At 65.6% G+C, this 162,552-nt stretch carries 159 protein-coding genes, 3 tRNA genes and 2 pseudogenes; 56 read left to right on the top strand and 108 right to left on the bottom strand.

From position 1 onward, the window contains the following. Positions 1-546: 546 nt before the first annotated feature. The 4 genes from PV781_RS19530 to PV781_RS19515 form a co-directional block, all read right to left on the bottom strand. Positions 547-1,824, bottom strand: a complete 1,278-nt coding sequence (locus tag PV781_RS19530) for an O-acetylhomoserine aminocarboxypropyltransferase (RefSeq protein WP_274777299.1) — start codon at positions 1,822-1,824, stop codon at positions 547-549. Positions 1,825-1,934: 110 nt separating this feature from the next. Continuing rightward, positions 1,935-2,474: a CoA-binding protein gene (locus PV781_RS19525; protein WP_274777298.1), complete on the bottom strand. Its 540-nt coding sequence runs from the start codon at positions 2,472-2,474 to the stop codon at positions 1,935-1,937. A gap of 15 nt (positions 2,475-2,489) precedes the next feature. Further along, the gene (locus tag PV781_RS19520; RefSeq protein WP_274777297.1) at positions 2,490-3,269 is read right to left on the bottom strand and encodes a TatD family hydrolase; all 780 of its coding nucleotides are present in this window, start codon (positions 3,267-3,269) and stop codon (positions 2,490-2,492) included. A gap of 279 nt (positions 3,270-3,548) precedes the next feature. Next, positions 3,549-4,307: an invasion associated locus B family protein gene (locus PV781_RS19515; protein WP_274777296.1), complete on the bottom strand. Its 759-nt coding sequence runs from the start codon at positions 4,305-4,307 to the stop codon at positions 3,549-3,551. A gap of 242 nt (positions 4,308-4,549) precedes the next feature. On the opposite strand from PV781_RS19515, the gene PV781_RS19510 reads away from it, so the two are divergent. After that, positions 4,550-6,376, top strand: coding sequence for an extracellular solute-binding protein (locus tag PV781_RS19510; protein WP_274777295.1), 1,827 nt, complete (start codon positions 4,550-4,552; stop codon positions 6,374-6,376). 11 nt (positions 6,377-6,387) lie between these two features. Here PV781_RS19510 and PV781_RS19505 read toward each other — a convergent pair whose 3' ends face one another. From PV781_RS19505 to PV781_RS19490, 4 genes are all read right to left on the bottom strand, one after another. Then, positions 6,388-7,974 carry an EAL domain-containing protein gene (locus tag PV781_RS19505; RefSeq protein WP_274777294.1) on the bottom strand — a complete coding sequence of 529 codons (1,587 nt, stop codon included), beginning with the start codon at positions 7,972-7,974 and terminating at the stop codon, positions 6,388-6,390. A gap of 200 nt (positions 7,975-8,174) precedes the next feature. After that, positions 8,175-11,693 carry a transcription-repair coupling factor gene (mfd, locus tag PV781_RS19500; protein WP_274777293.1) on the bottom strand — a complete coding sequence of 1,173 codons (3,519 nt, stop codon included), beginning with the start codon at positions 11,691-11,693 and terminating at the stop codon, positions 8,175-8,177. Between the two features lie 90 nt (positions 11,694-11,783). Next, positions 11,784-12,080, bottom strand: a complete 297-nt coding sequence (locus PV781_RS19495; protein WP_274777292.1) for an FAD assembly factor SdhE — start codon at positions 12,078-12,080, stop codon at positions 11,784-11,786. A 253-nt stretch (positions 12,081-12,333) separates the two neighbouring features. Beyond that, on the bottom strand, positions 12,334-13,500 hold the full coding sequence (locus tag PV781_RS19490; RefSeq protein ID WP_274777291.1) for a M20 aminoacylase family protein: 1,167 nt from the start codon (positions 13,498-13,500) through the stop codon (positions 12,334-12,336). Positions 13,501-13,768: 268 nt separating this feature from the next. Here PV781_RS19490 and PV781_RS19485 point away from each other — a divergent pair. Together PV781_RS19485 and PV781_RS19480 are read left to right on the top strand one after the other, a co-directional pair. Beyond that, positions 13,769-13,844 (top strand) — tRNA-Lys (locus PV781_RS19485). A 650-nt stretch (positions 13,845-14,494) separates the two neighbouring features. Beyond that, positions 14,495-14,713 (top strand): hypothetical protein, encoded by a 219-nt coding sequence (locus PV781_RS19480; protein ID WP_274777290.1) that lies wholly within the window; start codon positions 14,495-14,497, stop codon positions 14,711-14,713. A gap of 135 nt (positions 14,714-14,848) precedes the next feature. Here PV781_RS19480 and PV781_RS19475 read toward each other — a convergent pair whose 3' ends face one another. Both PV781_RS19475 and alr read right to left on the bottom strand, forming a co-directional pair. Then, positions 14,849-16,114, bottom strand: coding sequence for a D-amino acid dehydrogenase (locus tag PV781_RS19475; RefSeq protein ID WP_274777289.1), 1,266 nt, complete (start codon positions 16,112-16,114; stop codon positions 14,849-14,851). A gap of 11 nt (positions 16,115-16,125) precedes the next feature. After that, positions 16,126-17,280: an alanine racemase gene (gene alr / locus PV781_RS19470; RefSeq protein ID WP_274777288.1), complete on the bottom strand. Its 1,155-nt coding sequence runs from the start codon at positions 17,278-17,280 to the stop codon at positions 16,126-16,128. Between the two features lie 105 nt (positions 17,281-17,385). On the opposite strand from alr, the gene PV781_RS19465 reads away from it, so the two are divergent. Then, complete coding sequence (locus PV781_RS19465; RefSeq protein WP_274777287.1) at positions 17,386-17,874, top strand: Lrp/AsnC family transcriptional regulator; 489 nt, start codon at positions 17,386-17,388, stop codon at positions 17,872-17,874. Between the two features lie 126 nt (positions 17,875-18,000). On the opposite strand, the gene PV781_RS19460 is transcribed toward PV781_RS19465, so the two are convergent. Continuing rightward, positions 18,001-18,549, bottom strand: coding sequence for a cupin domain-containing protein (locus PV781_RS19460; protein WP_274777286.1), 549 nt, complete (start codon positions 18,547-18,549; stop codon positions 18,001-18,003). 142 nt (positions 18,550-18,691) lie between these two features. Between PV781_RS19460 and aptA the strand changes: the two genes are divergently transcribed. Continuing rightward, positions 18,692-20,044 carry an omega-aminotransferase AptA gene (aptA, locus tag PV781_RS19455; RefSeq protein WP_274777285.1) on the top strand — a complete coding sequence of 451 codons (1,353 nt, stop codon included), beginning with the start codon at positions 18,692-18,694 and terminating at the stop codon, positions 20,042-20,044. A 15-nt stretch (positions 20,045-20,059) separates the two neighbouring features. Here aptA and PV781_RS19450 read toward each other — a convergent pair whose 3' ends face one another. Further along, on the bottom strand, positions 20,060-21,211 hold the full coding sequence (locus PV781_RS19450) for a GGDEF domain-containing protein (RefSeq protein ID WP_274777284.1): 1,152 nt from the start codon (positions 21,209-21,211) through the stop codon (positions 20,060-20,062). A 463-nt stretch (positions 21,212-21,674) separates the two neighbouring features. Next, positions 21,675-22,508: a histidine phosphatase family protein gene (locus PV781_RS19445; protein ID WP_274777283.1), complete on the bottom strand. Its 834-nt coding sequence runs from the start codon at positions 22,506-22,508 to the stop codon at positions 21,675-21,677. 78 nt (positions 22,509-22,586) lie between these two features. Between PV781_RS19445 and PV781_RS19440 the strand changes: the two genes are divergently transcribed. Then, positions 22,587-22,934: a hypothetical protein gene (locus PV781_RS19440; protein ID WP_274777282.1), complete on the top strand. Its 348-nt coding sequence runs from the start codon at positions 22,587-22,589 to the stop codon at positions 22,932-22,934. 136 nt (positions 22,935-23,070) lie between these two features. Here the strand turns inward: PV781_RS19440 and rpsI are convergent, their stop codons facing one another. From rpsI to PV781_RS19420, 4 genes are all read right to left on the bottom strand, one after another. Then, entirely contained in the window at positions 23,071-23,547 is a 477-nt protein-coding gene (gene rpsI / locus PV781_RS19435) for a 30S ribosomal protein S9 (protein ID WP_274777281.1), read from the bottom strand. A gap of 2 nt (positions 23,548-23,549) precedes the next feature. Then, positions 23,550-24,011, bottom strand: coding sequence for a 50S ribosomal protein L13 (gene rplM / locus PV781_RS19430; RefSeq protein WP_209100044.1), 462 nt, complete (start codon positions 24,009-24,011; stop codon positions 23,550-23,552). A gap of 202 nt (positions 24,012-24,213) precedes the next feature. Beyond that, on the bottom strand, positions 24,214-24,798 hold the full coding sequence (locus PV781_RS19425) for an NAD(P)H-dependent oxidoreductase (protein WP_274777280.1): 585 nt from the start codon (positions 24,796-24,798) through the stop codon (positions 24,214-24,216). A gap of 102 nt (positions 24,799-24,900) precedes the next feature. After that, positions 24,901-25,308, bottom strand: coding sequence for a PaaI family thioesterase (locus tag PV781_RS19420; RefSeq protein WP_274777279.1), 408 nt, complete (start codon positions 25,306-25,308; stop codon positions 24,901-24,903). A 117-nt stretch (positions 25,309-25,425) separates the two neighbouring features. On the opposite strand from PV781_RS19420, the gene PV781_RS19415 reads away from it, so the two are divergent. Then, entirely contained in the window at positions 25,426-26,259 is an 834-nt protein-coding gene (locus tag PV781_RS19415; protein ID WP_274777278.1) for an enoyl-CoA hydratase, read from the top strand. Positions 26,260-26,355: 96 nt separating this feature from the next. Beyond that, positions 26,356-27,783, top strand: coding sequence for a P-loop NTPase family protein (locus PV781_RS19410; RefSeq protein WP_274777277.1), 1,428 nt, complete (start codon positions 26,356-26,358; stop codon positions 27,781-27,783). A gap of 44 nt (positions 27,784-27,827) precedes the next feature. Here PV781_RS19410 and PV781_RS19405 read toward each other — a convergent pair whose 3' ends face one another. Then, positions 27,828-28,040: a DUF2842 domain-containing protein gene (locus tag PV781_RS19405; RefSeq protein WP_274777276.1), complete on the bottom strand. Its 213-nt coding sequence runs from the start codon at positions 28,038-28,040 to the stop codon at positions 27,828-27,830. Positions 28,041-28,248: 208 nt separating this feature from the next. Here PV781_RS19405 and PV781_RS19400 point away from each other — a divergent pair, with 208 nt between their 5' ends. Next, positions 28,249-29,295 (top strand): COX15/CtaA family protein, encoded by a 1,047-nt coding sequence (locus PV781_RS19400; protein ID WP_274777275.1) that lies wholly within the window; start codon positions 28,249-28,251, stop codon positions 29,293-29,295. On the opposite strand, the gene PV781_RS19395 is transcribed toward PV781_RS19400, so the two are convergent. Next, positions 29,276-29,974 (bottom strand): LrgB family protein, encoded by a 699-nt coding sequence (locus tag PV781_RS19395; RefSeq protein WP_274777274.1) that lies wholly within the window; start codon positions 29,972-29,974, stop codon positions 29,276-29,278. The genes PV781_RS19400 and PV781_RS19395 overlap by 20 nt on opposite strands. Beyond that, positions 29,961-30,362 carry a CidA/LrgA family protein gene (locus PV781_RS19390; protein WP_274777273.1) on the bottom strand — a complete coding sequence of 134 codons (402 nt, stop codon included), beginning with the start codon at positions 30,360-30,362 and terminating at the stop codon, positions 29,961-29,963. Before PV781_RS19390 ends, PV781_RS19395 begins: the two co-directional genes overlap by 14 nt. Before the next feature lie 115 nt (positions 30,363-30,477). On the opposite strand from PV781_RS19390, the gene PV781_RS19385 reads away from it, so the two are divergent. From PV781_RS19385 to PV781_RS19370, 4 genes are all read left to right on the top strand, one after another. Next, positions 30,478-31,365, top strand: a complete 888-nt coding sequence (locus PV781_RS19385) for a LysR family transcriptional regulator (RefSeq protein WP_274777272.1) — start codon at positions 30,478-30,480, stop codon at positions 31,363-31,365. A 309-nt stretch (positions 31,366-31,674) separates the two neighbouring features. Continuing rightward, positions 31,675-31,845 (top strand): DUF1127 domain-containing protein, encoded by a 171-nt coding sequence (locus tag PV781_RS19380; protein ID WP_274777271.1) that lies wholly within the window; start codon positions 31,675-31,677, stop codon positions 31,843-31,845. A gap of 195 nt (positions 31,846-32,040) precedes the next feature. After that, entirely contained in the window at positions 32,041-33,465 is a 1,425-nt protein-coding gene (gene trmFO, locus PV781_RS19375) for a methylenetetrahydrofolate--tRNA-(uracil(54)-C(5))-methyltransferase (FADH(2)-oxidizing) TrmFO (RefSeq protein ID WP_274777270.1), read from the top strand. A gap of 10 nt (positions 33,466-33,475) precedes the next feature. Beyond that, positions 33,476-34,579, top strand: a complete 1,104-nt coding sequence (locus tag PV781_RS19370; RefSeq protein WP_274777269.1) for a serine/threonine protein kinase — start codon at positions 33,476-33,478, stop codon at positions 34,577-34,579. Here the strand turns inward: PV781_RS19370 and PV781_RS19365 are convergent. From PV781_RS19365 to yajC, 5 genes are read right to left on the bottom strand one after another with little or no spacing between them, the layout of a single operon-like run. Further along, the gene (locus tag PV781_RS19365; RefSeq protein WP_274777268.1) at positions 34,560-35,468 is read right to left on the bottom strand and encodes a phytoene/squalene synthase family protein; all 909 of its coding nucleotides are present in this window, start codon (positions 35,466-35,468) and stop codon (positions 34,560-34,562) included. The two genes, PV781_RS19370 and PV781_RS19365, sit on opposite strands and share 20 nt — an antisense overlap. A 9-nt stretch (positions 35,469-35,477) precedes the next feature. Continuing rightward, positions 35,478-35,858: an Mth938-like domain-containing protein gene (locus PV781_RS19360; protein WP_274777267.1), complete on the bottom strand. Its 381-nt coding sequence runs from the start codon at positions 35,856-35,858 to the stop codon at positions 35,478-35,480. A 10-nt stretch (positions 35,859-35,868) separates the two neighbouring features. Further along, on the bottom strand, positions 35,869-36,942 hold the full coding sequence (gene secF, locus PV781_RS19355) for a protein translocase subunit SecF (protein ID WP_274777266.1): 1,074 nt from the start codon (positions 36,940-36,942) through the stop codon (positions 35,869-35,871). A 10-nt stretch (positions 36,943-36,952) separates the two neighbouring features. Continuing rightward, positions 36,953-38,557, bottom strand: coding sequence for a protein translocase subunit SecD (gene secD, locus PV781_RS19350; RefSeq protein ID WP_274777265.1), 1,605 nt, complete (start codon positions 38,555-38,557; stop codon positions 36,953-36,955). 20 nt (positions 38,558-38,577) lie between these two features. After that, positions 38,578-38,922, bottom strand: a complete 345-nt coding sequence (gene yajC / locus PV781_RS19345; RefSeq protein ID WP_274777264.1) for a preprotein translocase subunit YajC — start codon at positions 38,920-38,922, stop codon at positions 38,578-38,580. Between the two features lie 189 nt (positions 38,923-39,111). On the opposite strand from yajC, the gene cobS reads away from it, so the two are divergent. From cobS to PV781_RS19330, 3 genes are all read left to right on the top strand, one after another. Further along, the gene (cobS, locus tag PV781_RS19340) at positions 39,112-39,912 is read left to right on the top strand and encodes an adenosylcobinamide-GDP ribazoletransferase (protein WP_274777263.1); all 801 of its coding nucleotides are present in this window, start codon (positions 39,112-39,114) and stop codon (positions 39,910-39,912) included. A gap of 7 nt (positions 39,913-39,919) precedes the next feature. Then, complete coding sequence (locus tag PV781_RS19335) at positions 39,920-40,132, top strand: DUF1289 domain-containing protein (protein WP_425532428.1); 213 nt, start codon at positions 39,920-39,922, stop codon at positions 40,130-40,132. A 75-nt stretch (positions 40,133-40,207) separates the two neighbouring features. After that, the gene (locus PV781_RS19330; protein ID WP_274777262.1) at positions 40,208-40,477 is read left to right on the top strand and encodes a hypothetical protein; all 270 of its coding nucleotides are present in this window, start codon (positions 40,208-40,210) and stop codon (positions 40,475-40,477) included. A gap of 18 nt (positions 40,478-40,495) precedes the next feature. Here the strand turns inward: PV781_RS19330 and PV781_RS19325 are convergent, their stop codons facing one another. Further along, a complete protein-coding gene (locus PV781_RS19325) occupies positions 40,496-41,329 on the bottom strand; it encodes an aldo/keto reductase (RefSeq protein ID WP_274777261.1) in 834 nt (277 codons plus the stop codon). Between the two features lie 118 nt (positions 41,330-41,447). Continuing rightward, positions 41,448-43,601 (bottom strand): fibronectin type III domain-containing protein, encoded by a 2,154-nt coding sequence (locus PV781_RS19320; RefSeq protein ID WP_274777260.1) that lies wholly within the window; start codon positions 43,599-43,601, stop codon positions 41,448-41,450. Positions 43,602-44,084: 483 nt separating this feature from the next. Here PV781_RS19320 and PV781_RS19315 point away from each other — a divergent pair, with 483 nt between their 5' ends. Beyond that, positions 44,085-44,411 (top strand): hypothetical protein, encoded by a 327-nt coding sequence (locus tag PV781_RS19315; protein ID WP_274777259.1) that lies wholly within the window; start codon positions 44,085-44,087, stop codon positions 44,409-44,411. On the opposite strand, the gene PV781_RS19310 is transcribed toward PV781_RS19315, so the two are convergent. Beyond that, a complete protein-coding gene (locus PV781_RS19310) occupies positions 44,408-44,740 on the bottom strand; it encodes a hypothetical protein (RefSeq protein ID WP_274777258.1) in 333 nt (110 codons plus the stop codon). The two genes, PV781_RS19315 and PV781_RS19310, sit on opposite strands and share 4 nt — an antisense overlap. A 760-nt stretch (positions 44,741-45,500) precedes the next feature. On the opposite strand from PV781_RS19310, the gene PV781_RS19305 reads away from it, so the two are divergent. From PV781_RS19305 to PV781_RS19270, 8 genes are all read left to right on the top strand, one after another. Next, a protein-coding gene (locus PV781_RS19305; RefSeq protein ID WP_274777257.1) for an IS5 family transposase occupies positions 45,501-46,255 on the top strand; the annotation gives its coding sequence in 2 pieces (ribosomal slippage) (positions 45,501-45,834 and positions 45,834-46,255; 756 coding nt in all). Between the two features lie 811 nt (positions 46,256-47,066). Continuing rightward, positions 47,067-47,705: an ABC transporter permease gene (locus PV781_RS19300; RefSeq protein WP_274777256.1), complete on the top strand. Its 639-nt coding sequence runs from the start codon at positions 47,067-47,069 to the stop codon at positions 47,703-47,705. A gap of 30 nt (positions 47,706-47,735) precedes the next feature. Then, a complete protein-coding gene (locus PV781_RS19295) occupies positions 47,736-48,710 on the top strand; it encodes an ABC transporter substrate-binding protein (RefSeq protein ID WP_274777255.1) in 975 nt (324 codons plus the stop codon). Continuing rightward, the gene (locus tag PV781_RS19290) at positions 48,707-49,567 is read left to right on the top strand and encodes an ABC transporter ATP-binding protein (RefSeq protein WP_274777254.1); all 861 of its coding nucleotides are present in this window, start codon (positions 48,707-48,709) and stop codon (positions 49,565-49,567) included. Before PV781_RS19295 ends, PV781_RS19290 begins: the two co-directional genes overlap by 4 nt. Before the next feature lie 370 nt (positions 49,568-49,937). Then, positions 49,938-51,455: a class I adenylate-forming enzyme family protein gene (locus PV781_RS19285; RefSeq protein ID WP_274777253.1), complete on the top strand. Its 1,518-nt coding sequence runs from the start codon at positions 49,938-49,940 to the stop codon at positions 51,453-51,455. Next, entirely contained in the window at positions 51,455-52,705 is a 1,251-nt protein-coding gene (locus PV781_RS19280) for a thiolase family protein (RefSeq protein ID WP_274777252.1), read from the top strand. Before PV781_RS19285 ends, PV781_RS19280 begins: the two co-directional genes overlap by 1 nt. Before the next feature lie 33 nt (positions 52,706-52,738). Continuing rightward, on the top strand, positions 52,739-53,608 hold the full coding sequence (locus PV781_RS19275) for a fumarylacetoacetate hydrolase family protein (RefSeq protein WP_274777251.1): 870 nt from the start codon (positions 52,739-52,741) through the stop codon (positions 53,606-53,608). A 33-nt stretch (positions 53,609-53,641) separates the two neighbouring features. Continuing rightward, entirely contained in the window at positions 53,642-54,532 is an 891-nt protein-coding gene (locus tag PV781_RS19270; RefSeq protein WP_274777250.1) for a VOC family protein, read from the top strand. 29 nt (positions 54,533-54,561) lie between these two features. Here the strand turns inward: PV781_RS19270 and PV781_RS19265 are convergent, their stop codons facing one another. Together PV781_RS19265 and PV781_RS19260 are read right to left on the bottom strand one after the other, a co-directional pair. Then, positions 54,562-55,245 (bottom strand): GntR family transcriptional regulator, encoded by a 684-nt coding sequence (locus tag PV781_RS19265; RefSeq protein WP_274777249.1) that lies wholly within the window; start codon positions 55,243-55,245, stop codon positions 54,562-54,564. A gap of 127 nt (positions 55,246-55,372) precedes the next feature. Continuing rightward, positions 55,373-56,233: an IclR family transcriptional regulator gene (locus PV781_RS19260; RefSeq protein WP_274777248.1), complete on the bottom strand. Its 861-nt coding sequence runs from the start codon at positions 56,231-56,233 to the stop codon at positions 55,373-55,375. A gap of 509 nt (positions 56,234-56,742) precedes the next feature. Here PV781_RS19260 and PV781_RS19255 point away from each other — a divergent pair. Next, the gene (locus tag PV781_RS19255; RefSeq protein ID WP_274777247.1) at positions 56,743-57,732 is read left to right on the top strand and encodes a Bug family tripartite tricarboxylate transporter substrate binding protein; all 990 of its coding nucleotides are present in this window, start codon (positions 56,743-56,745) and stop codon (positions 57,730-57,732) included. Between the two features lie 170 nt (positions 57,733-57,902). Here the strand turns inward: PV781_RS19255 and PV781_RS19250 are convergent. From PV781_RS19250 to PV781_RS19230, 5 genes and pseudogenes are all read right to left on the bottom strand, one after another. Continuing rightward, positions 57,903-58,736: pseudogene (locus PV781_RS19250) on the bottom strand (GIY-YIG nuclease family protein); the annotation flags it as partial. A 388-nt stretch (positions 58,737-59,124) separates the two neighbouring features. Then, positions 59,125-60,213, bottom strand: coding sequence for a DUF4062 domain-containing protein (locus PV781_RS19245; protein WP_274777246.1), 1,089 nt, complete (start codon positions 60,211-60,213; stop codon positions 59,125-59,127). 227 nt (positions 60,214-60,440) lie between these two features. After that, positions 60,441-62,891 carry a DUF4238 domain-containing protein gene (locus PV781_RS19240; RefSeq protein WP_274777245.1) on the bottom strand — a complete coding sequence of 817 codons (2,451 nt, stop codon included), beginning with the start codon at positions 62,889-62,891 and terminating at the stop codon, positions 60,441-60,443. Positions 62,892-63,032: 141 nt separating this feature from the next. Beyond that, a pseudogene (locus tag PV781_RS19235) lies at positions 63,033-63,567 on the bottom strand (IS66 family transposase); the annotation flags it as partial. A 102-nt stretch (positions 63,568-63,669) separates the two neighbouring features. Beyond that, positions 63,670-64,332 carry a hypothetical protein gene (locus tag PV781_RS19230; RefSeq protein ID WP_274777244.1) on the bottom strand — a complete coding sequence of 221 codons (663 nt, stop codon included), beginning with the start codon at positions 64,330-64,332 and terminating at the stop codon, positions 63,670-63,672. A 138-nt stretch (positions 64,333-64,470) separates the two neighbouring features. Between PV781_RS19230 and PV781_RS19225 the strand changes: the two genes are divergently transcribed. The 3 genes from PV781_RS19225 (at position 64,471) to PV781_RS19215 (ending at position 69,038) form a co-directional block, all read left to right on the top strand. Further along, positions 64,471-64,707, top strand: a complete 237-nt coding sequence (locus PV781_RS19225; RefSeq protein WP_274777304.1) for a helix-turn-helix domain-containing protein — start codon at positions 64,471-64,473, stop codon at positions 64,705-64,707. Positions 64,708-65,143: 436 nt separating this feature from the next. Beyond that, positions 65,144-66,232 carry an IS110 family RNA-guided transposase gene (locus PV781_RS19220; RefSeq protein WP_274777243.1) on the top strand — a complete coding sequence of 363 codons (1,089 nt, stop codon included), beginning with the start codon at positions 65,144-65,146 and terminating at the stop codon, positions 66,230-66,232. Between the two features lie 694 nt (positions 66,233-66,926). Beyond that, positions 66,927-69,038 carry a DUF3363 domain-containing protein gene (locus tag PV781_RS19215; protein WP_274777242.1) on the top strand — a complete coding sequence of 704 codons (2,112 nt, stop codon included), beginning with the start codon at positions 66,927-66,929 and terminating at the stop codon, positions 69,036-69,038. Here PV781_RS19215 and PV781_RS19210 read toward each other — a convergent pair. Continuing rightward, positions 69,035-69,205 carry a hypothetical protein gene (locus tag PV781_RS19210; protein WP_274777241.1) on the bottom strand — a complete coding sequence of 57 codons (171 nt, stop codon included), beginning with the start codon at positions 69,203-69,205 and terminating at the stop codon, positions 69,035-69,037. The two genes, PV781_RS19215 and PV781_RS19210, sit on opposite strands and share 4 nt — an antisense overlap. A 136-nt stretch (positions 69,206-69,341) precedes the next feature. Continuing rightward, on the bottom strand, positions 69,342-70,403 hold the full coding sequence (locus PV781_RS19205) for a site-specific integrase (RefSeq protein WP_274777240.1): 1,062 nt from the start codon (positions 70,401-70,403) through the stop codon (positions 69,342-69,344). 112 nt (positions 70,404-70,515) lie between these two features. On the opposite strand from PV781_RS19205, the gene dusA reads away from it, so the two are divergent. Beyond that, positions 70,516-71,511 carry a tRNA dihydrouridine(20/20a) synthase DusA gene (gene dusA, locus PV781_RS19200; RefSeq protein ID WP_274777239.1) on the top strand — a complete coding sequence of 332 codons (996 nt, stop codon included), beginning with the start codon at positions 70,516-70,518 and terminating at the stop codon, positions 71,509-71,511. A 212-nt stretch (positions 71,512-71,723) separates the two neighbouring features. Next, on the top strand, positions 71,724-72,563 hold the full coding sequence (locus tag PV781_RS19195) for a sulfite exporter TauE/SafE family protein (RefSeq protein ID WP_274777238.1): 840 nt from the start codon (positions 71,724-71,726) through the stop codon (positions 72,561-72,563). 6 nt (positions 72,564-72,569) lie between these two features. Here PV781_RS19195 and PV781_RS19190 read toward each other — a convergent pair whose 3' ends face one another. Then, positions 72,570-73,256, bottom strand: coding sequence for a hypothetical protein (locus PV781_RS19190; protein WP_274777237.1), 687 nt, complete (start codon positions 73,254-73,256; stop codon positions 72,570-72,572). A 324-nt stretch (positions 73,257-73,580) separates the two neighbouring features. On the opposite strand from PV781_RS19190, the gene PV781_RS19185 reads away from it, so the two are divergent. Then, positions 73,581-74,477, top strand: coding sequence for an ATP-binding protein (locus PV781_RS19185; protein ID WP_274777236.1), 897 nt, complete (start codon positions 73,581-73,583; stop codon positions 74,475-74,477). Positions 74,478-74,616: 139 nt separating this feature from the next. On the opposite strand, the gene PV781_RS19180 is transcribed toward PV781_RS19185, so the two are convergent. From PV781_RS19180 to PV781_RS19170, 3 genes are all read right to left on the bottom strand, one after another. Further along, on the bottom strand, positions 74,617-76,128 hold the full coding sequence (locus PV781_RS19180) for an SPOR domain-containing protein (RefSeq protein ID WP_274777235.1): 1,512 nt from the start codon (positions 76,126-76,128) through the stop codon (positions 74,617-74,619). A gap of 163 nt (positions 76,129-76,291) precedes the next feature. Continuing rightward, complete coding sequence (gene argS, locus PV781_RS19175) at positions 76,292-78,049, bottom strand: arginine--tRNA ligase (RefSeq protein ID WP_274777234.1); 1,758 nt, start codon at positions 78,047-78,049, stop codon at positions 76,292-76,294. A 32-nt stretch (positions 78,050-78,081) separates the two neighbouring features. Further along, entirely contained in the window at positions 78,082-79,284 is a 1,203-nt protein-coding gene (locus PV781_RS19170; protein WP_274777233.1) for a deoxyguanosinetriphosphate triphosphohydrolase, read from the bottom strand. A 98-nt stretch (positions 79,285-79,382) separates the two neighbouring features. Between PV781_RS19170 and erpA the strand changes: the two genes are divergently transcribed. Further along, entirely contained in the window at positions 79,383-79,721 is a 339-nt protein-coding gene (gene erpA, locus PV781_RS19165) for an iron-sulfur cluster insertion protein ErpA (protein ID WP_274777232.1), read from the top strand. 39 nt (positions 79,722-79,760) lie between these two features. Here erpA and PV781_RS19160 read toward each other — a convergent pair whose 3' ends face one another. Beyond that, positions 79,761-80,900 (bottom strand): alginate O-acetyltransferase AlgX-related protein, encoded by a 1,140-nt coding sequence (locus PV781_RS19160; protein ID WP_274777231.1) that lies wholly within the window; start codon positions 80,898-80,900, stop codon positions 79,761-79,763. Between the two features lie 4 nt (positions 80,901-80,904). Further along, positions 80,905-82,056, bottom strand: coding sequence for an MBOAT family O-acyltransferase (locus PV781_RS19155; RefSeq protein ID WP_342455458.1), 1,152 nt, complete (start codon positions 82,054-82,056; stop codon positions 80,905-80,907). A gap of 382 nt (positions 82,057-82,438) precedes the next feature. Between PV781_RS19155 and xth the strand changes: the two genes are divergently transcribed. Then, a complete protein-coding gene (xth, locus tag PV781_RS19150) occupies positions 82,439-83,227 on the top strand; it encodes an exodeoxyribonuclease III (RefSeq protein ID WP_274777230.1) in 789 nt (262 codons plus the stop codon). Positions 83,228-83,274: 47 nt separating this feature from the next. Here the strand turns inward: xth and PV781_RS19145 are convergent, their stop codons facing one another. Continuing rightward, positions 83,275-84,279 (bottom strand): BMP family protein, encoded by a 1,005-nt coding sequence (locus PV781_RS19145; protein ID WP_274777229.1) that lies wholly within the window; start codon positions 84,277-84,279, stop codon positions 83,275-83,277. 119 nt (positions 84,280-84,398) lie between these two features. Beyond that, entirely contained in the window at positions 84,399-85,331 is a 933-nt protein-coding gene (locus PV781_RS19140; RefSeq protein WP_274777228.1) for a tetratricopeptide repeat protein, read from the bottom strand. A 411-nt stretch (positions 85,332-85,742) separates the two neighbouring features. On the opposite strand from PV781_RS19140, the gene chrA reads away from it, so the two are divergent. Then, the gene (chrA, locus tag PV781_RS19135) at positions 85,743-86,927 is read left to right on the top strand and encodes a chromate efflux transporter (protein ID WP_274777227.1); all 1,185 of its coding nucleotides are present in this window, start codon (positions 85,743-85,745) and stop codon (positions 86,925-86,927) included. 72 nt (positions 86,928-86,999) lie between these two features. Here chrA and PV781_RS19130 read toward each other — a convergent pair whose 3' ends face one another. From PV781_RS19130 to PV781_RS19110, 5 genes are all read right to left on the bottom strand, one after another. Next, a complete protein-coding gene (locus PV781_RS19130) occupies positions 87,000-89,783 on the bottom strand; it encodes a valine--tRNA ligase (protein WP_274777226.1) in 2,784 nt (927 codons plus the stop codon). A gap of 123 nt (positions 89,784-89,906) precedes the next feature. After that, complete coding sequence (locus PV781_RS19125; protein WP_274777225.1) at positions 89,907-90,515, bottom strand: DUF2497 domain-containing protein; 609 nt, start codon at positions 90,513-90,515, stop codon at positions 89,907-89,909. A 237-nt stretch (positions 90,516-90,752) separates the two neighbouring features. Further along, positions 90,753-92,147, bottom strand: a complete 1,395-nt coding sequence (locus PV781_RS19120) for a TolC family outer membrane protein (RefSeq protein ID WP_274777224.1) — start codon at positions 92,145-92,147, stop codon at positions 90,753-90,755. 164 nt (positions 92,148-92,311) lie between these two features. Further along, positions 92,312-92,983: a protein-L-isoaspartate O-methyltransferase family protein gene (locus tag PV781_RS19115; protein WP_274777223.1), complete on the bottom strand. Its 672-nt coding sequence runs from the start codon at positions 92,981-92,983 to the stop codon at positions 92,312-92,314. Positions 92,984-93,108: 125 nt separating this feature from the next. Continuing rightward, a complete protein-coding gene (locus PV781_RS19110) occupies positions 93,109-93,672 on the bottom strand; it encodes a hypothetical protein (RefSeq protein WP_274777222.1) in 564 nt (187 codons plus the stop codon). A gap of 215 nt (positions 93,673-93,887) precedes the next feature. Between PV781_RS19110 and PV781_RS19105 the strand changes: the two genes are divergently transcribed. The 6 genes from PV781_RS19105 (at position 93,888) to purB (ending at position 99,424) form a co-directional block, all read left to right on the top strand. After that, positions 93,888-93,961, top strand: a tRNA-Cys gene (locus PV781_RS19105). A gap of 178 nt (positions 93,962-94,139) precedes the next feature. Next, on the top strand, positions 94,140-95,972 hold the full coding sequence (locus PV781_RS19100) for an ABC transporter ATP-binding protein (protein WP_274777221.1): 1,833 nt from the start codon (positions 94,140-94,142) through the stop codon (positions 95,970-95,972). 134 nt (positions 95,973-96,106) lie between these two features. Beyond that, positions 96,107-96,181, top strand: a tRNA-Asn gene (locus tag PV781_RS19095). 351 nt (positions 96,182-96,532) lie between these two features. Then, entirely contained in the window at positions 96,533-96,712 is a 180-nt protein-coding gene (locus tag PV781_RS19090; protein ID WP_274777220.1) for a hypothetical protein, read from the top strand. Between the two features lie 319 nt (positions 96,713-97,031). Next, positions 97,032-97,997: a hypothetical protein gene (locus PV781_RS19085; RefSeq protein ID WP_274777219.1), complete on the top strand. Its 966-nt coding sequence runs from the start codon at positions 97,032-97,034 to the stop codon at positions 97,995-97,997. Between the two features lie 119 nt (positions 97,998-98,116). Next, positions 98,117-99,424: an adenylosuccinate lyase gene (gene purB, locus PV781_RS19080; RefSeq protein ID WP_274777218.1), complete on the top strand. Its 1,308-nt coding sequence runs from the start codon at positions 98,117-98,119 to the stop codon at positions 99,422-99,424. Between the two features lie 77 nt (positions 99,425-99,501). On the opposite strand, the gene grxD is transcribed toward purB, so the two are convergent. From grxD to purC, 7 genes are all read right to left on the bottom strand, one after another. Continuing rightward, positions 99,502-99,840 carry a Grx4 family monothiol glutaredoxin gene (grxD, locus tag PV781_RS19075; protein WP_274777217.1) on the bottom strand — a complete coding sequence of 113 codons (339 nt, stop codon included), beginning with the start codon at positions 99,838-99,840 and terminating at the stop codon, positions 99,502-99,504. A 114-nt stretch (positions 99,841-99,954) separates the two neighbouring features. Further along, the gene (locus PV781_RS19070; protein ID WP_274777216.1) at positions 99,955-100,620 is read right to left on the bottom strand and encodes a phosphatase PAP2 family protein; all 666 of its coding nucleotides are present in this window, start codon (positions 100,618-100,620) and stop codon (positions 99,955-99,957) included. A gap of 103 nt (positions 100,621-100,723) precedes the next feature. Further along, positions 100,724-100,957 (bottom strand): BolA family protein, encoded by a 234-nt coding sequence (locus PV781_RS19065; protein WP_274777215.1) that lies wholly within the window; start codon positions 100,955-100,957, stop codon positions 100,724-100,726. Positions 100,958-100,987: 30 nt separating this feature from the next. Beyond that, positions 100,988-103,195, bottom strand: a complete 2,208-nt coding sequence (gene purL / locus PV781_RS19060) for a phosphoribosylformylglycinamidine synthase subunit PurL (RefSeq protein ID WP_274777302.1) — start codon at positions 103,193-103,195, stop codon at positions 100,988-100,990. A gap of 153 nt (positions 103,196-103,348) precedes the next feature. Then, a complete protein-coding gene (gene purQ, locus PV781_RS19055; protein ID WP_274777214.1) occupies positions 103,349-104,047 on the bottom strand; it encodes a phosphoribosylformylglycinamidine synthase subunit PurQ in 699 nt (232 codons plus the stop codon). Between the two features lie 91 nt (positions 104,048-104,138). Next, positions 104,139-104,381, bottom strand: coding sequence for a phosphoribosylformylglycinamidine synthase subunit PurS (purS, locus tag PV781_RS19050; protein WP_274777213.1), 243 nt, complete (start codon positions 104,379-104,381; stop codon positions 104,139-104,141). A gap of 124 nt (positions 104,382-104,505) precedes the next feature. Further along, on the bottom strand, positions 104,506-105,300 hold the full coding sequence (gene purC, locus PV781_RS19045; protein ID WP_274777212.1) for a phosphoribosylaminoimidazolesuccinocarboxamide synthase: 795 nt from the start codon (positions 105,298-105,300) through the stop codon (positions 104,506-104,508). A 362-nt stretch (positions 105,301-105,662) separates the two neighbouring features. Between purC and PV781_RS19040 the strand changes: the two genes are divergently transcribed. From PV781_RS19040 to PV781_RS19030, 3 genes are all read left to right on the top strand, one after another. Continuing rightward, entirely contained in the window at positions 105,663-105,986 is a 324-nt protein-coding gene (locus tag PV781_RS19040) for a DUF1476 domain-containing protein (RefSeq protein WP_274777211.1), read from the top strand. Between the two features lie 95 nt (positions 105,987-106,081). Further along, the gene (locus PV781_RS19035) at positions 106,082-106,537 is read left to right on the top strand and encodes an SH3 domain-containing protein (RefSeq protein ID WP_274777210.1); all 456 of its coding nucleotides are present in this window, start codon (positions 106,082-106,084) and stop codon (positions 106,535-106,537) included. 111 nt (positions 106,538-106,648) lie between these two features. Continuing rightward, positions 106,649-107,353: an MgtC/SapB family protein gene (locus PV781_RS19030; RefSeq protein WP_274777209.1), complete on the top strand. Its 705-nt coding sequence runs from the start codon at positions 106,649-106,651 to the stop codon at positions 107,351-107,353. Between the two features lie 105 nt (positions 107,354-107,458). Here the strand turns inward: PV781_RS19030 and rpsD are convergent, their stop codons facing one another. Further along, the gene (gene rpsD / locus PV781_RS19025) at positions 107,459-108,076 is read right to left on the bottom strand and encodes a 30S ribosomal protein S4 (protein WP_209098214.1); all 618 of its coding nucleotides are present in this window, start codon (positions 108,074-108,076) and stop codon (positions 107,459-107,461) included. 302 nt (positions 108,077-108,378) lie between these two features. On the opposite strand from rpsD, the gene PV781_RS19020 reads away from it, so the two are divergent. Together PV781_RS19020 and PV781_RS19015 are read left to right on the top strand one after the other, a co-directional pair. Continuing rightward, on the top strand, positions 108,379-109,086 hold the full coding sequence (locus PV781_RS19020) for a type 1 glutamine amidotransferase (RefSeq protein ID WP_274777208.1): 708 nt from the start codon (positions 108,379-108,381) through the stop codon (positions 109,084-109,086). A gap of 211 nt (positions 109,087-109,297) precedes the next feature. Beyond that, a complete protein-coding gene (locus PV781_RS19015; RefSeq protein ID WP_274777207.1) occupies positions 109,298-110,095 on the top strand; it encodes an outer membrane protein in 798 nt (265 codons plus the stop codon). A gap of 196 nt (positions 110,096-110,291) precedes the next feature. Here the strand turns inward: PV781_RS19015 and PV781_RS19010 are convergent, their stop codons facing one another. Next, on the bottom strand, positions 110,292-111,539 hold the full coding sequence (locus tag PV781_RS19010) for a lytic murein transglycosylase (protein ID WP_425532427.1): 1,248 nt from the start codon (positions 111,537-111,539) through the stop codon (positions 110,292-110,294). Continuing rightward, positions 111,536-112,405: a glutamate racemase gene (gene murI, locus PV781_RS19005; protein ID WP_274777206.1), complete on the bottom strand. Its 870-nt coding sequence runs from the start codon at positions 112,403-112,405 to the stop codon at positions 111,536-111,538. Before murI ends, PV781_RS19010 begins: the two co-directional genes overlap by 4 nt. An 84-nt stretch (positions 112,406-112,489) precedes the next feature. Between murI and PV781_RS19000 the strand changes: the two genes are divergently transcribed. Further along, positions 112,490-113,968: a hypothetical protein gene (locus PV781_RS19000; RefSeq protein ID WP_274777205.1), complete on the top strand. Its 1,479-nt coding sequence runs from the start codon at positions 112,490-112,492 to the stop codon at positions 113,966-113,968. Here PV781_RS19000 and PV781_RS18995 read toward each other — a convergent pair. Together PV781_RS18995 and PV781_RS18990 are read right to left on the bottom strand one after the other, a co-directional pair. Continuing rightward, positions 113,922-115,082 (bottom strand): glycosyltransferase family 2 protein, encoded by a 1,161-nt coding sequence (locus PV781_RS18995; protein ID WP_274777204.1) that lies wholly within the window; start codon positions 115,080-115,082, stop codon positions 113,922-113,924. The genes PV781_RS19000 and PV781_RS18995 overlap by 47 nt on opposite strands. Positions 115,083-115,181: 99 nt before the next feature. Next, positions 115,182-115,502, bottom strand: coding sequence for a 2Fe-2S iron-sulfur cluster-binding protein (locus PV781_RS18990; protein WP_274777203.1), 321 nt, complete (start codon positions 115,500-115,502; stop codon positions 115,182-115,184). A gap of 266 nt (positions 115,503-115,768) precedes the next feature. On the opposite strand from PV781_RS18990, the gene PV781_RS18985 reads away from it, so the two are divergent. Further along, complete coding sequence (locus PV781_RS18985) at positions 115,769-121,045, top strand: apolipoprotein A-IV repeat region-like domain-containing protein (protein WP_274777202.1); 5,277 nt, start codon at positions 115,769-115,771, stop codon at positions 121,043-121,045. Positions 121,046-121,778: 733 nt separating this feature from the next. On the opposite strand, the gene PV781_RS18980 is transcribed toward PV781_RS18985, so the two are convergent. The 4 genes from PV781_RS18980 to PV781_RS18965 form a co-directional block, all read right to left on the bottom strand. Beyond that, a complete protein-coding gene (locus PV781_RS18980) occupies positions 121,779-122,351 on the bottom strand; it encodes an ABC-type transport auxiliary lipoprotein family protein (protein ID WP_274777201.1) in 573 nt (190 codons plus the stop codon). Between the two features lie 62 nt (positions 122,352-122,413). After that, positions 122,414-123,334 carry an MlaD family protein gene (locus PV781_RS18975; RefSeq protein WP_274777200.1) on the bottom strand — a complete coding sequence of 307 codons (921 nt, stop codon included), beginning with the start codon at positions 123,332-123,334 and terminating at the stop codon, positions 122,414-122,416. 13 nt (positions 123,335-123,347) lie between these two features. Further along, a complete protein-coding gene (locus tag PV781_RS18970) occupies positions 123,348-124,124 on the bottom strand; it encodes an ABC transporter ATP-binding protein (RefSeq protein WP_274777199.1) in 777 nt (258 codons plus the stop codon). Positions 124,125-124,175: 51 nt separating this feature from the next. After that, positions 124,176-125,357 (bottom strand): MlaE family lipid ABC transporter permease subunit, encoded by a 1,182-nt coding sequence (locus PV781_RS18965; RefSeq protein ID WP_425532426.1) that lies wholly within the window; start codon positions 125,355-125,357, stop codon positions 124,176-124,178. A gap of 90 nt (positions 125,358-125,447) precedes the next feature. Here PV781_RS18965 and dgcA point away from each other — a divergent pair, with 90 nt between their 5' ends. Further along, complete coding sequence (gene dgcA, locus PV781_RS18960; protein WP_274777197.1) at positions 125,448-126,425, top strand: N-acetyl-D-Glu racemase DgcA; 978 nt, start codon at positions 125,448-125,450, stop codon at positions 126,423-126,425. A gap of 2 nt (positions 126,426-126,427) precedes the next feature. Here dgcA and PV781_RS18955 read toward each other — a convergent pair whose 3' ends face one another. The 4 genes from PV781_RS18955 to PV781_RS18940 all read right to left on the bottom strand — a co-directional run bounded on the left by PV781_RS18955 (position 126,428) and on the right by PV781_RS18940 (position 130,502). Continuing rightward, positions 126,428-127,579, bottom strand: coding sequence for an MFS transporter (locus PV781_RS18955; protein ID WP_274777196.1), 1,152 nt, complete (start codon positions 127,577-127,579; stop codon positions 126,428-126,430). Between the two features lie 66 nt (positions 127,580-127,645). Continuing rightward, positions 127,646-128,632, bottom strand: coding sequence for a threonine ammonia-lyase (locus tag PV781_RS18950; protein ID WP_274777195.1), 987 nt, complete (start codon positions 128,630-128,632; stop codon positions 127,646-127,648). Next, positions 128,629-129,696, bottom strand: a complete 1,068-nt coding sequence (locus PV781_RS18945; protein ID WP_274777194.1) for a glycosyltransferase family 4 protein — start codon at positions 129,694-129,696, stop codon at positions 128,629-128,631. The genes PV781_RS18950 and PV781_RS18945 overlap by 4 nt, the downstream gene beginning before the upstream one ends. Continuing rightward, positions 129,696-130,502 (bottom strand): UDP-2,3-diacylglucosamine diphosphatase, encoded by an 807-nt coding sequence (locus tag PV781_RS18940; RefSeq protein ID WP_274777193.1) that lies wholly within the window; start codon positions 130,500-130,502, stop codon positions 129,696-129,698. The genes PV781_RS18945 and PV781_RS18940 overlap by 1 nt, the downstream gene beginning before the upstream one ends. A gap of 419 nt (positions 130,503-130,921) precedes the next feature. Between PV781_RS18940 and PV781_RS18935 the strand changes: the two genes are divergently transcribed. After that, positions 130,922-131,770, top strand: coding sequence for a fumarylacetoacetate hydrolase family protein (locus tag PV781_RS18935; protein WP_274777192.1), 849 nt, complete (start codon positions 130,922-130,924; stop codon positions 131,768-131,770). Positions 131,771-131,914: 144 nt separating this feature from the next. Then, positions 131,915-133,693, top strand: a complete 1,779-nt coding sequence (locus tag PV781_RS18930) for a solute carrier family 23 protein (RefSeq protein WP_274777191.1) — start codon at positions 131,915-131,917, stop codon at positions 133,691-133,693. Positions 133,694-133,711: 18 nt separating this feature from the next. Here the strand turns inward: PV781_RS18930 and PV781_RS18925 are convergent, their stop codons facing one another. The 3 genes from PV781_RS18925 to PV781_RS18915 all read right to left on the bottom strand — a co-directional run bounded on the left by PV781_RS18925 (position 133,712) and on the right by PV781_RS18915 (position 136,458). Further along, positions 133,712-134,833, bottom strand: coding sequence for a carboxylate-amine ligase (locus tag PV781_RS18925; RefSeq protein ID WP_274777190.1), 1,122 nt, complete (start codon positions 134,831-134,833; stop codon positions 133,712-133,714). Positions 134,834-135,215: 382 nt separating this feature from the next. After that, positions 135,216-135,965, bottom strand: coding sequence for a 16S rRNA (uracil(1498)-N(3))-methyltransferase (locus tag PV781_RS18920; protein WP_274777189.1), 750 nt, complete (start codon positions 135,963-135,965; stop codon positions 135,216-135,218). Between the two features lie 97 nt (positions 135,966-136,062). Next, positions 136,063-136,458 (bottom strand): c-type cytochrome, encoded by a 396-nt coding sequence (locus PV781_RS18915; RefSeq protein WP_274777188.1) that lies wholly within the window; start codon positions 136,456-136,458, stop codon positions 136,063-136,065. 244 nt (positions 136,459-136,702) lie between these two features. Between PV781_RS18915 and PV781_RS18910 the strand changes: the two genes are divergently transcribed. Genes PV781_RS18910 through PV781_RS18890 form a run of 5 tightly spaced genes read left to right on the top strand, consistent with a single transcriptional unit; the run spans position 136,703 to position 140,620 of the window. Next, positions 136,703-137,317, top strand: coding sequence for an amino acid kinase family protein (locus PV781_RS18910; protein ID WP_274777187.1), 615 nt, complete (start codon positions 136,703-136,705; stop codon positions 137,315-137,317). Continuing rightward, the gene (locus PV781_RS18905; protein ID WP_274777186.1) at positions 137,314-137,880 is read left to right on the top strand and encodes a flavoprotein; all 567 of its coding nucleotides are present in this window, start codon (positions 137,314-137,316) and stop codon (positions 137,878-137,880) included. Before PV781_RS18910 ends, PV781_RS18905 begins: the two co-directional genes overlap by 4 nt. A 6-nt stretch (positions 137,881-137,886) precedes the next feature. Beyond that, entirely contained in the window at positions 137,887-139,314 is a 1,428-nt protein-coding gene (locus PV781_RS18900) for a DUF6513 domain-containing protein (RefSeq protein ID WP_274777185.1), read from the top strand. Then, positions 139,311-139,877, top strand: coding sequence for a DUF447 domain-containing protein (locus PV781_RS18895; RefSeq protein WP_274777184.1), 567 nt, complete (start codon positions 139,311-139,313; stop codon positions 139,875-139,877). Before PV781_RS18900 ends, PV781_RS18895 begins: the two co-directional genes overlap by 4 nt. Next, positions 139,874-140,620, top strand: a complete 747-nt coding sequence (locus PV781_RS18890; RefSeq protein ID WP_274777183.1) for a (5-formylfuran-3-yl)methyl phosphate synthase — start codon at positions 139,874-139,876, stop codon at positions 140,618-140,620. The genes PV781_RS18895 and PV781_RS18890 overlap by 4 nt, the downstream gene beginning before the upstream one ends. 3 nt (positions 140,621-140,623) lie before the next feature. On the opposite strand, the gene PV781_RS18885 is transcribed toward PV781_RS18890, so the two are convergent. From PV781_RS18885 to PV781_RS18715, 35 genes are all read right to left on the bottom strand, one after another. Further along, positions 140,624-141,388 (bottom strand): ATP12 family chaperone protein, encoded by a 765-nt coding sequence (locus tag PV781_RS18885; RefSeq protein ID WP_274777182.1) that lies wholly within the window; start codon positions 141,386-141,388, stop codon positions 140,624-140,626. Positions 141,389-141,418: 30 nt separating this feature from the next. After that, complete coding sequence (locus PV781_RS18880; protein WP_274777181.1) at positions 141,419-142,138, bottom strand: HAD-IA family hydrolase; 720 nt, start codon at positions 142,136-142,138, stop codon at positions 141,419-141,421. Continuing rightward, a complete protein-coding gene (locus PV781_RS18875; protein ID WP_274777180.1) occupies positions 142,135-142,749 on the bottom strand; it encodes a zinc ribbon domain-containing protein in 615 nt (204 codons plus the stop codon). Before PV781_RS18875 ends, PV781_RS18880 begins: the two co-directional genes overlap by 4 nt. A gap of 200 nt (positions 142,750-142,949) precedes the next feature. Continuing rightward, entirely contained in the window at positions 142,950-144,029 is a 1,080-nt protein-coding gene (locus PV781_RS18870; protein WP_274777179.1) for an RluA family pseudouridine synthase, read from the bottom strand. 62 nt (positions 144,030-144,091) lie between these two features. Beyond that, positions 144,092-144,478 carry a fluoride efflux transporter CrcB gene (gene crcB / locus PV781_RS18865; protein ID WP_274777178.1) on the bottom strand — a complete coding sequence of 129 codons (387 nt, stop codon included), beginning with the start codon at positions 144,476-144,478 and terminating at the stop codon, positions 144,092-144,094. Between the two features lie 131 nt (positions 144,479-144,609). Next, positions 144,610-145,920: a replication-associated recombination protein A gene (locus tag PV781_RS18860; protein WP_274777177.1), complete on the bottom strand. Its 1,311-nt coding sequence runs from the start codon at positions 145,918-145,920 to the stop codon at positions 144,610-144,612. A gap of 13 nt (positions 145,921-145,933) precedes the next feature. After that, a complete protein-coding gene (locus PV781_RS18855) occupies positions 145,934-147,376 on the bottom strand; it encodes a Do family serine endopeptidase (protein ID WP_425532425.1) in 1,443 nt (480 codons plus the stop codon). A gap of 232 nt (positions 147,377-147,608) precedes the next feature. Continuing rightward, a complete protein-coding gene (gene rplQ, locus PV781_RS18850) occupies positions 147,609-148,034 on the bottom strand; it encodes a 50S ribosomal protein L17 (RefSeq protein WP_274777176.1) in 426 nt (141 codons plus the stop codon). A 75-nt stretch (positions 148,035-148,109) separates the two neighbouring features. Continuing rightward, complete coding sequence (locus tag PV781_RS18845) at positions 148,110-149,135, bottom strand: DNA-directed RNA polymerase subunit alpha (protein WP_425532424.1); 1,026 nt, start codon at positions 149,133-149,135, stop codon at positions 148,110-148,112. 127 nt (positions 149,136-149,262) lie between these two features. Next, complete coding sequence (gene rpsK / locus PV781_RS18840; RefSeq protein ID WP_274777175.1) at positions 149,263-149,652, bottom strand: 30S ribosomal protein S11; 390 nt, start codon at positions 149,650-149,652, stop codon at positions 149,263-149,265. Positions 149,653-149,778: 126 nt separating this feature from the next. Next, a complete protein-coding gene (rpsM, locus tag PV781_RS18835; protein WP_209105127.1) occupies positions 149,779-150,147 on the bottom strand; it encodes a 30S ribosomal protein S13 in 369 nt (122 codons plus the stop codon). Positions 150,148-150,350: 203 nt separating this feature from the next. Beyond that, a complete protein-coding gene (locus tag PV781_RS18830) occupies positions 150,351-150,935 on the bottom strand; it encodes an adenylate kinase (RefSeq protein WP_274777174.1) in 585 nt (194 codons plus the stop codon). Then, complete coding sequence (gene secY, locus PV781_RS18825; protein WP_274777173.1) at positions 150,932-152,266, bottom strand: preprotein translocase subunit SecY; 1,335 nt, start codon at positions 152,264-152,266, stop codon at positions 150,932-150,934. The genes PV781_RS18830 and secY overlap by 4 nt, the downstream gene beginning before the upstream one ends. Before the next feature lie 366 nt (positions 152,267-152,632). Then, on the bottom strand, positions 152,633-153,112 hold the full coding sequence (gene rplO, locus PV781_RS18820; RefSeq protein WP_274777172.1) for a 50S ribosomal protein L15: 480 nt from the start codon (positions 153,110-153,112) through the stop codon (positions 152,633-152,635). An 11-nt stretch (positions 153,113-153,123) separates the two neighbouring features. Beyond that, a complete protein-coding gene (gene rpmD, locus PV781_RS18815; protein WP_132035662.1) occupies positions 153,124-153,318 on the bottom strand; it encodes a 50S ribosomal protein L30 in 195 nt (64 codons plus the stop codon). Between the two features lie 28 nt (positions 153,319-153,346). Continuing rightward, positions 153,347-153,904 (bottom strand): 30S ribosomal protein S5, encoded by a 558-nt coding sequence (gene rpsE, locus PV781_RS18810; RefSeq protein ID WP_209105123.1) that lies wholly within the window; start codon positions 153,902-153,904, stop codon positions 153,347-153,349. 16 nt (positions 153,905-153,920) lie between these two features. Beyond that, on the bottom strand, positions 153,921-154,283 hold the full coding sequence (gene rplR / locus PV781_RS18805) for a 50S ribosomal protein L18 (protein WP_274777171.1): 363 nt from the start codon (positions 154,281-154,283) through the stop codon (positions 153,921-153,923). A 12-nt stretch (positions 154,284-154,295) separates the two neighbouring features. Then, positions 154,296-154,829 (bottom strand): 50S ribosomal protein L6, encoded by a 534-nt coding sequence (gene rplF, locus PV781_RS18800; RefSeq protein ID WP_274777170.1) that lies wholly within the window; start codon positions 154,827-154,829, stop codon positions 154,296-154,298. A gap of 19 nt (positions 154,830-154,848) precedes the next feature. Beyond that, positions 154,849-155,247, bottom strand: a complete 399-nt coding sequence (gene rpsH, locus PV781_RS18795) for a 30S ribosomal protein S8 (RefSeq protein ID WP_274777169.1) — start codon at positions 155,245-155,247, stop codon at positions 154,849-154,851. A 10-nt stretch (positions 155,248-155,257) separates the two neighbouring features. Next, the gene (rpsN, locus tag PV781_RS18790) at positions 155,258-155,563 is read right to left on the bottom strand and encodes a 30S ribosomal protein S14 (protein WP_209105119.1); all 306 of its coding nucleotides are present in this window, start codon (positions 155,561-155,563) and stop codon (positions 155,258-155,260) included. Between the two features lie 214 nt (positions 155,564-155,777). After that, entirely contained in the window at positions 155,778-156,335 is a 558-nt protein-coding gene (gene rplE / locus PV781_RS18785; RefSeq protein ID WP_274777168.1) for a 50S ribosomal protein L5, read from the bottom strand. Beyond that, a complete protein-coding gene (gene rplX, locus PV781_RS18780) occupies positions 156,328-156,645 on the bottom strand; it encodes a 50S ribosomal protein L24 (protein WP_209105117.1) in 318 nt (105 codons plus the stop codon). The genes rplE and rplX overlap by 8 nt, the downstream gene beginning before the upstream one ends. Next, positions 156,645-157,013: a 50S ribosomal protein L14 gene (gene rplN, locus PV781_RS18775; protein WP_029006297.1), complete on the bottom strand. Its 369-nt coding sequence runs from the start codon at positions 157,011-157,013 to the stop codon at positions 156,645-156,647. Before rplN ends, rplX begins: the two co-directional genes overlap by 1 nt. A 165-nt stretch (positions 157,014-157,178) precedes the next feature. Further along, positions 157,179-157,427 carry a 30S ribosomal protein S17 gene (gene rpsQ / locus PV781_RS18770; protein ID WP_209105116.1) on the bottom strand — a complete coding sequence of 83 codons (249 nt, stop codon included), beginning with the start codon at positions 157,425-157,427 and terminating at the stop codon, positions 157,179-157,181. A gap of 9 nt (positions 157,428-157,436) precedes the next feature. Further along, positions 157,437-157,643, bottom strand: a complete 207-nt coding sequence (rpmC, locus tag PV781_RS18765; RefSeq protein ID WP_274777167.1) for a 50S ribosomal protein L29 — start codon at positions 157,641-157,643, stop codon at positions 157,437-157,439. 10 nt (positions 157,644-157,653) lie between these two features. Beyond that, on the bottom strand, positions 157,654-158,067 hold the full coding sequence (gene rplP / locus PV781_RS18760; RefSeq protein WP_209105114.1) for a 50S ribosomal protein L16: 414 nt from the start codon (positions 158,065-158,067) through the stop codon (positions 157,654-157,656). Between the two features lie 31 nt (positions 158,068-158,098). After that, positions 158,099-158,842 (bottom strand): 30S ribosomal protein S3, encoded by a 744-nt coding sequence (gene rpsC, locus PV781_RS18755; RefSeq protein ID WP_274777166.1) that lies wholly within the window; start codon positions 158,840-158,842, stop codon positions 158,099-158,101. Next, on the bottom strand, positions 158,842-159,222 hold the full coding sequence (gene rplV / locus PV781_RS18750) for a 50S ribosomal protein L22 (RefSeq protein ID WP_209105112.1): 381 nt from the start codon (positions 159,220-159,222) through the stop codon (positions 158,842-158,844). Before rplV ends, rpsC begins: the two co-directional genes overlap by 1 nt. A gap of 6 nt (positions 159,223-159,228) precedes the next feature. Then, the gene (gene rpsS / locus PV781_RS18745; protein ID WP_274777165.1) at positions 159,229-159,507 is read right to left on the bottom strand and encodes a 30S ribosomal protein S19; all 279 of its coding nucleotides are present in this window, start codon (positions 159,505-159,507) and stop codon (positions 159,229-159,231) included. A gap of 10 nt (positions 159,508-159,517) precedes the next feature. Next, positions 159,518-160,351: a 50S ribosomal protein L2 gene (rplB, locus tag PV781_RS18740; protein ID WP_274777164.1), complete on the bottom strand. Its 834-nt coding sequence runs from the start codon at positions 160,349-160,351 to the stop codon at positions 159,518-159,520. A gap of 23 nt (positions 160,352-160,374) precedes the next feature. After that, a complete protein-coding gene (locus PV781_RS18735) occupies positions 160,375-160,683 on the bottom strand; it encodes a 50S ribosomal protein L23 (protein WP_274777163.1) in 309 nt (102 codons plus the stop codon). Continuing rightward, positions 160,680-161,300, bottom strand: coding sequence for a 50S ribosomal protein L4 (gene rplD, locus PV781_RS18730; RefSeq protein ID WP_209105108.1), 621 nt, complete (start codon positions 161,298-161,300; stop codon positions 160,680-160,682). Before rplD ends, PV781_RS18735 begins: the two co-directional genes overlap by 4 nt. Continuing rightward, positions 161,300-162,031 (bottom strand): 50S ribosomal protein L3, encoded by a 732-nt coding sequence (gene rplC / locus PV781_RS18725; RefSeq protein WP_274777162.1) that lies wholly within the window; start codon positions 162,029-162,031, stop codon positions 161,300-161,302. Before rplC ends, rplD begins: the two co-directional genes overlap by 1 nt. A gap of 22 nt (positions 162,032-162,053) precedes the next feature. Next, complete coding sequence (gene rpsJ / locus PV781_RS18720; RefSeq protein WP_012113701.1) at positions 162,054-162,362, bottom strand: 30S ribosomal protein S10; 309 nt, start codon at positions 162,360-162,362, stop codon at positions 162,054-162,056. Between the two features lie 79 nt (positions 162,363-162,441). Then, on the bottom strand, positions 162,442-162,552 hold a 111-nt coding region (locus PV781_RS18715), incomplete at its 5' end, for an EF-Tu C-terminal domain-related protein (protein WP_489667331.1).

Here is a 162,552-nt window from a genome sequence, read left to right as displayed (position 1 = left end):
GGTTCTCGCAAACCCGAGCCTCACCCGAAGACCGGCCAATGGCCACCGTCAGCTACACCACCACCGGGGACACGATCTCAGGACTGGAAAAGAGTCAGAGCTGGAAAAGAGGCAGAGCCTCACCGGCCTTGCAGACATGACCCGGCACAGAAACGTCCCCTCTCCGCTTGTCATGGCCGGGCTTGTCCCGGCCATCCACGGGGAATGGCCGGGAAGCGCCTCAGGAATGCGCCAGCGGCGAGGCGTGGATGCCCGGGACGAGCCCGGGCATGACGATCCGGCAGGTCTCAGGGCGGAAAAGAGTCAGAGCTGGAAAAGAGGCAGAGCCTCACCGGCCTTGCAGACATGACCCGGCACAGAAACGTCCCCTCTCCCATGTGTCATGGCCGGGAAGGGCCCGACATGGGCACGCGCCCAATGAAAATGCCCGGGACAAGCCCGGGCACTGCGGCGTGAGGGGGAAGGGCGGGGTTGCTGTCCGCGCCCTCGAAATCCTTCAGAACACCACCGGAAAGCGCCCGCCCGAAAGCGGGCGCCCGGACCTGCTCAGGCCAGGGCCTGCTCCAGGTCCGCGATGATATCCGCCACATCCTCGATGCCCACCGAGATGCGCACCACCTGCGGCCCGGCGCCGGCGGCAATCTTGGCCTCGTCGGTGAGCTGGCGGTGGGTGGTGGAAGCCGGGTGAATGATGAGGGAGCGGGTGTCGCCGATATTGGCGAGATGGGAGAACAGCTCCACCTTCGACACCAGGTTCACGCCCGCCTCATAGCCGCCCTTCAGGCCGAAGGTGAAGACCGCGCCGGCGCCGTTGGGCAGGTATTTCTGCGCCAGCGCATGGTAGCGGTCACCCTCCAGGCCAGGATAGCTCACCCACTCCACCGCCGAATGGGTGGAGAGATAGCGCGCCACGGCCAGCGCATTGGCGCTGTGCTGCTTCATGCGCAAGGCCAAAGTCTCGATGCCGGTCAGGATCATGAAGGCGTTGAAGGGCGAGAGCGCCGGGCCGAGGTCGCGCAGGCCGAGAACCCGGGCGGCGATGGCGAAGGCGAAATTGCCGAAGGTCTCGTGCAGCACGATGCCCTGATATTCGGGCCGGGGCTTCGAGAGGAAGGGATAGCGATCGGTGGCGGACCAGTTGAAGGTGCCCGCGTCCACGATCACGCCGCCGATGGAATTGCCGTGACCGCCCAGGAACTTGGTGGCCGAGTGGATGACGATGTCCGCGCCGTGCTCGATGGGCCGCCACAGATAGGGCGAGGCCAGCGTGTTGTCGACGATGAGCGGCACGCCCGCCGCCTTCGCCACCTTGGAGATGGCCGCGATGTCGGTGACCACGCCGCCGGGATTGGCGATGCTCTCCACGAAGATGGCCTTGGTCTTCGGCGTGATGGCGCGCTCGAAGCTTCCGATGTCATCGGGGTCCGCCCACACCACGTTCCAGCCGAAGCTCTTGAAGGCATGGGTGAACTGGTTGATGGAGCCGCCATAGAGCTTGCGGGAGGCGACGAACTCGTCACCGGGCGTCAGCAGGGTGTGGAACACGAGGTGCTGGGCCGCATGGCCCGAGGCCACCGCCAGCGCGGCCGTTCCGCCTTCCAGGGCCGCCACGCGCTCTTCGAGCACCGCGTTCGTGGGATTGCCGAGGCGGGTATAGATGTTGCCGAAGGTCTGGAGGCCGAACAGGGCCGCCGCATGGTCCACGTCGTCGAAGACGAAGGACGTGGTCTGGTAGATGGGGGTCGCGCGGGCGCCGGTGGTGGGGTCGGGCTGCGCACCGGCATGGACGGCCAGCGTGGCAAAGCCGGGATGGCGGTCGGTCATGTCACTTCCTCCTCGTTCCCCGGCATCATGCATCGCGCCGGCGTTTATTTCCAGTCATCACATAGAAAATATGTGTATTACGTGATTTCACGTAAAATCGTCGCGCACCCCTATTGCGGCTTCACCGGCGTGCGGTTCAAAGAGAGGCGCTGCACCCCTGCGCCCAGGCGCTGCGGGCGCTTGGACGAGATGGTGCGGCTGTTGACGCCGGTCCAGCCGATCTCGCCGGAGAGGCGGCCATATTCGATCTTCGGGCAGCGATCCATCACCACCTGGAGCCCGGCGGCCTCGGCCTTGGCGGCCGCTTCGTCATGCCGCACGCCCTGCTGCATCCAGAACACCTTGGGCAAAGGGGAGAGGGCCAGGGCCTCGTCCAGCACGGCGGGCACGTGGTCCGGCGCGCGGAACACGTCCACCATGTCGATGGCCACCGGCACGTCGGCGAGCGTCGCATAGACGGTGCGCCCGGCAATGGCCTTGCCCGCCTGGCCGGGATTGACCGGATAGACCTCGAACCCCCGCTCGGCCAGATATTTGGTGACGAAGAAGGAGGGCCGGCTGGGATTGGGGCTCGCGCCCACCACGGCCACGGTCTTCACCTGCGAGAGGATGTCCCGGATGTAGCGGTCGTCATAGCGGTCGTGATTCATGACGCCCTCCTCCTGTCAGGCGCGGCGCGCCTTGCTGAACAAAGTGAAGAAATTGTCCGTGGTGCGGGCCGCCAGCGCGTCCAGGCTCACGCCGCGCGTCTCCGCCAGCACCTTGGCGGTCTCGCGCACGAAAGCCGGCTCGTTGCGCTTGCCCCGGTGGGGAATGGGGGCCAGGAACGGCGCGTCGGTCTCCACCAGCATGCGATCTTCCGGCACGCTGGCGGCGATCTCCCGTAGGGCGGTGCTGTTCTTGAACGTCAACACGCCGGAAAAGGAAATGTAGCCGCCAAGCGCCAATGCCCGCCGGGCCAGATCCGGCCCCGCCGTGAAGCAATGGAGCACGAAAGGAAAAGCGCCCTTGGCGCTCTCCCGCTCCAGAATGTCAGCCACGTCGTCATCCGCCTCGCGGGCATGGATGATGAGCGGCAGGCCGGTCTCGCGGGAGGCGGCGATATGGGTGTGGAAGCCGTGGGCCTGCGCGGCGCGGGGACTGTTGTCGTAGTGATAGTCGAGCCCGACCTCGCCGATGGCCACCACCTTGGGATGTGCCGAGAGGGCGATCAGGTCCTGCGCGGTGACATCCGGCTCTTCGGCCGCCTGGTGGGGATGGGTGCCCACGGAGCAGAAGACGTTGTCATAGCGCTCGGCGATGGCGCGGATCTCGTCGAACCGCCGCACGCGGGTGGAAATGGTGAGCAAATGGGAGACCCCCGCCTCGGCGGCACGGGCGACGATGGCGTCGCGCTCGGCAGCAAAATCGGGGAAGTCGAGATGGCAATGACTGTCGACGAGCATGGGCAACCTTGATGCGCGGGCCCTTCACATAGGCCCTCAGGGCGGCGGCGTCGAGGCGCCGACATCGCGGTCGGGCCGGCATTCCGCCCGCGCCGGTCTTGATCCGGCCCGGGGCGATCCCCTGCACACGAATAAGCGGGCGCCTGCACCGCGCCCGGTCCGCTGTCTTCCCAAGGGCAAGACGAGGCCCCGGGACGCAAAAAAGCCGGAGGGGCACGGCCGCCTCCGGCTTTCGTTCGAGGTCCCGCCTCCTTTTAAGAGAGCGGGCTCAGACTTGCATCACTTGCCGGCGGGCGCGGCGGGAGCAGCGGCGGGCGCAGCGCCCGGCTGGCCGCCCTGGGCGGCGGCGCGCTCTTCCATCTTCTTCTGGGCGAGCTTCTGAAGCTCGTCGGCGAGCTTCTGGCGCTCGGCGGCCACCACCTGCGGGTCCGAGGCCGGGCCGTCATAGGCCTTGGCGAAGTCCTTGGCGGGGATCTGGAAGTTCAGCGTACGACCGCCCATCTGCAGCGCCTGGATGGTGATCATCTGCGCCTTCTTGAGCTTGGTCACGAAGTCCGCGTTCACGTCCATGCTGGCGAAGCAGCCGTTCGGGAAGCAGATCTCATACTTCAGCGCGATCGGGGGCTGCTGGTCGATGACCACGCGGGTGCCCGGCTGCACGAGCATGCCGATCGGAACCGAGACGATGAACTTCTTGTTCGGGTCGTCCTGCAGCTCGCGGATGGCCGCGGAGGCGAGCGGCTGCCCGGTCTCGGCGGTGAAGTCCTGCGAGGTCATGCAGATCTGCTTGTTCACGCTCTGCTCGGTGCCGCAGACCTTGGTCCAGGGCGTATTGATGCCGGGCACCACCACGGAGGCGGGCGACCCCTGCTGGGCCTGCTGCTGCGCCGGCGCGGCGGGCGCGGCCTGGGCGGGAGCGGCGGGCTTGGCCGGCGGCTTGGACTGGTTCTGCGCCTGAGCATGGGCGCCCGTGACGCCGAGCGCGAGCACCACGGCAGCGATGCTGCCCGCGCGGCTCAAGGTGAGGGCTTTTGTCATTCCAGAAACTTCCCCGTGGTGCATCTCGCCGGAGCAGATACGAGGCGCAACGGCGTGGCTGCACCCCTCTTAACGCCGGCTGTCTCAGTGTCAAATGAGGCAAGACAGTGGCCCGGCCCGCCTCGTGCGCCGCTGCCGACGCGTCGCGTGCTACATTGCGCGAAAATGCGGCCATCGCAGGACAGCGCGGCCGCAATCACACGCCGGTCCCGTACGGGCCGAGGGGAGGACAAACGGGCGGCATGGTTCAGCGCACGGCCTTGGCCGGCATTCTCTTTCTGGGCCTCCTGGCGGGTCCCGCCTTGGCGCAGCAGGCGGCCGCGGCATCCCGGACACCGCCCGCCGGCGCGGGCGAGGCGCACGCCATCGCCATGCACGGCGCGCCCGCCTACCCCGCCGGCTTTTCGCATTTTTCTTATGTAAATCCTGCTGCCCCCAAGGGGGGACAGCTTACCTTGTCGGCGCCGGGCACCTTCGACAGCCTCAATCCCTTCGTCGTTCGCGGCTCCCCCACCTCGGTGATTCGCACCTATGTGGTGGAGAGCCTGATGGCGCGGGGCTATGACGAGCCCTTCACCCTCTATCCCCTGCTGGCTGCCGGGGTGGAAACGGACGAGGCGCGCTCCTTCGTCACCTTCCGCATGGATCCGCGGGCGCGCTTTTCCGATGGCACGCCGGTCACCACGGCAGACGTGGCCTTTTCGTTCGAGCTGCTGAAGACCAAGGGCCGCCCCAACCACCGGCTCTATTACGGCAAGGTGTCGCGGGTGGAGCGGCCGGACGCGGCGCGCATCCGCTTCGTCTTCGAGACGCCCGACCGGGAATTGCCCCTCATCATGGGCCTGATGCCGGTCTTCTCCCGCCACGCCACGGACCCGCAGGCCTTCGCCGAGGGCGGCCTTTCGCCCCCCATCGGCTCGGGCCCCTATGTGGTGGAGGCGATCTCGCCGGGGGCCAGCATCACGCTCGCCCGCAACCCCGCTTATTGGGGCGCGGACCTGCCCGCCAATGCCGGGCTCTACAATTTCGACCGGATCCGCGTGGATTATTTCCGCGACGCCAACACCGAGTTCGAGGCCTTCCGCCGCCATCTGGTGGATGCCCGCTTCGAGAGCGACCCCACGCGCTGGGAAACCGGATACGACTTTGCCGCGGTGCGCTCCGGCGCGGTAATCCGGGAGGTCATCCCCACCGGCCTGCCCAAGCCCCATTTCGCCCTGGTCTTCAACACCCGCCGGCCCCTCTTTGCCGATGTGCGGGTGCGCCGGGCGATCCTGGAACTGTTTGATTTTCCCTGGATCGACCGCACCTTCTATCACGGCCTCTACACGCGATCGGTGGGCTATTTTGACGGCTCGGACCTCTCCGCCGTCGGGGTGCCCGCCAATGCCGCTGAACGACGGCTCCTCGCCCCCTTCCCCGACGCGGTGCGTCCCGACGTACTGGAAGGCACCTACGCCCCGCCCCCCTCCGACGGCTCGGGCCGCGACCGGGCGCGGCTGAAGGCGGCGCTCGGGCTGTTGGAAGCAGCCGGCTGGCGGCTGCGGGATGGCGCGCTGGTGGACGAGGCGGGGCGGCCGTTCGGGTTCGAGATCATGGTGAACACCCGCGAGCAGGAGCGCCTCTGCATCGCCTTTGCCAGCCAGCTGGCCCGCGCCGGCATCACGGCGCGGGTGCGCATCGTGGATGCCGTGCAGTTCGACGCCCGCCGCAATGCCTTCGATTTCGACATGGTGCCCTTCAGCTGGGGCCAGTCCCTTTCGCCGGGCAGCGAGCAGGGCTTCTATTTCGGCAGCGCGGCCGCCGACAGCCGCGGCAGCCGCAATTATATGGGCATGCGCAATCCTGCCGCCGACGCGCTGACGGCCGCCTTGGTGGCGGCGGACGACCGGTCTCAACTGGTGGCCGCCGCCCGCGCCCTCGACCGGGTGCTGATCTCCGGCACCTATGACGTGCCGCTCTTTTACGCGCCCGGCCAATGGCTCGCCCGCTGGCGCACCATCCAGCGGCCGGCCACCCCATCGCTCTACGGCACCTTGCCGGAAACCTGGTGGCGGGCGCAGCCCTGACCTGACGGGCCTCAGGCCGGTTCCAGGGCCTTGCGGTCGTTCAGCTTGTCCAGCACCGTGTCCGCATCCACCGGACGCGAGAACAGGAAGCCCTGGGCCTTGTCGATGCCATAGTGCTTGAGGCGCTGGACCTGGCGCTCGGTCTCCACCCCTTCGGCGATCACTGAAACGCCAAACTGGCGCGCCAGGTGCACGATGGAGCCCATGGCGCTCGCCTCGAAGGAGCGCCCCTCGCTCTCCTGGAGGAAGGACTTGTCTACCTTGATATAGTCCACCTTGATGTAGTGCAGGCAGGCGAAGTTGGAGAAGCCGACGCCGAAATCATCAAGCGCGAACTGGGCGCCGCGCTCCCGCAAGGCGCTGACCACGCCCTGCACCACGTCGGACGAATAGTCGGTGATCTCCCGCTCCGTCAGCTCGATGATGACGCAGCGCAGCGACTGCGGCGTATCGCCGAAGGCCTCGGTGGCCATGGAGACCATGCGCGGATCGCCCAGCTGGCTCGGCGGCACGTTGATGGACACATCCAGGCCGTTCTTCACATGCCGGAACCGGCCGAGATCGGCGGCGGCGCGGCGCATGACCCAGCGGGTGGTCTCGTAGATGAGCGGACTCTTCTCGATCCAGGGAATGAAGGAGGCCGGCTGAAGCTGTCCGTGCGTCGGATGGTTCCAGCGCAGGAGCGCCTCCACGCCGATCCATTCACCGGTGGCGATGTCCACGGTGGGCAGATAGACCAGGGAGAAATCCCCCCGCCGCAGCGCCGACTGAACCTGCCCTTCCACCGAAAGGCGGTTGCGCAGATGCGCCAGCGGGCCATACCAACCCATGGCGCCAAAGGCGGCAAAGAGAGCGCCGAACACGACGATCTGCCCCGCCCAGCTGCGAGCGATGGACCATTCCGACACCGCCACCTGCAGCGCCAGCGGCCCCTCCCCCGACGGCACGGCGAGAACCGTGTCGTGCAGAAGGGCCTTCTCCGCTTGCTGGCCCCCGCCCGCTCCTTGATCTTGCCCGCTCGCTTGCCCGCTCGCTTGCCCTTTCTCTTGCCCCGGCGTGGCGGCGCCGGTCAGGCCGCGATGAATCACGCGAATGCTCCCGGCGGAGCCTTCCAGGCTCACGATGAGGGGCGAGACCAGGCAAGCCGTGTCGAGGGTGGCCTTGGCCCACAGGTCGCCCGGCCCCTTGGTGGAAATCTGCACCACGCCGGACCGCCCCGCCTCCGCGTGGCAGGCGCTTTGGCTCTGTGTGATCTGTGCGGGCTGCGCGGTCCAGGAACACAAGGTCTGGCTGCCCCGCCCTATCTCCACCTGCTCCACCGCCACCGAGCGCAGCATGGCGTCGAGCTTGCGGCCCACCTCCTCGCCCGCGCAGGTGGTCTCGGACTGTTCGGCCACCACCTGGAGCGCCTGTCGGGAGAAGGCAAGGTTGCGGTCGAGCCAGCGCACGACCCCTTCCGCCTGGCGGCTGACCTCCCCCAGAATGGTCTCACGGGTCTCGATGTAATGCAGGATGGCAAAGCCGAGATAGAACACGCCAATGAGGGCCACATAGCCCTTCACCAATCGCGTGTCGGAGCGCTTCGCCTGGTCTCTCATCCGGTGTTCCCGCCCGCTTAAGTCCACACTCCGGCGTGCAAAAATGCGCCATACCGTACCATGGTGGCAGAACCAACCTTTAGGGCGGCTTCGGCGGGAGCGCAATCAAACTGTCACAACGTTTCCAGCCCCAATGCAAGCCTGAGCTTCACCTAACCACAGGTACGACGCTAGGTTACCCCCCTCGCGGGCGGTCCCGCTCACGCCACTTTCTTCTTGTCCACGAGGGCCGCCAGCTTGCGCAGAATGGCCAGCGTGCCCTTGAGGCGGGCCTCCGCGCTCGGCCATTCCCGCAGGAACACCACCTTGAAATCGGGCCGCACCTTGGCCTGCGGACCTTCCGCATGGATCATGGCGACAAGGCCGGACGGATCGGCGAACTGGTTCTCGCGGAAGGTGAGCACCACGCCCTTGGGGCCGGCATCCACCTTCTCGATATTGGCGCGCCGCGCGAACGCCTTGATCTGGGCGAGACGCAAAAGGTGCCCCACCTCTTCGGGCGCGGGCCCGAAGCGATCCACCAATTCCGCCCCGAACGCATCCAGCTCGCTCTCCTGGTCGATGTCGGCAAGGCGGCGATAGAGGGCAAGGCGCACATGCAGGTCCGCCACATAATCCTCGGGGATGAGGACGGGCGTGCCGATGGTGATGTTGGGCGACCACTTGTCGTCGGCAATGTCGGTGATGCCGGCCTTCAGGTGCGCGATCGCCTCCTCCAGCATCTCCTGGTAGAGCTCGTAACCCACTTCCTTGATATGGCCGGACTGCTCGTCGCCGAGGAGATTGCCTGCGCCGCGAATATCCAGGTCGTGGCTGGCGAGTTGGAAGCCGGCGCCCAGCGTCTCCAGCGACTGCAGCACCTTGAGGCGCCGCTCCGCCTGGGCGGTGATGGGCTTGGACGCTGGAATGGTGAAGATGGCATAGGCCCGCGCCTTGGCGCGCCCCACCCGTCCCCGCAGCTGATACATCTGGGCAAGGCCGAACATGTCGGCCCGGTGCACGATCAGCGTATTGGCATTGGGCACGTCGAGCCCGCTCTCCACGATGGTGGTGGAGAGCAGCACGTCATACTGGCCGTCATAGAAGGCCGACATGATGTCTTCGAGCGCGGTGGCGGACAATTGGCCATGGGCCACCGCCACCTTCACCTCCGGCACCTGCTTTTCCAGGAATTCGCGCACCTCGGCGAGATCCTCGATGCGCGGCACCACATAGAAGCTCTGGCCGCCGCGATAGCGCTCGCGCAGCAGCGCCTCGCGCACGATCAAAGGATCGAACGGCGTCACGAAGGAGCGCACGGCGAGGCGGTCCACCGGCGGGGTGGCGATGATGGAGAGTTCCCGCACCCCGGTCATGGCCAGTTGCAGCGTGCGCGGGATGGGGGTGGCGGTGAGGGTCAGCACATGGACCTCCGCCCGCAGCGCCTTCAGGCGCTCCTTGTGGGCGACACCGAAATGCTGCTCCTCGTCCACGATGACGAGGCCGAGATCGCGGAAATGGATGCCCTTGCCGAGAAGCGCATGGGTGCCCACCACGATGTCGATGGTGCCGTCGGAAAGGCCGGCCTTCACCGCCGACATCTCCTTGGTGGTGACCATGCGCGAGGCCTGGGCCACATTCACCGGCAGGCCCTTGAAGCGCTCCGAGAAGGTGCGGAAATGCTGTCGCGCCAGCAAGGTGGTGGGCACCACCACCGCCACCTGCTTGCCGGAGAGCGCCACCGCGAAGGCGGCGCGCAGCGCCACTTCCGTCTTGCCGAAGCCCACGTCGCCGCACACCAGCCGGTCCATGGGGCGGCCGGAGGCGAGGTCGTCGAGCACCGATTCGATGGCGGCTTCCTGGTCGTCCGTCTCCTCATAGGGGAAGCGGGCGCGGAATTCGTCGTAGAGGCCCGTGGTGGGCACGAGGCGCGGCGCCTCGGAGAGCTGGCGGGCGGCGGCGATCTTGATCAGCTCACCCGCCATTTCGCGGATGCGCTTCTTCATGCGCGCCTTGCGCGTCTGCCAGCCGGTGCCGCCCAGCTTGTCCAGCTGCGCCTCGGTCTCCTCCGAGCCGTAGCGGCTCAGGAGTTCGAGATTCTCCACCGGCAGGAACAGCTTGTCGCCGCCCGAATAGTGGATTTCCAGGCAGTCATGGGGCGCGCCCATGGCCTCGATGGCTTTCAGCCCCACGAAGCGGCCGATGCCGTGATCCACATGCACCACGAGGTCGCCGGCGGTGAGCGCGGTCAACTCCGAGAGCACATCCTGCGGCCGGCGCGCCTTGCGCTTGGGGCGCACCAGGCGATCGCCCAATATGTCCTGCTCGCCGATAATGGCGAAGTCGTCGGTCTCGAAGCCCGTCTCCAGCCCATAGACCGCCAGCGCCGCCTTGTTCTTCGGCAGGGCCGCCAGAAGATCGAAGCGGGAAATGGGGGTTGTGTCCTTCAGGCCGTGGTCGGCCAGCACGGTCGCGAGGCGGTCCCGCGAGCCTTCCGACCAGGCGGCCAGCACCACCTTCTTGGCCTTCTGCAATTCGCGCACATAGGCGATGGCGGCGTCGAACACATTGGCGTCGGGATCGGCCCGCTCGGCGGCGAAGGAGCGCCCCTGCACGCCGCCAAGATCGATGGTGCGCCCGGCGGGGGGCAGCGCGAAGGGGGAGACGCGCACCAGCGGCGCGGCCTTCAGCCGGCCCGTCCATTCCGAGCCGGTGAGATAAAGACGCTGCGGCGGCAGGGGCTTGTAGAGCCCGCCCGACCCCGGCTGGTTGCCGCCCATGGCGAGCTGGTCGCGGCGGGCGGCGTAATAATCGGTGATCTGGGCGATGCGCTCGCCGGCCGCTTCCTCAGTCAGCGGGTCCACCACCAAGGGCGTGTCGTCGAGATAGTCGAAGAGGGTGTCGAGGCCCTCATGGAAGAGCGGTAGCCAATGCTCCATGCCCGCATGGCGCCGGCCCTCGCTCACCGCCTCATAGAGGGTGTCGCCCTTGGTGTTGGCGCCGAATTCCGCCAGATAGGCCATGCGGAAGCGTCGCATGGTGTCGGTGGTCAGCTGGAATTCGGCCATGGGCACGAAGTCCAGCGCCCGCAGTTGGCCGGAGGTGCGCTGGGTTTCCGGGTCGAAGGAGCGGATGCTTTCCAGCGTGTCGCCGAAGAAATCGAGGCGGATGGGCTGGGGCACGCCGGGCGGGAACAGGTCGATGAGGCCGCCGCGCACCGCATATTCGCCGGTATCGCGCACGGTGGGCGTGCGCAGATAGCCGTTGCGCTCGGCCCATTCCACCACGCCCTCCAGCGCGATGGCATTGCCTGGCGCGGCGGAGAGCGACTGGCGCGAGACGAGATCGCGGGAGGGCACGCGCTGCACCGTGGCATTCACCGTGGTGAGCAGCACCGCCGGCGGCCCGCCTTTCACCCGCGCGAGGCGGGCGAGCGTGCTTATGCGCCGGGCGACGATGGCGCCATTGGGCGAGGCCCGGTCATAGGGCAAGCAATCCCAGGACGGGAAGGAGAGGATTTCCAGCTCCGGCGCGAAGAAGGCCAGGCCCCGCTCCAGCGCCGCCATGCGCTGCCCGTCGCGGCACACCACGGCGAGCGCCGGCCAGGGGGCCTCCTTGCGGGCCGCCATCTGCCGGGCGAGATCCGCCACCACCAGCCCTTCCATGCCATCGGGCACGCGGGAAAGGGTCAAGGTGGTGCCTTGGGCGATGTCGGCGGCAAGGAGACGGGGACGCTTCACGGAGGGGTCCTGTTCGATCTTTGTTCGGTCTCAGGCGGGCCGGCCTTCAGGCCGGCTGAAAGGGGCGCGCAGCAGCCGCGCGCCCGCGCCTCACTCGAAGACGCCGCCATTGGCCAGATGGAAGGCCTTGAGCTTGTTGAAGATGGGCGTGTCGAAATCCGCCGGCGTGGGGCTGGAGCCGCTGATCCAGGAGAAGAGGTCGGGGTCCTGCACCTCGATCAGCTCCTCGAACGCCTCCACTTCCTCTTCGGTCAGGCCCTCGATCTCAGCATCGGCGAAGCGGCCCATGAGAAGGTCCATTTCCCGCGTGCCGCGATGCCAGGCGCGGAAGAGGATGCGCCTGCGGCGCACGTCGAGCCCTGCGCTGGATTTCACCGTTCCCGTCATGTGAAGCCTCATGCTGGCGCGGGTTGCCCCGGCAAAGCCGGTCCGGCGAGCCCCTGGCCCGCCCGGTGCGGCGCTTATAGGAGCAAGTACGGGCCCTTGGCCAGTCTGGACCATGCAGACGGGCGCGAGGTTCCATGCCCCGCATGCGGAGCAAACGCCCCCGCCCGCAGGGCGGGACAGGCAGGCTCGGCTCTCAGGCGAGCGGAACCTTGGTGAGCCGCTCTCAGGCGAGCGGGACCTTTTTGAGCCGCTCTCAGGCGAGCGGCATGGCCTTCTCCACCAGCCGCACCCAATAGGAGGCGCCGTGGGGCAGGGCCTCGTCGGCGAAGTTGTAGCCGGGATGGTGCAGGCCCGCGCTCGGCCCGTTGCCGATGAAGATGTAGGCGCCGGGGCGCTCTTCCAGCATGTAAGCGAAGTCCTCCGCCGCCATGAGCGGGGGCGCGGCCGGGTCCACGTGCATCTCGCCGGCCACCTCGGTGGCGACCTCCTGGGCGAAGACCGTCTGGGCGGGGTGGTTCAGGGTGGTGGGATAGCCCTCCTTGATCCGCACCGTCACCTTGGCGCCATAGGCCGTGCCGACGGCGGTGGCGACTTCGGTCACGCGCGCGCGCAGCATCATGCGGGTGTCGGTGCCGAGGCTGCGCAGTGTGCCGGCAAGTTCCGCCGTCGGCGGCAGCACATTGTCCGCTTCGCCCGCATGGAACTTGGTGACGGAGACGACGCCCGAGGCGAGCGGGTCCAGATTGCGCGCCACCACCTGCTGGAGCGCGCTCACGATGGCCGATCCCGTGAGCACCACGTCCACGCCCTCATTGGGCTTGGCCGCATGGGCGCCGCGTCCGTCCACGGTGATGTAGAGATAATCCGCCGAGGCCATGATGGGGCCGGGGCGCATGGCGAAGCGGCCCACCGGCAGGCCCGGCAGATTGTGCATGCCATAGACCTCCTGGATGCCGAAGCGATCCATGAGGCCGTCCGCGATCATGGCCTTGCCGCCGCCGCCCCCTTCTTCCGCCGGCTGGAACACCAGCACGGCGGTGCCGGAAAAGGCGCGGGTCTCGGACAGATGCCGCGCCGCGCCGAGCAGCATGGTGGTGTGGCCGTCATGGCCGCAGGCATGCATGCGCCCGGGGGTCAGCGAGGCATAAGGCAGGCCGGTCACCTCGGTCACGGGCAGCGCATCCATGTCGGCGCGCAGGCCGATGACGCGCTCCCCCTCGCCCCGCCCGCGAATGACCGCCACGATGCCTGAGCGGCCGATGCCCTCCACCACCTCGTCGCATCCGAACTCCCTGAGCTTCTGCGCGACGAAGGCGGTGGTCTTCGGCAGGTCGTAGAGCAGCTCGGGATGGGCGTGCAGGTACCGGCGCCAGGTGGCCAATTCCTCCGCGGTATCGGCGAGGCGATTGAGGACGGGCATTCAACAACTCCCCAGGGGATGACCCGGCCGGGCGCGCGCCCTTCGCAACGGATCCCCTCTCACGCAAAGAGAGAGGACGCGGAGGCCGGCCCGGTTGCAGGACCCGTCCACCTGCGTCCCAAGGCACCATGGTGCGCGCCCGCGCCCCTTCGGGTCAATGCCCCGAAGACGGTCTCGCCGCAGCGCACACAGGAATGCCCCATCCCCCACTTCTGCCCGCGCCCCCTCTTGACCCTGGCCCCCCGTCCACGTACCACGCGCCCTGAGTGAGCCCGTAGCTCAGCCGGTAGAGCACGTGACTTTTAATCATGGGGTCTCGGGTTCGAATCCCGACGGGCTCACCAAAATCCCCTGCCATCTGCCAATCCCGTCTCGCACCTGGCGTTAAGACCAAGTGCCGGCTTCCTATGCAGCGCCGGGATACCCGCACTGGCAAGGAAGGTACGCGCAGAGCCGCATGCGCAGGTGAGGCCTGACCTCGTCCTCTTCCTGGCGGCAGAACCTCGCCAACAACACGGTGCCGGGAGTTGCACGCGCCCGGAGTTGCGCCTGACCCAGCGCGCCACGGCGCGAAGGATTTTGCAGCCCCGCTTGATCTAAAAGCCGCCCGTCGTCGTTTCGACCTGCGTTAGGGACTGAACGCAATGACGCCGCTGGCCTATATCACCCTGGCGCTGCTCGCCTTCCTGCTGACCACAGTGGCGGCCTGGTTCATCCTGTCCGTGTAGCGGACGCCGCCCGCGGGGTGGTCGCGCGGGCCGGTGCGCGAGGGGGAACCGCCACAGCCTGGGGCAGGCTTCGCCGGTTAGACAGGACAGGTCCGACCAGCCAAGGTCAGGGGACCTGTCGTGATGGACCAGATCGCGCACGTTGCGGTCCGCCCATGGGGGACCGTCAAGAAGAGCGGGAGAGGGGTGCCTCCTTCCCCTCCGGCGCCCCTCGCCCTCGACATCCGGCACGCGCCGCCGCCCGCCCTCGAAACGGGGGCGCGGACATGAGCATTCATCCCGAATTCAGCAGCGCCGACCTTCAGCTCATCGACACCGCCCTGTCGGCGCGCCTGTTGCGCGGCATCACCGAGCCGCCGGCCCGGCTCATGATGGATCGCGAGGCCCTGTTCCTGGAGCGCAGCCGCCGCTCCCGCCGCCGCTGCGTGGCGGCGACGCGATGGGAGCGACCGCACACCCCTTATGTGGGCCGCTTCGACGAGTGACAAGGCGGCGGCGAACCTTGCGCCAGCCGCTCCACTTTGTTAACGCTCATCAACGCCTTACGTCCGCATCTTCACAGCAAGCGCGAGCACACGGCGCGCGCTGAGTTCACGCGGAGCCCTCTTGGTGCGCCGCTCTCATGCGGCGGCCGCGTAGCGGTCCACCGAGAGGTCGGTGGTGTCGATCTCCGCCTGCCGGCCACTCACCAGATCCGCCAGCACGCGGCCGGAGCCGCAGGCCATGGTCCAGCCCAGCGTGCCGTGGCCGGTATTGGTGAACAGGTTGGCATAGCGGGTGGCGCCGATGATGGGCGTGCCATCGGGCGTCATGGGGCGCAGGCCGGTCCAGAAGGTGGCGCGGGAGATGTCGCCGCCTTCGGGGAAGAGGTCGCCCACCGAATAGGCGAGCGTCTGCCGCCGGGCCTCGCGCAGGTTCAGGTCGAAGCCCGCCAGTTCCGCCGTGCCACCCACCCGGATGCGATCGCCCAGGCGGGTGATGGCCACCTTATAGGTCTCGTCCATGACGGTGGAAACGGGGGCGGCCTCCGCATTGGTGAGCGGAACGGTGATGGAATAGCCCTTCACCGGATAGATGGGCAGGTCGATGCCCAGCGGGCCCAGCAAGGCCGGGGTGTAGCTGCCCATTGCCGCCACATAGGCATCGCCGGTGACCACCTCGCCGCTGGCGAGGCGCACGCCGCTGACGCGGCCGCCCTGCGTCTCCAGCCCCGCAACGGTGACACCGTGCCGGAAGGTGACGCCGCGCCCCGCGCAGATGGCGGCAAGGCGCTGGGTGAAGAGGAAGGCATCGCCGGTCTCATCGCCCGGCAGGCGCAGGCCGCCCACGAATTTGTCCCTGACGCGGGCGAGCGCCGGCTCGGCCGCGATGCAGCCGGCGCCGTCCAGCACTTCATAGGGCACGCCATAGGCGTCCAGCACCGAGGTGTCCTCGCCCACATGGTCGAGCTGCTTCTGGGTGCGGAAGAGCTGCAGCGTGCCCATCTCCCGCTCGTCATAATGAATGCCGGTTTCCTGCCGCAGGGCTTTGAGGGCATCGCGGCTGAACTCGGCCACGCGCACCATGCGCGCCTTGTTGCGCTGGTAGGCCTCATGGGTGCAATTGGCCAGCATCTTGGCCAGCCACACATAGAGCTTGGGATCGAGGCCCGGCCGCACCACCAGCGGGGAGTGCTGCATCATCAGCCACTTGATGGCCTTGACCGGAATGCCCGGCCCGGCCCAGGGCGCGGAATAGCCGGGCGAGACCTGGCCGGCATTGGCGAACGAGGTTTCAAGCCCCGCGCCCTCCTGCCGGTCCAGAACCACCACCTCATGGCCGGACTTGGCCAGGTAGAAAGCGGAGGTCACACCGACGACCCCGCTGCCGAGAACGACGACACGCATGGGAGCCTCCTTCAGGCGGGCAGGTAGCGACGGCAGAAACGGGAGCCGAGGCCGGTCAAGAGTTCATAGCCAATGGTGCCGGCCGCGCCGGCCGCCGCGTCCACGTCCTGGTGGGGGCCGATGAGGTCCACCAGCGTACCGGCGGCGATGGCGCCCTCGGGCAGGGCGCTGGCATCCAGCACGATGCTGTCCATGGAGACCCGGCCCACCAAGGGCAGGCGCTCATCGCCGAGCCAGGCCGCGCCCTGGTTGGAGGCGCTGCGCAACAGGCCGTCCGCATAGCCCACCGCAACGGTGGCCAAGCGCGCGGGGCCGGACACGCGGGCGGTGTGGCCATAGCCCACGGGGGTCGCGGCGGGCACATGGCGCACCTGCACAACCCGGCCCTGGAGGCGCACCACGGGGCGCATGGGGTTCGGCGCGCCCGCCTGGGGCGCGATGCCATAGAGCGCCGCGCCGGGGCGGACGAGATCGAAATGATAGTCGGCCCCGAGGAAGATGCCCGAAGAGGCCGCAAGGCTCGCCCGCACGCCGGGAAAGCGCGCCCGCGCCGCCTCGAACGCCGCCCGCTGGGCGGCATTGGCCGGATGGGCCGGATCATCGGCGCAGGCCAGATGGCTCATGACGAGACGCAGATCGAGGCCGGCCAACCCATCGGGGTCCGCTAGCAGGGCGTCCAGTTCCTCGGCGGCGAGGCCGAAGCGGGCCATGCCCGTATCCACCTGAAGGATCGCCGGCAGGCGACGGCCGGCGGCGCGCGCCGCCTTCTGCCAGCCCTCGATCTGCTCCAGGCTGTTGAGCACCGGCAACAAATCATGGGCCAGGAAATCGGCCTCCACCCCTTCGGGGCTGCCATTCAGGACCGCAATGGCGGCCTCGGCCGGCACATGGCGGCGCAGGTCCATGCCCTCTTCCAGATGGGCCACGAAGAAGTGGCGGCATCCGGCCTGCGCCAGAACCGGGGCGACGGCGGCCGCGCCGAGCCCATAGGCATCCGCCTTCACCACGCCGGCGCAGAGCGCGCCCGAGGCGGTGGCGGCAAGGCGCCGGTAATTGGCCGCGAGCGCAGCCAGATCAATGGTGAGAATGGCCCCGGCCCGTCCGGCGCCCATATCGGCGCCCAATGCCTGCGGGAAGGGGCGGGAATCCATTGCGATGAAAGCCATGGGAACCGCCAGAAGCTGGAAGGTTTGTTATGGCTTTACTATAGGCGCAACATCGTGCGAATTTCTCGCCAATCAGGTGCAGAATATTGCGTGGAGCTGCCGATAATGGATGAGACTTTCGAGGTTCCGCAGAATCCACCGCGTCCCGTCCTGGACGACATCGACCTGAAGATGATCCAGGTGTTGCGGGTGGACGGGCGCATCCCCAATGCGGATCTCGCCACCGCCGTCGGCCTCTCCCCCTCCGCCTGCCTGCGGCGGCTGCGGCTCCTAGAAAAGCGGGGCGTCATCCGGGGCTATACGGCGCTCATCCAGTCCACTGCGCTGGATGAGGGCTTGGTGGTGTTGACCCAGATCACCCTCGACCGGCAGACCGAGGACTATCTCAACCGCTTCGAGGCGGCGGTGCGCCGCTGCCCGGAAATCACCGACTGCTACCTGATGACGGGCTTGGCAGACTACCTGCTCAAGATCGAGGTGAAGAATGCCGCCGACTATGAGCGCCTCCACAAGGAGGTCCTCTCCCGCCTGCCGGGGGTGTCGCGCATCCAGTCCTCCTTCGCCATACGTACCGTGGTAAGCGGCGGGAAATAGGTAATTAAATACCTTCTTACGTTGTGTGCATGGGCGGCGCCCGCGACGCGTCGGAGGATAGCGGGAGTGAAGCCGAGAACCGGCCTTCCTCCGCCCTGTTCCGCCCGCGCCAAGCGCGTGTCCCGCTCAAAATGTGGGGGGCGTGCAGGCGCTGATGACCTCGCAGGCCACCGGCCCCACGCACCGAAATCGGTGGGGCCGACGGCTCTCGAAATAATACGCATCCCCCGGACCCAAGATGCGGCGCTCCTCGTCCACGGTCACCTCCAGCCGGCCCGCCAGCACGATCCCCCCCTCCTCGCCCTCATGGACGAGGGGCACGCGGCCGGTATCGGCTCCCGGCTCGTACTTTTCTTTCAGGATTTGCAATGACTTGCCGAACAGGCTCTCGCCCACCTGGCGGAAAGAAATGGGCCCCTTGCCGATCTCCACCAGCTCCTCGGCGGCGAAGAAGACCTTGCGCGGCGCATCCGGCTCCAGGGCGAAAAACTCTGATAGTCCAATGGGTATGCCATCGAGGATGCGTTTGAGGGCCCCCACCGACGGGTTCACCGTATTGGACTCGATCAGCGACACCGACGAATTGGTCACCCCCGCCCGCTTGGCCAAGGCCCTTTGGGAGAGCCCATGCTTCATGCGCACGAAGCGCAGGCGGGCGCCGATGTCGAGGCTCATGGCAGGAGGCCGTTCCAGGTGTTTCCGATCCGCACCACTATGCGCCTCGTTCTCTAGATTTCAATGGGTTGCATTCCGACAGAAAAGGACTTGTTGCGCCTCGCGAACAGGGCTTCCCTGGGCTGACAAGGAGCCCCCACCGATGAATATCGCCACCCCCGCCTCCCTGCGTGGCCACAATGCCCCGCTCGACGCCTATTGGATGCCGTTCACCGCGAACCGCCAGTTCAAGGCGGCTCCGCGCCTCCTCAGCGGCGCTCAGGGCATGTACTACACATCCGTGGACGGACGTCAGGTCCTCGACGGCTGCGCGGGCCTGTGGTGCGTGAATGCCGGCCACGGCCGCAAGACCATCGCCGACGCGGTCCAGGCCCAGCTCCTGGAAATGGACTACGCCCCGTCCTTCCAGATGGGCCATCCGCTGGCTTTTGAATTCGCCGACCGCCTCGCCGCGATCGCACCCGGCGGGGAAGCCGGCGGCCTCGACCGTGTCTTCTTCACCGGCTCCGGCTCGGAAAGCGTTGATACGGCACTGAAAATCGCCCTCGCCTACCAGCGCGCCATCGGCCAGTCGACCCGCACGCGCCTCATCGGCCGCGAGCGCGGCTATCATGGGGTGGGCTTCGGCGGCATCTCGGTGGGCGGCATCGTCAACAACCGCCGCGCCTTCGCTCCCCAGCTTCCGGGCGTCGACCATCTGCGTCACACCCATGACCTTGCCCGCAATGCCTTTTCCAAGGGCCTGCCCGCGCATGGCGCGGAGCTGGCCGAGGATCTGGAGCGCCTCGTCGCCCTCCATGGCGCGGAGACCATCGCCGCCGTGATCGTCGAGCCCATGGCCGGCTCCACTGGCGTCCTCCTGCCGCCGAAGGGCTATCTGGAGAAGCTGCGGGAAATTTGCACCCGCCACGGCATTCTGCTGATTTTCGATGAGGTTATCACCGGGTTCGGCCGCCTCGGCGCGCCCTTCGCCACCGACTATTTCGGGGTGGTGCCGGACCTCGTGACCACCGCCAAGGGCATCACCAACGGCTCCATTCCCATGGGCGCCGTGTTCGCCAGCCGCAAGGTCCACGATGCGCTGATGCAGGGTCCGGAGAACGCCATCGAGCTGTTCCACGGCTACACCTATTCCGGCCACCCCGCCGCCTGCGCCGCCGGCCTTGCCACCCTCGACATCTATGAGAGCGAGGGTCTTCTCACCCGCGCCTCGGAACTGGCAACCCTTTGGCAGGACACGCTTCACGGCCTGCGCGACACCGGAAAGGTGATCGACGTGCGCACCATCGGCCTCGTCGCCGGCGTCGAGCTGGAGGCGCGTCCCGGCGCAGTGGGCAGCCGCGGCTATGACGTGTTCGTGGAGTGCTTCAACAAGGGCCTCATGGCCCGCGTGACCGGCGACGTCATCGCCCTCTCCCCGCCCCTGATCGTCAGCGCGGAACAGATCGGGCAGATCGCCCAGATCCTCTCCGACGCCATCCGCGCCACGGCGTGAGTGCCCGCGGCCGGGTCAGGATGCGCTCTTCAGGGCGCTCCTGTCCCGGCCGCCTTCCTTGGCCCGATAGAGCGCCTGGTCGGCATCGGAGCGCAGCTGATCGACGGTCTGCGGATAGGCCGGATCCCATTGCACGATGCCGATGCTGGCCGTGAATGGCAGCGCACCCCCTTCCCAGATCATCACATCCTGCCGCAGGGCCCGAAGCAGGTCGTCCACCACCCGCATGCCCTCGCCCAGCGTCGTGTCCGGGAGGATCATGCAGAATTCGTCGCCCCCGGTGCGCGCCAGAAGGTCGGTGCGCCGGATCCGCTCCGAGGCGACGCGGGCGAAATGGCGCAGGCATTGATCGCCCGCCGCATGGCCGAATGCGTCATTTATCTCCTTGAACCGGTCGAGATCGATCATGAGAAGGCAGAACACGCTGCCCAGCCGTCGGGCATGCATCACTTCCGCCTCGATGCGCTCCAGGAAGTAACGTCGACTTCCCACTCCCGTCAGATCATCGGCAACCACGAGAGCGGAAAGGTCGGAGCGCACTTTCTCCATGGTGGCCAGAAGAAAGCCGAAACACGCGGAAAGGCATCCAAATACGGTGAGAAGTATACTGACGATGGCTACCGGATTTGAAATTGTCGCCGGAATAATCTTGACCGCGAAAGCAAGGACGGAGACGAACGTCATCATGTCTCCGAACGCCGCGACACCCATGGCAATGGCGCAGAGTCGAGATGCCGGCGTGGCAGCAGGGTCGCGCATAAGATCGCGCGCCATGAACAGGAAGGGCAAGGCTCCCGACAGGCTGTGAAAGAAGCGCAGCGCCACCGGGTCGTCACGAAAAGCGGTCAGAGCAAGCGCGATGCCGGCGAGCCACAGGGCGAGCAGCGCCCAGGGAACCCGAAGATTATAAAACTGCCGCAAGCCCACCCAAAGCAGCGCGACTGCAAGCGCCAACAACACATGAGCTGCGGTGGCGAGCACCACGTTCGGGTGCACGAAATGATAGGCCACTCCCGCCGCGCCGACCACTGCGGCAAGGCTCGACAGCAGCCACGATCCCGGGCCGCGCACCGTCGCATAGGATCGCCAGACGACGAACCAGGCAATAGAAAAGGTACTGCCCAGGAAGAGAATAAAGACGTAGATCGTGAACAGATCGAGCTTCATGGCAGCCGGCCATTCAGGGGTCCGGTGCCGCAGCCTCCCAAGACCATCACCGGTGTCTTCCTTCTTGTTTTTTACGATCCCAACGTCGCGCGACTCAGCTCCACGATCTTAAATCGACCAAAAGCGCCCTGTCGCCGTCGGCCGCCAAGTTTGAAGCCGCGTGGCGCGGGAAGCCTGACCTCCACCGCGCAGACAAGGCCGAACATATCGCCAGAGGCTATGTTTTAGAATTGACCTAAGGTTGGGAAATCAACAAGAGGGGAGTTGATCCCGCTCACGGATCATTCGGGTTGCTGCCATGCAGGCGGCCCATCGTCCCCATCACCGGCCGCCGATAGAGTCTTCGAGCAAGTTGGACTTCTCCAACAATTCGATCCGCAGGGAACCAACCCCGAGGGTGCGGACGCACTTGGCGCCCCGCGGCCGTTTTTGGCGCGATGTGCATATATTCAAGCGTGTCCGATCACCTCTTGCATCCGGTCGTGATTGGATCGAGGCCGTCGGGCATGCCCCAGTCATTGGAGGGCAGCTTGCCGAACGGCCCGGTGAATTCCTGCTTTTTCATCTGGAATTTCAACGGCGTCCCGTCCGGGGCAAAATCGATGATCCAGAAATAGTCATAGGTGTTGTCCGGCCATGTGCGGGGCACATCCGGCAGCTGATCGAGGCGCAGGGTCTGGCGCAGGGTCATCTGCTGGCCAGGATTGGCCTGCTCCAGCGCCTCGTTTGCGATGGCGTGATGCTCCCAGAAGACGAAAACGGTCTGCCCCGCCCAATAAGGGTCGTCCATGAGCAGTCGGGTCACCCATCGATTGCGCTCGGCAATGGCCGCAGGAAAGCCGGCGCGCCAGTCGCTATAGCCCTGAATTTCCTCCGGCAGCACAGCATAAAGGACGACGGGCTGCGTCCACGAAGCCGATGTGGGGGCGGCCGTTTCCAGCGCATGCAGCGTCACCGCAAAAATGGCAGCCGGCTTTTGCCCTGGCGCGAGCAGCGGCGTCCGGGCGCTGGCGCCAAGATATTGGTCCGCGACGGCGCGCGCCCGCAGCAGGCCCATATCGCAGAGCCGGAAGTCGTCCCGCTTCTCACCATGCCGCAAAAGAATGATCCGCGCGGGCGCAGCTTCCGCGAGGATGGGAGGCATGGCGGCACCAAGAAACGCAAGGCACGTGAGCAGGAAACGAAACACGGTGCGCCCTTTCAGACACTGCTCTTCCACCCCGGCAGCTATGATAAGGGTGCCTCGGGCCAAGGTGAAGGTGATCCCTTGCCGGTGGCCTGGAATGGCGGACGGCAACTTCCTCGCTCGCTTGCCAAGCCTCGCGGCCTCGCCTATGCGATGGACGGCGACGTTCCGGGGGATCGGATGGTGAAGATGAAGTTCTTTCTCGGAAGCACGGCTTTTTGGGCCTTCGGCCTTGCCCTTGCCGCGTCCGCCCCCGAAGCCGCCCTCGCCCAGAGCTCCGGCGGTTCGAACGTGCCGAAGGTGGATATCCACCCGCACAATCCCAACGTGATCCAGCTTCCTGTGATTCCCCAGGGCAATTATCTCGATCCCGGCCCCGGCGCTCCGATCCGCCCCGACGTCAGCGAAGGCGACGGGCGGAACGAGGATTATGTCTTCCCGCCCAATCTCGACGGCTTCATGGGCGGGTCGCCGCCCGGCGACCCCACGGCCGACGGCCAGTGGAGCCCCCTGCCCGGCGATACGCCGAGCTTCTGAACAAAAAGCCCCGGCCGCCCCAGGCGCCGGGGCTTTTTGTTAGGCGGCAACCGCCGGCCGGATTGAACCGCCCGCCACAAACGAAAACGGCGGAGCCGAGGCCCCGCCGTTTCCACACCCGGAAGATCCGGATAAATCAGCGCTTCGAGAACTGGAAGCTGCGGCGAGCCTTGGCGCGGCCGTACTTCTTGCGCTCGACCACGCGGCTGTCGCGGGTCAGGAAGCCGCCCTTCTTGAGCGGGGAGCGCAGCTCCGGCTCGTAGAAGGTCAGGGCGCGGGAGATGCCGTGGCGCAGCGCGCCGGCCTGGCCGGAAAGACCGCCGCCGGACACCGTGCACACCACATCATACTGGCCTTCGCGGCCAGCGATCTGGAACGGCTGGTTGATCATCAGGCGCAGCACCGGACGGGCGAAGTAGACTTCCACGTCACGGTCATTGACGGTGATCTTGCCCGTGCCGGGACGCACCCACACGCGGGCGACAGCGTCCTTGCGCTTGCCGGTGGCATAGGCGCGGCCGAACTTGTCCAGCTTCTGCACATGGACGGGGGCGTCCTGGGCTTCCACCTGACGGGCGTTCAGGGAATCGAGGGACTGAAGAACCTCGGCCATGTTCAGTTCCTCACATTCTTACGGTTGAGGCTCGCCACATCGAGCGCCACCGGCTGCTGAGCCTCGTGGGGATGGCTCGCGCCCTTGTAGACACGCAGGTTGCCCATGATCTTGCGACCCAGCGGACCACGGGCGAGCATGCGCTCCACGGCCTTCTCGATGATCCGCTCCGGGAAGCGGCCCTCGAGGATGAACTTGGCGCTGCGGTCCTTGATGCCACCCGGGAAGCCGGTGTGGTGGTGATAGACCTTCTGGTCGCGCTTGCGACCGGTGAAGACCACCTTCTCGGCATTCACCACGACGACATTGTCGCCGCAGTCCACATGGGGGGTGTAGATGGGCAGGTGCTTGCCCTTGAGGCGCATGGCGATGATGGTGGCGAGGCGTCCGACGACGAGCCCCGTCGCATCGATCACCACCCACTTCTTTTCGATTTCGGCGGGCTTGGCCGAATACGTCTTCATGGATCGGTTTCCGAATGAGGAAGCCGCTGGGTCCGCGCAAGCAGGCCACTGCGGCAATGGGCGAGGCTTCTAACCCAGGCCCGCCACACCGTCAACCAAACGTCACCATTGTTTTATCAATCAAAACAATGACTTATAAAAATGGTGTTATAACACCATCAAATAAGCCACCCTTTTTACGGCTGGAAGCCCCTCCTTCGCGTCACTTTCCCTTTTGGCCGAGGCTGCGCATCGTCTCCAGCCACTTCAGTCGCCGGGCGGGCGGGGCAGCATCCACAAGGCCGAACAGCGTGTGGCGGACGGGGCTCATGCCCACAAAGCCGAGGATGTTGCGCTCCAGGCCGAGAACGCCGTGCGCAAAATAATACCATCGATAGATGGTCGCCGGCATGCCCATGGTCACCACTACCCGGGCCGTCCGCCCGTGCAGCAGGGTCTGGGGAAAGCCGGGGCCGGCATAGATGAAGGCAAATCCAGGCCGCATCACCTGTTCCAGGAAGGCCTTCAACAGCGCCGGCATGGTGCCGAGCCACAAGGGAAACAGCAGCACCACATGGTTGGCCTCAAGCAGCGCGTCGCGGGCCGGGAAGAGGGCGGGGGGCATGCCGCCCGTCTCGAAATCGGCTTGCGTGCGCATCAGCGGGAAATCCAGGCTTGCCACCTCCACCCGCGTTACGCGATGGCCGGCCTCCACCGCCCCCTGCGCATAAGCGTCAGCAAGGGCATGGCACAGATGCCGGCCATTGGGGTCAGGATGACCCTGGATGATGAGAATGGATTTTCCCATGAGGTCCTCCACCTCGAACCCTCCCCCAGCTTCCCGGGCGGGACATTGATCGAGGTCAGAACCTGCCTCTTCCGTTGGGAGAGGTCTTGAACCGCGGCGAACTCACCGGTCGGGAATGGAATAGGTGGCCACGCAATGGGCCACCAGATCCTCGCCCCCCTCGCCCCGAAGCCCCACATCGCCGACGGCCAGGCGCTTGCCGAGCTTGATGAGGCGGGCATCGGCAAACAGGGCGCCGGGTGACGGCTTGCGCAGGAAATTGATGGACAGGTTGGTGGTGACCGCCAGCGGAACAAGCCCGATCTGGCCCAGCAGCGCGACGTAGACCGCCACGTCCGCCAGCGCCATCATGGCTGGGCCGGAGATGGTACCGCCGGGCCGCAAATGCTCCTCCCCGGCATCGAGCCGCACGGTCGCCGTCCGCCGCCCGAGGGCGACCGTGGTGAAGGGGCGGCCCGCGCCGAATGCTTGCGGAAACTCCACCGCCAGGAAGCTCGACAGCTCGTCCATCGTGACGACTGTCTCCGGCCCGTGCCTGCCCATGCGTCTCACCCTGTCTCGCTTCTCGTTGAAGCCTTGCATAAAATAGCCGCGCCCCTGCGCAAAGCGTCGAACGACGAGGCCGCCATGTCTTCCGCGTCCACCACCGCCCCCTCCCCGGCTCCCACGCAAGCATCCCCGCTGCTGCGCGCCGATTCCGGCGGCATCGCCACCTTGACCCTGGCCCGTCCGTCGAGCCGCAACAGCCTTTCCGAGGCCATGCTGGCGGCTCTGGCCGAGACACTGACCGACATCGCGGTCGATGAGAGCGTCCGCGCGGTGGTGTTGACCGCCGAAGGCCCGGTTTTCTCCGCCGGGCACGATCTGAAGGAGATTCAGGCGCACCGCACCGATGCGGACAAGGGCCGGGCCTATTATGAGCAGGTCCTGAAGCGCTGCTCGGCCGTGATGACAGCCATCGTCCGCCTGCCGCAGCCCGTCATCGCAGCCGTGGAAGGCATGGCCACCGCTGCCGGCTGCCAGCTGGTGGCGAGCTGCGACCTGGCCGTGGCGGGCCAGGCGGCGCGCTTCTGCACGCCGGGCGTGAATATCGGCCTCTTCTGCCACACGCCCATGGTGGCCCTCTCCCGGGCTGTTTCGCGCAAGCACGCTATGGAGATGCTCATCCTCGGCGACTGGGTGGAAGCGGACGATGCCTATCGCATGGGCCTTGTGAACCGGGTCGTGGCCGAAGGCGAGGCGCTCGCCGCCTCCACCACGCTGGCGCAGCGCATCGCATCCAAGTCCAAGGTGCCGGTGAAGCTCGGGAAGGCGGCCTTCTACGCCCAGGCGGAGATGACCCTGGACAATGCCTATGCCTTCGCCTCCGATGTGATGACCACCAACCTCCTCGCCCGCGACGCGGACGAGGGTATCTGTGCGGTGATCGGCAAGCGGCACCCAGTCTGGGAGGACCGCTGAGATCGCCAACAGCCCGCGTTTACCGAACATAAACCATGATGGGCGCCTTCTGGTGTCTGCTCGGGACCTGTTGCCGGGCAGTGGAGGCGCCGATCCATGGATCAGCAAGCTGCCGTCGAGACGAACCAGGAAAGCTCCGCCACCGGGCGTGGCCGGGCCGTGGGGGTGTCGCTTGCGCTGACCTGGCTGGTCTTCGGCCTTCTCGTGCTCGCTTTGCTTCTGCCGCCCCGGTTCAGCGCCACCGCTCGATTCGGCTTCGATGTGGCCGCCCAACCGCCCGCCGCGAGCGTGAGCGGTGTTGTCCAAGTCTTTCAATCGCGTGAACTGGCTGGCGAAGCGCTGGGCTACCTTTCCCCACAGGATGTGGAGGCCTTCGCCCATGCCAGCCTGCCCAAATGGGTGTCCCGCCTGATGGGGGGCGGAGCGGACTGGAGCGAAAAAGACCGGGCTGCCGCCGTCTTGGCCTCGCGTTTGCGCGCCACGCCCATCAACGGTGGCCGCGTCATCGAACTCCGCGTCAGCGCAGAGCGTCCCGCCCTCGCGGCGCGGGCCGCGCGCGCCTATGCGACGGCCTATGCCAGTCTGGACGCCTCGGTGCGCGATCGTGCGGGAAATCCCGCGGCCGTCGAGGCGGCACCCGCCCTGCGCCTGGAAGCCCCGCCCCAGGCTGCCAACTTGCCGGACCCGCCCTCGCCCGCACAGATTGCGGCTCTGGTCATCCTGTGCGCCATGATGGGCCTTGTCACATTTTCCTTCGGTCGCAAGGCCGCTCCGCGTGGCCCCGTTCCGCCGCGTGCGCTGCCACGTGAGAGCATCACGCCGCCACGCGTGTCCTGGATCGAAGCCGGTTCGACCGGCGGCCTCGGCACGCTGGAAGCCGCCAACCTTTTGGCGCGGCGTTTGACCGCAAGCACGGAACCCGCCGCCGGAGGGAGCCGCCTCGTGGTGGTCACCTCCGAGCAGCCGGAAGACCGCTCCGCCCCGGTTGCCGTCGCCCTCGCCCGCCGCCTGTCGGAGGGGGAAAGCCGCGTCGCGCTGGTGGCTCTGGACGGGGATTCGGGCGAACTTGCCGCTTTGGTTTCCGACCCCTGGGCGCCCGGCATGAGCGAAATGCTGTTCGGCGTGGCCGGCTTTGGCGAGACGATCCACCGCGACACCAAGTCCCGCGCCCACGTGATCCCGCCGGGCCGGCATGCCCGCGGCGGCGCCGGCGTCGTCAAGGCAGAGCGCCTGAGCCTGATCCTCAATGCCCTCTCGCAGACCTATGATTTCGTCGTGGTGGCGGCCCCCGCCTTTGCGGGCGCGGGCGGGGCGGTTCAATTGTCCACCCTGGAGCCTCTGATCGTCTGCATCGAGGAAGACAGCGCCCGCGGCGGCGGCATCGACACGTTCGAGGCGCTGGCGGGACGCGGTTTCAGAAATGTCGTGATGCTGCGCCTTTCGGCCAAGGACGCGGATCGGTCCGACATGCCCTCCGCGCCTGACAGCCTTCCCGTCCCGAGCCTCACCGCAAGCGCTGCCTGACGCGAAACATACACAATCGCAGACACTTACAGACCGTTCTTCTCTCACGTCTTGCGGTTGGGGCGTTCCATCCAGCGGATCAGGAATGCCGCGGGAATGACCCAGGCGACGCCGAGAATGATGTAGCTGACAGTCTGGAGCGCCCAATGCAGCTCCGTGACCCGCCCCTGGGCCAGCGCCATGGCCACCAGGGCCCAGATCACCATCAGCGCCAGAAGCAGCACCGTTCCAATGAGCTTGCGTAGACGCTGAGGCATTCTCCACCTTTCTCAGACCACCGCTGAACCAGCCTCAAGCTGCCACCGTAGCCGATCAGCTGATGCCCGGGCATCCCCAAGCGGGCGAGGGCCGGTGTTGCACCGTCCTCGTCCGCTCTATAACGGATCTTGGGGGAGGGCCACACCCGGCGCGGGAAAGGACATGAGAGCCATGGCTGCAAGCACGGTCGAACCGAGAGACACATCCATGCAGGGCGTGCGTCTCTGGCTCTATCTGGTGGCGGCCATGATCGTCGCCATGGTGGTGGTCGGGGGCGCGACGCGGCTGACCGAATCGGGCCTGTCCATCACCGAATGGAAGCCCGTCACCGGCATCTTGCCTCCCATGAACGAGGCGCAATGGCAGGCTGAGTTCGACAAGTACAAGACCATTCCCCAGTACGAGATCCTCAACAAGGGCATGGGGTTGGAGAGCTTCAAGACCATTTTCTGGTGGGAATGGGCGCACCGCCTGCTGGGCCGGGTAATCGGTTTCGCCTTCCTGCTGCCCTTCCTCTATTTCGCCGTGCGCGGTGTCATTCGTGGCGCGCTGCTGGGCAAGTGTCTGGGGCTGTTCGTGCTCGGCGGCATGCAGGGCGCCATCGGCTGGTGGATGGTGGCCTCCGGCCTCACCGAGCGCACCTCTGTCAGCCAGTACCGCCTGGCGGTGCACCTCACCATGGCCTGCATCATCCTGGCTGCGGTGGTCTATGTGGCCCGCACCCTTGTTTCCGCCAGGCCGCAGGCCATGCCACCGACACTGCGCGCCGGCGCGTTTGCTCTGGTTGGCCTGGTGCTGCTTCAGATTTTCGCCGGCGGTCTCGTGGCCGGGCTGGATGCGGGCATGACCTTCAACACCTGGCCGCTCATGGATGGCGCCTTCATTCCCGCTGCCGACAAGCTCGCCTTGCTTTCGCCCGGCTGGCGCAACCTGTTCGAGAATGTGCTCACCGTCCAGTTCACGCACCGGATGATTGCCTATGCGCTGTGGCTGTTCGCCCTCCTCCATGCGTTCCATGCCGCACGGACAGGAGGTTGGGCTGCGCTGCAGGCCTGGGGGCTGTTCGGCCTCGTGAGCGCGCAGGCGCTTCTTGGCATCCTCACGCTGCTCTTGGTCGTGCCCCTGGACCTGGCGCTGGCGCATCAGTTCGGGGCCACCGTCGTGCTGATCGTGGCGACCATTCACGCCTGCGACCTGTCGCGCGCCGCGGTCCCGCAGGCCGGAATGGCCCGCCTCAGTTCAGCGCGAGCATGACGAGAGGCGCGGCCAGCAGGTTCAGGAGGCCCGCCAGGACCATCACGAGGCCCGCGATCGACCCCTCCTCGCGACCGATCTGATTGGCCTTGGCCACACCTGCGCCATGGGCCCCCATGCCGAACAGGGCCCCCTTGGCGAGGGCGGAGCGCAGCGGAAGCCATTTCAGCATCACTTCGCCCATGGCAGCGCCACACACGCCGGTGAGGATGACGAAGACGGCCGTGAGGTCGGGGAGCCCGCCGATCTCTCCCGAGACCGCCATCGCAAACGGCGTGGTGGTGGAGCGTGGCATCAGGCTGCGGCCGAGCTCGTCCGGCACACCGAGCAGGTGGGCCAAGGCCCACGCCGATCCCATGGCAATGGTGCTTCCCGCCACCACCCCCACGATCAGGATCGGCCAGTGCCGGCGGATGATTGCGCGCTGCTCATAGATGGGCAAAGCGAAAGCCACAGTGGCCGGTCCCATCATGAGGAGCAGCCAGTGGGTGCCGCTCATATAGGCGCGATAATCCGTCTTCAGCGTGAGCGTCAGGGCCGCGACCATCAGCGGGGTCAGCAAAAGCGGTCCGGTCCACCAGCGGGGCCATCTTGTGTTGATGGCCCGCGCCAGGCGATAGAGCGCGATGGTGGCGAGCGGCCAGAAGATCAGCTGGAGCGTCGCATCATCCCACCGCATGGCGCACCCGCCAGCGATAGAGAAGTTCGACGGTGGCCGCCGTTCCCGCCATGACCATCAGCGTGCCCACGAAGATCACCAGGGCGATCTTCAAGCCGAGCGCACTGATGAACTCGCCATGGTCGATGACGGCAATCGCGGCCGGCACGAAGAAGAGCAGCATCTCCGCCAGCAGCCAATAGGCACCGAGGCGCACCGACGCCGGCTTGACCCAACCTGTGGCGAGAAGAACCAGCAGGGCCACCATGCCCACGACGCCGCCTGGCAACGGCAGGCCGGTGAAGCGCACGAGCGTGTCGGCGGAGAGCCACACGGCGGCGAGAACGACAATCTGGAACGAGCGCGTGCGGCGAAGCACGGCCCGGGCATGCAATGCGACGGGGATCATGGCTGAAATCCGGGGAGCGGACCGCGCCGCTCCTGAGTTGCCGTGAACGATACGCTGCATTGCGATATGCGTAAAATGAATTGACAGAATTCATTTAAGTCGCAATTGGAATAGAATGGAACTTAGGACATTGCGCGCCTTCGTCGAGGTGGTCCGCCAGGGGGGATTCTCCCAGGCGGCGAAGGCCGTGTTCGCCACCCAGTCCACCATCTCCAAGGCGGTGAAGCATCTGGAGGAAGAATTGGGCGTGACGCTGCTGGACCGTGTCGGCCATCGCAGCACGCTCACGGCGGCCGGTGAGATCGTCTATCGCCGGGCCCTGTCTATGCTGGCGGAGCGGGACGACCTGGTGGCGGAGCTCGACGAGTTGCGGGGCCTGAAGCGCGGTGTGCTGCGGCTCGGCTTGCCGCCGCTCGGCTCCAGCACCTTGTTCGCGCCCCTCTTCGCCACCTATCGCAGCCGCTATCCGGGCATCGAGATCCGCCTCGCCGAGCACGGCTCCAAGCGGCTGGAAGAGCTGCTGCTGGCCGGCGAGATGGACTTTGCCGCATCCCTCCTCCCCGTCTCCGACGTGTTCGAGGCCGAGCCCGTGCGCAGCGAGCCCCTGGTGGCGCTGCTGCCGCCCGGCCATCCCGCGCAGCATGCCCGCAGCGTGCGCCTTCACGACCTCGCTGCCTCCCCCTTCATCCTGTTCGAGAGCGGCTTCGCGCTGAATGCCATCATCCTGGATGCGTGCGACCGCCAAGGCGTGATGCCCGACATCATCGCGCGCAGCGCGCAGATCGACTTCATCGTCGCCCTCGTGGCAGCAGGCCTCGGGATCGGCTTCCTGCCGCGGATGATTGCAGAACAGCGCGCCCACGCGGCGGTGGCGCGGGTGCTCTTGGACGAGCCGGGCACGGACTGGAGCATGGCCGTGATCTGGCGCCGCGGCGCCTACCTTTCCGATGCCGCCCGCGCGTGGCTCCAGCTGACGCGCGAGATCTACGGCAGAAAGGGCTAATGCCACGTTCGGAGCGAAACCGCCCAGGGTTTCAGCACCCACCTCGGATTCACTGTTTAGAAAGCCTATCGCATAGGCAGGGCAATATAATGAGCCGCCCTTTTCCCGGGCAGGCCTCGAGCTTCAGCAGCACTGCGAGCGACCCCTTGAAGTTGTTTCACCCGCGCTGGCTCTGACGTCATGACGGTGACTGTCTTCATGCGCGCCGTGCATTGCTGCACTGCAAGCTTACCTATTTGTCATGTTGTGCGGATGGCCTATCTCCATGTTCAAGAAACGTGGCGCTTCAGGAGCGCCCTCGAAAGGAGAATGATCATGTTGCTTTGGGGCTTTCTGGCTGGCCAGATTCGCCGCTGGCACGCTTACAATCGGACTGTGGCTGAACTTTCCCAGCTCGACGATCGTACACTCGGCGATATCAACGTCATGCGGAGCGAAATCCGCGCGGTTGCCCGGCGCGCCACCCTGCATGTCGTCTGACATCTATCGTAGCGCTTGACGGATCATGGCCCCTGCGGGGGCCATTTTCGTTTGCACTGCAAGAACAACGGTTCTTGAACTGTCCGCGCGCTTAAGGCACACCCCGCTGGCAAGCGCGCTGTCCGGTCCCTTCCCCCTGGCTGATCGGGCTCCCTGTGGCCCTTATGGCCTGCTGTTTCGGAAGTGAGGACGGGAATGACACAGCCCACGCAAGCCGATGCCAAGCCGGTTCACGTCATCGGCGGCGGTTTGGCCGGCTCCGAGGCATGCTGGCAGATCGCGAGCCGGGGCGTTCCCGTTGTGCTGCACGAAATGCGACCGGTGCGCAAGACGGACGCTCATCACACCGATGGCCTCGCCGAACTGGTCTGCTCCAACTCCTTCCGCTCCGACGATCCTGAAGGCAATGCGGTCGGCGTCCTCCATGCGGAGATGCGCCGGGCCGGCTCCCTGATTCTGCGCTGCGCCGATGCCAACCAGGTGCCCGCTGGTGGCGCCCTTGCGGTGGATCGCGACGGCTTCTCCCAGGCGGTAACCGAGGCCCTCGCCGCCCATCCCCTGGTGGAGGTGCGACGCGAAGAAGTGGCGGGCCTGCCGCCGGAAGACTGGGACAATGTCATCATTGCCACCGGCCCCCTCACTTCCGCCGCTCTGGCCGAGGCGGTGCTGGGGCTCACCGGCGAACAATCCCTCGCGTTCTTCGACGCCATCGCGCCCATCATCCATTTCGACAGCATCGACATGAGCCGGGCCTGGTTCCAGTCCCGTTATGACAAGGCCGGCCCCGGCGGAACTGGCGCCGACTACATCAATTGCCCGCTCGACCAGGCCCAATACGAGGCCTTCATCGACGCCCTGCTGGCGGGAGAGAAGACGCCGCTGCGGGACTTCGAAGCCAAGACGCCCTATTTCGACGGCTGCCTGCCGATCGAGGTGATGGCGGAGCGCGGACGGGAGACGCTGCGCTTTGGCCCCATGAAGCCAGTGGGCCTCACCAACCCCCACGCCCCGGACGTGCGTCCCTATGCAGTAATCCAGCTGCGCCAGGACAATAAGCTGGGCACGCTCTACAACATGGTGGGCTTCCAAACGAAGCTCCGCCATGGCGAGCAAGTGCGCGTTTTCCGGACCATTCCCGGGCTTGAGAATGCCGAGTTCGCCCGGCTGGGCGGGCTGCACCGCAACACCTACCTCAACTCCCCTCGCCTGCTGGACGAGACGCTGCGCCTGAAAGCCGATCCGCGCCTGCGCTTTGCCGGTCAGATCACCGGCTGCGAGGGTTATGTGGAAAGCGCCGCCGTGGGCCTCTTGGCGGGCCGCCTCGCGGCGCAGCAGCGCCTCGGCGAGGCGCCGACCTTGCCGCCCAGCACCACGGCCCATGGCGCTCTCCTCGCTCACATCACCGGCGGGCACATCGAGACTATTGATGCGGGGCCGCGCTCCTTCCAGCCCATGAACGTCAATTTCGGCCTCTTCCCGCCCCTGGAGCAGTCCCCCAAAGGAGAAGGCGGCAAGCGCCTGCGCGGATCGGAAAAAACGCTGGCGAAGAAGAAGGCGCTCGCCGCCCGCGCGCTGGCCCATTGGAGTGCATGGCTCGACATGCACGCGGCGGCAGCTTAAGACGCCCGTCATGTCCCGTCAGTCCCGTCCCGTTCCGCCGCTCGAGCGCAATGCCGACCCGTCCCGCTTCACCGTCGACACGGTGTTGAAGCGCGACGTTTTCTCGACCGTGGAGCGGGGCACCTGGGTCGACGCCAGCGGCACCGCGCACGAGGCGGTGCGCCGGCGGTGGGATACCGTCTCCCCCTGGTTCATCCTCATCGCCCGACGCTTGGCCGCGGGCGAGGTGAAGGCGCTGGAACGGGTAACCCGCACGGGTGTCACGACGCCTCTCCTCGCCGTCGGCGACCGTTTTCTGGTGCGCGGCTGGATCGAGGGCGTCCCGCTTCAAATCGCCCGCCCCCACGGCGACCTGCATTATTTCCGCTCCGCCAAGGCGGCGCTGCGCACCCTCCATGCCGCAGGCTTTGCCCATAATGATCTGGCCAAGCAGCAGAACTGGCTGCGGGGCGCGGATGGCGAGGCTTGGCTGATGGACTTTCAGCTGGCTCTGCCCATCAGCCGGCGCTGGCGGCTCGGTCGTGTGCTCGCCTATGAGGATGTGCGCCACCTCTTGAAGCACAAGCGCACCTATTGCCCCGAGGCGCTCACACCGCGGGAGCGCAAGGTACTGGCGCAAAAAAGCATTTTTGCCCGCATCTGGATGGCGACCGGCAAGAAGGTCTACCGCTTCGTCACCCGCCGGCTCATGTCCTATTCGGATACGGAAGGTCGCGGGCCGCGCGTGACTCAGGTGGGTCCCCGCATCGCGGCGGCGCTGGCGACCTATCCCAGCGTGCGCGACGTGCACATGTCCGACTTCCAGACCCTTGGCGGCAAGGTCGGCCTGTATGCCTTCGTGGAGGCCGACAGCCCGCTTAGCGTCGAGGCGCTGCGCGGCCACCTGGCGCAGGCCCTGCCCGACCGGCCGCACTTGGACCATCTCCAGGTCGTCCGCCGCCTGCCCCGTGCCGCGGACGGCACCGTGCGTGATGATCTTCTGCTGCTGGTGGCGCGCAACCAGATCGAAATGCTCGATGCCCTTTCGGGAAGCCCGGCGATTCAGGAAACGGTCGCCGAAATCGCCCGCGGCCGGCTCAACCTGACCGACCGGATCACGCGGCCGGCGGCCTGACCAATGGGCGCCCTGCCCGCGCGCGACGGGCGGCGCGCCAGATGGTCCACAGGCGCACCAATGGCGATGTGCCGGCCACGGTCTTGAAGGGGTCGGAGACCCGCGCCAGCGCCTTCAAGTCACCCGGCACAAGAGCAAGAGGCAGAAACACCGGCAGTGCGTCCCGAGGCGCGTCGGCGAGACCCTGCACCGCCGCGCGCACATGCCCCGCCGCTACGCTGCGCAGCTGCGCGAAGACCTTGGCGAGGGCTGCCGAGCCCGTACCGCCCACCGCCTCGTCCCGGCCGATTCCTTCCGCGCGCAGCATGTCGAGCGGCAGGTAGCATTGGCCGCGGGCGGCATGGAACGGAAAGGCCCGCATCAGGCCCGTCAGCGCGATGGCGACACCCGCATGACCGGCCGCCTCGGCAACCGCCGGCTGCGCGCGGCCCGTGAGGATCTGCGCCCCCAGCTGGATCAGGATCGATGCTGTTTCCCCCGCATATCCCTCCAGATCGTTGAGGGTCGGCATGGGGTCGTCATAAAGGTCAAAGGTGCGCGCATCGATGAGGTTCAGCAGCGGGCCACGCGGCAGCGCCTTCGCATCAATGGTATCACAGATGGCGAGGGCCACCGGATGGCCGGACACATCGCCCCGCCCCAAGCCCTCGATAACCTCCCGCCACCATTGCAGCCGCATCTCGCCCGGCAAGGCCTCGCGAACCACCTCACGGACGCGGGCAATCTCCAGGCTGAAGGCATAGAGCGCCCACAGATGGCGGCGTTCCGATTCTGCGGCGAACAAAGTGGCGAGGAAGCGATCCCGGTCCTGGACGCGCAACATCTCGCCGCAATGGGCATAGGCCGCATCAAGGCTGGGGGCCGTTGCAGGAGGGGCGGGCTCGGCCATGCCGGCCGCTCACACGGCGATCAAGGCGGCGCCCACGCGCCGGCCTTCATCGAGCAGGACGTTATAAGTGGAGGCGGCGGCAGGGGTCGGCATGAGCTCGAACCGGATGCCCGCGTCACGGAGCACCTGCTTCAGCGGCTCCTTCAAATGGGCGGGGTCGCGACCGGTGCCGATCAGCAGAAGCTCCACCGCATCGCCCTCGGCGACCACCACGGCAAGGTCATCAACGCCAAGATCCGCGAAGCGCTCGGGCCGCCACGGCCGCACGCCGGACGGCAGGGCGGTGATGGACCCTGCATGCGACATGCCGGCGAAGTGAAAGAAACGGTTCGAATAGCCGTCAATCGTCACCTGCCGGGGCAGGAATGGCGTTTCCGGCCGTTCGACCATTACCTTCTCCTCAGCCCTTGGGGCGCGGACGCTGGCGTCCCTTGCTGGAACGCCGCGACGCGGGCGCCGGGTTCCCGGAAGCAGGGCTGGTTGGAGGGGCCTGAGGAACGATCTCGGCCTCTTCCACCACGTCTGCGGGCGCCGCGACAGGCGCCGGAGCGACATCCTTCTCCGCGTCCGGCACCACCGTCGAGGAGCGCAGGCCCAGATGGATCAGCATGGGGGCGGCCACGAAGATGGTGGAATAGGTGCCGATGACCACGCCCACCGTCATCGCCAGCGAGAAGCCGCGCAGCACCTCGCCACCAAAGAAGTACAGGGCGAGACAAGCGAAGAAGGTGGTCAGCGAGACGATGATGGTGCGGGAGAAAGTGGCGTTCACCGCGATGTCGAGCATCTCCGGCAAAGCCATCTTCTTGTAGCGGCGCAGCATCTCGCGAATGCGGTCATAGACCACCACCGTATCGTTGAGCGAATAGCCCATGATGGTGAGAATGGCCGCGATGGAGGTCAGGTCGAAATCGATCCCGAGGAAGGAATACACCATGAGCGTCACGAACACGTCGTGCGCCGTGGTGGCGATGGCGCCCACCGCGAACTGCCATTCGAAGCGGAACCACAGATAGATCAGCACCGCCACGGCGCCGAGCAGCAGCGCAATGACCGACTGGCGAACCAGCTCGCCCGAGACGCTCGGGCCCACCGTCTCCACGCGGCGCACCGTATAGTCGGAGCCGAGCGCGCCGGAAATCTTGGCCACGATAGCCTGCTGAGCGGCATCATCGGCGCCGGTCTGGCCGACGCGGATCAACACGTCGCGGGGCGATCCGAATTCCTGGATCTGCACGTCGCCGAGGTCGAGGTCGCCCAGATGCTCACGCAGGGCACCAAGGTCTGCTGCCTGCTGGCTTGTCTGAGCTTCCACCAGCGTACCGCCGCGGAAGTCGATGCCAAGGTTGAAGCCGAAGACGGCGAAGCACACGACAGCCAGCACCATGATTCCCGCGGAGAACGGGAACGTCCAGTGCCGCAGGCGCATGAAGTGGATGTTGGTCTGCGCCGGGATGTAGTCGATCAAGGGCATGGGCGGCGCCTCAGATGGGCAGCTTGGCCGGGCGCTGCCACCTCACCCACCACGCAATCATCAGGCGCGTCAGGGTATAGGCGGTGAACACGGTGGTCAGGAGGCCGAGAATGTAGGTAACGGCAAAGCCCCGAACGGGACCCGATCCGCCCAGAAGGAACAGGATCGCGCCGGTGGCGAGCGACGTGATGTTGGCATCCAGGATGGTGCCGAGGGCATGGACAAAGCCCTTGTCGATGGCGGCGATGGCCGAGCGGCCTTCCCGCGCTTCGTCGCGGATGCGCTCGAAGATCACGACGTTGGAGTCCACCGCCATGCCGATGGTGAGCACCACGCCGGCGATGCCCGGTAGGGTGAGCGTCGCGCCCAGGATGGATTGCAGGGCGAACATCAGTGTGATGTGCACCGCCAGGGCCACGAGGGCAAACAGACCGAACAGGCCATAGACGGCAAGCATGAAGACGGCCACGAGGCCGGCCGCCACGAAAGCCGCCACCTTGCCCGATTCGATGGAGTCCGCGCCGAGGCTCGGGCCGACGGTGCGCTCTTCCATCACTTTCAGAGGCGCAGGCAAGGCACCGGCGCGCAGCAGGATGGCAAGGTCGTTGGCCTGCTGAACGGTGAAGTTACCGGAAATCTGGCCCGCACCGCCGAGGATCGGCTCGCGGATAACCGGCGCCGAAATCACCTGGTTGTCGAGCACGATGGCGAAGGGGCGGCCGACCGCGTCCTGAGTGGTGGCGGCAAAGCGCCGGGCACCGTTGGAATTGAAGCGGAACGTGACGATGGGCTGGTGGGAATTCTGGTCGAAGCCGGGCTGGGCATCCACCAGGTCCTCACCGGAGACCCGCACCTGCTTTTCGATCAGATAAGGCGTTCCGTCAGGCCCGCGCAGAACTTCCGAATCCGGCGGGGGGCGGCCTTCCAGAGCCATCTGGGCCGGCATGGACTGGTCCACCATGCGGAAGGAGAGCTTGGCCGTCTGGCCGAGCAGCGCCTTGAGGCGCTGGGGATCCTGCAGGCCGGGCACCTGCACCAGGATGCGGTCCGCGCCCTGGCGCTGGATGTTCGGCTCCACCGTTCCGAGCTGGTCGATACGGCGGCGGATGATTTCGATGGATTGGTCGACGGCAGAGCGGATGCGGGCATTGATGCCGGCTTCCGTCAGCGAGACGATGATGGCGTCGGCGGAGCTTGAGACGGTCAAGTCCATCTCGCCGGTTCCGCCGCCCATCAACGCATTGCTGACCGGGGCCGCAAGCTTGCGCAGCTCAGTCACCGCCTTCTCGGAATCCGCCGGATCGCGCAGCCGCAGCTGCACGATGTTGTCGCGGATGACGAGACCGGTATAGCCGATCTTCTGCTCACGCAGGACCTTGCGGACTTCGTCCCGGACCTGCTCGGCCCGCTCCTTGCGGAGCGCCGCCGCGTCCACCTCCAGGAGAATGTGCGAGCCACCCTGGAGGTCGAGGCCGAGTGTCACTCGGCTCGACGCCAGCCAATGGGGCAGCACCGCCAGAACGGAGGGGGGAAGGACGTTCGGCAGGGCGAACAGGATGCCAAGGGCTGTGATCGCAAGGATCAGAACCGTCTTGAGCCGGGAAAAGTGCAGCATCGTCTTGCGATCTCAACGCCTCAGGCGGGCGTCTCTTCCTTGGCGGGTTCGGCCTTCGAGCGCACGACGGAAATCTGCGAGCGAAGCTGGCGGACCTTCACATTCTCAGCGATCTGCAGCTCCACCTCAGTCTCGTCGACGACGCGGGCCACCTTGCCGACCAGACCGCCAGCCGTGACGACCACGTCGCCCCGGCGGAGCGAGTTGACCATTTCCTGGTGCGCCTTGGCGCGCTTCTGCTGCGGGCGCAGAATCAGGAAGTACATGACCACGAAGATCAGCAGGAAGGGGGCGAGCTGAATGAGCATGTCGGTCCCGCCGCCGGCGGCCGCAGCGCCCTGGGCATAAGCGGGCGTAATGAACATGAGCATCCTCGTTCGTCTTGGAGTAAGGCGCCTCCCCGCAGGTCAGCCGGGGGCACCGAGGCGGCCGGACTATACTGGCGCGGCCGGGGAATGCAAACAAAGGCTGCGCCCTCTCCCCACCCGCTTGACCTTGGGCGCGAATACAGGTCCCAAGGCAGCATGCGAGCGACCGCAGCGGAAACGAGGCGCATGACGAATACTCCCCTCCTCCAGGACCTTCTGGTCGCCCTGCGCTTCTATACGCGCCTTCCTGTGCCGATTTTGGCACGAGAAAGCGATCCCCATGCGGCGCCGGTCCTGAAACGCATCGCCTATGCAGTGCCGCTGGCAGGGGCGGTGATTGGCGGGTTGGGGGGGCTCGTGCTGGCGCTGGGCCTCCTGCTCAAGCTGCCGGCCCTGCCCGCCGCCGCGCTTGCGGTCACCGCCATGGTGCTGATGACAGGCGCCTTCCATGAGGACGGCCTCGCCGACACTGCGGATGGCTTCGGGGGCGGACGGGACCGCGCCCATCGCTTGGACATCATGCGCGACAGCCGAATCGGGACCTTCGGCGCCGCGGCCCTGGTCCTGTCTCTTCTCTTGCGGGTGAGCGCCATCGACGCGCTCGTCGTCCTGGCGGGGCCCTGGCGCACCATCGCCATCCTGGCGGCCGCGGGTGCCGCCTCGCGGGCGGCGGGAATCGCGCTGCTGGAAATTCTGGAGCCTGCACGGGCCGACGGGGCGTCCACTGCCGCCGGCCGGCCGGGACCGGAGGGCCTGATCGCCGCCGCACTCTCGGCCGCCATCCTGGTGGCGCTTCTGCTGGTGCCAACCCTCGGCATCCGCGCCACGTTTGTGGGTCTGCTCGCCCCCGTTGCCGCCTTGTTCGTGATGGCGCGCCTTTCCAACGCCAAGATCGGCGGGCAGACGGGGGATGTGGCGGGCGCCACCCAGCAGGTGGCGGAAATCGCCATTCTGCTCGGCCTCATCATGTTCGCCTCTTTCCGCTGAGGTCCCCATGACCGGCACCGGCAGCGCCATTGAGACGCCTTGCATCCGCGTCTGCGTGGTGGACCCGGTGAGCGGGCTTTGCATCGGCTGCGGGCGCACCTTGCAGGAAATCGGAGCCTGGGCCGGCCTTTCCGCCCAGAGACGCAAGGACGTGATGACGGCGCTTCCCGGCCGCCTGGCCTGGCTGCGTCGGGAACGCCCCGACGCGTTCGAAGGTTAGGGCGCGCGCCGTGGGACGCATGCCAGCGCCTTCCCGGCCCCACCCCTCGCCTCTGCGGTTTTCAGGGAGAACGACTTGAACAGGTCGCGCCTTCTTCAAGCAGTTTTGATCGGCCTTGCGGTCGGTCTCGTCGCTCTCATCCTTCGGCATGACGAAGGCACCGTCGCAGGGATGCGCCTTGGGTCCTTCGCCAGCCTGCTTGCCCTCGGCGCGCTTGCCCTGGTGATCGGCTCCGGCGTGTTGCGCATGTCCCGGGGCCGCACGCGCGAGACGCTGACCTCCATCGCCTTCTGGGTGGTGATCGCTGCCTTCCTGGCGCTGGTTTACACCCTTTATCACGGGTGAGACCCCCGCCAGCGCCTCCTACAGCATCTCCAAGGCGCGCCGGCGGGTGGGCGGGGGGAAGTCGGCATCGATCTGTGCCAGGTCCTCGGCATCCAGAACCAAAGCGGCGGCGGCCACATTGGCCCGCACGTGAGCCGCACGGCTGGCTTTCGGGATTGCGATGACATCCGGACGCCGCATCACCCAAGCCAGCGCCACCTGAAAGGCATCGACGCCGTGCTTCTTCGCCACGCGGCCGAGCGCGCCGGACCGGGACAGGCGGCCCTGTTCGATGGGACTGTAGGCCATGACCGGAATGCCATGCCGCGCCAGCAAGGGCATGAGGTCAAACTCCGGTCCCCTCCGGCTGGGATTGTAGAGGATCTGATTGACCGCGCAGGCGCCCCCACCGGCCGCCAGCAATTCCTGCATGTCCTCGGGGTCGAGATTGCTCACGCCCCAGTGACGAATCTTGCCGGCCGCCTGCAAGGCCTGAAAGCCCGCAATGGTTTCCTCGAAAGGATGACTGCCCCGCCAGTGAAGAAGGTAAAGGTCCAGCCGGTCGGTCTTCAGGCGCGCCAGCGAGCGCTCGCAGGCGGCGACGACGCCGGAACGGCTGGCATTGTGGGGATAGACCTTGCTGACCAGGAAGGCGCGATCGCGATAGCCCTGCAGCGCCTCTCCCACCAGCTCCTCGGTGAGGCCTTCGCCGTACATTTCCGCAGTGTCGACAAGTGTGGCGCCCAGGTCGATGCCGAGGCGAAGCGCATCAATCTCCTCGCGGCGACGGGCGGGCGTTTCGCCCATGTACCAGGTGCCCTGCCCCAGCGCGGGCACCTGCTCTCCCCCCGGAAGCGTGACAGACTTGAGCATGCGCGTCCTCCCTTGGGCGACAATATCACCGCCACGGACCTGTGCCACGCGCCCCCGCCCGACAAAAAAGGTCCCTCGCCGGATGGACGAGGGGCCCTCAAAACTGCACCCAGCGGGATCAGACGTAGCCGAAGATCTCGCTGAAGGCATAGTCCGTCTGGGTGATGCCGCTGCCCACCGGCGAGACGTAGCCGACCACATCGCCATTGTCGCGGCTCAGCGACCACATGGAGATGCCGGCGACGTCGTCGTTCGATTCCACATAATCGACCAGCTGCTGGGCGTCCTCGAGCGTGAAGACCTCGCTGGTGACATCGTTGATGCCGATCATGGGCGTGATGACGAGCTTGGTGTCGAGCCCGATGCTGTCCAACTGGGCCAGCGTCGCCTCGGAGGCAGAGATGGCGTCGGCGCCCATGTCTCCGGTATCATAGTATTCGCCATAATCCATGGCCATGATGTTGACGTGGGAAAGCTCAACGCCATGGGCCACCGCGTCCTGAAGCAGCGCAAGGCCCGCGGCCGTAAGGCCATCGGTCAGCACCGGGAGGGTGTAGGACACTTCAAGCCCCGGATTGTTATCCTGAAGGATGGCCAGCGCCTCGTTCCGCATGGAATTGGCTTCGGTGTCGGCGATGGCTGCCCCCTCGATGTCAAAATCGAGCTTGGTGACGCCATAGGTGTCAATCACCGACTGGTAGGCCGCCACGAGCGCAGAGACGCTTGAGAAGGTGGACGCCGCCTCCTGACCATTGGCGCCGCCAAACGAGATGGTGATGTCCACCCCATTGGCCTGAAGCTCGTTCACGATGGAAGAGATGCTCGTGCCATTGGACAAGGTGTCGTTGGCGATGGTGCCGATTCCACCCCAGCCGATGGTGTCGGTTCCCGACGACAGCACGAAGGCCAAGGTCACGGCCTCCAGCCCGGCATCCTCGACCATCTGCACCAGACCCTGGCTGGTGGTCAGGGACATGTCCACATAGGGGGAGAACGACTTGTCCCCGCTCGACGACGTGTCCTCGGCATCGGTGGTGACGGAGATGACATCAGACGGCGCCGACGCGCCCGCTTCATCGATGGCCACCACGGTGTAGGAATAGGTGGTCGCGGCGTCGAGGCCCGTCACCTTGAAATAGGTGCTGCTGGTGGTGCCGATGAGCGTCCCATCCTGGTAGATCTCGTAGGACGAGACTGTTCCCACGCCGTCCACCTCGGCGGCATCCCACCGCAGGGTGAATGTGTCGTCGGACACGCCGGTGGCACGGATATCGTCCGGCGCGTCGGGCACCACGGGCGTGGTGTCCATATAGCCCACAAAGGTCCAGACGAGGCCGGCGCCCCCGCTATTGGTTGTGGGGTCATCCCCTTGCGTCCACCAATTGGCGACATAAACCTTGTTGCCGACACTTGCCTCCGCGCCCGCCAGGTAGACGGCGGAAGCACTCCAGGGATCGGCATAGTCGGCTTCGCCACCCGTGCCACCGCCGGTTTCGCCGCCCCCGGTATCACCACCGCCCGTATCTCCACCGCCCGTATCGCCGCCTCCCGTATCGCCGCCGCCCGTATCGCCGCCGCCGGTGTCTCCGCCTCCGGTGCCCCCGCTTGCGCCAGCGATGGCGGCCTGCCACTCAGCAAGGGCGGAAGCATCCTTGGCCCGGATGTTGGCCGTCGAAAGCTCAGCCAAGGAAACATCCGTGAGGATGTAGGACTGGTTGTTCGAAGGGATGGTGATGATCGTCGATCCATCCACTTCCGAGATGGCGAAATTGTCGGCCGAGAACCAGCCAAAATCGAGCACGTCGAGGGCCGTGTCGAAGTTCAGGCGCGTGGTGGTGCCCCACGACCAAGTGATGGTGGTCACAGTGGCCACACCGTCGCCCACATGGCCGGAATTGCCACCGCCGGTGGAACCGCCGCTGGATCCTCCCGTCGATCCGCCCGTCTCTCCTCCTGAATCACCACCGGTGTCGCCACCGGTGTCGCCACCAGAGCTTCCGCTGCCCGCGAGCGCCGTTGTCCACGCCGAGACTGCGGAACTGTCTTTGGCGACAATGTTCGAAAGCGACAATTCGTCGAGGCTCACCCCGCTCAGCGTATATGTCTGGTTATTGGAGGGGATGGAGATGACGACCGATCCATTGACCTCGCTGATGGTGAACTGACCCGACTGAAACCAGCCGAAATCCAGGACATCCACGCGGGGATCAAAACTGATCACCGCATTCGAACCCCATGCCCACGTGATGGTGGTCGTCTTCCCGCTCGCCATGATGGACCCGTGCAATGGTTGAACCCACCGACAGTCTCACAGAGCACTGCGCGCGCCACAATCATCAACCCACCGCTGGGGAAGGTTATGTTTTATTCCCTCCGGCTATTGAATGCACATGGTGGAGGATCTTCTGAAGATGACATTCTCATGTCACAGCTGCACGCGTTGCGCGAACGAGCAAGGCACATACATCCCACGCTAAGCGCCTCGGCCTCAGATGGTGTCGGAAACTCCCGACGATAACCTATTCGATGAAGACCCTGTTCGCTCTTCCCGGCCGCCGCGACCATGCTTGACTCTAAACCACCGCTTCTTCCAGCTGAAGGCGCCAAGCCTAACGCGGCCCCTCACTTCAACCGTCTCCCCAATCCTGGGCCGAAAGGTGCAACATCGGGCCCTATTGACTATAGGTTGTATAGTAGGCATATTTCAATCATAGGGAGGGATACGTAAGCACAATCACTTTTAAAGGGGGGTCAAATGGGAACCGTGAGCCTCGCAAATTCCCTCGGCGTCGATGTGCGGATTAAAGACTTCATCGTCAATGGCGTCCACATTCTGCCTGATCGCACACCGATACAGGCTGGGACGACGGGCTCTGGAGTTTACGATGTGAAAAGTTGGCGCGATTTCGATGATTTGATCATTTCATTTTATGTGGGAAGCGATTTATTCCACATCGACCTTAATAAAGAACACTATTTCGGAGGCGGCGATTACCATTATCCTGGCCAAGGATCAGCTGTCTGCTATACGCTCTTGGGAACAAACACAGAAGGCAACCAAATCCTCGTAACGCTGGGCTAAAAACAGGACGGCCCCGTGACATATGTGTATAGCAACGATTTTTCGAAGAATTTGGACAAGAAGTGAAACCCTTGCTTGAACGCACCGTCCGGTAAAGTGCGGAGGCCGATCAAACGGCCTCCGGCCGGATGTTCGTGCAGGCGCAAATGACTGACCATCCGCTGCACGGCGTGCCACTGCGTATCGGGGAAAAGGTCGCTGACGGCACGCACAACGGCAAAGGTCTTGGAACTTTCGGCCCATGGGGCGCAATAAAAGGTCGACTGACGGATGCCGCCCGGTGCGCATTGGCGCGTAATCGGCAGATGGGGGGCGAGGCGAACGAACACCTCATGTCTCGTCCCACGCTCAGCGCCCGGACGTCCGACGCCCAAAAATCCCGGTCCACCATCAATTGGCCGATTTCTCTCTCGCGGGCGGGGTTGGTGGCTTCCGCTTCGCCAACGATTACACCTCAGCCATGTCCTGGCGGGGGAGCGTGGCGAGATCACCGAAGCACTTCGCGTCACGCCCCCCCCGCGCGTGTCGTCAGGCTGCCGGCACTTCGTGCGACGCTCCATGTCTCCCCCCATTCATCGGCATCGTTGCGGCGCACAAACGTCTCGCCGCCCCATGCCCCTTCCGGCCGATCGGGGCTCTCCAGGAGACCGATTTTAGTTTAGTAAGGGCAGCCAATCCCCGTGCGCCCTGCGTGGAAGCACGCGCCGAAAGATCGGAAAGCGGGTCATACCCTATCGTATTGAACGGGGGCACAGGGCCCGGCGCCACCTTATGAACAACGGAAGTAATGTCTAAAGACCAAACGATGACCTTCTCTGTCGCCCCTATGATGGATGGCGGAAATTTTCTTTATTTTTCAAAGATTTGAGCGGTGGGCGTGTGCAATTTCTGTGCACTTGGGGCGCGCTTCTCTGCGCTTTTCTTTTGTGCTCTTCGCCGTCCGTGGCCCCTATCATACTGTCAATGCGCGTGCCGTCGCCACCTTTATTGTTTCGGTTCCTTGCCTTTGGGTAGTTCGAATCCCTCTAGGCTCAGGACCTATTAATTGCGCTGCGGATGTGATTCACAGTCTCCATTGAGGAGGCTGGCATGGGTGATTTGTTCCTGCTGAGCGAGCGGCAGATTGCTCGGATCTCGCCGTTCTTTCCTTTGGCCCATGGCGTGCCGCGGGTCGATGACCGCCGGGTGGTGAGCGGCATCGTCTATGTGATCCGCAATGGGTTGCAGTGGAAGGATGCGCCGAAGGACTATGGCCCGCACAAGACACTGTACAACCGCTTCATCCGCTGGAGCCGGCTCGGGGTGTTCGACCGCATCTTCGCCAACCTGGCCGGCGAAGGGCCGAGACCCGAGCGCATCATGATCGATGCCACCCACCTGAAAGCTCACCGCACGGCGGCGAGCCTGCTTAAAAAAGGGCTGTTCCCCGTCGTATCGGGCGCACCAAAGGCGGCCTGAACTCCAAGCTCCACACCGTCTGCGATGGCGAGGGCCGGCCGATCATCATGGTACTGTCGGAGGGTCAGATGAGCGACCACAAGGGGGCCCGCCTCGTCCTCAATGCCTTGCCGCCGGCCCGAACCCTGATCGCCGATCGGGGCTACGACAGTGCCTGGTTCCGGGCGGCGCTGGCCGACAAGGGCATCCAGCCCTGTATCCCCTCATCGCGGAGCCGAAAACGTCCTTATCCCTACGACAAGAACCTCTACCGCCAGCGCCACAAGGTCGAGAACCTGTTCGCCAAGCTCAAGGACTGGAGGCGCATCGCCACTCGCTACGACCGATGCGCACACACCTTCTTCTCGGCCATCTGCATCGCAGCAACCGTCATCTTCTGGCTCTGATCAATGAGTCCTGAGCCTAGCTCCGCCAGATATCTTCTCAAATCACTGATTTTTATCGACAAAATCAGACAGCGATCCCGCTTCCCCACACTTTACCCCACATTCTGAAAATGCTGGATTTTGTGCCTCGCGCCCATACGAGGCGCGTCTGAGGCGGTTGCGGCTGCGAACAGCTCACGCACCTCGTCCCTACCCCGACGCCATCGAGACGCAGGTCGCGAAGCGGGCGTGGCATTTGATTAGCTCGCGTGCGCCGGCATAGGGGCGCCGGGCAGATGAGGGCCGCGAGAACGGTCCCCGGGCGCCGGACGCAGTGCGTGGACGACCACTCAACTGTTTGATCCTGTTGAAGAAGCCCGAGGCGGTCTCTCTGGGGATGGAGGCAGCCGCTCAATGCGCAGTTGCACTTGCTGCATCGCTGGGCGGGACATTGACAAAGAGGGCCCCGGTGCCGTCTCGAACCGGGCGGCGCCGGGGCATGGGCCTGGCAGCCGGATCAGAACGCTGCGTGGCCGGGGCGTCATTGACATTCTAAAAGACTAGAATATAAGAAGCATAGCCTTAGGGGGACGATCTGGTCCGCCGATAAAAATAATCTCAAAAGCTACGCTGGGGTGAACCGTTGACCAGGAGCGCCGCGCCTCCCGCCCCCCACCGCCGTCTTCCATCCCTCGCCAAGATGGGGCGACTTGCCGGAGGGCCGGTTTCAACCGCCTTCGCACTTCTCGCCCTATGGGCGCTCGCCGTCGTGATTCTGGATGTGCCGCCATATCTGCTGCCCAGCCCGCGGGCTGTGATCACGCAGTGGTGGGTGAATCTGCCAGCTCTTCTGCCGCATGCCGTGGCGACCGCCAGCGTCATCCTGCTTGGCTATGGCTGCGCCATCCTCGTCGCCATCCCGCTCGCATTGTCCATCGCCTTCTTTCCGCTGGTGGGCAGCACGGTCTATCCCGGCATCGTGATGCTGCAGAACGTGCCGAAGATCGCGATCGCGCCCTTGTTCGTGATCTGGTTCGGCTTCGGCCTCGCACCGAAGGTGCTGCTCGTTTTCCTCATCACCTTCTTCCCCGTCATGGTGAGCGCCACGGCGGGGTTCCGCGCCTTGCCGAGCGAGATTGGTGATTTCGTCCGATCCACCGGCGCAACGGGCTGGCGCGTCTTTCGTCTGGTGCGGCTCCCGGCGGCCCTGCCGCACGTCTTTGTGGGCTTGCGGATCGCGGCGACCGTCGCGCCGACTGCTGCGATCGTGGCCGAGTTCGTCGCTTCCGACCAAGGCCTCGGCTATCTCCTGCTGAGATACAATGGTGACATGAACACCACGATGAGCTTTGCCGCGATCCTGACGCTGGGAATGATCGGCATCGCTCTCTTCTTTGCAGTTGAACTCGCTGAAAGACTGTTCACGCGCCGCCGGCCCTCGGCCGCAAGCGCGCGCAGCGAGACCGTCTGATCATCTTCATCTCCAGGGAGGGGAGTGCCCGTGCCGAACAAGAAGAGCCCCGGCGGCGCATTCGCGGCCATCGTCCTGTCTGTCCTGCTTTCCTGCCCGAACCCGGCGGCTGCGGCCGACAAGGTCTCCGTGCGGCTGCACTGGCTCGTCAATGGCACAGGCCTCGCCTGGTACCTGGGCAAGCAGCGCGGCTATTTCGAGCAGGCCGGAATTGATCTCACGATCAACGAGGGGCGTGGCTCGGTCGTCACCACGCAGGTGGTCGGTTCCGGGTCCGAGCCGTTCGGCACGGCTGACGCGGTTGCCGTCATCCAGGCCGTTTCCAAAGGCGTTCCGATCAAGGCTGTCATGACAGTGCAGGATCAGGGGCCGCTCGGTGTCATCACCCTGGCCGATTCCGGCATCTCGACGGTGCAGGACCTCAAGGGCAAGCGGCTCGCCGTCACCGCCGGCGATGCGCAGACGCAACAATGGCCGGTCGTGGCGAAGGCGAACGGCCTTGGTCAGGACGATGTCAAGCTCGCCTTCATCGACGGGCCGTCCAAGACGCCAACGCTCATGAACAAGCGCGCCGATGCCATCCTGGGATCCTGCATCGACCATGTGGTGCTTGTGCGAAACGCCGGCGGCGATCCCCGTTGCATTACGTTCGCAGAAAGCGGCGTTTCGACCATTGGCATCACGGTGGTCGCCAATGACCAGATCATCAAAAGCAATCCCGACCTGGTGAAGCGCTTCGTGGAAGCGACCATCCGGTCCTACAAGGCTTTTTACGCAGATCCCCAGGCGGCCATCGCGGCTGCCGCCGCTGCCGTCCCTGACATTGACAGGAAGGTTCTCGCCGAGCAGTCCAGGATCATCCAGGAGTATTACGGCAACAAGCCCGTCGGCCCTCTCGTTCCCAAGGATTGGCAGGAGACGGTGGACACGATGAAGAAGGCCGGCGTTCTGACGGGCGACCTTCCGGCAGATGCCTATTACCGGGCGGAATTCGTAAACAAGTGAACGACCGGCTGGATACCACAATGCTCAAGAGCACTCAGGCCACCAGTCGGGATGGGGACGACTTCCACATCGTTCTCGACAAGGTCTCGAAAGTGTATGGCGAGGGCGCACGGCAGACCGTCGCGCTCAATGATACGTCCCTGCGGATCGCCAAAGGCGAGTTCGTGTCCATTGTCGGTCCCTCAGGGTGCGGCAAGAGCACGTTGATGAAGATGATCGCAGGGCTCCATTCGCCGAGTTCGGGTCGGATCACGGTGGCCGGGCGCCCGGTCGATGGGCCGGTCACGGACCTCGGCATCGTGTTCCAGGCTCCGGTGCTGCTGGACTGGCGGACCATCCTGGACAATGTGCTTGTCCAGATCGAACTGCGCGGACTGTCGAAGAAGGCTTATCGCGACCGCGCCCTCGCCCTGCTCGAGAGCGTCGGCCTTCGCGACTTCGCGGACCGCTATCCCGATGAGCTTTCGGGCGGCATGCGTCAGCGGGCCTCCATCGTTCGCGCCCTGATCCACGAGCCGCCGCTGCTGCTCATGGACGAGCCCTTCGGTGCGCTCGATGCCCTCACACGCGAGCAAATGCGCCTTGATCTTGAAGATCTCTGGCTGAGCAAGCCCATGACGGTTGTTTTCGTCACCCACAGCCTTGATGAAGCGATCCTGCTGTCCGATCGGGTTGTCGTCATGTCGCCGCGTCCGGGGCAGGTTGAGCGCGTGATCGAGATCGATATTCCGCGTCCCCGGGGGCTCGATGCGCGGCGGCATCCCGTGTTCGACCAAGCCACCCAGATGGTGACCGACATCTTCCTCAGTCGCGGGATTCTCCAACGCGGCGGGTTCTCCGGCGCCGCTGCGCATTGAGGGATGCGACGCTGAAGGCGTGGAACCGTGCCACGCCGCCGGGCCGGAGCGTCTGATCCTGGCTTCCCCTGGGCGCGAGGCTGGAGACCACGGAGGGCGGTCGCTGCCGCTGTCGTTTCTGCCGCAACCGGCCTTTCACGCCCCTTTCTTGCCCATTCAGTCGTGATGCCCGGCGTGCTGCGGAGCACGCCGGATGCGCACGCGTTGGTGCTGCATGCGCAGTGTGGCTCGCGCCAAACCGACCCCAGGAAAGTCAGTTTGACTCATCAAAAATACTAGAATATATGAAGCCAGCCCTCGAATGGCGGGAAACGCCTCAGCTCGGTAACGGGGGATCGGGAGGCCGTCGAAACGGCGGCGGTTGAGCGGCATGACACCGATCAAGTTTCTGTATCGTGGCCTGAAGTTGAATCCGCTGGGCGACGCGGTGGTCGATGGCGGTTGCACCCTGACCTATGCACAGCTCGCGGCGCAGGTTGACGCGTTCGCCGCTTACCTGCAGCACCAGCTGCGCGAGCCTCAGGCCCGTATCGGCATCTGCGCGCACAACAACTGGCAGCATGTGGTCGCCATGTTGGGCGTGTTCGCGTCCGGGCACACATGGGTTCCGCTGAACCCGCGCAATTCGCGTGAGGAACTTGCCGGCATCGCGGTGGCTGCGGACCTCTCCCTGATTATCGCTGATGCCGGTTTCCTGCCTCTGTTCGCGGCCTTGGAGCGGGACTGCCTTGTGTGTGCCGGAGAGGTCGCGGGATACGAGACGGTCGCCGGCATGTGTGCCCGGCATCCCGGCGAGCGCCCGGCCGATATCTCGCACCTGCGCGATGGGCTAATGGCCATAAAGTTCACGGGCGGCACCACCGGAAGCCCCAAGGGTGTGATGCAGCCCTATCGCGCCTTCGAAAGCTGCATTGCCAGCATGCTGACCGTCTTCGGGTTTTCCCAAGACGACCGGATGCTGGCTGTGGCTCCGCTGACCCACGGGGCTGGGACCTTTCTGCTTCCCATCTTCGCCGTGGGCGGGTGCACTGTTCTGCTGGATGGCGCCAAGGCACCGAAACTTTCCGAAGTGCTGCTTCACGAGCGGATCACCACAAGCTTCATGCCGCCCACGCTGATCTACACGCTGATGGATCATGCGATGGCGAACAGCATCCGTTACCCCGCACTCCGCTGCCTGATTTATGGCGCGGCGCCCATGCCGGCAGCGAAGATCCAGCAGGCGCTGGACCTTCTGGGGCCGTGTCTTGCCGCCATTTACGGCCAAACCGAATCCCCGAGCATGATCGCCGCCATCACGGCCGGGGAGCTTGCCCGAGAGCGCGATCTCTCCACCGTGGGGCGTCCCTGCCCCTTCAATGAAGTGCAGATCATGGGACCGGACGGGGCGTTCCTTCCTGCTGGCGAGACCGGCGAGGTGGTGGTCCGCGGCGATCTGGTGATGCGCGGCTATCTCAACAGCCCCGACCAGACCGCGGCGACCATTGTCGATGGCTGGCTGCACACCGGCGACCTCGCCAGCTTTGATAATCGCGGCTACCTGACGCTCAGGGGACGGCTGCGGGAGGTCATCATCTCCGGCGGCTTCAATGTTTACCCCGCGGACGTGGAGGCGGCGCTGGCGCGGCATCCGGAGGTGCTGCAGGTGATCGTGGTCGGGCGTCCCGACGAATACTGGGGTGAGCGGGTGGAGGCGGCGGTGGTGCAGGCCAGTGGCGCCGCCACCACGGCGGCCGATCTCATCGCCTTTGCCAAGGCGGAAGTCGGCCCGGTGCGTGCGCCGAAAGCGATCCATTTCCTTCCTGCGATGCCCACCAATCCCGTCGGCAAGGTGACGCGCCGGGATGTCGTGTCCGCGATCGAAATCCTTGAAAGAGAGAGCGTCTGATGGCGTCTGGCACTGGAGTATACATCGTCGGCTCTGGCATGACGGCGCTGGGCAAGCAACCCGACCGATCCGTTCGCCAGCTGTCGCAGATCGCCCTGTCCAGGGCGCTTGCCGATGCCGGCCTTTCGGATGCGTCCGCCATTGAAGCTGCATGGTTTTCCAATACGCGGCAGGCGCTGCTTGAGGGCCAGAATGGCATTCGCGGCGAAGTGGCTCTGCGGGACGCGGGGATTGCCGGCGTCCCGGTCACGAATGTCGAGAATGCGTGCGCCAGCGGAAGCACCGCCCTCCTGAATGCGGTTGCTTACCTGAAGGCCGGGTTCGGTGAGGTCGTCGCAGTTGTTGGCGCGGAGAAGATGTTCTTCCCCGAAAACCGCCAGGGCATGTTTGCGGCTTTCAAGGGCAGCACGGATGTCCTGCGCTTTGATGAACAGCTGGAACAATTGCTGGCTCTGGCGCAAGCCATGCCCATCCCTCCGGGAATTGAGGCGTCAGCCGAGCGCAGCGTGTTCATGGACATCTACGCGGCATTCGGGCGCTATCACATGGCGCGCTTCGGGACCACGCAGCGCCAGATCGCAGCCGTGGCGGCGAAAAACCATCACAACTCCACCCTCAATCCCGATGCGCAATATCGCTTTGACATGACCATCGACGAGGTGCTGGCCGACAGGCCCGTCTCATGGCCATTCACGCGCGCCATGTGCGCGCCCATCAGCGACGGCGCGGCGGCGCTTATTCTCTGCACGGGCAGCAGCCTCCGGCGTTTTGACGCCAAAAGGGCAGTGCCGCTTGCGGCCTGTGCCCTCACCTCGTCCAGTACCCGTGGTGTGGATGATCTGGACAGCCATCTGGGGCGGCGGGCCGCACTGCGGGCTTATGAGCAGGCCGGCGTGGGGCCGCAGGACATGTCTCTGGCCGAAGTGCATGACGCCACCGCTTTCGCTGAAATCATCCAGATTGAGAACCTGGGCTTCTGCGCGAGGGGCGAGGGCGGCGCCCTGACCGAGTCGGGCGCGACCCGGCTGGGAGGCCGAATCCCCGTGAATCCGTCCGGTGGTCTCCTGTCCAAGGGCCATCCCATCGGCGCGACCGGCGTCATGCAGATCCACGAACTCGTCACACAACTCCGCCACGAGGCCGGCGCGCGGCAGGTCTGCGGAGCACGCTGGGCCATTGCGGAAAATGGCGGTGGCTTCCTTGGCTGCGAGGAGGCTGCGACCGTCGTCACCATCCTCGGCGGAAAATAGAACCGATCCTTCTGCATTCAGGAAACAAACAAGATGAAGCTGGTTACATATAATCATAAAGACCGTGAAAGCTTTGGCATCGTCACGGGTCCCGACGCCAGCCCGCAGGGTATTGTCGATCTGGGGGATCGTTACGCATCGCTGCGGGATCTGCTTGCCGATGAGAACGGCCTCGCTTTTGCTCGCTCGCGTGAGGGGAACGCGCCTTCAGTCGCATGGTCGGATGTGCAACTGGCGCCGGTCATACCAAACCCTTCCAAGATCCTGTGCGTAGGCGTCAACTATGCGAGCCACGTCAAGGAAACCGGCAGGGAAATGCCCGCCAAGCCGATGATGTTCACGCGTTTTGCCGAATCCCAGGTGGGCGCGAACGCGGACATGCTTTGCCCGAAGGTCTCGGACCAGTTCGACTATGAGGGCGAGCTTGCCGTCATTATCGGCACCCGCAGCCGATACGTGACGCCGGAGCAGGCGATGAGCCGTGTCGCCGGCTATTCCTGCTATAATGACGGGAGCCTGCGGGACTGGCAGCGCCATACCCAGCAGTTTGCACCGGGCAAGAACTTTCCGAAGACCGGTGCGTTCGGCCCCTGGATGGTGACGGCGGACGCGCTGCCCGACATTTCGGCTCAGACACTGGTTACGCGCCTCAATGGGCAGGTGGTCCAGAGCGCGACCCTGGACGATCTCATCTTCGATGTTGCGGCCCTGGTGTCCTATTGCTCGTCATTCATCACACTTGAGCCGGGTGACGTCATCATCACGGGCACCACCGGCGGCGTGGGTGCGTTCCACAAGCCCCCGCTTTGGATGAAGGCTGGAGACACTGTCGAGGTGGAGATTTCCGGCATTGGCGTGCTGCGCAACAGCATCGCCAAAGAAGCCGAAGACTTCGTCATTTGACCGCATCATCCGCTATTCAGACCGGGGGCTATCTTGAGTTATCTCATCCGCCAGATGGGCCACATCGCACTCGCCACGCCTGATCCTGAGGGCTCGGCTCAGGATCTTTCAGATATCGTCGGCCTGCGCATCGTCGACCGGAGCGAAAACCTCGTCACCCTGTCGTGCAACACGCGGCGCCACGAGGTCGGCTATTTCAGGAGCCGGAAGAAGGCGGTTCTTGCGGTTGGTCTTGAGGCCATGGACGCGGACGCGGTGGCCGAGGTGCGACGCCGGGCGGAAGCCCACGGCTGCGAGATCCTTGCAGACATATCCTATTTCCCGAACGTGAAATGCGCCGTGCGCTTCAGCACGCCGCATGGCCTGATATTCGAGGTGCACACGCCGGTGCCCCGCGATCAGCCGGGACCGCAGGGCGTGCATCTTGCCAGCCCCGTTCGCCTGGAGCATGTGAATGTGCGGGTGGAGGACACACGCGGCTTCGGTGCCTTCTGCGTCGACGTCTTCGGCATGAAGCTGTCCGATCGCACCGCCGATGATGGGCTCATATGGTTTCGTGCCGCTGATGGCTATCACCATACGCTCGCCATCGGCACCGGAGCCGCAAAGCTTCACCATTACGGGTTCGATACCAGTTGCTTCGAGAATATTGCGCGGCTCGCGGACGTGCTGGCATCGAAGGGGCGTGCGATGCTGTGGGGACCCGGGCGCCACGGCGCGGGCAACAACATCTTCAGCTACTACATCGATCCGAACGGCTGTGTCGTCGAGACCTCCATCGAGATGGAGCGGATCGACTGCGACGCCTCGCATGAGCCGCGCACCTGGCCCCTGGCCTCCGTCAAGCGGTTGCGCAATCTCTGGGGGCCTCTGGAAGGGGACGACTACCGGGCAGCCGGCATCGATTTCGCGCGGGAGGCCTGAGAAACGAACACGGGCTTGCGCGCTCTCGCTCAGGTCCGGGTTCGATCTTCCGCGATCTGGGCGATCCGCCTGGCGACGGCCAGGACATGTCGCCTCATCGTGTCGACCGCGCGGGCCGAGTCCTGTGCTTCGATGGCAGCAATGATCGTCTCATGCTCCTCGTGAGCCACCTTGAGACGCTCCATGAAAATCGGCGCACCGGCGGTCGCCACGAGAAAATCACCGAGATCGCTCATCACCTCCGTGACCTCGGTGAGGGCCGCCGATTGGATCGTTGAATGGATCGCAAAATGGAACTTCTGATTCAGCCTGCGATACTCCCGAGAGAGCTCCACGGCATCCAGATCACCGTTCATCAGGCGGCCAATCTCGGCGGACACCGATCTAAGCTGCTTGATGTGTGCTGGCGCGGCGCGCCTGCAGGCGAGATCGACACAGACGCACTCCGCTTCTGCGAAAAGTTTGTAGAAATCGACCATCTCCTGGAGTTCGTAGCGACGGGGAAAGCTCCCGACCTGCGGGACGATGGTCACGAAGCCTTCCAGCGCGAGCCTGCGGACTGCCTCCATCACGGGCTGCCGGCTCACCCCCAGGTCGCTGGCAATCGCATCGATGGGCATCAGTGTTCCGAGCTCAAGCGCACCATCCAAAAGCAGCTGCTTGACGTGCTGATAGACCTGAACGCCAAGACCTGACTTCTGTCGACGAAGCATCCTCGCCCCACACCCAAATCATCCAAAAATCTAGAATAACACCCGGCCCCATGATTTCGCAACGCACAGAGGGCCTGTACGTCAGGCCGCAGGACGCACGATGCTCGAAGACAGAACAGTTGCGCCTTCAGCGCATCCAGGTGCCGCCGAGCTTTGCGCTCAGTTGCCTGGCGCTTTCCACCAGAGTTTCGCGGTACGCCTCACCCCCGCGTTCCCTTGAGAACGCTCCGGCAGAGCCGAGCAAGGACAGAGCCATCGGGACACCGCCCGCGCTGTCGAAAACGGGCGCGCTCAGGGAGTCAAAGCCGTGGAACAGGTCACCAAGAGCTTCTGCGAGGCCGGTGGCCCGCACATCGCCCAGCATGCGTTCAAAGCGTGCCAGGCTCACCTGCCGGCCCGCAATTGTCGGCTTCAGCCCACTGGCCAGTTCAGTCTCGATCAAGGGCCGCGTCACGGAGGAGGGCAGGAAGGCAGCAAAGACACGGCCGGAGGCCGAATTCAGCACCGGGATCGAACTGCCAATCCGAGAGGATACGGTGATCGGCTGGAAAGGCTCGATGCGGCGCACCACAGTGGGTCCGCGATCTCCCCAGACAACGAGTGCACAATTCTGCCCCGTGGCGTCATGCAGGGCACGCAGCGCCTGGTCTCCCAGCCTGAATGCGTCCAGGCGGTTCTGGGCCGCAAGCCCGAGAGCGATCGCGCCGCCGCCCAAATGGTATTTCCCGTCCATCGGGTCCTGCTCGACCAGATTAGACCTGCACAGGCTCACCAGAAACCGATGGACCTTGCTTGGAGGGAGATCAGCAGCTTTGGCAATTTCCCCCAGATGCATCGCTTCAGGCCCCCGGGCCAAGATGAATGCGATCTCCAGACCAAGTTCGATCTTGTCGACGCCCTGCTGCTGGCGCTCCTCGGGCTCGCGCCCCTTGGCGAGCTTCCGCACCGTTTGAAACCCGACTCTTTGACGCGTGGATGGTGTGGCCATTTGAGAATCACAGGAGGGCTTGGAAGCGCTCAAGGTACGACGTTTATCGGAACGGAGATAGCGCGGGGCCTCATGGGAGAAGCTCACGCGCTCTGCGACGAGAGCGCGGGTCAGTCCGTCTTTCCGACCGTCCCCGCCGGATGCTGCAAAGGCCCCAGAAAGTCGAAGGAAGATTGTCGGAATTAGAAAAATGGAATACGTTCTATTTTCACGGGGCCGGGTGGAGATGGACCGAGCCTGCGGGGCGATGCCAGACGATTTAAGGCGGGGTCTCAGTGAGCAGCGAGATGGATCTGCAGATGCCCGCCTCGACCCTCCTGCCGTTGCGCGGGCAGGGGTGATGCCGTCGCGGCGCGTATGGAGCCACGTTGCCTTCGGGCCCGCCGACCGCTCGTTACCAAAGCCGGCGGGCAGCCCTCAAACACTGGCCAGGGCTGCCTGATCAAAGGGGGGGACTGTCCCCAGCCCGCGCTGCCGAAAGACGCCAACAATAAAACGGGAGGATGAAGGTGAAACGTTCGAATTCGCTCATCGGTCGGATATTGGGTCTGAGCCTGGCGACGTTTGCGGGGCTCAGCCTCGCGCCTGCCGTATCCCATGCGGAGGAGTGGCCTTCTCGACCGATCAAGATGATCGTCGGATTTCCGGCGGGCGGTAGCCCCGATATCGTTGGACGTCTCGTCGCAGACAAGCTTGCACAGCAGCTTGGCCAGACCGTTTACGTCGACTCCAAGGTTGGCGCCAGCGGCGTTATAGCGAGTGACACTGTCTCAAAGTCCACGCCCGATGGCTACACCATGGTGATGCTCACGGGTGCGCATTCGGGCACAGCCGCGACCCGCAAGTCGTTGCCATACGATCCCGTCACGGGCTTCAGCATGATTTCGCTGGTTGCCGCCTATCCGCTGCTGGTGGTCGTAAGGCCGGATTCTCCCATCAAGTCTTTCCGTGAGCTTCTGGCGAAAGCGAAGGCAGAGCCGGACAAGATCAGCGTGGGCTCGAACGCCCCGGGAAGCGTGCATCATCTGCTGGGTGAATTGATCAATATCGAAGCCGGTGTCTCGATGACACAGGTGCCCTATCGGGGAGATGGGCAGTCCATCCTCGATCTGACGGGTGGCCGGATCGATGTCATGATCGGCACCGCCACCACTCTTCTTGATCAGGTCAACCAGGGGGCGTTGAGAGCCATCGCGGTTTCGTCGCCCGAACGCTACCCGCTGCTTCCCGATGTCCCGACGATCGAGGAAACGCTGCCGGGTGTCGAGGCCATGTCCTGGCTCGGATTGGCAATGGCGCCGAAGACACCTCAGCCCATCATTGACCGCGTCAATCGCGCCTTGCGGGTGATCCTTGCCACGCCAGACATCAAGGCTCGCTTCGCACAGCTTGGCGCCGTGCCCACATGGTCCACTCCGGAACAAATGGCCATACAGATTACCGGGGAAGTGCAGCGTTGGACGCGCGTCGTTGAGCAGAAAAACATCGAACGCCAATAGGAGCCTTTGCGGCATCTTCTATCCGGAGGATCGGGACGGAAGAACCGTGCCCTTGGTCCTGGGCGTCAGGGAACGCGCCGCTCCCAGCCGCCCGGGTTCCCGGCCACCTGTGGTCAGTGAAAGCCTCTCCCAAGCATGCCTATCATCCTGACGGATGACTGCCGGCGCCGTCACCCAAGCGTCAGGGAGGCCGTCTGCGGGTCGTATCTGTAGCGTGTGATCGTGCCGTCGCGGATCTTCCCGATGGCCTCGTCAATGACGAACAGGGGCACAAGGAACCACTCGCGGGGGGTGACCGGGGTGCCGAAGCGGTCCCTGATCTCCACGTCCAGGCGCGCCGATCCGAACACCCGGTGGATCACGTTCTCAAGCCGCGAGCGGTTGATGTTGAACAGCTCATAGGTCGCGACGACCTCCACATCCGCCATCAGGAAGGTCGGATCAAGCCTGGCGTTGGCGATCCGTTGCGAGACGTCCCCACCGGTCACGCCGATCTTGTGCAGCACCTCGCGATGCTCCGCCACCACCGGGTGATCGGACTTCGACCGCAGCACATAGACGGTTCCGCTGGCGGCATCGCCGTCTTCGCTATCCGAGGCAAAGAGGGGGCCTGCCTCCGGGTCACTGATGCGCCGGCCGGCCTCGTCCTTGTAGAGCGCGCGCTGAAGGGAGCGCAGGAGGAGATCGCTCTCCGTCCCGTTGGAATAGATGACCCTCAGCCGGGCGTCCGTCTCGCCGTTCGGGGCTTTGAACGGCTCGCCGACCTCCGCCACATAGGCCGTCTGCCCGCCGAGGATGAAGAACTGGCCCGCCTTGATTTCCGCTTTGAGAAAGCCGGAATCCTTCACGAAGGGACGGGTGCTCCGGACGCCGTCCTTCAGATCGCGCTGCACCTACTCGAACAGCGGCTTGAACGTCGCGAAGTCCTCGCACTTCTGGCGATTGGCGATCTCCTCGGCCGCGCGCTTTTCCTCGGTGGAGCGCACATGGCGCAGGTCGGTGATGCCGCCAGCGAAAGCGTCTTTCCACTCCCTGCGGGCGCAAGCAGGCGGATATTGTCTTCCTGAGCACCTACAAAGGCTGATTGTGTCTGGTCCAGCATCCTGCCGCTCGAAGGCCGATATTTGTTTCAGGGCTTTTCAGCGCCTAGCAGCTCAATGGCGTCAGCACCATTCGTGAGCCACCCAGCTTGAGAGCTATAGCGAAAACGTCGTGCTCACCGCTATCTTTCATGGACCGGCATCAATGCCAAGGATACGCCCAAACCATCTGAAAGCCGTCCTGTGACGCCGAAAATCGTATAGGCGGGCCGCGAGCGACCAAGAAGAGAACTATGCGTTCGCTATAGCACTATGACGCATGCTGACAACTACCGGGCATCAGGACCGGCTCTTACGCTGCGTTCGGCTTCGGCTTAAGAGGCATTTTGGCGTTAGGCCCCTCGGAGAACACACGCATATCGAGCCGCTTGAAGAAATCGAGAGCATCGTCTTCGCCATACTGCTTGATGAGCGCAGAGACCCAATCCTTGAGTGCTTCGGCCGGATACGTCTCCTGCTTCTTGGGCTTAAAAACCAACTCCACGGTTCCATAAGGATTGCCCATGCTGTCCTCTTCGAAATCATACTCTCCGCTGATACCGCAGTTGGTCATCTGCGCGAACACACGTTTGCCGCGATGCCTGCCCCAGGCGGAGGCTTTAAACCGCTCTTCACGCACCTTAAGGTGCCGATCGTCAGCCTCGCCATGGCGAGCTACGACCCATATGGCCTTCATCTGCTCGGCCTTAATGGACTCCTTCACATCAGCGGCAAGCACGGCCTTCAAGCATTCATAGACATGGCGCAGGCCGGCACGTGCGATTGTACGCTCCGCTTCATCGGCTCCGGGAACACCATCGAGCGAAGACGGAAACGGTACTGCTTTAAGGCTTTCGGCGGGCGCCTTGGCCGCCTTCTTCCGCAAACCCTGAGAATAAAGGAGCAGGATGTAGGCGAACTGAGCGGTTAGGGCCGATTTTATGTCGGTCACGTTATCGAAGAGATGCAGCCAATTGTCCTCGTGCCCTGCGGCGATCGTATCAACGAAGTCGACGATGCGAACGTCATCTATGGTCGGGGTGAAATCTGCACCAGGATTCTTGCGGTAGGCCGCACGTAGTGCATCGACCCGCTTATCCAGAAACGCAAAGACCGGGCGGTCCAGTTTTTGTGCTGCACGAATCTCTTCATTTGTGATCGACTTTTCGCTGCCGACATAGGTGCCGCCGCGGCGACCGCCGATGATCAGAACGACATAGTCTGCCTGCTCCATCATCGCGAGGCAGGCGTCGTGCGAATGTACCTTGGGCTTCACACCGAACTTGCCGCTCTGTGAATTCAGCACTTCGAATCCACACCCGTTGAGGAACGAGGTGAGCTCGGCGCGAGCATCGCTGAGGTCGAAGCACGTGGAACTGAGGAAGATTCTGGGCTTGGCCATGGTTCGCCTCTCTCCCAAGGCGATCCTTGGTCGTAAACACCCGAATATGGGCGCACTGACATCGCATTTTCAACCAGTATCGGTCTTCGGAGATGTGCAACGCAGTTGGATTGAGGTCCCCCTCTGATGTTGTCGCATGCCTGAGGCCTGCTTGATCATCAGAATCGTACTAGGATTGGGTGGGCCGGCGTCAACGGAGTGGGACCGATAGGCGCCCCTCAGGGTCGTCACCGAGCGAGTATTGAGGGTTTGCCAGCCCCAAAATTCTCAATGAAGAACGCTATCGGCACGCTTGAAAGGTGCCGTTCCGAGCTCGACATCAAAAGGAGGCGATTGATCGTATTGTCTTGGATGCCTTCGGGCGGCAAGACGCAAGATATCCGGCCCTCCTTTGATGCTACGCCTGACTTTTTGATAACGGATTGGGCTGCCGCATGGATCTTGATGAACCTGCCAACAAACTGCGCTTCCCGGTTTGGTTTTGCTCCGCGTTCTTCCAGGCGTGAGAGATACCTGAACAGGTTCCGGAACAAATCCGGATACCCCCCACAGGACTTCATCAACGCGTGGTCAGCGACATCCAAAGCGTTCTGAGGAAAGTCGAATTTTGCAGCCTTCATCTTTTCCGAAAAGATGGCGAGCCCCGGCGTCGCGACTGCCACTTGGCGACGGATAGCCCTCTTAACTTCACTCCAGCGGTAAGGGCTGTCCGTGACGATGCTGGCACCTGTTGCCTGGGCTAAGTACATGGTCATCTCGAAATTTGGCGCGAGTTTGAACATGCTCATTTGCCCGCCCTCTTCGCCTTCCAGTGAACCGTCCTGAAGCACAGCCAGAGGATCGAGCTCTCGCTTGCGCTCGGCAAAGCGCATTGTGGCCTCAATTTCTTCGTCGCTCATTTGTGGATTGAGTTTAAGGAGTTGTCTGCGCAGTGCCTCCGGGGGCATCAGCATCAAGCTGCGCCGAGTGTCCTCTTCCATGTGTTTTCTCAGGCGAGGCTCTTTATCGGGATCCAACCGCATCATGGGTGCTCGCGCTTGCGCCATGCCCAGCATCTGCTCGCGGAGGTGAAAATCGAAGTCGCAGGGATCGGGTATGAGATTGACCAGACCCAGTTGCACAAGCGGCATGACTGTCATGAAGAACATGATGCTTTTCAGAACATCCTGCCTATAGCGCTTCGGATTTGCGGTAGGCCGGTATTCCTTTGCCATAACTCCCGAATGGATGAACGGGTGCGCGACGATCAACTCGCCGAAATATAGCGAGGCTGCCAACGCGAAGTCGGTGATCGATGAGGGGTGGATAGAGCCAGTGTAGACCGCGCGAGCGACGCCGTCCGGCTTCGGCAGTAGCGCAAGCAAATCAGTTTCTAGTGGCCAAAGGGCCTCATACAGGAAATAGATTTCCTTGATCTTCTCATCGGTGATTTCGCGCCGGATCTGAGTCCAGTCCTTTTCCGCGTCGAGCCCCAGGATCCTTACGATCCCGTTTTGCAGCATGATGTTTCGCTCCCGGATGCTGAGCTCACTCCAAGAGGGGCGCAGCACTTCGGGCTTAGCCTGACAACACGCCTTGAAAGAATTTCCCGATCCACACCCGCAGACTTCTCGTGGGCCCAGCTGCTTCTTCGGGGCTGCCTTAATCAGGAAGTCACGCGGCTTCTCGGTCCTGCCAAATTCGTCCTGATAGTGTACATGCCCGCTCTCGTACTGAACGAACATCTCGCCGCCGAAGTGGAACAGTCCGTTTCCTGGCGGCAGGAACGTTTTCCTCAGGTCGCCCCACGGCTGCGAGACCGCCTTCTCTGGATACAGCCACTCCTTTCGGCCGCCTCCGATGTAGCGCCGTGCGCGAGATTTTAGAACGAAGTTGACCTGCACAACTTCGTCCGCAGTCAGCTTCCGGGAGCGGATGAAAGCGTCGATTCGGGTCATAGATTGCCGGTAATTTCGCGCGAAGGTCCTCTTTTGGAGTGGGCTGGTGCTCGGATCTTTTGCGTATTCCAGGTTCGAGAGGATCAGGCAGAAGTCGCGGTTCAGCGGGAAAATCGTTTGAGACGCCCTTAGTGCAATGTCGGGATCGAGCGGATACGCGCCCATCGGGTGCGTAGGCGGAACAGCATGGTTGTAGATCGTCACTGGGTGGTCGCTGAAGATGAACTTCACGTCGGAGCTCTCAGCAGAGACGATTTCGCGCACGCCCCCGACCCAGATCGTGCAATGCATCATGCGGATGCCCTGCATCTCGTACATCAACTCGTTCTGCGAGAGCTTGGGATACTGAGCCTTCAGCCAGTCCAACCCTTTCGGCGTTCGGATTTTCTGGATATCGAGGTACTCAAAGAACGTCTGGAAGTGCTTGTGCCACTCGCGCACGTCGGTACCACAAAACGCGCGCACCGCCTGGGAGCCCCTGCCGTCGATGTCACCGAACAGGCGCCGCTCGATCTCGTCGTTGACCGATGCTCCAAAGAAGGTCGAGTATAAATCCTTTTGAACGAACGCTTTCGAAGTCGGCGTATCGTTCCACGCTCCGTTTTGAGTGATCACGCGCCCATCCGGGAGGATCTTGCGCTCCGGCGTCATGTCCACAAAGGCGAGGGACGAGCGACCTGGTTCAAAGAACCCCTCTTGGTACCATTGCGGGACGTAATGATTCTGTCTCGTCTTTGACATCACTATTCTCGCGAAGACATAAATCAACAAGCTCGACACTGCTCCGGAGGCTAGCCAATTTCTTTCATGGAATCATGGGTGCTTGCTCCTGTTCGGCGCAAGTTGCGAACAATCGAGGTCGTTTCTGTGTAAGCGTCGTCCTCAGGCCACGTTACTGAGGGCGGGCCTGGCGGGATAGGCCCATGGCATGTCGATCCGGCTGTTGGGGTGGCCGCTGACGATGCGGGTGATGATGTCCGTGAGGTCCGCCTGGGGATCGATGCCGTTCAGCTTGCATGTCTCGACGAGCGAGGCGATGACGGCTCAGTGCTCGGCCCCGCCATCGGAGCAGGCGAAACAGGTCGTTCTTCCGGGGCAGGGCCAGGGGCGGATGGATCGCTCGACGATGTTGTTGTCGAGCTCGATGCGCCGTCACCGAGGAAGAGGCCAAGCCCGGCCCAGCGCGAGAGCGCGTAGCCGATCGCCTCGGCGAGCTTGGTCCTCTGGCTAATCAAGGCGAGCTTTTGCCGTAGCCACGGCTCGAGGGCGTCGACGTCGGTTTGCTCCTTTGCTGCCGTGCGTCCCGGCGCTCGTCCGGGGTGCCGCCACGGATATCAGCCTCGACACGATAGAGGACGGCGATGCCCAGCAGGGCCTCACTGGCGATCGGCGCGGGGCCGGTCTGGGCCAGCTCGTAGAGCGCCGCCGAAAAACCGGAGCTGCGCGCCATCGCTCCGCAACGCGCGTTTGAGCGTCCCTCCCCCCCCGCACTTCCTGCGCTGGCATTGCGAGCACTGCTTCAGGCAGTGGAGGTGGCCGTCCTTTGCTGCAGTTGCGTCAAGCGTGCAACATCCCTGCGGATGCGCCGCAGCTCCGGCCAAGGGAAGTGTCTTCCCTCAGCGCCATCGGCCCCCACGGTAATCAACACGTCGAGTTTCGCGGATAGACCACGCAGAGACGTGGCGTCCGCTGCAAAGAGCTCCCCGATCAGGCGCTCCTCATCGTGGGAAGCCGTAGCCTCCTCCTGCCGGGTCACGGAGTAGCCGACGGCGTGATCCGCGTCGTCCCAACGTCGCTGATGCGAACGCAGCGCTGCGGCAACTTCAGCCCGGCGAGAGCGGAGCGACGGCACTTTTGCGACAAGTTCATCGAACTGGCGCATCAAACCAATCCGTACAGGCGAGAGCAACTCGGCTGCATCGAGAACGACCTGCGGAAAGCCGATCGTCCGCGCAAGTTCGGACTCCAGCCGCTGCTGCTTCCTGCACAGGGCAAGCGTCCGCCGATGCGCGGCGCGCCACGCTTTCCATGCAAGGACAGCTGCGTCCGTTGCGCCATGATCTTCCGGCTCGGCTGCAGCCGAACTGTTGAAGGAAGTGCCGCCGACCGTCAGCAGGGCGGCGGAGAGAACGTCCCTCCGGGTTGGCCGGGACAGACTCGTGCTAATCTCAGAATCAGCCATGATCCGAGCTCCAAGCAGCTTGGGTTGTGGTCAGGCCGGACATCGTGTTCCCGCACTTTGTCCGGCTGCTTGCACGGCGAAGCCTACATGAAGATTGACCATGACGGAAGATATTCGCCATCAGATGGCGATTTTATAATGAGCCCGATTCAGTGCCGAATGGCACGCACCGCGTTGAATTTCAGCGTTCTGGACCTCGCTCGTGCCGCCGAGGTTTCGTCCAACACTGTGGTTCGGTTTGAACGCGGTGAGGCGTTGAAGGCGACCACAGTCGAGCGTCTTCAAACGGCGTTCGAAGCTGCCGGAATCGAGTTCATTCCGGAGAATGGCGGGGGGGCCGGTGTGCGCTTCCGCAAACCATCAGCATCCGAATAAGGCCTCTTTGGCCGCCGCCAACACGTGAAGAAAGTGCGGACTCCGCGCTGCTCCACGGCAGTTTCGTTGCAATGTTTCAGCACGAGACCGGACACTCGTTCGCATCCTTAATCCAGGTTCGACTGCAGCGCGACCGCGGTGCGAGCGGCTTGCGACTGCGAACTAACGGCATCAACGATCGCACCTCCTAGGTCGGCTGTAGTGGCTTCGGCGGTGATAACGCGTCATGGGTTGACTTCGGCAGCAGCTGACGTTGCTCGGTTCCGGACTCGGAGTATATTTGGCATGTCTTGTTTGATTATTTTCACTAGTGGTAAATAAGAGGGGATTGAGTGCCGCCCGTAATCGGCGGGACGGCTCTGGGTCCTCGAATTCGCTGCCGCCGCCGGCGCCAACGCGTCAAACTCCTGGTGTTTCGCAACGCAGGAAGCGGCTGATGGAATTCTTTTGCGGACTGGATGTGGGCCTTGAGGCGACCGCGCTGTGCGTCGTCGACGAGCGCGGCGATGTGCATCTTCGGTGCACGGTAGAGACGGATCCGCAGGCGATCCATGACGCCGTCGTTCCGTTTCTGCCGCGCTTGCGCCGGGTCGGGCACGAAGCGGGATCGCTGTCGCCGTGGCTGCATCCCGAGCTCATGCGGCTCGGCCTGCCGGCGGTGTGTCTGGAGACGGTTCATGTGCGCGCGGCGATGTCGGCGCAGCGCAACAAGACCGACGCCGCCGATGCGCTCGGCATCGCCCATCTGATGCGCACCGGCTGGTTTCGCCATGCCCACATCAAGTCGGAGCGCTGTTACCGGATCCGCCTGTTGCTGACACAGCGGCGCAATCTCAAGCGCAAGGTGCTGGACCTTGAGAACACCATCCGGCACTCGCTCAAGGCGTTTGGCATCCGCATCAAGGGCACCGGGCGCGGCGGTTTCGAGCAGGCGGTGCGCGACGCGGTCGCCGGCGATGCGCTGACCAGCGAACTGATGGACGCGATGCTGATCGCGCGCGCCGCGCTGTGTAAGCAGTACTGCCGGCTGCACGATCTGGTGGTGAAGATGGTGGCGCGCGACGAGCTCTGCCGGCGCTTCCTCGGCATTCCCGGCGTCGGTCCGGTGACGGCGCTGAGCTTTGTGGCGGCGATCGATGATCCCTTGCGCTTCCGCCGCTCGCGAGACGTCGCCGCCTATTTCGGGCTGACCTCGCGGCGCTGGCAGTCCGGCTCCTCGATCGACGTCCAGGGCCGCATCAGCAAGGCGGGCGATCCCGATGTGCGCCGCGCCCTGTACGAGGCGGGCTCGGCGCTGATGGCCCGTTTCAAGGGCCAGGACAAGCTGCGCAGCTGGGGTCTCGAGCTCGCCAAACGCAGCTGCCACCGCAAGGCGACGGTAGCCGTGGCGCGCAAGCTGGCGGTGATCATGCACGCCATGTGGAGCGACGGAACGTTCTATGTCGGCCACGCCGGCGCCAGCGCCGCGGACGTCGCGGCGCGCGCGGAGGTGAAGGATCGCCGCCTGTTGGGGGCGCATGCATGACGGTGCCAACACCCACGCCGTGCCACGTGTCCGGCGGCTGAAGGATCGATGATTGACGCGCTGGGCGTCGCCCGACCAACGATGGAGCTCCGCGCAAGCGGATGAGAACTGGTGCAGACCAAGGACGACGGGAAGCACGCTATCTTGCCTGCGGCCGCGCCGATCGGAAGACGGCCGGACCGCGCTCGAATGCCTGTGATGCAGCCCCGTGGCTCCGATGGAAAGATGCGCCGCGACGGATCGAGCGCTGCCGATGAGCAGCCGAACCAGGCCGTCGACGAGCGCGGAGGACTGCACGGCACACCAGGACTCTCGCCTCAGGAGCCGTCGTGCTGCGTGGCGTCGTTTAGCGTATTATTGAATGCAATGGAGGAGAGACGACGATTTCGAACAGATCTGACAAAGCACAACCGATTAGGACGGCAAGATAAAGCGGATTTTCAATCCGCGCGAGCTTCGCTCTTAATATGTTGTCTGCACGTTGTTTTCCGTTCCGGAAAACGGCTCTAAGCGGCCTCGCGGAAGGTGTGGATTTGCGTGTCGATCGTTTAATACATTGATATATTGTTAGTTTTCGTATGCATGCGCAATGTGCACCCAGCCGCGCCTGCGCCAAAACCGACGTTTCCACGCTATACTTTGATCTATTGCTTTTCGACTTGCGGGGTGCGCTTTGGCGGCCAAACCTGCGGTCATGACACGCCGCGACGACGATGAATTCCGCATCAAGCCGGGCCGCCCACGAAGCCGGGGCACGCGGCTGAAGACCCACGAGTTGACCTTCGTCCAGCAGGCCCTGATCGCCGCTCGCAATGCCGGCGGCGGCGCCGGGATAGGTGGCGGGTTCGCTGGAGCGGGCGGCAGCAGCGGCCGGTTCAATGCGCGAGGTCGTGGCGCGAAGACGATGGCGTCGCTGCCGCGCGACAGCGGAGGCTGGCAGTCGGGATCCTCAGGCCGGTTCCGCTCCCGCCGCGTCGTGGTCAAGGCGCGGGTGGTGAAGCTTGCCGGGAAGGGGAAGAGCGGACGCAGCCCGAAGATGCGCGGCGCGGTGTCCGTGGGCGCGGTAGGGGCGCATCTGCGCTATCTCGAACGAGACGGCGTGACCCGCGACGGCGAGAAGGGTCGTGCCTACTCGGCCCTCGGGGACGAAGTCGATGCCAAGGTCTTCGTCGAGCGGAGTGGCGAGGATCGCCATCAGTTCCGCTTCATCGTCGCGCCGGAGGATGCCGCCGAGCTCGGCGACCTGAAGCGCTTCACGCGTGACCTGATGCGGCACATGGAGAATGACCTCGGCACCAAGCTCGACTGGATCGCCGTCGATCATCACAACACCGGTCACCCGCACAGCCACATCCTCGTCCGCGGCGTGCTCAACGATGGCCGCATCCTGAACATCGCCGGTGACTACATCGCCCATGGCATCCGCCATCGGGCGAGCGAGCTGATGACGCTGGAGCTGGGCCCGCAGGCCGAGGTCGAACTGCAGAACAAGCTGCGCCACGAGGTGGACGCCGATCGCCTCACGCGGCTGGACCGGATGATGATCGCCGAGCAGCGCGAACACGGCATCCTTGATCTGCGACCGGATGCTGGCGAGAGCTATCTCGTGCGCACCAACCGGCATGTTCTCATCGACCGGGTGAAACGGCTGGAGAACTTCGGCATCGCCGAGGAGATCGAGCCAGGACGTTGGAGACTTGCCGAGCGAGCGGAGAGCACGCTCCGGGCGATGGGCGAGCGCGAGGACATCCTGCGCACCATGCATCGCGCGCTGGCCGATCACGGGCTCGCGGAAGAGCGCGGCGCCGAGCAATACGTCACCCATGGCAACCGCATCTCATATGCCCTTATAGGACGCGTGCTTGATAAAGGATTGGCCGGTGATGAGATGGGCGAGCGCTTCTATCTGGTCATCGACGGTGTGGACGGACGCACCCATCATGTCGAGACCAGCGACGCCTCCCGGCTGGAGGATATCAAGCGCGGCCACATCGTCGCGCTAGACCCGCTACCGACAAAGTCCGATCCACGTCCGGCCGACCTGAACATCGCCACCATGGCCGAGGCGAACAGTGGCATCTACCGACCCAGCGAGCATCTGGAGCTGGCCCTCCCGGCGATCGAGCAGCAGCGCGGCGATCCGGATGCCTTCATCCGCGCCCATGTGCGGCGGCTGGAAGCGCTGCGCCGGGCCGGCCATGTCGAGCGCATCGACGCCGACCATTGGAAGATCCCGGAGGACCTGCCTGAGCGCGGAATCGCCCATGATGCACGAACCGCGCGGAAGGACTTCGCGGTGCGCACGCTCTCCGCCGTCGAACTCGACCAGCAGGTCGCCAGCGATGGCGCCACCTGGCTCGATCGGGAGCTGGCCTCGCGACAGCGCACCGAGCTTTCCGACGCGGGCTTCGGCCGCGAGGTGAACGACGCCATGGAGCGCCGCCGCCAGAGCCTCGTCGACCAAGGCCATGCCGTGCGGCTGGAGAACGGCACCGTCCGTGCGCCGCGCGACATCCTGGCCCGCCTTGAGGCCATCGAGGTGGACCGCGTCGGCCGTGCCATGGCGGCAGAGCGTGGTCTTGCCTACACGCCGAGCCAGCCCGGTGAGTATGTGTCCGGCCGGCTCGCCGGCTCGGTCAATCTGGTCAGCGGGCGTTTCGCCATGATCGACGACGGTCTCGGCTTCCAGCTCGTGCCCTGGCAGCCTGTGCTGGAGAAACAGGTCGGCCGGCACATCTCCGGTGTCTCCCGCGGCGATGGCGGCGTCGAGTGGAGCCTCGGCCGCAACCGGGGCCTGGGGCTTTAGGGCGCGCTGCGCTGAGGCGGCGGCGTCTCCAGATCGGGATCGGCCGGCAGCGGGGCGAGGGGGTCGATCGCCGGGAACAGCGTGCGCTCGCGCAGCCAATCGCCAAACGAGGCGGGATCGAGCGCACACTCCAGTTCGCCAAGGCGCTGATGCGCCCAATTCAGCATGCGCTGGGTCTCAGCATCTTCTATATCCACGTACGAGTTGTTGGGGCTATCGAAGGAGCATGGGTCGAGCTGAGCTGGCCGCTGACCTACGCGACAGCATGACGCGAGTCACCCCAAGTCGAAAAAATCGGCAGAGCTAAGCCGCTCTCGCTGCCCGAATTGTGTGTAGCGCCTCCGGCTTGAGGTGGGTGTAGCGCCGGAGCATCTTCCAGTCCTTATGGCCGGTTACGAGCGCCACCTGTTCGATGGTGAAGCCGGCCTCGAATAGCCGGCTGGTGCCTTCGTGGCGCAGATCGTGGAAATGCAGATCCTCGATCTTGAGGTCTTGGCATTGTCGACGAAACGCGGTGCCGACCGAGCGGCCATTGTAGGGGAAGATGCGACCTTCTCGCCGGCTCGTCGAGCTGGCTTGCTCTTCGATGATCTTGCACGCGTCGTAGCCCGATACGTCCAGCAGCGGGATGCGCTGATCGTTGCCGTCCTTCCTGCGCGGGTCCTTGCGGTTCCGAATGAGCAGCATCCGCGTTCTCGGGTTGAAGTCGCGCCATTCAACGCGGCAGATTTCTTCCTGACGCATAGCCGTGGCCACGGCAAAGCGCACGATCCTTCCTACGGGAATGCTCTGCCGAGGATTCTCGTCCAGGGCCGTGATGATGCGGTCTAGTTCCTCCTGTGTCGGCCGGCGATCCCGCTCCTTGCCTTTCCCGATCAGGCCGAGCCGCTTCAAGGCGATGCGCGCGAGATCGACGGGTTCGGTCGAGAGGGTCACGCCGTGGACCGCCGCAGCGTGGGAGAGCACGGTCTTGATATATCCAAAGTCCATGCTGACCGTGACCGGGCCCGCCCCTTCCTTCGCGCGATCCTTGCCGTATTTGATGAGGCGCTCGCGGTCGAGCTCGGCGATCTTCAAAGCGCCGAGCGCTTCGTCGAGGGAGGTCAGGCAGAAGTCCTTGGAACGGCCGATCCTGATCCCTACCTCGGCCATGTCCTGGCGGTGGAGCGCGACGAGATCGCGGAAGCGTTTCGCGTCGCGCGACCTGCGCGTGACGGCGGGTTCCTGGCGATCGATGCGGCGCTCCGTGTCGAGCGCCCATTCCTCGGCATCCTTGCGGCGCAGGAACGTCTCGCTGACATACTGCCCCTTCCGACGGATCTGGGCTCTCCAGGAGCCGGATTTTAGTTTAGTGAAGGTGGCCAATCCGTGTGCGCTCCGTGTGCACTCACGCGTCGAAAAACCGGAAAATGGGGCGTATCGTGGCGAAAAATCGAGTGCACACGACGCGGCCCAACTTCTTGAAGTTACAAAAATAATGTCGAAAAATCAATCATTTAGATTTGCCGTGGCGCCCATGATGGACTGGACCGACCGGCATTGCCGGGCCTTCCATCGCACCTTGTCGCGGCATGCCCGGCTGTACACGGAGATGGTCACGGCACCTGCCATCATTCATGGCGACCGCGCGCGGTTGCTGGGCTTTGCGCCGGCGGAGCACCCCGTGGTGGTCCAGCTGGGCGGGTCCGACCCTGCCCTGCTGGCGCAGGCGGCCGTAATCTGCGCCGACTACGGCTATGACGAGATCAACCTGAATGTGGGCTGCCCTTCGGACCGGGTGCAGGGTGGCAATTTCGGCGCCTGCCTCATGCGCGAGCCGTTTCTGGTGGGCGAGTGCATTGCGGCCATGAAGGCCAAGGTGTCCATCCCCGTCACCGTCAAGTGCCGGATCGGCGTGGACGAGCAGGACCCGGAAACGGCCTTGGACGCTCTTGCCGATGCCGTCCTGGCAGCGGGGACGGATGCGTTGACGGTCCATGCCCGCAAGGCCTGGCTCAAGGGTCTCTCCCCCAAGGACAATCGGGAAATCCCCCCGCTCGACTACCAGCGTGTGCATCGCCTGAAGGCGCGGCTGCCCCATGTGCCGATTCATCTCAATGGCGGCCTGCTGACCATCGCCGACGCCCTTGCTCATGGCGCGGGGCTCGATGGGGTCATGCTGGGGCGCGCGGCCTACCAGAACCCGGACATCCTGCTGGAGGTCGACCCTGCCTTTGCCGGTGCCCCCGCCCCCCATGCCGATGCGTTCGCGGCGGTGGAGGCCTTCGAGCCCTATGTGGCTGAGCATCTGGCGCGTGGCGGCCGGCTCCATGACATTACCCGCCACATGCTGGGCCTTTTCTCCGGACGCCCTGGCGCCCGCGCCTATCGTCGCCATTTGGCGACGCAGGCCATCCAGCCAGGCGCGGGCCTTGATGTCTATCGCGCCGCCGTCGCCTTGGTGCGGCGGTCGGGCCGAGAACAGGCGGCCTGAGCGCACCCCCTCCTCAGGCGCATGGCTTTTGCGTCCGCCCGGCCCTGGCAAAGGTAGACAAGCCCGGCCATGCGCCTGATTGTGCGCGCGTCCTCGGCATATCCTGGCGCTGAACGTACGGATCTGCCCTCCCCTTCCTTGTGCCTCACTTCGCGCCGCTCGGGCCTCGGCCTTGTCGGGGTGCGCGAGGGGGCAATGCTCGATGGTCCGCCATGTTCGCCTCGCTGTCCGCGGTCTCCTGGCACGATCTGGGCTTTCTCGCCGTGGCGCTGGCGGCGGGGGGCATCATTACGGGCCTCCTGGCCGGCCTGCTTGGAGTGGGCGGTGGCGCGGTGATCGTCCCGGTCCTCTATGAGGTGTTCGGCTTTCTGGGCGTCGACGAATCCCTGCGCATGCAATTGTGCGTCGGCACCTCGCTGGCCATCATCGTCCCCACCTCCATGCGCTCCCATTCCGCCCACAAGGCACGGGGCTCGGTCGTGCCGGGTGTTCTCGAGACGTGGCGGATCCCGGCCATCCTCGGCATTATCGGCGGCAGCGCCATAGCGGGGTTTGCCAATGGCAAGGTGCTGCAGGTGGCCTTCGTCATCATCGCGCTGATGATGGCCACCAAGGCCCTTTCGGGGCGGGCCGACTGGCGGCTGGCGGATCATCTGCCCGGCAAGCCGGTCATGTGGGGCTACGGCTTCTTCATCGGGCTGGCCTCCTCGCTGATTGGCATCAGCGGCGGCGGACTCTCCACAATGGTGCTGACGCTTTATGGCGTGCCCATCCGCGCAGCGGTGGCCACATCGGCCGGCATCGGCATGCTCATCCCCATTCCCGGCATCATCGGCTTCGCCATTGCCGGCTGGCCGCACATGGACGAGCTGCCGCCTTTGTCCATCGGCTACATCTCGGTCATCGGCTTCCTGTTCATGGCGCCCATCAGTTCACTGGTGGCGCCATTTGGCGCCCGGATCGCCCACGCTTTGCCGCAGCGTGGGCTGGAGATCGGATTCGGGATCTTCCTGCTGCTGATGGCGGGGCGCTTTCTCATCGCCTCCCTGTGAGCGAGCCTACCAGGTGCGGCTGAAACCGGCGGTGATGGACTTGTTGATCTCGCTCCCGGTGTCCGCCACGGTGGTGGTCAGCACCACGGGGCCGATCAGGGGCTGCTGGGCGCTCACCGAGGGAAGCCAGGCCCGATCCGAACTGCTCAGCCCCGCCGACATGGAAAGCCGAGTGCCGGTCGCGCCCAGATCCATGTAGAGCGACTTGCCCATGTGCCAGCTCTGCGAGCCGCTTTCCACCACGAAGCTGTAGGAATCGGAAAAGCCCACCTTCAGCTGCGGCGCCAACTCCATGTCGCGCGTGAAGGCGCTCTCCACCCGGCGCTGGTCCAGGAACGGGTCGATGCGCACCGTGAGACTGCTGGTATCCCAGAACAAGGGCCCGGTGGGCAAGTTGAAGCGCGCCCAGGCCGCCGCATCGGAGGAGCCAAGACTTCCGGGCAGAACGGCCCCGGCGGGCAGCACGGTCCGTTGTGACGCCAGCGACATGTCGAGGCCGAACTGCGTCCAGTCCGCCGAGGCGAAATTTCCGGTGACAGCAACACCGCTGCTGCCATCGAAGCGCTCGGAGCGGCTCACTTGGGTCGTGATCTCCTGCGCACCCGCAAGGTTGACGTGGCCGACCAGAAGGCCCGCAATCAGGCCGTTGAGAGCGATAAAACGGGTTTGAAGAGTGCAGGCGCGCAATCGCATGGGCTCTCCGTCAAGACAGTACAAGCGCGAGGTGTCGGCCTCGGACACGCCAAGAACCAGCCTCTTGCGCTCCCCCCGGAGCCCCCGGTCAAATCAACCTGGAAGACCTTAACGTCCCCTTTCCGCATTGCAACACGTTTGCCGGTCCGCCCTGTGGAACGCATATGCCGTGCTGGCATGCCTTTGCGAGGGGCCGAACGCAGCGGCGGCTTGTTCGAGGCCTTCGCCATCGTTATGCCGGGAGCGCCTTTAATTGCGACAAGAAGCTGATTTCACGATCGGTCCGCCTGGATCGATCGGGTCGGGCTCAAGGGAGAAGGCCTGATGACGACCACATCCAATACCACCGATCCCGTCCACGCTTTGCTGGTGCGGATTGCCGACGCGTTGGACCGCATGGCGCCGCCCCGCATCCCCACCCCTGACTTCGAGGTGGCCGACGCGTTCGTGTGGCAGACGGAGCCGCCGCGCTTCGAGCCTGTGCCCCACGTGAACCGCGTGGACATGGAGCTGCTGCAGGGCATTGACCGGGTGCGTGACCAGTTGGTGGAAAACACCGAGCGCTTCGCCCGCGGGCTCCCCGCCAACAACGCCCTCCTCTGGGGCGCGCGCGGAATGGGCAAGAGCTCCCTGGTAAAGGCCTCGCATGCGCACATCAACATCAAGCGCGAAGCGGAAGGGACCACCTCGCGTCTCAAGCTGGTGGAAATCCACCGCGAGGACATCGAGAGCCTTCCGACCCTCATGTCACTGGTGCGGACCTCGCCCCATCGGTTCATCGTGTTCTGCGACGACCTGTCGTTCGATGCCGACGACACCTCCTACAAATCCCTCAAGGCAGTGCTGGAGGGCGGCATCGAGGGGCGGCCGGACAATGTGATTTTCTACGCGACTTCCAATCGCCGCCATCTGCTGCCACGCGACATGATGGAAAATGAGCGGTCTACCGCCATCAATCCCGGCGAGGCGGTGGAGGAAAAGGTCTCCCTGTCCGACCGCTTCGGCCTCTGGCTCGGCTTCCACAAATGCAGCCAGGACGAGTACCTCGCCATGGTGGCCGGCTATGTCGCCCATCACGGCCTGGACGTGGACGAGGCCGCTTGGCGGCCGCAGGCGCTGGAATGGGCCACAACCCGCGGCTCCCGCTCGGGGCGCACCGCCTGGCAGTTCGTGCAGGACCTGGCCGGACGCCTTGCTGTATCCCTCAAGGCTGCCCAGTGACCTCGGCGGGTGATGCCTGAGCAACGCCCGCTAAGTCATTGATTTAAAGAAAAACGCCCGCGTCATAGGCGCGGGCGTTTTGCGGTCTTGAGAGCACCGGCACAAGCCGCACCCTCTCGTGAGGTCCGTCTCTCGGAGGTCAGTTCTTGGTGACCACGCAGTCGCCACCCTGGGCCCGCAGATTGTTGCAGAGGGAAATGGCGTCGTCACGGCTGGCGAAGGGACCGACCTGGGCGCGGTAATAGATGCCCTTGTCCCCAAGATCCGCCTTGCGCACGGTCGCCTTGTAATTCCCCAGGAGCTGCGGATAGCGGCCCTGCAGGACCTTCCAGGAGCCAAGCGCCTCGGCTTCCGACTTCTGCGACGAGACCTGCACCACATAGCCACCGGAGGCGGCCGTCTGAGGCGCTGCCGCCGTGGCCTGGGCGGCGCTCGCCACGGGCACGCCCGTCCCATTGGTCGGCACGGTGGCGACGGGTGTCGGGGTGGGAAGACCGGCCGGCGCCGGGTTCTGGGTCGGCGCATAGGCGGTGGGAGCCACGCCAGTGGCAGGCGGCACAGCCACGGGCGCGGCGGAAGCGACGACGGTGCCGTCAGCGCGTACGGCGACGGTGCGCACCTTCTTGGGTTCGGTGGCATTGGCTGGCGCGGCAGACGGCGGGCTAGCCTGCGCCGGGGCGGCGGCAGCGGCGGCGTTCACGTCAACAGGCTGCTCCTCGCGGGGAACAACCTTCTCCTTGCCGGGCTGCGCACTCCCCACGCGGTCATAGATCAGCTTCTGGCCATCGCCACCAGGGGCTCCCTCGGGCGAGGGGGCGGCAACCTTGGTCGGCGTCGAATCGGCCTTGATGACCGGGGCATCACCGCCCGAGGCAGCCACCGTGTTCGAGCCGGAGCCTCCCATGCGATAAGCAAAAATGCCGGCTGTGGCCGCGACACCCAGGCCGATGACGCAGGCAACCGTGATCAGTGCGGTGCGGCCCCGCCGCCGACGCGGCTCTTCCTCATAGATTTCCTCCCCATGAGGCGGCATGTAGCCTTCATCATCATAGGTGGGGTCGTAAGCGTCATCGTAATCGTCATAAGCCTCGTCGCTCTTTGCGCCGTAGGCGTAGCCGGCATCCTCCTCGCGAGCGGGCGCGGCGCGCCCCTGCGGTGCGTGCGCGGGCTGGGCATAATTGGGCTGGCCATAGGCCTCACCGCCCTGTGCGCCCCGGGATACCGTGGGCTCAGGCGCATAGGCGGCGGGAGCTTCGGCGCGGCGTGCGGCCAGCGAGCCATAGCCCTGGCGGACCGCCGTGCGCGCATCTTCGGCCGCGCCATTGGGGTCGTAGGCCTGCCGGGCCACGGTGGGTTCGGGCGCGCGGGGGCGCTGTGTCAGTCCCTCCGCTCCATAGGGGGCGGGGGCTTGGGGAGGAAGTGTCGCCTCGCGACCGCCCGGCGTGCGCCGGCCGGGCTGCCAGTCCTCAAATCGGCGCTCCACCGGGGCGGAGGCTGCAACCCGTGTGGGGGCATCAGCGCGCGGTGTGCGCAGGCGGGTCGGCTGTTCCGGCGGCTGCGGCGCGCGCGGGACGTCGGCAAAGTCAGCGAACGGGTCCTGGTCACCGATCATGCGGGCCAGTTCGGCGAGAGCATCCTCGGCGTCGCGCACGTTCCCTCCAGGCGCCCGGGCGCCAGGCCCGGGGCCGGTCAGATCGTCGCGCCGGGAGCGGAAGCTGCTTTCGTCGCCCATATCGCCTCGAAGGTGTCCGTTGAACCCATGATCGGCGCGCCAAACGTCAGGAGCACAATAACACCACCCCTGAACCGCGCCGTCACTTCATTTCTTCGACCGCCTCGACTCCGAGCAATGTCAGACCGGAAGCCAAGACCGCAGCCACGCCATGGACCAATGCCAGCCTGGCGATGGTCAATGCTCGATCATTCTCGATAATGAAGCGTAAATGAGGCAAGTCTTTGCCGCGGTTCCACTGTGCATGGAACTCGCTGGCCAACTCGTGCAGGTAGAATGCCACGCGATGGGGCTCGCGCGCCACCGCCGCCTGCTCGATCAGGCGCGGCCAATAGGCGAGCTTCATCTGCAGCCCCACCTCGCCCGAATCATCGAGCGCCTTCAGATCCCCCAGCGCATAGGCGGCCCGGCCCTCCGGCAGGTCCGGGAAGGTCTCGCGCGCATTGCGCAGGATCGAGTGGGCCCTGGCATGGGCATATTGCACGTAGAAGACCGGATTCTCGCGCGACTGCTCAATCACCTTGGCGAGGTCAAAGTCGAGCGGGGCATCATTCTTGCGGAACAGCATCATGAAGCGCACCGCGTCGCGCCCCACCTCGTCCACCACTTCGCGCAGTGTGACGAAGGAGCCCGCCCGCTTCGACATGCGCACCGGCTCGCCGTTGCGATAGAGGCGCACCAGCTGGCACAGCTCGATGTCGAGGCTCGCCTGTCCGGCGGAGACGGCCTTCACCGCCGCCTGCATCCGCTTCACATAGCCGCCATGGTCGGCGCCCCACACGTCGATCATCCGGCGGAAGCCGCGATCGAACTTGTCCTTGTGGTAGGCGATGTCGCCGGCGAAGTAGGTGTAGCTGCCGTCGGACTTCACCAGCGGGCGGTCTACGTCATCACCGAAGTCCGTGGAGCGGAACAGCACCTGCTCGCGGTCTTCCCAATCCTCGATCGGGGCGCCCTTGGGCGGGGCAAGGCGGCCCTCATAGACCTCGCCGGTGCGGCGCAGCTGCTCGATCGTCAGGCCCACCCGGTCGGTCCCGGTGGTGAGCGAGCGTTCTGAAAAGAAGACGTCGAAGGAGATACCCAGCGCGGCGAGGTCGTCGCGGATCATCACCATCATGGCGCCGATGGCGAAGCTGCGAAAAATGGGCAGCCACTCGCTCTCGGGCGATTCCAAATATTCCGGCCCGTGAATGCGCGCCATCTCCTGGCCAACGGGCACCAGATAGTCGCCGGGATAAAGCCCGTCGGGGATCTCCGCCGCCTGCCCCGTGACCGCCTCGCGGTAGCGCAGATAGGCCGAGCGGGCGAGGACGTCCACCTGGGCGCCGGCATCGTTGATGTAATATTCCCGGGTGACCTTGAACCCGGCATAGGCCAGCAGCGAGGCCAGCGCATCGCCGAATACGGCGCCGCGGCAATGGCCCACATGCATGGGGCCGGTGGGATTGGCCGAGACATATTCCACGTTGGTGGCTTCGCCTGCGCCCAGTTCGGACCGGCCATATGCGCCATCCGCGCGCAGAAGCGCCCCCAGCACCCCCGCCCAATAGCCGGGCACGAGGGTGAGGTTGATGAAGCCGGGGCCGGCCACCTCCACCTTGGCCACGCCCGTGACGGCCTCGAGCCGGCCGGCGATGAGCACCGCGAGGTCGCGCGGCTTCATGCGGGCGTCCTTGGCCAGCACCATGGCGGCATTGGTGGCGAGGTCGCCATTGGCAACATCGCGCGGCGGCTCCACCACCACACGCGTCAGGTCGAGCCCCTCGGGCACGACGCCTTCCCGGGCCAGATCGGCGAGGACGACCCGCACGTGATCGGCGAAGATGGCATAAACGTTCATGAGTGCTTCCAGCGCGATGAGGGCAGCGGCGCCTAACGCAAATCCGGCGTCAAGTCAAAGAAGCGGGCATGCTGGTCCAGCGCGTAGCGGTCCGTCATGCCGGCGATGTAATCGGCCACGCGCCGTGTCAGCCGGGGCGTGTCGGACGGTTCAAGATCCTGCGCCCAGCCTTGGGGCATGTCCTGCGGATGGGCCACGAAATGGGCAAACAGGTCGCGGATGACACTTTGCGCATCCTGCATCACCGCCTCCACCCGGCGATGGCGATACATGCGCGGCATCAGGAACCCCTTGATCGCCGTCTCGTCCCGGCGCATGCGGGCGCTGAAGCCCACGATCGGACGCCCGAGGCGGCGCACCGCGGCCACGTCTTTCAGATCCTCCGTCTCGGCGCGCGCCTCGCTTTCCTGAACCACGTCCTCGATGAAGCGGGTGATGACGCGCCGCATCACCTCATGGGCTGTTCGGTTGCGGTCGAGCCCCACCCAGCGCGTCCGCACCTCCTGCAGCGCCTCCCCCACCACCGGCAGGTCGGCGAGATCATCCAGGGCAAAGAGGCCGGCCCTCAAGCCGTCATCGATGTCGTGCACGTCATAGGCGATGTCGTCGGAAATGGCGGCCACCTGCGCCTCCGGCCCCGCATGGCTCCACAATTCCAGGTCCTGGAAGGCGGAATAGGTGGCGATGGCATGGGGCAAACCGGCCGCATAGCGCCCGATCCCCCGCCCCTGCCGGTCTGTCAGCGGGCCGTTGTGCTTGGCGATACCCTCCAGGCTCTCCCAGGTGAGATTCAGGCCATCAAAGGCGGCATAGCGCCGTTCGAGGCGAGTCACCACGCGCAGCGACTGGGCGTTGTGGTCAAAGCCGCCATGGGCCTCCAGGCAAGCATTCAGCGCCCGTTCGCCGGCATGGGCAAAAGGCGGGTGGCCGAGGTCATGGGCGAGCGCCAGGGCCTCCGCCAGATCCTCATCAAGGCCCAGCGCCCGGGCAATGGACCGGGCCACCTGCGCCACCTCGATGGTGTGGGTGAGGCGCGTGCGGTAATGATCGCCCTCGTGATAGACGAAGACCTGCGTCTTGTGCTTGAGCCTTCGAAAGGCGGTGGAGTGGATGATGCGGTCGCAATCCCGGCGGAAGGGGCTGCGGGAATCGTCGGTCTCGGTCTGAAGACGCCCGCGGCTGGTTCCCGCATGGCTCGCCCAGGCCACCCTGGGCCTGCCGCCTGAAACCGCCATGCCTGCGTCCCTCTTTAACTCTTCAGCGGGCGCACTTAACTATCTGGCAGGTTCAGGATCAACCGTCCTGTCATCCCTTTCGCGCAAGGATCGCCCCCGTGGATACCGCCACTCCGTCCGTCATCGTTACCGACAGCGCGGCCCGTCGCATCAGCGAGATTCTCGCCGACGAGGCCCCCTCCTCCGCCCTGCGCGTCTCGGTGGAAGGCGGGGGATGCTCGGGCTTCCAGTACAAGTTCGACGTGACCGCCGAACGGGCAGCGGATGACGTTGTGATCGAGAAGAATGGGGCCACCATCCTGGTCGACCCCGTCTCGCTGGACTACATCTCCGGGGCCCGCATCGACTTCGTGGACGACCTGATCGGCGCGTCCTTCCGCATCGACAATCCCCACGCCACCGCCTCTTGCGGCTGCGGCACCAGCTTCTCGTTGTGATGCCGTGCCCGGGCGCCAAGCGCCCGGGCCGTCACGGTCTTAGAAGCGGAAGGGCAGGCCGGTCGGCCATGCATCCTTCATGCATGGGAAGAGGCGTTCCGTGCGCGCGACAATCACCAGGTCTGGCCGGAAGCGCATCAGGTCCCTGAAGTTGAAGTCGCACGAGCCGAACGTGCCCTTGCTGAAGTGCATCCACGCCGCCTCGGAGACGGGCGTGAAGGCAAACAGCCGGGTCCAGACGCCCACTGTGAAAGAATCTCCCAGCACCATCACCCGCGGGCCGCTGTCCGCATACTTGACCACATAGGGGTCGAAGGCGCGGTGCTGGTGGTGGGTGGTTACGCCCGGCAACGGCACCTGGGGCTGCTCGGGCTTGAGATTGAGCTGCTGGTTCTCGTCGGGCAGCGGCGGCGCACGGCGCAGCAGGCGGCCGAGATCGCCCAGCCCATAGGGCACCATGGGGCCAACCACCTCCGCCACATTCACCTGCCAGTCCGGATGGCCCGCGGCGCGCATGGTGGCGTTGAAGGCCAGGACTGAGCTCATATGGGTCCAATGGGTGTCATTGGCGAGATAGCGGCGTGGAGCCGGCGTCTCGCGCAGCACCTTGCGCAGATCCACCGCCGTGATGCCGTCCGCCTTCAGGATGTCGAGCATCATGGAATATTCGGTGTAGGGCACCGGATAATTGTCCTGCCACTCGGGCAGCTCTTCCAGGTCCACCGATTGCGCATTGGGCGGAATGGCCACCACCAGCTTGGCACCCAGCGGCTCCAGATGACGCTGCATCACCGCCATCAGCGCCGTGAAGCGCTCCACCGCGCCCTTGCGGATGAGAATGCCGGCCGACTGCTCGGCGCTCTGCTGCAAGGTGGTGAAGAGCTGCCCGTTCCGGCCGAAATAGATCGGGCGGATGTCCTCGGAGCCGAGCGCCTCGCGCAATTCGCGCCGGGCCATGGGCAGGGTGGCGCGGAAGCCGAAGTTGTCCTGGAAATAGAGGCCGAGGCGCTGAAGCTTGCCGTGCCATTGCTGGTACCACGGCGCATTGGGCGGCTTGACGCCGCCCCGCCAGATGCCCCGGCCGGCCGGGTCGGGAATGAGGTTGCTGAGCAGCAGCGCAACCAGGACGCCGACCACCAGCAGGCCCATATAACGGCGATGGGAAGCCAGGAGGGTCATGGCGTCAGAACCGGTAATAGAGGAAGGGAGCCGGCAGGCCGCCGCCGATCCAAAGAACCGACAGCAGCATCACCGCGAAGACCATCGCATAGTCCGCGACAGCCGCGACGGGCTTCAGGCTGCTGGAGAGCCGCAGGCGCGGCCATTTCCAAAGGCCGATGAGGCCGCCGATCACCAGTGCCGCGATGGTGATGGGCTGCACTGCGAAGTGCATGGACACCGTCACGCCGCCGAATCCATTGAGCCCGAGGAGGCCCCGGAACATGTGCATGGCGCCCTCGAATGTCTCCGCGCGGAACCAGACCCATCCGCTGAACACCACCAGCAGCGTATAGAGGTGGGCCACGACGCGCGGCGCCGCGTCCAGCCAGCGCTTGAGGCCGGCGCGCTCGATCACCAGAAAGGTGCCGTGATGGGCGCCCCAGATGATGAAGTTCCAGCTCGCCCCATGCCACAGGCCGCACAGGAGAAAAACGGTCCACAGGTTCAGATAGGTGCGCGTCGGGCCACGCCGGTTGCCGCCCATGGTGATGTAGACATAGTCGCGCAGCCAGGATGACAGGCTCATATGCCAGCGGCGCCAGAAATCCGTGATGGAGTGCGCCGCATAGGGAATGCGGAAGTTGCGCGGCAGGGTGAAGCCCACCATGACGCCGAGACCCACCGCCATGGCGGAATAGCCGCCAAAGTCAAAATAGATCTGCATGGCGTAGGAATAGACGGCGAGCCAGGCCTCGGTGAAGGCTGGCGCGGTGTTGCCGTCGAATACCACGTCGACGACGCGGGCCACCTCGTCCGCAATCAGGACCTTCCAGGCAAGGCCGAGCGCAAAGATCCGCGCGCCGGCGGAAAAGCGCCCCCAGGTGGTGCGTCGCTGGCTCAGCTGCCGCGCCACGGTGGAATAGCGAACGATGGGGCCGGCCACCAATTGCGGGAACATGGTCATGTAGAGCGTGAACTGGGCAATATCCCGGTTCGCCCGCACACGCCCTTTGTAGATATCCGCAATGTAGGAGATGGCGTGGAATGAATAGAATGAGATACCGAGAGGAAGCCCGATCTGCGGCACGGGAATGTGCCAGCCAAAGGGTGAAATCAGCGCATCGATATTCTCAATGAAGAAGCCAGTGTATTTAAAAACACCGAGAAGGATCACATTGAAACTGACCGCACCAATAAGGACTCTTTTCCGCTGCGCCCCCTCTCGGGCATCAATCAGCAACGCCAAGCGATAATTGATAAATATGGAAATCAGAAGAAGAATTAGGTGCGGCGTATAGCCGACAGAATAGAAAATAAGAGAGAACGTTACGAAAATTGCGTTTCGTAACTTCATCGACTTGACTGAATAGTACAAGACCAAGAAGAGCGGCAGGAAGTAGAATAGAAACTGAATCGATGCGAACGTCATGCCGCTGCGGAGACCTCGGAGACAGAAACACCCCGGCAATGCCACTGTTTCGCCGTCCCGGCAAGAGCGGCGCGTGTTTGCCTTTATCACTTTTGATCATATGCTCGCCGCCGTCTGAGAGGGTCCCATGCGCATCGCCACCTGGAACGTCAATTCCATCCGCCAGCGCCTCGACCATGCGGTCGCCTGGCTGAAGGAAGCCGAGCCCGACGTGGTGTGCCTCCAGGAGATCAAGTGCCAGACCGAGGCCTTCCCCGCCGAGCCCTTCGAGGCGCTCGGCTACAATGTGGTCGTGCACGGGCAGAAGACCTTCAATGGCGTCGCCCTGCTCTCCAAGCTGCCGCTGGAAGACGTCACGCGCGGGCTGCCCGGCGACGACGATGATGTGCAGGCCCGCTTCATCGAGGCGGTCGTGTCCACGAAGGCGGGGGTGGTACGCGTGTGCTGCATCTACCTGCCCAACGGCAATCCGCCGCAGACCGAGAAATACGACTACAAGCTTGCCTTCATGGCCCGCCTCAAGGCCTTTGCGCGCAGCCGGCTCGCTTTGGAGGAGCCGCTGATCCTTGCTGGTGACTTCAACGTGATTCCCGAGGCGCGGGACGCCGCCGACGCTTCCGCCTGGCTGGAAGACGCTCTCTATCTTCCGCGCACCCGCGCCGCATTCCGCGACCTCATGTCCCTTGGAATGACGGATGCGCTGCGCGCCACGACGGATGCCGAGCGCCTGTTCACCTTCTGGGACTACCAGGCCGGCGCGTGGCAACGTGATTTCGGCATTCGCATTGACCACCTGCTGCTCTCACCGCAGGCTGCCGACCGGCTGATCGCCGCAGGCATCGACAAGCATGTTCGCGCCTGGGAGCGTCCCTCGGATCACGTACCGGCCTGGATCGACCTCAAGATCGCGGCCTGAGCCGCCGTGCGGCACCGGTCGCGCCGCAAGGAATGGGCGTCAGGCCCTCACAGGCTGAATTCGGGGCCCTCATAAGTGGTGGGCACCGCGATCTTGCCGCTGGCAATCTCAGCCGTATAGGCGGTGATGGCCGCGCGCACGCTCTCGGGAATGTCGGTGGCCATGGCGAGCCGCACAGCATTGCCGTTCGCGACCCCCAGCCGGACATGCTGCCCCGGCACCAGCCGGCCGGACAGGGCGGCCATGACGCCGTCGGACATGGCGACCGAAACGTCCGCGATGGCGCTGGCGATGAAGACATCCGGCGCCACCGGCACCCAGTCGCGCACGTTGCCGATCTGCTTGATCTTCTTCTCGCGGCATCCCGCGATGGCGCCGGTGCGGCCGGCATTGAGCATGGTGAAGATGATGTCGGCGCCCGCATCGGCCTGCGCGATCGTCACCTTCTCGGCCAGCGCCGCATCGTCCTGTTCGCCACAGAAGGTGGTCAGCAGCTTCACGCCGGGCTTCGCATAGGCAACGCCCGCGGCATAGGCCGCACGCCCCTTCAGGCCGGGCGGAACCCGAATGCCGGAAATGTGGCCGACCACCCCGGTCTTCGTCATCAAAGCCGCCGCCGCACCGGCGAGCCAGGCGGACTGTTCCTGAAGCACTTCGTAGCTCGTGAGGTTTGGCCCCTCGACGCCGCCCTGGATCACCAGGAACTGGATCTGCGGCTGCTCGGCCGCCACGATCTTGGCCGCCTCGTTGCACTGGCCGCCATGGGCCGCAATGACGGAAGGCCCCTGCGACGCCAACTGGCGCAACGCCGCCACGAGTTCATCCTTTTGCGGCCGCACGCCGTCGATGATGATGGTTTGCGCCTTCATCTCCCGGGTGGCCGCCTCGAAGCCGGCATAGCCTGCCTGCATGAAGCCGCCATCATCGCGCCGGCCAGGCAGAAGAAGGCCAGCCTTAGGCGCAGCGGCGGAGGCGGAGGCCAAGGGGAGGACGCTGGCGGCGAGGCACGCGCTCCCACCGGCCAGGAAATGGCGGCGATTGGTCAAAATCATCAAAACCCCTCCGGCGCGTTATCGCGCCATTGCTTGGGGGCATTATGCTTTGCCTTCGCACCCGCACAAGAAAGGAAATGCCGCGCTGCAAAAAGGAGCGGCAACGCCGGAGGAGACGTTCAGCGCTGGGCGGTCTTCAGCCATTGCTCCAGATAGCGCAGGGCCTGGGCGCGCTCATCGGGCGTCGCGTCGGCAAAGGCTTCGTCGTAAAGCTCAACCACCCATTTGTCTTCCGGCCCAGCGGCCGAATCGCGCGCCAAGGTGAGCCACATCAAGCCCCGCGCGCCCTGCCGGGGAATGCCGTCTTCGCCTCGGAAAAGCATATGGCCGAGCACGGCCTGCGCCTCGTACTGCCCCTTCTGCGCCGACAAGATCAGCCAACGCGCCGCCTGGCGCGGATCGCGATTAACCCCGGTGCCGTCAAGATAGAGCTTGGCGAGCCGATACTGCGCCACGGGATCGCCGAAATAGGAGGCCGCATAGGCATACATGTCCCGTGCCCGGTTCGGGTCCTTCCGAACGCCGGTATTGGGAATGCCCACCAGATAATAGCTGCCCAGGGCGACAAACGCGCTGGCCACAAACCGGGCCTGCGGCGTACCGGGATAGTCCTCCGCATGAGAATTGGCCACGCGGCTGAAATATTCAAAAGCCTTGAGGTCGTCGCGCTTCACACCGTCGCCGTCCGCATACATGCGGCCGAGCTTCCACTGCGCGGCGGGATGCCCCTGGTCGGCGGCATAGCGCAAGGCATCAACGCCCTTGGCGGTCTGCCCAAGACGGAGCGCCTGGGTGCCCGTCCGGAACGCCTCGTCCACCGGACGCGTGGGCGGCGCGAGCGGAACATTCGCCGGGGGCGTCAGGGACCGCCCCACTTCATCGGTCGACTGGGCGCTGCCATCGAAGGCATGGGCCCCACCTGTCAATCCGGCGCCAGCCAAAAGCGCCAGCACTGCCAACCGGGCAGCCACATGCCCACCGGGCAATCGGTCGACAAGCGACCGAAGCGCTGGCTGGCACAAAGGCAGGATCGTCTGGCGGCTCGCTTTCATGATGATGGCAAGATCCCACGCCCGCCGGGCGAGAACAGGGCCGAGCCAAGGCCGAGCCGTGGAATCTCCGCGGCGACGCATCGCCCGGATTTCCCGCCCTTCTCTCGGCATGGTCCCGCTCAAGCCCATCAAACAATACCTCTACGCACCCGTGCGGCCCTCGATTGGGCCTCCGCCTCAGCGCTCGACCATCGGTTTCATTATGTTTTGAGGCGGGATCGTGGCGCTTCCTAGAGGGAGGGCCACCTTCATTTCTGAAAGAGAAACAGTGTGTCTTCGCCGACACAATGATGTGCTAGAGGAATGGCCATGTTACTTGGGGGCTCGCTTCTGAATATGGTAAATGCCCAGTAATGCAGCAGCCCCTTGCGTGACTTGAACCGGCATCGGCCTTCCGATCAGGACACCTGCATGTCTTCAAAAGGTTCTTCGGCGGAGGTGTTTCGCGCCTTCCTGACACTTGGGCTCACATCTTTCGGCGGCCCGGTCGCCCATCTGGGATATTTCCGCGAAACTTTCGTCATCCGCCGCCGCTGGGTGTCGGAGGCGGACTTTGCGGACCTCGTCGCGCTTTGCCAGTTCCTGCCCGGCCCGGCCTCCAGCCAGGTGGGCTTTGCGCTGGGCGTGATGCGGGCGGGAGGGCTTGCGGGCGGGTTGGCGGCCTTCATTGCCTTCACCTTGCCCTCCGCCGTCGCATTGCTGGTGTGCGGCCTGGGGATCGGGACCCTCAGCGGCGATCGCCTGTCTGGGATGATCCATGGGCTGAAGCTCGTGGCGGTCGCTGTGGTGGCCCACGCCCTGTGGGGAATGGCGCGCAGCCTGGCCCCGGACCGTCCGCGGGCGGGCATCGCCCTCGCCGGCCTTGCCTTGACGACGCTCGGCGCCGGCATTCTCGGCCAGACCATGTCCATCGCCATGGGTGCAGCGGCGGGGCTCCTCCTATGCCGCGGGGACGGTCCCGCTCCGGTCGGCCACATTCATGTTCCCGTGTCACGAAAAGTGGGCGCCGCCGTGCTCGTGCTCGCGGTCGGGCTGCTAGTGGCCCTCCCGCTGCTCGCCTCCCTCGGCAGCCACGGCGTGGCCTTCTTCGATGCCTTCTACAGGTCCGGTGCCCTGGTCTTCGGCGGCGGACATGTGGTGCTGCCCCTGCTCCAGGCCGCGGTGGTCGGACCCGGATGGGTCACCGCCAGCGATTTCCTCGCTGGTTATGGCCTCGCTCAGGCCGTCCCGGGCCCCCTGTTCACCTTCGCAGCCTATCTGGGAGCGGTCGCGCACATGGCCCCGAACGGGGTCGCGGGAGGGCTGCTCGCCACGATCGCCATCTTCCTGCCGGGCCTCCTGCTGGTCTACGGCGCCTTGCCCTTCTGGGACGCCCTGCGCAAGCGGCCGAGGGCGCAAGCCGCCATGCGAGGCGCGGGGGCGGCGGTGGTGGGCGTGCTTGCCGCCGCCTTCTACGATCCGGTCTGGACCTCGGCAATTGGCAACGGGGTCGACTTCCTGCTGGCAGCCGCCGGCTTCCTGGCCCTGTCCCTCTGGCGTGCACCGCCCTGGACCGTGGTAGTGCTGCTGGCCGGGGCCGGCACGCTCCTCGCCTGAGACCTACCGGCGCAAAAAAGGCCGCGGATCGCTCCGCGGCCTTGATTGTGTGGGGTCAGCTTCGGAGGGGTGTCAGCCGTTGGACAATTGCGTGATCGCAGCCTGCACCTTGGCCTTGCGGGCGAGATATTCCTCGCGCTTCTCCCGCTCGGCTTCCACCACCTCTTCGGGCGCGCGGGCCACGAAAGACGCGTTGGAGAGCTTCCCGTCGATGCGGGCCACTTCCTGGTCGAGCTTGCCTTCTTCCTTGCGCAGGCGCGCAAGCTCGGCGGACAGGTCGACGATGCCCGCGAGCGGCAAGGCGGCCACCTCTCCGCGCACCACCATCTGAACTGCCTCTGAGGGCATGGTGTCGGAGACGTTCACCTCGGAGAGGCGCGCAAGGCGCCGCAGCGCGTCTTCCCAGCCCTTGGCACGCGCCTTCGTCTCGTCCGAGGCATTCACCAGCACCAGGGGGATCTGCGCGCCGGCCGGAACATTCATCTCGGCGCGAACGGAGCGGATCTCGGTGACGAGATCCACCACCCAGCCCACTTCTGCCTCCGCGTCGGGCGCCTCAAGGCCGTCGGTATCGGGCCAGGACGCGAGAGCGAGCAGCCCCTCGCGGGCCGGACCATGCTCGCCCGTGCGCGCCCACAGCTCCTCGGTCAGGAAGGGCATGAAGGGGTGCAGCAGCTTCAGGGCCACGTCCAGCACGAAGGCGGTGGCGGCCCGCACCTCGTCCTTGGCGGCACCGTCGGGACCGGAGAGAACCGGCTTCGCCAGCTCCAGATGCCAGTCGCAGAACACGTTCCACAGGAAGCGATAGACCGCGCCCGCCGCATCATTGAAGCGATAGGCCTCGATGGCGGCGGTGACCTCGCTGGTGGCGCGGGCCGCCTCGCCGATGATCCAGCGGGCGAGCGTGCCGTCCACCGCGGCCGGATCGAAGCCCGCCACGCGCTCGCACCCGTTCATCTGGGCAAAGCGCACGGCGTTCCAGAGCTTGGTGGCGAAGTTCCGGTAGCCTTCCACCCGCGAGGTGGCGAGCTTGATGTCGCGCCCCTGGGCCGCCATGGCGGCGAGGGTGAAGCGCAAAGCGTCAGCGCCATACTGGTCGATGAGGTCCAGCGGGTTGATGACGTTGCCCTTCGACTTCGACATCTTGGCGCCCTTCTCGTCGCGGACGAGGGCGTGGATGTAGACGTCGTGGAACGGCACGTCGGGCATGAAGTGGAGGCTGAACATCATCATCCGGGCGACCCAGAAGAAGATGATGTCGAAGCCCGTCACCAGCACGGACGTGGGATAGAACTTTGCCAGCTCAGGCGTCTCATCCGGCCAGCCCATGGTGGAGAAGGGCCAAAGGGCAGACGAGAACCAGGTGTCGAGAACATCCTCGTCGCGGGTCAGGAACTCGGCGCGCTTGTCGGCGTCGTCGATGAGGGCCTGGGCTTCCTCGGGGGTGAGGTTTTCCTTCGCCACATTGTGGGCAATGGCCGCTTCGAAGGCCTGGTCCTCGTCCAGCTCCACGAAGACATTGCCGAAGGGATCATACCAGGCCGGGATCTGGTGGCCCCACCACAATTGCCGCGACACGCACCAGGGCTGGATGTTCTCCAGCCACTCGAAATAGGTCTTCTCCCAATTCTTGGGCACGAAATTGGTGCGCCCCTCCCGGACGGCGGCGAGCGCCGGCTGGGCCAGGGTCTTGGCGTCCACATACCACTGGTCGGTCAGCCAGGGCTCAATCACCACGCCCGAGCGGTCACCATGGGGCACCATGTGCGTGTGGGGCTCGATGGTCTCAAGCAGCTCAAGATTCGTCAGCAACTCAATGATCTGCTTGCGGGCGGCGAAGCGATCCGTCCCCGCCAGCAGGCCGAGGACGCCGCCGAAGTCGGGATCGTCCACATAGGCCTCGCGCCGGGCGAGATAGTCCTCGCGAATCCCCGCGGCATCGATGCGGGCTTCCGCGTCGAGCACGTTGATCATGGGCAGGCGATGCCGGCGCCCGACCTCGAAGTCGTTGAAATCGTGCGCGGGGGTAATCTTCACCGCGCCCGAGCCCTTCTCCGGGTCCGAATACTCGTCCGCCACGATGGGAATGCGCCGGCCCACCAGCGGCAGCACCACATGCTTGCCCACCAGGTCCTTGTAGCGCTCGTCATCGGGGTGAACGGCCACCGCCGTGTCGCCCAGCATGGTCTCGGGGCGGGTGGTGGCGACCACGATGAAACGGCCCGGCTCGCCTTCCACCGGATAGCGCAGGTGCCAGAGATGGCCCTTAACCTCGGTGGGCTGGACTTCCAGGTCGGAAATGGCGGTGAGGAGCTTGGGGTCCCAATTGACCAGCCGCTTGTCCTTGTAGATGAGCCCGGCCCGGTGCAGCTCCACGAACACCTTCAGCACGGCGCGGGAGAGCCCCTCGTCCATGGTGAAGCGCTCGCGCGACCAGTCGCAGGAGGCGCCGAGGCGCTTCAGCTGGTTGACGATGGTGCCGCCCGATTCTTCCTTCCAGGCCCAGACTCGCTCGACGAAGGCGGCGCGGCCCATCTCGCGCCGGCCCGGCTCCTTGCGCTCCATGAGCTGGCGCTCCACCACCATCTGGGTGGCAATGCCAGCATGGTCCATGCCCGGCTGCCAGAGCACATCCTTGCCCCGCATGCGCTCGAACCGCGCCAGCACGTCCTGGAGCGTGTTGTTCAAGGCGTGGCCCATATGCAGCGAGCCGGTGACGTTGGGCGGCGGGATGACGATGGAGAAGCCCGGCGCATCCTTGCGCGCGGGTCGGGAGCAGCGAAATGCCCCGGCCTCTTCCCAGGCCGTGGAGATGCGCGCCTCGACGGCGGCGGGATCGAAGACCTTGTCCAGCATGCGTGTGCTCCCCGGAGGGCTGCGGGCGGCCCTTCAGCTTTGTGTCAGGGGCGCGTTAAAGCCGGACGGCGGCTCCGTCGTCAACGGGCCGCCGTCAAACGCGCTCGGAATAGACTGGAGGGATCAGCGCGCGTTGCGCGAAATCCGCTCGATCTCCTGGCGAACCAGACGCTCCACCAGGTGCGGCAGGTTCTCGTCCAGCCAGGACTTGAGCATGGGGCGCAGGATCTCCTTTACCAGATCCTCGACCGTCCGCTCGTGGGTGGGCAGGACCAGGTCGCCCAGCGACTCGAAGGCGGCGGTCACGGCCGCGTCGACGGCGGGCGAGATCAGGTCCTTGCGGCGGCCGCTGTCCGCGAACGGGCGCGAGGCAACCGGGTCGGCTTCGCTGGAGCGCGGGGTGGCGGCACGGGTCGTCGCCGCATCCCGAGCTTCAGGCCGGCGCGGCGCGGGCTGCGGCTGGGCGGAAGAAGAATAGGAGAAATCGGACATATCTTGTGCCTCGCTCTGCGCCGGAGGGGCTGTCACATCGGCGTCCGCCAACGGCTCGGACGGGGCAGACGCCGCATATGCGTCCTCAGCCTCATGCAGCGCCGAAGGGACGACGGGTGGCTCGGCCACCGAGTCCGCCACCACCGATCGAGGACGCAGCGGCGCCGACGCTGCGGCCTTGCGCGCTATGGAATGGTCGTCGGAAATGATCCGGCGGATAGAGGCCAGGATCTCGTCCATGGACGGCTCTTGAGGCTTCGCGCTTGCGGACATGTCCCAACCCTGACCCATGGCACCCTCGGTCGGCACGCCTTGAGAGGGTGGGCCGTTGGACGCCAAATACTTAACCTTCCTTAACTATGACATTGACTGTCGGGCGCGGAAACCCCTCTCGCGCCGCCATTCACAGACATGCTGAACAGGAAGGCCGACCCGGCGAAGTCCAGCCGCCGGGTCCACAGGCGCTTTAGGCGTGGTTCACTTTCCGTCGGGCGTGCGCAAGCCGAACCAGCTGTCGCGGACCTGATTGTAATGAACCTTGGGATCGTAGACCGGCACCTTGAGCGCAAGGTTCACCGCATCCAGCTTGCCGATCACCGAAATCAGCGTGTAGGCCGCCACCACCCGGTCGCGCTGCGCCTGGACGAGTGCGGACTTGGAGTTGGTCAGGTCGGTCTGCGCGTTCAAAACGTCAGTGGTGGTGCGCTGGCCGACGCGCCATTCTTCGCGGACACCCTCGAGGGCGAGCGTATTGGCCGCCACCTGGGCCTGCGCGGATTCAATCTGCGCCTTGGCCGCCACCAAGGCACCCCAATACTGCACCGCATTGGTACGCACGGCGTCCCGGTTCACGTCCACCTCGATGCGCGTCTGGGTCAGGTTTTCCTTCGCCTGACGCACCGCCGAATATTCCGACCCACCCTGATAGATCGGAACAGTCAGATTGAGCATGACCGAGGCGTTGGACACGCTATCCACGGTGGAGCTCTGGTCGTAGCCCTGGCTGAGCGAACCCTGGACACTGAGCGAGGGCGACAGGGCCGCCTCCGCCATCCTCACCTGGAAGTTCGCCGCATCCACCCCGTATTGCGAAGCCAGGACCGCCGGGTGATCCTTCAATGCCACCGAAATCACCCCGTCGACAGACGGGGGGATCTTCCGCTCGATGGCGGGGCCGGGCGAGGTCAGCTTGCCCGGCTCGACGCCGATCACCTGACGATACTGCGCCTTGTAGGTGCTGAGATTGGAGACCGCCTGGGCCACCGAATATTGCGCGGAAGCAACACGCGCCTCGGCCTGCGCCACGTCGGTGCGGGTCACTTCGCCCACATTGAAGCGGTCGCGGGTCGCCCGCAATTCCTGCTGCAAGGCGGCGAGGTTCTGCTGCTGCAACTCCAGCAGCGCAATTCCTGCGATCACGTTCATATACGCGGTGACCGCGTTCAACAGCACGGTCTGCTCGGTGTTCCGCAGGGTTTCCCGGGAACCCTTCACCTGCGACTCGGCTTTGCGCGTGGTGTTCGCGGTCAGCAGGCCGTTGAAGATGGTCTGGGAGACGGTCAGGCTGTACTGGCGCGGGATAAGCGTCCCGTCATAGACCGCGCCCTGTGTGTTATTGCGCGTATACTGAGTGCCGACCCCGATGCTGCCGGACACGTTCGGCCGATAGCCAGACAGCGCCTGCGGCACATTTTCGTCCACGGCGCGCGTGCCCGCGCGCTGCGAATTCAAGCTGGGATTGTTGATGTATGCCGCTGCAAGCGCCGCATCCAAGGATTGTGCAGACACATTGGAACTGAAGGCAGCAACCGTCACGGCGGTGACTGAGGCCAGCAGATAAATGCGTCGGCTCACTCGTGCCGCAAGCGACATATAAATCTCCCCGAGGGACGCAGACGTACTTTTCATCCCTCTCGCGAGGGAAGCGCACCGGAAGAACATAGACAGGTGCCTCACCCGAGGAAACCGATCGGTTCGATCCGCGTGCGCTTTTCCACCAAGCGCGGCAGATGCGCCACAGGTGGGCCGGACGCGCTTCAGAAGGTGAAGCGCGGAGGAGCCGAAAAGCCAGGCAGCGGCGGGATCGCGGCGTTGAACACAACACGCTCGCTCAGGGCACCACCCACCTTGGTGAAGACGGCTGCCCGCCCTGCCCCGCCATGTCCGACAACACCCACGAGCCGGGCGCCATCCTTGAGCTGAGCCACCAGCGCGGGCGGAACAACCTCGATCGAGCCGTTCAGGAAAATGAGGTCATAGGGGGCTTCCGCAGCCCACCCTGCATTCATGGGCCCCTGCACAGCCGCCACATTGGCGAGACCAAGATCGGTCAAGGTCGCATTGGCGGCGACGACGAAGTCAGCATCGTCATCGAGCGCCACCACCTGTCCGCTCAAGCTGGCGAGCACCGCCGAGGAATAGCCGGTGGCCGGTCCCACATCGAGCACCAGTTCATCGGGCTGCACATCCGCAAGCTGGATCAGCTTGGCGAGCACCATGGGCTCGATGAGATACCGCGCGGGCGTGCCGTCCTTGCCGCTGCGCAGCTGCAGGTCGTCATCGATATAGGCGAGGGACTTCAGGGCCGCCGGGACGAATCGCTCCCGGGGAATGCTCATCATGGCCTCGACGATCCGAAGGTCCGTCACGTCGTTGGTGCGGACCTGTCCGTCGACCATTCCCCGACGCAGTTCGGCAAAATCGATCATCTCAGCCCTCCGACCGTCACCCTGACGGCATGCATCGCCCTGATGAGCCACACCGCATCGGCTTTTGCAAGCGCGAGAAGGGGCCGGCGCCGCGTGCCCTTTCGGCAAGCCGCGCCGGCACGCACTCACTTCTTGCCGAGATCGCCCACGCCGGCGACCATCAACTGGCGGAAGATCACGTGATCCCCCACGCTCAGCTTCTTGAAGCCGTCCTGATCCTCAGGGACCTTCACGTCCATGGAATTGCCGGCCGGGCCGGTGAGGGTCACCGTGCGGGTGTCCGCCACGATGGCGGTGATGGTGGCGGCGAACTCACGCCGGTCGGTGACGATGAAGCCCGGCTTGGCGCCCTTGGGGGCGGTGTCGAGCGTGCGAACTTCGCTGGGGGCCGGAATGCCGTTGGTGGGCGGCACGACGGAGATCTCGGTCGCCACCTCGACGGCAGCGGCGACCGGGTCGCCGACCTTCACCTGGTCGAAATTCTGCATTTCGGGGCCCGGGTTCAGCACCAGCGAATTGCCCTTCGGCCCCACCAGCGTGATCGTGCGGGACTTGGCGTCCACGGCCGAGACCTTGGCGTCAATGACGCTCTTGACCACGAAGCCCACGGCCAGAATCGGATCAGCGGCATAAGCCAGGGTCGGCGCAAGCATGAGAGCACCGGCCAGGAAGAGGTTTCGCAGTTTCATGGGCTGTCTCTCCTCGATTGCCGCCCCACGGGCGGTGCCCCTGCGTAGCCCCAGCTTCGTGACGGTCGCAAGGCGACAGATCAAAAACCCGGCGCCTTGGGGCTTTAGGGACAAAAAGTTTCAACCGCGGCGCCCGCTTGGCGCACCAATCTTGTGGCCGGCGAAGCTGGCCCCTTGCCCCGGCACGCCCAGTGCTTTAAGCAGCCCGCTATTGGGGCCACGTGGCGGAGTGGTTACGCAGCGGACTGCAAATCCGTGCACCCCGGTTCGATTCCGGGCGTGGCCTCCATACGGCCGCCAAATCCTGCGGCCACATGCGATCTGGTGATTTGAGTGCCGCGACGCATCTCTCGACGCCTTTGCGCGCATCGAGCGACGATCCTGGCCCGCACCAAAGCGTGTTGCGAAGGACCGCTGGACCGGCGGATGATTGTGAGGCACCGCCAGGGGCGTGCCCGGAGAAACAGATGATCTCTTCCCTTCTGGATCGCCTGCGCGCGCGCGTCCTCAAAGACGAAAGCATGCGCGTCGTGTATCGCCTGTTCCTGTCGGACGGCACGAAGCACTGGAAGGGCTATGCGATCGCCTTCAGCTTCATGGGGCTGATGGCCGCCGCCACGGGTGGCATGGCCTACCTCATGAAGGGGGCCGTGGACTCCATCTTCGTCAACCCGACCACACAGGCCATCTGGTTCGTCGCCATCGTCATGATGCTCCTGTCCATGACGAAGGGCGTGTCGGCCTATGCCCAGAACGTCGCCATGGCGCGGGTGGGCAACCGCATTGTCGCTGACAACCAGAAGCGGATCTTCGATCGCCTCCTGGGCAAGGAGGTCAGCTATTACGCGCAGCACCACACGGCCGATATCACCATGCGCTTCACCATGGGTGCCGCCTCGGCCCGTGACGCGCTGAACCTCGTCATCACCTCCATCGGCCGCGACTTCCTCTCGCTTATTGCCCTGGCCACCGTGGCGATCGTGCAGGACCCGTTCCTGGCGCTGATTGCCCTCATCGTGATGCCGGCGGCCGTGCTCGGAACCCGAAAGCTCATTCGCAAGGCCAAGCAGATCTTCAAGCGCGAATTCACCAGCGCCGTGAAGCTCAACTCCATCAATATCGAGTTCATCCAGGGCGTTCGGACGGTGAAGGCCTACACGCTTGAGCCGATCATGCGTGAGCGCGTGCACACCTTCATCGACGACGTGGAGCGCGCCTCCAACAACCTGGCGAAGACCCAGGCCAAGTCGAGCCCGCTGATGGAGACGCTCGGCGGCTTCGCCATTGCCGGCGTCATTCTTTATGCCGGCTATAACGTGGTGGTGCTGGGCAAGACGCCGGGCGAGTTCTTCTCCGTGCTGACCGCGCTGCTGCTGGCCTATGAGCCCGCCAAGCGCCTGTCGCGCTTCCATGTTGATCTCGCCGGCATGATGGTCGGCGCCAACATGCTGTTCGAGCTGCTCGATGGCGATTCGCCGGAGAATGAGTCCGCCGACAAGCCCGCTTTGCCCGCCGGCCCCGGCCGCATCACCTTCGAGGATGTGCATTTCGAGTATCGAAAGGGCGAGCCGGTGTTGCGGGGCGTGGACCTCGTCGCCGAGCCCGGCCAGACCACCGCGCTGGTGGGAGCCTCGGGCGGCGGCAAGTCCACGATCATTTCGATGATCGAGCGCTTCTACACACCGACCTCCGGCGCGGTGCGAATCGATGGCCATGACGTGACCGACTACACGCGCACCTCCGTGCGCGCGGCTTCGGCACTGGTGAGCCAGGACGTCTATCTCTTCTCCGGCACCGTCCGCGAGAACATCGCCTTCGGGCGTCCCGGCGCCACCGAGGAAGAGATCGTGGCCGCCGCCAAGGCCGCCAACGCCCATGACTTCATCATGAGCTTCGAAGGCGGCTACGACACGCAAGTGGGCGAGCATGGCGCCCAGCTCTCGGGCGGCCAGCGCCAGCGCATCGCCATCAGCCGTGCATTCCTGAAGAACGCGCCCATCCTGCTGCTGGACGAGGCCACCGCTGCGCTCGACAGCGAGTCGGAATACGAGGTTCAGAAGGCTCTGGTGGCGCTCCAGAGCGCCCGCACCACCATTGTTATCGCCCACCGCCTTCAGACCGTGGTACGCGCCGACAAGATCTGCGTGGTGGAAGGTGGTCGTGTGGTGGAGAGCGGGCGTCACGACGAGCTGATCGCCCGTCGCGGCCGCTACTACACCTTCTACCAGATGCAGTTCGCCCACGAGGCGAACGGCGCCGGACAGGCTGAAAATGCAGAGCCGGCGCTTCTTTCCGCCTAATACCCTGTAACTGAAAGACAATTTACCCTTTTGGCGCAGCGTTACCCACAGGCTTCGCCTTTTTCGACCGCTTAGACACTTCACAAGGACCCAGGCGGTTGCTATATGGCGCGCCTCGCTGACGGAGCGCCTGATCCCCGGTAGCTCAGCGGTAGAGCAACCGGCTGTTAACCGGTTGGTCGCTGGTTCGAATCCGGCCCGGGGAGCCAACACGAGGAGAAAGGTCGTCCACCGACGCCTTTCTGCCTCTCCCGAATATCCTCCAGTGCGCCCCGCGCCTGGAGGATATTTCGTTTCAGGCCCCCTCCACCTCCCCTCGCCCGATTGCGCGAGGTTGCAAGCTTTCGGAAAGGAAGCGGTCGCATCATGCGCGTCTGATTGCGCGAGACGCAGTCAGGCTCGTCCATCGTCGAAGAGGCGCCCCACCGGAAGGAACAGATACGGTCGCCACGCGATGTGATGGGAGGCCCTTCATCCGGCGGAGAGGCGATGCCATGGCTCTTCAAATGCACCTTCCCCTTCCGCGCCCGATTCCCCTGCAGGGTCGGGAAGAGGCTGTGGTGACCCTGGACGACGCCGTCCATTTCCTGTGTACCGCAGCGGGCCGGGTCAAGTCCGCCAGCCGCATCGAGCGGGCCACCGCGGCGGTCATGCATGCGGCCATCACCCATGCCCCGGAAGATCTGGAGCGGGCGGCCAAGCGCCTTAAGAAGATCGCCAAGCGCTGCCCCCAGGCCTGAAACATCGGGCGCCAGACGTTCTCCCATTCCCACCCTGGTGGCGCCCTGTGCTTGGCGCACCGCCGCATGGCCCATGAATATCGACAGGCGCATGGCTGGCGGGCGGGATACGCGCGAGCAGGCGTTGCATGACGGCGGGCGCGCGGGCAAAACTGGGTTCATTCTCCCACCTCCGGCCCGGTGGCCCGCCTTGCCTGCCCCCGGCCGTCCCACCATCCACAGGCGCGCCCAGAAGCGGGACGAGCGCCTCCACCGGACCGGTAGCGCGGGGCGCATGCAGTGCCCCAGTCTCCGCCGCCGGCTGCCAAGGCCTTCCGTCATGCCCTCCCCCGCGCTTTCGCTCCTGCTGCATCCGCTGGCCTTCATCGGCCGGCTGGGCGCGCGCGCGGTCGCGGGGAGCGTGTTCGTGGGTCTGGCGTTGCCGGGATTGGCGGCACTGGCGAAGCCCCTCTTGCTGGCGAGCATTTTCGTCCTTCTCGCCCTTTCGTTTCTGCGCACGGATGCCGCAGGCGCGCGCGGCACACAGCGCACATCCCTGCTCATTGCCGCGCTGATCTGGATCATGGGCATCCTGCCTGCGGCGTTCGGCTATCTGGTCAGCCACATCTTCCCCCCGCAGGACAACGGCCTGATGCTGGCGCTGGTGATGCAGGCGGCCGCGCCGCCGATCATGTCGACGCCGGCCTTCGCGGCGCTGCTTGGCATCGATGCCACGATCAGCCTGGCGGTGATGGTCCTGTGCATGATCGTCACGCCGTTGACAGCGCCTGTGGTGGTGGGCGCCTTCACCGACGGCGCGCTGGCCATCGATAGCGTGGCCCTGGCCATCCGGCTGGCCCTGGTGCTGGCTGGAACGGGCTTGGTGGGCTTTGGCCTGCGCTGGTGGCTTGGTCCGCCCAGGATCGCCCGGATGCGGGACCCACTGGACGGGGTTAACGTGCTCCTCCTGCTGGTCATCGCCTTGGGGCTGATGGACGGCGTCACCACCCGCTTCCTCGCCGATCCCTGGCTCGTCCTTGGGATGGCGGGGCTGACCTGCCTGGTCTCCGCCGGAGCCATTCTGAGCACCTTTGTGCTGTTTCGCTGGGCGGGGCGGGGACAGAATCTGATGCTCGGCTTCGCCGCCGGCCATCGCAACATGTCGCTTATGATCGCCGCCACGGGCGCGGTGCTGCCCGAAAGCACCTGGCTTTACATCGCCGTCGCCCAGTTCCCGATCTACCTCCTCCCCCTCCTTCTGCGGCCGCTGGCGCGTCGCCTGTCTGCCCCCGCAACGCACGGCTGAGCGCTGCGCATGCATTCCACGCCGGGGACCGATGCCCGCGTGCCCTGTCTTTGCCGCCCGTCATCTGGTAGAGCGCTCCAAAGAACAGCAAACCGCACGAAACCTGGACGAACGCAGCGATGATCCCCCGCTACAGCCGCGCCGAAATGGCCGACATCTGGTCTCCCGAGAGCCGCTTCCGCATCTGGTTCGAGATCGAGGCCCATGCGGCCGATGCCATGGCGGAACTGGGCATCGTTCCCAAGGAGGCCGCCGCCCGCGTCTGGGAGATGGGCAAGGACGCTCAGTTCGACGTGGCGCGCATCGACGAGATCGAGCGCGAGGTGAAGCATGACGTCATCGCTTTCCTCACCCACCTGTCCGAGATCGTCGGCCCCGAGGCGCGCTTCGTGCACCAGGGCATGACCTCATCCGACGTGCTGGACACCTGCCTTGCGGTGCAGCTCGCGCGCGCCTCCGACCTGCTGATCGCCGACGTGGACAAGGTGCTGGCCGCCCTGGAGCGCCGCGCCTTCGAGCATAAGCTGACCCCAACCGTCGGTCGCTCTCACGGCATTCATGCCGAGCCCACCACTTTTGGCATCAAGCTGGCCATCGCCCACGCGGAATTCCAGCGCGCCCGCGCACGCTTGGTGGCCGCCAAGGCGGAAGTTGCCACCTGCGCCATTTCCGGCGCGGTCGGTACCTTCGCCCATGTGGATCCCCGCGTGGAGGAGCATGTGGCTGCCAAGATGGGGCTGACGGTGGAGACCGTCTCCACCCAGGTTATCCCGCGCGACCGGCATGCCATGTTCTTCGCAGTGCTTGGTGTTGTGGCCTCCTCGGTGGAGCGCCTGGCAACCGAGATCCGCCACCTCCAGCGCACCGAGGTGCTGGAAGCGGAGGAATATTTCTCCGAGGGCCAGAAGGGCTCCTCGGCCATGCCGCACAAGCGCAATCCGGTGCTGACCGAGAATCTCACGGGCCTCGCCCGCATGGTGCGCGCCTATGTGACCCCGGCGCTGGAGAATGTGGCGCTCTGGCACGAGCGGGACATCTCCCACTCTTCCGTGGAACGCATGATCGGCCCGGACTCCACGGTGACACTGGACTTCGCCCTCAACCGCCTGGCGGGCGTGGTGGACAAGCTCGTGGTCCACACCGACAACATGCAGAAGAACATGGACAAGCTGGGCGGGCTCATCCACTCCCAGCGCGTGCTCCTGGCGCTGACCCAGAAGGGGGCCAGCCGCGAGGACAGCTATCGCTTGGTCCAGCGCAACGCCATGCGTGTGTGGCGCGGCGAGGGCGACTTCCGCACCTTCTTGCTGAACGATCCCGAGGTGCGGCGCTTCCTGAGCGAAGACGACATCAACGAGAAGTTCGACCTCGGCTACCACCTCAAGCACGCCGACACGATCTTCAAGCGCGTGTTCGGCCACGCCTGACGCCCAACGCGTAGTCAAAACAAAACGGGGCGCCCCAGCGGGCGCCCCGTTCGCGTTTCAAGCGTGCCTGGCGCGGATCAGCCGATGGCGCGATCCTGCAAGGCGACGCCCTTTTCCTCGAACATGGGGATCAGCTCGCCGCTCTGGAACATCTCGCGCAGGATGTCGCAGCCGCCGACGAACTCGCCCTTCACGAAGATCTGGGGGATGGTCGGCCAGTTCGTATAGTCCTTGATGCCCTGGCGCAGCTCGTCCGAGTCGAGGACGTTGTAGCCTTTGAACGGCACGCCGATGTGGTTCAGGATCTGCACCACCTGGCCGGAAAAGCCGCACATAGGGAATTGCGGCGTGCCCTTCATGAACACCACCACGTCGTTGCCCTTGACCTCACGGTCGATGAATTCGCGAATGCTCATGACTTCAATCCAAATGTCAGAGTGGCAGTGCCATCAAATGTGAAAGATCGGTCGCCGCCGCCCCATGCGCAAGACGGGCGGAGCGATTTATTACTCCCCCTCCCGCCAGCAAAATCAATCCGCCTTCCGTCCATCCAGTCCCGCAATCCGCGAAGCGACCAACGCAACCGCTCCGCCCAGAAAGGCGCCGGCGACGATGTCGGAAAAGAAGTGATAGTCCTGCGCCCACAAGGCGAGCGCTTCCAGCAGCACCAGGATGAGGCAGGCAAGGCGCCATTTGGGATAGGCGATGGCCGGCACGGCGAGAAAGGACATGGCGGCAACTGTATGCCCCGAGGGGAAGGAGCCCCAGCCCCAGCCGCCATGGAACCAGAAGAAGCCATAGACGCCGTCCTGGATGAAGGACGGATTGTTGTTCACGAAGGTCTCAGGCCAGGTGCGGCTGAAGACGATCTTCAGCTGGTTGGCGATGGCTGAAGCGCTCACGATCGACAGGCTTGCGGTGAAGGCCGTGAGCGGCAAGCGCGGGAGCTCTCCCCGGAAGACACGGGCGAGCCCGAGGACCACCAACATTGCCGAAGCCAGTTGCGTCAGGTGCTCGGGATAGGTCTGGAAGGCACGGACCAGCTCGTGCCGGCCGACGACATCATAGGCGAAGCGGCTGAGCGGACGATCCACGAACGCCACGCCGAAGACGACCAGCCCCGCGCACACCAGCCCCGCGCCAATCCAGACGGCGGGTCGCGACACCAGGTCTGTGGATTTTTCCAGTTCTGCCACGGCCAAGCCCCCGTTTAGGTTGGCCGGTAGCACGGTGGCAGGCAAAAAAGAAGGAGCGCTGCTCACGCAACGCTCCTTCGCCTTTCAATCCGATGAGCCCCGATCAGGCCGGCGCAGAGGTCTTCAGCGCCAGAGCGTGGAGCACCCCGCCCATATTGCCCTGGAGCGCGGCATAGACCATCTGGTGCTGCTGCACCCGGCTCTTGCCGCGGAAGGCCTCCGAGACAATGGTCGCGGCATAATGGTCGCCGTCCCCCGCCAGGTCCTCAATGGTCACCTGGGCATCCGGCAAGGCGGACTTGATGAGCTGCTCGATGTCGGCCGGAGCCATGGGCATGGTGCGATCCTGTCGGTTGGGCGGGGTCGCTCAGGCGCTGGCGCCCATATAGATGGGCAGCCAGGTCTCGTGACGATCCCGCAGCGTCTCCACGAATATCTGGCGCTCGCCCGGCAGGATCAAGCGGTCGCCGCCGGTCTTGCCGATCTTCAGCAGCGGAACGCCCGCGGCCTCGGCGCGACGCACCAAGTCGGGGCCCTCTCCTGCCGCGGCCACGATCACGTAGCGCGCCTGATCCTCGCCGAACCAGAAGGCGTGGGCAGGGATGTTGCCGGGCTTGTCCAGTGACGCGCCCATCTCGCCGGCCATGGCCATCTCGGCAATGGCCACCAGGAGGCCGCCATCCGACACATCGTGCACCGCGGTGACCATTTCATCGCGGATGGCCTGGCGCACGAAGTCGCCATTGCGCTTCTCGGCCACCAGATCCACCGGAGGCGGTGCGCCCTCTTCGCGGCCATGGACGATGTCCAGGAAGACGGAAGCCCCAAGCCAGCCTTCGGTCTTGCCGACCACATAGATCGCCTCGCCGGCATTCTTGAAGGCCAGCGTCATGGTCTTGGCGAGATCGGGAATGAGGCCCACGCCGCCAATGGTGGGGGTAGGCAGAATGGCCCGGCCGTTGGTCTCGTTATAAAGGCTGACATTGCCGGACACGACCGGGAAGTCGAGCGCCTCGCAGGCCGCGCCGATGCCTTTCACGCAACCGACGAACTGGCCCATGATGTCGGGCTTCTCGGGATTGCCGAAATTCAGATTGTCGGTCACCGCGATAGGATCGGCGCCCACGGCGGTCAGGTTGCGCCACGCCTCCGCCACCGCCTGCTTGCCGCCCTCGAAGGGATCGGCCTCGCAGTAACGGGGTGTCACGTCGGTGGTGAGCGCAAGGCCCTTGGGACCGTCCTCCACCCGCACCACGGCCGCGTCGCCGCCGGGCTTTTCCACGGTGTTGCCGAGGATCAGGTGGTCATATTGTTCCCAGATCCAGCGCTTGGAGCACAGGTCCGGCGAGCCGATGAGCTGTTCGATGGCATCCGCCAGCGGCACCGTATCCGGCACCTGGTCCGGCTTGATGACCGGGCGCGGGGTGGGCTCGGCGTGCGGCCGGTAATATTCCGGCGCCTCGTCGCCCAGCTCCTTGATGGGCAGGTCCGCTTCCACGATGCCCTTGTGCTTCACGACGAAGCGCAGCGTATCGGTGGTGTGGCCGATGATGGCAAAGTCCAGGCCCCACTTGCGGAAGATGGCCTCGGCCTCAGCCTCGCGGCCGGGCGCCAGAACCATGAGCATGCGCTCCTGGCTCTCGGAGAGCATCATCTCATAGGCAGTCATGCCCGTTTCGCGGCACGGCACCGCGTCGAGGTCCAGCTCCACGCCGAGGTCGCCCTTGGCGCCCATCTCCACGGCGGAACAGGTGAGGCCCGCGGCGCCCATGTCCTGGATCGCCACCACGCAGCCGGCCTTCATGATTTCCAGGCAGGCTTCCAGCAGCAGCTTTTCCGCGAAGGGATCACCCACCTGCACGGTCGGGCGCTTTTCCTCGGCATCGGCGCCGAATTCGGCGGAGGCCATGGTGGCGCCATGGATGCCGTCGCGGCCCGTCTTGGAGCCCAGATACACGATGGCGCGGCCGACACCGCTCGCCGCCGCATAGAAAATCTCGTCGGTCTTGGCGAGGCCCACCGCCATGGCATTGACGAGGATGTTGCCGTTATAGCGATCGGAAAAGCCCACCGCGCCGCCCACGGTGGGCACGCCGAAGGAATTGCCGTAGCCGCCAATGCCCGCCACCACGCCGGCGATCAGGTGCCGGGTGCGGGGGTGGTGGCAGTCGCCGAAGCGCAGGGCATTGAGCGCCGCGATGGGCCGCGCCCCCATGGTGAAGACGTCGCGCAGGATGCCACCGACCCCGGTCGCCGCGCCCTGGTAGGGCTCGATGAAGGAGGGGTGGTTGTGGCTCTCCATCTTGAAGACCACCGCCTGCCCGTCGCCAATATCCACCACGCCGGCATTCTCGCCCGGCCCCTGGATCACGCGCGGTCCCTTGGTGGGCAGCGTGCGCAGCCAGACCTTCGAGGACTTGTAGGAGCAGTGCTCATTCCACATGGCCGAGACGATGCCGAGCTCGGTAAGGCTCGGCTCGCGTCCGATCAGCTCCACGAAGCGCTGATATTCGTCCGGTTTGAGGCCATGCTCGGCCACCAGCTCCGGCGTGATCTTCGGTGTGTTCGGGATCAGGTTCACTTTGGTCCGTTCCAATCCGATGGCGCGCGCCCGCCTGCACCTGGGGGGCGGAGCGGCGCCGGGGCCTCAAGGCCCGTCCAGCGCATGATGCCCGCCCTCCGTCGCAACCTTCTCAAGGAGACTGGCCGCCCCTGGCGGCCGCACCCCTCAGGCGGCCTTGAGCGAGGCCGCGATGCTCTCGAACAGGCCGGCGCCGTCGGTGGGGCCGATCTGTTCCTCGATATAGTTTTCCGGATGCGGCATCATGCCCAGCACGTTGTGCTTCTCGGAATAGATGCCGGCAATGCCGTTGATGGCGCCATTGGGGCCATCCTGCTCGTCGATGCGGCCATCGTGGCGGGCATAGCGGAAGGCCACGCGGCCTTCGTGCTCCAGCTCGCGGATGGTGTCCTCGTCGGCAGTGTAGTTGCCCTCGCCATGGGCCACGGGCACGCGGATGAGCTCGCCCCGGCGATAGGAGGTGGTGAAGGCCGTGTCGGCCCGCTCCACGCGCAACAGCACCTCGCGGCACACGAAGCGCAGCTTGGCATTGCGCACCAGGACGCCCGGCAGGATGCCGGCCTCGCACAGGATCTGGAAGCCGTTGCAGATGCCAAGCACCAGCCCGCCGCGCTCCGCATGAGCGCGGACGGCTTTCATGATGTTGGCGCGCGCGGCAATGGCCCCGCAGCGCAGATAGTCGCCATAGGAGAAGCCGCCCGGCAGGACCACCAGATCGGTGCCCGGGGGCAGTTCATGCTCGGCGTGCCACACCACGTCCACGCGGGAGGCGGACACGAGCTTCAGGGCCCGCGCCACGTCGCGCTCACGATTGGTGCCGGGAAAGAGGATGACGGCTGATCTCATGGGTGTCGATGCGTAAGGGTCAGAGCCTGTCGCGACAAGGAGAATGAGCCACGCCCGGCTTGCGCCTGGAGGCATTCCCGCCAGCGCGGATTTAGTCGGCGAACTCGACCCGGTAGGTCTCGATCACCGTGTTGGCGAGGAGCTTGTCGCAGGCTTCCTTGAGCACGCCCTCGGCGTCCGCCTTGTTGTTGCCAGCCAGCTCCACGTCGAAAACCTTGCCCTGGCGGACACTCTGCACCCCGGCGACGCCCAGGGAGCGCAGCGCGCCCTCGATGGCCTTGCCCTGGGGATCGAGAACCGCGGACTTGAGCGTGACGATGACGCGCGCCTTCATGAAGAACCACTCTTTGCAAGTCTTAAGTTGCAAGCCAGAAGCGAAATCGGACGGGACCGGACATGCCGGACCCATCCGAAACCTTCCGCGTTTTCCGGCCGCCGGAGATCCGGCGGCGCGGACCTCACTTGACGAGGATGGGGCCCTTGCCCTGGTTCGGCTCGTTCTCGGACAGGATGCCAAGACGCCGCGCCACTTCGGAATAGGCCTCCACCAGCCCGCCCATGTCCCGGCGGAACCGGTCCTTGTCGAGCTTGTCGGCGGACTTGATGTCCCACAGGCGGCAGGAATCCGGGCTGATCTCGTCGGCGACGACGATCCGCATCATGTCGTTTTCCCACAGGCGGCCGCATTCCATCTTGAAGTCCACAAGACGGATGCCCACGCCCAGGAACAGGCCGGTCAGGAAATCGTTGACGCGGATCGCCAGAGCGATGATGTCGTCGATTTCCTGGGTGTTGGCCCAGCCGAACGCGGTGATGTGCTCTTCCGACACCAGCGGGTCGTTGAGCGCGTCGTTCTTGTAGTAGAATTCGATGATGGAGCGGGGGAGCGCGGTGCCCTCCTCGATTCCGAGGCGGGTGGACAGGGATCCTGCCGCCACATTGCGCACCACGATCTCAAGGGGGATGATCTCCACCTCTCGGATGAGCTGCTCCCGCATGTTCAGGCGGCGGATGAAGTGCGTGGGCACCCCAATGTCGTTCAGCCGCGAGAAGATATATTCCGAGATGCGGTTGTTGAGCACGCCCTTGCCGTCGATGACATCGTGCTTCTTGTTGTTGAAGGCGGTCGCATCATCCTTGAAATGCTGGATGAGGGTTCCCGGCTCGGGGCCTTCATAGAGGACCTTCGCCTTGCCTTCGTAGATTCGGCGGCGGCGGCTCATGGGTGTGTACCGTCGATTGAGGAAATCCATGGGTTTGCCAAGGCTCCGTTCGGGTGACGCTCCTCGGCGGGGCGTTGTCGTGCCTGTTTTGCAGCGCACGGAACACCCGGTGGGACACTAGCCCATCGGCGCCCCGGTTACAACGCGCACTCTCTTGAACCGGAAGCAGGGCCGCCATGCTCCTGCAACGCAGGTCGCGCTCCCTCGGCGCCCGCAGCTGCTCTCCGCCTGCGGCAGAAGGCGGAGACTTTTCCGGCTGCGGCGTCAGAATGTGACAGCGCTCCCTCCGTTGATCTAGGGGAAGCGCACCTATATTCAAGGGCACGACCCGCAAGGCGCCCGCCGCGCCACGCGGTCCGACACCCCAACGACACGCCACTGTGAGGGCAGCCATGACCACGTTCGACAAGCGGGAAGAAGGGTTTGAAGCGGCCTACGCCCTCGACGAGACGATCCGCTTCCGGGCGCTCGCTCGCCGCAACAAGATGCTGGGCCTCTGGGCCGCCGAGAAGCTCGGCCTGACCGAGGATGAGGCGCAGGCCTATGCCAAGGAAGTGGTCGTGGCCGACTTGGCGGAGCAGGGCGACGAGGATGTGTTCCGCAAGCTACGGGGCGACTTCGATGCCAAGGGCGTCGAGGTGTCCGACCACCAGATCCGCCGCAACATGGACGAATTGCTGGCCCAAGCCATCCAGGTGATCCGCGCGGAAGGCTGAGCGGCGATTCGCCTTCTCAGCCCGGTCCGGCGCATCATGCAAGCCCCGGGCAGGCTTGATCGGGCCTTGCTGGCCCGGTTCCGGAGCTGAGGTCCATGGCGAATCCTTCCCGCATTCTTGCAGCAGGTGCACTGCTGCTTCTGTCATCAGGCGGCGCTTTCGCCGCCTCTGCCGTGGCGCTGAGCGGCGTCAATGTCCGCTCGGGCCCCGGCACCAATTACGGCGTGATCGGCACCTTGCCTCGCGGCGTAACCGTGGAAGTGCTGGGCTGCACGCCCGCCTGGTGCTCCATCGGCTGGGGGCGCCCCGCCTTTGTATCGGCATCCTATCTGGGCTTTGACGGGCCGCCGCCTTACGCGGCGGGACCGCCCGTCGTGGTGCAGGCGGTACCCGCCCCACCCGTGGCCGCGCCCATCATCGTCGCCCCGCCGGTCGCGCCGCTGGTCTATGCCCCGCCACCGCCGGTGCAATTCTATCCCCCGCCCCCGCGCTTCTATGGCCCACCGCCCGCACCCGGCCCCTATTTCGGCGTCGGCGTCTGGTCCTGGTAGCCCCCTGCGCACGATCACAGAGGTGCGCTGTCAAAAGAGGTGAGATTTTCCTCGCAAGCTCATGATTCTACGTCATGATCATGCGAGTGGCGATCTCACTTGGTGTGGCCGATGCTCCTCGCGACCGATTGGACGGACATAGCGCTTCGCCTGGGCTGCACCTTCGTGGCCGGCGCCTTGGTGGGACTGGACCGGGAATCGCGGGAACGGGCCGCCGGCCTTCGCACCAATATCCTGGTCTCCCTCGCGGCCTGCATTGCCATGCTGAGCGCGGCCCTGCTGGTGCCAATGAGCGGAAAGCAGCCCACCTCCTTCATCCAACTGGACGTGATGCGCTTGCCGCTCGGCATCCTCACCGGCATGGGCTTCATCGGCGCCGGGGCCATCATCCGGCGCGCCGACGGCCTGGTGCTCGGAGTGACCACCGCGGCGACGCTCTGGTACGTCACCGTCATGGGGCTGTGCTTCGGCGCAGGCCAGTTCGTGCTGGGGGGCGCAGCGCTAGTGCTGGCGCTTGCCACCCTTTGGGGCATGAAGTTTTTCGAGGCGCGCATGCGGCACCAGAAGGAAGGGCGGCTGCTTCTGCGCCTGTCACCATCCTCGCCGGGCGAAACTTGGCTGAAGGGGGCGCTGCTGGAGGCGGGGCTCCAGGTGCGGCGGATCTCCGCCAGCATCGAACCTGCGACCGGGCTGCGCGAATATCGCTTCGAGCTGTGGTGCCCACCCCAGACCCCAATGATCGCCCCTGACTTCGTTCGTCTGTTCGCTGAGACGGACGGCGTCGAGCGGGTCGAGTGGGAAATCGGCAATCATTAGAAGCCGGACGCATCCGCGCGCGCTTTGCATTCGGCTGCCCCCGCGGGCACAAAAAAGCCCGCCGGAGGGCGGGCTTTTTCGGTCAGCCGGCAAAGCCGGGAGACATCAACGGGAGTAGAACTCGACCACGAGGTTCGGTTCCATCTGGACCGGATAGGGCACCTCGTTCAGCTCGGGCACGCGCACGAAGGTCACGGCCAGCTTGTTGGCGTCCAGTTCCAGGTAATCGGGAATGTCACGCTCGGCGAGCTGCTGGGCCTCGAGCACGATGGCCAGCTGCTTGGAAGCGTCCTTCACCTCGATCACGTCCCCGACCTTGACCTGGTAGGAGGGGATGTTCACGCGGCGGCCGTTCACCTTGACGTGGCCGTGGCTCACGAACTGGCGGGCGGCAAACACGGTGGGGACGAACTTGGCGCGATAGACCACCGCATCGAGGCGACGCTCGAGCAGGCCGATCAGGTTGGCGCCGGTATCACCCTTCATGCGGCCAGCTTCCACGTAGATGGCGTGGAACTGCTTCTCGCCGATGGAGCCGTAATAGCCCTTCAGCTTCTGCTTGGCACGCAGCTGAACGCCGAAGTCGGACAGCTTGCCCTTGCGGCGCTGGCCGTGCTGGCCGGGGCCGTACTCGCGGCGGTTGACGGGGCTCTTCGGGCGGCCCCAGATATTCTCACCCATACGGCGGTCAAGCTTGTGCTTCGCCGCAATGCGCTTGCTCATGTAACGCGGATCCTTTTGCGTTCTTAAGGATTGGATCGCGCCCCTCCTCTGCGGCCATCCGGCCGCCGACAGGTCATCCCGGCGAGCTGCCAGGATGTCCACGGGTGCAAAGTCCAAACGTCTACCCCGCCGGTCGAAGAAATCGGCCAGCGAGGAGCCGGCTTCTATTCGCGTGCGCCGGGCTTGTCAATGTGCGCGGCCGTCCTGCCGCGGCTTCGTCGGCCGAAATTGAATGATAGTAAAATTTGTTTCTCACGAATGCGGTCACTGATAGACTGTAGGCCATAGACCGGAGACCACCCATGAAGTTTCTCGTCCTCCAGCATGCCGCGTCAGAACATCCCGGCAGCCTGCGCGACCTCATGCACGCGGACGGCTTTACGTGGGACGCTGTGGAGCTGGATGAAGGAGAGACCATCCCCGACGTGTCCGGCTACGATGCCCTTCTGGTGCTGGGCGGCCCTATGGATGTGTGGGAGGAAGACCTCCACCCTTGGCTCGCCACGGAAAAGAGGGTCATCCGGGACTGGGTCACGGCGGGCCGGCCTTTCCTCGGCATCTGCCTCGGCCACCAATTGCTGGCGGAGGCGATGGGGGGCGAGGTCGGCAGGATGGCTGAGCCGGAAGTGGGCGTCTGCCAGGTCGCGCTCACCGCCGAGGGCGCAGCCTCGCCGCTTTTTGCCGGATTTCCGCAGGCTTTCCCGACCCTTCAATGGCATGGGGCTGCGGTGCTCAAGGCGCCGGCTGAGGCGACCGTCCTCGCCCATAATTTCCATTGCGCCATCCAGGCCATGCAGATCGGCCGCCGCGCCTTCGGCATTCAGTACCATGTGGAGCTGATCGACACGACAGTGTCGGACTGGGGCGCGATCCCCGAATATCGGTGCGCGCTCGAATCCATTACCGGCCCTGGTGGCCAGGCGCGCCTAGAGGCGGCAGCAGCCGAAAATATGGAGCAGTTCCGGGCCAGCGCCGCGCGTCTTTATGCAAATTTTCGGGCGACCCTCTAATAAAGGCTAAGATTTCGACCCGCTCGCCCTGCTGCAACTTATGGACGCGGCCAAAGAGTGACTATCCGAAGAGTCGTCTGACGGTTTTATAATACCGTCATTTTGGCAGCGATTGGCGCCGTCAACAAGTGATATTTGAATTCCCCTTGACGCTTGCCCACCGCTCTGCGTGAAGATCCGCCTGGGTCTGGATGATCTGCCGGGGGGCAAGATGAAGCGTTTGAGCGTTGTGGCACTCGCCTTGATGGGGGCGGGGACATCCTCTCTTGCCGCGGACCTGGCCACCAAGGCCCCTCCTCCCGCCCCGGCCGCAGTGCCAGCGGCATCGGGCTCTTGGCAGGGCTTCTATCTGGGCGGCGCTGCGGGTGCGGCCTTCGACGGTTCGAGCGTCCAGCCGGTCCTGGGCGGCGATTTCCTCGTCTTCCAACCGGTACAGCGAAAGCAGCAATATGAGGTGCCGTTGGGCGGCGCAGGCACCGTTTTCACGGGCGGCGTCTATGGCGGCTATAACTGGCAGTTCAACAGCATGGTGGTCGGCATCGAAGCCGACATGAACTATGCGGACCGCAAGGTGAGGGGCACCTCGGTGCAACCTTCGCTGGCCGACCCCTCCGTCACCCTCACGCGCGTTTACGGTACCGGCGGCACGTGGTTCGGCACCGTGCGCGGCCGTCTTGGATGGACGTTCGACAAGGCCCTCATCTATGCCACGGGCGGCCTTGCCTATGGCCAGAATGGTGCCGGCTATTATGCGGGCGGCAATGGCTACAATTGGCTGGGCAAGGACAGCGGCGTCAGATGGGGCTGGACCCTCGGGGGTGGCGCCGAATATCGCCTGGATCAACACTGGTCGGTGCGCGCGGAATATCTTTACGTGTCGTTCGACGGTGCCAATTTTGCGCTTCCGTTGGTGCCTTCGAAGCCCTTTGTCGACACGGACTTCACGATGACCGGCACTGCCGAGTTCAACTTCAGTGTCCTGCGGGGTGGCCTCACCTACGCGTTTTAACTCCGCACGTTTTGACCCCGCACGTTTTGAGCCGGCCCGCGCGGACCCGGCCGGGCCAGAGGGCGCGGCCGGTCATCAGCTCCTAAAGCATGCGCCGATCAGCCTGCACCGCAGGCTGATCGGATCACGCATTCTCTATCAATAAGTTAGAGGGCGATTCACCGATCAGATTGATTCAATCTGATCGGATCGCGCTCTACCCGCCGCGCAGGGCCGTGAGTACCTTCAGGCCGGGATAGCCGTCGGCCGGCGTGATGCCCGCCTGTTCCTGGAAGGCGCGAACCGCGCGCATGGTCTCGGGACCGATGCGCCCATCGGTTCCCCCCGTGGGGAAACCACGGGCCGTCAGGCGGGTCTGGATCTCCTGCAATTCGACGAGCGTCATGGTCCGCTCGCCGCCCGGCCAGGGCGTGACGAAAGGCCCCTCCCCCATGATCCGGTCGCCCAAGTGGCACACCGCAAGGGCATAGCTGGACGAGGGATTATAGGAGCGCACCGCATAGAAATTGTGGAGCAGAAGCAAGGCCGGGCCGCCGGGGCCGCCGGGCAGCCACATGCGCGCCCGCTCGTCATAGGTGGCGATGGAGCGTCCATCCACGAGGGTCACGCCCTGCTCCGCCCAGGCAGACAGGGGGCGCCAGGTCTTGTTGTCGGCAAGGTCCGCATTGAAGCTGGCGGGCACGCGCGCTTCGAACCCCCAGGGCTCTCCGGCCCTGTACTTGCCGCGCTTCACCAGATAGTTGGCGGTGCCGGCCAGGGCGTCGTCAGGCTTGCCGAACGGCGAGATGCGCCCATTGCCATCGAAATCCACGCCCATATTGAGCCAGACCTCGGGCATCCACTGCGTGTGGCCCATGGCACCGGCCCATGACCCCACCATTTCCTGGGGCGTGCCCCAGCCGCGCTGGACGATGACCAGGGCGTTGAGAAGCTCGGTCTCCCAGTATTTCCGCCGCCGGGGCTCGCCCCAGGCGAGGGCAGACAGGGAATTGAACACCGGCTTCATGTGGCGGGGGTTTTCGACGACCTGCCCGAAGGCCGATTCCATGCCCCAATAGCCGAGCATGATCCGCCGATCGACGCCGAAGGTCTCCTCAATGCGTCCGAACAGGGCCGCATATTCGCGGGCCTTCTGCTGGCCGGTGGAGATGCGCCAGTCGGAGACGCGGCGGTTGAGATACTGCCAGACCTCCTCCTGGAACTCCGGCTGCGCCTTGTCGGCGGCATAGACGCTGGTGTCGGGCGTCACCTGCGCAAAGACCCGCGTATAGACCTCGTCGCTGATGCCGCGGGCGCGGGCACGGGCGCGAAACTTTTCGACCCACACTTTGAATGGCTGCGCTGCAGTCTGAGCGAACACTCCCGTGGGCACCGCAGCACCAAGCGCGAGCCCGCCAAGGCCCGCCAGGACCGTTCGCCGATTGAAAGCCTGCCGATGAGTCAAGAAGCCTCCGCAAGAGGTTGGGGGAGCGTTTCAGCCGGGCTGACAGGCCGGCCGATGAGAGCCTGAATGGCCGCCGCATCGAGCGGGGCGCCGGTGGACAGGAGCCGCACGGGATGGACCGGGCCCGCCTGATGCGCTTCGCCCACCAGCGACATGACGCGGCGGGCAATGGCGGGGGCCGGGTCCACCCAGGTGACAGGCCAAGGCGCGACCTTCGCGAGGCGGTCGGCGACCAGGGGATAATGGGTGCAGGCGAGCACCACCGTATCGGTGCGGCCTTTCTCGCCCTCGACAAAGCAGGGAGCGATCTCGGCGCGCAGGTCCTCGTCGTCCACCGGGATGCCGTGGAGGATGGATTCCACCAGGCCCGCCAGGTTCTCGCTCGGCACGAGGCTCACGGCGCAGGACGATGCGAATTCCCGGATCAGCGCCGCCGTATAGTCGCGCCGCACCGTGCCCGGGGTCGCCAGCACGCTGATCTGCTTGGTATGGGAGAGCGCGCATGCAGGCTTGATGGCCGGAACGGTGCCCACGAACGGGATGGCATGACGCGCCCGGAGGGCGGGAAGCACTGCGGTCGAGGCCGTGCCGCAGGCGATGACTACGAGGTCCGGCCGAACGTCGGCGATGAGCGCATCCATGACATCGCACACCCGCGCCACCAGCGGGGCCTCGCCCAGGCTTCCATAGGGGAAGGCAGCATCATCCGCCGCATAGGTGAAGCGCGCGTCGGGCCGAAGCCGCGCCACCTCGCGGAACACGGACAGGCCACCCAGGCCCGAATCGAAGACGAGGATGGAGGGCGAAGCGAGGGCGGTGGTCGGCACAGGCGTCAGGTTTCCAACCGAAACGATGAGATTGCCCATGGTATATCCTCACGAGGCCCGGCAATATTGTGTCGAGGGTTGGGTAAAGGAAGAATGAGCAGCGAGGCGGGGCCCGATCCGGACATGTCTGTCCTGCCAAGCTTGGCAACGGACGGGAGCGCAGTTCTGCCGCCGCTCGCGCCGTCGCCCCCGGCCGATCCCTTGGTCGGCCCGGGCGCAACTGCCCTCACGGGGCACGCGGCGCCCCTGCCCCATCCCGCAATAGCCGGTCTGGCGCGCGCAGCCGTCCTCTGCGTCGCGGCCCTCCTCTTTGCCGCTCCGGCGGTCTGGAACCGCTTTCCCTTTCTTTTCTGGGACACAGGCGGCTATCTGGAGGCGGGCATCCACCATGCCATCGTGCCGGGCAGGTCCATTGTCTACGGCGTGCTGTTGTCGGTGGGTCGCTGGCCCGATTTCTGGCCAGTGGTGGCCCTGCAATGCCTTTTGACAGCGTGGATGATCGCACTTCTCTTCCGGGTGCAGGGTTTCGGCGAACGGCGCATGGCCTATCTGGCCACCTGTGCCGCGTTGGCGGCCTTCACCGCCCTGCCCTTCGTGGCCGGTGAATTGATGCCCGACATCTTCGCCGCGCTGGCGCCGCTCGGCCTATACCTCCTGCTCGCCCGGCGACGCGACCTGAGGGCCTGGGAAATGGCGGTGCTTGTGGCCGTCCTGGTCTTTGCCGGTGGCGCGCACGGCTCGGTGATGGCCACGCTGTTGGTGCTGTTTGGCCTGGCCTTCTTCGCCGCCCGCACCTCGCCGCGCCTTCGCGCCATGCTGCGCCTGCGTCTGCCTGCGCTCACGCTGGTGGCCGCGCTGCTGGTAACGCCGAGCCTGAACCTGGTGCTGGCGGGGCGCTTCGTGCCCACCCCCGGCGCCATGGCCTTCGTGTTCGGGCGCCTCCTGCAAGACGGGATCATCGACCGCTACCTGCTGGAACACTGCCCCGATCCAACGCAGCCCCTCTGCTACTACCGCGAGGAGCTACCCAGCACCGCCGATGACTTCCTATGGGACAATGACGACGTCTTCGTCGCGCTCGGCGGGATGGAACGCGGCATCCCGGCCATGCGCGACGCGGTGGTCGGTGCCCTTCTCGCCTTCCCGATGGACAATCTCGCCCTGGCCGCCAGGGCCTTCGCCCGGCAATTGGTGACGCTGGAAACCGGCGACAGCCTTTACAACTACCTCACCGACAGCACGGACGCGATCACTGCGCTCGTGCCCTCGGCCGCCCCCGCCATGACGAGGGCATGGCAGCAGGCATGGCCGGGCCTCGATTTCACCCGCGTGAATCAGGTCCAGGTGCCGCTTGCCTTGGTCGCCACTGGCCTGCTCGTCCTCGCTGCGGCGTGGAGCTGGGCCAAGGGCCGTCGGCAGGCTGCGCTGCTGTGCTTCAGCGTGCTCGCCATTCTGCTGGTAAATGCCGCCGTGTGCGGCATTCTCTCCAATCCGGTGAACCGCTATCAAGCCCGGGTGGCGTGGCTCGCCATCCCGGCGCTGGTGATTGCCGGGCTCAGCGCTTCAGCGGCATCTCGACCACGCTGGCCAGGAAGGCCGTGAAGGCGAGCTGGATCGCGCTAGCAAGTCCCGTCAGGCCCAGGATGAGCACGCGCATCACGCGGCCATATTGCAGGTCGCCGAAGCCCGTACCGGCCCAGCTGGCAAAGGCCCAGATGGTGAAGCCGAGCCCCACCAGCGCCAACACCAGCGCCGCGCGCAGCACCCGCTCCAGGCTGAAGGCGTGCAGCACCCGCTCCAGATTGTCGGAGGCGGGCAGGAAGCCCAGCAGTGCCCCATACCGTCGCGCCACCACGGAAAAGGAGAGCGCCTGCACCCCCACAAGCAGCGTCATGGCCGCCACCAGATAGGTGTGAATGTCGAGCTTGAGATGGGAGCCCAGATGCACCGGCCCGGGGAACAGCGCCACCATGCCGATGAGGCCGAGCGCGATCAGAGCAAGGCCGGGATAGAAGAACAGGAAGCGCGGCGAATAGACCAGCAGGAAGCGCAGGTGCCGCCAGCCATCGCGCCAGGTCTTCAGGTGCGGTGGACGCGAGCGGCCGTCCTTCTTCAAGGTGGTCGGCACTTCCGCGATGGTCAGGCCGGCGAGGGAGGCGCGCACCACCATCTCGCTGGCGAACTCCATGCCCGAGGTCTCCAGCCGCAGCCGGCGCACCGCCTCGGTGTTGAAGCCGCGCAGGCCGCAATGGAAATCGCCGACCTTGATGCGGAAAAAGAGCCGCCCCAGGAAAGAGAGGACGGGATTGCCCAGGTACTTGTGCAGGAAAGGCATGGCGCCAGGCTCAATGCCGCCCTGGAAACGGTTGCCCATGACGATGTCGGCCCCGGCCCGAAGGCGGGTCACGAAGGCATCGAGATTGGAGAAGTCATAGGAATCGTCGGCATCGCCCATGATGATGTAGCGGCCACGGGCCGCCGCGATGCCACCCTTCAGCGCCGCGCCATAGCCGCGCTCAGGCACCGGCACCACCCGTGCGCCGCCCGCCGTGGCGATGGCCTGTGAGCCGTCGGTGGAGCCGTTATCGGCAATGAGCACCTCGCCCACCACGCCGGAGCGCCGGAGATAGGCCTGGGCCTTCTCCACGCAGACAGCCAGCGTCTCCGCCTCGTTGAGGCATGGCATGAGGATGGTCAGCTCAACCTGATCAGACACGAACGCCCCTCCAACCCGCATCGGCCTCGCGAAAGGACGCGCCCCGCGCTCCAGCCCCCCGGAAAAACGCCGCGCGCCACCCGCGCCCGGCCACCGTGCCTAACCCTGCCGCTCCGGCGTATGCAGCACCAGCCCGTCGAGCTTCGACGCGAGAACGATCTGGCACGACAGTCGCGAGGAAGGGCGCACGTCGGACGCGAAGTCCAGCATGTCTTCCTCCATGGGGCCCGGCTCGCCTACCGCCGCCTGCCATGCTTCGTCCACATAGACGTGGCACGTGGCGCAGGCACAGGCTCCCCCGCACTCCGCATCGATGCCGGGAACCTGGTTGCGGATGGCCGCTTCCATGGCAGTGGCGCCTTCGGGCGCTTCCACCGTGCGCGAGCCGCCGTCGAAGGCAATGAATGTGACGCGAGGCATCTGGCTTGGATTCCGTCCCTCTTTCCGGCCGCTATAGCTGCATTGCGGCATCTAGGCCAGAGGCAGCCCACGCCCGCGTTAACGATAACTTCACATGCCCTCCTGGCAGCAGTTCCCAACCGCAACCGGAAAAAGTTAAGATGCGGTAAGGTAAATGCCACCTTAACCGACGGTTGTCCTCCGCCGGTGCGGGCTTCGGTACACACCAATTCCAAGACGGGCCAGCTCCACTGCACGTGGTGTGGGCGATAAAGGCGACGGCGACCATGAAGAACCCGAAGAAGATCCAGGATCCTACGGAGGCCGCCCTCTCGGCGATCCAGGAGGCTCTGACCCTTCAGGTGGATCAGCCCGAAACTCCGCCGGCGGAGGCGCGTGCGCCGGCCGCACCGGCCCAGCGCGAGGCCCGCCCGGCCGGGCGCCGCCCCCGCGTGGACGTTGGGGACCGCCGCGCCGCCAATGACGACCGCCAGACGGTTGGCCAATTGCTGGCGCAGCTTCAGCGGCGCTCCTCGCCGGCCCCCTATTGGTGGGCCCTGGCCATTTCCGCACTCTGGGTGGCCTTCGGCGTCTCCTATGCGGTCGCCACCCATCGGGCGGCCTTCGCCGGCCTGAGCGGCATCGACGCGCTGATGGCCTCGCCCGCGCTCCTGACCATCATCGCCGGCATCATCGTTCCCCCCATCGCCTTCTTCGGCCTCGCCGCCATGGTGCGCCGCTCGCGCGACCTGCAAATGGTCGCCCGCTCCATGACGGAAGTGGCGCTGCGCCTCGCCCAGCCTGAAAACCTTGGCACCGACGCAGTGGTGTCCGTGGGCCAGGCCGTGCGCCGGGAAGTGGCGGCCATGGGCGAGGGCCTCGACCGCGCCATCTCCCGCGCCGCCGAACTGGAAACTGTGGTGCGCAACGAGGTGTCCATCCTTGAGCGCGCCTATGAGGACAATGAGGTCCGCATCCGCAACCTGATCGGCGAGTTGCAGGCCGAGCGCCAGAACATCCTCATCCACACCGAGCGCCTGCGCGAAGGCATCATGGATGCGGAAACGCTGCTCTCCAGCGAAGTGCGCGACGCCGCCGACCGGGTGCAGGGCAATGTGGTGGCCGCCGTCGAGCGCGTGAACGACGTGTTCGGCCAGAAGGGCCAGGAAATGAGCGAAGCCCTCGCCCGTGTCGGCGAGAGCGTCATCGACAGCTTCAATGCCAAGGGCAACGAGCTGATCGACCGCCTTCAGGCCACCGCCGCCACGCTGAGCGAGGAAATGGCCGTCTCCGGGGACAAGCTGGCGGACACGCTGAAGTCCCGCTCCGAAGAGGTCAGCGCCAGCCTGCTCTCGTCCAGCACCGAGGTTTCCATCCTCGTTTCGCGCTGGAGCGAGGAGGTCCGCTCGGGTCTCGAAGACACCCGCGCCACCATCACCGAGGCGCTGGACACCAACGCCGTCCGCATCACCGAGGACTTCGCGCTGCGCGCCGAAGACGTGAACAGCGTGTTCCGCGCCACCGGCGAGAATGTGGTGATGGAATTCTCCAGCCGCGGCGGCGACCTCGTGCGCAAGATCGAGGAGACCGGCACCCGCGTCGCCGAGACCATCACGCTGCATGGCGGCGACCTGGCCGATCGCATCGAGATCGCCGGCAACCGCATCCACGACGCCGTGGCCATCCATGGCGACACCCTCCAGGAGCGCCTGGCCGAGACCGGCGAGCGCATCACCGAAGCCCTGGAGCGCTCCGGCGTCCAGGTGGCCACCTCCCTGGTCCAGAAGGGCGACGAGATCGCCGAGGCCCTCGCCGCCACCGGCAACGACATGACCGAGCGCCTCGGCGCCATCGGCGCGGACGTGACCGATGCCATCGGCGAGCGCGGCGCCCGCGTGACCGACGCCTTCGCGGAGACCGCCGACGCGCTGGTGTCTTCCGTCACCACCAAGGGCGACGCCATCAAGGAGATGCTCACCGCCCGCCTGCGCGCTCTGGAAGAGACCATCACCGTGCATGGCGGCGAGCTGGCCGATCGCATCGGCCAGGACACCCTGCTGATGGCGCAGGCCGTGCAGGAGGGCGTGCGGACCTTCGACACCACCCTGCGCACCAATGCCCCGGCCCTGGTGGATGGCCTCGCCGAGCAGGTCACCGTGCTCACCGAGACCCTCAACTCCACCGTCACGGGCCTCGACGAGCGCCTCGGCGCCGCGACGCACGCCGTCTCCACCACGGTGGAAGGCCGCCTCGACCGCTTCGAGCAGACCTTCGAGGAACGCGCCCAGTCCCTCACCGACAACCTGTCCACCGCCACCGGCGCCGTCCGCCAGACGCTGGAGGACCAGTTCGGCCAGCTGGAGGACACCCTCGGCACCCGGGGTCGTGCGCTCACGGAAGGCCTCGCCGGCGCCACGCAAACGCTGGCCACCACGCTGGATACCCGTCTCGGCCAGTTCGAGCAGACCATTGGCCGGCGCACCCATGCCCTGACCGCCAGCCTTGCCTCCACCACCGAGGCTCTGGCCACCACGCTCGACGAGCGCCTCAGCACCTTCGAGGAGACGCTGGAGCAGAAGACGCTCCGCCTCACCGAGGGCCTCACCGCGACCACGCAGACCATTTCCACCACGCTCGACGAGAGCCTCGGCACCTTCGAGCGCACGGTTGGGGCGCGCACCGCCTCCCTCACCCAGGGCCTGGCGGCCAGCGCCGATGCCATCGCTGCGACGGTGGAAGGCAGCCTCGGCCAGTTCGAGGAAACCCTCGGCCGCCGTGCCGAGGCGCTCGCGGACGGCCTTGCGGGCTCCAGCGAGGCCATCGCCTCGGTGCTCGACACCCGCATCGCGCAGATCGAGGATAGCCTCGACCAGCGCACCCGTCGCCTCAACACCGGCCTCGCCACTTCGGCGCAGACCCTGGCCACCGCGGTGGATTCCAGCATCGACCGCCTGGCGGAGACGCTCGACAGCAAGACCGCGACGCTCGGCGACGGCCTCGCCGCCTCGGCTGATGCCATCGCGGCCACGCTCGACGGCAGCATCGGGCGCCTGACGGAAGCCCTCGACACCAAGACCGCAACCCTCAGCGACGGCCTCGCCGCCTCGGCCGATGCCATCGCGGCCACACTCGACGGCAGCATCGGCCGTCTGACGGAAGCCCTCGACACCAAGACCGCAACCCTCGGCGACGGCCTCGCCGCGTCCGCAGACGCCATCGCGGCCACCTTGGACGGCAGCCTCGGCCGCATCGAGCAGACCCTCGATGAGAAGACCCGGACCTTGTCCGACGGCCTGTCCGCCGCCACCCAGAGCGTCGCGCTCACCCTGGACGAGCGCATCGGCGGGTTCGAGACCACCATCGACCAGCGCACCAAGGGCCTCACCGACGGCCTCAACCTGACGGCGGAGCTGATCGCCGCCACGCTGGAAGACCGGATCTCGCGGGTGGAGCAGGCCATCGACAGCCGCGCCCAGTCCCTCACCGAGAACCTGGCCGTGCGCTCGGCGGAAATCGGCGAGGTGCTCTCCACCGGCACCCAGTCCACCACCGAGGCCCTGGAGCGCTCGGTCGCGACCCTCGACGAGTTCTTCTCGGTGCGCACCCGCGCCATCGGCGAGGTGCTCTCCGAGCGGGCCGAGTTCGTGGGACGCGGCATCGGCAGCCGGGCCCAGGAGGTCGCCTCCATGCTCGACAGCCGTGTCGCCCGCATCGAGGAGATCGTGACCGGCCGACTGGACGGTGTTGCCACCGCCCTTGAAGTGCGCGGCAATGCCCTGGCCGAGACCCTCGGCACCAAGCTGGGTGGCATTTCCAACCGCATCAAGAGGGATGCGGCCCAGGCCGAGGCGACCCTCACCCAGATGGCCGACACGGTGGGCACCACCCTCACCACCCGCGTCGATGGCGTGTCGCAGACGCTGGGCACCCGCATGACCGAGTTTGCGGACCTGATCGAAGGCAAGAACGGCGTCTTCCTCGCCGCCATCGAGCAGGCGAGCCAGAAGGCGGCCGCCGACATGGCTGCCACGTCCAGCTCCCTCAAGGGCGACGTGGAGGCCATCGTCACTCGCCTCGACGCCGCCAACTCCACCTTCCAGGACACGATCACCCACGTGGTCGGCTCGCTCTCCCAGTTCGAGGAGCGCTATGCCACGCAGGTGCGCTCCATCCAGGAGAGCGTCTCCAACCTGGACGGCGCCGCCACCGGCGCCGTGGGCGAACTGGGCAATCAGGTCTCGGCCCTGCGCGGCGTCACCGACGGCACGCTCACCGAGATTGCGGCGCTCACCCAGCGCTTCGAGGCGCAGAGCAGCGCGGTGCTGGACGCCTCCAAGGCCCTGGCGGACACCCACGCCCATGTGGATGCCACCCTCTCCAGCCGCAAGGAAGCCATCGAGCAGCTCTCTGGCGCGCTGACCACCCGCATCGCCGAAATGGACGAGCGCCTGCGCGCCCTCCACGCTTCTCTTGAGACCTCGCTCACTCAGGCCCGCAGCCAGGCCGGCGAGATCGCGGAGACCGTGAACGGCTCGGCCGCTTCCACCGTCAAGGCCATGGAGGCCCAGATGGAAGTGGCGCGCAACGCCTCGGAGACGGAACGCACCCTCCTCACCGCCGCGCTCAAGACCACCTATGACGAGGCACTGGGCGACGTGAACCGGCTGTTCGAGGAAACCGGCCGCCGCTTCACCGACGTCGCCCGCGAGCTGAAGGGCGCCGCCACCGACGTGCAGCAGGCCATCGAGCTGGCCCGCGAGGAGATGAAGAAGGGCATTCTCGAACTGCCCGCCGAGACCGAGGCCAGCGCGGCCACCATGCGCCGCGCCGTGGCCGAGCAGATCAAGGCTCTGGCGGAACTCAACGAGATCGTTGCCCGCAACGGCCAGTCGGTGGACGTCTCGGCCCCCGCCGGCCGCGTCATCTCCCGCGAACCTGCCCGGACGGTGGAGCGTCCCGCCCCCACCCCCGTGCGCCGTCCGGAGCCCGTGGCCCCGGTGGCACCGGTGGAGGCCCGCAAGGTGGTCGCCCCTGCCCGCCCGGCGGCGGAGCGTGCCCCCGAGCCCGTCCGCACCGCCCCCCCGGCCCGTGAGGCCGAAGGCGGCAAGGACGGCTGGCTCTCGGAACTGCTTGCCCGCGCGTCCGGCGACCTCGCCGAGGCGGAAAGCGAGAAGCAGCAGCGTCCGGCGCCCCAGCCCGTGCGCGCCCGCCCGCCCCAGCACACCATCGAGTCGCTGGACTCCCTCTCGGTGGACATCGCGCGCATGATCGATCACCACGCCGCGGTGGACCTGTGGGAGCGCTACAAGCGCGGGGAGCGCAACGTCTTCACCCGCCGGCTCTACACCATGCAGGGGCAGGCAACTTTCGAGGAACTGCGCCGCAAGTACCGCACCGATGAAGAGTTCCGTGACACCGTCGATCACTATCTCGACGAATTTGACCGCCTGCTCGACCAGGTTTCCGAAGATGACAAGTCCAACGTCCTGACCAAGACCTACCTGACCTCCGACACGGGCAAGGTCTATACCATGCTCGCCCACGCGGCAGGCCGGTTCGAATGAACCCATAACACCCAAGAGCGATACAGACTTGCAAGGGCGGGGGAGACCTCGCCCTTCTTCTTTTTTGGAGAGCCCGGTGCGAGGATGGCCGCCCGGAGCAGCTTAAGGACCCGTCTTGGAAGCGCGGGATTTCAACCGCGGTAGGGGCGGGAGCCCGACGCCAGAGGTCTTCCCCCGGCGTTGCGCACGGGCTGCCATGCAGGTCGAGACAGGCAAGGAGCGGCGGCCGGCCGCGGCGTGCCGAATCTGAGGTCGCCCACTGCCCATCCGCGGTCGGCCGGGCGCATTCCCCAGTAAAGTGAAAGCTGGGTCGCAGGTAGGACTGTGTCTCATCAAAGGGAGAAGGGACCGGGCTTCACCCCGCCTTGCCCCGGTTCACAAAAACTCCGTCATGCCGAGAGACGATGTCTCGCGGCATGCGCACGCCTCGTCCGCCGAGGAATGCCGGGCAGCCTTCAGGTGGCGGGAAAACGTCCTTGGGCCGCCGCTTGCCCTCCAAGCGCTGACAGACCCGTTCAGGAGGCCATGGCAGATGCAGGCCATCTCCAGGGTGCGCGCACCATGAGGGCTTGGGGGCCGGGCCGTCGCGGGACGATCGGGCAAAGAGGCTGTTTCCCCCCGCCGGCGGTCCAGTGGAGATGAAGGTCGGTCGCGGGGCGGCTCCCGGAGAGCGGCGGCGCCTGAAACCGGAGGGCGGGCGGCAGCCTCGCCCAGCCGTCGTCCAAGCTGGCGGTCAGAAGCGCGGCGCCGCCCAGCGGACCATGTCGATGAGCACCTGGTCGGATGCCTCGTCCAGCGCCTGTGCCACCGCCGGACCGGTAACGGAGGAAATCGGCACCCGGGCGCTGAAGATTCGGGCGGCAACGATGCGTCCGGCCTGATTGTCGATGACCTTGGCGGAGATTTCCACCACCGCCTGGGCGCCCGACGGCTCGATGCGCACGCCGAAGGTGCGGATGTCCATGTTGAGCTGGTAGTCGCCCGAAATGCCGTCGCCGGGGCGCGCCACGCGGGAGAGACGGCTGCCATTCTCGAACGCCTGGATGGTCCGCGCCTGGAGCAGAGGCGGCAGGCGGTCGGCCCACTGGGCGTCGGAGAGATAGCTGATCTGGCCAGGGGCCGGCTCCACCAGGATCTTCTCGGTGTCGAGCGCCGCCAGTGCCGTGGGCATGACCACCACCAGCTGCCCGCTTCCGCCGCCCTTGGCGGTGAACTGGGTGGGCGCAGAGAGATCGAAGGTGGGGATCGGGTTTGACGCACAGGCGGCAAGGCCCGTCACCGCCAGAGCGACCGTCACTGCGCGCACGACAGACCACAGGCTCGCGGATAGAGGCACGGTTTCAGCCCTCGACTCTCTTAACATGCTCCTCACCGCCTATATTCGGGTACGGAGCTGCCGCCAAATATGAACTGACGTGGATTGCGCTCGAAATTGCGGAAGACACGCTCGATGTCGGACAAGGTCCGCCGGCCGTCCACCGCCAGAGCCTCGAACTGCCGCAGGCCGGGGCCGGTGAACTTCTCCACCTGGGTGGCGATCTCTTCCGTACGGGTGTCCAGATTGTTGGCGAGGCGGCGCACGGAGGCGGCAGCCTCGGATACCTGGTTGACCATGCCATCCGGATCGCCCGCCGCCCGCTTCAGGTCCGCGAGCACGGCGTCGGCCTTCGTCGCCAATTCCTGCACCTGGCCGGCAATCTCGTTGGACCGCTGCATCAGCGAGCCCACATCCTCCGAATGATCGGACAGGGCCTTGGAGAAGGTCTCGATATTGGCGACGATGGCGGCGATCTTGTCCGGGTCCACCGCCTCCAGGATCTTGTTGGCGCGACCCGCCACGTCCTGCACGGTGTTGATGAGGCCGGCCATGCCGGCGCCACCGTCCGCATCAATGCGCGGATAGCCGTTGGGGCCAATGGGCAGGGGCTTGGCGTCGGCGGCGCCGCCGCGGATGGACACCGCAACGATGCCGGTCAGGCCCTGCGTCTCCAGCCCGGCGCGGGCGTCCGCGAGAATCGGCACATCCGGCCGCACGCCCACCCGCACCAGCACCTCGTTGGGCTTGCCGGGCACGAGGCCCAGCATGGTCACCTGGCCGATGGGAATGCCATTGAACAGCACGTTGTTGCCCTGGCGCAGGCCGGCAACCGAGCCGTTATAGACGATTTCGTACAGCGCCCGCTCGTCGCTCACCTGGGGACGCGCGAACCAATAGACGAAGCCGAACGCCGCCCCGATCACGAGCAGCGTGAAGGCGCCGATGATGGTGTAGTTGGCCCTGGTCTCCATGCCTATTTCCACCTCACCATGACGACCGAACGGCCCGCGCGCGGACCCCGTGGAAATAGGACTGAAGCCAGGGATGCTGCGATGCCATCATCGTCTCGATGGTCCCCTGTGCGATCACCTTACCGTCGTACAGGGCCGCGATGCGATCGCAGACGGTGTGCAGGCTGTCCAGATCGTGCGTTACCATGAAAACCGTCAGCCCCAAAGTCTGCTGCAGGGTTCGGATCAGCTCGTCGAAATCGCCGGCACCGATGGGATCGAGGCCCGACGTGGGCTCGTCGAGGAACATGATGTCGGGATCGAGCACCAGCGCGCGCGCCAGGGCGGCGCGCTTGATCATGCCGCCGGACAGTTCCGACGGCAGCTTCTCGCCCACGTCCGGCTTCAGCCCCACCATCTCGATCTTGGTGTAGGCGATCTCGTCCATGAGCTTCTGGGACAGCTTGAGATTCTCGCGCAGCGGGAACTGGATGTTCTGCTTGACCGTGAGCGAGGAGAACAGCGCCCCCTGCTGGAACAGGACGCCCCAGCGCCGCTCCATGGCCGAGCGCTTCTTCTCGTCCAGGTCATCCACATTCTGCCCGAACACCTCCACCGTCCCCGACCGCTTGGGCACGAGGCCGAGAATGGTGCGAGTGAGCACCGACTTGCCGCCACCGGAGGTGCCGACGAAGCCGAGGATCTCGCCCCGCATGATGTCGAGGCTGAGATGATTGAGGATGATCCGGTCGCCGAACCCCACCACAAGGTCGCGCACGCTGATGATGGGCTCGCCGGGAGCAGCGGTCATCACGGGCGGTCCGTCGGGGGGAAGGGATGTGTCGGGCGCGTCCATGTCACCTCACATATTGATGGACGCGAAGAACATGGCGAACACCCCGTCCATCACGATGACGAGGAAAATGGCCTTCACCACAGAGGCGGTGGTGTGCTGGCCGAGCGATTCCGCGCTGCCACCCACCCGTAGGCCCTCAAGGCACGAGACGAGCCCGATCACCGCCGCCATGAAGGGCGCCTTGATGATGCCCACCAGGAAATGGTCGATGGAGATGGCATCCTTCAGCCGGTCGAGGAACACGTCGGGCGTGATGCCGCCATAGGTCCAGCACACCAGGCCACCGCCGATAAGGGCCGCCATGGAGCCGACGAAGGTGAGGAGCGGCAGCGCAAGGATCAACGCCAGCACCCGCGGCACCACCAGGATCTCCACCGGGTCGAAACCCATCACGCGCAGGGCGTCCACTTCTTCCCGCATGCGCATGGAGCCGAGCTCGGCGGTGAACGCACTGCCGGAGCGGCCGGCGATCATGATGGAGACGATCAGCACCCCCAGCTCGCGGAGCACCAGCACGCCCACCATGTCCACGACATAGATCTCGGCACCGAACTGGCGGAAATGGAAGATGCCTTGCTGCCCGAGGATCGCGCCGATGAGGAAGGTGATGAGAATGATGATGGGCACCGCGCGGAAGCCGGCGCGGTCCATCTGGTTCACCATGGACGTGAACCGGAAATTGCGCGGGCGCGCCAGCATGCGCAGGAAGGCGGCGATGGTGGCGCCGATGAAGTTCAGGAGCGCCAGAGCGTCCTGGAGAACCTCCACCACCGTCATGCCCGTGCGTTCCAGGACACCGGGGATGCGGCGCGCGGGCGGCGGCGCCTCGCGCCCGGTGCGCTTCATTTCCTGGATCAGCGCATCATAGCGCGGCTGGAGTCCAGTGACGGCCGGCTCCACACCGTCGCGCGACCACGCCCGGCGCAGCCGCTCAAGCAACAGGGCACCGAACGTGTCCAGGCGCTCCACACCGGACAGGTCGATGGTCACACGCTCGGGCTTTGGATAGCGCTGCGTTGCGGCATTCACCGCCGCCTCAAGCTCGCCAGCGGTGTCGGAGGTCCAGGTGCCCTGCCCCGCCGCGCGCAGCTGATCGCCATCCTGGCTGACATCAAGGAGCGAGGCGTTCGCCAAAAGGGGATCTCCGCGTCGAGTCGCGTGCTTGAGAAGAATACACCTAATGCTCATACTCGGCCGGACGGTGGGCGTCGAGGTAACTTTTTTCCCGAATCATTTCCCACGCGCCATCTTTCTCCAGCAGGTTCACACGCTTACCCAATGATACGCCTCGCCGTCAGCATCGAACGGTTCCCCATCGCGGGCACCTTCACCATCTCCCGTGGCTCCAAGCGCGAGGCCGTCGTCGTGGTCGCGCAACTCTCCGACGGCGTCCACGAAGGCCGTGGGGAATGCGTGCCCTATGCCCGCTATGGGGAAACGGTGGAGGCGGTCGCGGACCTCGTCGGCTCGCTCGCAGCGGAACTTGCGCAGGGACTTGATCGCGCTGCATTGCAAAAGCGCTTGCCGGCGGGGGCCGCCCGCAATGCCCTGGACTGCGCCTTCTGGGACCTGGAGGCCAAGCGCGCGGGCCTGCCTGCGGCGCGGCTCGCGGGCCTCGACGCGCCCCGCCCGCTTGTCACCGCTTATACGTTGAGCCTCGATACGCCGGAGGTCATGGCCGCCGCCGCGGCGCGTTCCGGGCGGCCCTTGCTCAAGCTCAAACTGGGCGGCCCCGACGACCTGGCGCGCCTCGCCGCCATCCGCGCAGCCGCCCCGCAGGCCCGCCTCATCGTCGACGCCAATGAGGGCTGGGCCGAGGAAGACCTGGAGCGCAACCTCGCTGCCTGCGCAACGTTCGGCGTCGAATTGGTGGAGCAGCCCTTGCCCGCCGGTCGCGACGGCCTGCTCGCCCGCATCGATCGGTCGGTCCCGGTCTGCGCGGACGAAAGCGCCCACGATTGTGCCGGCCTTGCCGCGCTCAAGGACCGGTATGACGCGGTGAATGTAAAGCTCGACAAGGCCGGCGGCTTGACCGAGGCGCTCGCCATGGTTCGCCAGGCGCATGAACAGGGCTTCTCGGTGATGGTGGGCTGCATGCTGGCCACATCGCTCGCCATGGCGCCTGCGATTCTCGCGGCCCAGAGCGCCGAGGTGGTGGATCTGGACGGCCCGCTTTTGCTCGCGCGCGACCGCACGCCGGGCCTTCGCTATGACGGCTCCTGGGTTCACCCGCCGGACGCGGGCCTCTGGGGCTGACCTCAGGCGCGGGCGCGCCGCACACCGATAAACGCGAGCACGCCGCCGAGGCCTGCAAGCCCGGCGGAGACCGCGAAGGCGCCCGGCCCGAGCATCGCCCATAGGGGGCCGCTGGCAAGGCTCGCGCCTGACATGGTGAGATTGACCACCCATGCGGCCAGCGACTGTGCGCTTCCCGCGCGGTGCTCGGGCGCATAGCGCGCGATCAGCTGCACCTGCCCCAGATAGGTCGCGCCGAACGTTCCGCCATGGAGCACTTGCAGCGCCACCAGCACCGGCAGCGACGGATCCAACGCCAAGCCCGCAAACCGGACGACGCCAATGCCCGCGCCCGCCATGAGCAGCCCCAGCGGACCGATGCGTCGCACGAGCCTCGTGCCGAAGCGGAACACCACGATCTCGGAAATCACTCCAATGGACCACAACACGCCCACCGCCGTGAGCGACAGGCCGCTGCGGGACCAATGGAGCGAGGAGAAGGCATAGAGGGTGGCGTGGCTTGCCTGGATGAGAGCGGCCGCAAGCACGCCAACGACCAGGATGGAACGCGCCTGCTTCCAATCAAGCCCCGGCACCGCCGTGGCGTCCGGCCGCGCCAGTTCTGGCAGGGCAAGGGTGGCCGCCACATAGGACACGTAGCCCGTCACCATCAGCGCCACCACCGCCCCGGGCCCGGTCTGCTGGATCACCAGCCCGCCCACGAGATTGGCCGCGACGAACGCCACCGAGCCCCAGAGGCGGCTGCGGCCATAATCGATCCGCCCCGCCCGAGCCTGCCGGGTGGCATAGGCGTCCAGCAAGGCGAAGCCGGGATTCCAGGCGAGCGCCGCGATCCCGAGCACAACCAGGATGGCCAGGAGCGTCTGCGCCAAAGCCAGCAGCGACATGGTCAGCGCGGTGAAGCTCGCCAGGAGCACCAGAAGCGCCTTCGGCCGCCCCAGCCGGTCGGACAGTAAGCCCAGCAAGGGGGTCGAGACGAGGCGCGTGGCCAGCGGAACCGCCACCGCAAGGCCGATATCCTCAGCCGACAAGCCGCGCGCCGACAACCAGAGGGGGAAGAAGGGCAGGTAGACGCCGAGCGCGAAGAATTGCGCCCCATAGGCGAGGCCCATGGCCGCGCGCACGGGAAAGCGGCCGGCCGCGCCAAGGGTCATGGGTTCGGTCTCGGGTTCGGGAAGGGCCGTTTCCGCGCGGGCGACGGCCGGGCGAGGGTCGCCTGTTCAGGCGGACAGGCAAGCGTTGAAGGTGGCCGCGTCCACATTGCCGCCGGACAGGACGATGACGGTCGTCTTGCCGGCCGCATCCAGGCGGCCCTCGAGAAGGGCGGTGAGCGCCACCGCGCCGCCGGGCTCCACCACCAGCTTCAGCTCGCGGAAGGCGAACGCCACCGCGCGGGCGACCTCCGCATCGGTGGCGCTGACGCCCTCGCCCACCAGGCGGCGTGTCACCTCGAAAGTGATGGCGCCAGGGGTCGGGGCCAGCAAGGCATCGCAGAAGGAGCCGCCGGGAGCGGGATTGCGCTCGCGCTGGCCGGAACGGAAGGAGCGGGCGTGGTCGTCGAAGCCGGCGGGCTCCGCCACCACCACGCGGGCGTTCGGGAAGCTCTCCTTCACCGCCAGCGAGATGCCGGCGATAAGGCCACCACCCGAGGCATTGGCGCTGACAATGTCGGGCGCAAGGCCCAGCGCCTTCAAGTCTTCAACGATTTCAAGGCCCACCGTGCCCTGGCCGGCGATGATGTTGGGATCGTCATAGGGCGGCACGAAGATGGCGTTCCGTTCGGCGGCGATGGCGCCGGCAATGGCGTCGCGGTCGTCGGTCTCACGGTTATAGTCCACCACCTCTGCCCCAAGCGCGATGGTGCGCTCGCGCTTCATGGCGGGGGCGTCGGAGGGCATCACGATCACCGCCGGCATGCCCAGCAGCTTGGCGGCCGCCGCGACGCCCTGCGCGTGGTTGCCCGAGGAGCAGGCCACCACCCCCGCCGCGCGGCGCTCCTGCGGGATCTGCACCATGCGGTTATAGGCACCGCGGAACTTGAAGGAACCGGTGCGCTGAAGCGTCTCGGGCTTCACGAACACCGTGCCGCCCACCAGTTCCGACAGGACGGGGGAAGCCACGAGGGGGGTGCGCACGGCAACGCCCTTCAGGCGTCCGGCGGCGGCGACCACATCGGCGAAAACGGGAGGGGCAGGAATCGCGTTCATGCCACCGAAATTAGCCTGTTTCGCCGCAGGAGGCGAAACCTGCGTGCCACCGGCCCGAAATCATGGGCGATCAGCACATTGTCGATGAACTGCTTGGCGCATTCGCGCCAGGAATAGCGCAGCGCATAGTCCCGCGCCGCCCGTGGGGAAAGCTCCAGCGCCTTGAGGCAAGCGGCTCGCAAATCCTCGTCGAGCACGCCCACCGGCTCGCTCGCCTCGCCCAGCACGTCCTTGGGGCCGGTCACCGGATAAGCGGCCACCGGCAGGCCGCTCGCCAGCGCCTCCAGGAGTACGATGCCAAACGTATCGGTGCGGCTCGGGAAGACGAATACATCGCTGCCGGAATAGATCCGCGCCAGGTCTTCCCCCTCCTTGGGGCCGAAGAAATGAGCCTCGGGAAAACGCGCCTTGAGGGAATTCAACGCCGGTCCCCCGCCGACGATCGCCTTGGATCCCGGCAGATCGAGGCTGAGGAAGGCTTCGATGTTCTTTTCCACCGACACCCGGCCGACGAACAGGAAGACGGGCTTTGGCAGGCCCAGATCCACTTCGGGGCGGGGGCGGAAAAGGTCCGCATCGACGCCGCGCGACCACCGCATCAGACGCTTGAAGCCCCGCGCCTCCAGATCCCGCTCCAAAGTGGCGGTCGCCACCATCACCCCCCCGCCCGCATTGTGGAAGCTGCGCAGCCAGGCATAGGTGAGCCGCTCCGGCACCGGGGCGCGAGCGGAGAGATATTCGGGGAACTTGGTATGGTAGGAGGTGGTGAAGGTGCGGCGTGTGGCAATGCAGGCCCGCCGCACGAGAATGCCGATGGGACCCTCGGTCGCCACATGGACGAAATCCGGCTGCATGGCCTCGATGCGGCGCATGATCATGCGCGGTGTCGCCAGGGAGAGGCGAATCTCGTCATAGGTCGGCAGCGGCACCGTGCGGAATTCCTGCGGGGTCAGGAATTCCATCCGGGCGCCAAGATGGAGCGCTTCGCTGGCGGTGTGCTCCAGCGAACGCACCACCCCGTTGATCTGGGGATGCCAGGCGTCCGTCGCGACGAGGATGCGCATCAGGCCGCCGCGCGTGCCGCGGCCGTGTCGGAAGGCTCGGTCACAGGGACGAGGGACGGCTTCGTCCAGCGGATGATCTCCATCCGCCCGTCCTCGTGCTCGGCCACCGCCGTGCAGCTTTCCACCCAATCGCCGCAATTCACGTAGCGCACGCCGAAGCGGTCATGGATGGCGGCATGGTGGATGTGGCCGCAGATGACGCCATCCACCTTGTGACGCTTGGCCTCGTCGGCCACCGCCTTCTCGAACTTGCCGATGAAGTTGACTGCGTTCTTCACCTTCAGCTTCGCCCATTGGCTGAGGGACCAGTAGGTCAGCCCCAGCTTGCGGCGCACCAGATTGACGTAGGTGTTGATGCCGAGCGCGAAGGTGTAGGCCCAGTCGCCCATGAAGGCGAGCCACTTGGCATGGCGCACCACCAGGTCGAACACGTCGCCATGGATGACGAGGTAGCGCTTGCCGTCGGCAGCCTCGTGGATGGTGTGCTCCACCACCTCGATGCCGCCGAAATGGGTGCCGTAATAGTCGCGCAGGAATTCGTCGTGATTGCCCGGCAGATAGAGGATGCGCGCGCCCTTGCGGCCCTTGCGCAGCAGCTTCTGCACCACGTCATTGTGCTTCTGGGGCCAGTACCAGGCCTGACGCAGCCGCCAGCCGTCGACAATGTCGCCAACCAGGTAGAGCACGTCCGCATCATGGTACTTGAGGAAGTCGAGCAGAAGCTCCGCCTGGCATCCCTTGGTCCCGAGGTGGACATCGGAAATGAAAAGCGCGCGGTAATGGCGGGCTTCAGGGCTGTCGCTCACGATCTTGCCTCGTGCGGAAATTGCTCCCTGAGAGCATTGTGACGGACTTAGCCGGAGTCGTGTATCCCTTTTATGACGCAAGTGCGGAAAGGAGTCACCGGGATTCCGCATTGCACCATGCAAGGGACTGTCGCCACGAAAATTCCAGCCGCGACTCAGTCCTTTCGCCGACAGGATCACGCGGCGGGGGGACCACCGCAAGGGGGGACGGGACGTCGGTTCCCCGGCGGCACGCCAAAACACCCCTTTCCGATGCGCCGCCCATTGACCAAACGCCCCGCCCGCGCCAGCTTGCGCGCCGGGCGGACAGCAGGCCGGATGCGCGGCCGCGCAGGGTCTCGGATTGAGGCATCCGCCCGGCGCACCACCTCCTCGATGAGGAGGGGACGCCTCCTGTTCTTTCTAGGGAGCCCCTTCACATGAAGCTCGTTCGCTTCGGCGCCGCCGGCCAGGAAAAGCCTGGTCTAATCGATTCAACCGGCCAGATCCGGGACCTCTCCGGCGTGGTGCCCGACATTGCCGGCGACGTGCTCACTCCCGCGGGCCTCGCCCGCATCCAGGCCGTCGATCCCGCCAGCCTGCCGCTTGCGCCCGAGGGCGTGCGCCTCGGCCCCTGCGTCGCGCGGCCGGGCAATTTCGTCGCCGTGGGCCTCAACTATGCCGACCATGCGGCCGAGACCAACAACCCCATTCCCGCCGAGCCGGTGCTCTTCAACAAGGCGCCCAACTGCATGGTCGGGCCCAATGACGACGTGATGATCCCCAAGGGCTCCACAAAGCTCGATTGGGAAGTGGAACTGCTGATCGTCATCGGCGCCCGCGCCCGCTATGTGGACGAGGCCGACGCGCTGAAGCACGTGGCCGGCTATTCCATCTGCAACGACGTGTCCGAGCGCGCCTTCCAGATCGAGCGCGGCGGCCAGTGGACCAAGGGCAAGAGCGCGGAGACCTTCGGCCCCGTGGGTCCCTTCCTCCTCACCGCCGACGAGATGCCCGATACCACCGCCCTGTCCATGTGGCTGGAGGTGAATGGCGAGAGGGTGCAGAACGGCTCCACCAAGACCATGATCTTCTCGGTGCCGTTCATGGTGTCCTATATCAGCCAGTTCATGGTGCTCGATCCCGGCGACATCATCACCACCGGCACGCCCCCCGGCGTGGGCCTCGGCTTCAAGCCGCCGCGGTTCCTGAAGGCCGGCGACGTCATGCGCCTGGGCATTGAGGGGCTCGGCGTGCAGGAGCAGAAGGTGGTGCCCTTCAAGCTGTGACCCCTCCCCCGCGCCGCCGCGAAAGGCTGGCGCGGGGCCTCATCCTGGCGCGTCGGCTTTGGGGGCGGGGCTTGATCAAGGGCACGAGCCAGCGCAGGTTCCCTCTTCTTTCAAGAAGCGACACCTGCTCCAGAGCTGGACGGAATGAACAAAGACGAGCCACACCCCTCCGCCACCCAGCGCCTGCTGGGGCTTCTCCCCGCCCCGCCTCGCTTTCCCGCCATTCGCCGCCGGCCCGTGGAACTGGTGTACGGGCGCGATGACAAGGTGCCGCTTGGGGACTGGATCCCGCTTTCGCTGCAGCACGCGGTGCTCGCACTCACCTTCATCATCTACCCCCTGCTGGCGGCCGATGCGGCCAACCTGCCCCTGGAGGCGCGCCAACCGCTCCTGTCCTCCGCCGTGATCGCCATCGGCATCGCCACCATGCTTCAGTGCACCCGCTCGCGCTTCGGCTCGGGCTATCTGCTGGTGAGCGTTCCCGCGCCCAATGCCATCCCTCTGGTCTCGCAGGCGCTCAGCATGGGTGGCCTCGGCCTCCTCGCCCTTTGCACCTTGCTGCTGGGCGTTTCGCAGGTGGTGATCGCGCGGATCATCCGCCCGCTGCGCGTGCTGATGCCGACCGAAGTGTGCGGCATCACCATGGCCATGCTGGGCATATCACTTGCGGGGTCGGGCCTGCAGCGTGCCTTCGGCGGCTATCATGCGGCCTTCACCATCGATCCCCTGCCGTTGGTGGTGACCTTCATCACCCTCTCGGTGATCGTCTCAATGACCGTCTTCGCGCCTCGCAACGTGAAGATCTATGCCATCCTGGTTGGAGGAACCGTTGGCTGGCTGCTGGCGCGTTGGATCGGGGTGGACAGTCGCGATATCAGCGCCCTCATCGCCCCGGTCAGCATGATCGGCCTACCCTCCGCACCGGAACTCTCTTTCGCCCTCCAGCCCTCACTCATTCCCCTACTGATGCTGGTGGTAGTTACCGGGCTCCTGGATATCCTCAGCACCACCATCTCGCTTGAAAAGTTAGAGGATGCGGACTGGCGGCGGGCCGACATGCTGGCCGCCGAGCGCGCCGTGGCCGGCATCGGTCTGGCCAACATCGCGGCCAGCCTGGTGGCGGCTACGCCCTGCGGGGTCTCCCGCACCGCCGTGGGCTTTGCGGCTTCCACCGGTGCCACCGCCCGTGTCATCGGCTTCGCCGCCGGCGCGGTCATCTTCTCCACTGCCTTCTTCCCCAAGGCGGTCGCCTTCCTGACCCTCATTCCCGGCCCCGTCACCGGCGCCCTGCTGCTCTACACCGCCTGCTTCATGATCGTGAATGGCATGGCCCTCATCCTCACGCGCCGCCTCAACGATCGGCGTATCTTCATGGTGGGCCTATCCGTGGTTGCAGGCATTGGCGCGGCCATCTTTCCGCTCGCCGAGCAGGTGCCACCTTGGGCCGCGCCGGTTCTGGCGACCCCCATCGCCCTCGGCACCAGCGTGGCACTGGTGCTCAACCTGATCTTCCGCATCGGCATCGGCCGCGACGCCAAGGTGGAGCTGAGGGAGGAGGAGAACATCTACAAGGCGGTGCGGCATTTCCTGGAAGTGCAGGGCAATGCGTGGGGCACCCGGACCGCCATGGTGGAGGCGGCGATCCCGGCCGTGGCGCAAGCGGCCGAGTTCGCGCGGGACCAGCAGCCGGCAGGCCCCATCATCCTTGCCGCCCGCTATGACGAGGCGCGCCTCGTCTTGAGCCTTATTTATGACGGCGCCCCCCTCGCCGCACCCAGCCGCCAGCCCAATCCGGAGGCCCTGCTGGGCGATGAGGAGGAGGCCAACATGTTCACGGCCTTCCTCCTGACCCGCCTGTGCGACAAGATCCAATATGGGCGGCGGGCCGACCGCGCCTTCATCGAGCTCAGCTTCGACGACTGACGCAGCCGGCGGGGCCGCTCACTGCAGCGTGGTGGAGGCGAGCCAGCCCTTCACCGCGCTCAGCGCCTCGCCCCGGTTTCCGGTGCGATGCTGGGCTTCCTGGAACACCGCGATCTGCATGTCGGCGCTGGTGCCGGCGGAGACGATGGTGCGCAGGTGGAGCAGGGAGTCCAGGCATCCCAACGCATCCGCATCATCCGCCACCAGCGCGATGAGACGCTCGACCGCATCGGTGACCGGCACGGCTCGGCGTTCGACCACATCCACGAACGAGCCGTGAATGCCATAGCGCTGGGCGCGCCACTTGTTCTCGTTGGCGATGGCCCGCTCCACCGCGCCGATATGGGCGTTGTGGTCGGGATTGCGCACCAGATGGCGCACCAGCGCTCGATAGAGGGCGGCGATGGCCACCGTGTCTTCCACGCGGGTGCAACTGTCGGGGGCGCGCAGTTCCAGAGTGGGGTGCTTGGAGGAGGGGCGAATGGCCCACCACACATAGCTGGAATCGGAAATGGCTCGCGCGGAGACCATGGCCTCCACATAGGCCTCATATTCCTTGTTGTCCTCGAACAGCTCCGGCAGGCCCGTGCGCGGCAACTCGTCATAGGCGGCGAGGCGATAGCCCATGAGGCCCGTCTGGCGGGAGGCCCAGAACGGAGAGGAGGTGGCCAGCGCGATGAAATGGGGGATGTAGGGCAGCGTGCGCCGCATCACATTCACCCTCTGGTCCGGGTCAGGCATTTCCACATGGACATGGAGGCCGCACACCATGTTGCGCTCGCCAAGCATCTGCAGGTCGTGCATGAGCCCGTCATAGCGATTGGCCTGGGTGTGGCGGATGCCGTCCCAAGTGGCGGTGGGATGCGTGCCGGAGGCCATCAGCGCGACGCCGTGCTCGCGGGCAACTTCGGAGGCACGGGCCCGAAGGCCGCGCAATTCGTCCAGCGCGCTGCCGGGACGCACCGCCGGGCTGGAGGCGATCTCCAGCTGCGACTGCAGCAGCTCCACCGTCACAGCCTCGCCGATCGTGTCCTTCAGGTGATCGAAGAACCGCGCCGGCATCCGCCGCTGCACGGCATTGGATTGCGCATCGACGATGAAGAATTCCTCCTCGATGCCGAAGCGATAGTCCTGTGTCATTGGGCCTCCTACGGACCGCACCCTAATTCGACGCATCAACGCCCCAGGCGCCGCCGGGTTTCGCGCAGGATGAGATAAATTTCGGCGAGATTTGGGACGCACTGCAGCGCGGGCGAAGCCGTGATTCGCGCTGCAACGCAGCGACCCCCTGCAATTGAAAGAAAGTGCAGAGAGATCTTGAATATTTAAAATCGGCAGAATAGCCGCCGAAGCATTTTCGACGCGCTTCAATCCGCCGGAATTATGACAATGAAAAAGAACAAGACGTGGTAAGCGGCGACAGTAAAACGGAGTGACGGAGGGCGCTGTTCCATCGGCTGACCAAAGCGCCGAAGGCCCTCAGATCCAACCTTCCGCTCCGTCCCACCTGTCACCAAGCAACCTACATGGGCCGTCCACGCAGATCGCCCCGGCACGCCTGGACCAAGGCGAGGGCGGCCACCGCCGCCGTATCGGCCCGCAGCACGCGCGGCCCCAGCGACAGGATGATGGAAGCCGGGCGCGCCCGCAGCAGCCCCCGCTCCTCCGGCGAGAACCCGCCCTCCGGCCCAACCAGGACGCTGAGCGGCCCCTCCGGCCCGTTCTTGAGCGCGCTCACCGGATCTTCCACCGGCGCATCCTCGTCGCAGAACACCAACACCCTGTCGCCAAGGCCCGCGATGAAACGGTCGAGCGGCATCGGCTCGTCCACATGGGGCAAGGAGAGGATGCCGCATTGCTCGGCCGCTTCCACCCCATTGGCGGCCATGCGCTCGCCATTGACGCGACTGACCTGGGTGAAGCGGGTCACCACCGGGGTGAGGCGGGACACGCCCATCTCCACCGCCTTCTGGACCATATAGTCCAGCCGGGCATGCTTGAGCGGCGCGAATGCATATTGAAGATCGCCGGCATGAGGTTGCGGGCGCACCTGCTTCTCGCAGGTCACCCGCACCTCGCGCTTGTGTCCCTCGCTGCGATGGGCGAGCCATTCCCCGTCCCGCCCATTGAACAGCAGCAGGCTTTCACCCAGCCCCAGGCGGATGACGTTGGAGACATAGTGCGCCTGCTCGCTGGCGAGGGCGAACTCCGCACCTTCGGAGAGGGCGTCCGGGACGAACAGCCGCTGGAGCCGGGAATCGAACTTCGCCATCTTCACCCTCGGCCGCAATTGTCCGCGAAGGGACACCACGGACGGGCACCGGTGGCAAGCCCCCCGCACCGATGGGAGGCTGCCCGTGCGCCGGCTCCTATTTCTTCGCGCCGGAGGCGTCGAACTGCCTGAGATAGGCGATCAGGTTCTCGCGCTCGGCGGCCGGCTTGATGCCGGCGAACGGCATGCGACCCTGGGGCGCCACCGCTTTGGGATTGGCGATATAGGCGTCGAGAGTCGCCTCATCCCACACCTTGCCCTCCTTGGCGCCGGCCTTCAGGTCTTCGGAATACGTGAAGGCCGGGTCATGGGCCCAACTCGCCCCTACGATGCCGTTAAGGGGCGGACCAACCTTCACCTTGGCATCGGGGCCAACCATATGGCACGGCGCGCACTTCTTGAACGCCTGCTCGCCCTTGGCGAGGTCGGGATCGGCCTGCGCCGTGGCGCCGAGGGCCAGAAGAAGGGAGATGCTCAGGAAGGAGCGACGCATGGAAGCCTCCGCAATGTCTGCCCCCACATAAACCCGCCTGGAGCAATTCCAAGACGGCCGCGCTCGGGCTTTCGGTCGCAGCGAACGATCGTCGCTCCCGCCGCAAGGGAAGGGCAAAACCCGGCTGCCCGTGGGGGATGAGCGAAGCGGGAAATGGCGAGCGGGCGCGGATGCGACTTGGAGGCCCGCCTCCCCTGCCCTAGAATGAAGACGCAAAAATTTTTCCTGTGAGGATAATTCGTTCATGCTGGTGGGGATCATCAAGCTGGGGGGAAGCCTTGCGCGCCAGGGCGCCATGGCCTCTCTCGCCCGGAAGGTGGCCACCCGTCCCGGCTGGCTGATCGTGCCCGGCGGCGGCCCTTTTGCCGATGCGGTGCGGGACGCGCAGACCCCCCTCGGCCTTTCCGACCGCGCCTGCCACCGCATGGCGCTGCTCGCCATGGAGCAGACGGCCCATGCCCTGCGGGACCTCTCGCCGGAGCTTGGCGCGGTGACCGCCTTGGACAATTTGTCCAGCCTGGAGCGGGGCAGCGCGGTCTGGTTTCCCGCGCACGGGCTCATCGGCCATCCCGATATATCCGAGACCTGGGACGTGACCTCCGACAGCATCGCGGTCTGGCTCGCCACGACCCTGAAGGCCCCCCGGCTCGTCCTGGTCAAGGCCGCCGGTGCCCTGCCCGCCGCCACCCATCGCCGCGCGGCGGAGGATGCAGGCGCCTGGGCGGAGGCCGGCCTCGTGGATGCCGCCTTCCCGCGCTTCGCCGCCGCCTATGCCGGCCCCCTTTCCCTCGTGCCGGCGGATGACGGAGCCACCTTGGCGCGCCTCCTGCCGGCCACCGCTGATATGAGTGCAGCATGAGCGACGGCATCTCTTCCCGCTGGGCTTGGGCCCTGTCCGGCTCCGGGCATTTCTTCACCGAGAGCCTGGAGCTGATTCACGAACTGGGCGATGTCGACCTCTTCGTCTCCGCCGCCGCCGAGGAAGTGCTGCGCATGTACCGGCAGGACAAGAAGCCCCTGCCCCCAACCACCAAGGTCTATCGCGACACTTCGGCCAGCTCCGCGCCGGTGGGCCTGTTCTATGAGGGCAAGTACCACACGCTGGTTGTGGCCCCGGCCTCCTCCAATACGGTGGCGAAATGCGTCTACGGCATTTCCGACACGCTGGTGACCAATTGCTTCGCCCAGGCCGGCAAATGCCGGGTGCCATGCATCGTGTTCGCCTGCGACACCGCGCCGGAACTCATCACCATGGCGCCGAGCGGTCCCGTGCCGGTCTATCCCCGCCGGATCGACCTGGAGAACACCGCCCGGCTGAAGGATTTCGAGGCCACCGTCGTGGCGGAGAGCCTGGCGGACCTGAAGGCCGCCATCGCCGCGCGGCACGCTGAGCTTGCCGCCGCTCCCGTGCCCGCCCGCTAAGCGTCCATGGCCGAGCGCGTCGTCCTCATCACCGGATCGCTGGCCGAGCCGCGCGTGCGCCAGATCGCGCAGGCGCTGGCGGACGAGCGGGTGGAGCCGGTGGTGGTGAATATCGGCGTGAAGGTGGCGGCCCTCATGACCGCAGAAATCGTGGAGCGCCGCCTCACCGTGCCGGAGGGCGCCGCCCGCGTGGTCATGCCCGGCCGCTTCCGGGGCGACCTGGAACGCCTCGCCGCCCGCTTCGGCCTGCCCTTCGAGCGCGGCCCGGACGAAGCCGCCGATTTGCCGGACTATTTCGGCCGCGCCCGCCGCTCCACCGACCTCTCCCGGCATGACGTGACCATCTTCGCCGAGATCGTGGATGCCACCCGCCTCTCCGTGGACGCCATCCTCGCCCGCGCGCGGTCGCTCGCGGCTGATGGGGCGGATGTGATCGACCTCGGCGCGCTGCCCGACGAACCTTTCCCGCATTTGGAAGAGGCCGTCGCGGCCTTGAAGGGGGCCGGGCTGAAGGTGAGCGTGGATTCCTTCGATCCCACGGAGCTTGCCCGCGCCACCCGCGCGGGCGCTGACTTCCTGCTCAGCCTCAACGAGGACACCCTCGCCATCGCGCAGGAGGGGCCGGCGGTGCCGGTGCTGGTGCCGGCACGGCCCGGAGACCTTTCGTCCCTCATCCGCGCCATCGATGCCTGCGAGGCGAAAGGCCAGGCCTATCTGGCCGATCCCATTCTCGACCCCATCCATTTCGGCTTCACGGCCTCGCTGGTGCGCTATGCAGACCTGCGGCGGCAGAAGCCGGATTGCCCCATCCTCATGGGCATCGGCAACGTCACCGAACTGACCGATGCCGACACCACCGGCATCAATGCAATCCTCATGGGGATCATTTCGGAATTGCGCATCGGGGCGGTGTTGGCGGTGCAGGTGAGCCCCCATTGCCGCACGGCGGTGCGGGAATTCGACCGCGCGCGGCGGGAATTCTTCGCCGCACGCGAGGCGAACGCCCTGCCCCAGGGCTTCGGCGGCGGGCTGATGGCGCTCAGGGACCGCAAGCCCATCGCCACCAGCGGCGCGGAACTGGAGCGGCTCGCCGGCGCGGTGAAGGACCGCAACTACCGCATCGCCGTCTCCGAGCAGGGCATCCACATCTTCAACCGCGACGGCCACCATGTGGGGCAGGAGCCCTTCGCCCTCTATCCGCACCTGGATGTGACGGACGATCCGGCCCACGCTTTCTATCTGGGGGTGGAGACGGCGCGGGCGGAGATCGCGCTCCTCTTGGGCAAGCGCTATGCCCAGGACGAGGCCTTGAAATGGGGCGTGGCGGGGGAGACGGCGGCGAGCGCGGAAGAAGCCCACCGGCTCACATTCAAAGCCGCCGGGTCCACGCTGGCCAAGAAGGGCGTGGCGCGCGAGGGGGAGGAAGACACATGATCCGCGAGGCCATCGTCACCACCCTGTCACCGGAGGGCGCGCCCCACATCGCGCCCATGGGTCCGCACGTGGTGGAAGACGGCTATCTCATCCAGCCCTTCCGCCCCTCCCGCACCCTGGACCATCTCCTGGCGCGCGGATGCGGCGTCATCAACCTGACGGACGATGCGCGCGTCTTTGCCGGTTGCATCACCGGCCGCAAGCGCGACTGGCCGGTGGTGGTGGCGGATGCGGTTGCCGGTGTGCGCCTCGTCGCCACCCTCGCCCATGAGGAGTTCGAAGTGGTGGCGGTGGAGGACGATCCCGTGCGCCCGCGCCTGCGCTGCCGCGTCATCCACCGCGCGAGCCATGCGCCCTTCCCCGGCCTCAACCGGGCGGTGGCGGCGGTGGTGGAAGGGGCGGTGCTGGTGTCGCGCCTCGGCCTGATCGACCTCAACCGCATCGAGACGGAAATGGCGCATCTGGCGGTGGCGGTGGACAAGACCGCCGGCCCCGCCGAGCGGGAAGCGTGGGGTTGGCTGATGGAAACGGTAGCCGAATTCCGGGAGCGCAGCCTCGCATGATCTCGCTCCATGATCCCGCCCGCCGTCCGGGCCTGCTTGCCAGCGTCGCGAGCCTTGCGGAGCTGAACCGCGCTTACGCGGTCGGCGCGGATATTCTCGACCTGAAGGACCCTTCCGCCGGTGCCCTGGGCGCCTGGGCACCAGAGGCGCTGACGGAAGCGGTGCAGCGTTGGCGCATGTGGCCCCATCCGCGCCCGCTGCTCAGCGCCACCATTGGGGACCATCCCTTGGACCCGGCCATTCTGTGTACGGCCACCGCGCGGACGGCGGCAACCGGGGTGCCGCTGGTGAAGATCGGCTTCTCGCGTGCCGGAGGCGAGGCCGGCGCCCTCCCAACTTGCCTTGACGCCCTCGCCCCACTGGCGCAGGAGGCCCGTCTCATTGCGGTGCTGTTCGCGGACGAGGGACCGGCAGCCGATCTGGTGCCGTGCGTGGCAGACGCGGGTTTCCACGGGGTGATGCTCGACACGGCCCGCAAGGACGGGCGGCGCCTCACCGACCATCTGGACGTGCCCATACTCGCCGCCTTCGTTGAGGCGGCGCGGCGCCACGGCCTGCTCAGCGGACTTGCCGGCTCCCTGCGGCGGGCGGACATTCCCCTCCTCGCGCCGCTGCGGCCGGACTATCTGGGCTTTCGCGGCGCTCTGTGCACAGGAAGTCGGACGGGTGCGCTCGATCCCGCCGCACTCGCCAGCGTTCGGGCAGATCTTGCTCGGGCGGCACGCGCCTTGGCGCCCGCCTGAGCCTCACGCCCGCAGCACGAGCGCGGCGGCGTCCATCTCGGTCTTGCGGGCGGCGCGGCGGGCGGAGGCTTCCGCGTCCTCGCCCCAGAGTTCCCGGTTCCAGTCTTCGTCCACATGCGCCGCGGTCCAGGCGGTCTCCGCATCGAGCCAGCCTTGGGCCACCGCCAGCGACAACAGGGCCGAGCCGGTGAGGCCGGTCATGGAGACGAGGGCCGCCAGCTTAAGCGGATCGCGTGGCACCAGGGCCGCGACTCGGGCAATGGCCTCTTCCGGCTGCGCCACATGGCGGATGCCGGCGGACAGGAAGAAGCGTGCGCCCACCTCGGTGCGAAAGCGTTCCAGCACCGGGTCCCAGGCCAGCCCCTGGCGTTCCACCAGGCGATCAGGCTCCTCGGCGCGGTAGCACAGGAGGTCCGTGCCGGCATAGGAGACCACCTCGGCTGCGGTAGCTTCCGCATTGGCCGCCACTCCGTCCAGCCCCACATTGACGAGGCGGGTGACGGGCATGGTGGAGGGATCGATGTCATTGCCCTGCGCCTCCCACTCCGCCGCCATGGCCTCGGCCAGCGCGCGGGAAGGAACCTTCAGGAGCGCCTTGGCGGGGGTGCGCACGGGGCGGCCATCCAGGCGGATGGTGAAGTCGCCCTCCGGCTCCTCGCCCACCGATACGTCCTTATAGAAGCGCTTGGGCAGCGGCTTGCGCTGGGCTTCCTGCGCGGCGCGCATGGGATCGGGCCCATTCTCCAGGTCGTTCAAGAGATCGCGCATGGCGTGCCTTCTCCTGTGAAAGGGCCGGCCTCAGCCCGCCGCCTTGAGGGCCGGGCGAACCAGATGATCGATGGCCGCGGGAACCTCAGCGAAACCGTGCACGAGCAAATCGGCGCCGGCGGCCAACAGGTCTTCCTGCGGATGATAGCCCCAGGACACGGCCAGCGCGAAGGCGCCGGCGGCCTTGGCCATCTCCATGTCATAGGTGGTGTCGCCCACCACAACGGTGCGATGGGCCGGCAATCCGGTCTCGGCCATGGCCTGGAGAACCATGCCGGGATGGGGCTTGGAAGGTGCGTCGTCGGCGGTCTGGATGGTGGTGAACCAACCCTCCATGGAATGAGCCGCCAGCACCCGCGCCACGCCGCGCCGGGCCTTGCCCGTGACCATGCCCATGAGCACGTCCGGCTCTGCGCGCAGGGCGGCGAGCGTGTCGCGAGCGAGGGGAAACATGGGCTCGGGCGGCTCGGCATCGCGCAGGCGCATGAAGGCGTTGCGATAGGCTTCCACCATCACCGACACCGGATAATCCGCGCGCCCCCGCGAGAGCACGGTGAAGGCCTCCGGCAGGGAGAGGCCGACAATGGAGAGGATGTCCTCGCGCGGCGGTGGGAGGAGCCCCTCGGCGGCGTGGGCGTCGCGCATGGCGGCGACGATCATGTGCTGGCTGTCCACCAGCGTGCCGTCGCAGTCGAACAGCACCAGCCGCAAGGTCTCATCGGGGGTGGGAAGGGAGGACGGGGCCGTCATTTCTGGGTCAGCTTCTCGGTCTCGATGTCGTAGGACCAACTGGCGCCGGTGGTATCCGTAAACACGATGGTGGTGAAGCCGCGCGTCCGGCACTGGCGCGGAAACGGGCCGCCCACAATCAGCTCCACCGCCGTCTTCGCTGGGAAGCTGAACTTGATGCCAATGGTGGTCTGGTCCGGCCCGCTGGTACTGACCGCCAAATCCAGCCCGTTCTGGACGAAATTGTCCTGCGTGGTCTTGGCGAAGGCGCGCCGCGTGGCCTCGTCGCCGGCGGGAATGGGCGCCGCCTGCACCGGCGGGGGCGCCGGGGCGGGCGCGGGCTCCGCGCTCATGGCGGGAGGCGCAGCGGGCGGCGCTTCAACGGGCGCGGGCGCAGGGGCCGGCGGTGGCGGCGCGGCAGCGGTCTCCACCGGCCGTGGCGCGGAAGACGGCCCCAGGAGCACCCAAACGCCAGCGCCGGCGGCAATCGCCACCACGACGCCGACGACCCCGACCAGGATGGGCAGGAGCCGCGAGGGTCGATGGATGTGGGTGCCGCATTCCGGGCATTCCGTCGCCTTGGGATGGACCTCCGCTCCACAGCCGGGGCACAGCTCGGGCTGACGGCTCATTCACTCACTCCTCGATCTCACACCCGCACCACAGGCGCCCGCCCCGAGCGTCCGACGCACACTCAACCGGCCCTCAGATGGGAGCCCTCCCGCCCAAGCGCAACAAAAAGGGGGTGCCCCCGGCCCATGCCTTAAGAGGACAGCCCGCGCGGGCCCCGCGCCGACACAGACCGGTCGTCTGTTCCGGCATGTCGACCGGCTCAGGCTTCGGGCGCCTCGAGAATCGGATCGTACTGGCTCGCATCGAAGCCAAGCACCGCGAAAGTCTGCGCCATATGGGGCGGAAGCGGGGCGGAGACATCAATCATGCCGGTCCCACGCGGATGCGGGATCACCAGCCGCCGGGCCAGCAGATGCAGGCGGTTCTGCAGGCCGCCCGGCAATTCCCAATTCTCGATGTCGAAATATTTGGGATCGCCGACGATGGGATGGCCGATATGAGCCATGTGGGCGCGCAGCTGGTGGGTGCGCCCCGTCACCGGCTTCAGCGACACCCAGGACAGCTTCTGCGCCGCCTGGTCCACCACGGCATAATAAGTGATGGCGTGGCTGGCATCATCCTCGCCATGGCGGGCGACGCGCATGCGCTCCTCGCTCTCCTCGCGGGCGAGATAGGTGGAGATGCGACCCTGGCGAGGCTTGGGCACGCCGGGCACCACGGCCCAATAGACCTTGCGAGCCTCGCGCGAGCGGAAGCTCTTGGCGAGCACCGAGGCGGCCAGCCGGGACTTCGCCACCAGCAGACAGCCGGACGTATCCTTGTCGATGCGGTGGACGAGGCGCGGGCGCTGCCCATCCTTGTCGCGCAGCACCTCCAACATGCCGTCAATGTGCCGGTAAGTGCCCGAGCCGCCCTGCACCGCAAGCCCGAAGGGCTTGTTCAGCACCATCACGTCCTTGTCCTCGAACAAGGTGATGGAGCGCAGGAATTCCTGGTCGTCCGCCTCCTTTCGGGCGCTGGGCGCCTTAGGTGCGGTAGTAGAATTCGCCTTCGGCGCGGCCTTGGACCCGACCGTAGGGCCGACTATGCCGCCAAAAGCAGGCGCGCCCTCGGTCTCTGCCTCATCGCCCGCGCCCGCATTGAGCGGCGGCACGCGCACGGCCTGGCCGGGCTCAAGGCGTGTGGAGGTCTTCACCCGCCCGCCATCCACGCGCACCTGGCCGGTGCGCACCAGCTTTTGCAGGTGCCCGAAGGAAAGGTCGGGAAAATGCTGCTTGAACCAGCGGTCGAGGCGCATGTCCGCCTCGTCCGCCGTTACTGTCTTGATCTCGACCGCCATCGGTCACAAACCCCGTCAAACGGTCGCCAATGGGGCACATCTAGCGCCCCGGCGCCCTCCTGTCACGCAATGGCGCGCATCACGAACAGGCCGGCAAAGACCGCGATGAGCGTCAGCACCAGCGAACCGCCCGCATAAAGCACCGCATGGCCGAGGTCGCCCCGTTCCACCAGCACCGCGAACTCCAGCGAAAAGGTGGAGAAGGTGGTGTAGCCCCCCAGCATGCCCGTGGTGAGCAGCAGGCGCACGCCTTGCGGCCAGCCCTCGCCATAGCGGCTGGCAAACCAGCCGGTCGCCAGACCCATGATGAAGCAGCCGGTGACGTTGACGATCATGGTGGTGAAGGGAAAGCCGCCGAGGCCGAACAGCCTGAGGCCCAGAAGGTTCATCATGTGCCGCAACACACCACCCAGGCCCGCCCCGAGAAACACGATCACCGCCGCCTGCATCAAAGCCCCCGCTTCTGATCTGACCGAATTTGAGCGCGGCACCCGTCCCGCCTAAGCCATCCGGGTGCCATCGCCCCCTCTTTGTTGCATTGCAACATGAGACAATCAAGCGCGCCCGTGGGCACCCCGCATCAGCGGGGATTACGCTCCGCGCGCAGCTTCGCCCAATAATCCAGGCGCTTGCGCAGATCGCGCTCGAAGCCCCGCTCCACCGGCTTGAAGAAGCTCTGCCGGCCCAGCTTTTCGGGGAAATAATCCTGGCCCGAAAAGGCGTCCGGCTCGTCATGGTCGTAGCGATAGCCGGTGCCGTAGCCCTCCTGCTTCATGAGTCGGGTCGGGGCGTTCAGGATGTGCTTGGGGGGCACGAGCGAGCCTCCCTCCTTCGCCACCCGCAAGGCCTGCTTCCAGGCTGTGTAGACCGCATTGGATTTCGGCGCGGTGGCCAGATAGACGGCTGCCTGGGCCAGCGCCAATTCCCCCTCCGGCGAGCCGAGGAAATCGTAGGCATCCTTGGCCGCATTGGCCACGAGAAGGGCCTGCGGATCCGCCGTGCCGATATCCTCCACAGCCATCCGCACCAGCCGGCGGGCAAGGAAGAGCGGATCCTCACCGGCATCGATCATCCGGGCGAGATAATAGAGCGCCGCATCCGGGTCCGAGCCCCGCACGGACTTATGAAGCGCGGAGATGAGATTGTAGTGCCCGTCCTCGCTCTTGTCGTAGATGGGCGCGCGCCGCTGGACGATGTCCTGCAATTCGGCGGCGGTGAAGATCTCACCGGGCCGTGCGGCGCGCCACACTTCCTCCGCCAACGTGAGGCTCGCGCGGCCGTCGCCATCCGCCATGCGGATGAGCACGCCGCGGGCCTCCTCATCCAGCGGCAAGGGTCGGGCTTCCACCTCTTCCGCGCGGGCGAGGAGCCGCCCCACGGCGGCCTCGTCCAGGGAGCGAAACGTCAGCACCCGCGCGCGGGAGAGCAACGCCGCATTCAGCTCGAAGGACGGATTTTCGGTGGTCGCCCCCACGAGGACGACCGTGCCGTCCTCCATGACGGGCAGAAAGCCGTCCTGCTGGGCGCGGTTGAAGCGGTGGATCTCGTCCACGAACAGCAAGGTGCCCTGCCCATGCGCATGGCGATGGCGGGCTTGCTCGAACAGCTTTTTCAGGTCCGCGACGCCGGAAAAGATGGCCGAGATCTGCTCGAAATGCAGACGACTTTGCCCGGCCACCAGCCGCGCCACCGTGGTCTTGCCGGTGCCCGGCGGCCCCCACAGGATGAGGGAGCCAAGCGAACCGGACGCCAGCATGCGGGAAATGGCACCGTCTGGACCCAGTAGATGGTCCTGGCCCACCACCTCGTCCAATTTTTGCGGTCGCAACCGGTCGGCGAGCGGGCGCGGCGCGCCCTCTTCCAGACCTGCGGCCTCAAACAGATTGGACATGCCCTGCCCCGCCTCAGCCCGGAAGCATGGCGGTGATGGTGCGCCCGCCCCGGCTCACCGTCACCCGCCAGCCGCGCTGGGGCGTCTTGGTGGCCTGCTCCAGATCCTTGGTGCGGTTGATGCGGGTGCCGTTGACTTCGATGATCACGTCTCCCGGCCGGAAGCCGGCGGCATCGGCGGGCGAGTTTTCCGTGACCTCCGCCACCACCACACCCTCGCCATCGGCAATGCGCAATTCCTCGGCCACGGCCGGCGAGACATTCACCACCTTGGCGCCAGCGAAAGGCGAGCGCCCTCGCAGCACCAGTTCCTCCCGCGCCACCGTTTCGGGCGCCGGCTCCACGGCGACAGCGATCTCGCTCTCCTTGCCCTGGCGGTTGATGCGGAACATGGACTTGCCGCCCATGGGCCGGGTGCCGAACCGGTAGTTCAGGCTCTGGGGATCATCCACCACCTGCCCGTCAACGGTCAGGATGAGGTCCCCGACCTTCAGGCCCGCCTTGGTGGCGGGGCTGTCCGGGGCGACCGTCTGCACCAGGACGCCGGTGGGACGGGGCAGGCCAAGGCTCTCGGCAATCTCTGGGCTCACCGCCTGCAGCCGGGCGCCGAGCCAGGGGCGGCGCACCGCCGTGCCGCCCGCCTTGGCGGAGTCCACCACCACACGCACCATATTGGCCGGAATGGCAAACCCGATTCCATGCGAGCCGCCGGAACGCGAATAGATGGCCGTGTTGATGCCCACCAGCCGCCCGGCCATGTCCACCAGGGCGCCGCCGGAATTGCCGGGATTGATGGCGGCGTCGGTCTGAATGAAGAACTGATAGTCAGAGACACCCACCTGCGTGCGCGCCAGCGCCGAGACGATGCCCTGTGTCACGGTCTGGCCGACGCCAAAGGGGTCGCCGATGGCCAGCACCAGATCGCCCACGGCCAGGTCATCGGAATTGCCGAGATCGATGCTCGGGAAGGTCTCCTTGCCGGCCTTAAGGCGTAGCACGGCCAGGTCGGTGCGCTGGTCGCTGAGCACCACGTCGGCATCGAACTCGCGCTTGTCGGCGAGCGCGATGCGGATCTGGTCTGCCCCCTGCACCACGTGATGGTTGGTCACCACAATGCCGGAGGGATCGACGATCACGCCCGACCCCAGCGAGCGCTGCATGCGCTCCGGCCCGCCAAAGCCCGGCCCGCCCCCAGGCCCGCCCCCGCCGAAGAAGCGACGGAAGAACGGGTCGTCCATGAACGGGTTGGTGCGCTGGACGTTCTTGAGCGCATAGACGTTCACAACCGCCGGCGCGGTGCGCTTGACCACAGGGGCGAAGGACAGCCGGATGGCATCCTCGGACGCGGGAACCTGACGCTGCGCGGGAGCGACGGCAGTCTGGGCGCCGGCCGATCCCGGCAACGCAAGCATGGCCGCCAGCACCAGGATCACCGGACGAAGGAAACGCTCACCCATGAGGACCTCGATCGGAACAGGTTTCAACTGATAGCGCAGATTCGCGACGCGCGGACTCATCCCCTGCCGGCATCCGCCGCGCGCTCGCCGGGACGCCCAAGTCCAGCACTGCGCCAGAACCCCACATGAGCCCTGAATGGACCAAAACGAGGGCGCGCGCTTCGTTCCCGCACCAAAAGAAAAAGGCGGCCGAAGCCGCCTTTTCACGAAGGTCTGTGATCGGACCCAAGCCTCACGCCGCAGCAGCAGCCTCGGCCTCGGCGGCCGTGCGGGCGCGGTCAGCGGCGCCCTTGGCCTCCACGTCGCGGTCGACGAACTCGATCACCGCCACGGGGGTAGAATCGCCATAGCGGAAGCCCGCCTTGACGATGCGAAGATAGCCACCGGGACGGCCCTTGTAGCGGGGTGCCAGCACGTCGAAGAGCTTCTTCACCACCTCGATGTCGCGCAGCTCGGCAATGGCCTGGCGGCGGGCATGCAGGTCGCCACGGCGGGCGAGGGTGACGAGCTTCTCCACCACCGGGCGAAGGTCTTTCGCCTTGGGCAGAGTGGTGACGATCTGCTCATGGGTGATGAGCGCACCGGCCAGATTGGAGAACATCGCCTTGCGGTGTTCCCAGGTGCGGTTGAACTTGCGATGAACCTTGCCGTGACGCATGACGGCGAACTCCTAAATGCCTCCGGCGTTTCGAGCCGTGATGGGTTGAGCGGCTCGAGCCGCGGGGTGAATGGGTCAGTAATGGTCCTCGAAGCGCTTCGCGAGCTCTTCGATATTCTCCGGCGGCCAGCCGGGCACTTCCATGCCCAGATGCAGGCCCATGGAGGCCAGCACTTCCTTGATCTCGTTGAGCGACTTCCGGCCAAAATTCGGCGTGCGGAGCATCTCCGTCTCGCTCTTCTGGATCAGGTCGCCGATATAGACGATGTTGTCGTTCTTCAGGCAGTTGGCCGAGCGCACCGACAGCTCCAGCTCGTCCACCTTCTTCAGAAGCGCCGGATTGAAGGGCAGCTCCTGGATGGCCGAGGTCTCGCTCTCGCGCTTGGGCTCCTCGAAATTCACGAAGATTTCGAGCTGGTCCTGAAGGATGCGGGCCGCATAAGCGAGCGCATCTTCCGCCGTGATCGAGCCGTCGGTCTCGATCTGCATGGTCAGCTTGTCATAGTCGAGAATCTGGCCCTCGCGGGTGTTCTCGACCTTGTAGGAGACCTTGCGCACCGGGGAATAGAGGCTGTCGATCGGGATCAGGCCGATCGGCGCGTCCTCGGGCCGGTTGCGGTCGGCGGGCACATAGCCCTTGCCGGTATTGACGGTGAACTCGATCCGCAGCTCCGCGCCCTCGTCCAGCGTGCACAAGGGCAGGTTGGGGTTGAGGATCTGGATGTCGCCAACGGTCTGGATGTCGCCAGCCGTCAGCACGCCAGGCCCGGTCTTCTTCGCCACGAGGCGCTTGGGACCGTCACCCTGCATGCGGATGGCGACTTCCTTGATGTTGAGGATGAGGTCCGTCACGTCCTCGCGGACGCCGGGGATGGAAGAGAACTCATGCAGCACGCCGTCGATGTGCACCGAGGTCACGGCCGCGCCCTGGAGGGACGACAGCAGGATACGGCGCAGGGCATTGCCCAGCGTCATGCCAAAGCCACGCTCCAGCGGCTCGGCCACCACGGTGGCGAGGCGCTTGGGATCGCTGCCGGCGGACACCTGCAGCTTCTCGGGCTTGATGAGTTCTTGCCAGTTCTTCTGAATCACTTGCGTCACCTTGCCTTCTCGCCGGGCCGCGGCACTCGACCGAAACTTTATCCATCGAGGCGCCGACCCGTCCCGCTAGACGGGGAGGAACCTGGCATGCGGCCCGCACGGCAGAACCGGCGGGCCAGCGGTACGCTCAGACGCGCCGGCGCTTGCGCGGCCGGCAGCCATTGTGCGGGATGGGGGTGACGTCGCGGATGGAGGTCACGAGGAAGCCAGCCGCCTGAAGGGCGCGCAGCGCCGATTCACGTCCCGAACCGGGACCGGACACTTCCACCTCGAGGGTGCGCATGCCGTGCTCGGCCGCCTTGCGGGCCGCATCCTCGGCCGCGATCTGGGCGGCGTACGGGGTGGACTTGCGCGAACCCTTGAAGCCCATGGCACCGGCGGAGGACCAGGAGATGGTGTTGCCCTGGGCGTCGGTGATGGTGATCATGGTGTTGTTGAACGAGGCGTTCACATGCGCCACGCCGGAGGCGATGTTCTTGCGCTCGCGACGCTTAACGCGGGTAGCTTCCTTGGCCATCTTGTCTTCAATCCTTCAGGCGCGCCCGTAACTCCAGGCGCTCGGGACGAACCGCCCGTCATCGGGCGGGTCATGGGAAAGGGCCGGCAAAGCCGGCCCTCGGTCAGGCGGCGAGGCCGCCCGTCATCACTTCTTCTTGCCGGCGATCGGCTTCGCCGGACCCTTGCGGGTGCGGGCGTTGGTGTGGGTGCGCTGGCCACGGACCGGCAGGCCGCGACGGTGACGCAGGCCGCGATAGCAGCCCAGGTCCATCAGGCGCTTGATGTTCATCGCCACTTCGCGGCGCAGGTCGCCTTCCACGATGTAGTCGCGGTCGATGGTCTCGCGGATCTGCAGCACTTCCTGGTCGGTCAGCTGGTTCACGCGACGCTCGGCGGGGATGCCCACCTTCTCGACGATCTCTTCGGCCTTCTTGGCGCCGATGCCGTGAATGTACTGAAGCGCGATGATCACGCGCTTGTTGGTCGGAATGTTAACGCCAGCAATACGAGCCACGTGTCTCTCCATGTGCACCGCCTGCTGCCAGGCGGCATGATGCCCCGCGTCCGGTGGAGGCCGGCCCGTGCGGGAGAACGACCCTTTCGGGATAAACAAAACCGCGCGCCTTGCTCCTCCCTTCAGAGGGGCAAGTCGCACGGACATCGAAGCGAGGGAGGGCTACTAACCGGTTAACCCTCTCTCGTCAAGGGGCAAAGCCCTCAGGCCACTTCCAGGATCTGGGAAATGGCCTTTGTCACGTCATCAATGGGCTGCATGCCATCGATCTGCTGAAGCTGGCCGCGCGCCTTGTAATAGGGCGCGACAATCGCCGTGTCCCGATTGTAGGCCTCAAGGCGGGTCTTGAAGACCTCCGGATCATCGTCCTTGCGCACCGCTTCGCCGCGCGCCCGCGCCTCTTCCGCGCGCTTGAGAATGCGATTCACCAGGGCGCCCTGATCCACCACCAGCTCGATCACCGCGTCGAGCTTCATGCCCTTCTGCGACAGCATGGTGTCCAGCGCTTCTGCCTGGGCCACCGTGCGGGGGAAACCGTCGAGGATGAAGCCGTTCTTGGCGTCGGCTTCGTCCAAACGGTCGGCGATGATGCCGATGACGATGTCGTCGGAGACGAGACCGCCGGATTCCATCACTGCCTTCGCCTTCAGCCCGATGGGCGTGCCGGCTGCCACCGCCGCGCGCAGCATGTCACCCGTGGACAGCTGCACGATGCCGTGACGACTCACCAGCCGCTGGGCCTGGGTTCCCTTGCCGGCCCCGGGCGGGCCCAGCAGAATCAGCCTCATTTCCGTCTCCCCCCACGCAGCTTGGCTTTCTTCACCAGCCCTTCGTACTGGTGCGCCAGCAGGTGTCCTTGAATTTGCGACACGGTATCCATCGTCACGCTGACCACGATCAGCAACGACGTTCCTCCGAAATAGAACGGAACGGCGGCGTACGAAATCAGCAGTTCGGGGAAGAGACATACTGCCGCAATGTAAGCCGCACCGACAACCGTGATTCGGGTCAGCACATAGTCGATATATTCAGCCGTGCGCTCGCCCGGCCGGATGCCCGGGATGAAGCCGCCGTGCTTCTTAAGATTGTCCGCCGTCTCGACCGGATTGAACACGATCGCGGTGTAGAAGAAGCAGAAGAACACGATCAGCGCCACATAGAGCACCATGTAGAGCGGCTGGCCGTGCCCAAGCAGCCGGGTCACCGTGTTGAACCATTCCGGCCCCGCCCCCTGCGTGAAGCTGCCAATGGTCGCCGGGATGAGCAGCAGCGAGGACGCGAAGATCGGCGGGATGACGCCGGACGTGTTCAGCTTCAGCGGCAGGTGAGAGGACTGGCCCTCATAGACGCGGTTGCCCACCTGGCGCTTGGGATACTGGATCAGCAGCCGGCGCTGCGCCCGCTCCATGAACACGATGAAGGCGATGATCGCGATCGCCATCACCAGCACCGCCAGGATGAGCGGGGTGGAAATGGCGCCCTGGCGGCCCAGTTCGAGGGTGCGGATGAAGGCGCCCGGAAGCTCGGCCACGATGCCGGCGAAAATGATGAGCGAGGTGCCGTTGCCGATGCCGCGCGAGGTGATCTGCTCACCCAGCCACATCAGGAACATGGTGCCGCCCGTGAGCGTGATCACCGTGGTGATGCGGAAGAACCAGCCCGGATCGGTCACGACCGTGCCGGAGCTCTCGAGGCCTACGGCAATGCCATAGGCCTGGAACAGCGCCAGGATGACGGTCAGGTAGCGGGTGTATTGGTTGATCTGCTTGCGGCCCGCCTCGCCTTCCTTCTTCAGCGCTTCCAGCGTGGGTGACACGGTGGTCAGCAGCTGCACGATGATGGAGGCGGAGATGTAGGGCATGATGTTCAGGGCGAAGATGGCCATGCGCTGCACGGCACCACCCGAGAACATGTTGAAGAGACCGATGATTCCCTGCTGGGCGTTGCGGAACACATCCTGCAGCGCGTCGGGATTGATCCCCGGGAGCGGGATATAGGTCCCGAGCCGGTAGACGAGAAGGGCGCCGAGAGTGAACCAGATTCGCTTCTTGAGCTCCTCGGCCTTGCCGAGGGCGCCGAAGTTCAGGTTCGCCGCGAGTTGTTCCGCCGCCGAGACCATGCCTTGCTCCACTTGAGCCGCCCGTAGACGAGCGGCTTGGATATGGGGGGCGCGCGGGCGCGGCGATAGAGCCAAGTCCGGGCATCTTGGATCGCGTGGCGATCCTCATACCCAGCCACTCCGTCTCTTCAGGCAAAACAGAGGGCGATTGCCGTCCAGATCTGATCAATCTGAGCGGATCGCGCTCTAGGCCCGAGCCGGCACGCACCGCCTCTTTCTGTCAGGTCATACTCACCCCGAACCCAAGGCGCCAGCATTAAGGCGGCCCACGCGGCACGGGATGCCGAACACGACAATGCCGCCGGCACAGCCGGCGGCATCGAAGACTTTATCCTGGGGATCGGCCGAAGCCCCTCCCCTGCCCGCTCACTCGGCCGCAGCGGCCTTGGGAGCGAGAATGGTCACCGAGCCGCCCGCCTTCTCCACCGCTTCCGCGGCAGACTTGGTGGCATAGGCCACTTCGACCGTAACCTTGGCGGTCAGTTCGCCAGTGCCGAGGAGGCGGACGCCGTCCTTGGCGCGACGCAGGACGCCGGCCGCGACCAGGGCCGCCCCGTTGACCGGCGCCGAGGCATCCAGCTTGCCCGCATCAATGGCGGACTGGATGCGACCCAGCGACACCTCGGAATAGTCGAGGCGGAAGATGTTGTGGAAGCCACGCTTCGGCAGGCGCCGATGCAGAGGCATCTGACCACCTTCGAAGCCCTTGATGGCAACGCCGGTGCGGGCCTTCTGACCCTTCACGCCACGGCCGCCGGTCTTGCCCTTGCCAGAGCCGATGCCGCGGCCGACCCGGATGCGCGACTTGCGCGCGCCGGGATTGTCCCTGATCTCGTCGAGCTTCATCTCGCCTCTCCTCAGTCCACGACGCGGACGAGATGAGCGACCTTCGCGATCATCCCGCGCACCGCCGGGGTGTCCTTAAGGGTCGAACGGCGATGACGCTTGTTCAGCCCGAGGCCCACGAGGGTTGCTTCCTGGTCAGCCGGACGGCGGATCGGCGAACCGATCTGCTCGACGGTGACGGTTTTTCCTTCAGTCGCGTTCGCCATGGCGCGCTCCTATCCTTGCGAGCCCGGCTCAGTCGGTCGCTTCCGCGTCTTCGACGCGGCGGCGGGACTGGAGCTGCGACACCTTGAGACCGCGGCGCGAAGCCACGGAGCGCGGGCTGTCCTGGTTCTTCAGAGCATCGAACGTGGCGCGCACCATGTTGTACGGGTTGGACGACCCGAACGACTTGGCGACCACGTCGTGCATGCCCAGCGTCTCGAAGACGGCACGCATCGGGCCGCCGGCGATGATGCCGGTACCGGCCGGGGCGGCGCGGAGCACCACCTTGCCGGCGCCATGGTGACCATGCACGTCGTGGTGCAGGGTGCGGCCTTCGCGCAGCGGCACGCGGATGAGGGCGCGCTTGGCGCTCTCGGTTGCCTTGCGGATGGCTTCCGGCACTTCGCGAGCCTTGCCATGGCCGAAGCCGACGCGGCCCTTCTGGTCACCGACCACCACCAGGGCAGCGAAGCCGAAGCGACGGCCGCCCTTCACCACCTTCGCGACACGGTTGATGTGGACAAGCTTGTCCACGAACGTGTTGTCGCGATCTTCGCGCTCAGCGCGGTGTTCCCTTTCACGGGCCATTTCGCTCGTCCTCGCGTCAGAACTGAAGGCCGCCTTCGCGGGCGCCCTCAGCGAGCGCCTTGACGCGCCCATGATAGATGTAAGCGCCACGATCGAAGACGACCGCGGTCACGCCCTTTTCGGCGGCCCGCTCGGCGACCAGCTTGCCGATGGCCTTGGCGGCATCGGTGTCGGCCCCGGTCTTGAGCGAGGACCGCAGGTCCTTTTCGAGGCTGGAGGCCGACGCAACCGTCAGGCCGTTCGCATCGTCAATGACCTGCGCGTAGATATGCTTCGAGGTGCGGTGCACGGACAGGCGGGGACGCCCGTTCGCAGCGGCGCGGAGAGCGCGGCGCACCTTGGCTTTACGGCGAACAAGCGCCTCAATGTCACGAGCCATGGTGAGCCTCCGTCACTTCTTCTTGCCTTCCTTGCGGAAGATGAATTCGCCAGCATACTTGACGCCCTTGCCCTTATAGGGCTCGGGGCCACGGAACTCGCGGATCTCGGCGGCGACCTGGCCGACCTTCTGCTTATCCACGCCCGTCACCACGATCTCCGTGGGCTTGGGGGTCACGATCTGGATCCCTTCCGGGATCGCATAGATCACGTCGTGGCTGTAGCCGAGGGACAGCTGCAGGTTCTTGCCGGCGATGGCGGCCTTGTAGCCGACGCCGGTGATTTCGAGCTTACGCTCGAAGCCCTTGGTCACGCCTTCCACCAGGTTGGCCACCAGGGTGCGGGACATGCCCCACATGGACTTGTGCCGCTGCGAGTCGCCACGCATGGCCACCTTCAGCTCGGAATTGGCGAGCTCGACGCCCACTTCTTCCACGAGGGTCACTTCGAGGGCGCCCTTGGGGCCCTTCACCTTCACCGTCTGGCCTTCCACATTGGCGGTCACGCCAGCGGGAACGGCGACGGGATGCTTGCCGATCTTCGACATGTCTTCCTCCGTCGCTGGCTCAGAACACGGTGCAGAGCACTTCGCCGCCAACATTCTTGTCGCGGGCAGCGTGGTCGGCCATCACGCCCTGGGGCGTGGAGACGACGGCGATGCCGAGACCGTTGGCGACGCGGGGTAGGTTCTTGACCGACGCATAGACGCGACGGCCGGGCTTCGACACACGGGCGATCTCGCGGATCACCGGGGCGCCGTCGAAATACTTCAGCTCGATCTCGAACTCGGTCCGGCCATTGCCATGGTCCGTGGTGGTGTAGCCACGGATATAGCCTTCGTCGCGCAGGACATCGAGCAGGCTGGCGCGCAGGCGCGAGCCGGGGCTCTGGGTCTTGTCCTTGCGACGCATCTGGGCGTTGCGGATACGCGTGATCAGATCGCCGATGGGATCATTGATGGACATTCGCCCCTCCTCACCAGCTCGACTTCACAAGACCGGGGACAAGTCCCTGGGAGCCGAGCTCGCGCAGCGCGATACGGCTCATCTTGAGCTTGCGGTAAAAGGCGCGCGGGCGGCCCGTCACTTCGCAACGGTTACGCACCCGAATCTTCGCCGAATTGCGCGGCATCTGCGCGAGCTTGAGGGTCGCCGCAAAGCGCTCCTCGATCGGCAGCGTCTTGTCATTCACGATCGCCTTGAGGCCATCGCGCTTCGCAGCCAGCTGTTGCGACAGCTTGCGGCGACGCTCGTTGGTCTCGATCGCGCTTTTCTTCGCCATGTCCTGCTCCAGTTCTCCGCGTCTGAGGGATTGACCCCTCACAGCCGGAAAGCACTCAATCTCGCCTGACCTGCGCAGCCTTTCGGCCCGCAACGTCCGGGCCTTCCGCCAGCCTGGCATAAGCCTTGGCCGAAGTGCGGAAATGGCCGGAGCGGACCCCGGCCATGTCGGCTCACACGCAGCGCCTGTCGAGCGAAGCGCTGCTTCTACACCCTCACTGACGGAAAGGGAAGTTGAACGCCTTCAAAAGCGCCCGGGCTTCGTCATCCGTCTTCGCGGTGGTGCAAACGATGATATCCATGCCCCAGATCTGCTCGACCTGGTCATAGTTGATCTCGGGGAACACGATGTGCTCCTTGATGCCCATGGCATAGTTGCCACGGCCATCGAAGCTCTTCGGGTTCAGGCCGCGGAAGTCACGCACGCGGGGAAGCGCGATGGTGACCAGGCGGTCGAGGAACTCGAACATGCGGGCCTTGCGAAGGGTGACCTTCGCGCCGACCGGCTGGTTCTCGCGCAGCTTGAAGTTCGACACCGCCTTGCGGGCCCGCGTCACAACCGGCTTCTGGCCGGCGATGCGGCCGAGATCGGCAGCGGCGGTGGTGACCTTCTTGGTGTCGGCAGTGGCTTCACCCACGCCCATGTTGATCACGATCTTCTCGATCGTGGGCACTTCCATGGGGTTCTTGTAGCCGAACTGCTCGATCATCTTCGGCCGCACCACCTCGTCATAATAGGTGCGCAGGCGCGGCGTGTAATTGACCTCAGCCATCGATCCTCTCCCCGGAACGCTTGGCCACACGGACCTTGGTCCCGTCCTCAAGCACCTGGAAACCCACCCGGGTCGGCTTGCCGTCCTTGGGGTCCGCCACCGCGATGTTCGACAGGTGGATGGGGGCCTCCTTGGAGATGATCCCACCTTCCTGGTTCGCGGTCTGGCGCTGGTGGCGCTTGACGATGTTCACTCCGCGCACCAGCGCGGTCTCTTCCTTCGGCAGAACCTGAAGGACCTCGCCGGTGCGACCCTTGTCGCGGCCGGAGAGGACGACGACCTTGTCGCCCTTCTTGACTTTAGCGGCCATCACAGCACCTCCGGCGCCAGCGAGATGATCTTCATGTGGTTCTTCGCGCGGAGCTCGCGCGGAACCGGCCCGAAGATGCGGGTGCCCACCGGCTCCTTCTGGTTGTTGATCAGCACGGCCGCATTGCGGTCGAAGCGGATCACCGAACCATCAACCCGACGGATGTCCTTGGCCGTGCGAACCACGACCGCCTTCATCACATCGCCCTTCTTCACGCGACCGCGCGGAATGGCTTCCTTGACCGACACCACGATGATGTCGCCAACGTGAGCGTATTTCCGCTTCGATCCGCCCAGCACCTTGATGCACATGACGCGACGCGCACCGGAATTGTCCGCCACGTCGAGATTGGTCTGCATCTGGATCATGACGCACCTGTTCTCGTCATCCAGCGCCGCCGGCATGCCGGCATTGCCCGTTCACACCACCCGTGCCCGCTCATCGGAACACGGTCTTTGCCGCGATGCGGTCTCCACTTGCCATCCCCAGTTTTGAGATGGGGATGGAACGGACCCTGCATCGGGGCCTTTTCGTCAGACCTCGGCCCGCTTCTCGCCCTGGACCACGATCCAGTTCTTGAGCTTGGACAGGGGCCGATGCTCCTCGATCCACACCGTATCACCCACATTCCAGGCATTCGCCTCGTCATGGGCATGATACTTCTTGGACCGACGAACGGTCTTCTTCAGCAGGGGGTGGGTGAAGCGACGCTCCACCCGGACCACGACGGTCTTATCCTGCTTGTCGCTCACCACGACGCCTTGGAGCACGCGCTTCGGCATCGCTCACCCTCACTTCGTATCCGCGGCGAGGCCGCGCTTGGCATTCTGCACGGTCCGGATCCGCGCGATGTCGCGGCGGATCTGGCGGTTCCGTGCCGTATTCTCCAGCTGACCCGTCGCCTTCTGGAAGCGCAGGTTGAACTGTTCCTTCTTCAGCTTCAGCAGCTCATCGGCGAGCTGATCGGGGCTGAGGGCCCGAACGTCCTCGGCTTTCATGAGCCTCTCCTCACTCGGCGATGCGCTGGATGAAGCGCGTCTTGATCGGCAGCTTGGCCGCAGCGAGGGTCAGCGCCTCACGGGCGATGTCCACGCTCACGCCGTCGATCTCGAACATGATACGGCCGGGCTTGACCTTGGCCGCCCAATATTCAGGGGCGCCCTTGCCCTTACCCATACGCACTTCGGTCGGCTTGGCCGACACCGGCACGTCGGGGAACACGCGGATCCAAACACGGCCCGCGCGCTTCATGTGACGGGTCAGAGCGCGGCGGGCGGCCTCGATCTGACGCGCGGTCACGCGCTCCGGCTCGAGGGCCTTGAGGCCGAACTCGCCGAAATTGAGTTCCGTACCGCCCTTGGCGACGCCGGAGATGCGTCCCTTGAACTGCTTACGGAACTTGGTGCGCTTCGGTTGCAGCATGGCTTAAACGCCTTCTTTCTCGCGCAGCCAATCACGCAGCGTCACGGTCGCGGTCGCGACCATGGTCGCGATCCCGCTCACGGCGCGGCGGACGGCCGCTCGGCCCGTCACCCTCGGCCAGGCGCTTGTCCTGGGCCATGGGGTCGTGCTCGAGGATTTCACCCTTGAAGATCCACACCTTCACGCCGCACGTCCCGTAGGTCGTGAAGGCGGTGGCGGTGCCGTAATCCACGTCCGCGCGCAGCGTGTGCAGCGGAACGCGGCCTTCACGGTACCACTCGAGGCGCGCGATCTCCGCCCCGCCGAGACGGCCGGAGCAGTTGATGCGGATGCCTTCCGCGCCGAGGCGCATGGCCGACTGAACGGCGCGCTTCATGGCGCGGCGGAACGCCACGCGGCGCTCCAGCTGCTGGGCGATGGACTCGGCAACCAGGCGCGCGTCGATTTCCGGCTTGCGGATCTCGACGATGTTGATGAAGACCTCCGACTTGGTCATGTCGGCGACCTTCTTGCGCAGCTTGTCGATGTCGGCGCCCTTCTTGCCGATCACCACGCCGGGACGGGCGGAATGGATCGTCACCCGGCACTTCTTGTGCGGACGCTCGATCACCACCTTGGACACCGCGGCCTGCTTCAGCTGCTTCAGCAGCATGTTGCGGATCTTGATGTCCTCGTGCAGCAGCTGGCCATACTCGCCCTTGCCGGCGAACCAACGGCTATCCCAGGTGCGGTTGATGCCGAGCCGCAGCCCGACCGGATTGACCTTTTGACCCATCAGGCCCGCTCCTCCACTTCCCGCACCACAATGGTGATGTGGGAGAAGGGCTTCTCGATGCGCGAGGCGCGACCGCGCGCTCGGGGCGAGAACCGCTTCATCACCAGACCCTTGCCCACGTGCGCCTCGGCGACGACCAGGTCGTCCACGTCGAGCTCGTGGTTGTTCTCGGCGTTGGCGATCGCGCTCTCGAGGCACTTCTTCACATCGCGGGCAATCCGCTTGCGAGAGAATTCGAGATCGGCGAGCGCCGTCGCCACCTTCTTGCCGCGGATCAGGCCCGCGACCAGATTGAGCTTCTGAGGCGAGACGCGCAGATTGCGCGCCACAGCCTTGGCTTCGTTGTCAGCGAGCGCACGCGCCCTTGCCTGCTTACCCATGGCTCATCACCGCCGCTTGGACTTCTTGTCGGCCGCGTGCCCGTAATAGGTGCGGGTCGGCGAGAACTCACCGAACTTCTGGCCAACCATGTCTTCCGACACATAGACCGGCACGTGCTTCTGGCCGTTGTACACGCCGAAAGTAAGGCCGACGAACTGGGGGAGAATCGTGGAGCGCCGGCTCCAGATCTTGATGGTGTCGTTGCGACCCGAAGCGCGCGCGGTCTCTGCCTTCTTCAGCAGATAGCCGTCGACGAACGGGCCCTTCCAAATTGCTCTCGACATATCCAGGCCCTCACTTCTTCCGCTTGTGGCGGCTCGTGACAATGAACTTGTCGGTCGCCTTGTTCGAGCGGGTCTTCTTGCCCTTGGTGGGGAAACCCCAGGGCGTGACCGGATGACGGCCACCCGAGGTGCGGCCTTCGCCGCCGCCGTGCGGGTGATCGACCGGGTTCATGGTCACGCCACGATTGTGCGGGCGCTGGCCGAGCCACCGCGAACGTCCCGCCTTGCCCAGCGAGATGTTCATGTGGTCCGGATTGGACACCGCGCCGACCGTGGCATAGCAGGCGCCGTGAACCAGGCGCTGCTCGCCCGAATTCAGGCGCAGGATGACATAACCCTGGTCGCGGCCGACGATCTGGGCATAGCTGCCCGCGGACCGGGCGATCTGACCGCCCTTGCCGATCTTCAGCTCGACATTGTGCACGATCGTCCCGACCGGCAGGTTGGACAGGGCGCCGGCATTGCCGGGCTTCACGTCCACCTGCTCGCCGGCGATCACGGAATCACCCACCGCCAGGCGCTGCGGCGCCAGGATATAGGCGAGCTCCCCGTCCTCATACTTGATGAGGGCGATGAACGCCGTGCGGTTGGGATCATACTCGATCCGTTCCACGCTCGCCGGCACGCCGCGCTTGGAGCGCTTGAAGTCGACGATGCGGTAGGTCTGCTTGTGTCCGCCGCCACGGAAGCGGACGGTCACGCGACCGGTATTGTTGCGTCCGCCCGAGGAGCTCTTGCCCTCGGTCAGGGTCTTCACCGGCTTGCCCTTGTAGAGGCCGGAGCGGTCGACGATCACGAGCTGGCGAAGGCTCGGCGTGACCGGCTTGAAATGCTTCAGCGCCATGGTCTTATCCCCGTTCCCTCAGCTCACAGGCCGGTGGTGACGTCGATGGTCTGGCCCTCTTCGAGGGTCACGACCGCCTTCTTCACATCCGACTGCACGCCCTTGCGGCCCTTGAAGATCTTCACCTTGCCCTTGCGGACGAGGGTGTTGACGCTCTTGACCTTGACGTCGAACAAACGCTCCACCGCTTCCTTGATCTGGGGCTTGGTGGCGGTGCGGGCGACGTTGAAGACGACCTTGTTGAACTCGCTGTGCGCCGTCGCCTTTTCGGTGATGACGGGCGAGAGGATCACGTCGTAATGACGCGGCTCGATATTCCGCTGCGGGCTCATTTGAAGCGCGCCTCCAGAGCGTCCAGGGCGGCCTTGGTCAGGACCAGGGTGTCGCGCCGCAGGATGTCGTAAACGTTGATGCCCTGGATCGGCAGCACGTCCACGTAAGGCAGGTTGCGCGCCGCCAGAGCGACGTTCGTCTCCACCTCGGAGCCGTCCACCACGAGAACCGAGGCGATGCCCAGCTTCTCGAACCGATCCTTCAGCGCCTTCGTCTTGGGATCGTCGAGGGAGACCTTGTCGAGGACAAGAATCTGCTCGGCCTTCACCTTGGACGAGAGCGCATGCTTCAGGGCCAGGGCGCGCACCTTCTTCGGCAGGTCGATGGCGTGCGAACGCACCACCGGGCCGAAGGCGCGGCCGCCGCCACGGAACTGCGGCGCAGACGCCGCACCGTGACGGGCATTACCCGTGCCCTTCTGCTTGTACATCTTCTTGGACGTCCGGTTGATCTCCGAACGGCCCTTGGTCCGGTGCGTTCCGGCCTGGCGACGCGCCAGCTGCCAGGTCACGCAGCGGTGCAGGATGTCGGCGCGCGGCTCGAGACCGAAGATCTCGTCCGAAACGGTCACAGACCCCGCATCAGCTCCATCGAGCGTCTTGACGGCGAGTTCCATCACGCGCCCTCCTCATTGGTCGCTTCGGCCGCCGGGGCCGCAGCTTCTTCAGCGCCGCGCAGCTTGAAGGCGCCGGGCTGAGGAGCCTCGCTCGGCAGGCGCTTCTTGACCGCGTCGCGCACCATGATCCAGCCACCGGCGTGACCGGGGACGGCGCCCTCGACCGCGATCAGACCGCGCTCGACGTCCGTCATCACCACCTTCAAGTTCTGGGTGGTGACCGTGGTGTGACCCATATGGCCAGGCATCTTCTTGTTCTTGAAGGTCTTGCCCGGGTCCTGGCGGCCACCGGTCGAACCGATGGAGCGGTGGGAGATGGACACGCCGTGAGAGGCGCGCAGACCACCGAAATTGTGCCGCTTCATACCGCCGGCAAAGCCCTTGCCGATGGTGGTGCCGGTCACGTCCACATACTGGCCCACGACGAAGTGGTCAGCCGTGATCTCGGCGCCGACGGGGATCAGCCCAGCTTCGTCCACGCGGAATTCCGCCATGGTCCGCTTGGGCTCGACCTCGGCCACCGCAAAGTGGCCGCGTTCGGCGCGCGTGACGTTCTTCGGCTTGCGACGGCCAGCACCAAGCTGCACCGCCACATATCCGTTCTGATCGAGCGTGCGGTGGGCAACCACCTGGCAGCTCTCAACTTTAAGCACCGTGACCGGAACATGCTCACCCGCATCCGTGAAGATGCGAGTCATGCCGACCTTCTGGGCGATGACGCCTGACCGCATGGTCGTGTCTCCTCGCCTCACATCAGAGCTTGATTTCGACGTCGACGCCGGCGGCGAGGTCGAGCTTCATCAGCGCGTCCACCGTCTGGGGCGTCGGATCGACGATATCAAGCAACCGCTTGTGAGTACGCATCTCAAACTGCTCGCGCGACTTCTTGTCGATGTGCGGAGAGCGATTGACCGTGAACTTCTCGATCCGCGTCGGCAGCGGGATCGGACCGCGCACCTGCGCGCCCGTGCGCTTGGCCGTGGCGACGATCTCGCGCGTCGAGGCATCGAGAATGCGATGATCGAACGCCTTGAGGCGGATCCGAATGTTCTGGCCGTTCATGGCTCTATGGCTCCAACAGAAAGGGGCGCGGGACCAGTCCCGACGCGGGAGACCCGCGCGCCCCCGTTCGTTATCTCAATCACTCGATGATGGAGGCGACGACGCCGGCGCCCACCGTGCGGCCACCTTCGCGGATCGCGAAGCGCAGCTTCTCTTCCATGGCGATCGGCACGATCAGCGCCACGTCCAT

It is taken from the genome of Aquabacter sediminis, assembly GCF_028863665.1.
GTDB lineage: Bacteria > Pseudomonadota > Alphaproteobacteria > Rhizobiales > Xanthobacteraceae > L1I39.
The sequence above is the reverse complement of the archived record's forward strand: the minus strand, read 5'-3'. Positions and strand labels throughout refer to the sequence as shown.

Bases quoted from the DNA above. Each gene is read 5' to 3' on its own strand.
- PV781_RS19410 (WP_274777277.1), top strand. From the start codon at position 26,356: ATGGATCAGCAAGCTGCCGTCGAGACGAACCAGGAAAGCTCCGCCACC.
- PV781_RS19125 (WP_274777225.1), bottom strand. From the start codon at position 90,515: ATGGACGAGATCCTGGCCTCTATCCGCCGGATCATTTCCGACGACCAT.
- PV781_RS19425 (WP_274777280.1), bottom strand. From the start codon at position 24,798: ATGGGAAAATCCATTCTCATCATCCAGGGTCATCCTGACCCCAATGGC.
- rpsJ (WP_012113701.1), bottom strand. From the start codon at position 162,362: ATGAACGGCCAGAACATTCGGATCCGCCTCAAGGCGTTCGATCATCGC.
- PV781_RS19220 (WP_274777243.1), top strand. From the start codon at position 65,144: ATGGAATTCTTTTGCGGACTGGATGTGGGCCTTGAGGCGACCGCGCTG.
- PV781_RS19170 (WP_274777233.1), bottom strand. From the start codon at position 79,284: ATGGCGGTTTCAGGCGGCAGGCCCAGGGTGGCCTGGGCGAGCCATGCG.
- PV781_RS19260 (WP_274777248.1), bottom strand. From the start codon at position 56,233: ATGGCCACACCATCCACGCGTCAAAGAGTCGGGTTTCAAACGGTGCGG.
- PV781_RS19480 (WP_274777290.1), top strand. From the start codon at position 14,495: ATGAGCATTCATCCCGAATTCAGCAGCGCCGACCTTCAGCTCATCGAC.
- PV781_RS19460 (WP_274777286.1), bottom strand. From the start codon at position 18,549: ATGAGCCTCGACATCGGCGCCCGCCTGCGCTTCGTGCGCATGAAGCAT.
- murI (WP_274777206.1), bottom strand. From the start codon at position 112,405: ATGGGCAATCTCATCGTTTCGGTTGGAAACCTGACGCCTGTGCCGACC.
- PV781_RS18990 (WP_274777203.1), bottom strand. From the start codon at position 115,502: ATGCCTCGCGTCACATTCATTGCCTTCGACGGCGGCTCGCGCACGGTG.
- PV781_RS18855 (WP_425532425.1), bottom strand. From the start codon at position 147,376: ATGGGTGAGCGTTTCCTTCGTCCGGTGATCCTGGTGCTGGCGGCCATG.
- PV781_RS19320 (WP_274777260.1), bottom strand. From the start codon at position 43,601: ATGGCGAGCGGGAAGACGACCACCATCACGTGGGCATGGGGTTCGAAT.
- PV781_RS19465 (WP_274777287.1), top strand. From the start codon at position 17,386: ATGGATGAGACTTTCGAGGTTCCGCAGAATCCACCGCGTCCCGTCCTG.
- rplM (WP_209100044.1), bottom strand. From the start codon at position 24,011: ATGAAGACGTATTCGGCCAAGCCCGCCGAAATCGAAAAGAAGTGGGTG.
- PV781_RS19030 (WP_274777209.1), top strand. From the start codon at position 106,649: ATGCTCCTCGCGACCGATTGGACGGACATAGCGCTTCGCCTGGGCTGC.
- PV781_RS18925 (WP_274777190.1), bottom strand. From the start codon at position 134,833: ATGACACAGGACTATCGCTTCGGCATCGAGGAGGAATTCTTCATCGTC.
- rplF (WP_274777170.1), bottom strand. From the start codon at position 154,829: ATGTCGAAGATCGGCAAGCATCCCGTCGCCGTTCCCGCTGGCGTGACC.
- PV781_RS18905 (WP_274777186.1), top strand. From the start codon at position 137,314: ATGAGCGACGGCATCTCTTCCCGCTGGGCTTGGGCCCTGTCCGGCTCC.
- PV781_RS19325 (WP_274777261.1), bottom strand. From the start codon at position 41,329: ATGCTCAAGTCTGTCACGCTTCCGGGGGGAGAGCAGGTGCCCGCGCTG.
- purB (WP_274777218.1), top strand. From the start codon at position 98,117: ATGATCCCCCGCTACAGCCGCGCCGAAATGGCCGACATCTGGTCTCCC.
- PV781_RS19285 (WP_274777253.1), top strand. From the start codon at position 49,938: ATGACACCGATCAAGTTTCTGTATCGTGGCCTGAAGTTGAATCCGCTG.
- rpmD (WP_132035662.1), bottom strand. From the start codon at position 153,318: ATGGCGAACGCGACTGAAGGAAAAACCGTCACCGTCGAGCAGATCGGT.
- xth (WP_274777230.1), top strand. From the start codon at position 82,439: ATGCGCATCGCCACCTGGAACGTCAATTCCATCCGCCAGCGCCTCGAC.
- PV781_RS19450 (WP_274777284.1), bottom strand. From the start codon at position 21,211: ATGAAGCTCGATCTGTTCACGATCTACGTCTTTATTCTCTTCCTGGGC.
- PV781_RS19130 (WP_274777226.1), bottom strand. From the start codon at position 89,783: ATGCTGGACAAGGTCTTCGATCCCGCCGCCGTCGAGGCGCGCATCTCC.
- PV781_RS18880 (WP_274777181.1), bottom strand. From the start codon at position 142,138: ATGACGGCCCCGTCCTCCCTTCCCACCCCCGATGAGACCTTGCGGCTG.
- PV781_RS18955 (WP_274777196.1), bottom strand. From the start codon at position 127,579: ATGACCCTTGGCGCGGCCGGCCGCTTTCCCGTGCGCGCGGCCATGGGC.
- PV781_RS18910 (WP_274777187.1), top strand. From the start codon at position 136,703: ATGCTGGTGGGGATCATCAAGCTGGGGGGAAGCCTTGCGCGCCAGGGC.
- PV781_RS18970 (WP_274777199.1), bottom strand. From the start codon at position 124,124: ATGACCGCTGCTCCCGGCGAGCCCATCATCAGCGTGCGCGACCTTGTG.
- PV781_RS19475 (WP_274777289.1), bottom strand. From the start codon at position 16,114: ATGCGTGTCGTCGTTCTCGGCAGCGGGGTCGTCGGTGTGACCTCCGCT.
- rplC (WP_274777162.1), bottom strand. From the start codon at position 162,031: ATGCGGTCAGGCGTCATCGCCCAGAAGGTCGGCATGACTCGCATCTTC.
- PV781_RS19390 (WP_274777273.1), bottom strand. From the start codon at position 30,362: ATGATCCCCGTCGCATTGCATGCCCGGGCCGTGCTTCGCCGCACGCGC.
- PV781_RS19335 (WP_425532428.1), top strand. From the start codon at position 39,920: ATGACCGGCACCGGCAGCGCCATTGAGACGCCTTGCATCCGCGTCTGC.
- PV781_RS19110 (WP_274777222.1), bottom strand. From the start codon at position 93,672: ATGAAACTGCGAAACCTCTTCCTGGCCGGTGCTCTCATGCTTGCGCCG.
- PV781_RS18985 (WP_274777202.1), top strand. From the start codon at position 115,769: ATGAAGAACCCGAAGAAGATCCAGGATCCTACGGAGGCCGCCCTCTCG.
- rpsN (WP_209105119.1), bottom strand. From the start codon at position 155,563: ATGGCGAAGAAAAGCGCGATCGAGACCAACGAGCGTCGCCGCAAGCTG.
- PV781_RS19245 (WP_274777246.1), bottom strand. From the start codon at position 60,213: ATGGCCAAGCCCAGAATCTTCCTCAGTTCCACGTGCTTCGACCTCAGC.
- PV781_RS19385 (WP_274777272.1), top strand. From the start codon at position 30,478: ATGGAACTTAGGACATTGCGCGCCTTCGTCGAGGTGGTCCGCCAGGGG.
- dusA (WP_274777239.1), top strand. From the start codon at position 70,516: ATGTCGAAAAATCAATCATTTAGATTTGCCGTGGCGCCCATGATGGAC.
- PV781_RS19510 (WP_274777295.1), top strand. From the start codon at position 4,550: ATGGTTCAGCGCACGGCCTTGGCCGGCATTCTCTTTCTGGGCCTCCTG.
- PV781_RS18890 (WP_274777183.1), top strand. From the start codon at position 139,874: ATGATCTCGCTCCATGATCCCGCCCGCCGTCCGGGCCTGCTTGCCAGC.
- PV781_RS19065 (WP_274777215.1), bottom strand. From the start codon at position 100,957: ATGCCCATGGCTCCGGCCGACATCGAGCAGCTCATCAAGTCCGCCTTG.
- PV781_RS19380 (WP_274777271.1), top strand. From the start codon at position 31,675: ATGATCATGTTGCTTTGGGGCTTTCTGGCTGGCCAGATTCGCCGCTGG.
- purS (WP_274777213.1), bottom strand. From the start codon at position 104,381: ATGAAGGCGCGCGTCATCGTCACGCTCAAGTCCGCGGTTCTCGATCCC.
- PV781_RS18895 (WP_274777184.1), top strand. From the start codon at position 139,311: ATGATCCGCGAGGCCATCGTCACCACCCTGTCACCGGAGGGCGCGCCC.
- PV781_RS19035 (WP_274777210.1), top strand. From the start codon at position 106,082: ATGGCGAATCCTTCCCGCATTCTTGCAGCAGGTGCACTGCTGCTTCTG.
- purC (WP_274777212.1), bottom strand. From the start codon at position 105,300: ATGGATTTCCTCAATCGACGGTACACACCCATGAGCCGCCGCCGCCGA.
- PV781_RS18930 (WP_274777191.1), top strand. From the start codon at position 131,915: ATGAACAAAGACGAGCCACACCCCTCCGCCACCCAGCGCCTGCTGGGG.
- purQ (WP_274777214.1), bottom strand. From the start codon at position 104,047: ATGAGATCAGCCGTCATCCTCTTTCCCGGCACCAATCGTGAGCGCGAC.
- argS (WP_274777234.1), bottom strand. From the start codon at position 78,049: ATGAACGTTTATGCCATCTTCGCCGATCACGTGCGGGTCGTCCTCGCC.
- cobS (WP_274777263.1), top strand. From the start codon at position 39,112: ATGACGAATACTCCCCTCCTCCAGGACCTTCTGGTCGCCCTGCGCTTC.
- PV781_RS19395 (WP_274777274.1), bottom strand. From the start codon at position 29,974: ATGCGGTGGGATGATGCGACGCTCCAGCTGATCTTCTGGCCGCTCGCC.
- PV781_RS18830 (WP_274777174.1), bottom strand. From the start codon at position 150,935: ATGAGGCTGATTCTGCTGGGCCCGCCCGGGGCCGGCAAGGGAACCCAG.
- PV781_RS19040 (WP_274777211.1), top strand. From the start codon at position 105,663: ATGACCACGTTCGACAAGCGGGAAGAAGGGTTTGAAGCGGCCTACGCC.
- PV781_RS18965 (WP_425532426.1), bottom strand. From the start codon at position 125,357: ATGAGCATTAGGTGTATTCTTCTCAAGCACGCGACTCGACGCGGAGAT.
- PV781_RS19185 (WP_274777236.1), top strand. From the start codon at position 73,581: ATGACGACCACATCCAATACCACCGATCCCGTCCACGCTTTGCTGGTG.
- rpsE (WP_209105123.1), bottom strand. From the start codon at position 153,904: ATGGCCCGTGAAAGGGAACACCGCGCTGAGCGCGAAGATCGCGACAAC.
- chrA (WP_274777227.1), top strand. From the start codon at position 85,743: ATGTCTTCAAAAGGTTCTTCGGCGGAGGTGTTTCGCGCCTTCCTGACA.
- PV781_RS19400 (WP_274777275.1), top strand. From the start codon at position 28,249: ATGCAGGGCGTGCGTCTCTGGCTCTATCTGGTGGCGGCCATGATCGTC.
- rpsQ (WP_209105116.1), bottom strand. From the start codon at position 157,427: ATGCCGAAGCGCGTGCTCCAAGGCGTCGTGGTGAGCGACAAGCAGGAT.
- PV781_RS19145 (WP_274777229.1), bottom strand. From the start codon at position 84,279: ATGATTTTGACCAATCGCCGCCATTTCCTGGCCGGTGGGAGCGCGTGC.
- PV781_RS19515 (WP_274777296.1), bottom strand. From the start codon at position 4,307: ATGACAAAAGCCCTCACCTTGAGCCGCGCGGGCAGCATCGCTGCCGTG.
- rplP (WP_209105114.1), bottom strand. From the start codon at position 158,067: ATGCTGCAACCGAAGCGCACCAAGTTCCGTAAGCAGTTCAAGGGACGC.
- yajC (WP_274777264.1), bottom strand. From the start codon at position 38,922: ATGTTCATTACGCCCGCTTATGCCCAGGGCGCTGCGGCCGCCGGCGGC.
- PV781_RS19100 (WP_274777221.1), top strand. From the start codon at position 94,140: ATGATCTCTTCCCTTCTGGATCGCCTGCGCGCGCGCGTCCTCAAAGAC.
- PV781_RS19000 (WP_274777205.1), top strand. From the start codon at position 112,490: ATGTCTGTCCTGCCAAGCTTGGCAACGGACGGGAGCGCAGTTCTGCCG.
- rpsC (WP_274777166.1), bottom strand. From the start codon at position 158,842: ATGGGTCAAAAGGTCAATCCGGTCGGGCTGCGGCTCGGCATCAACCGC.
- PV781_RS19360 (WP_274777267.1), bottom strand. From the start codon at position 35,858: ATGGTCGAACGGCCGGAAACGCCATTCCTGCCCCGGCAGGTGACGATT.
- PV781_RS19275 (WP_274777251.1), top strand. From the start codon at position 52,739: ATGAAGCTGGTTACATATAATCATAAAGACCGTGAAAGCTTTGGCATC.
- rpsI (WP_274777281.1), bottom strand. From the start codon at position 23,547: ATGGCCGAGGTTCTTCAGTCCCTCGATTCCCTGAACGCCCGTCAGGTG.
- PV781_RS19210 (WP_274777241.1), bottom strand. From the start codon at position 69,205: ATGCTGAATTGGGCGCATCAGCGCCTTGGCGAACTGGAGTGTGCGCTC.
- PV781_RS18900 (WP_274777185.1), top strand. From the start codon at position 137,887: ATGGCCGAGCGCGTCGTCCTCATCACCGGATCGCTGGCCGAGCCGCGC.
- secF (WP_274777266.1), bottom strand. From the start codon at position 36,942: ATGCCCTTGATCGACTACATCCCGGCGCAGACCAACATCCACTTCATG.
- PV781_RS18945 (WP_274777194.1), bottom strand. From the start codon at position 129,696: ATGCGCATCCTCGTCGCGACGGACGCCTGGCATCCCCAGATCAACGGG.
- PV781_RS19495 (WP_274777292.1), bottom strand. From the start codon at position 12,080: ATGACGGGAACGGTGAAATCCAGCGCAGGGCTCGACGTGCGCCGCAGG.
- PV781_RS19120 (WP_274777224.1), bottom strand. From the start codon at position 92,147: ATGTCGCTTGCGGCACGAGTGAGCCGACGCATTTATCTGCTGGCCTCA.
- rpsK (WP_274777175.1), bottom strand. From the start codon at position 149,652: ATGGCCAAGGAAGCTACCCGCGTTAAGCGTCGCGAGCGCAAGAACATC.
- rpsS (WP_274777165.1), bottom strand. From the start codon at position 159,507: ATGTCGAGAGCAATTTGGAAGGGCCCGTTCGTCGACGGCTATCTGCTG.
- rplX (WP_209105117.1), bottom strand. From the start codon at position 156,645: ATGGCCGCTAAAGTCAAGAAGGGCGACAAGGTCGTCGTCCTCTCCGGC.
- PV781_RS18885 (WP_274777182.1), bottom strand. From the start codon at position 141,388: ATGCGCGATCTCTTGAACGACCTGGAGAATGGGCCCGATCCCATGCGC.
- PV781_RS18920 (WP_274777189.1), bottom strand. From the start codon at position 135,965: ATGGCGAAGTTCGATTCCCGGCTCCAGCGGCTGTTCGTCCCGGACGCC.
- alr (WP_274777288.1), bottom strand. From the start codon at position 17,280: ATGGCTTTCATCGCAATGGATTCCCGCCCCTTCCCGCAGGCATTGGGC.
- PV781_RS19190 (WP_274777237.1), bottom strand. From the start codon at position 73,256: ATGCGATTGCGCGCCTGCACTCTTCAAACCCGTTTTATCGCTCTCAAC.
- PV781_RS19225 (WP_274777304.1), top strand. From the start codon at position 64,471: ATGAGCCCGATTCAGTGCCGAATGGCACGCACCGCGTTGAATTTCAGC.
- PV781_RS18950 (WP_274777195.1), bottom strand. From the start codon at position 128,632: ATGAACGCGATTCCTGCCCCTCCCGTTTTCGCCGATGTGGTCGCCGCC.
- rplE (WP_274777168.1), bottom strand. From the start codon at position 156,335: ATGGCTGAGGTCAATTACACGCCGCGCCTGCGCACCTATTATGACGAG.
- secD (WP_274777265.1), bottom strand. From the start codon at position 38,557: ATGCTGCACTTTTCCCGGCTCAAGACGGTTCTGATCCTTGCGATCACA.
- PV781_RS19415 (WP_274777278.1), top strand. From the start codon at position 25,426: ATGTCTTCCGCGTCCACCACCGCCCCCTCCCCGGCTCCCACGCAAGCA.
- PV781_RS18915 (WP_274777188.1), bottom strand. From the start codon at position 136,458: ATGCGTCGCTCCTTCCTGAGCATCTCCCTTCTTCTGGCCCTCGGCGCC.
- PV781_RS19015 (WP_274777207.1), top strand. From the start codon at position 109,298: ATGAAGCGTTTGAGCGTTGTGGCACTCGCCTTGATGGGGGCGGGGACA.
- PV781_RS19365 (WP_274777268.1), bottom strand. From the start codon at position 35,468: ATGGCCGAGCCCGCCCCTCCTGCAACGGCCCCCAGCCTTGATGCGGCC.
- PV781_RS19115 (WP_274777223.1), bottom strand. From the start codon at position 92,983: ATGATCGATTTTGCCGAACTGCGTCGGGGAATGGTCGACGGACAGGTC.
- aptA (WP_274777285.1), top strand. From the start codon at position 18,692: ATGAATATCGCCACCCCCGCCTCCCTGCGTGGCCACAATGCCCCGCTC.
- PV781_RS18870 (WP_274777179.1), bottom strand. From the start codon at position 144,029: ATGGCGGTCGAGATCAAGACAGTAACGGCGGACGAGGCGGACATGCGC.
- rplQ (WP_274777176.1), bottom strand. From the start codon at position 148,034: ATGCGTCACGGCAAGGTTCATCGCAAGTTCAACCGCACCTGGGAACAC.
- secY (WP_274777173.1), bottom strand. From the start codon at position 152,266: ATGGTCTCGGCGGCGGAACAACTCGCGGCGAACCTGAACTTCGGCGCC.
- PV781_RS19215 (WP_274777242.1), top strand. From the start codon at position 66,927: ATGACACGCCGCGACGACGATGAATTCCGCATCAAGCCGGGCCGCCCA.
- PV781_RS19520 (WP_274777297.1), bottom strand. From the start codon at position 3,269: ATGCTCGTCGACAGTCATTGCCATCTCGACTTCCCCGATTTTGCTGCC.
- PV781_RS19440 (WP_274777282.1), top strand. From the start codon at position 22,587: ATGAAGTTCTTTCTCGGAAGCACGGCTTTTTGGGCCTTCGGCCTTGCC.
- rplD (WP_209105108.1), bottom strand. From the start codon at position 161,300: ATGGAACTCGCCGTCAAGACGCTCGATGGAGCTGATGCGGGGTCTGTG.
- trmFO (WP_274777270.1), top strand. From the start codon at position 32,041: ATGACACAGCCCACGCAAGCCGATGCCAAGCCGGTTCACGTCATCGGC.
- PV781_RS19140 (WP_274777228.1), bottom strand. From the start codon at position 85,331: ATGAAAGCGAGCCGCCAGACGATCCTGCCTTTGTGCCAGCCAGCGCTT.
- PV781_RS19490 (WP_274777291.1), bottom strand. From the start codon at position 13,500: ATGCCCGTCCTCAATCGCCTCGCCGATACCGCGGAGGAATTGGCCACC.
- PV781_RS19505 (WP_274777294.1), bottom strand. From the start codon at position 7,974: ATGAGAGACCAGGCGAAGCGCTCCGACACGCGATTGGTGAAGGGCTAT.
- PV781_RS19280 (WP_274777252.1), top strand. From the start codon at position 51,455: ATGGCGTCTGGCACTGGAGTATACATCGTCGGCTCTGGCATGACGGCG.
- PV781_RS18975 (WP_274777200.1), bottom strand. From the start codon at position 123,334: ATGGAGACCAGGGCCAACTACACCATCATCGGCGCCTTCACGCTGCTC.
- PV781_RS19525 (WP_274777298.1), bottom strand. From the start codon at position 2,474: ATGAATCACGACCGCTATGACGACCGCTACATCCGGGACATCCTCTCG.
- PV781_RS19405 (WP_274777276.1), bottom strand. From the start codon at position 28,040: ATGCCTCAGCGTCTACGCAAGCTCATTGGAACGGTGCTGCTTCTGGCG.
- PV781_RS19265 (WP_274777249.1), bottom strand. From the start codon at position 55,245: ATGCTTCGTCGACAGAAGTCAGGTCTTGGCGTTCAGGTCTATCAGCAC.
- PV781_RS19530 (WP_274777299.1), bottom strand. From the start codon at position 1,824: ATGACCGACCGCCATCCCGGCTTTGCCACGCTGGCCGTCCATGCCGGT.
- crcB (WP_274777178.1), bottom strand. From the start codon at position 144,478: ATGCAGGCGGCGGTGATCGTGTTTCTCGGGGCGGGCCTGGGTGGTGTG.
- PV781_RS18875 (WP_274777180.1), bottom strand. From the start codon at position 142,749: ATGAGCCGTCAGCCCGAGCTGTGCCCCGGCTGTGGAGCGGAGGTCCAT.
- PV781_RS19420 (WP_274777279.1), bottom strand. From the start codon at position 25,308: ATGGACGAGCTGTCGAGCTTCCTGGCGGTGGAGTTTCCGCAAGCATTC.
- rplR (WP_274777171.1), bottom strand. From the start codon at position 154,283: ATGGCTCGTGACATTGAGGCGCTTGTTCGCCGTAAAGCCAAGGTGCGC.
- PV781_RS19160 (WP_274777231.1), bottom strand. From the start codon at position 80,900: ATGACCCTCCTGGCTTCCCATCGCCGTTATATGGGCCTGCTGGTGGTC.
- grxD (WP_274777217.1), bottom strand. From the start codon at position 99,840: ATGAGCATTCGCGAATTCATCGACCGTGAGGTCAAGGGCAACGACGTG.
- PV781_RS19370 (WP_274777269.1), top strand. From the start codon at position 33,476: ATGTCCCGTCAGTCCCGTCCCGTTCCGCCGCTCGAGCGCAATGCCGAC.
- PV781_RS18935 (WP_274777192.1), top strand. From the start codon at position 130,922: ATGAAGCTCGTTCGCTTCGGCGCCGCCGGCCAGGAAAAGCCTGGTCTA.
- PV781_RS19230 (WP_274777244.1), bottom strand. From the start codon at position 64,332: ATGGCTGATTCTGAGATTAGCACGAGTCTGTCCCGGCCAACCCGGAGG.
- PV781_RS19020 (WP_274777208.1), top strand. From the start codon at position 108,379: ATGAAGTTTCTCGTCCTCCAGCATGCCGCGTCAGAACATCCCGGCAGC.
- PV781_RS18735 (WP_274777163.1), bottom strand. From the start codon at position 160,683: ATGAGCCCGCAGCGGAATATCGAGCCGCGTCATTACGACGTGATCCTC.
- rplV (WP_209105112.1), bottom strand. From the start codon at position 159,222: ATGGGTAAGCAGGCAAGGGCGCGTGCGCTCGCTGACAACGAAGCCAAG.
- PV781_RS19240 (WP_274777245.1), bottom strand. From the start codon at position 62,891: ATGTCAAAGACGAGACAGAATCATTACGTCCCGCAATGGTACCAAGAG.
- PV781_RS19195 (WP_274777238.1), top strand. From the start codon at position 71,724: ATGTTCGCCTCGCTGTCCGCGGTCTCCTGGCACGATCTGGGCTTTCTC.
- rpsD (WP_209098214.1), bottom strand. From the start codon at position 108,076: ATGAGCAAGCGCATTGCGGCGAAGCACAAGCTTGACCGCCGTATGGGT.
- rpmC (WP_274777167.1), bottom strand. From the start codon at position 157,643: ATGAAAGCCGAGGACGTTCGGGCCCTCAGCCCCGATCAGCTCGCCGAT.
- rpsH (WP_274777169.1), bottom strand. From the start codon at position 155,247: ATGTCCATCAATGATCCCATCGGCGATCTGATCACGCGTATCCGCAAC.
- dgcA (WP_274777197.1), top strand. From the start codon at position 125,448: ATGATACGCCTCGCCGTCAGCATCGAACGGTTCCCCATCGCGGGCACC.
- rplN (WP_029006297.1), bottom strand. From the start codon at position 157,013: ATGATCCAGATGCAGACCAATCTCGACGTGGCGGACAATTCCGGTGCG.
- rplB (WP_274777164.1), bottom strand. From the start codon at position 160,351: ATGGCGCTGAAGCATTTCAAGCCGGTCACGCCGAGCCTTCGCCAGCTC.
- PV781_RS18860 (WP_274777177.1), bottom strand. From the start codon at position 145,920: ATGTCCAATCTGTTTGAGGCCGCAGGTCTGGAAGAGGGCGCGCCGCGC.
- PV781_RS19315 (WP_274777259.1), top strand. From the start codon at position 44,085: ATGGGAACCGTGAGCCTCGCAAATTCCCTCGGCGTCGATGTGCGGATT.
- rplO (WP_274777172.1), bottom strand. From the start codon at position 153,112: ATGAAGCTCGACGAGATCAGGGACAATCCCGGCGCGCGCAAGTCGCGC.
- PV781_RS19085 (WP_274777219.1), top strand. From the start codon at position 97,032: ATGCCCTCCCCCGCGCTTTCGCTCCTGCTGCATCCGCTGGCCTTCATC.